The organism is Paenibacillus sonchi (assembly GCF_016772475.1).
Classification (GTDB): Bacteria; Bacillota; Bacilli; order Paenibacillales; family Paenibacillaceae; genus Paenibacillus_AQ; species Paenibacillus_AQ sonchi.
The window spans coordinates 633,396-864,081 of the sequence record NZ_CP068595.1 but is presented as its reverse complement, the minus strand read 5'-3'; the positions used below and the strand labels follow the sequence as shown (position 1 = coordinate 864,081).

Annotated in this window: 205 protein-coding genes, 20 pseudogenes and 3 riboswitches (2 of these 228 only partly in view); of the genes and pseudogenes, 158 read left to right on the top strand and 67 right to left on the bottom strand. The window is 52.6% G+C overall.

Annotated features, from left to right (window positions below):
• From JI735_RS03915 to JI735_RS03910, 3 genes are all read right to left on the bottom strand, one after another.
• On the bottom strand, window positions 1–1,530 hold the 5' portion of the coding sequence (locus JI735_RS03915; protein WP_233476233.1) for an AraC family transcriptional regulator. 381 nt of this gene lie to the left of the window's left edge; only the first 1,530 of its 1,911 coding nucleotides appear in the window; its start codon is at window positions 1,528–1,530; its stop codon lies beyond the left edge, outside the window.
• A 173-nt stretch (window positions 1,531–1,703) separates the two neighbouring features.
• Window positions 1,704–1,838 (bottom strand): hypothetical protein, encoded by a 135-nt coding sequence (locus JI735_RS35270; protein ID WP_233476447.1) that lies wholly within the window; start codon window positions 1,836–1,838, stop codon window positions 1,704–1,706.
• Window positions 1,839–1,867: 29 nt separating this feature from the next.
• A complete protein-coding gene (locus JI735_RS03910) occupies window positions 1,868–2,458 on the bottom strand; it encodes an AraC family transcriptional regulator (RefSeq protein WP_233476232.1) in 591 nt (196 codons plus the stop codon).
• A gap of 327 nt (window positions 2,459–2,785) precedes the next feature.
• Here JI735_RS03910 and JI735_RS03905 point away from each other — a divergent pair, with 327 nt between their 5' ends.
• From JI735_RS03905 to JI735_RS03865, 9 genes are all read left to right on the top strand, one after another.
• A complete protein-coding gene (locus tag JI735_RS03905; RefSeq protein ID WP_202677084.1) occupies window positions 2,786–3,922 on the top strand; it encodes a BMP family ABC transporter substrate-binding protein in 1,137 nt (378 codons plus the stop codon).
• Window positions 3,923–4,025: 103 nt separating this feature from the next.
• Window positions 4,026–5,588: an ABC transporter ATP-binding protein gene (locus JI735_RS03900; protein ID WP_202677083.1), complete on the top strand. Its 1,563-nt coding sequence runs from the start codon at window positions 4,026–4,028 to the stop codon at window positions 5,586–5,588.
• Window positions 5,581–6,627, top strand: a complete 1,047-nt coding sequence (locus JI735_RS03895; RefSeq protein WP_039835118.1) for an ABC transporter permease — start codon at window positions 5,581–5,583, stop codon at window positions 6,625–6,627. The genes JI735_RS03900 and JI735_RS03895 overlap by 8 nt, the downstream gene beginning before the upstream one ends.
• Window positions 6,624–7,562 (top strand): ABC transporter permease, encoded by a 939-nt coding sequence (locus JI735_RS03890; protein ID WP_039835119.1) that lies wholly within the window; start codon window positions 6,624–6,626, stop codon window positions 7,560–7,562. Before JI735_RS03895 ends, JI735_RS03890 begins: the two co-directional genes overlap by 4 nt.
• A gap of 34 nt (window positions 7,563–7,596) precedes the next feature.
• Window positions 7,597–8,553 carry a nucleoside hydrolase gene (locus JI735_RS03885; RefSeq protein ID WP_039835120.1) on the top strand — a complete coding sequence of 319 codons (957 nt, stop codon included), beginning with the start codon at window positions 7,597–7,599 and terminating at the stop codon, window positions 8,551–8,553.
• Between the two features lie 3 nt (window positions 8,554–8,556).
• On the top strand, window positions 8,557–9,969 hold the full coding sequence (locus tag JI735_RS03880; RefSeq protein WP_202677082.1) for an ADP-ribosylglycohydrolase family protein: 1,413 nt from the start codon (window positions 8,557–8,559) through the stop codon (window positions 9,967–9,969).
• 1,244 nt (window positions 9,970–11,213) lie between these two features.
• Window positions 11,214–11,975 (top strand): methionine ABC transporter ATP-binding protein, encoded by a 762-nt coding sequence (locus JI735_RS03875; RefSeq protein WP_083886631.1) that lies wholly within the window; start codon window positions 11,214–11,216, stop codon window positions 11,973–11,975.
• Complete coding sequence (locus tag JI735_RS03870) at window positions 11,968–12,630, top strand: methionine ABC transporter permease (protein ID WP_202677081.1); 663 nt, start codon at window positions 11,968–11,970, stop codon at window positions 12,628–12,630. Before JI735_RS03875 ends, JI735_RS03870 begins: the two co-directional genes overlap by 8 nt.
• Before the next feature lie 71 nt (window positions 12,631–12,701).
• Entirely contained in the window at window positions 12,702–13,547 is an 846-nt protein-coding gene (locus JI735_RS03865; protein WP_039835125.1) for a MetQ/NlpA family ABC transporter substrate-binding protein, read from the top strand.
• Between the two features lie 204 nt (window positions 13,548–13,751).
• On the opposite strand, the gene JI735_RS03860 is transcribed toward JI735_RS03865, so the two are convergent.
• From JI735_RS03860 to JI735_RS03825, 8 genes are all read right to left on the bottom strand, one after another.
• Window positions 13,752–15,617, bottom strand: a complete 1,866-nt coding sequence (locus tag JI735_RS03860) for a S8 family serine peptidase (RefSeq protein ID WP_051051735.1) — start codon at window positions 15,615–15,617, stop codon at window positions 13,752–13,754.
• A gap of 368 nt (window positions 15,618–15,985) precedes the next feature.
• The gene (locus tag JI735_RS03855; protein WP_039835126.1) at window positions 15,986–16,975 is read right to left on the bottom strand and encodes a metallophosphoesterase family protein; all 990 of its coding nucleotides are present in this window, start codon (window positions 16,973–16,975) and stop codon (window positions 15,986–15,988) included.
• A gap of 147 nt (window positions 16,976–17,122) precedes the next feature.
• Window positions 17,123–17,464 (bottom strand): DMT family transporter, encoded by a 342-nt coding sequence (locus JI735_RS03850; protein ID WP_020429559.1) that lies wholly within the window; start codon window positions 17,462–17,464, stop codon window positions 17,123–17,125.
• Window positions 17,461–18,141, bottom strand: coding sequence for an HAD family hydrolase (locus JI735_RS03845; protein WP_202677080.1), 681 nt, complete (start codon window positions 18,139–18,141; stop codon window positions 17,461–17,463). Before JI735_RS03845 ends, JI735_RS03850 begins: the two co-directional genes overlap by 4 nt.
• Complete coding sequence (locus JI735_RS03840) at window positions 18,129–18,386, bottom strand: HAD family hydrolase (RefSeq protein ID WP_202677078.1); 258 nt, start codon at window positions 18,384–18,386, stop codon at window positions 18,129–18,131. The genes JI735_RS03845 and JI735_RS03840 overlap by 13 nt, the downstream gene beginning before the upstream one ends.
• Before the next feature lie 46 nt (window positions 18,387–18,432).
• On the bottom strand, window positions 18,433–19,779 hold the full coding sequence (locus tag JI735_RS03835) for an ABC transporter substrate-binding protein (RefSeq protein WP_039835127.1): 1,347 nt from the start codon (window positions 19,777–19,779) through the stop codon (window positions 18,433–18,435).
• 34 nt (window positions 19,780–19,813) lie between these two features.
• Complete coding sequence (locus JI735_RS03830) at window positions 19,814–20,656, bottom strand: carbohydrate ABC transporter permease (RefSeq protein ID WP_039835128.1); 843 nt, start codon at window positions 20,654–20,656, stop codon at window positions 19,814–19,816.
• A 33-nt stretch (window positions 20,657–20,689) separates the two neighbouring features.
• The gene (locus JI735_RS03825; RefSeq protein WP_051051737.1) at window positions 20,690–21,571 is read right to left on the bottom strand and encodes a carbohydrate ABC transporter permease; all 882 of its coding nucleotides are present in this window, start codon (window positions 21,569–21,571) and stop codon (window positions 20,690–20,692) included.
• 220 nt (window positions 21,572–21,791) lie between these two features.
• On the opposite strand from JI735_RS03825, the gene JI735_RS03820 reads away from it, so the two are divergent.
• The 6 genes from JI735_RS03820 (at window position 21,792) to JI735_RS03805 (ending at window position 25,721) form a co-directional block, all read left to right on the top strand.
• Window positions 21,792–22,355, top strand: a complete 564-nt coding sequence (locus JI735_RS03820) for a GbsR/MarR family transcriptional regulator (protein WP_039835129.1) — start codon at window positions 21,792–21,794, stop codon at window positions 22,353–22,355.
• Window positions 22,356–23,173: 818 nt separating this feature from the next.
• On the top strand, window positions 23,174–23,299 hold the full coding sequence (locus JI735_RS36815; RefSeq protein WP_267919150.1) for a hypothetical protein: 126 nt from the start codon (window positions 23,174–23,176) through the stop codon (window positions 23,297–23,299).
• Window positions 23,300–23,605: 306 nt separating this feature from the next.
• Window positions 23,606–23,926, top strand: a complete 321-nt coding sequence (locus JI735_RS03815; protein WP_233476231.1) for an Lrp/AsnC family transcriptional regulator — start codon at window positions 23,606–23,608, stop codon at window positions 23,924–23,926.
• Window positions 23,917–24,057 (top strand): Lrp/AsnC ligand binding domain-containing protein, encoded by a 141-nt coding sequence (locus tag JI735_RS35265; RefSeq protein WP_233476230.1) that lies wholly within the window; start codon window positions 23,917–23,919, stop codon window positions 24,055–24,057. Before JI735_RS03815 ends, JI735_RS35265 begins: the two co-directional genes overlap by 10 nt.
• 54 nt (window positions 24,058–24,111) lie before the next feature.
• A complete protein-coding gene (locus JI735_RS03810; RefSeq protein ID WP_039835135.1) occupies window positions 24,112–25,059 on the top strand; it encodes an EamA family transporter in 948 nt (315 codons plus the stop codon).
• A 122-nt stretch (window positions 25,060–25,181) separates the two neighbouring features.
• Window positions 25,182–25,721, top strand: coding sequence for an NADPH-dependent FMN reductase (locus JI735_RS03805; protein WP_020430965.1), 540 nt, complete (start codon window positions 25,182–25,184; stop codon window positions 25,719–25,721).
• A gap of 106 nt (window positions 25,722–25,827) precedes the next feature.
• Here JI735_RS03805 and JI735_RS03800 read toward each other — a convergent pair whose 3' ends face one another.
• The 5 genes from JI735_RS03800 to JI735_RS03780 all read right to left on the bottom strand — a co-directional run bounded on the left by JI735_RS03800 (window position 25,828) and on the right by JI735_RS03780 (window position 33,204).
• Entirely contained in the window at window positions 25,828–28,023 is a 2,196-nt protein-coding gene (locus JI735_RS03800; protein ID WP_039835137.1) for an alpha-galactosidase, read from the bottom strand.
• 145 nt (window positions 28,024–28,168) lie between these two features.
• Complete coding sequence (locus JI735_RS03795; RefSeq protein ID WP_039835138.1) at window positions 28,169–30,697, bottom strand: FtsX-like permease family protein; 2,529 nt, start codon at window positions 30,695–30,697, stop codon at window positions 28,169–28,171.
• On the bottom strand, window positions 30,694–31,395 hold the full coding sequence (locus JI735_RS03790; protein ID WP_039835139.1) for an ABC transporter ATP-binding protein: 702 nt from the start codon (window positions 31,393–31,395) through the stop codon (window positions 30,694–30,696). Before JI735_RS03790 ends, JI735_RS03795 begins: the two co-directional genes overlap by 4 nt.
• 52 nt (window positions 31,396–31,447) lie before the next feature.
• Complete coding sequence (locus tag JI735_RS03785) at window positions 31,448–32,521, bottom strand: sensor histidine kinase (protein ID WP_202677076.1); 1,074 nt, start codon at window positions 32,519–32,521, stop codon at window positions 31,448–31,450.
• The gene (locus JI735_RS03780) at window positions 32,518–33,204 is read right to left on the bottom strand and encodes a response regulator transcription factor (protein WP_039835141.1); all 687 of its coding nucleotides are present in this window, start codon (window positions 33,202–33,204) and stop codon (window positions 32,518–32,520) included. Before JI735_RS03780 ends, JI735_RS03785 begins: the two co-directional genes overlap by 4 nt.
• A 298-nt stretch (window positions 33,205–33,502) precedes the next feature.
• On the opposite strand from JI735_RS03780, the gene JI735_RS03775 reads away from it, so the two are divergent.
• From JI735_RS03775 to JI735_RS03725, 11 genes and pseudogenes are all read left to right on the top strand, one after another.
• Complete coding sequence (locus JI735_RS03775; RefSeq protein WP_039835142.1) at window positions 33,503–33,805, top strand: A22B family peptidase; 303 nt, start codon at window positions 33,503–33,505, stop codon at window positions 33,803–33,805.
• Window positions 33,806–33,851: 46 nt separating this feature from the next.
• Complete coding sequence (locus JI735_RS03770) at window positions 33,852–34,529, top strand: PspA/IM30 family protein (RefSeq protein ID WP_039835143.1); 678 nt, start codon at window positions 33,852–33,854, stop codon at window positions 34,527–34,529.
• A 4-nt stretch (window positions 34,530–34,533) separates the two neighbouring features.
• Window positions 34,534–35,019, top strand: a complete 486-nt coding sequence (locus tag JI735_RS03765) for a PspC domain-containing protein (RefSeq protein ID WP_039835144.1) — start codon at window positions 34,534–34,536, stop codon at window positions 35,017–35,019.
• Window positions 35,020–35,022: 3 nt separating this feature from the next.
• Entirely contained in the window at window positions 35,023–35,727 is a 705-nt protein-coding gene (locus JI735_RS03760; RefSeq protein WP_020430982.1) for a PspA/IM30 family protein, read from the top strand.
• 426 nt (window positions 35,728–36,153) lie between these two features.
• Entirely contained in the window at window positions 36,154–36,801 is a 648-nt protein-coding gene (gene liaF / locus JI735_RS03755; RefSeq protein WP_039835145.1) for a cell wall-active antibiotics response protein LiaF, read from the top strand.
• Window positions 36,802–36,840: 39 nt separating this feature from the next.
• A pseudogene (locus JI735_RS03750) lies at window positions 36,841–37,874 on the top strand (sensor histidine kinase).
• A gap of 14 nt (window positions 37,875–37,888) precedes the next feature.
• A complete protein-coding gene (locus JI735_RS03745; protein ID WP_020430985.1) occupies window positions 37,889–38,545 on the top strand; it encodes a response regulator in 657 nt (218 codons plus the stop codon).
• 76 nt (window positions 38,546–38,621) lie between these two features.
• On the top strand, window positions 38,622–39,560 hold the full coding sequence (locus JI735_RS03740) for a YwmB family TATA-box binding protein (protein WP_039835148.1): 939 nt from the start codon (window positions 38,622–38,624) through the stop codon (window positions 39,558–39,560).
• Window positions 39,561–40,013: 453 nt separating this feature from the next.
• Window positions 40,014–41,563 (top strand): annotated as a pseudogene (gene zwf / locus JI735_RS03735) (glucose-6-phosphate dehydrogenase).
• Between the two features lie 469 nt (window positions 41,564–42,032).
• The gene (locus JI735_RS03730) at window positions 42,033–42,326 is read left to right on the top strand and encodes a DUF6809 family protein (protein WP_039835149.1); all 294 of its coding nucleotides are present in this window, start codon (window positions 42,033–42,035) and stop codon (window positions 42,324–42,326) included.
• Between the two features lie 440 nt (window positions 42,327–42,766).
• Complete coding sequence (locus JI735_RS03725) at window positions 42,767–44,353, top strand: peptide chain release factor 3 (RefSeq protein ID WP_039835157.1); 1,587 nt, start codon at window positions 42,767–42,769, stop codon at window positions 44,351–44,353.
• A 112-nt stretch (window positions 44,354–44,465) separates the two neighbouring features.
• On the opposite strand, the gene JI735_RS03720 is transcribed toward JI735_RS03725, so the two are convergent.
• The gene (locus JI735_RS03720) at window positions 44,466–44,702 is read right to left on the bottom strand and encodes a small acid-soluble spore protein SspI (protein ID WP_039835150.1); all 237 of its coding nucleotides are present in this window, start codon (window positions 44,700–44,702) and stop codon (window positions 44,466–44,468) included.
• 157 nt (window positions 44,703–44,859) lie between these two features.
• Between JI735_RS03720 and JI735_RS03715 the strand changes: the two genes are divergently transcribed.
• From JI735_RS03715 to JI735_RS03685, 7 genes and pseudogenes are all read left to right on the top strand, one after another.
• Window positions 44,860–45,549, top strand: a complete 690-nt coding sequence (locus tag JI735_RS03715) for a potassium channel family protein (protein WP_325175574.1) — start codon at window positions 44,860–44,862, stop codon at window positions 45,547–45,549.
• 29 nt (window positions 45,550–45,578) lie between these two features.
• Complete coding sequence (locus JI735_RS03710) at window positions 45,579–46,376, top strand: TrmH family RNA methyltransferase (protein ID WP_202677074.1); 798 nt, start codon at window positions 45,579–45,581, stop codon at window positions 46,374–46,376.
• Window positions 46,377–46,617: 241 nt separating this feature from the next.
• Window positions 46,618–47,223, top strand: a complete 606-nt coding sequence (locus JI735_RS03705; protein ID WP_039832915.1) for a DUF1349 domain-containing protein — start codon at window positions 46,618–46,620, stop codon at window positions 47,221–47,223.
• 31 nt (window positions 47,224–47,254) lie between these two features.
• Window positions 47,255–47,851, top strand: a complete 597-nt coding sequence (locus tag JI735_RS36810) for a sugar O-acetyltransferase (RefSeq protein ID WP_039832916.1) — start codon at window positions 47,255–47,257, stop codon at window positions 47,849–47,851.
• 439 nt (window positions 47,852–48,290) lie between these two features.
• Window positions 48,291–48,423, top strand: a riboswitch (cyclic di-AMP (ydaO/yuaA leader).
• A gap of 4 nt (window positions 48,424–48,427) precedes the next feature.
• Window positions 48,428–48,898: a C40 family peptidase gene (locus JI735_RS03695; protein WP_039790937.1), complete on the top strand. Its 471-nt coding sequence runs from the start codon at window positions 48,428–48,430 to the stop codon at window positions 48,896–48,898.
• A 221-nt stretch (window positions 48,899–49,119) separates the two neighbouring features.
• Window positions 49,120–50,157, top strand: coding sequence for an ABC transporter substrate-binding protein (locus tag JI735_RS03690; RefSeq protein WP_039832917.1), 1,038 nt, complete (start codon window positions 49,120–49,122; stop codon window positions 50,155–50,157).
• A gap of 8 nt (window positions 50,158–50,165) precedes the next feature.
• A pseudogene (locus tag JI735_RS03685) lies at window positions 50,166–52,222 on the top strand (iron ABC transporter permease).
• Between the two features lie 212 nt (window positions 52,223–52,434).
• Here the strand turns inward: JI735_RS03685 and JI735_RS03680 are convergent.
• From JI735_RS03680 to JI735_RS03670, 3 genes and pseudogenes are all read right to left on the bottom strand, one after another.
• Window positions 52,435–53,832 (bottom strand): sensor histidine kinase, encoded by a 1,398-nt coding sequence (locus JI735_RS03680; RefSeq protein ID WP_342364506.1) that lies wholly within the window; start codon window positions 53,830–53,832, stop codon window positions 52,435–52,437.
• Window positions 53,826–54,520: pseudogene (locus JI735_RS03675) on the bottom strand (response regulator transcription factor). The gene JI735_RS03680 and the pseudogene JI735_RS03675 overlap by 7 nt, the downstream one beginning before the upstream one ends.
• 15 nt (window positions 54,521–54,535) lie before the next feature.
• Window positions 54,536–56,005, bottom strand: coding sequence for a VCBS repeat-containing protein (locus JI735_RS03670; RefSeq protein ID WP_051051471.1), 1,470 nt, complete (start codon window positions 56,003–56,005; stop codon window positions 54,536–54,538).
• 211 nt (window positions 56,006–56,216) lie between these two features.
• On the opposite strand from JI735_RS03670, the gene JI735_RS03665 reads away from it, so the two are divergent.
• From JI735_RS03665 to JI735_RS35245, 10 genes and pseudogenes are all read left to right on the top strand, one after another.
• Entirely contained in the window at window positions 56,217–56,420 is a 204-nt protein-coding gene (locus tag JI735_RS03665; protein WP_020433394.1) for a sporulation protein Cse60, read from the top strand.
• A gap of 111 nt (window positions 56,421–56,531) precedes the next feature.
• The gene (locus tag JI735_RS03660) at window positions 56,532–56,729 is read left to right on the top strand and encodes a winged helix-turn-helix domain-containing protein (RefSeq protein ID WP_039832919.1); all 198 of its coding nucleotides are present in this window, start codon (window positions 56,532–56,534) and stop codon (window positions 56,727–56,729) included.
• A gap of 172 nt (window positions 56,730–56,901) precedes the next feature.
• A pseudogene (locus tag JI735_RS03655) lies at window positions 56,902–58,730 on the top strand (APC family permease).
• A gap of 173 nt (window positions 58,731–58,903) precedes the next feature.
• Window positions 58,904–59,624 (top strand): annotated as a pseudogene (locus JI735_RS03650) (AAA family ATPase).
• 12 nt (window positions 59,625–59,636) lie between these two features.
• Window positions 59,637–60,041, top strand: coding sequence for a hypothetical protein (locus JI735_RS03645; protein ID WP_039832925.1), 405 nt, complete (start codon window positions 59,637–59,639; stop codon window positions 60,039–60,041).
• A 150-nt stretch (window positions 60,042–60,191) separates the two neighbouring features.
• The gene (locus JI735_RS03640) at window positions 60,192–61,370 is read left to right on the top strand and encodes a TolB family protein (protein ID WP_233476229.1); all 1,179 of its coding nucleotides are present in this window, start codon (window positions 60,192–60,194) and stop codon (window positions 61,368–61,370) included.
• Window positions 61,367–61,564 carry a hypothetical protein gene (locus tag JI735_RS35250; protein WP_233476228.1) on the top strand — a complete coding sequence of 66 codons (198 nt, stop codon included), beginning with the start codon at window positions 61,367–61,369 and terminating at the stop codon, window positions 61,562–61,564. Before JI735_RS03640 ends, JI735_RS35250 begins: the two co-directional genes overlap by 4 nt.
• A 270-nt stretch (window positions 61,565–61,834) precedes the next feature.
• Window positions 61,835–62,899 (top strand): ArsR/SmtB family transcription factor, encoded by a 1,065-nt coding sequence (locus JI735_RS03635; protein WP_039832929.1) that lies wholly within the window; start codon window positions 61,835–61,837, stop codon window positions 62,897–62,899.
• A gap of 19 nt (window positions 62,900–62,918) precedes the next feature.
• Window positions 62,919–63,121: pseudogene (locus JI735_RS03630) on the top strand (ATP-binding cassette domain-containing protein); the annotation flags it as partial.
• Between the two features lie 185 nt (window positions 63,122–63,306).
• Window positions 63,307–63,486 carry a hypothetical protein gene (locus JI735_RS35245; protein WP_233476552.1) on the top strand — a complete coding sequence of 60 codons (180 nt, stop codon included), beginning with the start codon at window positions 63,307–63,309 and terminating at the stop codon, window positions 63,484–63,486.
• 54 nt (window positions 63,487–63,540) lie between these two features.
• On the opposite strand, the gene JI735_RS03620 is transcribed toward JI735_RS35245, so the two are convergent.
• The 3 genes and pseudogenes from JI735_RS03620 to JI735_RS03610 all read right to left on the bottom strand — a co-directional run bounded on the left by JI735_RS03620 (window position 63,541) and on the right by JI735_RS03610 (window position 67,232).
• Complete coding sequence (locus tag JI735_RS03620) at window positions 63,541–64,668, bottom strand: Ger(x)C family spore germination protein (protein WP_157771252.1); 1,128 nt, start codon at window positions 64,666–64,668, stop codon at window positions 63,541–63,543.
• Between the two features lie 8 nt (window positions 64,669–64,676).
• Window positions 64,677–65,771: a GerAB/ArcD/ProY family transporter gene (locus tag JI735_RS03615; RefSeq protein WP_051051473.1), complete on the bottom strand. Its 1,095-nt coding sequence runs from the start codon at window positions 65,769–65,771 to the stop codon at window positions 64,677–64,679.
• A 37-nt stretch (window positions 65,772–65,808) separates the two neighbouring features.
• A pseudogene (locus JI735_RS03610) lies at window positions 65,809–67,232 on the bottom strand (spore germination protein).
• Window positions 67,233–67,500: 268 nt separating this feature from the next.
• Between JI735_RS03610 and JI735_RS03605 the strand changes: the two are divergent.
• The gene (locus JI735_RS03605) at window positions 67,501–68,115 is read left to right on the top strand and encodes a hypothetical protein (RefSeq protein WP_039832933.1); all 615 of its coding nucleotides are present in this window, start codon (window positions 67,501–67,503) and stop codon (window positions 68,113–68,115) included.
• On the opposite strand, the gene JI735_RS03600 is transcribed toward JI735_RS03605, so the two are convergent.
• Entirely contained in the window at window positions 68,109–70,448 is a 2,340-nt protein-coding gene (locus JI735_RS03600; protein WP_039832934.1) for an AraC family transcriptional regulator, read from the bottom strand. The genes JI735_RS03605 and JI735_RS03600 overlap by 7 nt on opposite strands.
• A 183-nt stretch (window positions 70,449–70,631) precedes the next feature.
• On the opposite strand from JI735_RS03600, the gene JI735_RS03595 reads away from it, so the two are divergent.
• From JI735_RS03595 to JI735_RS03555, 9 genes are all read left to right on the top strand, one after another.
• Window positions 70,632–72,221, top strand: a complete 1,590-nt coding sequence (locus JI735_RS03595; protein ID WP_202677070.1) for an extracellular solute-binding protein — start codon at window positions 70,632–70,634, stop codon at window positions 72,219–72,221.
• A 369-nt stretch (window positions 72,222–72,590) separates the two neighbouring features.
• A complete protein-coding gene (locus tag JI735_RS03590; RefSeq protein ID WP_233476227.1) occupies window positions 72,591–73,523 on the top strand; it encodes a helix-turn-helix transcriptional regulator in 933 nt (310 codons plus the stop codon).
• Window positions 73,472–74,002: a hypothetical protein gene (locus JI735_RS03585; RefSeq protein WP_202677067.1), complete on the top strand. Its 531-nt coding sequence runs from the start codon at window positions 73,472–73,474 to the stop codon at window positions 74,000–74,002. Before JI735_RS03590 ends, JI735_RS03585 begins: the two co-directional genes overlap by 52 nt.
• Window positions 74,003–74,557: 555 nt before the next feature.
• Complete coding sequence (locus JI735_RS03580; RefSeq protein ID WP_039832936.1) at window positions 74,558–76,111, top strand: extracellular solute-binding protein; 1,554 nt, start codon at window positions 74,558–74,560, stop codon at window positions 76,109–76,111.
• 146 nt (window positions 76,112–76,257) lie between these two features.
• Window positions 76,258–77,226: an ABC transporter permease gene (locus JI735_RS03575; RefSeq protein WP_039832937.1), complete on the top strand. Its 969-nt coding sequence runs from the start codon at window positions 76,258–76,260 to the stop codon at window positions 77,224–77,226.
• 22 nt (window positions 77,227–77,248) lie between these two features.
• Window positions 77,249–78,124: a carbohydrate ABC transporter permease gene (locus JI735_RS03570; protein ID WP_020425769.1), complete on the top strand. Its 876-nt coding sequence runs from the start codon at window positions 77,249–77,251 to the stop codon at window positions 78,122–78,124.
• Window positions 78,125–78,212: 88 nt separating this feature from the next.
• Window positions 78,213–79,325, top strand: coding sequence for a glycoside hydrolase family 88/105 protein (locus JI735_RS03565; protein ID WP_083886366.1), 1,113 nt, complete (start codon window positions 78,213–78,215; stop codon window positions 79,323–79,325).
• A gap of 512 nt (window positions 79,326–79,837) precedes the next feature.
• Window positions 79,838–80,074, top strand: coding sequence for a hypothetical protein (locus tag JI735_RS03560; RefSeq protein ID WP_202677066.1), 237 nt, complete (start codon window positions 79,838–79,840; stop codon window positions 80,072–80,074).
• A gap of 320 nt (window positions 80,075–80,394) precedes the next feature.
• Window positions 80,395–81,405, top strand: coding sequence for a ketoacyl-ACP synthase III (locus tag JI735_RS03555; RefSeq protein ID WP_039832941.1), 1,011 nt, complete (start codon window positions 80,395–80,397; stop codon window positions 81,403–81,405).
• 558 nt (window positions 81,406–81,963) lie between these two features.
• Here the strand turns inward: JI735_RS03555 and JI735_RS03550 are convergent.
• Window positions 81,964–82,979: pseudogene (locus JI735_RS03550) on the bottom strand (LacI family DNA-binding transcriptional regulator).
• A gap of 237 nt (window positions 82,980–83,216) precedes the next feature.
• Here JI735_RS03550 and JI735_RS03545 point away from each other — a divergent pair.
• A complete protein-coding gene (locus JI735_RS03545; RefSeq protein ID WP_202677064.1) occupies window positions 83,217–85,949 on the top strand; it encodes an S-layer homology domain-containing protein in 2,733 nt (910 codons plus the stop codon).
• On the top strand, window positions 85,946–87,934 hold the full coding sequence (locus JI735_RS36800) for a carbohydrate binding domain-containing protein (RefSeq protein ID WP_202677063.1): 1,989 nt from the start codon (window positions 85,946–85,948) through the stop codon (window positions 87,932–87,934). Before JI735_RS03545 ends, JI735_RS36800 begins: the two co-directional genes overlap by 4 nt.
• A 151-nt stretch (window positions 87,935–88,085) precedes the next feature.
• Here JI735_RS36800 and JI735_RS03535 read toward each other — a convergent pair whose 3' ends face one another.
• The gene (locus JI735_RS03535; protein ID WP_039834310.1) at window positions 88,086–88,643 is read right to left on the bottom strand and encodes a GbsR/MarR family transcriptional regulator; all 558 of its coding nucleotides are present in this window, start codon (window positions 88,641–88,643) and stop codon (window positions 88,086–88,088) included.
• 258 nt (window positions 88,644–88,901) lie between these two features.
• On the opposite strand from JI735_RS03535, the pseudogene JI735_RS03530 reads away from it, so the two are divergent.
• The 9 genes and pseudogenes from JI735_RS03530 to JI735_RS03490 all read left to right on the top strand — a co-directional run bounded on the left by JI735_RS03530 (window position 88,902) and on the right by JI735_RS03490 (window position 97,817).
• Window positions 88,902–90,100, top strand: a pseudogene (locus JI735_RS03530) (quaternary amine ABC transporter ATP-binding protein).
• Entirely contained in the window at window positions 90,097–90,930 is an 834-nt protein-coding gene (locus tag JI735_RS03525; protein WP_039834308.1) for an ABC transporter permease, read from the top strand. Before JI735_RS03530 ends, JI735_RS03525 begins: the two are co-directional and overlap by 4 nt.
• Window positions 90,931–90,943: 13 nt before the next feature.
• A complete protein-coding gene (locus tag JI735_RS03520) occupies window positions 90,944–91,813 on the top strand; it encodes a glycine betaine ABC transporter substrate-binding protein (RefSeq protein ID WP_039834307.1) in 870 nt (289 codons plus the stop codon).
• 276 nt (window positions 91,814–92,089) lie between these two features.
• Complete coding sequence (locus JI735_RS03515; RefSeq protein ID WP_039834306.1) at window positions 92,090–92,701, top strand: TVP38/TMEM64 family protein; 612 nt, start codon at window positions 92,090–92,092, stop codon at window positions 92,699–92,701.
• A gap of 142 nt (window positions 92,702–92,843) precedes the next feature.
• Complete coding sequence (yunB, locus tag JI735_RS03510; RefSeq protein ID WP_083886545.1) at window positions 92,844–93,944, top strand: sporulation protein YunB; 1,101 nt, start codon at window positions 92,844–92,846, stop codon at window positions 93,942–93,944.
• 312 nt (window positions 93,945–94,256) lie between these two features.
• Window positions 94,257–94,544 (top strand): hypothetical protein, encoded by a 288-nt coding sequence (locus JI735_RS03505; protein WP_202677061.1) that lies wholly within the window; start codon window positions 94,257–94,259, stop codon window positions 94,542–94,544.
• The gene (locus JI735_RS03500) at window positions 94,541–95,752 is read left to right on the top strand and encodes a glycosyltransferase family protein (protein WP_202677060.1); all 1,212 of its coding nucleotides are present in this window, start codon (window positions 94,541–94,543) and stop codon (window positions 95,750–95,752) included. The genes JI735_RS03505 and JI735_RS03500 overlap by 4 nt, the downstream gene beginning before the upstream one ends.
• Entirely contained in the window at window positions 95,749–97,065 is a 1,317-nt protein-coding gene (locus JI735_RS03495) for a hypothetical protein (RefSeq protein ID WP_039834303.1), read from the top strand. The genes JI735_RS03500 and JI735_RS03495 overlap by 4 nt, the downstream gene beginning before the upstream one ends.
• On the top strand, window positions 97,062–97,817 hold the full coding sequence (locus JI735_RS03490) for a glycosyltransferase (protein ID WP_039834302.1): 756 nt from the start codon (window positions 97,062–97,064) through the stop codon (window positions 97,815–97,817). Before JI735_RS03495 ends, JI735_RS03490 begins: the two co-directional genes overlap by 4 nt.
• Before the next feature lie 437 nt (window positions 97,818–98,254).
• Here JI735_RS03490 and JI735_RS03485 read toward each other — a convergent pair whose 3' ends face one another.
• Both JI735_RS03485 and JI735_RS03480 read right to left on the bottom strand, forming a co-directional pair.
• Window positions 98,255–98,596, bottom strand: coding sequence for a hypothetical protein (locus JI735_RS03485; protein WP_202677059.1), 342 nt, complete (start codon window positions 98,594–98,596; stop codon window positions 98,255–98,257).
• 41 nt (window positions 98,597–98,637) lie between these two features.
• Window positions 98,638–99,033, bottom strand: a complete 396-nt coding sequence (locus JI735_RS03480) for a hypothetical protein (protein WP_202677058.1) — start codon at window positions 99,031–99,033, stop codon at window positions 98,638–98,640.
• Between the two features lie 376 nt (window positions 99,034–99,409).
• Here JI735_RS03480 and JI735_RS03475 point away from each other — a divergent pair, with 376 nt between their 5' ends.
• Both JI735_RS03475 and JI735_RS03470 read left to right on the top strand, forming a co-directional pair.
• The gene (locus JI735_RS03475; RefSeq protein ID WP_202677608.1) at window positions 99,410–99,736 is read left to right on the top strand and encodes an alpha/beta hydrolase; all 327 of its coding nucleotides are present in this window, start codon (window positions 99,410–99,412) and stop codon (window positions 99,734–99,736) included.
• On the top strand, window positions 99,733–100,089 hold the full coding sequence (locus JI735_RS03470; RefSeq protein ID WP_202677057.1) for an alpha/beta hydrolase: 357 nt from the start codon (window positions 99,733–99,735) through the stop codon (window positions 100,087–100,089). Before JI735_RS03475 ends, JI735_RS03470 begins: the two co-directional genes overlap by 4 nt.
• A gap of 141 nt (window positions 100,090–100,230) precedes the next feature.
• On the opposite strand, the gene JI735_RS03465 is transcribed toward JI735_RS03470, so the two are convergent.
• Entirely contained in the window at window positions 100,231–101,250 is a 1,020-nt protein-coding gene (locus JI735_RS03465; RefSeq protein WP_039834298.1) for a LacI family DNA-binding transcriptional regulator, read from the bottom strand.
• A gap of 96 nt (window positions 101,251–101,346) precedes the next feature.
• On the opposite strand from JI735_RS03465, the gene JI735_RS03460 reads away from it, so the two are divergent.
• The 7 genes from JI735_RS03460 (at window position 101,347) to JI735_RS03430 (ending at window position 107,232) form a co-directional block, all read left to right on the top strand.
• Complete coding sequence (locus tag JI735_RS03460) at window positions 101,347–102,630, top strand: glycoside hydrolase family 13 protein (protein WP_202677056.1); 1,284 nt, start codon at window positions 101,347–101,349, stop codon at window positions 102,628–102,630.
• A complete protein-coding gene (locus tag JI735_RS03455; RefSeq protein WP_202677051.1) occupies window positions 102,627–103,043 on the top strand; it encodes an alpha-glucosidase C-terminal domain-containing protein in 417 nt (138 codons plus the stop codon). Before JI735_RS03460 ends, JI735_RS03455 begins: the two co-directional genes overlap by 4 nt.
• A 141-nt stretch (window positions 103,044–103,184) precedes the next feature.
• Window positions 103,185–103,529 carry a TetR/AcrR family transcriptional regulator gene (locus tag JI735_RS03450; protein ID WP_202677049.1) on the top strand — a complete coding sequence of 115 codons (345 nt, stop codon included), beginning with the start codon at window positions 103,185–103,187 and terminating at the stop codon, window positions 103,527–103,529.
• Window positions 103,530–103,608: 79 nt separating this feature from the next.
• A complete protein-coding gene (locus JI735_RS03445) occupies window positions 103,609–103,845 on the top strand; it encodes a hypothetical protein (protein WP_202677048.1) in 237 nt (78 codons plus the stop codon).
• A gap of 392 nt (window positions 103,846–104,237) precedes the next feature.
• Window positions 104,238–104,942 carry an ABC transporter ATP-binding protein gene (locus JI735_RS03440; protein ID WP_039834292.1) on the top strand — a complete coding sequence of 235 codons (705 nt, stop codon included), beginning with the start codon at window positions 104,238–104,240 and terminating at the stop codon, window positions 104,940–104,942.
• A complete protein-coding gene (locus tag JI735_RS03435; RefSeq protein ID WP_202677047.1) occupies window positions 104,942–105,850 on the top strand; it encodes an ABC transporter permease in 909 nt (302 codons plus the stop codon). Before JI735_RS03440 ends, JI735_RS03435 begins: the two co-directional genes overlap by 1 nt.
• An 11-nt stretch (window positions 105,851–105,861) precedes the next feature.
• Complete coding sequence (locus JI735_RS03430; RefSeq protein ID WP_202677046.1) at window positions 105,862–107,232, top strand: ABC transporter permease; 1,371 nt, start codon at window positions 105,862–105,864, stop codon at window positions 107,230–107,232.
• Window positions 107,233–107,264: 32 nt separating this feature from the next.
• On the opposite strand, the pseudogene JI735_RS03425 reads toward JI735_RS03430, so the two are convergent.
• Window positions 107,265–108,331, bottom strand: a pseudogene (locus tag JI735_RS03425) (M23 family metallopeptidase).
• A 229-nt stretch (window positions 108,332–108,560) separates the two neighbouring features.
• On the opposite strand from JI735_RS03425, the gene lipA reads away from it, so the two are divergent.
• On the top strand, window positions 108,561–109,466 hold the full coding sequence (gene lipA, locus JI735_RS03420; RefSeq protein ID WP_039834287.1) for a lipoyl synthase: 906 nt from the start codon (window positions 108,561–108,563) through the stop codon (window positions 109,464–109,466).
• Between the two features lie 368 nt (window positions 109,467–109,834).
• A complete protein-coding gene (locus JI735_RS03415; protein WP_063822075.1) occupies window positions 109,835–110,431 on the top strand; it encodes a YutD family protein in 597 nt (198 codons plus the stop codon).
• Window positions 110,432–111,524: 1,093 nt separating this feature from the next.
• Here the strand turns inward: JI735_RS03415 and JI735_RS03410 are convergent.
• The 4 genes from JI735_RS03410 to ylbJ all read right to left on the bottom strand — a co-directional run bounded on the left by JI735_RS03410 (window position 111,525) and on the right by ylbJ (window position 116,558).
• Window positions 111,525–112,988 (bottom strand): S41 family peptidase, encoded by a 1,464-nt coding sequence (locus JI735_RS03410; RefSeq protein WP_051051654.1) that lies wholly within the window; start codon window positions 112,986–112,988, stop codon window positions 111,525–111,527.
• A 37-nt stretch (window positions 112,989–113,025) separates the two neighbouring features.
• On the bottom strand, window positions 113,026–114,204 hold the full coding sequence (locus JI735_RS03405; RefSeq protein ID WP_051051653.1) for a copper amine oxidase N-terminal domain-containing protein: 1,179 nt from the start codon (window positions 114,202–114,204) through the stop codon (window positions 113,026–113,028).
• A gap of 222 nt (window positions 114,205–114,426) precedes the next feature.
• Window positions 114,427–115,230, bottom strand: a complete 804-nt coding sequence (locus tag JI735_RS03400) for an NAD kinase (RefSeq protein WP_020430182.1) — start codon at window positions 115,228–115,230, stop codon at window positions 114,427–114,429.
• A gap of 86 nt (window positions 115,231–115,316) precedes the next feature.
• Window positions 115,317–116,558, bottom strand: coding sequence for a sporulation integral membrane protein YlbJ (ylbJ, locus tag JI735_RS03395; protein WP_039834286.1), 1,242 nt, complete (start codon window positions 116,556–116,558; stop codon window positions 115,317–115,319).
• A gap of 404 nt (window positions 116,559–116,962) precedes the next feature.
• Between ylbJ and JI735_RS03390 the strand changes: the two genes are divergently transcribed.
• Together JI735_RS03390 and JI735_RS03385 are read left to right on the top strand one after the other, a co-directional pair.
• Window positions 116,963–117,346, top strand: a complete 384-nt coding sequence (locus JI735_RS03390; RefSeq protein WP_039834285.1) for a globin domain-containing protein — start codon at window positions 116,963–116,965, stop codon at window positions 117,344–117,346.
• Window positions 117,347–117,376: 30 nt separating this feature from the next.
• Window positions 117,377–118,081: a DUF2225 domain-containing protein gene (locus JI735_RS03385; protein ID WP_233184628.1), complete on the top strand. Its 705-nt coding sequence runs from the start codon at window positions 117,377–117,379 to the stop codon at window positions 118,079–118,081.
• Between the two features lie 82 nt (window positions 118,082–118,163).
• On the opposite strand, the gene JI735_RS03380 is transcribed toward JI735_RS03385, so the two are convergent.
• Together JI735_RS03380 and JI735_RS03375 are read right to left on the bottom strand one after the other, a co-directional pair.
• Complete coding sequence (locus tag JI735_RS03380) at window positions 118,164–118,394, bottom strand: hypothetical protein (RefSeq protein ID WP_039834283.1); 231 nt, start codon at window positions 118,392–118,394, stop codon at window positions 118,164–118,166.
• Window positions 118,391–118,582 (bottom strand): YycC family protein, encoded by a 192-nt coding sequence (locus JI735_RS03375; protein ID WP_020430169.1) that lies wholly within the window; start codon window positions 118,580–118,582, stop codon window positions 118,391–118,393. Before JI735_RS03375 ends, JI735_RS03380 begins: the two co-directional genes overlap by 4 nt.
• A 100-nt stretch (window positions 118,583–118,682) precedes the next feature.
• Here JI735_RS03375 and JI735_RS03370 point away from each other — a divergent pair.
• Together JI735_RS03370 and JI735_RS03365 are read left to right on the top strand one after the other, a co-directional pair.
• A pseudogene (locus JI735_RS03370) lies at window positions 118,683–120,481 on the top strand (M3 family oligoendopeptidase).
• Between the two features lie 346 nt (window positions 120,482–120,827).
• Window positions 120,828–121,238, top strand: a complete 411-nt coding sequence (locus JI735_RS03365; RefSeq protein WP_020430167.1) for a hypothetical protein — start codon at window positions 120,828–120,830, stop codon at window positions 121,236–121,238.
• A gap of 120 nt (window positions 121,239–121,358) precedes the next feature.
• On the opposite strand, the gene JI735_RS03360 is transcribed toward JI735_RS03365, so the two are convergent.
• Window positions 121,359–121,595 (bottom strand): alpha/beta-type small acid-soluble spore protein, encoded by a 237-nt coding sequence (locus JI735_RS03360; RefSeq protein ID WP_020430166.1) that lies wholly within the window; start codon window positions 121,593–121,595, stop codon window positions 121,359–121,361.
• A 101-nt stretch (window positions 121,596–121,696) separates the two neighbouring features.
• Window positions 121,697–122,671 (bottom strand): aldose 1-epimerase, encoded by a 975-nt coding sequence (locus tag JI735_RS03355; protein ID WP_039834280.1) that lies wholly within the window; start codon window positions 122,669–122,671, stop codon window positions 121,697–121,699.
• Between the two features lie 435 nt (window positions 122,672–123,106).
• On the opposite strand from JI735_RS03355, the gene trpS reads away from it, so the two are divergent.
• A complete protein-coding gene (gene trpS, locus JI735_RS03350; protein ID WP_039834278.1) occupies window positions 123,107–124,096 on the top strand; it encodes a tryptophan--tRNA ligase in 990 nt (329 codons plus the stop codon).
• Here the strand turns inward: trpS and JI735_RS03345 are convergent.
• The gene (locus JI735_RS03345) at window positions 124,093–124,287 is read right to left on the bottom strand and encodes a DUF5325 family protein (RefSeq protein WP_020430161.1); all 195 of its coding nucleotides are present in this window, start codon (window positions 124,285–124,287) and stop codon (window positions 124,093–124,095) included. The two genes, trpS and JI735_RS03345, sit on opposite strands and share 4 nt — an antisense overlap.
• Window positions 124,288–124,556: 269 nt before the next feature.
• Window positions 124,557–125,561 carry a metal-dependent hydrolase gene (locus JI735_RS03340; RefSeq protein WP_039834277.1) on the bottom strand — a complete coding sequence of 335 codons (1,005 nt, stop codon included), beginning with the start codon at window positions 125,559–125,561 and terminating at the stop codon, window positions 124,557–124,559.
• Window positions 125,562–125,820: 259 nt separating this feature from the next.
• Here JI735_RS03340 and cyoE point away from each other — a divergent pair, with 259 nt between their 5' ends.
• Together cyoE and JI735_RS03330 are read left to right on the top strand one after the other, a co-directional pair.
• Entirely contained in the window at window positions 125,821–126,753 is a 933-nt protein-coding gene (cyoE, locus tag JI735_RS03335) for a heme o synthase (RefSeq protein ID WP_046505664.1), read from the top strand.
• Window positions 126,754–126,768: 15 nt separating this feature from the next.
• Window positions 126,769–127,389, top strand: a complete 621-nt coding sequence (locus tag JI735_RS03330; protein WP_039834274.1) for an SCO family protein — start codon at window positions 126,769–126,771, stop codon at window positions 127,387–127,389.
• Window positions 127,390–127,639: 250 nt separating this feature from the next.
• Here JI735_RS03330 and JI735_RS03325 read toward each other — a convergent pair whose 3' ends face one another.
• From JI735_RS03325 to JI735_RS37695, 5 genes and pseudogenes are all read right to left on the bottom strand, one after another.
• Entirely contained in the window at window positions 127,640–128,227 is a 588-nt protein-coding gene (locus JI735_RS03325) for a hypothetical protein (protein WP_233476226.1), read from the bottom strand.
• A gap of 121 nt (window positions 128,228–128,348) precedes the next feature.
• A complete protein-coding gene (locus JI735_RS03320; RefSeq protein ID WP_039833782.1) occupies window positions 128,349–128,705 on the bottom strand; it encodes a DNA primase in 357 nt (118 codons plus the stop codon).
• A gap of 187 nt (window positions 128,706–128,892) precedes the next feature.
• Window positions 128,893–128,967: pseudogene (locus JI735_RS35230) on the bottom strand (YjcZ family sporulation protein); the annotation flags it as partial.
• Between the two features lie 174 nt (window positions 128,968–129,141).
• Complete coding sequence (locus tag JI735_RS37700) at window positions 129,142–129,657, bottom strand: hypothetical protein (RefSeq protein WP_411830152.1); 516 nt, start codon at window positions 129,655–129,657, stop codon at window positions 129,142–129,144.
• Window positions 129,594–130,324: pseudogene (locus tag JI735_RS37695) on the bottom strand (MFS transporter). The gene JI735_RS37700 and the pseudogene JI735_RS37695 overlap by 64 nt, the downstream one beginning before the upstream one ends.
• A gap of 349 nt (window positions 130,325–130,673) precedes the next feature.
• Between JI735_RS37695 and JI735_RS03310 the strand changes: the two are divergent.
• The 17 genes from JI735_RS03310 (at window position 130,674) to JI735_RS03235 (ending at window position 148,416) form a co-directional block, all read left to right on the top strand.
• The gene (locus JI735_RS03310; protein ID WP_039833777.1) at window positions 130,674–131,111 is read left to right on the top strand and encodes a hypothetical protein; all 438 of its coding nucleotides are present in this window, start codon (window positions 130,674–130,676) and stop codon (window positions 131,109–131,111) included.
• A gap of 61 nt (window positions 131,112–131,172) precedes the next feature.
• Complete coding sequence (locus tag JI735_RS03305) at window positions 131,173–132,318, top strand: transglutaminase domain-containing protein (protein ID WP_039833776.1); 1,146 nt, start codon at window positions 131,173–131,175, stop codon at window positions 132,316–132,318.
• Between the two features lie 112 nt (window positions 132,319–132,430).
• Window positions 132,431–134,503: a peptidoglycan D,D-transpeptidase FtsI family protein gene (locus JI735_RS03300; RefSeq protein ID WP_039833775.1), complete on the top strand. Its 2,073-nt coding sequence runs from the start codon at window positions 132,431–132,433 to the stop codon at window positions 134,501–134,503.
• Between the two features lie 109 nt (window positions 134,504–134,612).
• Window positions 134,613–136,655, top strand: a complete 2,043-nt coding sequence (locus tag JI735_RS03295) for a peptidoglycan D,D-transpeptidase FtsI family protein (protein ID WP_325175573.1) — start codon at window positions 134,613–134,615, stop codon at window positions 136,653–136,655.
• A 90-nt stretch (window positions 136,656–136,745) separates the two neighbouring features.
• Window positions 136,746–137,534: a Cof-type HAD-IIB family hydrolase gene (locus JI735_RS03290; protein ID WP_039833774.1), complete on the top strand. Its 789-nt coding sequence runs from the start codon at window positions 136,746–136,748 to the stop codon at window positions 137,532–137,534.
• A 61-nt stretch (window positions 137,535–137,595) separates the two neighbouring features.
• A complete protein-coding gene (locus JI735_RS03285) occupies window positions 137,596–138,081 on the top strand; it encodes a DUF456 domain-containing protein (RefSeq protein WP_039833773.1) in 486 nt (161 codons plus the stop codon).
• A 26-nt stretch (window positions 138,082–138,107) separates the two neighbouring features.
• Window positions 138,108–139,736: a putative polysaccharide biosynthesis protein gene (locus tag JI735_RS03280; RefSeq protein WP_039833772.1), complete on the top strand. Its 1,629-nt coding sequence runs from the start codon at window positions 138,108–138,110 to the stop codon at window positions 139,734–139,736.
• 118 nt (window positions 139,737–139,854) lie between these two features.
• Window positions 139,855–140,199, top strand: coding sequence for a thioredoxin family protein (locus JI735_RS03275; protein ID WP_039833771.1), 345 nt, complete (start codon window positions 139,855–139,857; stop codon window positions 140,197–140,199).
• 120 nt (window positions 140,200–140,319) lie between these two features.
• A complete protein-coding gene (locus JI735_RS03270; RefSeq protein ID WP_085979249.1) occupies window positions 140,320–141,246 on the top strand; it encodes a COX15/CtaA family protein in 927 nt (308 codons plus the stop codon).
• Between the two features lie 53 nt (window positions 141,247–141,299).
• Complete coding sequence (locus tag JI735_RS03265; protein ID WP_202677044.1) at window positions 141,300–143,069, top strand: UbiD family decarboxylase; 1,770 nt, start codon at window positions 141,300–141,302, stop codon at window positions 143,067–143,069.
• 12 nt (window positions 143,070–143,081) lie between these two features.
• A complete protein-coding gene (locus JI735_RS03260) occupies window positions 143,082–143,828 on the top strand; it encodes a Cthe_2314 family HEPN domain-containing protein (RefSeq protein ID WP_039833766.1) in 747 nt (248 codons plus the stop codon).
• 89 nt (window positions 143,829–143,917) lie between these two features.
• Window positions 143,918–144,060, top strand: a riboswitch (SAM riboswitch).
• A 98-nt stretch (window positions 144,061–144,158) separates the two neighbouring features.
• Window positions 144,159–145,175 (top strand): methionine ABC transporter ATP-binding protein, encoded by a 1,017-nt coding sequence (locus JI735_RS03255; protein ID WP_039833765.1) that lies wholly within the window; start codon window positions 144,159–144,161, stop codon window positions 145,173–145,175.
• Entirely contained in the window at window positions 145,175–145,843 is a 669-nt protein-coding gene (locus tag JI735_RS03250; protein WP_039833764.1) for a methionine ABC transporter permease, read from the top strand. Before JI735_RS03255 ends, JI735_RS03250 begins: the two co-directional genes overlap by 1 nt.
• A 58-nt stretch (window positions 145,844–145,901) precedes the next feature.
• Window positions 145,902–146,780 carry a MetQ/NlpA family ABC transporter substrate-binding protein gene (locus JI735_RS03245; protein ID WP_039833763.1) on the top strand — a complete coding sequence of 293 codons (879 nt, stop codon included), beginning with the start codon at window positions 145,902–145,904 and terminating at the stop codon, window positions 146,778–146,780.
• Between the two features lie 220 nt (window positions 146,781–147,000).
• Window positions 147,001–147,444: a sigma-70 family RNA polymerase sigma factor gene (locus JI735_RS03240; RefSeq protein ID WP_267919140.1), complete on the top strand. Its 444-nt coding sequence runs from the start codon at window positions 147,001–147,003 to the stop codon at window positions 147,442–147,444.
• Window positions 147,348–147,581 carry an RNA polymerase sigma factor gene (locus JI735_RS36795; RefSeq protein WP_267919259.1) on the top strand — a complete coding sequence of 78 codons (234 nt, stop codon included), beginning with the start codon at window positions 147,348–147,350 and terminating at the stop codon, window positions 147,579–147,581. Before JI735_RS03240 ends, JI735_RS36795 begins: the two co-directional genes overlap by 97 nt.
• Window positions 147,574–148,416: a hypothetical protein gene (locus JI735_RS03235; protein WP_039833761.1), complete on the top strand. Its 843-nt coding sequence runs from the start codon at window positions 147,574–147,576 to the stop codon at window positions 148,414–148,416. The genes JI735_RS36795 and JI735_RS03235 overlap by 8 nt, the downstream gene beginning before the upstream one ends.
• A gap of 82 nt (window positions 148,417–148,498) precedes the next feature.
• Here JI735_RS03235 and JI735_RS03230 read toward each other — a convergent pair whose 3' ends face one another.
• Window positions 148,499–148,747: a NifU family protein gene (locus JI735_RS03230; RefSeq protein WP_020426351.1), complete on the bottom strand. Its 249-nt coding sequence runs from the start codon at window positions 148,745–148,747 to the stop codon at window positions 148,499–148,501.
• 82 nt (window positions 148,748–148,829) lie between these two features.
• Between JI735_RS03230 and JI735_RS03225 the strand changes: the two genes are divergently transcribed.
• On the top strand, window positions 148,830–149,084 hold the full coding sequence (locus JI735_RS03225) for a YuzB family protein (RefSeq protein ID WP_020426352.1): 255 nt from the start codon (window positions 148,830–148,832) through the stop codon (window positions 149,082–149,084).
• Between the two features lie 15 nt (window positions 149,085–149,099).
• On the opposite strand, the gene JI735_RS03220 is transcribed toward JI735_RS03225, so the two are convergent.
• Window positions 149,100–150,161, bottom strand: a complete 1,062-nt coding sequence (locus tag JI735_RS03220) for an NAD(P)/FAD-dependent oxidoreductase (RefSeq protein ID WP_039833760.1) — start codon at window positions 150,159–150,161, stop codon at window positions 149,100–149,102.
• A 70-nt stretch (window positions 150,162–150,231) separates the two neighbouring features.
• On the bottom strand, window positions 150,232–151,338 hold the full coding sequence (gene mqnE, locus JI735_RS03215; protein WP_020426354.1) for an aminofutalosine synthase MqnE: 1,107 nt from the start codon (window positions 151,336–151,338) through the stop codon (window positions 150,232–150,234).
• 337 nt (window positions 151,339–151,675) lie between these two features.
• Here mqnE and JI735_RS03210 point away from each other — a divergent pair, with 337 nt between their 5' ends.
• From JI735_RS03210 to JI735_RS03200, 3 genes are all read left to right on the top strand, one after another.
• Entirely contained in the window at window positions 151,676–152,035 is a 360-nt protein-coding gene (locus JI735_RS03210) for a HesB/IscA family protein (RefSeq protein ID WP_020426355.1), read from the top strand.
• Between the two features lie 611 nt (window positions 152,036–152,646).
• Window positions 152,647–153,375, top strand: a complete 729-nt coding sequence (locus JI735_RS03205; protein ID WP_039833759.1) for a class I SAM-dependent methyltransferase — start codon at window positions 152,647–152,649, stop codon at window positions 153,373–153,375.
• Between the two features lie 143 nt (window positions 153,376–153,518).
• Window positions 153,519–154,067 (top strand): GNAT family N-acetyltransferase, encoded by a 549-nt coding sequence (locus tag JI735_RS03200; protein ID WP_039833758.1) that lies wholly within the window; start codon window positions 153,519–153,521, stop codon window positions 154,065–154,067.
• A gap of 138 nt (window positions 154,068–154,205) precedes the next feature.
• Here JI735_RS03200 and JI735_RS03195 read toward each other — a convergent pair whose 3' ends face one another.
• On the bottom strand, window positions 154,206–154,415 hold the full coding sequence (locus JI735_RS03195; RefSeq protein WP_020426357.1) for a hypothetical protein: 210 nt from the start codon (window positions 154,413–154,415) through the stop codon (window positions 154,206–154,208).
• A 334-nt stretch (window positions 154,416–154,749) separates the two neighbouring features.
• On the opposite strand from JI735_RS03195, the pseudogene JI735_RS03190 reads away from it, so the two are divergent.
• Window positions 154,750–155,411 (top strand): annotated as a pseudogene (locus JI735_RS03190) (YheC/YheD family protein).
• Window positions 155,412–155,737: 326 nt separating this feature from the next.
• A complete protein-coding gene (gene sda / locus JI735_RS03185) occupies window positions 155,738–155,881 on the top strand; it encodes a sporulation histidine kinase inhibitor Sda (protein WP_042217282.1) in 144 nt (47 codons plus the stop codon).
• A gap of 136 nt (window positions 155,882–156,017) precedes the next feature.
• On the opposite strand, the pseudogene JI735_RS03180 reads toward sda, so the two are convergent.
• Window positions 156,018–156,991: pseudogene (locus tag JI735_RS03180) on the bottom strand (NAD(P)/FAD-dependent oxidoreductase).
• 323 nt (window positions 156,992–157,314) lie between these two features.
• On the opposite strand from JI735_RS03180, the gene JI735_RS03175 reads away from it, so the two are divergent.
• On the top strand, window positions 157,315–158,508 hold the full coding sequence (locus tag JI735_RS03175; RefSeq protein ID WP_020426360.1) for an NAD(P)/FAD-dependent oxidoreductase: 1,194 nt from the start codon (window positions 157,315–157,317) through the stop codon (window positions 158,506–158,508).
• A gap of 1 nt (window position 158,509) precedes the next feature.
• Window positions 158,510–158,791, top strand: a complete 282-nt coding sequence (locus JI735_RS03170) for a hypothetical protein (protein WP_039833754.1) — start codon at window positions 158,510–158,512, stop codon at window positions 158,789–158,791.
• A 186-nt stretch (window positions 158,792–158,977) separates the two neighbouring features.
• Here the strand turns inward: JI735_RS03170 and JI735_RS37690 are convergent, their stop codons facing one another.
• Together JI735_RS37690 and hemQ are read right to left on the bottom strand one after the other, a co-directional pair.
• On the bottom strand, window positions 158,978–159,052 hold the full coding sequence (locus tag JI735_RS37690) for a putative holin-like toxin (RefSeq protein ID WP_379146348.1): 75 nt from the start codon (window positions 159,050–159,052) through the stop codon (window positions 158,978–158,980).
• A gap of 198 nt (window positions 159,053–159,250) precedes the next feature.
• Window positions 159,251–160,009 carry a hydrogen peroxide-dependent heme synthase gene (gene hemQ / locus JI735_RS03165; protein ID WP_020430361.1) on the bottom strand — a complete coding sequence of 253 codons (759 nt, stop codon included), beginning with the start codon at window positions 160,007–160,009 and terminating at the stop codon, window positions 159,251–159,253.
• Between the two features lie 223 nt (window positions 160,010–160,232).
• Here hemQ and JI735_RS03160 point away from each other — a divergent pair, with 223 nt between their 5' ends.
• From JI735_RS03160 to dnaI, 3 genes are all read left to right on the top strand, one after another.
• Window positions 160,233–160,529: a YuiB family protein gene (locus JI735_RS03160; protein ID WP_020430362.1), complete on the top strand. Its 297-nt coding sequence runs from the start codon at window positions 160,233–160,235 to the stop codon at window positions 160,527–160,529.
• A gap of 242 nt (window positions 160,530–160,771) precedes the next feature.
• Window positions 160,772–162,316, top strand: a complete 1,545-nt coding sequence (locus JI735_RS03155) for a replication initiation and membrane attachment family protein (RefSeq protein ID WP_202677043.1) — start codon at window positions 160,772–160,774, stop codon at window positions 162,314–162,316.
• Between the two features lie 18 nt (window positions 162,317–162,334).
• On the top strand, window positions 162,335–163,291 hold the full coding sequence (dnaI, locus tag JI735_RS03150; RefSeq protein ID WP_020430368.1) for a primosomal protein DnaI: 957 nt from the start codon (window positions 162,335–162,337) through the stop codon (window positions 163,289–163,291).
• Window positions 163,292–163,380: 89 nt separating this feature from the next.
• On the opposite strand, the gene JI735_RS03145 is transcribed toward dnaI, so the two are convergent.
• Window positions 163,381–163,536, bottom strand: a complete 156-nt coding sequence (locus JI735_RS03145) for a hypothetical protein (protein ID WP_020430369.1) — start codon at window positions 163,534–163,536, stop codon at window positions 163,381–163,383.
• Between the two features lie 351 nt (window positions 163,537–163,887).
• Between JI735_RS03145 and trxA the strand changes: the two genes are divergently transcribed.
• Window positions 163,888–164,205 carry a thioredoxin gene (gene trxA / locus JI735_RS03140; protein ID WP_020430371.1) on the top strand — a complete coding sequence of 106 codons (318 nt, stop codon included), beginning with the start codon at window positions 163,888–163,890 and terminating at the stop codon, window positions 164,203–164,205.
• Window positions 164,206–164,414: 209 nt separating this feature from the next.
• Window positions 164,415–166,481 carry an excinuclease ABC subunit UvrC gene (uvrC, locus tag JI735_RS03135; protein WP_039833748.1) on the top strand — a complete coding sequence of 689 codons (2,067 nt, stop codon included), beginning with the start codon at window positions 164,415–164,417 and terminating at the stop codon, window positions 166,479–166,481.
• A gap of 392 nt (window positions 166,482–166,873) precedes the next feature.
• On the opposite strand, the gene JI735_RS03130 is transcribed toward uvrC, so the two are convergent.
• Window positions 166,874–168,568: a CPBP family intramembrane glutamic endopeptidase gene (locus JI735_RS03130; protein ID WP_039833747.1), complete on the bottom strand. Its 1,695-nt coding sequence runs from the start codon at window positions 168,566–168,568 to the stop codon at window positions 166,874–166,876.
• Window positions 168,569–168,882: 314 nt separating this feature from the next.
• Here JI735_RS03130 and JI735_RS03125 point away from each other — a divergent pair.
• From JI735_RS03125 to JI735_RS03115, 3 genes and pseudogenes are all read left to right on the top strand, one after another.
• A pseudogene (locus JI735_RS03125) lies at window positions 168,883–170,252 on the top strand (TrkH family potassium uptake protein).
• Window positions 170,253–170,267: 15 nt separating this feature from the next.
• A complete protein-coding gene (locus tag JI735_RS03120; protein ID WP_020430387.1) occupies window positions 170,268–170,936 on the top strand; it encodes a potassium channel family protein in 669 nt (222 codons plus the stop codon).
• A gap of 84 nt (window positions 170,937–171,020) precedes the next feature.
• Entirely contained in the window at window positions 171,021–171,254 is a 234-nt protein-coding gene (locus JI735_RS03115) for a hypothetical protein (protein ID WP_039833746.1), read from the top strand.
• Between the two features lie 90 nt (window positions 171,255–171,344).
• Here the strand turns inward: JI735_RS03115 and JI735_RS03110 are convergent, their stop codons facing one another.
• Entirely contained in the window at window positions 171,345–172,244 is a 900-nt protein-coding gene (locus JI735_RS03110) for a LysR family transcriptional regulator (protein WP_039833745.1), read from the bottom strand.
• A gap of 407 nt (window positions 172,245–172,651) precedes the next feature.
• On the opposite strand from JI735_RS03110, the gene JI735_RS03105 reads away from it, so the two are divergent.
• The 9 genes from JI735_RS03105 to JI735_RS03070 all read left to right on the top strand — a co-directional run bounded on the left by JI735_RS03105 (window position 172,652) and on the right by JI735_RS03070 (window position 180,632).
• Window positions 172,652–173,317 (top strand): succinate dehydrogenase cytochrome b558 subunit, encoded by a 666-nt coding sequence (locus JI735_RS03105; protein ID WP_039833744.1) that lies wholly within the window; start codon window positions 172,652–172,654, stop codon window positions 173,315–173,317.
• A gap of 87 nt (window positions 173,318–173,404) precedes the next feature.
• On the top strand, window positions 173,405–175,147 hold the full coding sequence (sdhA, locus tag JI735_RS03100) for a succinate dehydrogenase flavoprotein subunit (RefSeq protein WP_020430394.1): 1,743 nt from the start codon (window positions 173,405–173,407) through the stop codon (window positions 175,145–175,147).
• Between the two features lie 303 nt (window positions 175,148–175,450).
• Window positions 175,451–176,215, top strand: coding sequence for a succinate dehydrogenase iron-sulfur subunit (gene sdhB, locus JI735_RS03095; RefSeq protein WP_020430396.1), 765 nt, complete (start codon window positions 175,451–175,453; stop codon window positions 176,213–176,215).
• A 283-nt stretch (window positions 176,216–176,498) separates the two neighbouring features.
• A complete protein-coding gene (locus JI735_RS03090) occupies window positions 176,499–177,287 on the top strand; it encodes a DUF3891 family protein (RefSeq protein ID WP_051051585.1) in 789 nt (262 codons plus the stop codon).
• 37 nt (window positions 177,288–177,324) lie between these two features.
• Window positions 177,325–178,065, top strand: a complete 741-nt coding sequence (locus tag JI735_RS03085) for a potassium channel family protein (protein ID WP_051051584.1) — start codon at window positions 177,325–177,327, stop codon at window positions 178,063–178,065.
• 45 nt (window positions 178,066–178,110) lie between these two features.
• Window positions 178,111–178,428, top strand: a complete 318-nt coding sequence (locus tag JI735_RS35225; protein WP_233476225.1) for a hypothetical protein — start codon at window positions 178,111–178,113, stop codon at window positions 178,426–178,428.
• Window positions 178,392–179,045 carry a metallophosphoesterase gene (locus JI735_RS03080; RefSeq protein ID WP_233476224.1) on the top strand — a complete coding sequence of 218 codons (654 nt, stop codon included), beginning with the start codon at window positions 178,392–178,394 and terminating at the stop codon, window positions 179,043–179,045. The genes JI735_RS35225 and JI735_RS03080 overlap by 37 nt, the downstream gene beginning before the upstream one ends.
• A 70-nt stretch (window positions 179,046–179,115) precedes the next feature.
• A complete protein-coding gene (locus JI735_RS03075; protein ID WP_157771279.1) occupies window positions 179,116–179,658 on the top strand; it encodes a GNAT family N-acetyltransferase in 543 nt (180 codons plus the stop codon).
• A gap of 227 nt (window positions 179,659–179,885) precedes the next feature.
• Window positions 179,886–180,632 carry an NADPH-dependent oxidoreductase gene (locus tag JI735_RS03070; RefSeq protein ID WP_039833742.1) on the top strand — a complete coding sequence of 249 codons (747 nt, stop codon included), beginning with the start codon at window positions 179,886–179,888 and terminating at the stop codon, window positions 180,630–180,632.
• A gap of 103 nt (window positions 180,633–180,735) precedes the next feature.
• Here JI735_RS03070 and JI735_RS03065 read toward each other — a convergent pair whose 3' ends face one another.
• Window positions 180,736–181,548, bottom strand: a complete 813-nt coding sequence (locus tag JI735_RS03065; RefSeq protein ID WP_039833741.1) for a histidinol-phosphatase — start codon at window positions 181,546–181,548, stop codon at window positions 180,736–180,738.
• A gap of 19 nt (window positions 181,549–181,567) precedes the next feature.
• Window positions 181,568–182,469 (bottom strand): annotated as a pseudogene (locus JI735_RS03060) (LysR family transcriptional regulator).
• A gap of 493 nt (window positions 182,470–182,962) precedes the next feature.
• Here JI735_RS03060 and JI735_RS03055 point away from each other — a divergent pair.
• The 5 genes from JI735_RS03055 to JI735_RS03035 all read left to right on the top strand — a co-directional run bounded on the left by JI735_RS03055 (window position 182,963) and on the right by JI735_RS03035 (window position 187,781).
• Window positions 182,963–183,418 carry a chemotaxis protein CheX gene (locus JI735_RS03055; protein WP_039833740.1) on the top strand — a complete coding sequence of 152 codons (456 nt, stop codon included), beginning with the start codon at window positions 182,963–182,965 and terminating at the stop codon, window positions 183,416–183,418.
• Window positions 183,419–183,446: 28 nt separating this feature from the next.
• Window positions 183,447–184,223, top strand: coding sequence for an SDR family NAD(P)-dependent oxidoreductase (locus JI735_RS03050; RefSeq protein ID WP_039833739.1), 777 nt, complete (start codon window positions 183,447–183,449; stop codon window positions 184,221–184,223).
• Between the two features lie 129 nt (window positions 184,224–184,352).
• Window positions 184,353–185,819: a DEAD/DEAH box helicase gene (locus tag JI735_RS03045; protein ID WP_202677041.1), complete on the top strand. Its 1,467-nt coding sequence runs from the start codon at window positions 184,353–184,355 to the stop codon at window positions 185,817–185,819.
• Entirely contained in the window at window positions 185,816–186,562 is a 747-nt protein-coding gene (locus JI735_RS03040) for an ABC transporter ATP-binding protein (RefSeq protein ID WP_202677040.1), read from the top strand. Before JI735_RS03045 ends, JI735_RS03040 begins: the two co-directional genes overlap by 4 nt.
• A 1-nt stretch (window position 186,563) precedes the next feature.
• Window positions 186,564–187,781, top strand: coding sequence for an ABC transporter permease (locus JI735_RS03035; protein ID WP_202677039.1), 1,218 nt, complete (start codon window positions 186,564–186,566; stop codon window positions 187,779–187,781).
• Between the two features lie 186 nt (window positions 187,782–187,967).
• On the opposite strand, the gene JI735_RS35220 is transcribed toward JI735_RS03035, so the two are convergent.
• The 3 genes from JI735_RS35220 to JI735_RS03025 all read right to left on the bottom strand — a co-directional run bounded on the left by JI735_RS35220 (window position 187,968) and on the right by JI735_RS03025 (window position 190,641).
• Window positions 187,968–188,078 (bottom strand): hypothetical protein, encoded by a 111-nt coding sequence (locus tag JI735_RS35220; RefSeq protein ID WP_020429695.1) that lies wholly within the window; start codon window positions 188,076–188,078, stop codon window positions 187,968–187,970.
• A gap of 150 nt (window positions 188,079–188,228) precedes the next feature.
• On the bottom strand, window positions 188,229–189,530 hold the full coding sequence (locus tag JI735_RS03030) for an aminotransferase class I/II-fold pyridoxal phosphate-dependent enzyme (protein ID WP_039837432.1): 1,302 nt from the start codon (window positions 189,528–189,530) through the stop codon (window positions 188,229–188,231).
• Between the two features lie 487 nt (window positions 189,531–190,017).
• Window positions 190,018–190,641, bottom strand: coding sequence for a pyridoxamine 5'-phosphate oxidase family protein (locus JI735_RS03025; protein ID WP_039837428.1), 624 nt, complete (start codon window positions 190,639–190,641; stop codon window positions 190,018–190,020).
• A gap of 179 nt (window positions 190,642–190,820) precedes the next feature.
• On the opposite strand from JI735_RS03025, the gene JI735_RS37185 reads away from it, so the two are divergent.
• The 6 genes and pseudogenes from JI735_RS37185 (at window position 190,821) to gpmA (ending at window position 195,565) form a co-directional block, all read left to right on the top strand.
• Window positions 190,821–191,831, top strand: a complete 1,011-nt coding sequence (locus tag JI735_RS37185) for an aminotransferase class I/II-fold pyridoxal phosphate-dependent enzyme (RefSeq protein ID WP_325175572.1) — start codon at window positions 190,821–190,823, stop codon at window positions 191,829–191,831.
• 14 nt (window positions 191,832–191,845) lie between these two features.
• Window positions 191,846–192,568 (top strand): aminotransferase class I/II-fold pyridoxal phosphate-dependent enzyme, encoded by a 723-nt coding sequence (locus tag JI735_RS37180; RefSeq protein ID WP_202677035.1) that lies wholly within the window; start codon window positions 191,846–191,848, stop codon window positions 192,566–192,568.
• A 146-nt stretch (window positions 192,569–192,714) separates the two neighbouring features.
• Window positions 192,715–193,499, top strand: a pseudogene (locus JI735_RS03010) (helix-turn-helix domain-containing protein).
• A gap of 88 nt (window positions 193,500–193,587) precedes the next feature.
• The gene (locus tag JI735_RS36790; protein ID WP_267919125.1) at window positions 193,588–193,713 is read left to right on the top strand and encodes a hypothetical protein; all 126 of its coding nucleotides are present in this window, start codon (window positions 193,588–193,590) and stop codon (window positions 193,711–193,713) included.
• 450 nt (window positions 193,714–194,163) lie between these two features.
• Window positions 194,164–194,652 carry a DUF488 domain-containing protein gene (locus JI735_RS03005; protein ID WP_325175571.1) on the top strand — a complete coding sequence of 163 codons (489 nt, stop codon included), beginning with the start codon at window positions 194,164–194,166 and terminating at the stop codon, window positions 194,650–194,652.
• 163 nt (window positions 194,653–194,815) lie between these two features.
• Entirely contained in the window at window positions 194,816–195,565 is a 750-nt protein-coding gene (gpmA, locus tag JI735_RS03000) for a 2,3-diphosphoglycerate-dependent phosphoglycerate mutase (RefSeq protein ID WP_039837442.1), read from the top strand.
• A gap of 173 nt (window positions 195,566–195,738) precedes the next feature.
• Here the strand turns inward: gpmA and asd are convergent, their stop codons facing one another.
• The 3 genes from asd to JI735_RS35210 all read right to left on the bottom strand — a co-directional run bounded on the left by asd (window position 195,739) and on the right by JI735_RS35210 (window position 197,919).
• Entirely contained in the window at window positions 195,739–196,530 is a 792-nt protein-coding gene (gene asd / locus JI735_RS02995) for an archaetidylserine decarboxylase (protein ID WP_039837443.1), read from the bottom strand.
• 87 nt (window positions 196,531–196,617) lie between these two features.
• Window positions 196,618–197,712 carry a YheC/YheD family endospore coat-associated protein gene (locus JI735_RS02990; protein WP_039837444.1) on the bottom strand — a complete coding sequence of 365 codons (1,095 nt, stop codon included), beginning with the start codon at window positions 197,710–197,712 and terminating at the stop codon, window positions 196,618–196,620.
• 21 nt (window positions 197,713–197,733) lie between these two features.
• Window positions 197,734–197,919 carry a hypothetical protein gene (locus tag JI735_RS35210; protein ID WP_233476223.1) on the bottom strand — a complete coding sequence of 62 codons (186 nt, stop codon included), beginning with the start codon at window positions 197,917–197,919 and terminating at the stop codon, window positions 197,734–197,736.
• Window positions 197,920–197,962: 43 nt separating this feature from the next.
• On the opposite strand from JI735_RS35210, the gene JI735_RS02985 reads away from it, so the two are divergent.
• From JI735_RS02985 to JI735_RS02965, 5 genes are all read left to right on the top strand, one after another.
• Window positions 197,963–205,177 carry a WIAG-tail domain gene (locus JI735_RS02985; protein ID WP_202677034.1) on the top strand — a complete coding sequence of 2,405 codons (7,215 nt, stop codon included), beginning with the start codon at window positions 197,963–197,965 and terminating at the stop codon, window positions 205,175–205,177.
• 758 nt (window positions 205,178–205,935) lie between these two features.
• Entirely contained in the window at window positions 205,936–206,784 is an 849-nt protein-coding gene (locus tag JI735_RS02980) for a glycosyltransferase family 2 protein (protein WP_039835335.1), read from the top strand.
• Window positions 206,781–207,914, top strand: a complete 1,134-nt coding sequence (locus tag JI735_RS02975) for a glycosyltransferase family 2 protein (RefSeq protein ID WP_233476222.1) — start codon at window positions 206,781–206,783, stop codon at window positions 207,912–207,914. The genes JI735_RS02980 and JI735_RS02975 overlap by 4 nt, the downstream gene beginning before the upstream one ends.
• Window positions 207,911–208,648, top strand: a complete 738-nt coding sequence (locus JI735_RS02970) for a glycosyltransferase family 2 protein (RefSeq protein ID WP_039833529.1) — start codon at window positions 207,911–207,913, stop codon at window positions 208,646–208,648. Before JI735_RS02975 ends, JI735_RS02970 begins: the two co-directional genes overlap by 4 nt.
• A 47-nt stretch (window positions 208,649–208,695) precedes the next feature.
• Window positions 208,696–209,427 (top strand): sugar phosphate nucleotidyltransferase, encoded by a 732-nt coding sequence (locus JI735_RS02965; protein ID WP_039833528.1) that lies wholly within the window; start codon window positions 208,696–208,698, stop codon window positions 209,425–209,427.
• 505 nt (window positions 209,428–209,932) lie between these two features.
• Here JI735_RS02965 and JI735_RS02960 read toward each other — a convergent pair.
• Complete coding sequence (locus JI735_RS02960) at window positions 209,933–210,469, bottom strand: GNAT family N-acetyltransferase (RefSeq protein WP_051051493.1); 537 nt, start codon at window positions 210,467–210,469, stop codon at window positions 209,933–209,935.
• Window positions 210,470–210,805: 336 nt separating this feature from the next.
• Here JI735_RS02960 and JI735_RS02955 point away from each other — a divergent pair, with 336 nt between their 5' ends.
• From JI735_RS02955 to JI735_RS02940, 4 genes are read left to right on the top strand one after another with little or no spacing between them, the layout of a single operon-like run.
• The gene (locus JI735_RS02955; RefSeq protein WP_020426410.1) at window positions 210,806–211,099 is read left to right on the top strand and encodes a hypothetical protein; all 294 of its coding nucleotides are present in this window, start codon (window positions 210,806–210,808) and stop codon (window positions 211,097–211,099) included.
• Window positions 211,100–211,123: 24 nt separating this feature from the next.
• A complete protein-coding gene (locus JI735_RS02950; RefSeq protein ID WP_039832989.1) occupies window positions 211,124–211,471 on the top strand; it encodes an alpha-helical endospore appendage domain-containing protein in 348 nt (115 codons plus the stop codon).
• A complete protein-coding gene (locus tag JI735_RS02945) occupies window positions 211,468–211,779 on the top strand; it encodes a hypothetical protein (RefSeq protein WP_020426408.1) in 312 nt (103 codons plus the stop codon). Before JI735_RS02950 ends, JI735_RS02945 begins: the two co-directional genes overlap by 4 nt.
• Window positions 211,776–212,003: a hypothetical protein gene (locus tag JI735_RS02940; RefSeq protein ID WP_202677033.1), complete on the top strand. Its 228-nt coding sequence runs from the start codon at window positions 211,776–211,778 to the stop codon at window positions 212,001–212,003. The genes JI735_RS02945 and JI735_RS02940 overlap by 4 nt, the downstream gene beginning before the upstream one ends.
• A 1-nt stretch (window position 212,004) precedes the next feature.
• Here JI735_RS02940 and JI735_RS02935 read toward each other — a convergent pair whose 3' ends face one another.
• Window positions 212,005–212,265 carry a hypothetical protein gene (locus JI735_RS02935; RefSeq protein ID WP_202677032.1) on the bottom strand — a complete coding sequence of 87 codons (261 nt, stop codon included), beginning with the start codon at window positions 212,263–212,265 and terminating at the stop codon, window positions 212,005–212,007.
• A gap of 119 nt (window positions 212,266–212,384) precedes the next feature.
• Between JI735_RS02935 and JI735_RS02930 the strand changes: the two genes are divergently transcribed.
• From JI735_RS02930 to JI735_RS02900, 7 genes are all read left to right on the top strand, one after another.
• Complete coding sequence (locus JI735_RS02930) at window positions 212,385–212,840, top strand: GNAT family N-acetyltransferase (protein ID WP_233476221.1); 456 nt, start codon at window positions 212,385–212,387, stop codon at window positions 212,838–212,840.
• Window positions 212,841–213,119: 279 nt separating this feature from the next.
• Window positions 213,120–213,218: riboswitch (purine riboswitch) on the top strand.
• Between the two features lie 61 nt (window positions 213,219–213,279).
• The gene (locus JI735_RS02925) at window positions 213,280–214,617 is read left to right on the top strand and encodes a 5'-deoxyadenosine deaminase (RefSeq protein WP_039832992.1); all 1,338 of its coding nucleotides are present in this window, start codon (window positions 213,280–213,282) and stop codon (window positions 214,615–214,617) included.
• Between the two features lie 227 nt (window positions 214,618–214,844).
• The gene (locus JI735_RS02920; RefSeq protein ID WP_051051494.1) at window positions 214,845–215,438 is read left to right on the top strand and encodes an RNA polymerase sigma factor; all 594 of its coding nucleotides are present in this window, start codon (window positions 214,845–214,847) and stop codon (window positions 215,436–215,438) included.
• Window positions 215,435–216,607 (top strand): hypothetical protein, encoded by a 1,173-nt coding sequence (locus JI735_RS02915; RefSeq protein ID WP_039832993.1) that lies wholly within the window; start codon window positions 215,435–215,437, stop codon window positions 216,605–216,607. Before JI735_RS02920 ends, JI735_RS02915 begins: the two co-directional genes overlap by 4 nt.
• Before the next feature lie 157 nt (window positions 216,608–216,764).
• Window positions 216,765–218,663, top strand: a complete 1,899-nt coding sequence (locus JI735_RS02910; protein WP_039832994.1) for an LTA synthase family protein — start codon at window positions 216,765–216,767, stop codon at window positions 218,661–218,663.
• A 9-nt stretch (window positions 218,664–218,672) separates the two neighbouring features.
• Entirely contained in the window at window positions 218,673–220,118 is a 1,446-nt protein-coding gene (gene wsfD / locus JI735_RS02905) for a glycan biosynthesis hexose transferase WsfD (RefSeq protein ID WP_051051495.1), read from the top strand.
• Window positions 220,108–220,293, top strand: coding sequence for an aspartyl-phosphate phosphatase Spo0E family protein (locus JI735_RS02900; RefSeq protein ID WP_039832995.1), 186 nt, complete (start codon window positions 220,108–220,110; stop codon window positions 220,291–220,293). The genes wsfD and JI735_RS02900 overlap by 11 nt, the downstream gene beginning before the upstream one ends.
• Before the next feature lie 415 nt (window positions 220,294–220,708).
• Here the strand turns inward: JI735_RS02900 and JI735_RS02895 are convergent, their stop codons facing one another.
• A complete protein-coding gene (locus JI735_RS02895; RefSeq protein ID WP_039832996.1) occupies window positions 220,709–221,482 on the bottom strand; it encodes an AAA family ATPase in 774 nt (257 codons plus the stop codon).
• A gap of 203 nt (window positions 221,483–221,685) precedes the next feature.
• Between JI735_RS02895 and JI735_RS02890 the strand changes: the two are divergent.
• From JI735_RS02890 to JI735_RS02880, 3 genes and pseudogenes are all read left to right on the top strand, one after another.
• Window positions 221,686–222,784: pseudogene (locus tag JI735_RS02890) on the top strand (CgeB family protein).
• Window positions 222,785–222,816: 32 nt separating this feature from the next.
• Window positions 222,817–223,950, top strand: coding sequence for a CgeB family protein (locus tag JI735_RS02885; RefSeq protein WP_051051497.1), 1,134 nt, complete (start codon window positions 222,817–222,819; stop codon window positions 223,948–223,950).
• Between the two features lie 391 nt (window positions 223,951–224,341).
• Window positions 224,342–225,913: a glycosyltransferase family 4 protein gene (locus tag JI735_RS02880; protein ID WP_202677030.1), complete on the top strand. Its 1,572-nt coding sequence runs from the start codon at window positions 224,342–224,344 to the stop codon at window positions 225,911–225,913.
• 879 nt (window positions 225,914–226,792) lie between these two features.
• Here the strand turns inward: JI735_RS02880 and JI735_RS02875 are convergent.
• A complete protein-coding gene (locus JI735_RS02875) occupies window positions 226,793–227,056 on the bottom strand; it encodes a hypothetical protein (RefSeq protein WP_233476218.1) in 264 nt (87 codons plus the stop codon).
• Between the two features lie 187 nt (window positions 227,057–227,243).
• On the opposite strand from JI735_RS02875, the gene wecB reads away from it, so the two are divergent.
• The 4 genes in view from wecB to JI735_RS02855 are tightly spaced (each overlapping or abutting the next) and all read left to right on the top strand, a layout consistent with a single transcriptional unit that may run on beyond the window.
• On the top strand, window positions 227,244–228,338 hold the full coding sequence (wecB, locus tag JI735_RS02870) for a non-hydrolyzing UDP-N-acetylglucosamine 2-epimerase (RefSeq protein ID WP_039835333.1): 1,095 nt from the start codon (window positions 227,244–227,246) through the stop codon (window positions 228,336–228,338).
• Window positions 228,328–229,314 carry a polysaccharide biosynthesis protein gene (locus tag JI735_RS02865; RefSeq protein WP_039835332.1) on the top strand — a complete coding sequence of 329 codons (987 nt, stop codon included), beginning with the start codon at window positions 228,328–228,330 and terminating at the stop codon, window positions 229,312–229,314. The genes wecB and JI735_RS02865 overlap by 11 nt, the downstream gene beginning before the upstream one ends.
• Window positions 229,311–230,150, top strand: a complete 840-nt coding sequence (locus tag JI735_RS02860) for a dTDP-4-dehydrorhamnose reductase family protein (RefSeq protein WP_039835331.1) — start codon at window positions 229,311–229,313, stop codon at window positions 230,148–230,150. The genes JI735_RS02865 and JI735_RS02860 overlap by 4 nt, the downstream gene beginning before the upstream one ends.
• Window positions 230,147–230,686, top strand: partial view of an SDR family oxidoreductase gene (locus tag JI735_RS02855; protein ID WP_202677027.1) — the 5' portion only. It continues 462 nt past the right edge of the window; only the first 540 of its 1,002 coding nucleotides appear in the window; it begins with the start codon at window positions 230,147–230,149; its stop codon lies beyond the right edge, outside the window. The genes JI735_RS02860 and JI735_RS02855 overlap by 4 nt, the downstream gene beginning before the upstream one ends.

The window sequence follows — 230,686 nt, the reverse complement described above, 5'->3', positions numbered from 1 at the left end:
GCCGAAGAACAATCTGTGGTTCGATGCTTCTCTAACCTGCTTGTAGAGCTGATGCAGCTGCACGGGATTGTGGTCTATATGGCTGTAGGCAAGCGTCAGGCTGACCTTCAGATAATCGGAGCAGGCCTGCTGAATCTGGCGGAGCAGCGTCTCAATCAGTTCTGTGTCCGTGTATTCCTTGGGGTCCACAATATTCAGAAGAACCAGAATGCCGTCATCATTCATATCTACCGTCTCTACGCGGTAGGTCTGGCCGCAAATCTCTGAAGCGATGTTCATAATGGCGAACTTATAGGCAAGCAGATACGAGGAGCGGGACTCTCTGAACTCCTGGTAATTGTCAATCCGCAGCAGAATCAAACGGTAATCATCGTCGAAGGTAAAATGAATGCCGAGCTGCCGCAGCTTCTCGACCTGCTGGATGGATTGCAGCGGCTTGAGGCCGAGAATCAGATCGCGCAGCGTATTTTGCCGGATGGTGAACATGCTGTCGCGTTTTTCGCCTTCGAGAATATTCATCTCCCGGACAATCCGGTCAATCGGCAGATACACTCGGCGCGACATGAGCCAGGAAAAGGCAAGGCCTCCTACGAAAATCAGCGCAGCAATCAGCAGGGTGGCGTTGCGGATGCTGTTGGTCTGCTTGATAATGATGTCATACGGTGTGATGCGCACATACTGCCAGCTTAGATCATCCGGCGCCGTATAAGAGATCAGCGAGTTGACCCCGCCGAATTGGCCGATAAAATAACCGGCCTCCCGTCCCTGAATCCGCTGCTGGACCCAAGCTGCTTCCAGCGGAGACAAGCGGTGTGGTTCCAGACTGTCCACAGACAGCAGCTTGCCCTGATCCGCAAGAATAAAAGTGTCGCTCTTGGAGTCCACGGGACTGGTGATTTCTTTGTTAATCCAGGGAGCGGAAATGTTCACAATTACGGCTGAATTAATGGCCCTGTCCCAGCCAATCGCATCGTAGCACAGGAAGGTATAAGCCCGGACCTGACCGTTCTCCGCAGCACCATTGGAATACACACGCGGAATGGGCGTGAACGGCTTGTATTCCTGGTAGTGGTTCAGAATATCCAGGATATTTCTGTCCACCAGCTCCTGCTCGGTAAAGACGCCGTTCTGGCCGTGGGAGGAGGCGATGTACAGCCTGGCGCTTTTGGGATTGTAGACATAGATGGATTCAATATACGGCATGGAGCTGAGGTAATTCCCCAGTTCGGACATGGCAGCCGTGACATCATAGATATCCGGCTTGTCGTAGAACACAATTTTGGAAACGGTGCTGTTGCGGTAGATCTGGAATGAAAGCGATTGCGCCGCATCGGTCATGTTGACCACCTCTTTGCTCGTTTGCGTGAGATTGCCGAGGTCGGAGCGGAAAGCCTGCGTTTTTTCTACGCCAATATAATAGTTGTAATAGATGATGGTGGAGGCTAGGAAGGTTAAGGACACACATAACGTCATACTGACCAATATTCTGCTGTACAGCGCTCTTTTATTGCCGGCCTTGTTCAGTCTCATAAGCATCCCCCTAATTCTCTGTGTACGCGGATGTACGGTCACGGCTGTTCTCTATTGTTCATAGTACCAGTATAAGCTTCACACCGTGAACAGAACAGTGGAGCAACATGAGAAAAGTGCACAGGACGGTGTTCAGGGGAGTGAACAAATCCAACATTTATGCACAAAAGCTGCTATTTGACCTTGCTCCGGAGGCGGAAAGTGCGCGGGGAGAGGCCGATCTCTCTTTTGAACATATTGCAGAATTGGGCATCGTTCACGAACCCGGCAGCCGCAGATACCCCGGAGATATGCATTTGGGTATGCAGCAGCAGGGACTTGGCATAATCCAGGCGCTTCAGTAAAAGATAACGGTGGGGGAATGGCCAAATCTTTCCTTAAACAGATGCCGGAACCGGTCATAGCTGTAACCGGACATTTCAGCCAGCGATGTGATCGAAAGCTTGTGGCGGTAATGCTCGTTCATATAATTCAGTACATACTGCATTTGGTCTTCTGCCGGAGAATGAAAATCCGACGCGGCAAGCAGCCGCTGGAGATACACAGTGACTTCGCTCATCTGCAGATTCAGCAGCTCGGCGAACCCGTCGCGCTTGCGCTTGAACTCTTCGTTCATCCGCAGCAGTGTTTGCAGCACGGTATGTTCCTTATCGTCATCGTAGACACCGGACAGTGTATTGATAATCGGATTTCCGCAGTGGAAGCCAACGAAGAGAACCTCCGGGCTTGGCTGATGATTTTCGTCATGCTTGAAATTGGGCGGGATCAGGGCAAAGGTGAAGGGACGGAAATGAAAGCTGCGCGGTCCAATACTCGTAGTCCCATGACCGTGGATATAATAGACCAGCTCAAAACATTCATGCTGATGCGGCGGAATATAAGTATTCGCTTCATGCTCTGCATTTACAATATATAGGACCCGATCCATGATGAACCTCCGTTTATCGTCTTTTAGCCGAATCGTACAAAAAGTTGACCGAAAATATATAAATATTTATGTTTTCATTTGTTATGATCTTATCAATTAAACCGAAGATTCACAACTGGACTGGCCATCTTGTTCGGAATTTACCCGGTTTAAGGTGGGAATGTAACACGTAATGTTTGTTTTTCATAGTAATTTGCTAATTTTCAGAATTTCAACCGTCTTTCATGAATGCTGCTTCCTGCTGCCCGGTTAACAAAACGTGCAATTGGGACATTATGCTATTGGTTCAGCGTTAATCCAATACAAACAGGGGTGTGAACTTAGACAATGAAAAAGAATGTGCTCGCTTTATTGTTGCTGGCGGTAATGGTACTGGTTACGGCTTGCGGAAGCAATTCGTCCGGCAATAAAAATGCTGCCAATACGGGAACGAATGCGGAGGGCGGAGAAGCTGCCGCAGGGGACAAGCTGAAGGTTGTGCTGCTGATTCCGGGAACACTGGGGGATAAGTCGTTTTTTGATGCAGCCAACAGCGGCCTGCAGAAGGTGAAGGACGAGCTTGGCGCGGAGACGAAAGTCGTGGAAATGGGCGCGGACAAGACAAAATGGGAGCCGACTTTTAACGATATCGCTGCTGAAGATTGGGATGTTGTGATCTCCGGCGGATCGGAAATTACCGAAATGTTCAATGCGACAGCGGAAGCAAATCCGGACAAAAAATTCATCAACTACGACACCGACATCGAAGAAGCACCAGAGAATATGTACAACATGTCCTATTCGACTAATGAGGTTTCATTCCTGGCAGGAGCGGTAGCGGCGCTTGCTACACAATCCGATATGCCAAACGCCAACAAGGAGAACGTGATCGGATTCGTAGGCGGGATGGATATTCCCGGAATCAACGCCTTTCTCGTCGGCTACATTCAGGGAGCGCAGTATGTAGATCCCGATGTGAAGGTGGCCGTATCGTATGCGGGCGACTTTGTGAACCCGGCGAAGGGCAAGGAATTGTCGCTGATCCAGTATAACTCGGGCGTGGATGTGATTTTCAACGTCGCGGGCGGCACGGGGCTTGGCATTTTTGATGCAGCGAAGGAGAAGACCAAATACGCGATCGGCGTCGATTCCGACCAGGCGATGCTGCTCAAGGACACGGACAGCGAAAAAGCCAATCTGATTGTCACCTCCGCTATTAAAAAGATCGACATGGCCATTCTTGGCGCAGTGAAAAAACTGCAGGACGGCACGCTGGAGATGGGCAAACGCGATGTGCTGGGCTTTGTGGAAGATGGCGTAGGCATCGCTGAGAACGACATTTACAAGAATGTATTTCCGGCAGACCTGCAGGCCAAAGTGGAAGAAGTGAAGCAAAAGCTGATCAACAAGGAAATTACGGTCGACAACGCAATGGGCATGGAAACCTCTGAGGTTGAAGCCATCCGTAATGCCGTTAAACCTTAAGTCACACCGGTAAGCCGGCTCCCGCAGTTGGAATCTCTTCGTTACGAAGAGTTCCAGCTGCCTATTTTTGCAGATTACCCAAGTTGAAAGGCGTTGATGACCCATGGCAAATGCTCTGCTGGAAATGCGGGGAATCACCAAAGTGTATCCGAACGGCGTTGTTGCGAACAAGAACGTTGCATTTTCTTTGCGCGAAGGAGAAATCCATGCGATTGCAGGAGAGAACGGTGCGGGCAAATCCACTCTGATGAAGATTATGTTCGGGATGGAAGAGCCAAGTGACGGTGAGATCTACATCCGGGGAGACAAAGTAAGGCTCCAGTCCCCGCAGGATGCGATTGACCGCGGCATCGGCATGGTTCATCAGCATTTCATGCTGGTGCCTTCTTTTACCGTGGCGGAAAATATGGTGCTGGGCATGGAGCCGCGCAAAGGCGTAGGCTTCGATTATAGCGAAGCGGTGCGTCTGACGGAGGAGACGGCGCGCAAATACAACCTCGCGGTGAATCCCAAAGCGAAGGTGGAGGACCTGACCGTCGGCATGAAGCAGAAGGTGGAGATTCTGAAGGCGCTCGTGCGCGGCGCCCAAATCCTCATCCTCGACGAGCCGACGGCAGTGCTGACCCCGCAGGAAACGGAGGAGCTGTTCCATGAGCTGCAGCAGCTTAAGGGGCAGGGACATACGATCGTATTTATCTCGCACAAGCTGAAGGAAGTCAAAGCGATCTGCGACCGGATTACCATTATGCGCGGCGGCAGAAGCGAAGGCGTCTTTCAGACGAGCGAAGTAAGCGAGCAGGAAATCTCGCGGCTGATGGTCGGCCGGGATGTGGTGCTGAAATATGAGAAGGACAAGACCTCCCTCGGCCAGCCGGTGCTTGCGGTGGACCGGCTGGGCGTCACAGACAGCCAAGGAAAAGCGCTGTTGTCCGAGGTCAGCTTCTCGGTCCGCGAAGGACAGATTGTCGGCATCGCCGGTGTCGAGGGGAACGGGCAGACACAGCTGATCGAGGCGCTGACCGGCGGCCTGCGCGGCGTATCCTCCAGCGGATCAGTACGTGTACAAGGGACAGATATCCGTGATGCGGATATCCTGGACATCCGCGGCCTGGGGGTGTCTTATATTCCCGAGGACCGGATGCGCCAAGGCTCTGCTGGAGAGGCCAGCATTGCCGACAACCTGATTTCTACGCGGTATCGTTCGAAGGATATGAACAAGGGGCCATTTCTCAAGGGCTCCAAGATTGCCGCTCTGGCAGCTTCGCTGGTAGAGGAGTTCAAGGTGCGCTGCTCCGGCCCGCAGCAGCCGATCGGCATGCTGTCCGGGGGCAACATGCAAAAGGTGGTTGTCGCCAGGGAATGCTCCACGAATCCGCAGCTGCTCATTGCCGAGCAGCCGACCCGGGGTGTGGACATCGGGGCTGCGCAATTCATTCACCAGAAGCTGCTGGAGCTGCGCTCGGATCATTGCGCCATTGTGCTGGTATCGGCGGATTTGAATGAAATTCTGGAGCTCAGCGACAGCCTCCTTGTCATGTATGAGGGTCAGATTGTCGCCTATTTTGATAAACCTTCTGCGGTAAGCGAGGAGGAATTGGGACTGTATATGCTGGGAATCCACCGGCAGGATAAAGAGCAGACCGGGAGGGCCGTAAACCATGTTTAAAGTCAAATACTTCGAGGCCATCCGGACAGCGGCGGTTATTGTCATAGCGCTGATTATTGCCTTTCTGATCATCTCGCTTGTCAGCGACCAGCCGGTGAAGACCATCGGCATCTTCCTGCTGGAGCCGTTATCCACCAAGGGGCATATCGGCAACGTCATTGAGATGGCGATACCTCTGATGTTCACAGGGCTGGCCGTTTCATTACTGTTCCGGGCCAATATGTTCAACCTGGGGGCGGAAGGGATCTTTTATTTCTCCGGTGTCGTTGCTTCTGTACTGGCGATTCACCTCAGTCTGGGCGGCTGGCTGCATCCGCTGGTGGCGATTGCCGCAGGCTCCATCGTAGGGGCGCTGCTGTCAGCGGTCCCTGGTATTCTCAAGGCCAAGTGGAACGCCAATGAACTGGTAACTTCACTGATGTTCAATAATATTTTGTTTGGCGTGGGGCTGTACCTGCTGAACTATCACCTGCGGGATGCCAAAGCTTTTGCCAATGTTTCCTTTAAATTCGAGAAGACGGCGCAGTTGAGCAAAATTTTCCCGGGCACCCGGATTCATACCGGACTGATTATTGTACTGGTGCTGATTGTACTGGCCCATCTGTTTCTCTACCGGACCAAGTGGGGGTACGAGCTGCGGATGACAGGGGCCAACCGCGAATTCGCCCGCTATTCTGGAATGAAGACGGCCAAGGTCATTATCCTGGTCCACTTGATCGCCGGATTTATTGCCGGCATGGGCGGCTCGGTGGAAGTGCTCGGGATGTACAGCCGGTTCCAGTGGACCTCGCTGCCGGGATATGGCCTGGATGGTGCGCTGGTAGCGATGCTGGCCAAAAACAACCCGCTGTCCGTCATCGCCTCTGCGCTGTTTCTGGCCTATATCCGGATAGGCGCCGATCTGATGGCACGGCTGTCCGATGTGCCGTCCGAGATGATCTCCATTATTCAAGCCGTTATTATTCTGCTGATTTCCGCTGAGCAATTCCTCAAGTTCTGGAAGAACCGGATGCTGCTGAAGGAGGCCAAGGAAGCATGAACAGTCTGCTGAACGTCATTCTGACGACGGATTTTGCCTTTTCGGTGCTGCGGGTGACTACGCCGATTCTGTTCGCTGCGCTGGGTGCGCTGATCTCAAACCGCGCGGGCATCATCAACATCGGGATGGAAGGCATTATGCTCGTCTCCGCTTTGACCGGTGTCATTGTAAGTGCCTATACGCATAGCGCCTGGGTCGGACTGCTGGGAGCAGTATTATCAGGAACGCTTATTGCGGGGATATTGGCTTTTTTCACCTTGAAATTCAAAACCCATATTATTCTCGGCGGTGTGGCGATCAATATGTTCGCATCAGGCGGTACAGTATTCATTCTGTATCTGCTTAGCGGGGACAAGGGCTCTTCCACTTCCTTAGCGAGCAAGGTGCTGCCGAGTGTGGAGATTCCGCTGCTGAAGGATATTCCGGTGCTGGGCCCGATCCTCTCAGGCCATCATATTTTGACCTATCTCTCGATTCTCTCTGTGCTTGTGGTTTATTATCTGCTGAACCGCACGCCGCTTGGGCTGCGTATCCGCTCGGTAGGCGAAAATCCGCATGCGGCCCAGTCGGTCGGAGTCAGTGTGATCAAAATCCAGTATACCGCACTCCTGCTCAGCGGGTTCTTCGCCAGCTTGGGCGGAGCCTACATGTCGATGGGCTATCTGTCACTGTTCACCCGCGATATGGTGGCCGGACGGGGCTGGATTGCGATTGCCGCCGAATCGATGGGCCGGAGCACGACAGTGGGTACGGCGTTAACCTCACTTTTGTTCGGTGCCGCCGACGCGCTCGCCAATGCCCTTCAGGTATTGAAGATTCCGGCGGAGCTGATCGCTACGCTTCCCTATGTGGCGACCGTCATCGGCCTGATCATTTACGCCGTATCCGAAACACGGAAGAAGAACAAGAAGCTGAAGACTACTACTTCCAAATAATTTTTACAGATAAACTCACAAGGGAGCGATGACGATGCCAACACCTATCATTATTGACTGCGATCCGGGGCATGATGACGCGATTGCCATTCTGCTTGCGCTGGCTCATCCGGAGCAGCTGGAAATCCGGGGGATTACCACGGTTGGCGGCAACCAGATTCTTGATAAAATCACGGACAATGCGCTCAAAGTGCTCAGCTTTGTCAATGCCGACATCCCCGTAGCCAAAGGAGCGGCAGCACCTCTGCTCGGCAAGCTGGTAACCGGGGAACAGGCCCACGGCGAATCCGGCATGGACGGCCCTGCGCTTCCGGCCAGCAGGTTCAAGCCGGTGGAACAGGGCGCGGTAGAATTCATGCTGGAGATCATCCGGTCATCGGAAGAGAAAATTACACTGGTGCCGACGGCACCGCTTACGAATATTGCCCTTTTAATTACAGCTTATCCCGAAGTAAAGGAAAAGATCGAGAAGATTTCCCTGATGGGCGGCGGACTGGCTTACGGAAATGTGACTGCAACGGCAGAGTTCAATATTTATGTGGACCCCGAAGCGGCGCGAATTGTCTTCGAATCCGGGATTCCCATTGTAATGAGCGGACTGGATGTGACGGATAAAGCGGCCATTTTTGAAGAAGAGATTCTGGAGCTGAAATCGCGGGGACCTGTGTCCGTGATGGTAGGCGAGCTGCTTGATTTCTATTCGATTTATGGCAAAAAAATGGGCTATGTCGGCAGCGCACTGCATGATCCGTGTGCGGTGGCCTGGCTGCTGCGGCCGGAGCTGTTTGAATCGGAGCATCTGCACGTTACGGTGGAAACGGAAGGCCGGCTGACCAGAGGAATGACGGTGGCCGACCGGAGAAAAAAGCCGGACCGTGCCGCCAATACACAGGTGCTGCTGGGCGTGGACCGCGAAGCCTTCATGAAGCTGCTGTTCGATGCGCTGGACAGACTCGACCGGGAGCATGGGCTTGCGGCGGGAGAGAAATAGCGCATGGCGGGCTGGGAACAGCTTCAGGAGACGGTGCGGCTGGAGCTGCTGCAGCGTGAGGAGGAAGGCTGCCGGACCGGCAGCCTGGCAGAGAAGCTTGCCGCTGCTGGAAGCGAGGAAGGCAAGCTGATGGAGGTTTACCGGGAACTGATGTCACTTCCTGTGGCAGAAGACTTCCCGTATCAGGAGCCGTCGGAGCTCGCAGCGATCCGGCGTTTGCGTCCGGAAGGGCCGCGCAGGCTGGCGGTGGAGTGGACTCCTGAGCAGTGGAGGGACCGCTTCTACGGAGCCTGGCTGGGCAGAAGTGTCGGCTGTGCGCTGGGCAAGCCGCTGGAGTATTGGGATTATCTGTATGGCAAGGACGGGCGTCCGGGCTGGGAAAATATTGAGCTGTGGTTCCGCGGGGCGGATGCCTGGCCGATTAAGGGCTACACTCCGGAGCACTCGCGGGCGGAAGCCGAATATGGTCTGGGCTTAAGCGGCTGGTCGTTCACAAGCACCAGAGAGAAGATCAGATATATGGAGAGTGACGACGATATCCGCTACACGCTGCTTGGCCTGATGCTGCTGGAGCAGAAGGGGCTGGACTGGGATTCGTGGGATATCGGCAAGCTGTGGCACGGGCATCTGACCTATAGCCAGGTATGCACCGCAGAAACGCAGGCCTACATGAATTTTGCCCGGGAAACCTCCCATCTGCACGGCGAGAAGCCGGAAGATTGGCCGCTGCGGCAGGAGCGGGTGCGCATGCACCTCAATCCGTACCGGGAGTGGATCGGCGCAGCCATCCGCGCGGACGGGCTGGCCTACGGAGCTGCCGGCTACCCCGAGCTGGCCGCCGAGCTGGGCTGGCGGGATGCTTCCTTTTCCCATGTAAAGAACGGAATCTACGGCGAAATGTTCTATGCCGCGATGATCTCCGCCGCGTTCGCGGGGCTGGATAATGAGCGCATTGTGGAAATCGGACTGAGCGAGATTCCGCAGACAAGCAGGCTGGCCAGTGATGTGCTGAAGGGAATTGCAATCGCGCACAAAGCAGGCAGCGAACGGGAGCTTGTCAGCAGGCTGTGGGACCGGTTCAGCCACTATGATCCGGTGCATACCAATAACAATGCCGCCATTGTCGCCGCCTCACTGGTGTACGGAGGCGGTGATTTTGAGAAGGCAGTGGTGGCTTCGGTATATGCGGGAATGGATACGGACTGCAACGGTGCTACCGTTGGCTCCATCATGGGAGCGAAGCTGGGGGCTGCACAGCTGCCGGACAGCTGGACGGCACCGCTGAATGACACGCTGTATGCCGATCTGCCCGGATTTCATCCGATTGCAATATCAGAGGTTGCCGAGCGGAGCTATCAGGTGTTCCTGAAGATTCGCGCAGAGCTTGAGAACGGGAATCCGCATCAACGGAAATAGAAGCGGCTCATAAACAGCACGAAGCATCTTTAGTACAACAGGAAAGTCCGCAGCCTGATTCAGGGCTGCGGACTTTCCTGTCAGGACGTTAGGATACCGGCCGAAGGCTACTTTTGAACGGCCGGGCGGGCTGAAATCGGGGATTCAAAGAGTGCACCGCTGATCTGGGATCAGCGGTGTTTTGTGCATATTTAGGAAATTATAATTCCCCTTTTGTGGATAAGATGTGTATAAAGTTGGGGATAAGTAGACGTGAATTGAGCGGATTCACGTGGAGATCAGCCCGGTTCGCTCTCCTTTTTCCAACTGGCCTTTGCGAAGAAGCAGATAAGCAGTGCGTCCATGGCACAAGCGGCGGAATCTCCAGGTCAAGCGTCCATCTATATAAAGCGAACTTGAAAAACTAACAAAAGGGAAAAGGGTGGAGGGGAAGTTTGGAACTGGAGGAGCGGTAGCGTCCGCCTTTGTCTGCGGATTTCCACCGCGAACAGCGGGAATAATCAAGAAATCTGCAGACAACAGCGGCCGGAAGTCCAAACATTCACCGGAGTCCCGACAAAGTCCCTAATGTAAATATCTTAAGTTCACTCTATCTAGTTGGAAAAAGTGAACTTATTTCTCACTAAAATCAACAATTGTGAGAGTTAAGTGGAAAAAGGAAACTTAATTGGGCCATATTCCTTCGTCGGGAGCGAAATGAGCCGAATTAGTTAACCTTTTTCCACTTCACCTGCGGAGAATAGGGTGCCCCAGCAAATTAGTGACCTTTTTTCCACTTTGCCTGCGGAGAATAGGGCGTTCGAGCAAATTAGGAATTGCCGAAGGATTCATACAGGATTCTCCAGGCGACGCTGACTGAAATTCAAAACGGCTGCCTTATCAGTCAAGGACGGCGCAGCCTTTTCTGCTTGTGTGCTGCTGTAGTCCTGCTGTAGTTCTGTGAATTACTGTTTTGCTGGCGGGCTTTGAGTTCTTGGGAATCATTTTGCAGGATGGCTTAGGCAATGTATGCATTGGGACCGCTTTGTGAATCATTTTGGGAAAGAAGGCTGCTGCTCTTTTTCGGACAATGCTTCACAACCTTAATATATCATTTTCAGAAAAATGATGACACAGCGAAAAAAATACCTTATTATTTAAAGAGATTTTTGATAAAACAGATTTTAAATAATTATAATACACTTTGTTGCGAGTCTTAGTGCTGCAATCTGGAAAGTCCAGGCAGTCTGGAAGGGGGGCTTCATATTCTAGCACTGAGTGGGGTAAGCAAAAGCTTCGATCTGAAAGAAGGCCGGTATTGTGCTGTTGATAAGGTATCGCTGGAGGTTCGGGCCGGAGCTATTCACGGCATAATCGGGGCCAGCGGTGCCGGTAAATCCACCCTGCTGCGGCTGATCAATCTGCTGGAGCGTCCAGATGCAGGCACTGTGACGCTGGACGGCAGACTGCTGACGGAAATGCCGGAGAAGCTGCTGCGCAGGGAACGGCAGAAGATCGGCATGATCTTCCAGCAGTTCAATCTGGTGGGCAATGCCACCGTCAGCCGGAATGTGGCTATTCCGCTGGAGCTGGCCGGAGCGCCGCGCAGCGGACGGATGGAGCGGGTCCGGGAATGCCTGCACTTTGTCGGCCTGGAGAGCAAGGCAGACCAATATCCCGCCCAGCTCAGCGGAGGGCAGCGGCAACGGGTGGCGATCGCCCGGGCATTGGCGAACAGCCCGAAGCTGCTGCTGTGCGATGAACCAACCTCTGCGCTCGACCCTGGGACAACGGCCGATATCCTTGATGTGCTACAGCATATCAATGACATGCTGAGGGTAACTGTAGTCATCGTCACGCATGAGCTGGATGTTGTGCGGAAGATCTGTACCGACGTATCTGTCATGGAAGGCGGACGGATCGTCGATTCCTTTTCCCGCGGAGACGGCGGTTTTCTGGCACCGAAAGGCCATTCGGGGAGCTACCGTGAGCGGATTACGGGCAAAGCGGGGGAAGCGCATGTTTGAGAATCTGCTGAAATACCAGGATCAGATGTGGGAGTCCATCGGGGAAACTTTTGTCATGGTCGGCATTTCGGCAGGAGCGGCAGTGCTGCTCGGGCTTCCGCTGGGGACTGTTTTATACTTTTGCCGCAAGGGCCAGCTCTATGAGAACAAGACGCTGTCGCTTGTACTGAACACCATTGTCAACGTGGTCCGTTCTTTTCCGTTCCTGCTGCTGGTGGTTGCATTGATTCCCTTCACCCGCATCCTGGTGGGTACGGCCATCGGTACTATGGCGGCTGCCGTGCCGCTGTCCATTGTCGCTATCGCTTATTACTCGCGGCTGGTGGAGCAGTCTTTGCTGGAAGTGCCGAAGGGTACCATTGAAGCTGCACTGTCCATGGGAGCCTCGAAGGCCGGGCTGATCTTCAAGTTCCTGTATGTGGAGGCGCGTTCGGGCCTGGTGCTTGGCCTGACGGCTTCAACCATCAGCTTCATTTCCTTTTCAACCGTGATGGGCGTGGTCGGCGGGGGAGGAGTTGGCGATTTCGCCATCCGCTACGGGTATCAGCGTTTTGAGACCGAGGTGATGGTCTATGCGATTCTCGTAATGATTGTACTGGTGCAGATTATCCAGTTTGCGGGAAGCACCCTGGCAAGGCTGCTGGATAAACGCTGAGCGGCCGGGAGCCTTAGGCTTATTAACAACAGAACAACAACAATATATAAAAATGGGGGTTCACTGCACTAATGAAAAAAACGTTGAAATACACACTTATGCTGCTCGTATTGGTCATGATTGCCGCAGGCTGCGGAAACAACAAGAAAATTGAAAGCACACCTGAAGCCACTGCGCCGGCAGCAACTGCCACCGAACCAGTCAAAATTAAAGTGGCCTCGCTCATTCCGCCAATGACCGATATCCTTGATATCGTGAAGCCGCTGCTCAAGGAAGACGGCGTAGACATGGAAGTCGTCATTCTGTCTGACAATGTCCAGCCTAACGAGGCGCTGGCTAATAAGGAAGTGGACGCGAACTTTTTCCAGCACGTTCCCTACATGAAGCAGTTCAATGCCAGCAAGGGCTCCAAGCTGGTGGAGGTGCAGCCGGTATATGATGCGATCTACGGCGGTTATTCCAAACGGTATAAGTCAATTGCCGATCTGCCGGAGGGGGCAACCCTGGTCATGGCGAATGACCCCTCCAATACCGGACGCTCGCTGCAAATGTTCGCAAAGGCCGGACTGATCAAGCTGAAGGAAGGCGTGGGCATTCAGGCGACCCAGGCCGACATTACCGAGAACGCCAAAAAGTTCAAGTTCCAGGAAGTTGACCTGCTGATGCTGGCCCGCATGCTGGATGACGCCGACCTGGTGGCAATGACTCCGGCCTATGCCAGCCCGCTCGGACTGACACCGAAGAAGGACGCGCTGATCACCGAAGGAAGCGACTCCGAATTCACCATCACCCTGGTGGCCCGCGAGGACAACAAGGATTCCGACGCCATCCAAAAGCTGGCGAAGCGCATCAGCGGCCCGGAAGTAAAGAAGTTCCTTGAGGACAACTATGCGGACATTGCTTTGCCTGCGTTTTGAGGCAAAGTAGCCGCTGTAAGCTCTGCTGCGGGCTAATCCGGCCCGGGCCGGAAACAGCGGCAGAAATGCGTTGTTCTGGTCCAGTGATCTATTTACGGATGCTGGCATACAAAAAGCAGCCTTCTCTACTGCGGAGAGGGCTGCTTTTTGTTGTTCTATAAATTTACTGAAAGAAAGAGTATACTTTTTTAACGTTAATTAGAATCAAGGAGTAATGTTATTACCGGTGATTTCCAAGGTGTAGTCGGCACTATGATCTTTTCCGAATACTCCAAAATAATAAGTACCCTGCTTAGGTGTTTTAATATTGATATTTTCCTGAGGGAGTTCTGTATTCTCTCCGATGTAATAGGTAGCGGGCGCACCTTGGTATGGATCAGCTCCTGGTTCCCATATTGCTAAATCCAAATTTTCCTTATTTTCATTTATGATCAATAATGTAGCGTTAAGATCTGCACTCGTTGCATTCTGTTTTACCGCATATACATCAACATAATCTTTAGCCACATGTCCCCCGGGTACAGAAATCAAAGCGCGATGATTATCAAAATCACCTTGTTCTTGGGCGGCATTTTTAATGGACTCATAAGCAAATAATATACCATTGCCGTACAACTTGTCATACCCTTGAGTACCCATGTCAAATATAGAAAAACTAATAGAGCTTGATGTACCTCTTGAGTAAGCTGCATCATACATCAGCGCGTAGGTTCCAGCTACAAAAGGGGTGGCCATTGAAGTTCCGCTCATGGTGACGTATTCGTTTCTAGAGTTAGCTTTAGCCGCTCTAATGCTCTCACCTGGTGCAGAAATAAAAGGACCTGTACTGCCTGTACCTCTGGATGAAAAGACACTCAATCCCCAGCCTCCTTCATAGGGGTCCTTTATACTGGCTACGGATGTAGATGTATATTTGGCATAAGTGCTAAGTGTATCATAGTACTTGCCTAGAAATTCAGTACCATTATAGCCATGGCCTGAATTTCCAGCCGCAACGAATACAGGAACTCCAGCGTTCTCAATTTTTTTGATCCACGTAATTACATTAGATGCGTCTTCATATGAATTCAGAGTCCCTATACTAAAGTTAACAGCTTTAACATTGTATGAATGAAGATTGTTGTAGAGCCATTGCAGTCCTTCGATAATATCAGCGTTAGATCCGTGGCCGCTACTATCAAGAACCTTAACACCTACTAATGCAGCGCCTGGGGCCACGCCAGTCTGAACATTAGGATCACCTTCCCCTGTACCTGCCACAATACTTGCTACATGTGTACCATGCCCGTGATCATCATAAGGTTTGGTTTTGTCATTTACGGAGTCATACCATCCTATTACTTTACCCCCATCTAAATCAACATGATTAGCATCTATACCAGTATCAACAACAGCAATTACAACATCGCTTTTAGTGTAAGTGGTCTCCATGCCGTCTAAAGCTCCGGTCACTTTAAAATCACTGCGAGCTTTGGTAACTCCCGTCATCTCACTGGCTGCATTTAAAAAAGGAGTGATAGGCTGCTCTCCAGCGGTTTCTGCAATGTATGAGCCTTTTTCTTTTTTCGGTTGTATAATGGCAAACTTTAATTCCTTCATTTCTTTCAGAATATCCAGTTGTTCTTTAGTAACATCCATATGATATGTTCGGTTACTTACTTTTTTGAACTTTAATTCACTCTTAAATAGGACGCTGAGCTGATTTTCGAATTTTTTTTCGTTTAATTGAATTGTCGGCTGATTATCCTCTGCAACAACTTCAACAGGGATTGTCGATTTATTCTCATTCTCGGCTTTTGTGAATTCTTCATCAGAATTGAAAAATATTTTGTTGGTTCTTTCAACAACATCGTTAGGGTTCTCGTAGGGAAGCGTGTTTGATTTCTTCAACATAGGAACAGGTAATGATTGGATGTTACTTTGAATGTTCTGGGAGGTTTCTATTGTTTTTGTATTTATAAACGAAGGGTCAATCTTAAAAGGTTGGGAAGACTGCCCATAAGCCAGAGAAACATTAGATAACAGCATTGCAGATAGAAATACTCCTCCTGCTGTCCTTTTCATACTCATCGCTATTTCTCCTTTTTAAATGTGGAATTGTTAGAAAACCAGTATACAAGAAATATAGAATACTCAGTTCGGAACATCACCTCTTTTTTCCATTTATATAATAAATTATATTCTCTTGCCCCACTGGTTCAACCCTTTTTTCTGGAATAAAGTGTCTATTTGTTGAGTATTGTAATTTAAAAGAACAGCTAGATGGGAGATTTTATTCGGACAACCTATGGTGAGGATCAAGCTGATTGCAGGGAAGGTGCTGGCACGCAAACAGCCTTCTCCACTGCGGAGAGGGCTGTTTTTTGCTACAGCTGTATCGTCAATGTGACACCTGAAAAGTATATGTCTTGTTTGGCAAACATCCATCTGCCATGGCATTATCCGCGTACATTTACAGGCGTAACCACCTCATACTGCGCTGATTCAATCCAGCTCCCCGTAGTGAAATCCCGTCCCCGGACAAGCACCTTATCGCTGTAGACTTCCACGTAATACCCTTGGCTGCCGCTTTTGTGCTCATCCGCGTTAGTCCAAAGGTAAGCAACAGAAGCGGCATTGAACATAGTTGCCGTTTCGCCGTTGCCGGGGTACATCGTGTTGCTGACCTCAAGCTCCCAGTGGGTATGGCCGGTGAAGAGAAGAGTCTGCGGATACTTGGCCAGGATGGCCCGCAGTTCCTTATCCTGTGTCACCCCGTACCACTCCTGTGACTCGAGCGAACCTGCTACTGTATCCTTCAGCGGCTGGTGCAGGAACAAAAATATAGGCTGTGCTTGCGCTGCAGTGTCGCCAAATGCCTGAACGCTCACAGGCAGCCTTCCAGGTTCGTGCTCAACGACCGTTTGCCCGGCAAGCTCAAAAGGGTCTGTTAGCTGCCGGCCAAGCTCCCGGGTTTCCGCCGCCCGCTCCCCAAGCTTCCGGTCCAGCCATCGGAGCTGCTCTTCTGACAGATTGCAGAAGGTAGGCAATCCTTCCTCTGTTCCAAGGAAAATAAAATGATACCCGCCGATCCAGTGGTCATGATAGGGGCCGGTCATTCCCGTGCGGGAGGTGTACATCGCCAGGCGGGATTCCCAGTGGCCGAGACCCACGTCATGGTTCCCCAAGGTGTAACGGATCTCCGGGAGTGCTGCCTGATGCAGCTGCAGAATGCGGTGGACTTCCTCGTATTCTTCCGTAAAGCCATGATCCGTAATATCCCCAATATGCATAATCCCGCTGCTGCCCTGGGCATGGAGGGCCAGATCCTCCAGCGCCCGCCCGAAATTCAGATTATACTCATGCGATGGATCAGCGGTGACATGGGTATCCGTGATGATTTGGAAGGTGAGCAGCGGCTGTTGTCCGCCAGATTCGTTTGTACTCATTCTCGAAAGAGCCTCCTTGGATTGCATGATCAACTGAATAAAAGCAACTCTGTACATTTACAGCCCGTTTCGTCGTGGATAGTCCGGTTCAGGAATCAGATCGGTTTGCAGGTGCTGGCAGGAACATCGTTAATACTATTAACTCTGTTAATGTCCCTTGGCGCTAATGTTCAAACCCACAATTCCGGCCACAATCACAGTCACCCATAAGAGGGAGGACAGGGTCATCCGTTCGCCGAAATACAACGCCCCCACCAGAGAAATCAGGATGATTCCCGCGCCTGACCATACCGCATAAGCTACTCCGACCTTGATCGAGGTGAGCGCCACATTCAGCGAGGTGAAGCTGATCCCGTAGAACAGGAACATCAGCACGGAGGGCCAGAGCCGGGTGAAGCCATGGGATATTTTCATAGAGATGGTTCCGGACAGCTCGAACAGAATCGCCAGTACCAGAAAAACCCAGGCCCATGCCCCTTCGGCCCTCATCTTGCTTTCCTTTCGATACTTAGTTCTGCATAGGACTGCACAATAGAATCAGCATCAGGCAAAAGACAGCGCGCCGCCGCTGCGTCCACCGTGCTAGTAATCCCGGCGTACGCTGCTGTGTCCACCGCGCTGGTGATCCCGCCATACGCCGCTGCGTCCACCGCGCTAGTGATCCCGCCGTGCGCTGCTGCGTCCACCGCGCTGGTATTCCCCGCCACGGAGTCCGCCGCGCCGGCAATTCCAACGGCCACAGCCGCACCGGCGGCCTTGGCCATCCGCATGTCGCCGTTCGTATCGCCAATCACGGCGGCCTCGGCAGGAAGTACCCCCAGCCGTTCACAGGCCAGCAGCGCCATATCGGGGAATGGCTTTCCCCGTTCGACCTGATCCGTGCCAATCACGGCGGAGAAATACCCGCGGATGCCAAGCCAGCGGAGGTGGTTTTCCGCTGCGGCCGTTTCATCGGCGGTTACTACGGCGAGGGCTGCACCACAGGCTGCGCATTGGTCCAGGAAATGGAGCAGGCCGGGGAGGGGGAGCACCGGCCTGCTCCGCTCCAGCAGCGCATCCGCTTCCTGACGGCAGAGCGTCACCAGTTCCATGGACTCGGCCCAGGACAAGCCGAGCAGGTAGCCCTGCCAGGACAGGATGGCGTACAGATCGCTCATTGTGCCCATGGCCAAGGGACCATTGCGGTCATAGCCGGTAATTCTCCCCCGGCATCGTGGACAGTCCCCAGCAGGGCGGCCCGATGCTGAACCGGGAATTCAAGACCGCGCTTTGCCAGCTGCCGGGTGAACTGTTCCAGGAAACACTCGGCCCAGCTTCCCCAGAGGGAGATGAACTGGAGCAGCGTGCCGTCCTTGTCGAACAGGATTGCGGAAATGGAATGCTTCCCTTGCGGTGTGATGAGTTCAGGCATGCTGCCACCCCTTGAATTTAATCATTTTACGTCATTATATTCCTGCTTATTTCATCTTATCCAGTGCCGATTGGGCGGTTTGCTGTGCTTCCTTAAGCGCTTCTGCCGCCGGGGTATTCTCAATCTGCACCTTGTCGGCAGCGATTTTTAGCGCATCGCTGATTTTGCCCCCGGTAGGGTCCTGGAACGGGGCGGAGGCGTGGGATGCCTGCATCAATGGAACTTTGATCTGCGGATTGGTCTCGCTGAACGAGACGAATGCCGGATCTTTAAGGGCAGACTGGCGGACGGAAATGTATCCGGTGTTGATCGACCAGAAGGCGGTGTTCTCGGAATTCGTGAAGTAGGTCAGCCACTTCATAGCTGCCTGCTTCTCGGTATCTCCGGCCTTGGCCGGAATGCCGGCCATAAGCGCCTCTGCTACCGGTTTTCCTTCACCTACTCCTGCCCAGCCCGGCTGCTCCATGGCCGAGACGATACTGAAATCCAGATCGCCCTGGTCCCCGCTGGAGCCGGTGTAGCCTGCCGCCTGGCCCTTCATCACATCATCAATGGTTTTGTACCAATACTCCCAGCCTTGTCCGCCGGAGTGAATGCGCATGATCTTGTCCTCGTGAATCCATTTGCGGAACAGGTCCCAGGTCTCTACCCACTCAGGAGAGTCAATGGTTACTTTCGTTCCATCCTCGCTAAGAATACTGCCGCCCTTGCTCATCACAGCATCAATCATGTTGCCGGAGCCCCACATCGGCTCCCAGCCGAAGAAGGTTGTTTTGCCGCCGTCTTGAACAGTCATTTTCTTCGCGGCTGCGGCGAGGTCTTCCCAAGTCTTCAGCTGGCTGGCGTCAATCCCGCTTTTCTCAAAAGCATCCTTACGGTAATACATAACCTGTGTCGTTCCGTACATCGGAAGGAAATACTGCTTGCCGTCAACCTGGCCCTGCTTCAGGAAGGTCTGGACAAAATCCTCTTTATTAAAATCCGGCTGCTCTGCAATCAGCTCATCCATTGAAGCAAAATATCCCTTGCGCGCCCAGTCCATATTGGAGGAGAGTACGGCTGCAGGAACCTGTCCGGTAGCAATGGCCGCCTGAAGCTTCTGTTCTGTTTCGCTGTAATCCGCCTGCACAATACCTTTGACGATGACCTCCTGCTGCGAGGCATTGAATTTCTGAATGAGCGTTTCCATATTTTCGCCGAGCTTGCCGCCGAGTCCATACCAGAATTCAATCGTTACCGGTTTGCCTTGTGCCGGTGCGGCGTCCGCAGCGGGAGCTGCGGAGGCACCAACCCCTGCTGTATCATTGCCCGAAGCGGAATTTCCGCCACAAGCCGTGAGTACTGTGAGTCCGGCAATCATGGATACCAGTGACAACCTTTTTAATACGTTCATCATCATTCTCCTCTTTGTTCATTAATGTAAGATTTCAGCCTTTACTTGAACCTGCCGTCATATTGACACTTTGCATAATCGTTTTCTGCGCCAGCAGGAAGACAAGCAGCAGCGGGGCGATAGTGAAGGCGCTGGCGGCCATGATCAGCGGCCATTGTAATCCGTATGCACCCCCTTCCACGAAAAAGCTGCGCAGGCCGGCCGAGACTAACTGCAGGTCAGGGTTTTTGGTAATCAGCATCGGCCAGAAATAATTGTTGTACTGATCAATGAAGGTAATCAGCGCCAGCACGGCAAAGGAAGACCTCGTAACCGGCACCAGCACCGTCCACAGAATCCGCATATGCGAGGCGCCGTCCACTTCACCGGCCTCCACCAGCTCATGCGAGACCTGCAGGAACGCCTGACGGATCAAAAAGATCGCAAAGATGCTTACACAGTTAGAGAGAATCAGGCCGGCATAGGAATTCAGCAGATGCAGCTCAGACAGCACAAGATAGCCGGGCAGGTAAACTGCGGTAGCCGGGACCATATACCCAAACAGAATGACTCCGGCAAAAAGTCCCTTCAGGCGGAATTTCATATGTGTCAGCGCATAAGCCATCATGCCGGAGTTGATGATCTGCAGAATGACAATGGAAGCAGCGACGAATATGCTGTTCCCCATGTATCTAGCGAACGGAGCCTCATTCCAGGCAGCGGCAAAATTGCCCCAGAGCGGCACTTCAGGCCAGAGCGTAGGCGGGGAGCGCCAGATTTCATCATTGGTTTTCAGTGCGCTGGTGACCATCCAATAGAAGGGAAAAGCCATCAGCAGGGCAAGCGCGGCAAAAAACAGATGGCGGACCGGGCCGCCCAGCCGAGTGAGTATACGCAAGCGGTGAGACCTCCTTTTTGGAAAATGAAAAGATTATTGATAATGCGTGGTCCGCCTGCTGACGCCGAAGGAGAATACGGACAGCAGCATGCAGATGGTGACAAGAACGACAGCCACACTGGAAGCCTCTCCGATCTGAAAGGATTCGAAGGCGGACTGATAATACAGATACAGCAGTGTGCGGGTAGAGCCGGAGGGGCCGCCTTGGGTCAGCACATTGATCTGATCGTAGGCCTGAAGCGCCTGGATAAGCTGGACCACGAACAGAAACAGGGTGGTTGGCGAGATCAGCGGCAGGGTGATGCGGAAGAACTTCTGTCCAGCGCTTGCGCCATCGAGGTCCCCCGCTTCAAGCAGATCTGAAGGCACATTCCGCAGCGCCACCAGATAAAAGATCATCGCCCAGCCCACGGATTTCCAGATGGTCACCAGAAGGACTCCCACAAGCGCCCATTCGGGGTCCTGCAGCCAGCCGATTTTTTCGAGTCCGAGGACATCCAGCACTGTATTGGCAAGGCCGACCTCAGGTTCATAGATCCACGACCAGACAATGGATACTGCAACGGTTGGCGTAACCCATGGCGAGAACAGCAGCACCTGATAGAGTGCGGAGCCTTTCAGCTTGCGGTTCATCAGCAGGGCAAGCCCGAGGCCGAGCAGAATGATCGGCAGCACACTGCCTGCACAGAAGAGCACAGTTACTCTCAGCGCCTTGTAAAAGGCCGGATTGCTGAAGAGATCAGCATAATTTTGTAATCCGACAAAAGTTTTTTCCGGGCTCATAAAATCCCATTCCGTGAAGCTGAGATACAGCACATACAACAGCGGCGCCAGCCAGAACAGGACGAACGGTACCATCGCCGGCAGCGTGAACAGTATGGGCTTCAAGCCGCTAATAACCTTTGAGCGTGTCATTTTTGTTCCGATACCCCATTCCATCAGCTTTGTTTTGCGGTATAATGCAGAGGAAAGCTCTCTGTTCAAAAAAAATTGTACACTCATGGCGCGGCCTTATGGTCAAGCGGAGGTAAACATCATTCGGAAATTGTGTAAAATTTGCAGGAAAGCTGCAAAGAAGCTTCAGTATTGTGTAATGTAGAGGGAACGATTCTATAAAAGAGTGAAGGTGCAGCGAATGAAACAGGCCGCATTTGGCGGGGACAACCAGCATTTATCACCCAGGGAGCAGCTGCTGCGTCCCATGATTGATGCGATAGCACAGACGATGGATCTGTATGGCGCCAATTATTCCTTTGGACAGCTCTACGGGATCATGTTCTTTGAGGACAAGCCGATGACGCTGGAGGAAATGAAGCAGGTCATGAATATGAGCAAAAGCAATATGAGCTACGGTGTCCGCTCCCTGATCGCTTCCCGGATGGTGACCAGGCTGGACGAGAAACGTGAGCGGAAAGAGCTGTATATTGCGGAGACGGATTTTTTTCAGGCATTCAAAAACTTCTTCAGCCTGAAGCTCCAGCGGGAAATCGATGTCATGCAGGAAGCGATGAGTACGGTGATGCCTGAGCTTCAGGCGCTGACCCAGGCGGCAGACACTCCCGAAGAGGAGCGGCAGGCCTGCCTGCGGGATCTGGACAAGCTCCAGCATGCGGTAGAATATTATGCCTGGCTGCAGCGGTTTGTGTCGGGCCTGGAGGAAGGGGAGTTCTTCGGCAGGCTTCCCGGCAGGGAAGGCTGAGCAGCAACTATGCAGCAAGTGGGGGGCAATTGTGCTATATAAACCGGGCTTAGTGGGCATCCCGGCCTGCGGGGGTTGAACAACGGCAAAACTGCCGTTGTTCCGTACAAAGCGGCTACGCCACCCTTCATACGACAACGTAGCCGTTTTGTTTAGCGTTGCCTGAAGGACCCTCCGTGAACCCTGCGGCAATTCCAGGTGGAAAAAGGTTAACTAATTTGCTCGACGCTGCCCGCGCCCCGCAGAGTAAGTGGAAAAAAGTAAACTAATCCAGCCCTTTCCGCCCCTGACGGACGAATATGGCCTGATTAAGTTTCCTTTTTCCACTTAATTCCCGCGAATGTTGATATATTGGGGAAATAGGTTCCCTTTTTCCAACATACGCTACCTCATCTGCTTCTTCGCAAGCATTTTCTAAAAAGAACAAATCCACCTTAGCGGGTGAATAAGACTTGTAGCTAACTTAAGACACACCATGCTGTATAACGTACAAGATTCTCGCCCATTCGGCTTGCGTGAGGCACATAATGCTGTACAACGTACAAGATTCTCGCCCATTCGGCTTGCGTAAGGCACACAATGCTGTACAACGTACAAGATTTTCGCCCATTCGGCTTGCGGAAGACACATAATACTGTACAACGTACAAGATTCTCGCCCATTCGGCTTGCGTAAGGCATACAATGCTGTACACGTGCAATTTCTCACCCCTTCTATTACTTAAGGCACATAACGTTGAACAACGTGCAAAATTCTCACCGGTTCAGCGTGCTTATTCCATTCAAGGTTGACCACGCAGAGTTCGCCCAGGACTCGCAGTGAGCACTTCAACTGGTCCCTTCATGATTCATCCGCGAAATGATCCGGACATGAGAGCCGTTGATATTGGTGCGGATCAGGCGATTCCCCTCGATTTACAAGTTAACCAGACTACAATCCGTTAAAAGGTGCAAATGCTCACCGTTCCAGCGCTGATTAGGGATTTGAGCAAACTTGTACTTTCCAGATCTCTTCTCAAGCAGTTCCCTAAGCAGGAATCACTTGCTGCCGGCTGCAAGGAGGGGGATTTTTTTGCGCGTGACAACAGCCTTACGAATCGTCATTTTCTGGCCCTGTCATAGCTTTGTGGGTAACGATAACGAAAATAAATGTTTGCAGTTATAACGATCCGATTGATTATAGGTATTAACTAAAACGATTAGTCATAAATGATAGGGATTATGCTATAATTTTGCCCGGGAGGCGTTCCTATGGATGAACTGGATATCAAAATTCTGAAGCTGCTTGAAGAGAATGGAAGACTGTCCCACGAGGAGATTGGCAAGCTGCTGCATATCTCACGGCCCACGGTGCATCAACGGGTCAGCAAACTGGAGAAAAACGGTGTGATTAAAGGATACAGGGGCATTGTGGACTGGGGGAAGCTGGATCAGAAAATTAAGGTCATGATCTCCGTGAAGGTTGTCAGCCAAAGCTTCCGGGAAGCGGCAGATCAAATCATCGGCATTCAAATCCCTGGTGTAAACATTCTGGAATGCCAGCGGATGGCGGGGAGTGGTGCATGCTGCTGAAAGTGAGAGTGGCTTCACCGGAGCAGCTTACCCTTTTGCTGGACGAAATTCTCCGGATTCCCCACATCAAGGAAACCTCGACGACCTTTATTTTATCTACTATATATGAAGATGGAATGAAGGGAATATAGGAGGCCAAACAATTTATGCAGGTACATATTTATTTACGGAGAGGGTGGTAGTGCATGAAGCAGAAGGCCGGGGCGAATCCGGTGTACGTGATTGGCATAGCGCTGGTGTCTGTTTATTTATTTTGGGGAGGCACTTATGTCGGCATGAAGGTTGCGATTGAGACGATGCCGCCTTTTCTGATGGCCGGAATCCGTTTTTTTGTGGCTGGAGCTGTACTCTATGTCATTTCCAGATTAAGCGGGGCTAAGCGTCCGGCAGGACGCGAGTGGCGGTCTTCGGCCATCGTCGGCGCGCTGCTGCTGCTTGGCGGGAACGGACTGGTGGCCTGGTCGGAGCAAGGGGTCTCTTCATCGATTGCTTCCCTGATTGTCGCTGCCGTTCCCGTCTGGATGATGCTGTTCGGCTGGCTTAGCCGCAGCGGCAAACGTCCAACCACCGGCGTTATCGCCGGCATTGTGCTTGGACTGCTGGGCATTGCCGTTCTGGTCTTCCAGCCGGGACATCAAGACAATGGGACCGCTACAGACCTGACCGGCATTATTACTCTGCTGGCAGCTTCCCTCAGTTGGGCGGCAGGGTCCATGTACTCGCGCAGCGCCCGGATGCCGGATTCTCCACTGATGTCAACGGCTGCGCAAATGCTGACAGGTGGCGTGCTGCTGCTGATTTTCTCCTATTTTACCGGCGACTGGTCCAAGCTGGACATTCCGTCGATTTCCCTCCGTTCGTATACCGCTCTGGGTTATCTGATCGTCTTCGGCTCGATCATAGGCTATACCGCCTACATCTGGCTGCTCAAAAACGCCGATGCTGCCCTGGTTTCAACCTATGCGTTCGTGAATCCGGTAGTCGCCGTATTCTTCGGCTGGCTGCTCGCAGGCGAACGGCTCACTGTCAATACGTTGACCGCTGCCGTGATCATTATCGCTTCTGTGGTGCTGGTTACTGTTTTCCGCAGCCGGGCGGTACCGTCAGCAAAGATGATGGAACAGGGCAGGTGAACATGAAAAGCAAAAGCCCGCTGCGCAGCTCCCTGCCAAAGCAATAATCAGGATAAACTAATCCTTCGAAGTATATAATGGAAGTAAGATTGAGAATACATTATTTTTGAGGAGGATCAATCATGTCTGCATTGAATATTGGTATTATTCTGGGAAGCACACGCCAGGGCCGTTTAAGCCCGCAGGTGGGCGAATGGGTAAAAGGCATTGCCGACCAGCGCGGCGACGCCAATTATGAAATTGTGGATATTGCGGATTTCAAGCTTCCATTACTGGGCGAAGCGGATGCTTCGGAACAAGCCGGACGTTGGAATGACAAGCTGAATGCACTGGATGGCTTCGTTTTTATCGTAGCGGAGTACAATCACAGCATTACCGGCGCGCTGAAGAACGCTCTGGATTATGCCCGGGAAGCATGGAACAATAAAGCTGCAGGGATTGTAAGCTATGGCTCCGTCGGAGGCGCCCGCGCGGCTGAACATCTGCGCGGCATTCTGGGCGAGCTGTCTATCGCGGATGTCCGTATCCATCCGGCGTTATCCCTTTTCACTGACTTTGAGAACGGACAGACCTTTAAGCCGGCGGAGCTTCACCTTACGAACGTAAACGGCATGCTGGATCAGGTCGTTGCCTGGAGCGGTGCGCTGAAGACACTCCGCTGAGGAACCTGTGTGATATACCAAACATCCCTTACCTCCAGGCGGTCCTGGGGTGAGGGATGTTTGGCTTTTTATACGTATTTTCCGTCTACATAATCTGAACGTAAGCTTACTGTTTATCCACCGCCACAAAATGCAGCAGCTTGCTCTGGAAGTCACCGTGCAGCTCCGGCAGGAGCAGTCCGGCATACATCAGCCGGTCGCCGCCGTATACAGCGCCGGTTTCTTTGAGGACGTAGTCCTTCTCCGGGTCCAGCCCCTGAAGGCGGAGGCGCGGGCGGCTCATATTCGGTCCGGCCAGCACACGGAAGTAGCCGGCCAGTGCCTCGGAACGGTCCGCATCGACGAACATCCAGGCCGTTTCATTGCCTTCAAACGGCGAGAGCAGGCGGTACATATCGCCCTGCTGGACGAGGGAACGGATGTCCTTGTAGAAGGCTACCTGGGCAGCCGCTTCCGCCTGTTCCTCCGGTGTGAAGAGGGTCAGATCCAGCTCGTAGCCGAAGTTGCCGGACATGGCCACGTCGCCGCGCATGGAGAGCGAGGTGCTGCGGTGCACCTGGTGGTTCGGCACTGCCGAGATATGGGAGCCCATGCTGCTTGCCGGATAGACGATGCTGGTGCCGTACTGGATTTTGAGGCGTTCCACGGCATCGGTATCATCGCTGGTCCAGGTCTGCGGCATGTAATGAAGAATGCCGGGATCGAATCTGCCGCCGCCGCCGGAGCAGCTTTCGAACAGCACATGCGGGAATTTGGAGGTGATTTCCTCCATGACCCGGTACAGCCCCAGCATGTAGCGGTGGGCTGTTTCTCCCTGGCGTTCCGGCGGCAGGGCAGCAGAGCCGATCTCGGTCATATGCCGGTTCATATCCCATTTGACATAGGTGATCGGTGCCGATGCCAGTACGCTGCTAACGGAATCGATGATATAGTCGCATACCTCCGGGCGCGACAGATCCAGAATCAGCTGGTTGCGGGCCTGGCTGCGTCTGCGGTCCGGCACATGCAGGCACCAGTCGGGATGGGCGCGGTACAGCTCGCTGTCCGGCGACACCATCTCCGGTTCGAACCAGAGGCCGAACTGCATGCCGAGCCGTCTGACCCGTTCCACCAGATCAGGCAGGCCCTGCGGCAGCTTGCGGGTATCCACGAACCAGTCGCCCAGCGAAGTGGTGTCGTCATCGCGGCGGCCGAACCAGCCGTCGTCAAGCACGAACAGCTCGATGCCCAGCGCCTTGCCGGCACGGGCGATATCTTCGATTTTGTCGGCATCGAAGTTGAAGTAGGTAGCTTCCCAGTTGTTGATCAGCACCGGGCGGGGCTCGTCGCGGTATAGTCCTCTTGCCAGCCGGGTCCGGTACAGCCGGTGATAGATCCGGGACATGCCGCCGATGCCCTGGTCCGAATAGACCAGTACCGCTTCGGGGGTCTGGAAGCTCTCGCCGGGCGCAAGCAGCCAGCGGAAGCCGAACGGATTGATGCCCATCGTTACGCGTGTAGTTCCGTATTGGTCCACATCGGCGTTCGCACTGAAGCTGCCGCTGTAGACCAGGCTGAAGCCGTAAGCCTCTCCGCTGTCTTCCACGGTCTGCGGGGCCAGAAGGGCCAGGAACGGATTCTGCTGATGGCTGCTGGCCCCGCGCTTGCTGTCAATGCCCTGCCGTCCATTGTGCAGGGGAGCACGGACGAGATGGCGTTCGCGGGCCCAGGACCCGGACAACTGAATCAGCTCGTAGTTGGCATGCGGAAAGTCCAGGGCAACCGACAAGGCACGGTTCAGCTTCAGCGGACCGCTGCCCGTATTGGTCAGCCGTGCCGAGCGGATAACAGCATCGAAACCGCTCATTACGGTGTAGGACAGCTCAGCGCGCAGACCTGCTGTGGCATCTTCCAGCACCAGCTGCAGGGTTTCGGCCTCATCGCCGCTTTCGGCATATACGGCAGGGAGCCCTTCCAGTGCCGGTTTGCCCTTAAGAATGCTATGGGTTACATAAGTAAGTTCGGCTACGGATGTGCCATTCAGCAGCTCGGCCTCATAAGCAGGCTCCCGGAAGTCCCCTGAGCCATACCCCGGATATTCCTGGGGAAGTGTATCCAGGGAGAACGCAGGCTCCTTGGGGTCAACAGTACTGCTGAAGCCCATAGCCCCGGGACCGTACAGGTCGGATATGGCGGAGCCGCGGATTTTCCGGCCCCAGTGCAGATGCACGGGATAGGAGCCGCGGGCAAGGCCGAATACATAGCTTGTATTTGTCGTTTGCAGATGAAAAATCTGTTGCTCGGCATCATAAATAATGGACAAGGAAACAACCTCCTAGAATATGCAGTGAAAGCGTAAAATGGAGAGACAGCTTCATTATAAGTCCGTTTTGCGGCCAAGCGTATGGAGAAAAGCAGAGTCCATATGGACGAATGTCGTTAATTTTGCAAGATGAAGAAGCTAATGGCTATTCCGTTTGCCGCAATCTTTCTACAATTGTGTCCTTGCTCAGCATTCTGTAGGAGGATAAGGTGACTGTATACGCAATAGCAGCCAGGACCGGAACGGCCAGAATGAAAGGCAGCCAGCCCATATGGAAGACGGTAAAGGCCATGCTGTCCGCGATACTTTTGGAAATACTGTAAGTCAGAAATACGCCTAACGTGGAGGTGATGGACACTGTTAAAAGGACATTGAACAGCCCTTCATACACCAGAACTTTTTTCAGCTGCCGCTTGGTCATGCCGATGCTCTCCAGCAGTGCAAATTCATTCCTTCGGGCAATGACTCCGGTAATCACTGTATTGATATAATTAAGGACACCGATCAGCGCAATGACAAAGCTGAGGCCGTAGCCTACCGTCTGGAAAATGCGGATGAACCCGCCAAGCTCCTGCCTGTAATCTTCCCTGGATTTGAAGACGAGTTCGTCGCTTGAAGCCGCCAGGGATTTGGCGGTCTGCATAGCACTGTCCAGCTTAGCCGGATCGGCGTGAAGCGTGGCCGACAGAGCCATAGGCGGACCGCTTCCGGCAGGCAGCTCCCTTGTCAGTTCTAAGGAGGGCAAGAAGGCTTTGTAACCATAGGCCGAGTAGGATTGAGTAGTTGCAGCATATAGAGCATTATAATTTAAGACGGCCATGACCTCATAACTCTTTCCAAGACCCTTATACTCAATATGGTCACCCGGATGGTAATAAGATTGGTAATTATCCTCTGACAACTTGGTTTCAGTCACCAGCACATAATTTCCAGAGGCAAATTTCTGTGGATCGAAGCTGCCTTCAAGGACATCTTTCTGCACCAGGTCATACCAGCCGGCATCAATGCCGTACAGATCGAGCTGAATGGAGTTATTATTAAGAACCCATTTAAGAGCCGGTTCAAGTGGAGCAGTCTCAACCATTGGCTTCAGTGCTGCGCGTATCGTATCATCTATAGTGTAGTTTTCAAATTTAAAATAGACACTGTCCACCCTTTCGACTCCATCAATCTTGCCGAGCGCGTCTATGAAAGGCCCCGAAAGCTTATAGGGATCACCGGACTGCTCGCCTGCGGACAGCACGATCGCCTTATTGCGGATGACCATGTCTCCAGATAAAAACGTGCTCAGGTACTTATTGACATCCAGTGAAGAAATGACGGTAAAAATAATGCTGAACAAGATCATGCTTAAGGAGAGCGAGGTTAGCATAAGGAACAGCTTCTTTTTATTGCGGAAGAGGTTGGCGAATGCCATGCCGTACAGCTTTGCTCCGCGTTTCGAACGTTTATTTACCTTGTGCTTTGCGCTTACGCCTGCGAACCTCACGGCCTCCACAGGAGCAATCCGCGCGGCCATCCGGCCCGGCTTGCTTGCGGCGATCCAAACCGTCAGGTAGGCGAAAACGGCTCCCCCGATAAAGATCCACGGACTATTGGAATAGGAGGTTTCAACAGGCCCGTCTGAAAGGGAGCCCAGCAGTGGAGACAACAACCGGCCAATTCCGTAACCAAAACCGAGCCCGAAGGGGAGGCCGGCCAGATACAGCAGTTGAGACTGGATGGTGATGATTTTCTTGAGCTGTCTCGGCGTAGTTCCGATGGCTTTTAGCAAGCCGTAAAATTTGACATCCCGTACGACCGAGATATAAAAAATATTATAAATCAGCAAATACCCGCTCAGCATAATGATAAGGATGACAGTCAGATAAGGGACCATTTTGATGATATTGTCCGAGAGAGACGAAGTGGTATAGGCCCAGTTGATCCCGATCGGCACATCCAGACCGGTATCCGCGAGCACTTTGTCCAGTTTCTTTTCAATATCCACGGCATTGCTGAACATTACGCTCAGCTCTGTGGTGTTCACGTAGGAACCGCTGGCTTTGGACTTTACCGGATCAATAGAGGACAGGTTCTTTTGCACCCAAGCCTCAGAGACGAAGGCGAGTCCTGCAATCGACAAGTTTTTGTCCGCCTCATAATACCCCGACACAATTAAATCCTGCCGAACCACACGCTCCCCGATATCAATATCCAGAGTGGCCTTCTGGCCCAGCACATGCGGGATGCCGAGCTTATCCATCACCCAGGTGTTCAGCACAACCTCATTTTCTGCGGCAGGCAGCCCGCCTTCAATAAAGTTAACAAAACTGTGCCTGGCGTAAGATTCGTCGATCTGCTTAACTTCTACCTGATTGTCTTTGAACACCTCATTCCGCAAGTCGCCTGCATTCAGTGAAACGCCGTATTCCCGTATGGAGGAATGTTTCTTCAGCGTTTCCGCCTGTGCCGGGGTAAGATATTTGAAGCCTCCGTGAAAATCGGAGCCTACGGTTTTCATCTGGGTTAATTCCATCGATTTGTTAAGGCTTAGAACCATTGTGAAAATGGAAGTGATGAGCAGGGTCGTCAGGATGACAGCGCAGATTACAGCCACATTGCGCATCGGACTGGCCTTCAAGCTTTTCAGGGAGAGACGGGTCACAATCTTGCGGTTGTTTGTGCTGATCATAGCGGATTTGCTCCGCTGGAGGCAGTGCTGCCCGAAACAATGTGTCCGTCTTCAATACGAATAATGCGGTCGGCGGTCTGGGCGATAGACTCGTTGTGGGTGATCATAACGATGGTCTGATTGAATTTCTCACTCATCTGCTTCAGCAGAATCAGCACCTCCTGGCTGGTTTTGCTGTCGAGATTGCCTGTAGGCTCGTCCGCCAGAATAATAGAAGGTTTGGTAGCCAGGGCTCTGGCAATAGCCACGCGCTGCTGCTGGCCGCCGGAGAGATTGGAAGGCAGATTGTGGATCTTCTCCTGAAGGCCCAAGGCGCGGATCACCTCGTCCAGATACGCCTGATCGATTCTGCCGCCGTCGAGCTCTATGGGAAGCAATATGTTTTCGAGCACATTCAGGATCGGGACAAGATTATAGCTCTGAAAGATAAATCCGACCGACCGGCGTCTGAAAATCGTCAATTTCTCATCGCTCATCGCAAAAATATCGTTCCCGTCTACTATAACCTTGCCTGCCGTAGCCCGGTCCAGGCCGCCCAGCATATGCAGCAAGGTGCTTTTTCCGCTGCCGCTGGTGCCGACAATGGCCAGAAATTCCCCTTTCTCCACAGATAGCGAGACATCGTCCAGTGCTTTTACCGTCGTCTGCGGATCTTTTCCGTAGTATTTCTTCAGATGTTCGATTTTCAAAATAGGCATGGGTAGGTCATTCCTCCATCTCTTTGGTTGTTCCTTAAGATACCAGACCATTCTAACCGGGTTGTGTCTGAAATCTGTCGGTATTGACACATTTAGATTTGGGGAGAAAAATCGAGAGCTTCGTTCCTTTATCTACCTCGGATGCCGCCGTAATAAAACCTCCCTGGATGCTGATAATTTTCTGCGTTAAATAAAGCCCGATCCCGATGCCTTCGTAATCCCTGGCGCTACATCCCCGGTAAAACCGCTTGAAGATATGCCTAAGCTCCTCCTTCTGAATCCCTATTCCCGTATCGGAAACATCAATCCGTGTAAACATCTCATTGCTTTCGGCTGAAATCCTGATGGTGCCGCCTGCTTCTGTATACTTGACTGCATTCTCCAGCAGGTTGAACAGTGCTTCGCTTGTCCACTTATGATCGTGGCGGGCTTTCGTCAGCGGATCGCATTTAATCTGAATGCCGATTCCTTTGCTCTCTGCACGGGTGTAAATATGCGATACGGCCCGGGTAATTGTCTCAATTACGGGACTGGCAGTGCTTTGCAGCGTGATCATGCCCGCTTCCAGTCTCGACAGTTTGACCAGAGAGGTAATCAGCCATTCGAGCTTTTCCGATTGCGATTCTATCTCGTTCAGCAGAAGCCGGGTATTGCCGCTGAGTTCCGGCGTTTCGGCAAGCAATTGGCTGTACATCATGATACTGGAGAGAGGGGTTTTGGTCTGATGGGAGATATCGGAGATCAGCTCTTTGATGGTGTTCTTTTCGGTTTCCAGATTCTGCTCATTCGCTTTGTTGATCTCAATGTAGCGCCATAACTTATGCTCCAGGGAGGAGAGGCTGGTCTCGTCGAAATGGGTCATTTTCTCCCGCCCATGAATCGCCCGGTCCACCATTTCATCAACAGAATCCATGAAGCTTGTAATTTGCCGCCGCAGTGTCCAGTTCCTTACGCCTCCCAGGAGCAGCATGCAGGACACGAAGAGGACTGTCAGTTCCAAGAGTGCCGGGTGTTCCCCTTCCAGAAAGGAGACTGTACCGGCATAACCTGATACCAGGAGCAAAAAGATTACTGAAAAAACGAGGTTGTACCGTTTGAAGCTGCGGACATATTTACTGCTGGTCATAGATTTGGCCTCTCCGCCCACATATACCCCAGGCCATAGACTGTTTTTATGTATTTCGGAGCCGCAGGCTCATCCTCAATCTTGGTACGCAGACGTTTGACGGCAACTGTCAGGGCGTTCTCATCCACAAACTCCGCCTCCTGCATCCAGATCCTGTCGATTAATTGTTCTCTGGTTAAAATCGTACCGGGGTTCGCCACCAGAATTTTCAGCAGCTTCAGTTCGGTTTTGCTAAGGATGAGTTGTTCCGTATTTTTATAAAATTCCAGTTTTCCAAAATCAAAGCTTAAAGGACCGAGTGTTATTTTGTCCTCGCCGCGGGAGGCGGTTCGTTTGAGGACGGCCATAACCCTGGCCCGGAGGACCATCAGGCTGAAAGGTTTCGTAATGTAGTCATCGCCCCCAAGCTCAAACCCTGTAACGATATCCGGTTCCATATCATTCGCAGTCAAAAAGATAATCGGCACCTGGGAGGTTCTGCGGATCTTCTCGCAGTAGTCCAGTCCGCTTCCGTCGGGAAGATGGATATCCAGGATGATAAGATCAATCTTATTAGAAGAGAGGATTTGCTCCGCTGAGGTGATATCATAGGCTTGCTGTATAGCCAGATCATTCTGGGCAAGGGTCAGGGCGATGCCTTTATTGAGACTGCGGTCGTCCTCTACGATCAATAGCGTTTTCATAGGTTATGCTCCTTTGTTCAGCCGCATGTTGCTGGAGTCCGATTAAGGGGTGTTTAAAGATGAGGCCTCTTTACTTCCATAATTATGTACAACGGTGAAGTATTACGCAAACTGAAAGTTGACAGTGCGGAGAGTAATGTGAAACTCCTGCCTAACGTAAGCCCGGTAGCCTGCAGTCCCATAGCCTCCCCGACTAAGGTCCAGTACACAAAACCGTCCCCGGTCTGTTTTAGAAGTCTGCGGATTGCCCTAGAATAAGGCTATAAGGTTCAAGGTTAACGAAAGGCGGTGAGAAAAAATGCAAAGAAGACAAGGTAACGGACTTGCGATTGTTCTGATCGTGCTTGGAGCGATTATGCTGATGGGGATTGCCCTTCCGCTGATCCATGGAATGTTCAGAATTTTGTTCCCGGTATTGCTGGTTGTTCTCGGGTACTACGGAATTAAAAGCGGACGCAAGATTATCGGCTGGGTGGTAATGTTCATCGGTGTCATGTCCCTGATCGCCAAGCTTGCCTGGATCATCGGACCGCTGCTCGGTATCGCGCTGGTGGTTTGGGGCATCTCGGTGCTGAAGGGCAGAAGAAATGGAACATATTAAGCATCTGAAGATTACTTAATAAGAAGCAGGGAGGGAGCAGGAAATCATGAGTGTTTTTCGCCGCATGAGGGATATTACCGTAGCTAACTTGAATGAACGACTGGAACAAAGCCAGGACCCGGTGAAGCTGATCGATCAATTTCTACATTCAACCCGTGAGGAAATCACCGAAGCTGAGCGGTTGTACCAGCAATATGCAGCCCATACGAAGCAATTGCAGCAGCAGGTCAATCAGGCGACAGCCATGAAGAACAAACGTGAAGAGCAGGCACTGCTGGCGCTGAAGGCGGGCGAGGATCATCTGGCCAAGCTGGCGCTGCAGGAGAAGATCATTCACGAGGAAAAGCTGGAGCAGTACAGCGGACTGCTGGAGCAGAGCCAGCAATCACTTTTTGAGCTTGAGAGCCAACTCAACGAGCTGAAAATGGAGTATCAGACGGTCTACAGCAAACGCCAGTATTATGCAGCACGGATGGAGTCGCTGCGGCTGCAGCAGCGCATGAACCAAAGAGCCACAGCTTATGGCAATGGCAGTGATGTTCCCAAGATGTTCGGCCGGCTGGAAGACCGGATGAGCGATTGGGAGCTGGAGGCGAAGAGCCTGCGCGATTTGCGCCGCATGGGGCAGGAATACGCTATTCAGGCTGGAGAAACCGTGGCGACTGTACTCGAAAGAGAGATGGCCCGCCTGAAGGAGAAGCTGAACAACGATGGAAAGGAGTAGTTCTATGACCCGATTGTATCGTTCAACCCGAGACAAGGTGATGACAGGGCTGGCAGGTGGATTGTCCGAGACGCTCGGCATCGACTCCACGCTGTTCCGGATTCTGCTGCTGGTCAGCATTCCTTTTACCGGCGGAACCACCATTCTGGTGTACTTCATCGCAGCGTTTATTATTCCCAAGGAGCCGACCCAGTATAATCCTTTCGGACCTGGGCCCGGCGCACCGGGGGGCCCTTATGGCGGCCCATACGCAGGCAGACCTGAGCATGGACGCGGACCGCAAGGACCTTATGGTCCTCAAGGACAAGGCGGCTACGGCCCTTACGGCAGCCAGCCGGGCTACAACCCCGGTTATGACAAAGCGGGAGCTTATTCGGCACAAGACTCCGGTATTGATGCCATGATGAAGGACATTGAGAAGAAGGCATTGCAAAAAGAAGTAGAAGAACTCAAACAAAAACTTTCTAAATACGAGAAGGGAGAAGTGTAAATTATGGGAGTATTTCAACGGATTAAGGATATGACAAAGGCGTCGGTAAATGACTTGCTGGATAAGGTAGAGGACCCAATCGTAATGCTGAACCAATATCTGCGCGATATGGAGGCTGAAATTCACGAAGCTGAGGTAACCGTAGCGAAGCAGATGGCCAATGAGCGCCGCATGAAGCAGCGTGTTGAGGAAGCGGCAAAAGTATCCGGACAACGTGCCGCTCAAGCTGAACTGGCACTGAAGAATGGCCAGGAGGAAGTTACCCGCAAGCTGCTGGAAGAAAAAATCTACTTTGACCAGAAGCATGCCGAATACAGCGAGCTTCACGCTCAGGCAGAGGTTCAAGCTAAGGAACTGGTGCAGCAGCTTCATGATATGAAGGATGAATTCTACAAGCTGCGCAACAAACGCAACGAGCTGGTATCCCGTGCGCAAATGGCCAAGGCCAAAAAGCAAATGTCGCAAATCAGCAGTGTTCATGCCATCGAGAGCGGCAGCGCGTCCCTGGGATTCCACCGCATGGAAGAAAAAATCATGCAGCTTGAAGCAGAAGCAGATGTGCTGCGTGCACCTTACAGCCCTTCGGCAACAGCATACAGCAAACCGGTTGATGCCGAAAAGCAGCTGAAAGTGGAAGAACAGCTCGCCGCACTGAAGAGCAAGCTGAACACTACTCCATCTTCTCCTTCATTGGATAAAAAAGAGTAATAAAGCCTGTTCCTAAACAATAGGCAGATATGATATGCTGATCAAGGTAAAGCCATACGGTATGGATCTTCCATACCGGTATGGCTTTTATAGCGGGATGCGGGCAACGCTGCAGAACCTTATGAACCCTGCAATTCAATGTTAGGTTGAACCACAGATAGACCCCATCTAGCTTTAAGGCATCCTAACTAATTGTATTTTCTGCAGTTAAAAGGGTGGGGAACCCCGTGCTTTTAACGTTAGATGTATTTTGTGCAGTTAAAATTGGCTAAAGTCGCTTATTTACTGAATTGCAGTCTTTTTAAGTGTAGAGAGTACAATTAGCTTGGCTTTTGAGCAAATTTGGGACTTTTTAATGGTAGGAAATACAGTTATAACATGCTTACGAAGAGAGTTTTGCTCCGCAAAACATATAGGAGGTGCGAAATGGATAAACGGAACCGTATGATTGCCATTGGACTGATCGGCGTCGGCTGCTTAATGATATTTGGCAGATGGCTCGGATTTTTCTCCATTGTCGCGCTTCTGTTCCTGCTGCTCGGGATTTACCGGACAACGTCGGGCAAGGTCAAGCAGGGGTATAAGCTCCTGGGGGTTGGGGCCGTGCTGCTGATGCTGGATCATCTGCTGCTGGTGCTCGGAATTTGCCTGATCTCTCTGGGGATGTTTTTTGTGAAATCCAGACGGATGCAGCGCAGGGGCGGGTTTATGCAGAAGCAAAGCTTCTCGTCCAGATTTGACTGGGATCTGTCACCTTGGGTCATGCGCAGCCTGAGTGCCTGGCATGTGCTGGGGGAGGCAGATATTGATTTGTCGCTGGCAATGGCAGAGGACCGGGAGACGGTGATGCTGTTCCAGGGGATTTTTGGCGACACGGATATTCATCTGTCCGAGGATTACGGGGTGGAGATCGAGGCTTTCGTGCTGTTCGGCTCTATTGAGTTCGGCAGCCACCGCGATACGGGTATGCTGAACCGGTTGAACTGGAAGTCGGCTAACTACGACAGCTGTGAGCAGAAAGTGAAATTTAATATTTCTTATCTAATGGGTGACCTGGATGTGCGGGCAGACTAAGCGGCCCTGACACTTAACCAAGAAGGAGAGCTTCCCGGCATGGGCAAAAAAAGCAGCAATATGGTTACGCGCAGCATGGGTGAGGGGGCTCTGTTCTCTTTGGTCATGCTGCTCGTTATCCTGTACATTATGTATACATATGGATATTTGCAGCCGTTTGAGGATTGGAAAATCGGCGTAAGAACAGCGGTGACGCTAATTCTGCTGCCTGTGGTGTTCGGTATTGTTTTTGGCTTCTACCAGGGGTTTCGCACCAAACGGAAGCTGGAGCGGCTGCGGGCTACCCTGGTGGCCTGGGAAAAGGAAATCTGACTCCGGCTATGCCGGATCTTGGCAATGATGAGCTGGGCAGGCTCAGCGGGCAGCTCAGCCGGATCAGCGGCAAATGGGAGAACCAGGTGAACACGCTGCAGCGGCTCTCCACCAACAATGCCAAGCTGGCCGAGCAGGCCCGTGTATCCGCAATTATGGAAGAACGGCAGCGGTTGGCCCGGGAACTGCACGATGCCGTGTCCCAGCAGCTGTTCGCCATCTCCATGACAGCAACAGCGGTAGGACGGACCCTGGAAAAGGATTTTGACAAGGCACAGCGGCAAATTGCGCTGATTGAAGAGATGTCGGCCGTTGCCCAGTCCGAGATGCGCGCGCTGCTGCTGCACCTGCGTCCGGTCTATCTGGAGGGGAAAGGGCTGCGGGAGGGACTTCAGGAGCTGATCAAGGAGCTGGAGATCAAGATTCCGATCGACATCGTATTCGAAATGGACCCGGATGTGCAGCTGATGAAGGGTGTGGAGAATCACTTGTTCCGCATCGTGCAGGAAGCAATCTCCAACACACTCCGCCACGCCAAGGCGGAGAAGATGGAGATCCGGCTGCACCGCCGGGGCGATACCGTCCGGCTCACCCTGCGGGATGACGGGGTCGGCTTCGAGATGGATGAGAGCAAGCAGACATCCTACGGCCTGTCGAATATGCAGGAGCGGATTAACGAGACCGGGGGCTCGATCCAGTTCATTACCGCTCCGGGTAAAGGCATGCGGATCGAGATTACTGTACCATTAGTCAACGAATAGGAGGCAAGGGTGCCATGGAGATGGAGGAAGCAATTAAAGTACTGCTTGTAGACGATCACGAAATGGTCCGGATTGGTCTTGCCGCGGTGCTTGGCACCGAGGATGGAATAGAAGTGGTGGGCGAAGCCGGAAGCGGAGAAGAAGGCATCCGGCTTGCCCAGGAATACAACCCAGATGTGGTCCTGATGGATCTGGTGATGGATGGCATGGACGGGATTGAAACAACGAGGCAGCTTCTGAAGCTGTACCCGGACTGCAAAGTCATTGTGCTGACCAGCTATCTGGACGATGAGAAAATGTATCCGGTGATTGAGGCCGGCGCATTCAGCTATCTGCTGAAGACCTCGCGGGCCAGCGAAGTGGCGGATGCAATCCGTGCAGCCGCAAGAGGCCAGTCCGTGCTGGAGTCGCAGGTCGCCTCCAAAATGATGAACCGCTTCCGCTCCAATGCCAAGAGCAGTGAAGCGCCAGCCTACAAGGAGCTTACCGAACGCGAGATGGAAGTGCTCAAGCTGCTGGCTCAGGGCAGATCCAATCAGGATATTGCTGACCAGCTGATCATCGGCATTAAGACTGTGAAATTCCATGTGACGAATATTCTCGCCAAGCTGGGTGTGGAGGATCGCACCCAGGCGGCTATTTATGCCTATAAAAACGGACTTGCAGAATAGCTGCTAGGTATATAATCTTTCTTCCTGGTTATCCTGTTTAGTAGATTACTAGACCGGATAGAGAGGAAGATGGAAGATGGGGAACAGAGGAACAAGCAGAGGTGCAGGCAAAGGAGCAATCCTGCTGATAGGGCTCGGCATAGCGGCGGCGCTTATGGCCGGGTTCCGCAGCCCGGAGGGAGCCGGTTCCTCCGTACAACTGTCGTCTGCGGTTGAGGGACATACAGGCTCAGGTTCAGCCGTTCATCCGGTCTTTCTCCAGGCAGCTTCCTCCCACCTGGTTCAGGCACAAGTCCGCCCCTCTTCCGCCGCAGCCCACGAAGCTTCATCCCCGGCGGGGTCTGAGGATGAAGGCCTTGTTGGTTCCCTCTCAATGCTAACTGCACTTGGCCGTGCAGCCACTCTGCCGGATTCCCCGCTCCGGCTCGTATTGAAGTGGCAAGGTGAAACCAGCGGTGCATCCGGTGCATCCGCTGGAGCTGCGGCAGAGCGCCTTGCCGGAAAGCTCGGGCTTGGGCCGGTCCGCACGTCAGACGAAGACGGGCATATGACCTCCCGCGCAGCTGCAGCTCTCGCCGGGGCGAAGGTCTCGCTGTTCTGGAGCGAGCTGGGAGGCGGACGCAGCTATGTGATCGTAACCTTCGAGACGGCAGATCTGCGGCAGACGCCGGAGCTTCCGGCCGCTGCGGCGTCTGCCGGGCAGAAGCTGCTGCAAGCCGGAATTGCAGCGGAGTGGAACGCCTCGCTGCAGGGTGCCGCGAAGGAGCAGGGCGGCGCGGGGGATGCACTATTTTCCATAGAGCAATCGCTCCAGGAGCAGCTCCCCGGTATGAACCCGGAAGAAAGCTACGAAGATAACACTACATACAGCCGCTCCTACAGTGTGCCAGGGCTTGAACGCACAGTCCGCAGCGGCAGCCATGCCCTTGCTCTCCAGCTTGCGGTTCATACGAACGGGAACAATAATGCCAACCGGGTAACGATAGGGTTGCCTTTGATCACTATTGAATATTGAGCATGTATATACAAGCGGATGGGTTCTTGCAGAAGGTATGCCAGATTTAATTTTCAGATAAGCCGTTGCGCGGATTTAATCTCTGTGGACGGTTTTTTGTTGTGCTTGCAATGTGAATGGATGAAAGTTAGGCGTACCGTGATGTGATATTAGAGGTTAGGGCGGGCATCCCGGTCAAAAACTCTACACGCAGGCACCGCGTTGCGGAGCCTCTGGCATGAGGTTATAATATGTGTGTGAATGGCAGGCTTCATAGTCCTATAAGCGGGAGTGCATAACCAGATAAGAAAGAGTAATGGAAATTTGCGAAATCCCGAGAAAAACTGTCAGGAATGTGATAGCATCCTATCCACGGATATGATAAAATGACATCACGCCGTCGTACGTTTTTTATGAACTGTTTGGCGTTGAGAATGATTGTCAACTATATTACATACAGAGAGATGAGGAGCCATGGCTGAAAATCAAACCCTTGATGCACTGCATACACCCGGTGCTGTATTCTTTATCTTTGGGGCCACCGGAGATCTAGCCCGCCGCAAGCTTTTCCCGGCGATTTACAGTTTGTACCGTGAAGGCAAACTGACCCATGATTTCGCGGTCATTGGCGTGGCTCGGCGTCCCCGTACCCAAGAAGAATTCCGTGAAGATGTGAAGGAGTCGATTCAGGAATTCTGCCGCTACCAAGCGGGGATGCATCCGAATGGAATGAGTTCGTACAGCATTTTGAATACAAGTCTCTGGACATCAACAATATTGAAGGCTTCCGTGAGCTGAACGCGCAGACTGAAGCACTGGAAGAGAAGTTCCGGATTCCGGGGAACCGGATGTTCTATCTCGCCCTCGCTCCCGAGCTGTTCGGCAGTGTCTCGTTCAACCTCAAGGCTGGCGGCATGCTGCAGACCCGGGGCTGGAACCGTCTTGTCATCGAGAAGCCGTTCGGCTACAATCTGGAATCTGCTGAACAGCTGAATGAGCAGATCCGCCAGGTGTTCAAGGAAGAGGAAATTTACCGGATTGACCATTACCTGGGCAAGGAAATGGTGCAGAACATTGAAGTCATCCGGTTTGCCAATGCTTTCTTCGAACCGCTCTGGAACAACAAGCATATTGCCAACATCCAGATTACCCTCGGTGAAACCGTTGGTGTGGAAGAACGCGGCGGATATTATGACCATGCCGGTGCGTTGCGCGATATGGGCCAGAACCATATGCTGCAGCTGCTGACGATGATCGCGATGGAACCGCCAAGCCGTCTTTTGGCTGAAGATATCCGTGATGAGAAGGTTAAAGTGCTTCGTTCACTGCGGCCTTACGCTTCCTCCGGGGAAGTCCATGAGAATGTGGTGCGCGGACAATATACGCAAGGCCTCTACAAAGGCAAAACCCTCCCGGCTTACCGCCAGGAAGACAAGGTTGATCCGGAGTCGAATACGGAGACCTATTTTGCGGCCCGTGTATTTGTGGACAACTTCCGCTGGGCGGGTGTACCGTTCTACATCCGCACCGGTAAACGCCTGCCTGTGAAGACAACAGAAGTGGTAGTGGAGTTCAAGGGTATGCCGACCAACGTCTATTTGGGCCAAAAGCATAAGCTCGAACCAAACCTCCTCGTCATTCGCGTGAATCCGATGGAAGGCATATACGTGAAGATCAACGCCAAGAAGCCGGGCTCGGAGTCGGAAATCCAGCCGCTCGCCATGGACTTCTGCCAGAGCTGCATGGTAGGCATCAACTCACCGGAAGCCTACGAGCGCCTGCTGCATGATGCGGCACGCGGCGATTCGACCTACTTCACCCGTTGGGATGAAGTGTCGTCGGCCTGGTCTTTTGTGGACCGTATTGCTCAGGCTTGGAGGGAAGGCACCGGCGACCTGGCCTCCTATCCGGCTGGTTCCTGGGGACCGGTTGAAGCCGACCAGCTGCTGGCCCGTGAAGGCTTCCACTGGTGGCCGGTCAACGGACAGGATGAGGACAATGTGGTGTGGCAGGCTAACAGCTAGTTCATTCTGTAAATGATATATGGTGTGAAGGGAATCCCCCTGCAGAGGCTGCAGGGGGATTTTTAAGCGGATAATGATCAACTAAATTGACTTTTCGGAGTGCAAAATATAATGTTGAATTTGCGGAGTGCAAAAAGTGAGGTGATCAAGCTGAGTCCACGAACCGGACGGCCAAAAGCAGACAACCCTAAGAATTTTAGTATTAAAGTGCGCTTTGACGAAGAGATGAACGTAGCCTTAAGCGCATATTGTGCCAAGCATAATCTCTCTCGAACTGAAGCGATAAGACAGGGAGTGAAGTTGCTTTTGTCCAAAGAAAAATAAAAAGAAGCGGCGCATCCCCGCAAAAGAACGACGCCACTTCCCCCACGCAATCACACCTGAAAGGCAGACTGCATAAATATCCTAACATGTGCCGGTACTTCTTTCAAGGAGTTGCGATTCCATATGAAAAGGATGAACAAGCTAAATGAAGTCGATTCTAGAAGAACTTTACTACGGAAATATCTCTCCAGATGAAACGGTTATCTCCACAGATCCGGAGTACCGCCTATTAAATCGAAAAATAACCGAAGCAGTCGAGAAGTGGAAAACGAAACTTACGGAGCAGGATTTTGAAGAGTTGGAAGATTTGCTTTATCTATGTGCTCAATCGGATTCCCTGCAAACTAGAGCAGCATTTCAACACGGATTCAAGCTTGGTTCAGCAATTCTGATTGAAGTTATGACTGGAAAAGAGGAGCTTGTCCGCCATAAAAGCTAAAATATTTATTATTATATAAGCTGAACAAAAGGACTACAAAAAGGCAGACGTGGTGGCGGGGAAGTTTGAACTGTAGGAGCAAATACGTCCGCCTTTGTCTGCGGATTTTCACTGGGAGCAGCGGTATAAATCAAGAAATCTGTAGGCACAGTGATCCGAAATCAAACCATCCACTGGAGTTACAGCTCCAGCCAAATCTATTCACTCTTATACAACCCAAGATAATTTACCTTCCCCCGCTTAGATGTAGATAATCTCCACCTGATTTTGTTATACTGAGAAGGATGCTTTCAACAGAAGCGGAGATGTAACTGTAAGTGTACTGTAGGCAATGGAAAATTCACCGATGAAGGGATTTGTACAAATGAGCAGAGCACCGATTTGATGGGTAACCGGCAATGGAAGAGAAGCAGGAATTTATATATGAAGGGATATGTGCAATGAACAAGGCACTGGATCAGAAGCTGCAACAGGAAGTGGACAAACGCAGAACGTTTGCGATCATTTCCCACCCGGATGCGGGGAAAACAACATTGACGGAGAAGCTGCTGCTGTTCGGCGGCGCGATCCGCTTGGCAGGGTCGGTTAAGGCCCGCAAAGCGAGCAAGCATGCGACAAGTGACTGGATGGAAATTGAGAAGCAGCGCGGAATCTCGGTAACGTCCTCCGTGATGCAATTTGACTACATGGATCACCGGGTGAATATTCTGGATACTCCGGGTCACCAGGATTTCAGTGAGGACACCTACCGTACCTTAACGGCTGCGGACAGTGCGGTCATGCTGATCGACGTCGCAAAGGGTGTGGAAGCCCAGACCATCAAGCTGTTCCAGGTCTGCGCGAAGCGGGGCATTCCGATCTTTACCTTCATCAACAAGCTGGACCGCGAAGGCCAAAGTCCGTTCGAGCTGATGGAAGAGCTGGAGAATGTGCTGGGCATCCGGTCCGTACCGATGAACTGGCCGATCGGGGGCGGACGCGAGCTGTGTGGCGTATATGACCGGATGAAAAATCAGGTAGAGCTGTTCCAAGGCGACGACCACTCTGTAATTAAGGTTCAAAAGGTAGAAAGCTATAATGACCCGATCATCCGCGAGATGGCCGGAGAATACCTGCATGACCAGCTGTGCCAGGATCTGGAGCTGCTTGACGTGGCAGGAGATGCTTTTGACTATGACAAAGTGCTGCGCGGTGAGCTGACACCGGTGTTCTTCGGCAGTGCGATTAATAATTTTGGCGTGCAGACCTTCCTGGACAATTTCCTGGAGCTGGCACCGAAGCCGGAGCCGCGCCGCAGCAACGCTGGTGACGTTGAACCGACGAACGAGAAATTTACCGGCTATGTGTTCAAAATCCAAGCGAATATGAACCCGGCCCACCGCGACCGGATCGCCTTCCTGCGGATTGTGTCGGGGAAGTTCGAGCGCGGGATGAGTGTCAAGCATGTGCGTGCGGGCAAGGATATTAAGCTGTCCCAGCCGCAGCAGTTCCTGGCCCAGGACCGGGATATTGTTGAGGAGGCTTTTCCGGGGGATATTATCGGGCTGTTCGATCCCGGTATTTTCCGCATTGGGGATACGCTGAGCCAGGCCGGGGATATTGAGTTCGACGAGCTGCCGACGTTCTCGCCGGAGATTTTTTCCAAAGTCAGCATCAAAAACGCGCTGAAATCAAAGCAGTTCCAGAAGGGGATCGACCAGCTAACCGAGGAGGGCATGATTCAGGTGTTCCGCACGGTCAACTTCGACGATATCCTGCTGGGCGTAGTCGGACAGCTGCAGTTCGAGGTCTTCGAATACCGCATGAAGGGCGAGTATGGCGTGGATGTGCAGCTCCAGCGGATGAGCTACCAGTTCGCACGCTGGATTGTGGATGAGAACAAGCCGGACCCGAGCAAGTTCCGCATCAACTCCACACTCGTTACGGACAAGAAAGGCAACTATGTGGTGCTCTTCGAGAACGAATACGCGATGCGTACCGCGATGGAGAAGAACCCGACCGCGAAGTTCCTGGAAACTGCTCCTTAAGTGAACGGATGTTCCGCTGCGAATAACGAATAAGCTTTTGCAAAAAAACCTCCGCCCTACGGTGCCGCACCGTAGATAGCGGAGGTTTTCTAGCTCCATGCGTCCCGCTTCCTTAGGAGGTAATGGACCCTGGGGTGATTTTTTCTAAATGCCTATGCAGCATCGAGACCAGCGCATCCTGCTTGGCGTGATCCAGATCCTTCCACATCATTTCGAATACAGCACCAAGTCCAGGGAGCGCCGCTTCCGGCCCGTCCACCGAGCCTTCAATCATCTCCCGCAGTTCGGCTTCGGATTGTCCGTGCACCTTATGGATAATCGCCTGGCGCAAATCAATGGTAACCGGCATGAGTAATACCTCCTTCACTATAGTGGTTATTCATCCGGAGAGGCTGCTGGCCGCTCAGATTAAATTCTAAAGATCAGCTTCTATTGCCTCGTTATAATGTGCCCTGAAAGTGCAGGGGAAATTCAAGTTTGGGTGGGCTTATGCTATACTGTGTGAGATGCAAATTGCTACGGGAGGTACAGATATGGCTGCAAAAAAACAATACGCCGTTATCGGAATGGGGCGTTTCGGCTCAAGTGTCGCCAAGGCACTCAGCGGTATGGGGTTCGATGTGCTGGCGATCGATGCTGACGAGCAGCGCACGCAGGAAATCTCGGGCATTGTAACCCATGCCGTATCCGCAGACTCCACCGATGAAGAGGCGCTGCGCGCACTGGGTATCCGCAACTTTGATGTGGTTGTGGTGGCGATTGGGGAAGATATTCAAGCCAGCATTCTAACGACACTGATTCTGAAGGACCTGGGCGTACCGGCGATTCTGGTCAAGGCCAAAAGCGAGCTGCACGGCAAGGTGCTCAGCAAAATTGGCGCAGACAAAGTGATCTATCCTGAACGGGATATGGGCATGCGGGTGGCGCATCATCTGGCTTCGCCCAATATTCTTGATTATATCGAGCTGTCGCCGGATTACAGCATTCTGGATATGAAGGTCTCCGGAACGATGCTGGGCAAAAATCTGCAGGAGCTGAATATCCGTGCCAAATATGGCTGCAATGTCATGGCGATCCGCCGGGGCGAGGAAATGAATATCTCTCCAAGAGCCGAGGACCGGCTGGCCGAAGGGGATGTACTGGTTATCGTTGGCCGGAAGGACAATTTGACCAAGCTGGAAATGGCGTATCAATAGGCAGGGCAGGAACAGAAAGGTAGGACTTTATGGAAATTAGGTCACCCCAAAATACACGGGTAAAAGAATGGGCCGGACTGCAGGAGAAAAAGCACCGCGACAAAGCAGGCAAGTATATCATCGAAGGGATCCACCTTGTGCAGGAGGCTTTGCTGGCCGAAGCCGATGTGGAATGCCTGGCCTATGATCTGGATAAAGGCATGCCTGCGGAGCTGAAGCCGCTGCTTCAGTCCGTGCAGGGCATGGAGGTGATCGGCGTTTCGGCGGCGGTCATTGCCAAATGCAGCAGCACGGGTACGCCGCAGCCGGTATTTGCCATTGTGCGCAAGGGGCAGCAGGGACTGGAAACTATCCTCGTAAAGCGGGATAGCTGGGTTATGGTGCTGGACGGGGTCCAGGACCCCGGCAACGTGGGGACGATCATCCGCAGCGCGGATGCCGCAGGCGCAGACGGCGTAATCCTCGGCAAAGGCTGCGCCGATCTGTACAACCCCAAGACCCTCCGTTCCACGATGGGCTCTATGTTCCATCTCCCGGTAGTTGAGGGGGAACTAAGCGACATTCTGCCGCAGGCCCGGGAACGCGGTGCCCTTGTGGTTAGCACTTCGCTGACGGGGGTGGAATCCTGCTACACCCATGATTTTCACGGCAGCCAGTGGCTGCTGATCGGCAGTGAAGGCCAGGGCATCTCTCCGCAGGCGGCGGCCCTCGTCGACAAGAGCATTATCATCCCGATGGCCGGCCGGGCCGAATCGCTCAACGCCGCTATGGCGGCTACCATCCTGCTGTTTGAGGGGATGCGGCAGCGGGGCATTCAGCGGAAATGAACCCATTTTGTGAGTTGTAACTCATCTTGTCACCGTTTGGAACATAGTTTTAGCACAACATAGTCAGTCCTGATGATCAAGAACCCCTTGATGTATCAGGGCTTTTTTAAAATTAACGCCTTGAAAAACACCAGTATGAGAATATTCTGCAATAATTTGATAACTTTTTACCTTCACTAAATGATCTTTGATGATATCATCATAGTGTGTACATATTTAGGAAAAACAGGAGGGAAATCCAATGGGCCAGACCGATTTTGAAAACTTTAATTGGCTTAATCCAAGCAGCATCCGGTTTGAGAATGAAGCAATGATATTGTATGCGCCTGAGCATAGCGATTTTTTCTGCAACAATGGAGCTGTATCAGAAGAAGGGGCCACCCCGAGCACTCTCGCAAACGCTCCGTTTTTTTTCACGGAGGTTTCTGGTGATTTTGTTATGCGCGTAAAGGTACAGCATGATTTTAAAGATATTTATGATTCTGCTTCAGTCATGGTAATGAAAGACATCAATGTTTGGGCAAAACTGTGTTTCGAACTTACCGATTTCAATACCCATGCCATTGTGAGCGTAGTAACAAATTCATTATCAGACGATGCGAATGGAAATAATATCGACAGTAATTCCGTTTGGCTTCAGATTACACGGGTAGGCCAGTCCTTTGCTTTTCATTATTCATTAACAGGTACTCAGTTTTATATGGCAAGATTCTTTAATTTACCTGTCGAAGAGGCCGTTAAGGTAGGGTTTCTCCCGCAAGCTCCGACTGGAAAAGGTGGCGATAGAATCTACTCTAATTTTTCACTGGAGAATAAAACCGTAAAGAACATAAGAGATGGTGAATAAGTTTGCTAATTTATTTTGATCAGGAGGCCATATGAATATTTCAGAAATCAAACAAATGATAAATTCCGGGAAAATGTATGATGATGTCGGAAAAGATATTTCTGCACTTCGAACACAGGCAATATCTACTTGCAGGAAGTACAATTACAAAGTAAATACAAATGATGAATACGATATGTCCATTCTAAAAGGCTTGTTTGCAGAAGTCGGGGAAAATGTATATATTGAATCCGATTTCCGGTGTGAGTTCGGTTTTAATATTTCGATTGGGAATGAGGTATATATTAACCATGACATGATCATTCTTGATTGCAACGAAGTGAAAATTGGCAACAATGTGTTCATAGGTCCTAGAGCGGGACTATATGCAGCAAATCATGCGGAAGATCCTTTTGAAAGAGCGGATAAAGGGGTCTATTCTGCCCCCATAATCTTACAGGACAATGTATGGCTTGGCGGTGATGTTAAGATTACACAAGGCGTGACCATTGGCGAGAATAGTATTATTGGAGCAGGGAGTGTAGTTACAAAAGACATTCCGCCAAATACTATTGCTGCAGGAGTTCCTTGCAAAGTTATTAGACCTATCAAATATTCTGACAATCCCTGGAGAAGACCAAGCGAATAAGTCTAACATCTCACTAGGAAAATAAAGTTGAAATTGTGCCATGCCGGTGATTTTAACGTGTCCTCTTCAAAAATGAAGCACCGCAATCCGGGCTAACGGGTTGCGGTGCTTCGTTTCGTTCGGCCTTTTTCCACCATCCGGACCGGCCAGGCAAGAGCGGGGCGAGTCGCTGGAGCGGATATTGCGGCTTGGCGGCAAGGAAGCGGAGAGTAACATTTATGTAACCTTTATACTATTAATATAATATAGACTTACAGAGGGAGAGATAAAATTAGTATAAATCATGTTCATTTAACGGGTTACTTGCTCCCTGTTGGCGGAGGTTATACTATAAACTGGGTATATTTTTGTATTATTTTACAATGAAAACGATAAAACAGGAAATAGGATTGACAGAGTGATACTAGATAAAATACTATAGAAATAGTTACAAAAAATTAATGAATTGTTGCCGAATTTCATTTTGAAAACGGGGGAACCACTTTTGGGTGAATTATTCTTGAAAGCAAAGGAATATAGGGAACCTTTAACCGAACCCTCAGCTAACTCCGTAGGCATTGAAGGGAGCAAAGGGTTCTGAAAAAGTTCATTATGTCGTTGATAGGGTCTGCGCTATTATTCACAGCTATTCCAGCGAATACATACGCAAGTGAAATCAGTCTTGAGAATGAAGTGAATGGGGTATTGGGAACTCCTTATGTATGGGGAGGAACGACGGCAGCCGGTTTTGATTGTTCAGGCTTCATTTTATATATTATGGAGAAGTTCAATGCAGGTGATCTGCCGCGTACAACAGGATCTCAAGCCAAGGCTGGCACTGAGGTGTCCAAGGATGACTTGCGGCTGGGGGATTTGGTCTTTTTTAATACTTTCGGTAACGGGGTTTCCCATGCAGGCATTTATATCGGGGATGGCCAGTTTGCACATTCCTCAAGCAGCAAAGGCGTAAGAATAAGCAAGCTCTCGGATTCCTATTACCGTGACCGTTATGTTACAGCCCGCCGTGTAGTAAGCGATACCAGCTATCGTCAGATGGCCGGTGAATAAAGTCCTCTGGGACAGAAAACTTTAAACAGTGTCTATTATTATTGCCCCGCCTTGTATTCAGAAGATTGAATATAAGGCGGGGCTATTTAATTTTAATTTTAACTTTGACTTTCAGCGGAATCCCATATAATATAACTAATGAATGATAATCATTATCACTGAAATGATAACGATTATCACGATACGTAATTAAATGTTATACATATAGGGGGATATCCGGAGTGAACAAAAGGTTATTGAGCTTAATGATGCTTATTATCGTCGTATTGGTTGCAGCAGGCTGTGGATCTAACAACGCAAATCATTCAGCAGCGGACGGAGGCGCAACTAACAATGCAGCCGCTCCAAATGCAGCCGCTACGAACGAGGGCAGTGCAACCGCAGCTGGCCCTATTGTATTAAAAGACGCTAAAGGCGAGGTAAAGCTGGACAAGCCCGCGAAAAAGGTCGTAGTTCTGGAGTGGACTTTTACAGAAGATGTTATTGCGCTTGGTGTGCAGCCGGTAGGTAATGCAGACAACGAAAACTATAAGCTGTATGTAACGTCTGAAGCACCACTTGATGCAGGCGTGACGGATGTGGGAACCCGCTCCGAGCCGAATCTGGAGACGATAGCTTCCTTGAAGCCGGATCTGATTATTGCCAACACTGACAACCATGAAGCGATTTATGATCAATTGAAGGCGATTGCGCCAACACTGATTTTGGGCCTGTATCCGCCTGAGGGGCAAGGCGACCAGTATGCGGAGATGGAAAATATCTTCAAAACCATTGCTGCTGCTGTCGGCAAAACAGCTGAGGGGGACAAGGTTCTTGCTGATCTGGATGCACATTATGCGGATGCGAAGACGAAGCTGGCTGCAGCAGGCAAGGAAGGCCTGAATTATGTGCTGACACAGGCATACAGCTATCAGAATGCAGCGACCATGCGTCTTTTTACGGATAACTCGCTGGCCGTACAAACGCTGGACCGGATTGGCCTGAAGAACGACTGGAAGCCGGAGAAATTCGAGATGTACGGATTCACCACCTCCACCGTTGAAGCCTTGCCTGCAGTTAAGGACACGAATCTGCTCTATATCGTCCAAAAGGATGATGATATTTTCTCAAATGAACTGAAGGACAATTCCGTCTGGAATGGCCTTACTTTTGTAAAAGAAAAACGTACCTTCGGATTGGCCAGCACAACGTGGGTATTTGGCGGTCCGGTTTCCTCCAAAGTCCTCGTTGATGAAGTTGTAAATACCTTAACGAAATGAGCACCTATATGAACATCAACACGGGCAAAGAAACCTCACCCGGGATGACCTGGCGGCTGATAGGAATATTTGGGGGCGGCCTGGCCGCCCTTTTCGTTGTATCCCTGCTAAGCCTCTGCTTCGGGGAGGCCAACATTCCGGCTGCTGCGGTATGGAACGGACTATTACACCGTCAGGATGTGATGGAGCATAATCTGCTCTGGGATATCCGGATGCCGCGGACAGTGATTGGCATTTTGGCCGGAGCTGCACTTGCTGCGGCCGGCGCTGTATTGCAGACGATAACGAAAAACCCGCTCGCTTCCTCAGATACACTGGGGATCAATGCCGGAGCTTACTTTATGGTTGTTCTGGGGATGGTCGCTTTTCCGGCTATGCAGCAGCAGTATCCTTTGCTGCTGGCAGCTGCCGGGGGATTGCTGGCGGCACTAGCCGCCTATGTCCTGGGCGGAGGACGGAAGGCTACGCCTGTCCGCCTGGCTTTATCCGGCATGATCGTATCGATGGTGCTTGGAGCGTTCACTTCGGCCCTGCATATTTTTTTCCAGACTGAAACACAAAATCTGTTTTTGTGGGGTTCAGGCTCTTTGATTCAACTGGACTGGAGCGGTGTTCAATACGCCTGGCCTTTTGTTGTTGTCCTGCTGGGAATTTCTCTGCTCGGAGGCAGGCAGTTTGATGCACTGGAGCTGGATGAGTCCACCGCCCGCTCTCTTGGACAGCGTGTAGGCTTAACCCGGGCGGTGGGCCTCGGCATATCGGTGCTAATGGCTGCGATTGTGGTCAGTGTGGTTGGCCCCATTGGCTTCGTAGGTCTGGTGGCCCCCATCTGGTCCGGCTTAGCGGGATCCGCAAGCATCGTCTGCTCCTTCCCGCGAGTGCGCTGTGGGGAGCATTGCTTATCACTGCAGCAGATACACTTGCCCGTATGGTGCGGAGCAATCTGGGGGAAATGCCTGTCGGGGCAGTGATGGCGATTATTGGAGCGCCTTGGCTGATCTGGCTTGTGCTCACCAGGATGAAGAATATATCCGGTTCAGGTGGAGGGCAGTCCTCGATGAATATAGGGGGGGCTGCACTGCGTATGCGTTTTGCTCCGACAGCGATATTCATGACTGTTCTCCTGATTGGGGTCATTCTTGTGAGCATGTCGCTTGGGGGAACAAGAATCCCGGTATCCGATCTGTTGGAGAGTCTGGTCGGCAGGGGAGATCAAGCGTATTCGGTTCTGCTGAATTTACGGCTTCCGCGCACGCTTGTGGCCGCTTGCGGCGGTATTGCGCTGGCCGTCAGCGGTGTGTTGATTCAAAGCGCCGTGCGAAATCCGCTCGCGGATGCCTCTATTATCGGCGTGACCTCAGGTGCCGGGTTTGGAGCGCTGACCCTGCTGGTCGTGTGGCCGGGATTGCCGGTGTTTGCCCTTCCGGCTGCCGCCATCGCGGGTGGAGTTGTCGCGGCGGCCTTTGTATTTACGCTGGCCTGGCGCAGGGCTTTGAATCCGTCTGTACTGATCCTGCTTGGAATCGCAGTTTCAGCAATCGGCTCGGCAGGCATCCAGGCCATGATCGTCAAAGCCAGTCTTTGGAGCAGCACGGCATTTATTTGGCTGACAGGTTCAACGTATGGGCGGAGCTGGGAGCAATTTTACAGCCTGTTTGCATTTTTGCTGTTGCTTCTCCCTGTGTCGTACTATTTGGGCAGAAGATTTGATTTGCTGGCGTTTGGCGACGAAAGCTCAACAGGTTTTGGCCTGCCGGTCCGCGGAACGAGGTTATGGGCGATGATTATCGGTGTTTTGCTTGCGGCCGGAGCTGTTGCAAGTGTCGGGACGATTGGTTTTCTCGGGCTCATGGCACCGCATGCGGTGCGGATGATGATCGGGCACCACACAAGACGCTCCATTATCTTGTCGGGACTGCTTGGCGGCTTGCTGCTTGTTATTGCCGACACGGTCGGAAGAACGGTCATAGCGCCGACAGAAATTCCGTCAGGCCTGATCATTATGCTGCTGGGCGCGCCCTATTTCCTGTTTCTGATGTACCGCGCGCTTGTGCGCGGGGCGTAAATGCAAGGGGTTTGAATTTAATTCAGGCGCTATCCTTAAGTCTAGTTAGGAAGACTTTGGGGTAGCGCCTTTTTTGTGGATAAGATGTGTATAAAAATGGGGATAAGTCGTTGACCTTGAAATCCGTAGTCTTCATGTGGGATTATCATAGTGGATTTTTTGTATAGTTCTGACCGTTCGAGAGCGAAAAGAGCTGCCCGCACACCGGATATCTACTGCATCCGGTAACGCGGCAGCTCTACAATGACTGAAGTGCCTTTGGTGAATTCGCTCTCGATCCGCAGTCTCCCGCCATGCATCTCGATAATTTCTTTGCAGATGGCAAGGCCAAGGCCGCTGCCGGATTGGCGGGACTTGCCTTTGAAAAATTTGGTGCCCAGCTTCTCCAGATCGCTTTCTTCAATGCCTTCACCGTTATCCGCAACGGTAATGCTTATTTGGGTATCGCCTGGCACTGCCGAGAGCCTGATCTCCCCCTGGGCCGGGGTGAACTTGAAGGCATTGTCCAGCAGATTGACAAAAACCTGCTTCAAGCGGTTGAAATCCCCGTCTACAGGCAGCGGCTCATCCGGGATATCGGCATACAGGCGGATCTGCTTGGTGGACCCCCGGTATCTGAACTGCAGCAGCAAATCTTCAAGCAGTCCCCGCAGATCATAAGGTTCCAGCTCAAGCGTCAGCTCACCGGCCTGGAATTTGGAGAAATCCAGCAGGTCCTCCACTAGTCCAATCAGGCGGTCCGTTTCGCCTGTCATGACCTCAAGCCCCATCAATGTCTCTTCTGTATCCGACAAATCACCCACAAGCAGCGTTTCGCCCCAGCCTTTGATGGAGGTCAGCGGAGTGCGCAGCTCATGCGTGACAGAGGAGATGAAGTCGTATTTGATTTTTTCACTTTTGACCATTTCCTCTGCCATGTAATTGAGCGTGACGGCCAGAGTGCCGACTTCATCGTCGTGCCGCTTCTTTGCCCTGACGGCAAAATTCCCGGTAGCCATTTCTTTGGCGACACCGGTAAGCTGCTGGATCGGCTCTACAATCCGTTTGGCGATAATAACACTCAGCAGGAACCCGAAGGCAATGACCAGCAGTCCCACCCAGGCGGCGTTAATGAGGATTTTTACAATCACGCTGTATAAAGGTTCGGCCGAGACCGAATAGCGCAGTACGCCAATACTTGTCCCGGATTCTTTTAAGGCAATGGATACAGCCAGAATCCGTTCCTCTTTACCGGGTGTAAGGCTCTGGTAAGTCCCTTTGCCGCTGGCCAGAGCCGCTTTGACATCGGGAGTATCAATCCGCTCGGAGCTTGCGAAGCCGAAGGAGTTGATAATTACTTTTCCCTCCGGACTCAGCACTTCCACCTTGCTGCTCTCGTCAGGGGAGAGGTTCTCCAGTATATATCTGGCCCGTTCATTGATGGAGTAGCCCTCCAGATATTTATTAAAAAAGGTAGCAGAGGTCGTGGCCCGCGATGTCAGTGTCTCCATGGCGCTGCCCAGATAGTAGTAATGGACAGCTGCAATAAACACCCCCTCCAGCAGCAGGACAATCAGGAGCAGAACAAGGGTAATATAGACAATGAGCCGGGCTCTGATTCCCTTCAGCACGAGTGCACCCTCCATAAATAGCCGAATCCCCACACCGTTTCGAGGTATTGGGGTCCGGAAGATTCCTGTCCGATTTTTTGCCGGATCCGGCTGACATTGACGTCTACAATCTTAAGCTCACCCATAAAATACTGACCCCAGACGGAGGTCAGTATGTCATCACGGCTAACCGCTTTGCCAGGCTGCTCCATGAGCAGCTTCACAATAGAGTACTCCGTGGGGGTGAGGGGGACATCGATGGTGTTCTTCAGTAATTTGCGTTCATCCAGCAGGAGCGTGAACGGGGCCAACCGGATGCTGTTCTGCGGCGGGGAGCCTCCTCCGGGTACATCCGGCGGTACAGTGCTCTAACCCTCGCTGTGAGTTCCACCGGACTGAACGGCTTCACGACGTAGTCATCTGCTCCGGCTTCCAGTCCCATGACTTTGTCGACCTCCTGACTTTTGGCAGTCAGCATGATGATGCCAAGCCGGGGGTACTGTCTGCGCAGTTCACCGCACACCTGGAAGCCGCTGATCCCGGGAAGCATCAGGTCTATAATTGCAATATCGAAATCCCTGTCCTTTCCGGCAATAGCCAGGGCGCTTTCTCCGGTGGCGGCTTCGACAACGTCAAAGCCTGCACGCTTCAGATTTATGGACAGCAGATCGCGTATGGGCTTTTCATCTTCCAGTATCAGCACCTTCATGATTCCAACTCCTTGTTATGGCCGGGGCTTCTGTGGTGTGCCGGCCAGCTGCCGGACTTCCTCCAGTGTCAGCTTCAGCTGCTCATACTCCTGGACTGCGGGTCCCGTGAGCTTGCTGCCGGCATTTGCGGAGGGCAGCACCGCAACGAGCACCGTCGGCGCCGTTTCATCACTTGTATTCTGTAATTCGTAGAGCAGCTTGTAGGAAGCCTTGGCGGCAATCAGCTGCGCCTCAGCCGCCTGCCAATCCTTCTTCGTCAGCAGGCGCAGTTCCAGCAGCTGGGCCTTTTCACCAGAATTTGCATCCTTGTAGCTGAAGCTTATATGCTCCCATGGAGCAGGGGATTCTCCCGTAATATCCAATAGGTATTTGCCGGTCCAGGACGCCGGGATATGGAAATTGAACCCCCACCGGTCGAACTGCTCCTGCACCAGCTTCAGTCCTGTCTGTCCGTCCCATTGATAATATTTAGTGATAAAAGGGGTAGCCAGCGGAGAGAAGCTCTCTGAACCGGCAGGAGGAACAAGAAAGCCGATCTCAATGATCCCATCTCCGTTCACGTCCTCGCTGTACAGCGGATAGTCCTTAATGGCCAAGCTGTGTTCGCCCAGCGGGCCGTCCGGTTCAGAAGCCAGGGGCTTCAGCACAAGATTCTTGCTGTCTGCCAGCGCCGGATGCTGATAATCGTCTGATGCAAGTATATCAGTAAAAGAACCATTAGCCCAAGTCAGCAGTGAGGTATAGGAGGAATGAGCGCCAATGGCTGCGTCGATAATCAATGCGCTTTTTGCCGGGGCCACCTTGGCATACATCGCTTGCATAACCATGCCGCTAATGTTCTGGTCGGATAAGCTCTGCTGCTTGCCGCCTTGAAGCCTCAGCAACTGGAGGTGGGATTGAGGAAGGTTATCCCCGTCGACTGTTGAATGGATCAAGGCGAGGTCTGTTTTTCCTTCGTTCGTCATATCCCCGACCGCCAGATAATCATAAGGCTGCTTCAGAATCTCCGATAATTGGCCGCCGCTGAGGCTGTATACTGACAGCTCCCTGCCCAGGCCTTCACCGCCGCTGAATCCCAGCAGCACATCCGCTGCTCCATCCCCGGTGACATCAGCATACTTTACGTAGTCCAGCTCACTGCCGACTCCAGTAATGTTGATCAGCTTTTTCCATTCGCCGCCGGTTTTGGACAGTACAAGCGCGTTAATTTCATAGCCGGTTTTGTCTGTTTTGTAGAAGGCCAGAATTTCCTCCTGCCCATCCTTATCGAGATCCTGCAATTGGATGGCGCTGCTGGACTCCGATTGTACAGGCACCGTCAGGTGGGCGCCCGCAGGCAGATAAGGCTGAACAATGCTTGTTATCGTTCCATCCGCGCTTCCCTGAGACGGGGCCTTAAGCAAATCGCTGGGGGTTTTCATCGTACTGCAGCCTGCCACGAGTACAGTTAATCCAAGAAGAGCGCTTAGCGCTGATTTATTCATAAAGTGTAATCTCCTTTATTAGGTCTGTGGCTAGTATATCCCAGGTCCGTCTGCAAAGTAGTATCAAAACAGTAAAGGATTCACGGCCAATCCCACAAAATAGAATTTGATGTCATATGAAGGATTGTGTTCCTTATAATGAAAAAATAATAAAGTAAAAGGAGGAAAATAATTCCTGACGTCGAATTTTGATATTCAGGAGGTGATTGAAATGGCATATTATGCGGTTGAAACATTTGAAGCTCACGACATCACGGAGCTTAGTGATATGATAGATGAATTCATATCGGCAATGAAACAAGGGCAGCTTATAGATATCAAATATCAGGCTGTTCCTACCACTGTATCAACAAACTCAGTACACAAAGCCCCCTCGGATACCAAGTACACGGCAATGGTTATCTTTACAAAATAAGAGGTATCCTGTGGGCAAGCCGCCAGAGTTATGAGTAATAACCGAGGCGGCTTTTTCTAATTTCACGTACTGCTTAAAGAGAGCATGAAGCTGTAATATAAAGATCAGACCATGGAATTAAGCAAAAATGAGTTCCGGCTGATACATATCTTTATGCAAAACGCCGGGGAGATTCTGTCCCGCGAAGAATTGCTGGAAGCGTTATGGGATGATCAGATCTTTGTCGATGATAACACGCTTACCGTAAACATCACACGTGTTAAAAAGAAACTAACCCTGAACGGGCTTCATAACGCGATATTTCGCTGAGTTAGGCAAACAAGGAATTTTAAATGGTTAGGCGTCCTAAACGCCGTTTTTTGGAGGAATATGAACAGAAACGAAGATCAGCCGTAATTGCCTGGGAAGTGTATAATAAGGAACTGAGATTATTATTTAATTCGAAGGGTAATATAACTTTAAAAAGTGACGGGTGAGGCTGATGATGTCTTCGGTAAAAAGATTTTTAATTGGGCGGCCGCTGAAATCAGATCAGCTTGGCGACCAGAAACTGAACAAAACCAAGGCACTGGCAATTCTTTCTTCAGATGCTTTATCCTCGGTTGCTTATGGTCCTGAGCAAATCCTGCTGGTGCTGGTTACTCTCAGCGCTGCGGCGTTCTGGTATTCCATTCCCATTGCTGCCGGGGTACTGGTTCTGCTGCTGGCCTTGATTTTATCCTACCGGCAAATTATATTTGCCTATCCCCACGGCGGCGGAGCATATGTGGTATCGAAAGAAAACCTTGGGAAATACCCGGGACTTGTGGCTGGCGGCTCACTGCTGGTGGACTATATATTAACGGTAGCCGTTAGTGTCTCGGCCGGGACGGACGCGATTACATCGGCCTTTCCCAGCCTGCATCCGTATAATGTGCTTATTGCCATTTTCTTCGTTCTGATTATTACAACCCTGAACCTGCGCGGGGTAACGGAATCGGCGTCATTCCTCGCTTATCCGGTCTATTTGTTTGTACTCGCTTTATTTGTCCTGATTGGTCTGGGTGTGTTCCGGATTCTTAGCGGCAGCGTTCCCGCCGATTTGCATACGCCGATCGGCACGCCGGTCGCGGGCATAAGCCTGTTCCTGCTGCTGAGGGCATTTTCCTCGGGCAGCTCGGCGCTGACAGGGGTGGAGGCTATATCCAATGCGATTCCCAACTTCAAGGCACCTGCGCCCAATAATGCGGCCAAAACCCTGGCGGCTATGGGTACACTGCTGGCCGTATTATTCACCGGCATTGTATTTATGGCGTATTACTATGGGGTTACTCCCCGGGAAGATGCCACTGTGGTTTCCATTATTGCCGAGCAGGTGTTTGGCCGGAATTTCATGTACTACTTTGTACAGGGAACGACTGCGCTGATTCTGGTCCTGGCGGCCAATACCGGCTATTCCGCATTTCCGCTGCTGGCGGTGAATCTGGCTAAGGATAAGTTCATTCCGCGCATGTTCACGGTCCGGGGGACAGGCTGGGCTATTCCAATGGGATTCTTATCTTGGGGCTGCTGTCGATCCTCCTGATCATTGCTTTTGAAGGCCGGACGGAGCACCTGATTCCGCTGTATGCGGTCGGCGTATTCATTCCGTTCACCCTGTCCCAGAGCGGGATGATGATCAAATGGATCAGACAGAAGCCTCAGGGCTGGGTCACCAAGTTCATTATCAACACCGCGGGCGCGCTGATCAGCTTCATTGTTACAATCATGTTCTTCTTGACCAAATTTCCGCAGGTGTGGCCGGTACTGGTCTTTTTACCGCTCATTATCCTGTTGTTCTACCGGATTCACAAGCATTATGAGGCTGTAGCGGACCAGCTGCGCATCTCCACCTGTGAGGAGCCGCCGCTGGCGATTGAGGGGAATATCATCATTCTGCCGGTTGCAGGGATTACCCATGTGGTGGAAAATTCACTCCGTTATGCCAAATCGCTCGGCGCCGAGCAGATTATTGCCGTGCATGTCCCGTTCGAGCGGGAGGATGATGCGATATTTGAAGAAAAGTGGAAAAACTTTCACCCTGAAGTCCGGCTGGTGACGCTGTATTCGCCTTACCGCAGCATCATTCAACCGCTGACCAAGTTCATCGATACCGTCCAGCGCAAGGCGGGTGAATCCAATTACCAGGTAACGGTGGTCGTGCCGCAGTTCATTCCGAAGAAGGGCTGGCACAATATTCTGCATAACCAATCCAGTCTGCTGCTCCGCGCACATCTGCTGTACCGGCGGAATGTGATTATTACTACGGTGCCTTATCACCTGAAGAAATAGCTTTTTCCGCATAACTGTGAAAAGAGGGTATCCTACAGCCGTGAATGAAACGGCCGCCGGGACGCTCTCTTTTTATCCGAATTTCAGGATCTGTCCGGAGTACATCTAAAATTGATAAGGCGGGGCGAACTCGGTATGATATAGGAGATGTTTGATTGAAGGGAGTGGAACACATGATCTCCGATCTGTATGTAAGACAAGCAAGAATCAATCAAAGCAGTATCCCGGAACCCCGCCGTTACCCGTTCAGCCTCCCCGTTATCCGCAATATTCATCAGATTGATTTCGAGGGCAAGGTTACTTTTTTCGTGGGGGAAAACGGAACCGGCAAGTCCACCTTACTGGAGGCGATTGCCGCAAATTTCGGCTTCAATCCGGAAGGCGGTTCGAGAAACTTCAACTTTTCTACACAGGCGTCCCACTCGGAACTCTATGAATATATGACGTTGGTTAAGGGAGCAAGGCGTCCGAAGGACGGATTTTTCCTGAGAGCGGAAAGCTTCTATAATGTAGCAACCGAAGTGGATCAGCTGGCTGCAGCCCAGAGCTATGGGGGAAATCGCTGCATGCGCAGTCTCACGGCGAGAGCTTTATGTCGCTGCTGCTGCACCGCTTTTGGGGAAACGGGCTGTATATTCTGGATGAACCCGAGGCGGCCTTGTCCCCCTCCAGGCAGTTTGCCCTGATTGCAAGAATGGATCAGCTGGTCAAACAAAATTCCCAGTTCATTATCGCCACTCATTCACCGATTCTGCTTGCCTATCCGGGAGCCGGCATTTATGTGCTGGGGAAGAGGGCTTGACCAAAACACCTTATGAATCTACCGAGCATTATTTGCTGACGAAAGCTTTTTTGAACAATCCGCAGGGAATGCTGAGAGAACTAATGGATTAGGTGGTTGTGAGAATGAATAAACGAACCGCGATTCTGCTGGCCGCCGCCTGTACGGTGCTGATCGGTGTTTGGGCGAGCTGGCCTGTGCTAAAGACACTGCCGGACCTGTTCAATGTTATGCGCAGCTTCACAGTAACGGTACATAATCAGTCCGACTATGATATTGTTTCGGTAGAAACAGGGATTCGAAGCGGGGACACCAGGGATACGTTCACCCAAGGGATCCCAAGCGGGAAAACTGTTAAAATCACCCCTGATTTGAGCTTTGTTGGCGAAGGGGCCATCTATCTGAAATATACCGACTCGCGGAAGGAGACGAAGGAAGTTATTGTCTGCGGGTATACCGAGTCGGTATCCGGGAGCTCGGAATTGACGATTCGCAATGACGATACTGCGCTGAAGCAAGATTGCTTTTAACGCAAAATATGCCGGTGGTCTAGCCGTCAGACGGGGCACATCTTCAGGAAGCCTCTATTGTACATGAACATTTGGATCATGGAAGTCCGGGACTGTCGCCTAACCGCCCTCCGCTGAATACATCTGATATATAAGATGATTCAGGAGAGGATGTTGGCCGTGCAAGCTGTTCCTTATGATCACAATCGAGGGGGGATTGCCTACACTTCGGACCGCGGCGGAGCGTTCGATATTTGGCTGTACCGGCCGCAGGACGGTCTTAATTTTCAACTTACAAAGGGGCTTGGTGCGGAATTTTCCATTCCCTATTGGTCGCCGGACAGCAGGAGAATCGCCTTCATCGGCATTGGCAATGTGGTCTATGTGCTGGATACTGCCACACTCGCCGTGGCCAGGATCGACCAAATCGAACCTTACACGCTGCTGGACTGGTCCCCGGACAGCCGGTCTCTCGTGTATGTCAACAACGGGCAAATCGTCGTCTATGATACGTCCTCACATCGCAGCTATACCATCCCGGAGCCGGGAGCCAGCGATGTCCAGTGGTTCCCTTCGGGCAAGGAACTTCTGTTCACGGCTCCGGATTCCACCGGTCTCACTCAGCTCTTCCGCATCCGGGCCGATGGCACAGACCGGAGGCAAATCACGCACAATACGGATGGACCGCTCCATGACGTGCGGATCTCCCCGGACGGAACGTTTGCGCTGTATACGTCCCCCGGCGCAAGCATCTCCATCATTTCGACGGTGGATTTGGCCACCGGCACCATCTATACGCTGGAAGGCGGACCGCTCGCCAAAAACTATTTTCCGGCATGGTCCCCTGACTCCCGGAGCATCGCCTACAGCGCAACTGCCTATAAGGAGCCGGATTATTATTCTCTCATCCAAACCGACAGCCGTACCGGCCGGAATCCAAGGACGTTGGCGGTCTCCGGCTGTTTCGCCACTCCTGTCAGCTGGTCGCCGGACGGTGACCAAATCGCGTATTTATCGGGATGCGCAGGTGCAGAAAGCGCAAGCCAGCTCTGGATTGCCGATATCAGGAAGCCGGTTCCGGTGAACGTCCTCAGCGGCGGCCGGATTACCGCCCTGCAATGGTCACCTCGCGTCAGAAGGATTCCGGAGAACATCTACACAAGCTTCGTGTACCGGGTATCCTTTCCGTATCCTGCAAACTGGCGCAGGGTCAGTGAAGAACGGTACGAAGGGGCCGGCGGTTTTTTTCAGGTATCCGCGATTTCAGCGGGCGACCGGATTGCCGGTGTATGCAGCTCCGAAGCTTTTCATCCATTGATGCCTTATGGCTCTTCTCCCGGATTGTCATGATGACGATACAAAATCGGGAGGCGTGCTTCATTTTTCCGTCGGCCGACCAGCCAGCGGAGATGAATAAGCAGGCTGCCCTTATCGTGAGATACCCCCGCCCTGTCCGAATTGGGGAAACGTTCTACAATTATTTTATCCTGTGGGCCGACGTCAACCACATCCGTCAAATGGGCGGGCGGCTGTCGTTCATTTAGCTAAAAGAGTGATTAGGCAAGTTGTTTAAATGAATATTATTTAAAAATGGCGACCGGATTGGGCGCCATTTTTATTTAGTTTAATGATAAGCGTGAAACCTTACACACCTTTTAAGAACTTACTTTTTTTATATAAATTTAGGAACATTGACATGGAAGAATTAGCTTGTTATGATTTGTTTAATAAATACTTAACGAAAATCAATATTAGTTAAATTAATACTTAAAATCGAGGAGGAAAGAATTATTAACCCAGATGAAATTGTGAAGATGATGAAGTTTGACTACTGCGAGCCGCTGGAATTCATTGCCGCACTGACGATGGCCGCCAAGATTGAGTCCATGAACGAGCTTGCGCAGGAGCTGAAGTTTACACCAGACCCCCCATTCACGGAGATGCTGGAAGACGTCATAAGCCGAATATCCCGGCATGTCAAAGAGGAACTGGCCCGTTTTTTTGGAAAGACCCTGACGTACGACCGGCTGGATGCCGTTCTTTCCCAGGTGTTTTACGATGATGATAAAGTGAAGACCGTAGAGGCCTGGATGGAATGCTATAACAAGCGTCAACCCGGGGAACTGGCGGCGATGCTGGTTGAGGCTGTGTATGCAAGCTCCGGACCGGATTGGCGAGGCGGCTTTTCTTTTGAGGAGGTCCGTCAGGATTCCGCTCTTCTGCATCGGCTGGTTGCCGCTGTTCCGCTGCCGGATGGAGAACTTCACGCTGAACTTATGGACTGTGCAAAGTTTCCCGGAGAGTTCAAGCGGAGAACGCAGATTTTACTCGATTCTTTTTTCTGTCACGGCTTTCTTGTCCTAAGGGAACGGTTAAGGGAGCTTGGGGAGGAAGGCGCGGCTCGTTATGACGTTTATTTTCACGAACAGCCGGAGAAGGCTTTTGGAGAGATTGCTAATTCCGGTAAAGAGTTAATCGTAAAGAATACCCGGGTTCACGTCAGCTATATCTCACAGGTCCGCGTGGATTTCCGGCATTTTGAGGGCGTGTCCCGGCTGGATTGGATGATTCTCGGATACCGGAATGATGCTTTGGCCAGTCAGCGTGAAGAGAAGGAAGCGATTGAACAGTTCCTGAAGGTAATCTCCGACAAACGGAGGCTGGAAATTATCGGGCTGCTGAAAAAGAGCAATCGGTATGCAGGCGAGTTGGCGCAGCTATTAATGCTGACACCGGCAGCGATCAACTATCATACGAACCTGCTGATTGACCTGAATTTAATCCGAATCACCCGAATGGACAGCCGGATCTACTATGTGCTCGACACTGAGCGGCTGGCTGCGTTGATGGATCAGACCAAAAGCTTGCTTTTGCGATAGTTGAAGGAGATGGGGGGAAATGGATAGCTGGATCTACGAGGTGGAGTGCGTCAATATGGTCTACAAGAAGGGCAAAATCAAAGCCAACGAAGATATTTCTTTTCTCATTCAAAGGGGAGAAATCCTGGGGTGCTGGGACCAAACGGAGCGGGCAAATCGACATTGATCAAACAATTGGTGGGGCACCTGAAGCCGACCGAAGGGCATGTATTATATAACGGGCTTGAACCCGATCGGGCTGCAGCCGCTGAGAAAGAGGGGCCGATGGGAACGCTGGTGGACGGAAATCTCTATTTTGTTCCGGATTCAGTTCGCGATTGTCAGGGACAGCTGGGCATGGGTCATTCTGATGGCGACGCTGTATCCGCTTACGACCCTGCTTTTCATGCGGTTTTATACAGCTTCCTGTGCTGCTGCAATGGATATCTTATGTGCTGCCGACAACCTACGCTGCGGATGCTATGCGTTCCATTCTGACGGTCGGCTGGTCTAAAGGGGTTATGCTGGATTGTACCGTCATGCTGGTCTTCAGCATGATTTCACTGATTGTCGTGAACAGGCTGGTCAGTTGGCGGGTTAACAAATAAGGAAATCAAATAAATAAAGGGTTCTACATATGCATGACTAATAGGTGGAACCCTCTACTCAATAATGCCGGTATCTATAATTTTTACATCCACTTTAGGATGGAAATGTACTTTACGATAATCTTTAGACCAATTTTTGTCCTTCCAGACATTGTGATGGTAAGCAATCAGCTTTCTCCCAACACCAAAGATATCACAGTTAGCCTTTTGGACCTCTTCCACAACCCACTCAGCTTCTTTTGTGAGAATTTCCGAAAGTGCTTGATTTACTTTTTGAAAATCTTTTTCTTTTAGCGAAAGTTCTCCGGGAAACTCTTCTACGATGGCTTGTAGTTTTAACTCCAAATGGACTTCAATACTTTTGTCGGCAGAAACCGATACCTTGAATTTCCGTTTCACTTTTTTTAAACCTACATTAATAGTGATGTACTCCTGTCTATTATCCGGATAGCCCAGATCAATTTTCTTTGTGAATCTCGCATTTTTTCCTTTTTGCCCCTTTAGTAGGACCAGTAATGTTGACTGATCTGGGTTCAGCATCCCACAATAATACTGATCATTAAAAAGGGCCAATCCTCTTGTGATAATCTCGTCGGCTTCTACAGCTATATAGGGAAGAGCAAAGTCCTGCCCAGGGTCCTTCAGGTACCGGAATACGGTATCTAACGTTTCTTTTGGAAATACACTCATATCCTCAAGACTTTCAATCTTTTGTGTGATGAACTCGCCAACCTTTAACTCCCCGACCGTTTTTTGTTCAAGCATGTCGGAGGCCTTTCCTTCCGCAATAATGACCCTAACGTTGGATGTCGGGTTGCTTGGATCCCTGAAGTTCACATCTAAATTAGAGTAAAGGCCTTGCTCTGCCGCTGACTTTCCGATTAACTGAAAACCATTTTTAAGAAATCTTATGTTTCCCCTCACTCGATTACGCATCTGATTGCTGGCACTGCGCAGGTTAAGTCCATAACTCGTATGAATTTCGCTCGTAGTCCCTTTTTGCTCAATTTCCGGCGGAATGATTAATTCCACAGTTTCTTGTATCCTTCCATCATTGGCTATATCAAGTGCCACACCGTAGGCCAGATGCAAGTCCTTCAAGTATTCCCGGTCCCAGCACCCGGTGAGACTGAGGGAGGAAAAAATAATCAGCACCGAGAGTGCAATCGTTCCTAACTTCATGCGGCATCTCATGCAAGGCCACTTCCTTTTCTTTTGATAAATCGGGAAATGATTAACATTACCAATGGGAGCCCGCCAATAAAGAGATAGGCAGCATATGTAGAGGCTGTATCCAGTAGATGAATGCCGACAGAAGTTACTGGCGCAAGCGCGATCATGAATGTAATGATATTCACAAATGGAGTGAAATTCCGATGGCTTTTTCGTCTGAAAAAAGCACTGAGCCCAATGGAAGCCGCGTAGCAATAACTTACAATAGAACATACGAGGGTTATGGCCCAAATCGGCAAAAACAGGATATCTGCACGGTCTACAATGAAAAAGCTTAGAGATTTCATTAAGTAAATAACCGGTTCGGGTATCATTTTGATTTGCTCGGAATTAAAGAACATCAGACAGGTAGAGACCACAAAGAAATAGAACAGGGTCACGAACAAGTTGGCGAGGCTGACCGTTACTAATTTTTGTTTATCTGTACCTTCAGATAGCGGGTAGATGATCAGCATTAATTCGAAACCATACATAGATATGGTTGTGTCCTTTGCTCCCTTTACGATATTCCAGACCCCCTTTTCCAATAGGGGTAACATATTTTCAAAGTGGGCTTGAGTTAATCCATAGCAGATAAATAAAAATAAGGGAATAAAAAGCAAGGAAGCCAGCGTGTAAAATGTCGCTAATATTGTAAGTTTTTCTCTTGCGAGGTAGAGAGTCATGATAGAAAAAAGAGCCAGTACAGCCCATCTTGGCGTAGTTTGCAGCATCCACCTCTGAAGCACCTCTACGGCACTAAGCATAATATTGGAGCCAAGCAGAATAAAGTAACCGATGTACACAATAATTAACAGACTGCCAATAATCGGGCCTGCGAGTTTTATGCAAATATTGAATAGGTTAAGCCCGGGGAAATTCTTCAGCAGGAGCCACAGAAGAAGGATGGCAAGTTGGGTAATAGCCCCTGCAACTAAAACAGAAAGTCCCCCTCCACCTTTGGCAGTTTCGTTAAGCTTGGAAGGAAGAGACAAAATACCAACACCGATTTGGGCTTGAATTATAAAAAGGAAAAGTTGTCCCTTCGTAATCATTTTTTCCTTTTGAGCCACTGTATCAACTCCTGTAAAGTATAGTATTGGTTAATGTTCATTTATCCGTTTTTGGTCTGCTTGTACTCTTTCGGATAGACCAAATTGGAAAGCGTACGAAGGTATCTTTCAAGCCTTGCAATTTTAACGGACTTAATGGTCTAAAGTAGGGTTGTCCAAAGGATTCTAGCTTGCACAAATGTATGAAAATGAGTGTTAACCCAAAGGATATCCCGATATAGCCGAATAATGAGGCAGCAATCATCAGGGGAAACCGCAAAAACCGGATCGCTGAGCTCATTTCGTTGGAAGGGATCAGAAAGGATGAAATAGCAGTCAATGCTACAACAATGATCATGGTATAAGAAACCAATCCTGCCAAAACAATTGCATCCCCGATGACTAGCCCCCCAACAATCCCAATAGTTTGACCTACACGGCTGGGCAGACGAAGTCCTGCTTCCCGCAGCAGCTCGAAAATAAGTTCCAGCAGCATCGCTTCAATCAGCGGAGGAAAAGGGACCCGGGTCAATGAACCTTGAATCGTAAAGAACAATTGCAAGGGAAGGACATTGGAGTGGAAAGAAACGGTCGCAATATAGAGCGCCGGTAACTGAAATGCTGTTACAAAGCCGATCAGACGGATAAAACGGACAAAAGAAGTGATAAACCATCGATTGTTATAGTCGTCCGGTGTCTGATAAAAGCTGAAGAAGCTCGCCGGCACAATCAGAGCTGTGGGGTCCCCATCCAGCAGTATGGCGACATATCCGTCCAGCAGATAGGTTGAGGTATGGTCCGGACGCTCCGTATTGATTAGTTGTGGAAATATGGAGAATGGATTATCCTCCGTTAATTCCTGAATAAAACCAGAGGAGAGTACCCAATCAAGGGAAATCTTCTGTATTCTTGTTTCTACAATATTCACCAGTTCAGGGCTGGCGGTATTCTCCATATATACTAAGCTAACCTGTTTGGGGACAGTTTTTCCAAGTGTAAAGTAGCGGACCTTAAGGTTTGGGGATGCTATTTGTTTCCGGATCAGGTATAAGTTCACCTTCATCTGTTCAATAAAACCGTTATGAGGTCCCCGGATTACCCCTTCATTCTCAGGTTCGCTAATGCTTCGTTCGTACTTGGCAGGAGTGAGAAGGACATAGAATCCAGACATTCCCTCTGAAAAATAAAGACAGCTGCCTTGAAGAAGTGCCTGAATGCCTTGGTTTAGTTCGGTTTCCATACTGAAACTAAGGGTTGTGAAAAGCTCAGTAAGGTCTTTGTCCTGATTACGGCTAAAAGGAACAATCACGTTTCGTTCAATCAATTCTGTGTCAGTGATGGACTCCAGATAAAAAAGCATACCTTTCCTTCCCTGGAAGGAAAGGGTCCTTTTTTGAGGTCACTTGTATGAAACATTGCCGCTTCAATGTAATCGGAATTTTGATCTACAGAAGTGAATGAGGTCTGCGTTTGGTTAGTCATGATAAGGCGCTCGACTTTCGATTAGTTTTGCTGTTAATGTTCCCAGATAATATGCAGAATATTCCTGACGGCACTAAGCCTCAAGTATTGAAGGGGAATTTACATCTTAGTCTGAATGAGATAACGTAAATACATATAAAAAGCGAGGTGTACAATGGGGAAATTAGCTGATCATCCTTTGAGTTTTACAAAGCAGTGTTTTATATATTTTCTTGTTTGTTTGGTTGTCCTACAATCTCAACGTGCCAATGGAGCAGCATATGTCACGGTGAAGAAGGACGGAGGCATAGATATCGCCTTCAGTCTCCAGCTGAATTCGCGCGTGGAATCGCTGGTTGGCGGCAAAATAGAGGAGCTGCTCACCAGCAGGCTGCAGGCCGCCGGAATTGAACTGCACAAAACGAAAAACGGTAAATCAACGGAGTACCAATTCCTTAAGTCCTATGACTCCATACAGGATATGCAGAATGCAGCAAGCCTGGAGCTCGCCGACACTGAAGTCACGACAGAAGACAAGTGGCTGTATACCCGGTATGACGCAGTGGTTCAGCCCAAGCTGAATGCCTATTCGGAAGAGATTATAGACGGTCTTGGAACGCTGAGTGTACCGAAGTCGCTGGTCCGGATGCTGATGCAGAATCTGGCGCTGGATTTCAAATTAACGCTGCCCTATGATCTATACGGACCTAACAATGCTGCTGAACAGGACGGGAATACGCTGACCTGGCATATTACGATGGCTGATTCCGAACCGCTGCGCCTTGTTGTGTATGTACCGGATATCCGGAATATTGCCATTGCCGGCGGCACTGTTATTCTGCTCTTGGCCCTTGCGGTCACTCTGTTCATTAGAAAAAGAAAATCGCGCACCCGCCATCAATAATCATCCGGCACGGCCCGCTGCCTTGTGCCTGCATTTTCGCGGTACTGGCCGGGGGTCATCCCTTCCTGCTTGCGGAACGAGCGGATGAAATTCTGCGAATTGTTGTAACGGAGACGGGCGGCGATATCCTTGATCGGCATGTCCGTTTCCTTCAGCCATTTCTTGGCCATTTTGAACCGGTACATCGCGAGATATTCGCTGAAGTAATATTGGGTCTCCTTGCGGAACACGCTGCTGATATAGTTGGCATTATAGTGCAGCCGCGAGGCGCACTCCTCCAGCGTCAGGTCTTTGTCGTAATCATGCTGAACGATATCGATCAGCTTTTCCGAGATATTGTGGTACTGGGCATTCTGCCTGCTGCCAAAAATGCGGATCATCGGCTGGATGACCACTGTCCAGAACCAGTCCTCTATCTCGGCCACGATATGGATATCCGTCAGCTCCTCAAATAAAGAGCCGTTCCCCGGATGGATCTGGTTCAGGCTGATCCCCGATTCCTGCATCATAATCAGGAGATTGTTCAGCAGGCGGGTCAGCGGAATCTGATATTCCTGCGGCGACAGCCCCGGCGCAAAAATGCAGCTGAACACCTTATGCAGCACCTCTTTTGCCTTCCCGGCATCCGCCAGCTTAATGGCATCCATCAGATCATTTTCTTTATGTGCAGGATAGCTCAGATTGAGATAATGGTTCCCGGAGTTGATGTTTTCGTATTGGATGATAATGCCTTTGCCCAGCGTTATCCGGTGTTTCAGGGCTTCGAGGCCTTCCCTGTAGGCAATTGACATTTTATCGAAGGCATGGAAAGGCAGGCTCAGCCCGATGCTGGCTTCTAGCTTCAGGTAGCTGTTGATAGTCTGCTGCAGCGATTCGGTGACCGAATAGAGCATTTTGTGAAAAGACTCCGCATGGCCGTCGGCGCTTCCAATCAGCGTAACGACAGCATGGTCCATGATGACCGGTGTCAGCCGGCTGCTGGAAGGAACCAGCTCTTCTATCATATTATGCACGGCGAACAGCAGCAGGCTGAGGTCTTTTTTCAGGTAGCTGTTCTCCTCGGAGAAGTCGAGGCTGATTGTAATAACGGCCATGGTCTGCCATTCTTCGAGCTGGGTGTGATAGCCGAATTGTTCCAGCTCTTCAAGCAGCTCGCGTTTTTTGATATTGCCCTGGAAGGCTTTGATCAGGCCGAAGGTCCGCACCTGCTGGAGATGCTGGGCCACCTCCTTTTCCAGCCGGGATTTGGACTGGAACAGATGATGCACCTGCTCGCCGATGACCTGAAACTCGTTGGTATGCTTTTTGCGGATATCCGGCCTGCGCTGGCCAATCTGATTGAGCAGCCGTTCAATGGGCGTGTACATTTTCCGGGAGCCAAGCCAGGCCAGCAGTACCGACAGCAGCAGCATCAGGGTGCTTACATAGAGAGTATAGGTCCCGATTTTGTCAGACTCCTTGGTCAGGCTCGCAATCGAGGTCACTGAGAGATAGATCCAGCCGCTCTGCTGGGAACGCATATAGGTGATGGAATAATCCTTGTTGTCCATCACGGTCTTGAATTGCCCCGATGGGGTGGCGGCGGCAGTAAGCTGCGCGAACTCCGTGAACCCGCTGGCGGCAACAGGCTGGCCGATCAGGGTGCGGTCCGGGTGCAGCAAAATCCGGCCGGAGCTGTTCAGGACGATAATGCTGTCCAGCGGCTGCACATCGGAATTGATGAAATCCTGCAGACTGCAGGCGGGAATGTTGGCCATCGCCAGCCCGTATTTCTGCAGCTTGGTGGTCGGCAGCTTCTTAATGAGGCTGATGCTGTATGCACACCCCGTAACATTAATGCTCTCCTCGCTGTAGAACAGGGAAGAGGGGTTCAGCACCCATGAGCTTTCGTCAGGCAGATTAATCAGGTTCGTCAGCTGCTCGTAATTCTTATATTCATTCAGGCGGTAGAGACCGGAATTTTTGATCATCCAGTTCTGCCGCTGGTTCAGCAGGATCACATCCTCCAGCTTCGTATCAAAAGACTGCATATTGCGGATTTCCGTACGGATGTCATTATATAAAATGAAATCGGTTACATTCAGCGGATTGTTCAGTGCTTTTTTGAGTACGGAGGAGTTCACGACCTGGTTCAAGGTTTGATTGACAGTAGCCAGCTTATGCTCTACATTTGATGTGATTTGTAAAATAAGCTCCATTTTGCTACGGTTAACATTTTTTTGAATTTCGCTGGAGGATGTGAAATAAGAGAACGAACCGATGAACAGCACAGGCAATGTGCTGAGGACAAAGGCGAACATCGTTAATTTGCTCAGGAAGCTTAAATGTTTCAATAGATTCAGCACCTTTACATTAGGTAGAAGCAATCGCCTGTCTTAAGTGTATGCATCACGATGGATAATAACAATAATCATCTGGTGCCGCAATAATCATTTTCTCTAGTTATCACTATGAATTGCAATTTGTACATCTATTAGGAGCAAAATGTATAATTTATAGGCCAGGGGGATACATGGATGTTCAGACAAGGATGGGGCCGCAGGGCTGCCCGGTATAATGGTGTGCTTGTTCTGTTTGCAGTTATTATGTTAAGCGCTTGCAGTAGTGAGGATGCTGGACACAGCAGCCCCGCTGGAGAGGTTCCGTCGATATCCATACTGGCGCCGCTGCATTTTCCGCAGACCCCTGCCAGGGATATTGTCACGGAGATTGACAAGCTGACCGGTGTCCGGCTGGAGATCACCTGGGTTCCCGAAGGGGTCTACACCGACAAAATGAACACGGCCATGGCAACCGGTTCCCTGGGCAAGGTCACTTTTGTTAAGGTCACGGATTATAATCTGGTCAAGAACGCGATCCGCTCGGGTGCTTTTTGGGAGATTGGTCCCTATCTTAAGGATTTTCCGAATCTGAAGCAGCTGGACCCTGCGATTCTGGACCAGACTGCCGTGGACGGGAAGTTCTATGGCCTGTACACCGAGCGGCCCTCCTCCAGACAAGGAATTATCATCCGCAAGGATTGGCTGGACCGTCTCCATTTGAACAAACCGAAGACGCTGGAGGAGCTGTATCACGTTTTACGGCAGTTCACCTACAATGATCCGGACGGCAACGGCAAAGCCGATACACTAGGACTTGTTGACCGCAATGATCTCGTCTATGGGGTGTTTAAGACACTCAGCTCCTACTTCGGCACGCCGAATAACTGGAAGCGGGTGAAGGGACAATTCATTCCTGAATTTGAGACGCCTGAATATATGGATACGATGAACTTTATGAAGCGGTTATATCATGAAAAGATCATCAACCAGGATTTCGCCTTGACCAGCAAGGAAGTGCAGCGGGATAAGTTCATCCGGGGCAGCGCCGGGGTGTTCATAGGCAGCATGACCGATGTGCAGCGGCTCTCCATTGAGGCCCAGGCGATCAATCCCGCAGCCGAGCTGACCTTGATTAACCGGATCAAAGGGCCGGAGGGCTATAAGGTGTGGTCCATACCCAACTATAACGGGTTGTACCTCTTCTCCAAAAAAGCGATCGCCACGGAAGCGGAGCTGAAGCAGGTACTGGGGTTTTTTGACCGGACGATGGATAAGGATGTCGCCAACCTGATGAAATACGGGTTCGAAGGACGGCACTATAAGCTGGAGGACGGCAAAGTCATTCTTCCCGAGGAAACCTCGCAGCTGCGTGTGAATGAGGTAAGTCCGCTCTACTCCCTGATGATCGCTGATATCGGCAACCGGAACATTATGGAGATCGCGCAAAAGGAGCAGCTAACCGCCCTCGCCGACCAGCTCAGCGAAGACAACGAGCAGTTTCTGGTCGATGACCCGACCATCAGCCTCAGCTCGCCCACTTTTGACGAGAAAAACACCGAGCTGTCCACCATCATCGTCGATGCGACCTACAATTATATCCTGGGCAATATCACAGCCGAAGGCTTCCGCCAAGAGGTGAAGAAGTGGAGAGGCAGCGGCGGCAATCTGATTATTCAGGAGTATGGGGAGGCGGTGCGGGGGAGGGGAGGGAATAGGGTGACGTTTTTAAGAGTAGGAGGAAGAAGTTCTGCTTTACAGGTGATTTTGAAAAACCAAATTTGCTGAATGAAGGAGTGGAGATCATGATTCGTTAAAAGCTATTGTAGTAATCCAGAGGAGAAGACGCCGTAATCCAAATTGGGTTGCTGGTGAAAGTTCCATTACAACTGAAACGATTAAATCTGACTACAAACAACTTGATGCTTTTTTGGAAGCAGCAAGTACGAACGAAAAAGTTGAAGCTCCCGTTAAGACAATTCATTCCTAGACGGATTTCCCCTAACCCCACCGTATATTCATGCGGTGGGGTTTTTGCTGCCTTTCTCCCTGTATTCGCTCTTGCCGACCAGCTCTGCGAAGACAACGAGTAATTTCTGGTCGATGACCCGATTGTCAGCCTCAGCTCAAATATAAAAAAGTGTTCATATTTATGACTTGAATGCGCTATTGACCACTGTTATATTTTATTTAGTGATAAAAGTAAAATTATTCAAATTAATGGTTTTAAGTGTGAAAGGAGGATTTGATTTGAAATCTGCACCAGCGATATTGGCAGAGCTCGAAAATTATTTGAAGCGAGAAGCCATTACGAAAACACAATTTGCAGAACGTTCAGGCATTCATTCAGGTACGCTCAGCAATATGATTCGTGGACGCCGTCCCATCGCGATACAGCAGCTGGACCGGATTACCCAAGCGATGGGGCAGGACGAGGGATTTTTTTATAACTTATACATAGACAATTACATCATCGATAGTTCCCGGGACTGGCGTAGGATTGGAGCATTGCTGCAACGTTGTGCGGACTTAAATAAGCTGGATTGTATTCAGCGAATTGTTCAACATGTAATGGACAATCTGATGTATTCACCCATGCTTTTTGACACGGCCGAGGCATTATTTGCAAAAGACCGCTTGGCCGCAGCAGCTCTATTATACGAATATGTGGCGGAGAGTGAGCGGTCGCAGCATTCGGAACGTTTGGCGCTTTGCCACTACCGTTTGTTTACTATAGCTCTAGGTGACAACCAGGATGACAATCTTAGGGCCGCTGATCGGTTCGAGCCCTTTGTAGAGCGTCTGGATGAAGTAGACCAATTGGATGCACTGAAAGAATTGGCGAATACCTATCGTTCTTTACAGCGCTGGGACAAGGTCGATGAACTGGCAGGGAAAATGGGCCATAAAGCCCGAATTCAATATGAGCTGCAGCAAGCGCCTCACCGAAAGTCCGAAGAATCGCATAAAGCTCCCGGCAGGCCTCTGTTTTTTATATCGCCTACAGCGACTTATTGCGTGGGAATGTGTGTGATGAGTTGGGGGATTATGAGCAGGCCTTTATTCATATCTATCGTTATGCCGATTTAAGTTGGGTAAAAGAACAGGGAGAAGAAGTGGAGTATTGGAAAAATCTTTTCATCGAGTGGTCAGAGGCGAATATTTGCCTAACGAAGCTATGGAGCGGGGATGGCACCGTTATCGAGCGTTATAGAACCTACATAGAGAACCACAAAGAAGAGCAAGTTACAGGGCTATTAAATATGATGAAGGCTGCCAATAAATACAATTTTAATGTGGATGAAACGTTGAAGTATTTCGAGCATGAAATAGAAGAAAGTGTACATGAACTGGCAGAGGGAAGATATAACAGAAAATTGGCAATGGATCGGCAGGCTAATTTAATGTTTGAACTAGCCCAATATTTACTAATTAGACAGGATTATGACAACGGGCTCAGGTATCTGAAGAAAGCTGTGAAAGATTACAAGCAAATTAATCATGAAAAATATAAGATGTTGGCAGTAGCAGCCAATATCCTTCAGCATATTAAAAGCACAGACAACTAATTGTCTGTACACATGCACTGACGATACATACGGACAGGAGAAGCGTTATTTGCTCCGAAAAGCTAATCTTTGAAGCCAAACGGACTGAGAAGCCGTTAATAGCTCCTTTGACCGTCATTTTGAGTTAAAAAGAATGAAATAAGGGCATCTGAGTCCGGATGGACGGAAAAAGTGCCTTTTTGGCAAAATAGCGCCTCCTGTGTCCGTATAGCCTTACGGGCTTGCTGCACAATTTGTTTTGCACGACTTGCTGCACGACTTGCAATCTTCAACGTTCAATCGTCCTTCAGTTCAGATCGGCTAGGCATAAGCTTGTTCCTAACCCCACCGCACATTCATGCGGTGGGGTTTTTCTGCTCTCCCTCCCTGCATGGAACTGAACTACACCCACCTCCCAGACGATTTTCTGTTCCAATGCCCCGTTATCACGATAATCATTTTCCCAGAACGCCCGCAGCAAGGCCTTTTGTGAGTAAATGATTGTATTCGTAACCCCCGGGACGCTGTAATGTGGGGCTTGTAACCAATTACAAGTTAAACGGAGGTCAAATTGGCATGAACAAAAAATCCTTCACCCTGCTCCTGTCCGCGCTGCTCACATTCAGCATGTTGACGGCGTGTTCAGGCAACAACAACAAGAATAATGAAGCTGCCCCAGGCAATGCGGGAACCGGCGGCGGAACGGACGCCGCAACAGCGGCACCGGAGCCGGAAAAACCGACAGAGATCAAGATTATGCTGCCGCTGAATACGACAGAGACTCCACCGGATACGATCAAAACCGAAGTGGAGAAGCTGACCAACACGAAGCTGACCTATCAGTTTTACCCGGCAGATACGTATGAAGAGAAGCTGAACTCCTCGTTCGCCACCGGCTCCCTGCCGCAGGTCACTTACCTGAAAAATCAGACGACTTTTATTCAAATGAAGGAATCGATGAAGGACGGGCAGTTCTGGGAGATCGGGCCGCTGTTAAGCGAATTCCCCAATCTCAATAAGCTGAAGCCGGAAATCCTGAATAATACCAAGGTAGACGGCAAGCTGTATACCTTGTACATTGGACGGCCGCTGGCGCGCCAGGGCATCATTTACCGCAAGGACTGGGCCGACAAGCTGGGGCTGAAGCCGCCTGCAAATGTGGATGAGCTGTTCGCTATGGCCAAAGCGTTCACGGAGCAGGACCCGGACGGCAACGGCAAAAAAGACACCACAGGTATTGTAGACCGCAACGAGCTGGTGTACGGCGCATTCAAAACCGTATCCTCCTGGTTCGGCACTCCGAACAGCTGGGGAGAGAAGGATGGCCAATTAGCACCTGAATTTGAATTCCCGCAATACTACGATACTATGGATTTCTTCAAAAAAGCCCGCGATGCCGGTTACATGAACCAGGACTTCGCAGCTACCAGTAAAACGGATGCCGTTAACATGTTCGTGAGCGGCAAGGCCGGAATGTACATTGGCGGCTCTATGCAGGATATCGATACCCTCAACAAGGATCTGGTCAAAAACTACCCGGATGCCGTGCTCGATACGCACAGTATGGTTGCCGGTCCGGACGGCAAATTTGCGCAATGGATGATTCCGGGCTACAACAATGTGGTGCTGTTCCCGAAATCTGCGGTTAAGGACGAAGCTGAGCTGAAGAACATCCTTGCATTTTTTGACAAAATGATGACTCCGGAGGTGGCTAATCTGATGTACTGGGGGATCGAAGGCACCCACTATACGGTGGTAGACGGCAAAGCCAAACCTGCGGATGACAAAGAGCTGATCGAACGCGAAGTCAAAGGCTTCAAGGACAGCGTGATCGGTGAAGCGGAGACCAATGGCATGTACCAAAGCCTGAACGTGCTGCCGGGCAGAATCCATGCGGAGGAATTGCTGCTGGAGAATGTCAAGGTGGGTGTAGCTGATCCCACGGCTGCGCTGGATTCGGCCACCTATACTTCCAAAGGCGTAGAGCTGCAGCAGATCATTTCGGATGCCACCTATAAATATATCTACGGGCAAATTGACAAGGCCGGATTCGAAAAAGAAGTCCAGGCCTGGAAGGAGCGCGGCGGCCAGAAAATTATTGAAGAATACAATGCCGTGTACAAGAAATAGGCAGCACCCTTGTGAGTGACTGATGCCATTGAAGCTGAAAAGGCTGCTAACAACGGATATAAAGCGGCCTTTTCAGATTATTTCAAACTACCTATTGGGGGCGCCGGCAGTCAGGTAGCCATTAAGAAGCAGAAAGGAAGAGTATTATGCAGGAAGTCTCCGCTCAGCCTGGTGTGGTTCCCGAGCTGAAGCCCAAGAGCTACAAGAGCAGCAGCGAGCTTAAGAAACGTCTGTGGAGAAACAAATTGCTCTACGTCATGCTGCTGCCGGGTGTGCTGTATTTTGTAATTTTCAAATATTTGCCTATGTATGGATTGATTATTTCGTTTCAGGATTACAAGCCTTACCAGGGGATAACAGGAAGTGAATGGGTGGGGATCGAGCATTTCCAGCGGCTGTTCACAGAGCCGGATTTCCTGAATATTTTGGGGAACACCTTGATTTTGTTCGGCATGAACATTTTATTTTATTTTCCGATTCCGATTATTCTGGCTTTGATGCTGAATGAGCTGAGAGGCACCTTTTTCAAAAGAACCTTTCAGACGCTTATCTATCTGCCCCATTTCATGTCCTGGGTGATCGTCGTTTCCATTTCTTTTGTGATGACGACGATGGACGGCGGGATTATCAACGAGCTGCTGTCCTATTTCGGGTTCGAAAAGATTAATTTTCTGCTGAGTCCCGGCTGGTTCAGGCCGATGTACATTATTCAGATCATATGGCGCGAAGCGGGCTGGGGAACCATTATCTATCTGGCTTCAATTGCGGCCATTGACCCCGGACTCTATGAAGCTGCACGCATGGACGGTGCCGGACGGCTGAGACAAATCTGGCATATTACTCTTCCGGCGATCCGCGGCGTCATTGTTACCCTGCTTATTCTGAAAATTGGTTCCGTGCTCGATCTTGGATTTGAACATGTGTATCTGCTGCTTAACTCCATGAATCGAGAGGTCGCGGAAATTATTGATACGTATGTATACACGGCAGGGCTTAGACAAGGACATTTCAGCTACAGTACAGCTATTGGATTCTTCAAGTCAATCATTGGGCTCATTATGGTCATGTCGGTTAACAAATTGTCCAAGAAAATGGGCGAAGAAGGCGTTTATTGAGAACCAGCGGGAGGAATTTGAAATGGTAGAAGATCGCACGATCGGCGGCAGACTTTTTGCTGCTGTAAACTTTACCCTGCTTGCCATCATTACACTCATTACCGTGCTGCCGTTTATTCATGTGGTAGCCGGCTCATTCACGACCAGCGCGGAGCTTGCGGCCAACAAATTTGTGCTGTTCCCAAAGGTGTGGAGCTTTGAGGCCTACACCTTTATTTTCTCGACCAATACGATCATCAAATCCATGGGTGTCTCTATTGGAGTGACGCTCGTCGGCACGCTGTTCAGTATGTTAATTACTGCCCTGATGGCTTATGGCCTTTCCAGAAGGGATCTGGACGGCCGCAACGTGTTTAATTTTCTCGTAGTATTCACCATGCTGTTCCATGGCGGGATGATTCCCACTTTCCTGGTGGTGAAGGAGCTGGGCCTGATCGACTCGTATGCAGCTCTCATTCTGCCGTCGGCCATCAGCGCGTTCAACATGATTATCCTGAAGAACTTTTTTCAGAATATCCCTGAAGGACTCGAAGAATCGGCCAAAATCGACGGCTGCAACGACTTCGGCATTCTGTTCCGGATTGTGCTGCCTCTCTCTTTGCCGGCGATTGCGACCATTTCCCTGTTCTATGCGGTGACTTACTGGAACACTTACATGAGTGCGATTCTGTATCTGGATGACAGTGCGAAGTGGCCGATTCAAGTTCTGCTGAGACAAATTGTCGTGCTCGCGAGCGGCATGGATTACAGCGCCTCACTGGACGCGACCAATCCGCCGCCGGATCAGACGATCAAGATGGCCGTTATCGTGGTAGCGACGCTGCCGATTCTGATGATCTATCCGTTCCTGCAGAAGCATTTTGCCAAGGGGGCCATGCTGGGATCGATGAAGGGCTAAGAGTGAGTGGGAGAATAAAAAAGCAGAAGTGCTGAGGGAAGGTTTGGAACTGCTGGAAAGTTACTTATATAGTAGGAGGGGTATGGAGATGATAGGCAGTCTGCCGGCTACACCCATAGAATGGGCGAAACAGGCCTGTGATTCTTTAATGGATACTTACACAGCGGGAGAGCTGCCTCCAGCCCACCGCTGGCATTATCATCAGGGTGTGTTTTTGAGCGGTATGGAAATATTATGGGAAGCCGTCCGGGAGGAACGTTATATCGAATATATTCAGCAGTATGTCGATGATCTGGTGGATGAGAACGGGAACCTGTATTTTGCCCGTGATGAGCTGGATGCGGTTCAAGCCGGACTGCTGCTGTTCAACCTGCATAAACGGACCGGCAAGCAGAAATACCGGATTGCTGCCGACAAGCTGCGTAATCTGCTGCTGACGCTGAACCGGACCTCGGAAGGCGGATACTGGCACAAGGATAAATACCCGAACCAAATGTGGCTGGATGGGCTCTATATGGCCGGGGTATTCTCCTTGAAATATGCCAATGCCTACGGTGAAACCACCCTGCGTGAAACGGTGCTGCATCAGGAGCGGCTGATGCGGAGGCATATGAAGGATGAGGCTACCGGTCTCCTGTACCATGCCTGGGATGAGAGCAAGCGGATGCCCTGGGCCAATCCCCGGACCGGCTGCTCGCCGGAGTTCTGGAGCCGGTCGCTGGGCTGGTACGGGCTGGCCGTCTCGCAGTTTCTCGACTTGCTCCCGGCCGGGGACCCGGGCAGGGCAGAGCTTGCCGCCGAGCTGAGCGGCTTCGTTGAAGCGCTGATCCGGTATCAGGACAGGGAGAGCGGGCTGTGGTACCAGGTGGCCGACAAAGGCGACCATCCGGATAACTGGCTGGAGACTTCAGGCTCCTGCCTGTTCGTCTATACGATTGCCAAGGCTGTGAAGCATGGCATCGCCCCACCGGGAGCACTGGCTGCCGCCCGCAAGGGATATAATGGCTTGATCCGGGTGCTGCAGCAGGATGAACAGGGCAGGCTGATTCTGCCTGACATCTGCATCGGGACCTCGGCGGGCGACTATGAGAACTACGTCACCCGACCGAAGGTCAGCAACGACCTGCACGGCGTTGGCGCATTAGTCATGGCCTGCGTGGAGATGCAGTCTTTGTATGACGAGGCAGAGGCTGCGGGTTGAGGAATGTGCGGCAGGCGTTACGGGCTGAGTGGAGTAAGACTGGGTAATCGGTTCGCTGGCCGCAGCCGTTAGCGAACCGGCTAGGGCGGAACAACGGCAGAGGTGGCGTTGTTGTAGCGTCCTCGGAGGGAGAGGGGGAGGACAACGGCAGAAGTGGCGTTGTGGGAGCGCCCTCGGGGGAGAGGGGCAGGACAACGGCAGAAGTGGCGTTGTGGGAGTCCCCCAGGTAGCGTCAAGAAGTTAGTGTAAGAAGCGGACGTATCTTGTCGGGGCTTTGTTGAAGGTTAAGTGGAAAAAGGTACCTTAATTTGCTTGAACACCATGCGCTCGATAGACTAAGTGGAAAAAGTATCACTAATTTAGCCTGTTTCGCTCATAATGGGTTAATATTTCCTGATTAAATTCCCTTTTTCCATTTAAATCCTATAATTGGTGATTTGGTGGAGGGATAAGTTCCCTTTTTCCACTTGTTCACCTGCCACCGGAGGGACAAGGGGAGAACAACGGCAGAAATGCCGTTGTTGGAGCGTCACCGGCGGGAAGTGGGTGAAACAACGGCAGAAATGCCGTTGTTGGAGCGTCACCGGCGGGAAGTGGGCGGAACAGCGGCAGAAATGCCGTTGTTGGAGCGTCACCGGCGGGAAGTGGGCGGAACAGCGGCAGAAATGCCGTTGTTGGAGCGTCACCAGCGGGAAGTGGGCGGAACAGCGGCAGAAATGCCGTTGTTGGAGCGTCACCGGCGGGAATGAACCGTGGCCTTTTTGGGCCATGGTTCTTTTTATAATAAATGTTGCACGATATCCTTTATCCTTCTGTTTCTCGCAGAAACGATACCGTCCCTTAAAAGGACGGCGAAGCCGTTTCTGCTTGTGAGATAAAGTTTGCAGCCAGCGGAATGCATGAGGCTTATCCCCGCTTATCCTGCTTAAGTTCAAAGGGAAAAGGTAATACATATAAAGGGGTGCTCTGGCCGCGCTTGTTCTGGAGAATTTTTTTGCAATATCGAGTGCTAGAAGTTATAATTAGTACCAAGTACTAATATCAGATACTAAATTATGGGGTGATACTCTTGAAAGGTGCTAAAATTACCGCAATCGGAGCTTATGTACCGGCCCGGAGACTTACGAACAGCGATCTGGAGCAGATGGTGGATACCAATGATGAATGGATTGTCCAGCGGACCGGAATCCGTGAACGCCGGATCAGCCGCGAGGATGAATATACCAGTGATTTGTGTGCAGCCGCTGTACTGGATCTGATGAAGCGTTATGGCAAAAGCATGCACGATGTCGATATGATTCTCGTCGCCACCAGCACACCGGACTTCCCATTTCCTTCAGTTGCATCCGTTCTGCAGAACCGTCTCGGGATTCCCGCTACTGCCGGAGCCATAGACATGAGTGCTGCCTGCGCCGGGTTTGTCTATGCGCTGCATACGGCACATGCCTATGTCGCTTCTGGTCTGCACCGCAAGGTACTGGTGCTTGGCGCGGATGCCTTGTCCAAAATTACGGATTATACCGACCGGAGCACCTGCATTCTGTTTGGCGACGGGGCGGGGGCAGTGCTGGTGGAGAGTGATGAACAACTGGACGGCTTTGCCGGATTTCATCTGGGCAGCGACGGCAGCGGGGCGCATCATGTATACCGCACAGGCCTGTCGCACAGTGTGAATGAGGTTGAGCTATCAGATACGGGCAAGCTGGTGCAAAATGGCCGCGAAGTGTTCCGTTGGGCGGTGCGGACTGTACCGCAGGGTGTGCAGCAGGTGCTGAACAACGCCGGAATCGGCTTGGACCAGGTGGACTGGTTCATTCCCCACAGCGCCAATCTGCGGATGATTGAGCCGATTTGTGAACGGCTGGATTATCCTTTTGAGCAGGCCTTATATAGCCTTGAGTATTTCGGCAACACCTCTGCCGCAAGTATTCCGCTGGCTCTGGACTTAGGTGTACGCGAAGGCAAAGTTGTGAACGGCCAGCAGATTCTGCTCTATGGCTTCGGTGCCGGGCTGACGCATGCCGGTCAGCTGGTGAAGCTGGAGCTGGCTCCCGAGGTCTCGCCGCCTACTCCGCTATAACCGAAAAATGACGCCCAAAACCAGAAAAACCGCGCCTTGAACCCTTCCATCAAATAGGCGATTATATTATCGAAAGTATTTCGATTAGTATTAGCTGTTAGTGAAAGTAAAGTTTCGTTGGAGAGGGGGATGCTTCATAAAGGTGAATTGGAGTAAATGCAGGTAAGTAAAATATTCCTTGAAATAACTATCCGGGCGCCTTCCCCTGGTGTGATTGCACTTTGTACAATAAAAATTGCCCAAAATGGGGGAGGATTCGCTTCAACTGCACTTTGTACAGTTGAAAATCTAGAATTCCTCCTTTTTTGGGCAATAGGCACTTTCTAATTGCACAAAGTGCAGCAGAATCGAAATTTGGCTGATTTTGGCCCGTTTCTGTTGTACAAAGTGCAATTGGCCGGCTGCGTCTGGAGTTGCTGCTATGAAACGCATGATGAAGGTGCTTCCGTTGTAGCCGGTATCCTAGCTGCTGCGGCTGTAACGCCCGTCAGGACTTCCGGTTGCTGGGGCGGCCGGATTGAATCTGACAATTGAATTTTACCTTAAGCCGCCCCCAGGTTAGCCAGTCAACTTGCTCCCGCAGGATTCGCGGACGATCAGTGCCGGTTCGACGACAAAAGAGCCGCCGTCCGATTGGTTATTAATGAGGTCGTAAAGCATATGTGCCGCGAGGACGCCGAGGCGCTCTTTGTTCTGGCGGATTGTGGTCAGTGTGGGGCTGGTGTATTTGCAGGCTTCGATGTCATCGCAGCCTATGATGGCAACATCCTCCGGGATGCGCAGGCCCTGCTCCTTCAAGGCGCGGATTGCGCCGAGGGCAAGCAGGTCTGAGGCGGCGAAGATCGCTTGCGGCATACTGCCGCTCTCCAGCAACCGGCGCATAGCCGTATAGCCACTGGATTCGAAGAAATCATCCCCATGTACGAACCAGTTACGGTTCAGCGTCAGTCCAAAGCTTTCAACTGCCTTGACGAACCCGGCCTCCCGCTGATTGGAAATGTCCGAGTCGGCTGTGCTGCCGATAAAACCAAGCTCTCTGTGGCCCAGCAGATAGAAATGCTCCACCACCTTGGAGGCGATCTGAACATTGTCCGACATCACATATCCGGATTTTTTGCCCCGCAGCTCCAGGTCTACGCCGATGCAGGGAATGCTGCTCATATCGAGGTCGCGGATCGCCGGCTCCATTTTTTGCCCGGAGATGATGACACAACCGTCGACATTAAAATGCAGACAACGGGAGTAATAATCCCCGCTGCTGATGAATTTCTCGTTGGAAAAGAAGATCAGATCGTAGCCCAGCACACCCATCTGCTTCTTGAAGGCATTCAGCACCTCAACAAAAAAAGGGTGCGTAAACTCTACATTCAGCTCGCCGGCAAAAATCACCCCGATCAGGCTGGACTTTTTGGTGGCCAGTGTCTTGGCGGAGTTGGAGGGGAATATCCGGTCTGTTCGATAATTTCCATGACCCGTTTTTTGGTTTTTTCGGAAACATCGCTGTAATTGTTTATGATTTTCGAAACTGTGGAGACGGAGACTCCCGCCATTTCTGCGATTTTTTTGATATTCAGTTGCATGGAAATCCACCCTCCGCTATTCAGTGCACTTAGTCCAAAAAGACGGCCACACCGCGCTTATTCATGAATTTAAGTCTATTCAACTTGCCGGAGCAAGTCAAACGGTTTTGCAGGATAGCTGCGGTAATCAGAGGGTGTGGAGATGGACTAAGGTATGTTGGCGTAAATAAAATCGAAACCGCTTTCGTTTTATCTGGAAAGAACCATAGATTTCGAGGAGGAATGAACAGAATGAAAAAAAAGGCATCCGCTCTGCTTACTGTCTTGGCTCTGCTCTCAGGATTGCTGTCCCCGCTGGGCGGCGGGCATATTGCCGGGGCTGCTTCGGGCCAGTCTGTCAAGGCTGCGGATTCAGCTGTCCAGACAGGCAGTGTAACGGCAGCAGAGGGCAAGTCTTCCGGTTACAATGGGTTGAAAGCGTTTACGGATGTTCCGGCGGATAGTTGGGCAGCCCGGGCTGTGCAGCGCTGGATTGAAAATGGAATTGTCGCAGGCTATGGAGACGGCACATTCCGGCCGGATGCTCCGGTGTCGAAGGCGGAGTTTGCCGTAATTATGAACCGTATTTTTAATTATAGCGCGAAATCGGCTACCCTCCCTGACGATGTGCCTGCGGCCGCATGGTTCAGCAGTGAGATTGCCAAAGGCATCGCCGCAGGTTACTTGATCGCAGGCAAAGACGGCCGCCTTGAAGCGTCTGCTCCGTTGACGCGTGCGGAGGCGGCTGTGGCTTTGCAGAAGATTTTTCGGCTGGACACCGGGGGGCAAGCGGCTTACAGCGATCTGGCCGGGACAGATAATGAGGTTAGGGATGCAGCGGCAGCGCTTTCGGGTGCGGGGTATGTAAAAGGCTATCCTGACGGCTCATTCAAGCCGCAAGGACGGATTACCCGCGCAGAGCTCGCCCAAACGCTAGACCGGATGGTGCCGGGTCTGGTGCGCTCTGAAGGGGAGGTCACCCTTGGTAAGGTACAAGGAAACGTGGTGCTGAACCATGCCGGTATCACACTAAAGGATACTGTAGTTGAGGGCAATCTGTATCTCTCGGAGGGGATTGGAGAGGGTAAAATAATACTTGAAGGAATAAAAGTTAAGGGTACGACGTTCATTCTCGGCGGCGGAGAGCAAGGCGTGGGCCTCCAGAACAGTGTGATTGGCAAAGTCCAGGCGGGCAAGCCGGATGGAGATATCCGTATGTATGCCAGCGGGACAACCTCGGTGGGAACGGTGCTGCTGAATTCCGGTGCCACCCTGGAAGAGACCGGGTTGACCGGTACGGGCTTCACAGATGTGGAAATCTCAGCCGCAGTAAAAGCAGCAGTGCTAAAAGGAAGCCTCACCGCTGTCTCCACAGCTTCATCCGCCACAGGCAGCGTTAAGCTGACGCTCTCCGGCAAGGTCGGCAAGCTTACCCTGGGCAGTCCTGGCCAGGTTGTGCTTGCAGATCATGCGCAGGTCGCGGAGCTGCTGCTTACCGCGGCTGCCAAGGGCACGGCCCTTCAGGGCAGCGGCAGCTTCGGCGCCGTCGTGAACAACGCCGAAGGCGTCACCGTCAGCGGCGTTCCGCTGAAGCCGGGCAGCAGCGGGCCGGTGGCCGTACCGCCCGCCGCCACCCAGGCGCCGGCCGGCGGCTCCGGCACGTCCCCGACGGCCACGCCGACCGCCACGGCCACGCCAACCGCCACGGCCACGCCAACAGCTACGGCAACGCCAACGGCCACGGCCACGCCGACCGCCACGGCGACGCCAACAGCCACAGCGACACCAACGCCTCCGGCTGATCCCTGGACGCTGGTGTGGAGCGATGAGTTCAATGACGGCACCATTGACCCGGCGAAGTGGACGTATGACCTGGGGGATGGCACGGCCGTCGGGAATCCGGGCTGGGGCAACAATGAGCTGGAATGGTACACGAATGAGGAGAAGAATGTGAAGGAAGCGGACGGGAAGCTGATCATTACCGCCCGCAAAGAGGCGCAGGGCGGCAAGGAATACACCTCCTCGCGGATCAAAACCAAGGATTTGTTCAGCAAAAAGTACGGTAAATTCGAAATCCGGGCCAAAGCGCCTGTTGGCAAAGGCTATTGGCCGGCCATCTGGATGCTGCCTGAGGATTATGTCTACGGTTCTTGGGCGGCCTCCGGGGAGATTGACATTATGGAAGGCTGGGGCAGCCGTCCGGGTACTGTCGCGGGTACACTCCATTACGGTTCCCAGTGGCCGGATAATGTGTATTCCGGCAAGGAATATGTGCTGCCGGGCAACTCCACCATTGAACAGTTCCACACCTATTCCCTGGAGTGGGAGCCTGGAGAAATCCGCTGGTATGTTGACGGTGTACTGTATTCAACTAAAAATGACTGGTACAGCCGGAGCAATGGACAGCCGGCGAATAACGCTTATCCCGCACCATTCAACCAGGAGTTCCATCTGCTGATGAATCTGGCAGTCGGCGGTAATTTTGACGGCAATCCGACGGCGGAGACTGTGTTCCCGCAATCGATGGAAATTGATTACGTCAGAGTCTATGAGCTGACAGGGCGGCCTTACCGCCAGCCGGTACCGGTAACACTTACGAAGGAGCCTTACCTTGAAGGCTCACTGCCGCCGCTTGCGGACGGCAACCTGATCCACAACAACGGGTTCACCGAGCAGAAGGAAGGCGATGCCGGAATGGGCATCCCGAATACTGCACATTGGGTGCTGTATAAGGAAGCGGGTGCAGATGCGGCGGTATCACTGGAGCCGATTGGCGGGCAGAATTTCCTCAAGGTGAATATCAGCAGCCCTGGGGGAATTCGTACTCCATTCAGCCGCAGGCCATCGTATCTCTGGCGAAGGGGAGGTTCTACAAGCTCAGCTTCGATGCAAAGACAGACATCTCGCGGAATATCAGCGTCCGGCTCACGGGCGGAGAATCCCGCGGGTATCAGGCCTATTCCCCTTCGCTCAAGGCGGATTTGACCTCATCTCTGAAGCATTACGAAACGATGTTCCAGATGAAGGAGAACTCGGACATTGCAGCCCGGGTAGAGTTCAACCTTGGCACGAATGCTTCGCCGGTGTGGCTCGGCAATGCACGGCTCGAAGAGATCGACAGCATTCCGTTTGACCACGACAGCGCCAAAACGCCGCTCGGCAGCGGCAACCATCTCTATAACGGCACCTTTGATCTTGGTGAACCGGACCGGTTCAGCTACTGGCATGCCGAAGCCGCCGGAGGTGCAGAGGTCAGCCCAAGCGTTAGCGATACAGGCCGGTTAAATCTGCAGATCAGCGGGACTGGCGGCGATGGCGCGGATGTCCGTCTGCTGCAGAATGGAATATTCCTGGTTCAGGGCCAGGATTACAAGCTTGCCTTTGACATTGAGGTCCCTTCTCCGCGCACGGCGGTAATCGAGCTGCAAGGGAGGGACGGCACCGTCTACGCTTCAGAAACGGTCCTGCTGAAGGCAGGAGCCCAGAAGGCGGAGGCGGTATTCCCCGATCTGGCCGGAGCAACTGACACGCTGGGCCGGTTTGTGCTCCATCTCGGCAATGCAGCGGGTATTGTCCAGTTGGATAACTTCCTGCTGCTGCGCACCAGCTTCTACTATGATCCTTCGCTGGTCTATTATCCGCTGGTGAACGGGGATTTCAGCTTTGGCTTCAATAGCTGGGAGCGGCTGCTGACAGAGCAGGGCGGCGCGGCCACCGCTGCGGTTACAGAGGGAGCAGCCGCCTTCAACATTGCCAATACCGGCAACCAGCCCTATTCGGTAATGCTGTTCCAGAATGGGCTGAAGGTTGCCGGCGGCACCGACTATGTTATCGAATTCGACGCGAGTTCAAGTGTTGCCCGCAGAATCAGCGTCAATGTGGAGAATGCTTCGTATCAGCCTTCTTTTACACAGATCATTAAGATCACACCGGAAACCAACCATTACAGATTCGAATTCCGGCAAGGTGTGAATGATACTCTGGCGCTGAAGTTCCTGCTGGGCAAGGTCGACGGTGTGAGCATTCCGCAGGCGCATGAGCTGGTGATCGACAATGTGAGGTTTGAGATCAAGAATGCCCCGGCCAAACCGCAGGAGCTGCTCAGCGACAGTACGAACAACCGGGTATCGCAGCCGGTAGAACTGACGTTCAACGAGAATGCAGCATGGCGCAGCAGCATCACAGCCGTGAAGGTCAACGGCACAGCACTTGCCGAAGGGCAATATACCGTCCAAGCAGGCAAAATTACGATAGAACCAGCCGCTTTCCCTGCTGAAGGCAGTTACATGATCACTGTGGAAGCTGAAGGATATGTCAGCGCCACGGTAACGCAAACCATTCTGGCCAATGACAACAATCTGGTCGTCAACGGTTCGTTCGTTAACGGTACAACGGGCTGGTCCACCTGGTCCGGGGAAGGCGGCGTGTCATCTTTTAACGTGAATGAGGGTGTGGCGGAGATTAGAATTGACGTTGCCGGTACGGCGGCCTGGCACACGCAGTTTTACCAGGAGGGCATCCCGCTGGAGGCTGGAAAGACGTATGAGCTGAGCTTCAAAGCCAAATCGACCGTTCCAAGGCAGATTATCGTGGAGTACAGCGGCACCTCGGCCGCAGCGGCGCAGGCGAAGTTCGAGGTTACCGCGACCTGGGCAACCTACAGTGCCCGGTTTACCGTAGATAACAGTAACCCGCTGAAGCTGAACTATCTGATCGGTGCGGCAATGGGAGAAGACAAGACGGCGAATGGAATCCCGCATACACTCTCTTTTGACGACATTAGGGTGACAGAGGTGGAAGGCGGGGGCGGCACGCCAGTGGAACCGGCCAGCGGCAAGCTGGATAATGGAACCTTCGAACCGGCAAAGGGCTTAACAGGCTGGACGCAATATTTTGACGGGACCGGTTCAGCCGCCGCGAAGGATGGAGAACTGGCCGTGGCACTGACAGGTACGGGAACGGCCAACTAAGGCAGGCAATCATATTTACATTGATAACGTGAGTCTGACTGAAGCTCTGTGAGAGCGCAGCACTCCATAACAAGAAACAGCCGAAGTCCTTGGTTAAGGATCTCGGCTGTTTCTTTTTTGCGGCAATAGGAAAACCCGGGTGCAGTAAGCTCTAGGATTCTTTAGGAATCAGTTCGAAGATTTTGCCGGTTTCCAGTGCTTCAATCAGCTTCAGGAGCCAGCGGTAATATTTAATCGCTTCCTCAATTTTGACTTCATCAGTATTGAGCAGCTGTTCCACTTCCGGTTCATCCGCATAGTCGCTTTTCATTTGTCTGATTTCGTTCAGTGATTTGCTCAGCGCCGACATATTTCCTTCAACGGCTTTTCTCCATTTAATAGAGAAGTAATCACTGAAGTTCTGATGCCAATCGGGAACTACCTCGAACAAATCCTTCCGGGTGCCTTTTCCCCATACCTTGTCAATCATCTTCAGATCCAGCAGGGTGCGCACCCCTGTACTCATGGAAGTCTTGCTCATTCCCATAGTCCGGCTAAGCTCGTCCAGCGTTACAGGACCCTGATTGAAGTACATATAACCGTATAAATGCCCAATGGACAGTGTTATTCCGTACAAATCCATATTTTTGCCGATGGAATCGATGACGCGCTCCCGGGCTTTGCTGATTCTCTCTACTTGTTCGGGCGCAAGCCCTACTAAATCATTCATAAAGGTCCCTCCTGAGGTGTAGGCTAATGACTGCAAACCTCTATTGTGTATTGTAATCAAATCCCTGTGTATAAGTAAAGAATTCATCTGGAACGGGATTTGCCGTTAAACGGAGTATTCTTTACATAAAGTACGTAAAGTTAAAACTGTACACTAATTTTTAAGCGTATATGAACTTTGCGTCGCATTTCACATGTCCGTTACACTAGTTTGAGTGAAGCAAGACGAAAATTTGCTATACGGAAGAAGGAGGTCACCATGACAATTATTGAGGTGAAGCAGCTTACCAAGGTATTTGGTCATGATGCGGTACGGGCTCTTCCATTACTTGCGCAAGGATGGTCTAAAGAGAAAATTGCCCGGGAAGCCAAGCTGACGGTTGGAGTCAACAGGGCGGACTTCCGCATCGAAGAAGGAGAAATCTTTGTCATTATGGGGTTGTCGGGAAGCGGCAAGTCCACTCTGGTCCGGTTATTGAACCGTTTGATAGAGCCTACGGGGGGACAGGTGCTTTTTAGAGACAAGGATGTCGTCAAAATGAATCCTGAACAGCTCCGGCAGTTCCGCCGCAAAAATATCGGAATGGTATTCCAGAAGTTTGCGCTGTTCCCGCACCGCACGGTGCTGGCCAATGCCGAATATGGCCTTGAAGTGCAGGGGGTGGAGAAAAAGAAAGAACCCGGCTTGCCATGCAGGCTTTGGAGCTCGTAGGCCTTAAAGGCTGGGAGCATCACCATCCCGATCAGCTCAGCGGTGGGATGCAGCAGCGGGTGGGCCTGGCCCGCGGACTTGCCAATGATCCGGATATTCTGCTGATGGATGAGGCTTTCAGTGCGCTGGACCCGCTGATCCGCAAGGACATGCAGCAGGAGCTGCTGGAACTGCAGTCCAAAATGAAGAAGACGATTGTATTCATCACACATGATCTGGATGAGGCCCTGCGCATTGGCGACCGGATCGCTTTGATGAAGGATGGCGTGATTGTGCAGATCGGTACGCCGGAAGAGATTCTGATCCAGCCTGCCAACAAATATGTGGAGCGTTTTGTCGAGGATGTCGATCTGTCCAAGGTGCTGACCGCAGCACATGTGATGCGCCAGCCGGAAATGATCCGGCCGGAGCGCGGACCGCGCGTTGCGCTGCAATTGATGCGGGACAGCGGCGTCTCCAGTCTGTATGTGGCCGATAAAGAAATGAAGCTGCAGGGAGTGGTTACGGCAGAGGATGCGGCGCAGGCGCTTAAGGAGAATCGGCCGATTCTTGAGGTCATGCGCAGAGAGATTCCCCGTGTATCTCCGGATACGCTGCTGAATGATCTGTTTGAACTCATGTCCGAGACGCATCTGCCTGTTGCAGTTGTGGATGAAGCGGACAAACTGAAGGGCATTGTTATCAAAGGGGCCGTTCTGTCTGCCCTGGCGGGCAATGCGGTTCCGGAAGGGGAGGGAATGCGATGAATATTCCTAAGCTGCCGCTTGGCAAGGCTGTCGAATGGCTGGAGAATTGGTTAACCACCTACCTGGGGCCGTTCTTCGACTTCATTCATGCGGTTATCGGCGGAATGGTGAACGGTATCGAAACGGCGCTCACTATTCTTCCAGCCCTTGTGCTGATTCTGATTATAACCGCTTTGGCCTATTGGATCGGCAAGTGGCGCATGGCGCTCTTCGCGCTCGCCGGGCTGCTGCTGATTGACAATCTGGGTCTATGGGGGCCATCGATGCAGTCACTGGCGCTTGTATTGACGGCCTCGGTGCTGGCAGTGCTGATTGGCGTTCCGCTTGGGGTGCTCTGCGCGCAGAGCAACGGGGTCCAGAATACAGTGACACCGGTTCTGGACTTTATGCAGACCATGCCCGCATTTGTCTATCTTCTGCCAGCAGTGTCTTTCTTTTCACTCGGGGTCGTTCCGGGTGTCATTGCTTCCATTATTTTTGCTATTCCGCCTACCATCCGCCTGACCAATCTGGGTATCCGCCAGGTATCCCCGGAGCTGGTGGAAGCGGCTGATGCATTCGGTTCCACTTCGGGCCAGAAGCTGTTCAAGCTGCAGCTGCCGATTGCCCTGCCGACGATCATGGCCGGCATTAACCAGACGATTATGCTTTCACTGTCCATGGTCGTCATCTCATCGATGATCGGGGCTCAGGGCGTTGGCGCCTATGTATACCGGGCAGTGTCGCAAGCCAAGACCGGCGCGGGCTTTGAAGCGGGGATCGCAATCGTCATTATCGCGATACTGCTTGACCGCCTGACTCAGAAACTGGTGAAACCAAAAAAAGGATAGGAGTGTTATTGATATGAAGAAAAAAACCTGGGGAATGCTAATGCTGATTTTGCTCGTAGCGGTAGCCGCCGGATGTTCATCCAGTCCGTCCAAGGCTAAAACGGTGAAGCTGGCCTATGTGGCCTGGGATTCGGAAATTGCCAGCACTAATGTGGTCAAAGAGGTGCTTGAATCGAAGCTCGGTGCTTCTGTAGAAATGCTGCAGGTGGATGCCGGTCCGATGTGGGCCGGGATTGCTGACGGCAGTGCCGATGGCATGGTAGCCGCGTGGCTGCCGAGCACACATGCTTCTTACCTGGAGAAGTACGGACAGGATATGGAGGACCTGGGGGCTAATCTTGAAGGGACCAAGACCGGGCTTGCCGTTCCTGCCTATATGGATATCAAATCGATTGAGGATCTGAAGAATGCCGGTGTGGCAAAGTCCCTGAACAACCAAATTATCGGAATAGAGCCGGGCGCCGGCATCATGACTGCCAGCCAAAAGGCAATCGATGCCTATGGACTAAGCGATTACACCCTGCTGGAGAGCTCTTCGGCGGCGATGGCACAGGAGCTGCAAAAGGCTTATACGGACAATAAGCCGATTGTCGTTACCGGGTGGACACCGCACTGGATGTTTGCCAATATGGATCTGAAGTATCTGGATGATCCGAAAGGCGTCTATGGCGGGGCCGAGCAGATCCACACCATGGTACGCAAAGGCCTGAAGGAGGATATGCCGGATGTCTACCGTTTCCTGGATCAATTCCAGTGGACGCCGGAGGATATGGCGCAGGTAATGGTCGAAATCCAAGGCGGCAAATCTCCTGAAGATGCAGCGAAAGCCTGGGTTTCGGAGCATGAGGATCAAGTGAATACCTGGATCGCCGGAATCGAATAAAATCATTCTGCGTGAGCTGCAGAGTTTTGCAGCAGCTGAAAATGTGTGCTATGATGAGGGAACATAAGGCTACAATTCTGTAACCTGTACGCCGGTTATCATGTTCCTTACATTACACATCTTATAAGCAGATCCTATTCTATAAACACCCCGTGAGGGGTGTTTTTCTTGGAAATATAAGCATTCATATATTTTTCCGCCGTGGCTGTTCCTTCTTATACACAAGGTTGTATAGGCATTGACGGTGCTTTTCGGAAGATGAAAGGAGGTTGCTCCATGACAGAGACCATCAATGCCTGGATCGATTGGCTGCTGCAGTCACTTGGACTCAGCGGCCCGTACATTCTGCTGGTCACCGTCCCGCTTACGGTGCTGCAGAGCCTGTTCGGATTTTTCCCTTTGGCGGTATTAATTGTTCTGCACGTATCTGTATTTAATGTAATCGGAGGGATGCTTGTCAGCTGGCTGGCCTGTAATATTGGGGCGATGCTCACCTATTTTCTGTTCCGCCGTTTTCTTTTTGACTGGTTCGACCGGAAATGGCGCTCCAAGCTGAAGCGCTATGACAAATGGCAGCGTTATCTTGACCGCTACGGCGTCTGGACACTGGTGCTGCTGCGTACGGTCCCGATCATGCCCAGCAATGTCATCAATTTCATGTCGGCGGTTTCGCCGATGAAGGTCCCGGCATTTATTTGGGGGACGGTTCTTGGCAATCTTTCATACATCTGGCTGTTCGGAACGCTCGGCTCGACGCTCATTGTCTCCAGAGAGGAATGGAACGGCTTCCTTCTCTGGTACGGAGTGTTTGTTGTGATTCTTATCGGGATCTTCATCCGCCGCCACTGGGGACATCTTCAGGAGGATAAGCGCAGCCGGATGGAATAGCGGAGATTGTGTGGTTATCTAAAAAAGAACGCTGATGCTGCAGCCTGGCCCCACTTTTTGGGGTTATTTTGTGCGTGTCCTGAATAGCCTATAGTAACCGGAGGCGGCTAGACCTCCGGGAAGGTCGGGAGGGACAGAGGGCATGGGCAGAATCAAAAAATGGGGGAGCCGGAGCGCAAAGGTCCCCAATCTGGGACGGCTGAGGCTGCCCAGGCTAGGTTGGGTTGGCATTCCGAAAGCAGCGGGACGCAGCCCGGTGTTCAAGGCCAAGCCTTCCAGAGCGGGCAGCCGCTTGTCCGGTCAGGGCATACGGTATGGAAAGCCGAAGGGCAGGGGATTTTTGCGCCTGCGGGGCGGTGGTGAAGGGAAGAAGACTGAGGCCGGTTCTTCAGTACGGAGCCAGAAGCCGCGCAGACGGGGCAGGTTCTGGCTCATTCTCAGCCTGGTACTCATTCTGGCGGTACTGCAGAGCCTGCGTTATGTGGAGAAACATTTGAAGCCGCCCATTCTTCATTTGGCACAAATCCGTGTCAAGCAGATTGCTACTGAATCGATCAACAAGGCGATCACCACCCAGGTGGCCGATACAGGGAACGCTGAAGCGCTGATTGATTGGAAAACGGACAAAGAAGGCAAAGTATCGGGCTTCATGCTCAATTATAAGGAGCATATGCGCATTACGTCACAGGCGGCAGAGGTCATCCAGTCCACACTGCAAGAGCTGCATAATCAGACGGAGCGAATTCCGCTTGGTCAAGCGCTGGGAAGTTCGCTGATTGCTTCCTTTGGCCCCGATGTGCCGATTAAGATTGAACCACAGGGTGCGGTCAAGGTAGAGCTGAATACCCGCCAGAAGGATGCCGGAATTAATATGATTCTGGTCGAGGTATACATTCATATTGTGACCGAGGTTGCTGTCATTATTCCGTTCGATATGGAGCCGCAGGTAGTGGATACCGAAATTCCCGTTTCCTATCTGATGGTGGTCGGTGATGTTCCTATGTACTACTATGATAACCAGGGCCAGCCTGTTGGAGACAACGGAAGCAGCGCGCCGGGAATTGCCATTCCGGCACCTGCCGTAGACGGGAATAAGGCAGCGACACCGGTGCCAGACAGCAGCAACCCGGAAACCGGCAATTCCCCGGGAGAGGCTACCCAATCTCCGGATTCAGGTGCAGCGGATACGGGCCATACGGAGGAGGAAACCGGCAGCGGCTCCGGGGAAGCGGGCAGCGAGTGAACGCTTACACAAGTTCGTTCCGCTTATTGGATATGAACAGCGAGCGCTGCAGCAGCCTATCCGGAGCGATCACCACATCCTGAAGATTTCCTCTTGATCCCCGGCTTACGATTTCCTGTTCATTTTTCGGAATATACTCGACGCCTACGGATAGGCAGAGACTTTTTTTGAATAATATCTATGTAATTCCATTTCAGGGGAGTTTGGATGATGGAAAAGGAAAGTTAATATCTCACAGGGCAGGGATACCTGCAGTAAACCGCTCATACACTTTAGGTAGCATTATTTTTACCTAATGGAGAGTGAGCCCTAATGTCAGATTCTAATCATTCTGTCAGGAACGAGCGTCTGGCAGGCAGATACAGCTACCTGGAGCGGGAAGGGTTGCTTCCGCTGCCGGTGCAGGATGGCATAACCGTGGTGGTGGAGCTGCGTTATGCCGCGTGGGCCGGGGAATGTCTGAACCTTTTGCAGCAGCACTCCGGTGCTTCGATTTCATTGATTGGTGTTGCCATGGACACGGATTTTCCGCTAAAGCCGTTGGCGGAAGCTTTTCCGGGGCGGTCTTTATTCCCTATGAACCCGGAAAATATGGGGTGAACGAGGCTTTGGCTTATGCCGGGACCTCTTTTGTCGCGCTGCTTGAGGACCGTGTGATGGTGAGTCCCGGCTGGGTTGGCAATCTGCTGTGGCCGTTTATTGATGATCCTTCCGTCCAGGTGGCTGCACCCCGCTCTTCAACTGAGCCGGGTGAGGCCAGAGAGCGGCTGCATTTCGGCACTGAACAGGAATTGTCTGCTTATGTCACCCATTCGCTGGAACGGCGGCAGGGTGAATGGCATGAGGCCCCCGTGCTGTGCGGCTCCTGTCTGGTCTTTACCCGGGAGCTGCTGCAGCGTATCGGCGGGTTCGATTCCACGCTTGTCAAGCGGCAGCTGATGGTGGCCGACTGGTGCCTGCGGGCCCGTCAGCGGGGGGGCCGTCTGGTGCTGAGCGACTCTCTGTACGTTCACTCCCTGCAGCCGCTTCTTGAATCTCGTGCAAAAGCTGAACATGAAGACATGCAGGATGGAGTTCAAGCGTACCTGGCCAAATGGGGCCTGGACCACTGTGATGTGAACGTGGAGGAAGGGATTCTTCCGGTCCCTCCGGATGTTTCAGCTCTGCCGCCGAGGCCAGGGATAATGCTGGAAAAATCGACAGCAGCACCGGTTCCGCTCGTCACGGCTGTTGTCTATTCTGAAAGGCCTCTTATGCTTACATCCGAAGAATTCTGTGAATCCCAGAAGAGGCTGCAAGGGCAGCAGAGCTACGGCAATATCCGCTGGGTATGGATTAGGGACAGCCGCAGAGATGCCCTCCCCGAATTTCCGGTACGGGAGCAGGATGCGGTCATTGCGGTTCAAGGCGAGGGCTCCTGGCTGCATGCACTGGAGAATGCCGCTGCCTTATATGACAGCGAGATCATAGTATATCTCTCTGCTTCTGCAGATTACGACAGTCATTATGTGAAGCGGATTGCCGAGGCTGTCCTGCATGGTTCAGCCGACCTCGTGGTCAGCCGGGCGGATTCCGTAATAGAGGAGCCTGCATCCGTTCAGGGGCTGCCTCCCCTGATTCCGGTGAAGCTGCCTTTGGAGCGCATTGCCCACAGGAGCGGAATCGTTCCCGGCCGCATCACCAGACAGAAGGTATCCGGTCACGGTCTTCAACTGGAGCCGCAGCCTTCCCTGGCGATTGGATATATAGGCGGTCCGCCTGAAGCGAACATCCTCACCCGGCGTTCCGGCGGGGAGGTCCGCTTATGAATTACTTGATTCTCAGCCATGTCCCCTGGGAGGATTATCCCTATAAAAGACTGCTGGATCTTCTGCCGGAACGGGCAGAGGTCTGTTTTGCCGGCGCAATGGCTTCCGATCAGCAGGCTGACAGCGGGATCCGCCCGGTGTCCCTGGCGGAATTGAAAACTCTGGATGGCAAGGGGTATACCATACTTGTCTCTTCGCCCTATTGGCTGCAGGATGTGCTGGCTCTGAAGCCGGGCTATACAGTAGCGCTGCTGGAGCCGTGTCCCGAAGGCGAGGATAACTCGCTGTGGAATAAGTACAGCGCCCTGCTCGCCGCCAGGGCAGACCTGGTGGGTACGGTTTCGGAACGGTTATATCTGGAGCAGAATCTGTACAGACCGAAGGTGGTTTATCTCGGCGGGGATCATCCGTTGTCCTGCGGTCTGATGCGGCGGGGGGACCAGCTGTTTTTTCTGACTGACTATGAAGCCATCTGGATTCAGGCGCTTACGGAATTGTGGCAGCCCGCTTCCCCCGGGGCAGGGGGATGGCTGTTCATACAGCACCGCCTAAGAGCGGATTTCTACGTGTCCATGTGCGGGAAGATGCCTGTCCAGCCGACGGTGCATTATCTGGCTGCCACGTATTTGTATTTGCTGGGAGATGAAGCCGCCGGGCGTTATCTGGCAAGATCTTTTGAACTCATGCTGCTCCATGATTATACCGATTGCCTGCACTCCCATTACCGTTTTTTTTCGGCGATTGAAGCCAAGAAGGGCAATCTGGAGCTTGCCGTCGCCCAGTATGAGATCACAGCGTTTACCGAGGATGAGAGAAAGACAGCCGTACAGATGCGGCAATGGCTGGACAACGGGCAATCTGAACTGCTTGAGGCGGAAATTTACCGTGTGAATGAAGACATCGCTGAGGCTGTCCGGATTCTGGAGAACTTGTCCTGTCCCGAAGCGCAGCCGCTGCTGCTGCAGAATTACATCACCTCCTTTCAGTGGGACAAAGCGCTGCAGCTCCAGCGTGAATCCGGGCTAAGCAGCAGCGAGGCGGGAAATATTCCGCTGCCGGACGGTGCAGTGCTGCCAATCAGCGCGACGCACCCCGCAAGTGCGGTGCTGCTGGCCGGTACGGAAATTCCCGTATACGGCGGCATTCAGCTCCCGGTCATTGAAGGGACGCTGCATCTGCTGCATGGCAGAAGACATGCGGCGATCCGCAGCTTCCTGCGGGTGGCAGGAGCCGGCGGCGAAGCCCGCACATTATTCGCAGAGATGGCTGACCTGGAGGAAGCGGTAGGCCGGTTAAAGGGGGAGGACCGATGATCAACAAGGGGAGACCGCTGCGCAAAACCTCCGGGAACCGCCTGACCGCCATGATGCAGGTACGCAATGAAAGCGGACGCTATTTGGAACAGGTGCTGGAGGAACTGAGCGGTTTTGTGGACGATATTGTCATCGTGGATGACGCCAGCACAGATGGCACGGTACGTCTGTGTGAATCTTTTGCCAAAGTGACAAAGCTGGTGACGCTGGAAGGGTCACGGTTCAACCGGGAGTGGGAGCTCCGGCGGACCTTGTGGGAACTGGCGGTGTCGACGGACCCGGACTGGCTGCTGTCCGTGGACGCCGACGAATTCTATGAAGAAGAGGCCAAGCGGGAAATGCGCCGCCTAATAGATCAGGATGTGTACGACTGGGTGGCCTTCCGGCTGTATGACTTCTGGGGCGGCACCACGCATTACCGGGAAGACGAACACTGGAACATTCATACCAAGCACACCCGGACGCTGGTCCGTTATCTGCCGCAGTTTTATTATTTTACACCTCAAATGGATCATCATGTTCCCCGTCTGCCGCTGTCCTACGCGGTCCTGCCGGGGTTCCTGACCGAGCTGCGCGTGAAGCACTACGGCTGGGCGCTGCCGCCCGAAGCCCTCCGTGAGAAATATGACCGCTACATGAAGCTGGACCCCGAGGGAAAATGGGGCAGCCTGGAACAGTACGCCTCCATTTTGGATGAGAATCCCCGTCTAGTGGAGTGGCAGGAACGGCGGGGACTTGGCAGCCCGGAATAGCGATTGGATACTGGCAGTAGCTTGAATAGAGTAGCTTGAAATTCGGCTGCATTTTGTACAACAGAATTGTCAAAATTGAGGGGGATTAACCCAGTTCATTGTACTTTGTGCAGTAGAATTTAGCAGAAACCCTTTAAATCACCGAATTAGCCGATTTCTATTGCATGAAGTGCAATTGAATCCTTTACAGAGTTGATTCACTAACATTCTATTGTACATTCTGCAATCTGAGGATGTCTGCACTGGGAATCGATTATACTCCTCGGGCTATTTTCGCATTTCCTGCCCTTTTTGCACACTAGCGCTTCTCACACTTTACGCACTTTATGGACTATACGCATTCTCATTCGCTCATTCACTCACATCTCGCATTTTACAAGCCGTCACGAAGCGCTGTTCTTACAAGCAGCAGCCAAGGAATCCTTCCCTGTAGCCCGTTATCCGGAAAAGCCTCTGCCGCCGGCTGCGGCTGCGTTACCCGATTGGCGCAGCGCGTTTTCGGCTGCCGGATCAAGCTGCGGCACCCTTCCGCAGGAAGCAGCTATGGCGCATAGAGCAGCCATTCGGCCGGGCTGCCAGCTGCACCGCCGGACTGCTGCGCATGGCTGCTGTATTTTCAGCAGATGGTAAGGCTCCAGCAATTGTCCTTCTTCCAGCAGCAGAGCCGCGCAGCTCTCCAGCAGATCTGTGAAATCAGGGAATAAGCGGAGCCCTTCCTTATATACAGCCTTGGCTTCTTCTGCGCGTCCGCTGGATTGCAGGGCATAGGCCGTCTTCAAATAGATATCGGCAAAATAACCGGGGTCCGCAGGGGCAGACTTCAGGAGCGGCAGCAGAACATCAGCAGCAGTTCCATACTCTCCCAGCTGGTAATATTCGGTTCCCAGCGCATACTGCAGGGGAGGCTCGCCGGATCATGCCGCAGCGCTTCATGGATCAATTTCAGATTGCGGGCAGTTTTGTCTTTGCGCCTCAGCTCATCCTCCAGGTAGCCGTAATGCTGGACAGGCAGCGCTGCATACGCGATTTTTCCGTCGGCCAGGGCCCAGATGCTGCTTGCGGCTTCCTCATGAATCGTTCCCCGGAACTTAATGCGTTCATCGTTACGGAACAGCCTGCAGACGTTGTCCGTCACGTATTCTCCATTGGCAGCTTCCCCTACATAGTGGATAAAAGGCAGGAAGTAGCCGTGCACATGCTCTGCGCCGAGCAGCACGTTCAGAGCGTCGGCCGGCCATCCGAGATCAGTGTCCGCAGATTATCGGGGTTTGCCTGAAACGAACTGAAGTTTGGCAAAAGGATTCATCCTCTCTTACTAGAATAGGAAGAACAACCTGCTCATAGTAAAAATCCCAAACCGTCGTCTGGGTTTTCAAAAAAGCGGGCTGCGATCAGACAATAGCCTGTACAGATGAACAAAAACCATTCGAATGTTGTGATATTACTATACGGAAAAGTTTCGAGAATGACTGGGCAGGCAAACTCAATTACCGGCAGAATTGACCGTTGAGGTCTATTTTTCTTAAAATGGGATAAATAAGGGCATGCTACATAATAACTTCAGGCTCAATCATTCCCAGTGAAAAGAGGACATATATGGAAAGCTGTCTGTTCATCCATGGCTTTACAGGGGTGAGTACGAAATCTCGCCGCTGGCGCAATTTCTGGAGCAGCATGATTACCATGCCAGAACGTTTACACTCAAGGGGCATGGGGGCAGCCGAAATGATCTGCTGCAATCTGACAGGCATGATTGGCGGCAAAGCGCTGAAGATCAGCTGCAGGATCTGCTCCTCGGCAGTGAGGGCGTGCATCTGATCGGTTTTTCGACCGGGGCACTGATCGCTTCCTATTTGTCGGTACAATATCAAGACCGCATCAAGTCGCTTACCCTGCTGTCCACCCCGTCTTTCCTTTGAATCTGCTGGAGATTGCAAGAACCCTGGGCAGCCCGGTTATGGTTAGAAACTACCTTAGCAAATTCGGGACGACTCCGGCGAAGGCTACCAAGGAATTTTTGCGTCTGGTGCGGGAGAGCTTCAACATTTATCCGCAGATTAAGATCCCGACTCTGATTGTTCAGGGCCGGAGAGATCATCTCGTGAGAGCCAAAAGTGCGGCTTATCTGCAGCGCACGATCCCCTCAGGAAGCAAGCGGGTATTAATGGTGGAGCGAAGCGGACATATGCTGTGCCACGGTGAACACAGCGGGCAGATGATGAATGAAGTGCTGCAGTTTATGCGGACCTCCGGCCGTGCCGGACTGAATTGAATTGCGCCGGAAGTGCCTGAACCTGGCAAACCCTCCTTCACAACAAGCGTGGAGGAGGGTTTTTGGCGTGCCATATTCCGTTGACATCCCTTAGTCGGTATGATAGTTTCTATTTAGGGAAACCGGTTTCCCTATCATTGTTTATGTTCTTGAATGTCTACAGGAGGATTCCCGCGGAAGGAGTTCCGGCGCCAGCAGCAGCTTCTGCAGAGCTTCGTTTTTGCCGCCGATCCGTTCCATTAAGAGCTTCCCGGCAGATACGCCCAGATGGAAGGTATCCAGATTAAGCGAGGTTAGCGGTGGTGAGGTATAGCGGGACAAGGGATAATCATCAAAGGTTGCAATCCCAAGCTGTGTTGGAACCTCCACCCCAAGCTCTCTGGCAGCCAGCAGCACTCCGTAGGCTGCAAAATTGCTCATACAGATTACCGAGTCCGGCGGTGTCTCGCTTAACAGCAGTTGCTTCGCCGCTTGATAGCCAAACGCCTCTTCTGCTTCGCCATTAATAATCCATTCCTTGCGGAGCGGCTTGCCAGCCTGCCCAAGGACCTGCCGGCAGCCTTCCAGCCGCCGGATGAAGAGCGGGTCTCCCGCGTATCCGCCAATAAAAGCCACCGCAGAATAGCCCTCCTCCAGCAGATGCCTGGTGAGCATTCTGCCGCCGGCTTCGTTGTCGAAGTCGACCCAGCATCCGGATGCTGCAACTTCTCCCAGCGAGACATAAGGAAACTCAAGATGGTTAAGCCGGGTGCACAGCTCCTCTGTCAGGACCGAGGTGTTGGCGATAAGGCCATCCACCTTTTTACTCCTTACGAGTCTATGCAGGAAATGGCCATCAGGATGATTGTGCTCGACATTTGCGATGGTCAGCTCATATTTCAGGGAGCCGATCACACTCTCAATTCCGCCGATGATGTTGTAGAAGAACTGGTTCAGGAATTCGCTGGACTTGGACATATCGATTAACAGTCCGATATTGCTGCTGCTCTGCCGGGCCAAGCCTGTGGCGATGCTGCTGGGTGTGTAATTCATCTGTTTCATAATTTCTCTGACCTTTTGTTTGGTTTCCTGCGAAATTTTTGGTGAATCATTCAGCACCTTAGATACAGTGGATTTGGCTACCCCCGCCGCAATGGCGATATCCGTAATCGTTACCTTCATAAGTTTTCCCTCACGGTCCTGACGGTTTTTTTTGAATGATTAATATTCATTAATCAAGATATAATCCCATCATACAATAAAAGGAGCTTGTATAATATGATTCGCTGGTTTCTGTACCATACTGCTGAAGATCCCTTTGCCTTTCCGGTTGGTTCCGGCTTATTGAAGCTGCGCCTCTTTGTGCAGAATGGCCAGCAGCTGTCCTGCACTGTGATTCACTCCGACCGCTATGACTCGCCGGGGAACGAAATCCCGCTTCCGATGGAGCGGATCGGCTCTGCCGGAGCTTATGAAATCCACGAGGCTGTTCTACAGTCGGCAACCGGCAAATGCAGATATTTATTCCACGTCGAGAACCCTGCCGGTGATTATGTATGGTACGGGGAGAGAGGTCTTTCCGAGAACAGGGAGCACGCAGGCTCTTTTCAATATGCTTACATGCACCGGCCGGAGGCTGTTAAGCTGCCTTCCTGGAGTTCTGATGCGGTTGTCTATCAGATTTTTCCCAGCAGCTATAACGGAGGGACCCTGAAAGGAATAACAGAAAAAATCCCTTATCTGCACCAGTTGGGTATTACGGCCCTGTATATGACGCCGATTTTTGAATCCACTACCGAGCATAAATATAATACCTCGGATTATTACAAGGTTGATCCTGCATTCGGCAGCACGGAGGATTTGAAGGCATTGGTGGATGAAGCCCACCGCCACGGGATCAGAGTTCTGCTGGATGCTGTATTCAACCATTCCGGCGATACTTTTTTTGCCTTCAAGGATGTGCTTGAGCACGGAGAGAATTCCCGGTACAAAGACTGGTTTGTGATTCATTCCTTTCCGGTGGTGCAGACGCCTTCCCCGAACTATGAGACCTTCGCCAAAGCGGTGTCGATTATGCCCAAGCTGAATATGGACAACCCCGACGTTGCTGATTATATGATGGAGGTCTCCAAGCACTGGGTGCGGGAGGCGGGGATCGACGGCTGGCGTCTGGATGTAGCCAATGAGGTATCCCCAAGGTTCTGGACGCGGTTCCGCCGGGAGCTGAAGGCGGAGTTTCCCGAACTGCTGCTGATCGGTGAGATCATGCATGATTCCGGGCCTTGGCTGAGGGGCGACCAGTTCGACGGGGGCATGAATTATGTGCTGCGCGACGCAGTACTGGAGTTCTTTGCCGAGCAATATGCAGGGCCGGTGCGCTTTATGGAACAGGTGTTGCATCAGGAGGCATTATGTAATGATCAGGCGAATTCCGCCATGTTCCAGCTGCTTGGCAGCCATGACACGCTGCGTTTTCTGACGGCCTGCAAGCAGGGGGGCGGGGCTGGGAACATGAGAACACAGCTGTACAGCGGATGCGGCTGGCAGTCTTTTTCCAAATGACCTATATCGGGATGCCGATGATTTATTACGGAGATGAAGTAGGCATGGAGGGAGCGACGGACCCGCACTGCAGACTGCCGATGGTGTGGAAGGAGCAGGAGCAAAATACGGCGCTTCATGCCTGGTATACCCAGCTGATTTCACTCCGGAAACAGTATGAAGTGCTGCGGAAAGGCGCTTTCCGTCCCTGGTGCACGGATGAAGCCCGCAATGTTCTCGGCTATATCCGGTGCAGCGGCCAGGATCAGATGGGGCTGTTGATCAATAATTCCCCTAACCGCTACCAGCTGGAGCTTAGCCGTTTCCGTTCTGACGACAACGTTCTGACTGATCTGCTGACCGGAGCAACCTTCCCCGGCACCGGACGTTTTCTGGTGGAGATTGAACCCTTTGGCTGCCTGATGCTCTACTAGGATGCGCTGCGGAAACTCCTTGCCTATAAATCTGGGCTTATAATATGATGTTGGGGAACATTGTATATTAACAACAGAGATGCAGCTCCATATATCAAGATGACTACTCTGTCATTTTCTGTATGGAAGGAAGGAGTACGTATGCCCAAAGTTCCGGAAGGATATGGGGAGAAAATGCGCGGTCTCATATTGGATGCGGCTTTGGAGATCTGCCGGACCAAGCCGGTATATGAAGTGACCATGCGGGATATCATCCGCCAGACCCGGCTCAGCGTAGGTACGGTTTATCGTTATTTTGAGGATATTGATGATATTTTCATAGGTTTGACTAACCGCAATCAAGATGAATATCAATTATGGGCTCATTGTGAGCCTTTATTTGCGGATGACCATAGCGTGCAGCAGGTTATTCTGGGGATATTCCATTACCTGGGGAATACTTGGCGGAGTCGATTCCGGCAGAAGGCAAGTTTGCATTCGAAATGAACATCAAATTTCTTGCGGACCCTGAATTATATGAGAAAAAAAGAACGGAATTACGGAAGTAGCAGATTTCGAGAAATTGATGCACCATACCATGAGGTATCTTGCCGGCAAGGTGGAGGCTGGCTTGCTGAAGCCTGTAATGCCGCTGGAGCATATTTTTGCATTTGCGGTGACCTCCCTGGATGGAATGGTAAGGGATTTGACTTTGGCACGGTGTTATTCACTGCCGGGCGATGACGCGGGCGTTACGCTGGATGAGCTGTCATTAACCGGCGCTTTGGCGAGAAGCCTGCTTTATTTACTGGGGGAGGCATAGCCCATATCCAGGACGGCGGCTCTGCCGCTTTTGATAAAATATAAGCCGTTTCTACTTGCGATGCGCAGAATGGACCAGCATTTTCCGGAAATGCTGTCCAGCCTGCGCTTATTTGAATTGTCCATAAACAGGCCGTACACATCATGCCTGCACGGGTTGTAAATCAGGTCCGCGGGGACCTGGTTTTTAGCATACGTGAGGCATTTTTGCTTGGAACGGACCCGATCCGGTGCCGCAGGGAGTGCGTGCTTTTTAGCTTGACAAAAGGGGAGCAGCTTCATATATTTAAAAGTGACTACCCCGTCATTTTTAAAATTATGGAGGGAAAAGGCCGTGGAAACGGGAAGATACGTGGGGTGGATATTGGATTCAGGGGATAGGAGAGCTTGAATATGGAACCATTTATCAAAATTGAAAAGGTGACACGGCAGTATGAAACGGGAGAAATGACTGTGACAGCCGTGGATGAGATGGATTTTACAATTAATAAAGGAGAATTTGTGGTCATACTCGGCCCTTCCGGCTCGGGCAAAAGCACGCTGCTGAACCTGTTGGGCGGCATGGATCAGGCCACCTCGGGCAATATCATTGTTGATGGGGCAAATATTGCCGGATTCTCCATGGACCAGCTATGCAATTACCGCCGCAACGAAATCGGCTTTGTATTTCAGTTCTACAACCTGATTCCCAATCTGACTGCAAAAGAGAACGTCGAGGTTATGCGGAAAATCTGCAGAAACGTGCTGGACAGCACCTCCGTCCTCAATTCTGTAGGCCTTGGCGGGCGGCTTCATCACTTTCCGGCTGAACTGTCCGGCGGTGAACAGCAGCGGGTGTCCATTGCCAGAGCCATCTGTAAGAATCCCAAGCTGCTCCTTTGCGATGAACCTACCGGAGCACTTGACAGTGTCACTGGCGCACTAATCATGGCTACTCTATGGGAGATGTGCAGAAAGAACGGACAGACGGTGATTATCGTAACCCACAACGCAGCCATTGCCGAGACAGCGGATAAAGTTATCCGGCTGAAGGACGGTAAAGTTCTGGAGGTCCAAATTCATAAAGAACCGCTTCCTATGAGCGAGGTGTCCTGGTGATGATTTTACCTCAAAAAATGTTCCGGGATATCTGGCACGCCAAGGCTCAATTCCTGACAATCATCATTATTGTCGCTTGCGGGATCTTTACATTTGTGGGGGCCATTACGGTGGGCGGGCGGCTGGAAAAAAGTGTTTCCCGTTTCTATGATGCCACAAGGATCAATGATATTTGGATCAATGTGCAAAATGCCTCGGATACAGATCTGGATGCCATTAAACAGCTTCCCGGCGTGGAGGAAGTACAGGGCAGAGCTGTGCTGAAGATGTTTTCCGGCAACCGTAGTGTTGATGTATTTGTTCTTAACGGAAATAAGCTATCCCGGCCTTATCGGGTTCAAGGGCAGCCTTATCAAGCCGGCGGGGAAGGCATCTGGCTGGACCGGGAATTTGCGGCAGCCAACGCCCTTAAGGTGGGGGATACACTGGACCTAAGCTTAGCAAGCGGCCGCAGCGGCAGAGTTGTTATCCAAGGCCTGGTCCTGAGTCCGGAAAAGCTGATCGATACCTCTTCCGAAACGCTGTCAACAAGACATGATCTTTACGGTTACGGTTACATGGATAAGCAGGCTGCAAGTGAATCCTTCCGTGTCTCCGGCATGAATCAGATTATGCTGAAAATAAAGCAGGGTGCAGACGGGCAGGCATTGATCCGTCAGGCTGAGAACCTGCTGGGCGGCAAGTATCTCGACAGTATGACCCACGAGGAGCATCCGAGCACAGCCGGAGCAGCCAACCAGATCGCCCAGTTCAAAACAGTCGGCTATGTGACGCCCGTTTTGTTTTTTTCGCTTGCTGTGCTTGTGATGGTCAGCACGATGAGCAGGCTGATCGCTAATCAGAGGACACAGATCGGCACCATGATGTCTCTGGGCTTCTCCCCCGGCAGATCCGCAGGCATTATATAACTTATGGGCTGGTGCTCGGAATTGCAGGCGGCATAATCGGGCTGGTGTCCGGATACTATGGAATTCCAAAGATTTTTATGGGGACTTTAACGAGGGCCTTTATTCTGCCGGAATGGACAACGGCGTTTCCGGTGGAAGCGGTGCTGTCTGTTGCAGCTGTCTGTGGATGCTGCGTTCTAGCCGTGCTGTTGGCCAGCGGGAACAAGCTTAAGCAATGGCCTGCCGCAGTTCTGCGCGGGAGTGTACCGCCAAGCCCCGGGCATTCGAGGGCCGGCAACCGGCTTAACCTGCGTTTACCTTCGTCCTTTGACAATGTATGGATGCTGCGGAATCTGAAAGCTCATAAAATGCGGGCGCTTATGGGCGTCATCGGGGCGTTTGGCTGCACATTTCTGATTCTGTTCGGCTTTGCCAATATCGATTCGAGCGGCGAGGCGATTGAAGCAGAGTTTGGCCGGCAGAATCTTTTTGCGTTAAAAGCAGATATCAATGCCACAAGCATATCCTTATTGCCGGACCCGTCCGCTAGTGAAACACCCGTGCAATATATACAGGAAGCGGGGATTCAGGTCAAATCGGAGCAGGGTGAGCGAAATCTGCTGCTTACGGTGCTGGATAACGGGGAATACATAAATCTGGATGTGAACAGCAGCAAGCCTGTAACTGTCCCTCAGGAGGGGATTGTTGTATCGGACAATACAGCGGACGTGTTGGGCGTGCAGAAGGGGGAGCGGATCAAAGTAAGGTTTGCAGGCGGTGCTTGGAGGGATTTCAGGATCGCGGATACGATTCAGGCCCCCGCTGCCAATAAAGTCTACTTATCCAGAAGGGCTTGGGAAAAATCCGGGGAAGCATTTGTTGTGACTTCTCTGCTGCTTGGCGGGCAGGCAAACCTGGAAAGAGTGAAAGAGGCCTACCCTGTCACTCAAATCGTAGCGAAAAAGGAGATCAGGGAGGCAAATGCACAGTTGAACGAAGGCGTTTTTGCCTCAGCTGCGGGATTAACCATTGCCGCCATATTCCTGGGGGTTGCTGTAATTTACAGTCTGGGCCTGATCAGCCTTACAGAAAGATCGAGGGAATTTGCCACATTAAAAGTCCTGGGCTTCCGGCAGCAAGAAATCCGGCGGCTGCTGGTGCGGGAGAACCTCCTGTTAACGCTGGCTGGAATAGCCTTGGCTGTTCCCGCTGCGTGGGAAGCTATTCAGGCCTTGGCAAAATGGAATGCCGATGAAACCATTATGTTGTTTCCCAAGATCAGGCTGCTAAGCTATTTTTCCGCGATTTGCCTTACGCTCCTGTCCTCCTATGCGGTGAATCGGTTAATGAGCAGGAAGATATCCCACATTGATATGGTCACTTCTTTAAAGGCGGTGGATTAGGTTTTTCTGATCAAGGGCGGCATTCCAGAAACTTATTTGTGTTTTTTCAAGGCTCTGTATTCCTGGGTTTCCCACTGCTTAAGCAATGGATAGGGATCAAAGGCCCATTCGGTAATCCCGCGGTCGCGGTAGATGCCATAATGCAGGTGAGGCGGGAATTTGCCTTGAGTACCAGGCTTGCCGTAGCCGGAGCTGCCGACCCAGCCGATCGTCTGGCCTGGAGCCACGATATCACCCCGGGAAAGGGATTTTTCAAATCCGGCCAGGTGGGCGTAATAATGGTAGCGGTTTTCGATGTCGCGGATCCCGATCCGCCAGCCGCCATAGCGGTTCCAGCCCTTGGTTTCCACAATGCCGAAGCAGGTGCTGCGCACAGTCATGCCGTAAGGTGTGAACAGGTCCGTCCCTTCATGGATACGTGCCCCGCCCCAGCTTCTGCCTGTCCCCCAGGTGCTGCGGTAGGAATAATTTTTCCCGACCGGCAGCGGAAAAGCACTGCCCGATAGATCAAGGCGTCCGAAATGCTCATACAGCTTGGCAAACTGCTCTATCCGCTGCGTGGCCCGGCCGTTATGGTAATATTCCCATACCCCAATATTGAAATCGCTGGAGGAGTCGCCGTATTTCATCAGATGCCTTGCCATACTGTAGAGCACATCGGCATCATTCTCAGGATCGGCCAAGCCGTCGCCGGACCCGTCATTTCCGAATCCTCCAAAAAAACGGATCGATTCCGGCGACTGGTCCTCCTGATTCGGGTTCAGCGGCCCGCTCCACACCGGTGGGGAAAGCTGATTCCGGTAAGGCGGGGTTGGGCTTGCTCCGCAGTCCCGCTTTTCTTTTTGGCAATCGTCCGCTCATACTGGTCGATAGCGGCGAAGCGGAACCAGGCAATGCCGGTAGCCGCGCTCATTTGATCATAAAGCTGCTTACGGCTGGCGGAGAGATTCTCCTTGCCGGGTGCAGCTTCACTGCTGACTGCGTGCTTATTGCCTGCGGCGGCTGCTGCCACAGCGTCGCTGTCGCCCCAGAGCATCGCAGCGGCCGACAGGCAGAGCACTGTTTTACGTATTGCAGCAATTCTGAATAGAGCCAGCATGTTAACAACCTCCTTGGTCCGGGTGCTGATTTTAAAGATGATGAAGTTCTGTATCGAAGAGCATCCCGGCGGGTGCTTTTCTTTTAGATTGAAACAAATAGCCTTTTTTTATCCGTTCTTGCCCAAACGTTCACAAAAACAGGCAAATGGCTCTTGCACATGCTATAATATGAGGCAGTAAACTTTTAAGCATGCAACTACTATTCAGGCGAAAGCGGGGTTCTCCACTTTGACTAATAATCGAACAGCCAAACAGCCCAAGCCAGACTGGATCAAAATCAAATTAACGACTGGCGATAATTATCAGGAAATTAAAGGCATGATGCGATCCAAAACCCTGCATACCGTATGTGAGGAAGCGCGCTGCCCGAATATCTATGAATGCTGGGCCAACCGTACGGCTACTTTTATGATTCTGGGTGACATTTGCACCCGGGCCTGCCGGTTCTGTGCCGTGAACACCGGCCTGCCGACCGAGCTTGATCTTCAGGAGCCGGAGCGTGTGGCCGAGGCTGCCGAAAATATGAAGCTGAAGCATTGTGTCGTAACCAGTGTGGCCCGTGATGATCTGAAGGATGGCGGCGCAAGGATTTTTGCCGAGACCGTGGCTGCAATTCGTAAGCGGCTTCCGCTGTGCAGCGTAGAGGTGCTGATTCCGGACTTCCTTGGCGAACGGGACAGTCTGGAAATTGTAATGAACAGCAAACCGGATATCCTGAACCATAACATTGAGACGGTAGAGCGGATGTCCGACCGCGTGCGGGCCCGGGCCAAATACCGCCGTTCCTTGGAGCTGCTGGGCCGGGCGAAGGAGATCAAGCCGGACATTCCAACCAAATCCAGTATTATGCTTGGCGTAGGTGAGGAATGGGATGAGATTCTGCAGGCGATGGATGACTTGCGTGCCGTGGATTGTGATATATTGACATTAGGCCAGTACCTGCAGCCGTCTCCCAAGCATTTGAACGTTGAGAAATTCTATACTCCTGAAGAATTCGCCCTGCTCAAGGAGGAGGGACTGAAGCGGGGATTCAGCCATGTGGAGTCCGGCCCTCTGGTGCGCAGCTCCTATCATGCGCATGAACAGGTGAAGTCGGCTGCGGCTGCCCGCGAAGAGCGTACGGTTTCTTTGTAAGCTGCAATTGTTCTTTGTAAGCCACAAACTTGAGTTGAAAATTTGTCCCGTGACGAAGTCACAGTAGGTTTTAGTCTTAAGGTTTTAGTCTTTAAGGTTTAGTCTTTAAGGTTTAGTCTTGGGGGTTGGAGCGCGAGCAATCAACCCGCTCTTCGACGTTTGCTACCACCTCCCGCGTTGAGGGAGTCATGGAGAGGGATTTTGGAATTGGAGGAGCGTCAGCGTCCGCCTTTGTCTGCAGATTTCAACCGCTTATAGCGGTTAATCAGAGAAATCTGCAGACAACAGCGGCCGGAAATCCAAAAACCCGCGGAATGACGGGTTATCAACGCCCCCTCTCATTTTATTGAAAGGCAGGCGACAAACGCTTGATCGTTATAGGTGGAAAGGGCTATGAGCTCGTATTGGATCACAAGGACGGCTGGAACCCGGAGGCGTTTCGCGGAAGATACAGTGAAGTGCTGGACCGGTACGATTACATTATCGGTGACTGGGGTTACAGCCAATTGCGCTTGAAAGGCTTTTACCGGGATAATCACCCGAAGGTGAACCGGGACACGGCAATTTCAGGCATGGTGGATTACATTAATGAATACTGTAATTTTGGCTGTGCTTATTTTGTGCTCCACAAGTTGAAGGAAACGCCCAAAGAAGGCAGCTTCAGGGATATTCTGACCAAGGAAGCACCGGAGCCCGGCACAGACGATGAAATGGAGCAGGCCTCCGCAGAAACTGTGGTAACAGCGAAGGTGCAGCGGGACCCTTCTTCCAGGCCCTCGAATTCAAATCCGGCAGCCCGTGACAAAAATACGGGAGGCCCGGCCAAAGAGAACGGGGCAAAGGACAGACCCGCCCGTGAGCATCAAAGCCGGAATCACCGGAATAAAGAGAACCAGGGCAGAAGAAACAACAAGGATTCCCAAGGCAGACCATCGCAAAACCCGCCGCAGAATCCTTCGAATTAACGGCTATAAGAAGCCCGGCAATCTAAAAAAAGGTGTCTCGGCAGCCAGTTTTGCACTGGCTGTGGGGCACCTTTTTGATTATTTGGGGAATTATGCAAATCCAAAACATGCGGATCTCCTGGAAGCCTCAGATGATATATGCGGGGCAGGAGGATTGGATTCCATCCACGGACTGAAGCGGACAGAGAAGCCCTTATTATGCGAAAAAGCCTGCTTTTCTGGCGGGTACGGACACAGGAGCCGTTATATCGTACGTTTGAGCCTAGAATAAGGGGAGAGAGGAACAATAGCGGAATCTGTAGTCCGTTTGTCCTTCGGAATGGATGAATCCTCCTAAATAAGGGATTTCCAGTCCGCATAAGCCGCGGATCGAGCGTGAAGGGAGCTCGTCATGTCCGCAGAGGGACCTATGCAAAATCGCAAGTTCAGTAATGTACGTGCTAAGCAGATATATATGGGTAGTAACGAGAATTGAGCATGTTGTACAACAATGTGAACACTAAGCAAGCCAAAGGGCGCTAATCTTTCTTATTGTGCAACAATCCTGGCCTCCAGCATGCCCCATTGATATTGGAACGGTGGGGAAACCCTGCAGGCGTAAGCTCCGAGTTGCTTATTTGATAGCCTTTTACCAACTAGCGCTTGCGAAGACACAGGTGAGCAATGCTAAGTGGAAAAAGGGAACTTATTTTTCCTAAAAATCAACAATTGAGTGAATTAAGTGGAAAAAAGGAACTTAACTGGGTCATATTACTTCGTCAGGAGCGAAATGAGCTGAATTAGTTAACCTTTTTCCACTTAGAATCCTCGAAGGATGGATAAAGGGTTCTCCAGGCATAGCTAAACTAACAATCTATTCTGTCAAGGATGGCGTAGCCGTTTTGTTCTTATATGTATACGTAATGAAACAACGGCAAAAGTGCCGCTGTTTAGCGTCGGCAGGGCAGTTTGCCTGGAAACAACGGCAGAAATGCCGCTGTTTAGCGCCCGCTGGGCAGTTTGCCCGGAAACAACGGCAAAAGTGCCGTTGTTTCCGGGCGCTCGCTAAAACGGCTGCGTCATCCGAGGAAGGCGCAGCCGTTTTAGCGCTCTATTACTTTACGCTTAACTTCAATAGATTCTGCGCTGTGTTGTAGCTCCATACCAGGGATGGGAACTTTTGCTGAAAAGCTTTCACATCAATGAAAGTTTCATTGTTCTGTGACAGTGCCTCTTTGGAGGCCAGGGCAAATCCGGATACCTTGCCGGTGCCGTTTGTAACAAGCACTTTTTTGTTCTTGGCATCCCAGGAGACTTCGCTCTCCAACAGGGCAGCCAGCACGCGCGAGGAAGCGTAGATCGTATTTCCTTGTTTGATCAGTCCGACATTACCGGCAAAAGGACTGCCGTTCACATCAAGAATATGGTTGTCGCCCGAAGCTGTAATCCTGTTCATTCCGGCAATTTGCAGGGCGGTGATCAATTGTGCCGTTTTGCCTTGGACTTCAATGTCAGGGGTCAACCCGATATGATTGAAGTCTTCTTTGCTTGGCGTCAAATATTTCTGTGTCGTCAGTTTTAGTTCTGCCCCGTCCGATACCGGAATCAGACTCTGAATCCGAGCCTTGCCGAAGGAACGTGTGCCCACTACCGTTGCCAGCTTGTTGTCATGAAGAGCACCGGTAAGCGCCTCGGAAGCACTGGCAGTGTACTCATTGGTCAGCACTACAACCGGCACTCCAATTTTACTGCCATCGGTGATGGTTACCGGGGTTAAGGCGCCGCTCTGGTCGGAGGTGTACATCATGATGCCCTTGTCCATAAATTGGGAAGCGATGTTATAGGCGGAATCCATGTAGCCGCCCGTATTGTCCCGCAGATCGAGCACCAGGGATTTCATGCCGCCGGCACGCATTTTGTCTAGTGCGGTTGTGAATTCCTCATCCGCATTCTGCGTGAAGCCGCCAATGGAGATATAAGCAATGTTCTGCCCGAGCATTTTGCTGGTCACTGAGGTGGATGCCATCTCGCTGCGCTTGACGCTGAAAGTTTTCAACACCCCTTTTCGGCTGACGAGCAGGGAAACCTTGGTGCCCGCTGTACCGCTCAGCTCATCGCCTTTGGTGTCTTGGATTTTTACACCGTTAATTTTGAGAATGATATCGCCGCGCTTAAGGCCGGCTTGTTCTGCCGGAGAACCGGCTACAACTTCTTCAATATACAGTTCTTTGGCGGTGTAGACCATTCGGATGCCGATGCCGACATATTCGAGATCGACCGCATGGCTGAATGCAGCAGCCTCATCCTTGTCGAAGTACTGGCTGTAGGGATCGTTGAGGGTGTTCACCATGCCGTCAATCGCTCCGCGGATCAGTGTATCCTGATCGATTCCCTCCACATTATATTGCTCGAGATATTGCATGATTTCGTTAATCCGGTCCGTGGAGGCAGCCGCTTGTGCCTGGTCTGTGCCTGGTACCGCCTGAGAACTGTCCGCCGCCAGAGCAGCGGGAGCCAGAATAAGCGATACAGCCAGATAGCCGCTGAGGGCCGCAGTGATTACCTTGCTTGATTTCATGATTGCATACACCCTTTTTTATATGATTTATTAGGAATTACTTTTGATCAGAATAGGAAACCAAATAAGAATCATCGATGGTCCATTGACCGCTGCTGGATTTGGAGAAAATAAAAATAGAAGATTGCGTATAGTTCTCACCGGAATCGGCATCCTTTACAGCAGCCTCCACATATATGGCAGCTTCATCCGGAGTATAATAGAAGATATTGGAGCTATTCAGCGTTTCGGTAAGATTATAGGCCTCAAAATACTCGGCAATGGCATCTTTCATGGAAGCTTCATATTCTTCCCCGTAGTAGGTCAGCTGCGCAAGGGTGCCGTCCACATTTTTGGCGTTGCGGGCTGTGTAATACTTGCTGAGGCTGTCTTTAATAGCGGAAGCATCGATTTGTGGAAGCACGGCAGCCGTTTTTCCCTGTTCGGGTGTAAGCAAAACAGAGCTGTCCTGCAGCTCGGAGCTTTCGATTTTCCATACTCCATTCTTGCGGACAAGGGTGTGCAGGTACTCATAACGCTCATCAGGCAGGTAATCTCCTCCCTTGCGCACAGATTTCTCCACGGTATGCACAACGGCTTCGTTGCCCTGAATGCTCAGAATATCAAGGCTTTCGATGGTGGTGACCATATCATATCTCTTGAAGTATTCCTTCAAATTGTCAACTGAATCGGCCGGGACCGAATTGAAGACGACCAGTGAATAGTAGCCTGCTGCATTCTCGGCATTGAAATATTTATTGGATAAATGCATAAGGTCTGTAATTTGCTGCTCACTGTTATCGGAGGCTTCGGGGGTGTTGATTTTTACGCTTCTGCTGGCCGCATCCCAGACAGCGGTGCCTCCGGTAGCCTCGGCTACGAAACGCAAGGGTATGTATGTAGTACCGCTGATGGAACTCGGAGCGGTGGCCAGCTTCTTGACCAGATTGTTAACTGTTGCCCGGCTGCTGCCGATTTTTAGGCTGATTGTAAGGCTGGCGCTTGTTCCGGTGACGGTCCCTGTCTTGGCATCCCAGAGTACGTTCAAGCCCAATTTTTCGAAGATGACACGAAAGGGAACAAGAACTGTGTTGTTCTTCAGATACGGAGAACCGGCGGTGAAAGCAACGTTGCTTCCATTAATATAGACTTTGATCGGTTTGTCTGCGGCAAAAGCGGGAACGGCCAGCATTAAAGCCAGCAGGCTTATGCCCATGAGCGACAATAATTTCTTCAACAATGGTTCTCTCCTTTAAATAACAGCACTTTGTAAAATAGGTTCATTATACCATCGAAATTTTCTTGCTGTCTATCCATTCATGTAAGCTTGCGCAGATAAAATGAAAATGTCTGAAAACGCATGATAAAGCCGGAGATGGTTCCGCATCCCCGGCTTTATTCCTGCGGCTGGGCGGTTCTCTTAGAGCCGCCTGCCTTATATGATTGTAGATGGAACCTGTTAGATCAGGAAAGCTTCACGGACCCTGTTCCAGAAGGGGAACGGGCGGTATCTGGCAAAGCTGATTTTTTTGTCGGATACCTGGCAGCGCACAGAGATCAGATCGTCAACGGGTATATTATTATGGTCTATCGTCAGCAGCAGGCGCTGGTCCTTGCGCGAAAATATATCGCAATGATGGTGCTTGGGCAGCAGCAGCGGCGACCCCATCGTGCGGAAAACACGGTTGTTAATGGAAGCAATTTCGGCAATCTGCAGGGCTTCAATGGTGGGATGCACCATGGCTCCGCCAAGGCTTTTGTTGTAGGCGGTGCTGCCTGACGGTGTGGACACGCACAGGCCGTCGCCGCGGAACATCTCGAAGGTCACATCATTGATGTCCACCTGAATCACCACTGTTCCGTCCACACCCTTGAGCGTGAACTCATTCAAGGCAATATGAGAGCTGGAGCCGGATTTCTTGTGGATTTCCAATTCGAGCAGCGGATATTTGACGATACGCGGCTTATGCGGCTCGGCGCTGCCGGTTCCACACATGTAATCAGCCAGGGCAGGCAGCTCGTCTGCCTTCCAGTCCGCATAGAATCCCAGATGTCCGGTATGGACACCCACAAAAGCCAGATTGGGGATCTGGTCGATAAACGTGTGAAAAGCGTGCAGCATGGTGCCGTCTCCGCCAATCGAGATGACGATTTCCGGAGATTTGGCATCCAGCTCCAGATTCCGCTCCGCTGCCAGCTTGTGAAATTGCTCCGCAAGTTTGATGGACAGTTCGTCACCGCGGTCCAGAACATAATATCTCAAGATGTATAGGCTCCTTTGTATGTTTCAGTCATACACCGATCATAATCAATCTGGACCAGGAACACAATATTTGAAGCGGTAAAAAGTCACTGCCGCCCTCCTGGACGCCCGATGCGCTGAAGCAGCATCACCAGCAGCGAGAGCAGCAGAGCTATGCCGAGCAGCAGGCCAAGCCAGCTTAGACTGGCGGCAAACCCGGACAGTGGAGCGGCGGTAAAGCCGGCAGCGGCGGTAGCCGGGCTGTAGTCCAGCCCTGACCCGGAGTGTGCTAAGGGCTTCCACAGCAGCAGCACAAGTCCTGCAGACAGGAAGGCATGGATCAGCCTGGCAGCCAAAAAGGGCAGATAGCGGAGTCCTGTTCCGTTCAGAATACTGGCAACCTGTGCGTGTACAGATAAACCGCCCCAGGAGAGAACCCAGGCCGCTGCGGCTGCTTTGAACTCCAGGGGCAGCGAAGCGGCAGCGGCACCGGCTGAGCGGGTACCCAGCGTTACCTCAAAAAGTCCGCTGACGAGCGCGGTGGACAGCTCTGCAGGGAACCCTGCCAGCGAGAGCAGCCCTCCTGTAAAGCTGAAGAGTGCGGACATAATTCCGGCCCGGTCCATCAGCTCCATCAGCACATTGAAGAACACGACGAGGCCGCCCACAACAATAATGAGCTGCAGCGAAGACTGGACTGCTCCCTTCAGGAGCTCGCCTACACTTCGTCCGTCCCGCTCCCTGACTTCCGCCATGGAACTCAGGGCCAAGCGGAGCCTGCCGGCGCGTTCAGGCTGGAGAGCTTTATGCGGGGGTCCGGAAGGCGAACTCTTTTGTCTGCCATGAAACGACATCAGCAGTCCTACAATGAGCCCTCCACCGTAATGGGCGAGCGCAAGAATCAGCCCCAGAGAAGCATCATGAAAAAAACCTACGGAAACCGCACCAAGCAGGAAGATCGGATCAGACGATGTGGTGAAGGCTACGAGACGTTCGCCTTCTACGCGGTTCAGCAGCCCCTGTTCCCGCAGCTTTGCGGTTAATCTGGCGCCGACGGGGTATCCTGATACATAACCCATAGCCGCCACAAAACCTCCACTGCCGGGAATGTTGAACAGCGGACGCATCAGCGGATCGAGCAGGGCGCCGAACAGATGGACTACCCCGAAGCCCAGCATCATCTCCGAAATCACAAAAAAGGGAAACAGTGAAGGGAACAGCACGTCCCACCAGACGGATAACCCTCGGAGGGCTGCATCCAGAGAACTAGCCGGGTTCATTATCATCAGCAGCATACATCCGGCAAGGAGGACACCCAGCAGCGGACTGTAATTTTTTTTCAGAATCATGGTCAACGCCTCCCGGTATATGGATAGATGTATGCAAAAACAGGGACAAACAGCACAAAAAAAACAGGAAAGCGGTTACATTTAACTGTGCTTTTTGACTGAAATTATGGTATTATAAAATTAATTAATGCACACCTAATAAGGGATGGAGTGATGGTGATGAGTGTAGTTGCCGGAGTTCTGGTTTGTGCTTTTGTCTATGTGATCCGGGTCTCCCTCGTCCCGCCTGGTGATGAGGAATTTCGGACCTATTAAATACTCAAGGCGCTGAACACTGGTTTAGCGTCTTTTTTCTGCACATATCCGTTACAATAGGGTGCCTGAAGCAGGATAACCGTGAAGCTTATATTTTGGTATAATAAAAAAGACGTTACATTAATACGGAGGAAAGCTGGTAATCACCGATGAATCCAAACGACAGCATTTACGACAATCTGGGAGGCGCGGAAGGGGTTCACCGGCTGGTTGAGTCCTTTTACGCCAAGGTGCAGCTTCATCCGCGGCTCGGCCCCCTGTTTCCAGCAGATATTACTCCTGTAATGGAGAAACAGTATCAATTCCTGAGTCAGTTTTTTGGCGGACCGGCGCTCTACTCAGAGCTGCATGGACATCCGATGATGAGAGCAAGACATATGCATATCCCTATTACACCGGAACGTGCGGAGGAATGGCTGGAGTGCATGAATGAGGCGCTGGAGGAAACGGGTGTGGAGGAGCCGCTGCGTGCATTTGTGTTAAGCCGTCTTGCGGGCCCTGCGCACCATTTTGTCAACATGCCCCAGGAGTAACGCGTAGTTGATCGTGAAAGGATGAGGGCATTGCCAGAATTAATACCGCTGTACACTATTAAGGTAATCTGCTGTAATTGTGAACATGAATTTACAACCTCAAGAGTCCGTCCCAGCCTCAAAAAGGCTGTCCGGCGCGATGCGGACTTCTGCTCCTACTACAAGAACGAGAATCCCGATTATTACGTCGTGCGCGTCTGCCCGAGCTGCGGCTTCGCCTCCACCGAGAATTCTGCGGACAAGCTGGCGGACTGGCAGCGCAAATCATTCCGCGAGCAAGTGGGAAGCCGCTGGGTTCCCCGGGATTTCGGAGATAAGCGCAGCTGGGAGATTGCACTTGAGACCTACAAGCTGGCGCTGCTCTGTGCCCAGAGCATCAAAGACAAGGACCGGATTATCGCGAGTCTTCTGCATCATATTGCCTGGATGTACCGGTATCAAGGGGATATCGAGCAGGAGCAGCGTTTCCTGCGCTATTCACTCGACATGTACATCAAGGTCTTCGAAAACGACGGCATTGGCGGAAACGATGCCCGTCTAATGTATCTGATTGGCGAGCTGAACCGCCGGATCGGTGAATTTTCCAACGCAGTGAAGTGGTTTTCGCGCCTGATCAATGATCAGAAGATCATGGATGCCGCAATGATCCGGGCAGCCCGGGAGCAGTGGGCGCTTTTAAGGGAACAGATGAACGGAGGCGAGCCGGAGGAAGACGGGCTGCCTTCCGGTACATAGGGAAAACACACCAGGATCTTTGTCCTGGTGTGCTTATCAGACATGCGTAAACGGAACATAATGCAGTGCCTGTGCCGCAATATCAGCGGACAGCCCGGTCAAACAGCAGGTAGTCTGCATCCGTGTCGATAACGGTCAGACTCGTTTTGCAGCAGGGGAAGACCAGCAGCTTTTTTTTACCTTCGCGGACGGTCTGCAGCTCTTTCGGTTTCATGGGCAGAATAACATTCTCCTTGTCGCAGAACGGACAATACTGCACATAGAGGTCTTCCAATAAAATGTCATAAGGCCAGGTGTGGCTGAATGGAATCATTGCTCGCCCTTCTCGGGCGCCTCAGCCGCTGAGCTGCTATCGGTGGTGTCTTGACTCTGTTTCTTGGATAATTCCGCAATCTTTTGCAGCAGGATATGTTGAGGCATATGCATTAAGTGTTCCAGCGGAACGCCGAGTTGTTTGGCTAGGGTAACCGCCGTCTCCGGCGAGATTTGCAGTGGCTTCATGTGATGACCTCCTTGTAAATGTGCAGCTTTTGTAATTCACTTTACCATGGCCGCAGGCCAAACACAAAAACCAAATGTAACAAAGGAAAGGTGAGATACAATGAAACAGCCTTTATCATTGACCTGGGATCTGGATTCTATATTTCCGGGAGGCTCAGCCTCGGCGGAATTCGAGCATTTTTTGAAGCAGCTGGAAACGGACATTGGGGTATTGGATCAGCAGGTTGCGGCTGCTGCATCACCGGCAAATATCGAGTCCACCAGGCAACTGGATGATGTGATAGCGCTGCTGCAGAGCTGTTCCGGGCGGCTGGTGCAGGCATCCGAGTTCGCCGGATGTCTGGGTGCCCAGAACCAGCAGGACAAGGGGGCGGTACGGTTATCCTCCAAGGTTGCAGGCCTGCGGGCAGATTTCGAGGGAGTCAGCTCGAAGTTCGATGATGTACTGCGCCAAACCTCTGATGAGGTATGGCAGGTGTGGATGGCCCGTCCAGAGATTGCCCCCTGAAGTTCGTGCTTATCGAGAGCCGCGATCTAGCCCAAGAAAAAATGAGTCCTGAGCTGGAGGCATTTGCGCTTACGCTGGCCGTTGACGGCTATCATGGCTGGAGCGAGCATTACGAAACGATTGTCGGGTCCATACAGATCCCTTATGAGGATGAAGAGGGGACCAGGCTGCTGTCTGCCGGGCAAGCCTTCAACAAGCTCGACGACCCCGATCCCAAGGTCCGGGAGGCGATGTTCCGCAAATGGGAAGAAGCCTGGGGCGGCGCTGCGGACTATTGTGCGGATACCCTCAATCATCTGGCCGGGTTCCGTCTGAATCTGTACAAAGGCCGCGGCTGGGAGGATGTGCTGAAGGAGCCGCTGGCCATTAACCGCATGTCGCATCAATCGCTGGATACGATGTGGGATGTCATCACCAAAGCCAAGCCGGGGCTGGTCTCCTACTTGAGCCGCAAAGCCAAGCTGCTCGGGCTGGAATCGCTGTCCTGGGTGGATGTGGAAGCTCCGGTAGGCGAGTCCTCCGGCAAAATCCCCTATGATCAGGCAGCAAAAGACATTGTGGCACAATTCCGCAATTTCAGTCCTAAGCTGGCGGATTTTGCTGAACATGCTTTCGACAGCAATTGGATCGAAGTCGAAGACCGTCCAGGCAAACGCCCCGGCGGATTTTGCGTATCCTTTCCGGAGAGCAAGGAATCACGCATTTTTATGACTTACAGCGGGACCCCGTCCAATGTGTCGACGCTGGCACATGAGCTTGGACATGCTTATCATTCCTATCTGCTGGAGGATCTCCCGGTATTCAATCAAAACTATGCTATGAATGTCGCGGAGACCGCTTCAACCTTCGCAGAGGTCATTGTGGCCGATGCCCAGGTGAAGGCTGCTGCAAGCAGCGGGGAGAAAATTGCCCTGCTCGAAGCAAAAATCCAGAACAGTGTAGCCTTCTTCATGAATATCCACGCCCGCTTTTTGTTCGAAACCCGTTTTTATGAGAAACGGAAGCAGGGGCTTGTAAATGCCGAAGAATTGTCGGCACTGATGGTTGAAGCGCAGAAGGAAGCCTTCTGCGGGATTCTTTCCGAATACCATCCGCATTTCTGGGCGTCCAAGCTGCATTTTTATATTACGGATGTCCCATTCTATAACTTCCCGTATACCGTTGGTTACATGTTCAGTACAGGACTGTACAAGATCGCGCTTCAGGAAGGGACTTCCTTTGCCGATAAGTATGACAGCCTGCTGCGTGACACGGGCATCATGACGCTGGAAGACCTGGTGCAGAAACACCTTGGTGTTGATCTGACTCAGCCGGATTTCTGGCAGGGCGCAGCGGATTTGATCATTGCCGATATCAACGAATTTATGAAATTGACGGAGCCTTCGGCTTGAAAAGTTTGTCAGAACGAAGACAGTTGCTGTTTTTTCAGGCAACGGTGAAGGCTTGAAAACCTTGTATTAACGCGCAAGGCCCCTGTAAAGGGGCCTTTTTTTATGCTGGAATGCTGTCGAATTAAGACGATTGGTAGAAGGTTATATACAATAAAATAACGAAAATCACGCACATATAGGGATAAACACCCATTTATGTTGAATAATGTTGATGGCTTGTACTTAGTGGCCTATAATGAGCCTAAAGCCTTATATAAAGGCTGCTAAGAAGCAGATTTTGTAGGAAAATGAAACAAGGAGTTTTGACTCACTTACACCTATTTTCAAAACTTTTAGGAGGATACACATGTTAAGAACGGAACAACTTTCACTGGCAAGACAGATTGACCTGGTATTTAAGGAACTGCAGGAGGAACTGTCAGGGCTGTCTTCCGGCACAGTCTTTGTACAAATCAGAAATAACGTCATAGGCAAGTTCGGAATACGCCATAATCCCCTGGCCGGCCGCAGCGGAACGTTCGCTGCAGAGCAGGAAGGGCTGAATACCGTACAGCAATCTTCTTTCCGGCTTATGGCTCTGGAGAGTCTGAAATACAAGCGGCGCTGGACGCACGGCGAAATCAGCTATGAATTTGCCGTCCGCCAGGGAATGGTAGTGGTGGATGCCACACTGGAATCCAATTACAATATGGCTAATCTGATGATCCGCTATCCACGCAATGTCCAATCCGACAAGCCCGATCAGTTTTACGGTTGAGTTATACATACAGATGTGCATAAGCAAAAGCCCTCCTGCACTTCGGCGAGAAGCGCGGGAGGGCTGTTAAACAGGTCCGCATCAGGCATTCAGCCTGGCGGGATACTTATGATAAGGCTGTTACTGCGAACGACCAGACAGTTGCTGCTCTGCCAGTTGCACCAGACGTTTGGTGATGTATCCTCCCAAAGAACCGGTTTCGCGGGAAGTGTAGTTCCCATAATAACCGTCAGCTGGGATTGTTACTCCAAGCTCCTGTGCTGCTTCATATTTCAACTGCTGCAGCGCTGCAGTTGCTTGTGGAACGACCAGGTTATTGGAACGGCTACCGCGACCTTGTTGACCTGCTTGACCCATGTTTGTTCACCTCCTTCGCCCGTTGTGAAGATAGTATGGGCGCTGGGAGAGAAATTCATGCACAGGTTCAGAAGATTTTAAGGGTGGTAATTATATGAAATTTATAGTTCGGGACTGACTACCTCTAGATTGCTTGAGACCGCAAGAGTCTGTTGGGGCTCCAAGGTAATGATGCCTGTAAAAGCAGCATCTTTGCCGAGGTTGGGCCCGTCAGGAAGCCACGTATAGGGCTCTATGCACAGATATTGGTCTGCCGTTCCATTGGTGTATACCACCCAGTGGCGGAAGTATTCCTGGTCGGCCGAATAGCGCAGGACGTAGCCGTCATCCCTTGTCAGCACTGCCTCAGCGGGCTGCTGATCTCCTATGCGCAGCACAGTGTCCAGATTGATTCCCCGAAGTCCTAAGCCCTGGTTCAGGGCTTCCAGCTCACCGAGAGGCAGGAGATTGCCGCTTGTCAGCAGTTCATCGTTCAATTCATAGACATTTTCGGCTGGAAGCTGAAGCTTCCAGCGCCCGGGCTCGCCATCAATCATAAACCAGGTATGATAGCCGATTCCAAAAGGGACACAGGCTGTTCCCTGATGGGTAATTTTTAGGGTTTGCCTGAAACGGTTATCCTGCAGCCGGAACGTCATCTCGAGCTTCAGAGGAACGGGGAACTGCTCCATCCAGCGGGGATCATCTTCGGTATTGAATTCAGTAGTCACCGCGCAGCCTTCCTCGTCTTCTTCAATATCACTGACGCACCAGGCTTGTGTCCGGTGCAGGCCGTGAATGTGGTGGCCTCCCGCTGTATTCTGCTCGAACTGATAGGCCTTGCCTTCGAACTGGAATTGCCCCTGGCGGATGCGTCCGGGCGGAATCAGGAGCGGCATGCCGAAATGATAAGGCTTCTGAAGGTAATAGGAGAGGTCGCTCTCTTCCGGCTTGCGAAGAATTTCACGGTTTTGCTTACGGTCCCACAATGAAATAACGTTGTTACCCAGTCGCGGCAAAAGCGTGACTTCCAGCTCACGGCTATGCAAAATATAAGTATCATAACCGCCCCACTGCCCTTTGGTCACCTGTTTCATGAGAAGTATGCTCCTTTGATTAGCTGTAATCGGATAGACACGGATACCCTTATCATACCAGATTTATGTACTTGTGGTTAGTCATTTGACAACTTCTCCGGTTCGCACTATGATGAATGCATTCATGAAAATGACAATGCGATGACAGGGACAAGTAGGCGGGAGAAGCACCTTCAGAAAGCCGGTGGTTGATGCGAACCGGTGGTTCACTCCAGGCTGAATGGACCCATGAGCGCCGTGCTCGAACAAGCTCCAGGCTTAAGTAGACCGGCCGGCTCTTCCCCGTTAACGGAAGTCAAGGCTGTTGCGGCAGACCTCTGGGAAGAGGCTGCGCACGGCGAATAAGGGTGGCACCACGGTCTCACGTCCCTTGCGGATGTGGGGCTTTTTTGCGTGCTGCGGTTCAAGTGAAAACATAAACCGGAGGGAAATATTATGGCTAAAAAAGTGTTGTCCGGCATCCAGCCGAGCGGTTCACTGACCCTGGGGAACTACATCGGTGCGATCAAAAATTTCGTCAAACTGCAGGAGGAGCATGAATGCTACTTTATGGTCGTCGATCTGCATGCCATCACCGTCTCACAGGACCCTGCCGCCCTGCGTGAGAATTCAGAATCTGTGGCGGCGCTGTATCTTGCGGCCGGAATCGATCCCAAAATCTCCAATGTCTACATGCAGTCGCACGTACAGCAGCATGCGGAACTGGGCTGGATTATGACCACCCTCACAGCGATGGGGGAGCTGGAACGGATGACCCAGTTCAAGGATAAATCTTCAGGCAAAGATTCCGTAGGTGCAGGTTTGTTCGTGTATCCTTCGCTGATGGCTGCCGATATACTGGTCTACAATGCCGATCTGGTGCCGGTGGGGGAAGACCAGAAGCAGCATCTGGAGCTGACGCGTGATTTGGCAGGACGCTTCAACCACCGTTTTGGTGATTTCTTCACGGTTCCGGAGCCTTACATTCCTGAAGTCGGTGCACGGATTATGTCCCTGGATGACGGTACGAAGAAGATGAGCAAAAGCAACCCGAATCCGGGCAGCTATATCGCCCTGCTGGACCCGCCTGATGTGATCCGCAAAAAAATAAGCCGCGCCACAACCGATTCAGGCCGTGAGGTTATCTTTGATCCGGCGAATAAGCCTGAGATCAGCAACCTGATGAGTATCTATGCTGAATGCTCCGGAATGACCCTGCAGCAGATTGCCGACCGGTATGAGGGTCAAATGTACGGCGGCTTCAAAAAGGATCTGGGCGAGGTTCTGGTGGCTGCGCTTGAGCCTCTCCAGCAGAAATACCGGGAGATCCGCAGCTCCGGCGCCCTGAGCGATATTCTCGCTGAAGGAGCAGAACGCGCCCGCGGAGTCGCCGCCCGGACGCTCGCCGGTGTCAAAGAGAAGATGGGATTCCTGCCGCTGCGCTAGGAAGACTGGTGCGTCTTGGCCTCCGCCTTGCGTCTCAGTCTGGCTTTGAGGATGAAGCCCCAGCCAATATTCAAAATGCACAAGACTCCCAGCAGCAGCGCCAGCCAAATATTAGTACTGATGGAAATAGAGGCTGCAGTCAGGAGGAGAATGGAAGAAACTGCGAACCAGAGGGATAAGCCTTTACCCATAAACGTCAGCCTTCTTTCCTTTGTTTATTTGATGAACTAAAAGATTTTCAATTTTCCCGCTGCGTATTTTCTGCACAGCGGGATTTTATATTTATATGTTCCACGACACAAATCATCCTTATGTTTCTGCTTGTGTTGAAGTGAAAACGCTTTATGGTGATTGTGCCCTATGCGTTGGCAGGCGTCAAGGGATGAGTTTTCATAATTGTGAAGGTTTCCGGTTCAAACAGCAAAAGCGTCCGCCGAAACGGACGCCTCGCCTGCAAAACCTAAAGCTTCATGGAACCCGGATCGATGGCGAACCGTTCATCCAGCTTCTCGCTGCTTAGCCAGCCCACATAGGTGTTAAGTGGATGATATTGGCTGTCCATAACCAGTACTGCAACAAACGGGAATTGCTTGCGGTGTAAATAACGGACATCCCCCCAGCGTACAATATAACCGGAGGGAAGTTCCTCGACCTCAGCTACCGCGTAGGAGGTAAAGTACAGAAAGGCTTTAATATCGGGATGGCTTTTGGAATGTTCAACGGCGGGGTGAGTGGAGCATACCGCATGCTTGAACCATTCAAGCCGTCCGCTGTTCAGCAGGCCGATAATATAGCTGCCGTCGGGCTTGGCTTTGACCACATTCCAGCGTGTAGGTGATATGGTCGGAATTACAAAATAGCGTTCACCGGGGCTATGATGGATATCCTTGGTCTTGAGTTTCCTTGTCAGCCGGGCGTGCACCAGTGTCCGCCAAATATAATAAAGCGCGATGCAGGCATACAGGGTAATGAATAACGGAGCCGGCGGAACGAACCCGCTGATCCAGAGAATGATGGCCGCTACATGGCTGCCAAATATAAACGGATCAAAGATGTGGATAATGTTCCAGGCGATCCATTTCTCCGTAAACGGACGCGCGGCCTGCGTTCCATAAGTATTGAACAGATCGGTGAATACATGAACAGCCACGCCGATGAAGCTCCACAGGGCGATATGGCTCAAATCATGTAGCTCTGTGAACCCGAAGAGCGGTCCAATAACCAAAGTGATCAAGGCAGGCCACAGCAGTAAAAACGGCAGTGAATGTGTGATTCCCCGATGGTTGCGGATATACAGCGCGTTGTCCTTCAAACGCAGTGCGGTATCGGCATCGGGTGCTTGAGAGGCCAGTACGGTGGCGACCATGACAGCCCCGGCCAAAGTCGGCTGGGAGGCAACGACGGGATCGACGAAGGACAGTCCAGCGAGTCCCAGGCCCATAACGAAATGTGTAGCGGTATCCATTTGGTCAGATCTCCTTTGTACGGAAGTTCTCTATTAATAACTACCCAATTTGACGTCCAGTTATTTAGGGGGGATAAAATAAATATTGTCACGCAATTGTCAAATTGATGAACATATTGGCCGATGATTGTCAAACTCTTTTCGGGTTTGATATGATAAAGTTAACAGCAGAGTGAATAATATTCTCAACTGAGAACGTTAATTCCGATTTTATGCTCCGGCGGAACGTAGAAGTCCTTTAGAAGGAGGAACACTAATCGTGGACAATCAATTGAGGTATCAAGCTTCTTCGGATTCCGCAGCTTTGTCTGCCAAATCACCCAAAGAAGGTGCCGGCTGGCGCGATTTTATTACGGTGACTAAGCCCGGTATTATCCGTTCGAATCTGATCGCAGCTTTTGCGGGATACTGGGTGGCTTCAGGCTGGGATGTGCAGTATGGGCGGTTGATCCTAACCCTGCTCGGAACGATGCTGGTCATGGCTTCTGCCTGTGTGTTCAATAACTATTTCGACCGTGATCTGGATATGAAAATGGAAAGAACACGCGAACGCGGTCTGCCAACGGGTAGACTGAAGCCGCAAACGGTGCTGATCTACGCCATAGGCCTTGGCATAGCCGGTCTTGCCGTGCTGTTTGCATTTTGCGGCGTGCTTGCCGGAATCTTCGGCATCGTCGGCATGTTTGTATATGTAGTAGTGTACACCCTTTGGCTCAAAAGAACATCTACGTGGAGCACATCGGTAGGGGCCATCTCGGGCGCGATGCCTCCGGTTATCGGTTATGTGGCTGTTACCGGGGCAGTTGACCTGGGGGCCTGGCTGCTGTTCGCGATGTTGTTCCTGTGGCAGCCGCCGCATTTCTGGGCGCTCGGCATCCGCCGCAAGGAAGAGTACCGCGCAGCGGGTTTTCCGCTGCTGCCGGTAGTCAAGGGCACGCGGCGCACGAAGTTTCAAATGATTCCTTATGTAGCGCTGCTGCTGCCCATTCCGGTATTGATGTATGTTTATGATTACGCAGGCATCTTTTACCTGGTTATTTCTGCGGGATTGTCGCTTGCCTGGCTGTACCTGACTTTAAAGGGATTTAGAGCGAAGGATGACGATGCTTGGGCGAAACAGAATTTCTTTTTCTCCATTAATTACCTGACAGTCAGTCTGATTGTGCTTGTACTGAATACGATTCACGGTTAAGGGGGAGAGTGTCCTGTGCAGACCTTGAAGCGCTACAAATGGACGTGGCTGATGCTGCTGGTCGCCTTGGGTTTGGCGGCGTATCTGGCAGTTGGTTATTGGAACAAAGGAAATGACAAACTGCCTGTAATCGGAGAGGTGCAGGACTTCACGCTTGAAAACGTGGATGGCAAGCCAATCACGCTGGCGGATACGGAAGGGAAGCCCAGACTCGTCTATTTCTTCTTCACGGAATGCCCGGATGTCTGCCCCATCACTACCTTTATGCTGTCGCAGACACAGGATCTGCTGAAAAAAGACGGCAGCTTCGGCAAGGATGTGGAATTCGTCTCCATTTCTTTTGACCCCTTGAATGATACGCGTGAAGCGATTAAGGCGTTTGCGGACCGCTTTCATGCGGACTACAGCGGCTGGTACTTTCTGCGGGGGGATCAGGAGCAGGTCCGTACGCTGGCGGCTGACTCCTTCAAGGTCTTGATTTACGGGGACAACAAGGATAACTTTGCCCATGCCAACCTAATCGGTCTGGTGGACCGGAACAATCGGCTGCGGGGATTGTATGATGCCGGAGATACGGAGAACGTGACCCCGGAATTTTTGGCCGGTGCGCTGAAGAAATTAGCCCGCGAATCATAATATGTAAGAAAATAGCGCCTTGTTCGAATTCTTGCATGTGATGCAAGATACGGATTAGGCGTTTTTTGTTGGAAACGGAGATTTCCTATTGTGCGGGAAGCTCCGGTAAGGTGAAGTGGAATTAGTATACTTAAATGAAACAAAAAAGCCTCCTGAAGAGGGAATAGTGGGAAAAAGTACACTTAATATGAACAAATTCACGGGTAAGCGTGCGAATAGGGCAGATTAGTTGTCCTTTTTCCACTTAACGTTAGCGGGGAGGCGGGATGGAGGGAATTAAGTTTACTTTTTCCACTTGGATTAGTTGCTGGCCCAGCCGGGTGAAACGTGGGAAGGAATGTTTCACTTGGCTTGGCGGCTTGACCGGGAACAACGGTAGAAATGCCGTTGTTGAAGCGTCGAAGGCCGGCTTGCCCGGGAACAACGGCAGAAATGCCGTTGTTGAAGCGTCGAAGGCCGGCTTGCCCGGGAACAACGGCAGAAATGCCGTTGTTGAAGCGTCGAAGGCCGGCTTGCCCGGGAACAACGGTAGAAATGCCGTTGTTGAAGCGTCGAAGGCCGGCTTGCCCGGGAACAACGGCAGAAATGCCGTTGTTGAAGCGTCGAAGGCCGGCTTGCCCGGGAACAACGGCAGAAATGCCGTTGTTGAAGCGTCGAAGGCCGGCTTGCCCGGGAACAACGGCAGAAATGCCGTTGTTGAAGCGTCGAAGGCCGGCTTGCCCGGGAACAACGGCAGAAATGCCGTTGTTGAAGCGTCGAAGGCCGGCTTGCCCGGGAACAACGGCAGAAATGCCGTTGTTGAAGCGTCGAAGGCCGGCTTGCCCGGGAACAACGGCAAAAATGCCGTTGTTGAAGCGGCGGCCCGCCTTCGGCGGAATCAGAGGTACTTTTACCTCTCATTTGGCCCGGCGGCTTGCTGCTTTGTTCTACTGATGTGTGTTGGAACGTCAGAATGAATGCTACGACTCCAAGTAAGGTAAAGGCTCAGGATAAATGATGAACTCCTCCAGCCCGGCTTTCTCCAGTTGGGTGATGCTGTATTCATCCGGGGTGCCCTCCACTCCGGCATAGCCTTTCCGGGTATAAATATGAATGGCATCCGGAAAAGCATCGCGCAGAATGCCGCGGATTTTTTTGCCCGAGCTGTCATTGTCCATGTAGAGGTAGACTTCCCCATCTCCTATTTTGCGCCGCAGTGTCTCCAGCTTGAGCGTATTCAGCGTGCCGAACGTACATTGGATGTCGACCTCTGGAGCAAGGATTCTCCGTAATCTGCTGCGGTCGTTTTTGCCTTCGACAATGATGGTTATGGACATTTTCTGTCAACCTCCCCCGGTGTAATGTGTCTATGTCGATATTTTACCTAAGAGTCGTCATATTTAACAGCGAAAAGGCACACCGGATTTTCATTCCCCGGGAAATGTCGTAAAAAGAAACAATCACCCGGCTTGCTGAACCGGGTGATTGTCGGGGAGTTGTCAATTCGGCAAATGCGGACAAAACCTAGAATATTCCCGCACTGAGGATGATAACCAGCAGAATGAAGAGCACCAGAATTGTACCTGTTGAAGTCCAGAATACGGGAGCAACAGAAGCGGGGTTCGGGCCCGGACCGCAATATTCGCCCATCGAGAATTCACCACGCTTTCGGCTGAGGGGTGATTACAGTGTATATTATGTTTGTTGGATTAAATAGTTTGTATGCCTGCCTATTCCCATCTTTCACAGCTGCCAGTGAACGGGTGTTGGTCTTCAGGCCGCCGGGCTGTTCCATTCCGGGTGGTAAGCGGGCTTGCCCGAGCCTCTGGGCGGGAGCAGCAGAATGGCGGTCATGAGCAGCACAAACGCGATGAAATACGGAGAGACGAATTCCCGCAGCTGCCCTGCAGCTACCGGACCGGCAAAGGCGCCCAGAGACATGGCAATCGATTGCAGCGAGAAAGTGCGTCCCATGCGACCAGGGCCTCCAAGACTGATGAAGAGAGAAGCCATTGCCGGAAACAGCACCCCCTTGGCAGCACCAAGCAGGAAGAGAACCACTCCGGCAGGAATATGGCGGAAGGCGGCCAGGGTGAAAAAGCAAAGTGCCATGGCGAGGAGCGCCGCAGCGATTCTTATTCCCGGAGCAAACCCGTTCAGAAAAAGGAGGCTGAGTGTCACCAGCGCCCCCAAGCTAAGCAGTGACAGCAGGATGCCGGTTGAGATCATTCCTTCGCTGCCCTGTGACAGAGGCAGCTCAAAGAACAGCACGCCTTGGGAGCAGGACACGAAGAAGGGCAGAAGGTAATAGCGGCGGGAGACCCGGGGTTCTCACGGTCCGCAGCTTGTGCGGGCGAGTGCAGCGGCAGCGCCGGCTTGGCAGCAGACATGCTCTGCACCTGCTTCGGCACGCTGAATAATGCCATCACACCTGTGAAGATCAGCAGCCAGCCAAGTGTGGTGAACGTGCCGGAGTAGCCGGCTTTCGCCACAATAAAGGCGCCGGCCGCCGGAGAGACGACAGAGGCCAGCGTATGGACGATCCCATGGCCGGACATATATTTGCCCTGGGTCGCCGGATCGGAGGAGAGCGAGGCCAGCAATGCCATGCAGGCGGGGAGAGAAAGGCCAGCGCAAATCCGCTGGCTGCGCGCAGCAGCAGCAAATGCCAGGGAAGCTGTGCGTGAGCCTGCATCAGCAGAATGGCTCCGGCCGCCGTGAGTGCGAAGACAATATAGCGGCGGCTGCCATTGCGGTCGACCAGCACACCGGCCAGCAGATTTCCGGGAAGATGCGTCAGCGAGTACATGCCCATCATCCACCCGATGAAGGCCGGCCCCGCCCCCAGAGAGATCGCAAAAGGCGTCAGGATGGGGTACTGGGCATGCAGGTCGAAAAAGGCCAGAAAGAGAAACAGGTACAGCCACAGCGCGGTTTTCAAGGAAAGCACCTCCATAGGGGGCCCGTCTTTTGCACCGGTAAGGCGCACAGGCACTTTTTTCACAGGAAAAGCAATTAAAGGTTCATGCCATAAATAATCCTTCGGACTTCGCTGAACCGGGTGCTGTTTCTGTAAAATGACGGCTAACCCGGTTCTTTTAAATCTGTTGCTCCCGATAATGACCTACTTGTACTTTACGTGGGGTCAGGCAGGCTTATACCATTTTATTGGGGGCCTTTGCCGGAGGCCACTCAGGCCATGAATTATAAAGGTTATTCATGTATAATAATTATTAATTATGAAATGTCCCGGGGGCATGCGCCCTGGAGTGACGAAATTTGGCGATAGGGGTGTTGTGAAATTGATGGATCCGGCAGTGTGGTCACAATTTATTAGAGAGAATTGGCTGGTTATCGTTATTGCGCTTGTCCTGCTGTTTGCGGTAATTAACCTGGTTAAAACGGTGCTGAAATGGGCGATTGTAATTGTTATTGTTGTGGGCTTGTTCATCTACAGCGGGGTTACGCTTGATCAAATTGGCAACGCTGTGAATAAGGTGGCGGATGGAACGGTAAGTACGCTGAAGAAAGAAGCGCAGGAAGTCATGCTAAAAGAAGCGCAGGAAGCTACATATACCTCCGGGGGCGACGGCTCCTTTACGATTACAACACCTAATCTTGAGGTGAAGGGTGCGGCTGGAGAGGACAAGGTTGAAGTGACTTTCCGCGGGGTGAGCCTCGGGAAATGGAGCATTACGGACACCACCAAAACGTTCATAGACGAAGCCCGGAAGAATCAGTAGATTCAGGTACGGATATTTGCAGCCCATTTGAATCTGGATACTAAGGAAAGGAGGGACAAACATGCTTAACGGATGGATAGACAGCCTTAGTAATGCCAATATGATCTCCATCCTGCTGGTGGTGGTTGTCCTTTTCTCGCTGCTCCAGGGCTGGAGCAGAGGCTTCACAAGGGCGGCAGGGGGATTATTCGGGATGCTCGGGAACGGGGTGCTTACCATTCTGGCGCTCGCCATGGCCATTCCGGCGGCGATGTATCTGTCACCGGCCGCAGCAGCCTGGGCTGCAGGAATTGCACTGCCGGACACAACGCTCAGCGGCTGGCAGCAATTATATTACACTGCCGTCTCGGTTTTAGCGGGATCGCCTTTTGTGCGTTTTCTGCTGCTTCTATTGATCTCTTACAGCCTGATCCGGCTTCTGCTCGGGCTGTTGTTCATGCTCCTGCCGTTCCGGCTGCCCCGCTTTCGGGCCAGGGCAGCGGACCGGAAGCTTACGCCAACCAGCCGTCTCAGCGGTGCGCTGATCGGCGGAGTGATTGGGCTTGTGCGCGGGCTTATCCTGGTGCTTGCCCTGTACATTGGCGTCGGTCTGAATCCGGACAGCGGCTTCAGCCGGTATGTGGAGTCCTCCCCGATTTACAGCCAGAGCGCGGCTGCGGTGTTCGAGCCGCTTGCCGGTGAAGATGTGCGCAGCAAGCTGCCGGTGCTGACCCAAGCGGTGGCCGATGAGATGAACGATATTTTGCGGCGGAAATATGAAGTGATTGATCATGAAATTTCGCCCGATATTGTGGGAGCCGCAGCCGATATCGCCGGACAAGCCAAGGGGGAAGGGGACAAAGCCAGACGGCTGTACGACTGGATAGGCTCACGGATTGCCTATGATTACGGCAAAGCAGAGAACTATGAGCAGAACCGGATCTGGCATGAGCAGACGCCCCAGGATACCTTCGATACCCGGCTTGGCGTATGTATAGATTATGCCCGCCTCTATGCCGTGATGGCCCGTTCGCAGGGACTTCAGGTGCGCGTAGTCACGGGCCAGGGGTACGATGGTCAAGGCGGGCATGGCCCTCATGCCTGGAATGAGGTGTACCTGCCGGACAGGCAGGCCTGGATACCGCTGGATTCGACATGGGCCAGCAGCGGGGACTGGTTCGACAGCAAGGATTTTGAGAAAACCCACATTAAAGAAGATGTGCTCTGAGAAGGAAGCGTCAGCCTTGGGATATATGGTACAATAACAAGGCATACCAAGCAGCCTTGAAGAATACGTTCCGACCAGGCAATATTTGCTTTAGCTAAGGAGAGAATCCGCCGTGAAATGGTTTGGTTTCCCGGGCAGAAGCCCGGATTCAAGTCATGGCCGAAGCACATCCAGTCTGCGCATCAATTTGTTTTTCTTCGGCACGTTTTTTATTTTTTGTGTAATTATTGTCCGTCTTGCGTCACTGCAGTTCGTCGAGGCTGAGGCTTTAACAGAAATTGAAGAGAATCAGGAGACCAAAACTGTCCCGCTCTCCGCGATCCGGGGGATAATTCATGCTGCCGGCGGGGAGAACATCGCGTATAACACTTCTGTCCAATCCCTGTACATCACGTTAACTAAGGACTATACCGAGACCTATAGGAATAAGGCAACCAATGAATATGAATTTACCGACAAGGCCAAAGCGAACACCGCTTCCCTGGCAGCAAGACTGGAGTCTGTCTTCAATCAATATGGCGATCCGTCCGGCAAAAAGCTGACAGGAGAAGAAATTACAACACTGCTTGATCTCAATTTCAAAAAAACGCTTGGCTACTATCCGCGCAAAATCAAGACAGGACTTACGCCCAAGGAAGTGGCTCATTTTCTGGAGCATAAGGAACAGTATCCCGGTCTTTCGATTGTGGAGGAGGCTGCACGCCATTATGACAAGGACACAGTGGCTGTGCAGACGGTGGGTTATATCAGACCTTTTAAATCCTTAGACAGTTTGGACCTTTACAAAAATATCCGCAGTGCAATGAAGAAAAATAATGCCGATCCCGGCTTAGTGTATAAAGAGGAAGAATTTGCAGGTGCGTATGGCCTCGAACAGCAATACCAGCGGGAGCTGCGCGGGAAAAACGGCTACCAGACCATTTCCGTAAATCCGCAGAATATGGCCGAAGAAATTATTGAATCAGTACCTCCGGTCAAGGGGAACGACATCTGGATGACGATCAACAAGAACGTACAGATGAAGACCGAGCAGGCGATTATGGATCAGATCCGCTGGCTGCACACCCATCCGGTGCTGGGGAAACTTCATCCCGATGCCCTGACCGGCTACGCTGTTGCCATGGAAGTGGACACTGGAAACGTGGTGGCCATGGCCAGTATGCCTGATTATGACACGAGTGTCTGGACAACAGATAAAGTTGAGCCTGAGGTGTATGAAAAAATTGCGAACAATTATTTGAACGGAACGATCAGAGATACTACCTCCGGGATTTCAGGGAATGGCCTGAAGTCAGTGATCTATTTGGGGTCCACGGTCAAACCGTTAAGTGTATTGATTGGATTAAATGAAGGTTTGTTCTCTACCGGCGATACTTATAACGATGTAGGGATCGCTTATTTCGGCAAAGACGACAATGCTTCTGTAAAAAATTCCTCAGGCCATGTGCTGGGACCGCTGGATCCGGCTAAAGCGATTCAGGAATCATCCAACGCGTTTATGGTCGATATGGTCGGGGATCCCCTGTACAAGAAATATAAGAGCAAGGCACCGGAGGTGTGGGATCAATATTTGAAGGCTTTTGGGCTCGGCGTATCCACACAAAGCGGCCTGCCTAATGAAAGTGCCGGACTGGGTGATTATATGGATACCAAGGCGGCCGGCAGCACCCAGGCAGCCATGGTCTACGCTTCCTTCGGCCAGAAAGGCAAATATACAGCGCTGCAGCTGGCACAGTACACAGCAACTCTCGCCAATGAGGGAGAGCGGATCAAGCCGCAGCTGGTCAGCAGAATTACCGATGCGGAAGGCAAGACCGTCAAAGAGTTTCACCGTGAGGTGCTAAGCACAATTTCGTTCGATCCCTCCTACTGGAAGGAGATCAAAAAAGGGATGAATACTGACGTCAAGGCATTTGACGGATTTCCTTATGATTTTGCCCGCAAGACCGGCACTTCCGAAATGGATGCATACGGAGTGACGCGTGACAACGGTGTGTTTATCGCTTTCGCGCCCCGTGAGCATCCCAAGCTGGCTGTAGCTGTAGTGATTCCGGAGGGCGGTTTTGGATCGAATAGTGCTGCTCCGGTAGCCCGCAAAATATTTGACGCTTATGACTGGGAATACGGACTGAATGGAGTCCCCCGAAAGAACGTATCCCCTGCCACGGAGTCAACATTGGAATAAAAGGTTTATTTTAAGATGTAGAGGAGTGAAAAACTGTGAGTGTTTTCCGTAAGCAGGCCTCTCCCCGGACGGGAAGGACAGCAAGAGCTCGCTTGGCCTGCGCCTCAACGTGTTTTTCTTCAGCACGTTTGTCATTTTCTGCGTTATCATTATCCGTCTTGCCGTTGTTCAGTTTGTGGAAGGACCCAATTTAAAAGAGGTTGAGACCAGCCGTGATACCAAAAATGTGCCGCTTGCAGCCATACGGGGATCGATCCGCGCCGCCGGAGGCGAGGAAATTGCGTATTCCAGCCCTGTGCAATCCCTGTATATCACGCTTACCAAAGAATATATAGCCAAGTCTACAGATAAGAAAACAGGTGAAACTTCATTTACTCCGGAGGCCCGGGCAAATGTCTACGCGCTGGCTAACAATCTGGTTGAGAATTTCAATAAGTATGGCGATCCGAATGGCGAAAAGCTGACGGTTAACGATGTAATTAACTCCCTGGACCTCAAGTTCAAGAAATATTCCGGCTTTATGGCCCGGCGGATCAAAGCTGGCCTTACCCCCAAAGAAGTGGCCTATTTCATGGAGCATAAAGAGGAATACCCGGGCCTTGAAGTCGTCGAGGAGAGTAACCGCCATTATAATAAGGATACGGTCGCGGTGCAGACTGTAGGTTACATCAAGCCTTTCAAGTCCGCAGGCAGTCTGGATATTTACAAAAACATTCAAAATGCAATGAAAAAGATCGACAATGATCCTGGATTGACTTACAAGGATGATGAGTTTGTCGGCTTCGACGGTCTGGAGCTGCAGTATCAGCGGGAACTCCGCGGCAAAAACGGCTATCAGGTGATCTCCGTCAATCCGCAGAATATGGCCGAAAACATCGAGAATATGGTCCCTCCTGTAAAGGGAAATGACGTCTGGATGACCATTAATAAAAACATCCAGCTTAAGACAGAGCAGGCTATTACAGAGCAGATTAGCTGGCTGCATTCACATTCCGTGCAGGGGAAAACACATCCTGATGCCGTAACAGGCTACGCTGTAGCGATGGAAGTTGACACCGGGAATGTCGTCGCTATGGCCAGTATGCCTGACTATGATACAAATGTCTGGACGAAAGGCTCGCTGCCTACCGATGTCTGGAACAGCATTATGAATAACTATCAGAACGGGACCATTAATCCGATATCCTCCGGGGTGTCGGGCCATGGGCTTCAATCTGTGCTGCTGCTGGGTTCGACCATCAAACCCTTGAGTGTGCTTATCGGACTGAACGAAGGCTTTTTCTCCACCTCTACTACCTATCAGGATAAGGGGATTGCCTATTTCGGGAAAAATGATAAATCCTCGGTCCGCAATGCCTCCGGGCACGTGTACGGTTCCATGGACCCCTCCAGGGCGATTGAGAAATCATCCAACGTCTTCATGGTGGATATGGTCGGCAAGAAGCTGTACGAGAAATATGGAAACAAAGGTATTGGGGTCTGGGATAAATATATGAAGGAATTCGGACTCGGCGTTTCGACGCAAAGCGGACTTCCCAGAGAGTTTTTAGGACAAATCAACTATACGAATACAAAAGCAGCGGGGAGTGCCCAGGCGGCGCTGGTCTATGCATCCTTCGGGCAGCAGGGAAGCTACACTACGCTGCAGCTTGCGCAGTATGCTTCTACTCTTGCCAATGAAGGTGTACGGATCAAACCGCAGCTGGTCAGCAAAATCACGGACCCGGACGGTAAGGTGGTTAAGACCTTTGGACGTGAGGTTATTGATGAAGTCACGACCTTTGACAAGTCCTTCTGGAGAGAAATCAAAAAGGGCATGAGCAGTGATGTAACTGCATTTTCTGACTTTCCGTATGATTTCGCCCGCAAAACAGGGACATCACAGCAATCAGCCAAAGGCGACCTGCGCGATAACGGGGTCTTCATTGCTTTTGCCCCGCGTGAGAATCCGAAGCTGGCTGTAGCCGTGGTTATCCCTGAAGGGGGATTCGGCTCCAACAGTGCGGCGCCGGTGGCCCGCAAGATTTTTGACGCTTACGATTGGGAGTATGGTCTGGATGGCGTGCCTAAGAAAAGCTTGAAGACAGAAGGTGCCAAAGACGGCGCTGACGCAGGGAAAGATTCCGAAAATACAGCCACAACAAACAACTGATATAATAGTCGGGAAGACGGAAAAGTAGGCAACACAAATACACTGCTGCTCTTGCGTAGAGAGCGCCAACAAGAAATGGAGGGGTGGCAAATGATTGCCAAATACCGCCTGCTAGCATTGGACATGGATGGAACCCTGCTGAATGATGAACAACAGATTACCCCCAAAACGGTGGAATGGATTAAAAAAGCGATGGATGCGGGCGTTCATGTCTGCCTGTCCACCGGACGCACCTCCCGCGGTGCAATGCCTTATGCTGAGCAACTGGGACTTGAAACTCCGATGATTATGGTCAACGGCAGTGAGGTGTGGCGTACGCCGAGTGAGCTGTACCGCCGCTCCCTGATGGATGTGACGCTGGTTAAGACCATGCATGAAATGGCCGAAGAATACGGGACTTGGTTCTGGGCGTGTTCAGTAGACGAGGTTTACAACCGCGACAATTGGGATGGGGATATCGAAGGCCGGGAGTGGCTTAAGTTCGGGTATTCCACAGAGGACGATGACATCCGCCATAAGCTGCTGATGCGGCTTCAAGATCTGGGCGGACTCGAAATTACGAATTCTTCACCAACCAATCTGGAGATTAATCCGCTGGGCATCAACAAGGCTTCAGGTATCCGGGAGGTCTGCAGGCTCCTGGGCTTAGAGATGTCCCAGGTTGTCGCTGTAGGGGACAGTCTGAATGATCTGGCTGCGATCCAGCAGTCCGGCTTCGGTGTCGCCATGGGCAACGCCCAGGAGGTTGTGAAGCAGGAAGCGGACGCCGTCGTCGCCACGAACAATGACGACGGCATAGCAGAAGTAATCCAAAAGTATATTTTGGCCGAAGCTGAAATCGAAGTAGAAGCCCAGGCCGGAAGATCATCCGGAAAATAACAGATTTTTGCGAAGTGAATTGCAGCAGCTTATGCTATCAAAACTTTGGGAGTTGAAGGAATTGGCGATTCTGGGGTGGGTTCTGATTATTGCTTTGTTCGCCGTGGGGCTTGCCGGAGCAGTGTATCCCATACTGCCGGGCGCACTGGCGATTTATCTGGCCTTTTTCGTATACGGCTGGTTCTTTTCCTTTGATCCGTTTGGTGCGGGATTCTGGATCACTCAGACGCTGATCGTGGTTGTGCTGTTTGTGGCGGATTATGTGGTCGGGGCCTGGGGCGTCAAGAAGTTCGGCGGCTCCCGCGCTTCGGTGATCGGCAGCACGATTGGCCTGATTCTGGGCCCGTTCCTTATCCCGGCGTTTGGCCTGCTGATCGGCCCTTTTGTCGGCGCATTTGCCGGTGAGCTGATCGCCGGCTCCAAGCCCGGCAAAGCCTTGAAGGTGAGCTTTGGCTCACTGCTTGGCTTATTCAGCAGCACGGTCGTCAAAATCGTGCTGCAAATTGCCATGGTCGTCCTCTTCTTTATCTGGATTGGCCGGTATTAATTTAACAGCGAAGAAGGCGAAACAGTTTGTCCACCAAGAAAGAGTCTTTTGTCAAAGGCACGCTTATCCTGGCCGCGGCGGCGCTCGTGGCCCGCGTGCTTGGTCTTGCCCAGCGGGTGCCGCTGGAGCATTTATTCAATGATATCGGCAATGCATCATTTACGCAGGCCAACAACGTGTATTTGATGCTGCTGCCGCTGGCTACAGCAGGTATTCCGAGTACGCTCAGCAAGATGGTGTCTGAGCGTTATGCCCTGAACCGGCCGCATGAGGCGCAGCAGGTATACCGCGCGGCGCTTATTTTTGCTGCGGTGGTTGGTGTGCTGATGAGTACAATCCTGTACATAGCGGCTCCCTACTATGCAGAGTATAGCAAGGTGCCTGAGAGCACGCTGGCGATCCGGGCGATTGCCCCGGCGCTGCTGCTCTTTCCGATGATCGCGATGATGCGCGGTTATTTCCAGGGACGCAACAATATGATGGCTGGCGGCATCTCACAGATCATTGAGCAGATTGCCCGGGTATCCACGGCGATCCTGCTTGCCTTTATTCTGCTGCGCCAGGGCTACAGCAATACCTGGATGGCTGCCGGCGCCTCCTTCGGCAGCGTGCTTGGCAGCATCGGGGCTTTTGGCGTGATGCTGTATTATGCGGTGAAGCTCCGCCGCAGCGAGGAGCAGAAAGCCCTGTACGATTCCAGTCAAACCCGGATTCCGCTGCTGAAAATCTATAAGGATATCTTTAAGCTGTCCATACCGATTGTACTCTCTTCCGTTACGGTTCCGGTCGTGAACTTCATTGATACCTCATTCATTGTTCCGCTGCTCAGCGGGCAGATCGGGCGGGAAGCCGCTACTCAGGCCCTGGGGATCTTCGGCAGCCGGGCGCAGAGTGTAGCCGGAATTCCGCCGGTGCTGTCCATCGCACTCAGCACCTCGCTGATTCCGGTCATTTCCGCCGCTTATGCAAGACGCGAAGAGGCGCACCTGAAGCGGCAGATCACGCTGGCGCTGCGGATTTCGATTTTGACGGGGACGCCTATTGTCCTTTCGCTCGTTGTAGCGGCGTATTCCGTGAACGGCCTGCTGTTCAGCAGCCTGGACGGCAGCGGCATTGTAGCCATGCTGACCCTCGGGACGATTTTCCAGATTACGATGATGACGACCAACTCCATTCTGCTTGGGATGGGAAAGGCGCGGATTTCCATGTACTATGTGCTGGCGGGTCTGCTGGTCAAATTCGGGTCCAACTTCCTGCTCAGCCGCTTGTTCGGTATTTACGGCATTATTGCTGCCACGGCGCTGTGCTTCATTGTGATTACCCTGCTTAACCTGAGAATGCTCAAGACTATCGTTCCTTTCGAGATCCTAGGCAAACGCTGGGGCGGCTTCGCTGTTGCCGTATTGGCCGCCGGAGGGATTGGCTACGGACTGAACGAGGCGGGACAGCTGCTTACCCATATGATGCCTGCGCGCCTGGCCTTCCTGATCACTTGCCTCGTTGTAGGGGCGGCGGTGGTTATCGTCTACCTTGTGCTGCTCATTGTTCTGGGGGTGCTGAGCCGTCAGGAAATCGCCGGTTATCCACGGCCGCTGCAGAAGCTGCTGGGTCCGCTCATGAAGCTGCAGCCTGAACGTGTTCGTTCTGAGCAATAAATCTGTGATCATTGTCTTATTCTGTCTTTTTTATTTGACTTATTCCTGACAATTTGATTCACTTAAAGAAAAACCAACAAAACAGCTTACTCTTAATTCAGAAGGGACTGTTCAATTTATGGATAAAATTACTTCGCCTGCGGAATTTCAGGTGGCGATTCAATCGCCCCGTCTGACCGTGGCCGTGTTCAAAGCCGACTGGTGCTCCGACTGCAAGTTCATTGATCCGTTCATGCCTGATGTGGAGCAGAAATATAATGAACGCCTCACACTGGTTGAAGTGGATGTTGACGCTGTAGGCGATGTCAGCCAGGAACAGAATATTCTCGGCATTCCCAGCTTTGTTGCGTATAGCGATGGCCGCGAGCTCGTAAGGTTCGTGAACAAGCTGCGCAAATCCCGTGAGGAGATCGAGGGATTTCTGGACAGAGCGCTCGAAGTTTATCTGACCATACACAAGTAATCACATTGCACCGCTTTGCCCTACCCGAGCAGAAGCGGTGTTTTTCTAAACCGGGCGCTGCAAAGGCTTTCAACCAAGCACTATTTCCCATTCATTCCTATAAAATTGCGGGTGATCTCATTGACGATGAATCAATTGAAATGGCTCAGCTACATCACTTGTCTAATTATGTTTATGGCTCTGCTCGGCGGAGCCGTGGTCACCAAAACAGGTTCCGGGCTGGAGTGCGGCAATGAATGGCCGCTGTGTCACGGAAAGCTTGTTCCTGCCTATACGATAGGCTCCCTCATTGAGTACACCCATCGTCTGTTTAGCGGTCTTGCCGGTCTGCTGTCCCTTGCTTCAATGTTTGCCTTTTGGCGTTATGCCCGTGAGCGGAGAGATCTGCAGGTGTTCGCCCTGCTGACGCTTTTATTTGTGGTAGTACAGGGAGGGATGGGGGCACTTGCGGTGATCCGGCCACAGTCGGCTGCGGTGATGGCGCTGCATATGGGCTTTTCGCTGATCGCTTTCGCCAGTTCGCTGATGCTTGCCCTGGGGACGAAACGCAGACATGCATGGGGGGATGATCCTCCTGTGGCGGGCCGGCGGGTCAGCAGGGGCTTCCGCAACTTAACGTGGGCGGCTGCGTTATATTCTTATATAGTGGTTTATATTGGGGCGTATGTCAGCCATACAGACTCCCAGGGAGGCTGCTCCGGGTGGCCGCTCTGTAACGGGGAGTGGTTCCCTGAGCTGTCAGGCGGAGTAACCATTGTTTTTACGCACAGGGTTGCGGCGGCGCTGCTGTTTCTCCTGGTTGCGTGCCTTGGACATCTGGCCTTCTGGAAACATAAAGCGCAGCCTGAGCTGAGAGCCCTTGGCATTGCAGCAGTTGTGCTGTGTCTGCTTCAAGTACTCAGCGGTGCGGCTGTTGTTCATACCCTATATAACGAAAGGCTGTACATATTTGCCGCACTGGCGCATATTCTCCTGATCGCCGGGCTTTTCGGTGTTCTGTGTTATATGAGTGTGCGCGTATGGCAGCTGGAAAGAGCGAATAAATAGTCTGCGCTCATCAAACTTTTGTGGGATAGTGCCCTGTTTGAGGAGGAACGAGATTGGGATATGGTAATTTGCGTCAATGGATTGAACAGCTCCGCAAGGATAAGGATCTTGCCGTAATTGATGCTCCGGTGGACCCTTATTTGGAGCTTGCGGAGATTCATCGGCGTGTGGTACGGGAGGAGGGGCCGGCTCTGCTCTTCACAAATGTAAAAGACACGCCGTTTCCGGTAGCGACGAATCTGTTCGGAACGGTGCGCCGGGCCAACCAGGCCTTCGGGACCCGCCCCGAGCAGCTGGTGAAGACCCTCATGGGCGCCATGGAAACAGTGCTGCCGCCAACAGCATCCGGGCTCTGGAAGGAGAAACGGCTGCTGCTGGACCTGCTTAAGGTCGGGACCCGGAATGTGCCGCAGGGAGAAGCGCCTGTGCTTGGGGTCTGCCGCAGCACCGAGCCGCTGAAGGAACTGCCGCGCATCACCGGCTGGCAGGAGGAAGGGGGACCTTCTCTGACCTTGCCGCTGGTCTATACCGAGAGCATCACTCATCCGCAGAACCATAATCTTGGAATATACCGTGTTCAGATATATGATGACAGCAAAGCGGGGGTCTATTGGCAGAAGCATAAGGGAGGCGGCTTTCATCACCGGGAGGCGGAGCAGCTCGGCGAGCCGCTGCCCGTGTCCGTTTTTCTCGGCGGGCCTCCGGCACTGATAGCCGCTGCAGCAGCTCCTGTGCAGGAACGTCTGCCGGAGCTGCTGCTGGCATCGCTTGTGCTGGGCGGCAAGCTGCAGATGGTCAAGGACCCGATGGGCGGGCACCGGATTCCCGCTGAAGCGGAATTTGCCATCCGGGGACTGATTGCCCCCCATGAGCGGCGGATGGAAGGACCGTTCGGGGATCACTATGGATTTTATTCCACACCCCGCCATTTCCCTGTGATGCATGTGCAGCGTATCTGGCACCGCAAGGATGCTATCTACCCGGCAACGATCATCGGCAAGCCGCGCCAGGAGGATTATTATCTCAGGGAATACATACAGCGGCTGCTGGCCCCCGTATACCCGCTTTTGATGCCTTCCGTCAAAGCGTTGTGGGAATACGCCGAATGCGGCCCTCACTCACTGGTGTCTGCCGTAGTAAGGGAGAGTTATCCCAGAGAAGCGGTGGTGTCAGCCTACCGCATCCTGGGGGAAGGCCAGCTGTCACTGACCAAATTTCTGCTGCTGACCAATGAACCCGTGGAGCTGGCAGAGTTCCCTAAGCTGCTGGAAAGTGTGCTGGAGCGCTTCAATCCCGCCTCGGATTTCCTGGTGTACGGAAATGCCGCCCCGGACGAGCAGGACCATTCGCCCAATGCGATGAACCATGGCAGCAAGGCCATCATGCTGGGCGTGGGAAATCCGGTGCGTGAGCTGCCTTCTGCTTACACGGAAGGTCTTCTCCCGGGTATTAATGAGGCAATTCCTTACTGCCGGGGATGTTTGGCTGTTTCCGGTGCATCCTATGAAGAAGATCCTGAGCTTCCTTCCCGGCTAATCGCAGCTCTGCGTGCACAGGAAACAGCCTGGCCGCTGGTGTTTGTAGTGGATAATGCCCCGGATACGGTGCGCACGCAAACTTCATTCCTGTGGACGGTGTTCACGAGGTTCGATCCGGCCAGTGATATCTACGCCGAATACGAGATCAAAAGCCATCATATCGGCTATAAGCTGCCCCTTGTGATCGATGCCCGGATGAAGCGGGATTACCCCGAGGAACTGGTTCCGCGCGAGGATATTGTCCAGCGGGTCGACCGCAACTGGAACAGCTATTTCCCACACTGAGGAGGATGCAGGATGCTGCGGATATTACTCGGAGAACCGCCCCGCGAGAACAGTGGTGTGCTGGCTGAAGCCATGGACAATATGGCGAAGGCGGCATCCATGCTGCGCAGGGAGATGAACACCCATGAAGACCCGGATCATGAATCCCGCAAGCTGGAAATCTGGACGCGCGGGCTGATCTCTTCCTTGGACGAGCTGGAGCAAAGCTGGTTCGCGGCTGCTTTTTTCCGCAAATCCGTTGTAGCGGGTTATATGGATGATATGTCTCCTAAGGAGCAGGGGGAATATGCGCGTTATGTTTATTTTTATAAAAATGGCTTCATCCGTGTATTCTCACTGCTGGACAAGCTGGGTACGGTTCTTAACAGTCTGTATGACCTGAATACCAGCAAAGTCAAAGTCCATTTCTCCTATTTCACTGTACTGCGCCAGTTTCAGCTGCATGAGAAGCATACAGCCCTCGCCGGGGAACTGGAGACGATCAAAAACGCCTACCGTGAACCGCTCGAAAATCTGCGCAAACGCCGCAATGCCGAGATTCATTACATGAACGCCGAAATGCAGGATGATCTGTGGCAGCGGCATCAGGGTCTCCATGACAAAATTCATCTGGAGGATCTGGACAGTCATCTGGAGGATCTGAAGCAGAGCCTGGAAATGGTCTGCAAATCCTTGGCAGCTTCCTTCAGGTACAGCAATGAGCAGTGGCACAAGGGCAAAATCGCGGCAAACCTTAAGAGAGCCCATCATTCTCAGTAAAAAGTTCCCTTTGACAAAAAACCTGAAAATTACTATACTTGAGCTTGCATTAGCATCTTACATGCTTCGGCAGCTAACTTCATAATCAACTCTTATCGAGAGCGGCGGAGGGATAGGCCCGATGAAGCCCGGCAACCGATTTGTATGGAATGCGTCACATGGTATTCTGTACAAATGTCATGGTGCTAATTCCTACAATGCCGTGCAGGTTACGGTCGTTGGCAGATGAGAAGGCAGGGTTAATACAATCACGGGGCCTCTTGCGATCTGCAATCGATCGTAGGAGGTTTTTTAGTTTTTATAAGGGTTACTTGGGGGAGGATTACTAGTTTGATAGAGCTGAAAGGTTTGACCAAGGTATATGGAAAAGGCAGCAAAGCTGCAATGGCGCTTTCGGGTCTTAACCTGTCGATTAAAAAGGGTGAGATTTTTGGGGTGATCGGCCACTCCGGCGCCGGCAAAAGCACACTGATCCGCTGCATCAATCTGCTGGAACGCCCTACGGAAGGCGAAGTTTGGGTGGATGGAGTGGAATTAACCTCACTGAGCCAGGGACAGCTGCAGGAACAGCGGCGCAAGATCGGCATGATCTTTCAGCATTTTAATCTGCTGTCTTCTGCGACGGTATACGACAACATTGCTTTTCCGCTCCGCCTGGCTGGTACGCCGAAGGCGCAGATTGAACGCAAGGTGCTGGAACTGCTCGCGCTTGTAGGACTGGAAGAGCACAGCCGCAAATATCCGGCGCAGCTCTCCGGCGGTCAAAAGCAGCGTGTCGGTGTAGCGCGGGCGCTGGCCAGCGACCCCGATGTGCTGCTCTGCGATGAAGCCACCTCGGCGCTGGACCCGCAGACAACCGACTCCATTCTCCGGCTGCTGCTGGACATTAACCGGAAGTTTCATCTGACCATTGTGCTCATTACCCACGAAATGCATGTGATTCAGAGCATTTGCGACCGGGTAGCGGTGATCCATGGCGGGGGAATTGTGGAGCAGGGGGAAGTGGCAGATGTATTCCTGAAGCCCCAACATGAAGTGACGAAGGATTTCATCCGCAGTGAGAACCAGCATGAAGGGCCGCTCCGTGTTGCACTGGAGGCAGTGCATGATAAGTACAGCAAATCCGTCAAAATCACTTTTCTTGGACAAAAGACATATGAATCTACCCTATCCCATGTGGTTCGTGGAACAGGTGTAGACTTTGCCATCCTCCAGGGGACGATTTCAACGATCAAAGAAGTGCCTTACGGCCAATTGCTTGTTCGCTTTGAAGGAAGCGCGCAAGCCGTCGAGGCGACCCTTGCCGAACTGGCGGCACAAGGTCTTGATGTGGAGGTGTTTGCCTGATGGGCGGCTTGAACTTTAACGAGATTAACTGGGAAGAAATGCTCGATGCGGGTATAGCTACCCTCCGAATGTTGGCTTATTCCGGAATTTTCACAATTATTCTTGGTTTACCACTCGGAATTGTGTTATATTTATGGGGCAGATCAAATCACGTCTTAATCAGGTCGATTTACTCGGTATTATCATTTGTTGTAAATATTCTGCGGTCTGTGCCTTTTATCATCCTGATGGTCGCCTTGATTCCTCTAAGCAAGTCCATTATGGGGACTTCAATTGGCGTATTGGGGACGATTCCGGCGCTGGTGATCGGCGCGGCTCCGTTTTTTGCCAGACTGGTGGAGACGGCACTGCGCGAGGTTGACCGGGGTGTGATCGAAGCGGCGCAGGGAATGGGAGCCTCCACAGGCCAAATCGTTTGGCGTGTGCTTCTGCCCGAGGCCCGTCCGGGCCTGCTGGCCGGAGTGACGATTACGATTGTTACCTTGGTCTCTTACACAGCGATGTCTGGAATGATCGGCGGCGGGGGCCTGGGGGACCTGGCTATCCGTTACGGCTATTACCGTTACGAGAAGGAAGTTATGATTACCTCCGTGGCACTGATGGTTATTCTGGTGCAGCTGCTGCAAATGGCCGGCGACCGGCTGGTACAACATTTTACCCGGAAATAAGGCAGTTTCCTATAGAGCCTTATTCATACAAAAATAATGAGATGGAGGGGATTTACAAATGAAAAAAGTATTGCTCACATTCTTCAGTTTGACCTTGGTATTGGTGCTGGCAGCTTGCGGCAACAACAATAAAACTAATAATGCTGCAAATTCTGCGGCTACGAACGCTCCGGCTGCGGATGCTTCCGCAGAACCCGCAACTGAACCTGCTGCAGAACCGGTAACCCTGGTGGTTGGCGCATCGCCAAAACCGCATGCAGAAATTCTGAAGGCCATTGCTCCGCTTCTGGAGAAACAGGGCATCAAGCTGGAAATCAAGGAATTTACCGACTACATTCTGCCGAATACGCAGCTGGCCGAGAATGAACTGGATGCGAACTTCTTCCAGCACAAGCCTTATCTGGATGATCAGAATAAGCAAAACGGCACGGACCTCGTATCCGTAACAGCGGTTCACGTAGAACCTTTCGGTGCTTACTCCAAAAAAATTAAATCGATCGGCGAGCTGGCTGACGGTGCAAAAGTAGCGATTCCGAACGATGCCACCAACGGCGGCCGCGCGCTGATCCTCCTGGCCAAAAATGGCCTGATTAAGCTGAAGGACGATACGAATATTACCTCAACTACAGCCGATATCACGGAGAATCCGAAGAATCTCAAAATTGTAGAGCTTGAAGCCGCTATGCTGCCCCGCCAGCTGGATGAAGTAGATCTTGCTCTGATCAACACCAACTATGCCCTGGAAGCGAAGCTGGTTCCAACCAAGGACGCTCTGTTCATCGAAGGAACCGATTCTCCTTACGCCAATCTGCTGGTAGCGCGTCCTGACAACAAGGACTCCGATGCCATTCAGAAGCTGGCTGCAGCTCTGACTTCCCCGGAAGCCAAAGCCTTTATTGAAAAAGAATACCAAGGCTCGATCATTCCGGCATTCTAATTTAATTTCTTGAGCTGAACATCGATAAATTAAAGACCAGAGGTATCCGATAGCCATGAAGGCTGCGGAGCACTTCTGGTCTTTTTGCAGATTCAGATTTATGTTGTTAATGCATTGGGCGCTTCTGCGTATTAACTTAGGTAAGATTGGTAACAAACAAATTGCGCAATTTGTTGAACATCTGCTGCTTATGAAGCCGAACAGGAGAGGAGGGAGAGAGTTGGAAATTGCAAGCGTGAAGACTGGAACATATCGTGAGACAACTGCCAGTGCCCGGGAGGAAGCTTTGTCCACAGAGGCGTTCACCCGGCTCTATAATTTGTACCAGAAACGCGTTTACAAATATATCTGCTACCGGATCAACAATCATTTTGCCGCGGAAGATATCTGCAGCCAGGTATTCGAAACCGTCATTTCCAAATATGAAACCTTCTCAGCGGAAAAATCAGGGTTTGAGGTATGGCTGTTTGCGATTGTAAGAAATGCGGTGACGGATTATTTCCGCAGGCAAAAGAAAGGCAGCCACTTCTCGCTGGACACACTGCTGGATTTCGTACTCCCCAAGCCATCCCCGAGGAACTGGTCATCCGGGATGACAATCACCGGGAATTATTCAAGGCCCTGGCGAAGCTGCGCGACAAGGAACGCAATATCATCGCGATGAAGTACGGCGCGGGACTGAAGAATACAGAAATAGCGGCTCTGCTGGGCGTAAGTGAATCCAATATTGGCGTTGTAGTGTACAGAAGCTTGAAAAAACTGCATAAAGCCTTGGAGGCAGGAGGGTTCAAATATGAGTAAAACACAGGACGCGGAACATTTAAGGAAGCTTAGCGAGCTGCTTGAGCATATGGATTTGGACAATTCCGCCTCGAGGGAAAAAATTCATCACCGCTTAATCCACAAAATGGAGACAGGGTCAATTGCAGCCCAGAACCTAAAAAAGGATGGGGTATTTATGAAAAAGAGCAAATGGAGAACGGGTATAGTCGTTGCATGTTCTGTGGTCACCCTGGGAGGCGCATTCTCGGCTACTTCCTACGCCCAGGAAATGTTCAAATCCATTGTAGCGCAATTCCAGGTGGGCAATATGAAAATCACACAATATGATGAGGAAGTTCCGGCTTCCCCGGCAGACAGCACAACCTCCGAAACTGCTGGTAATGAATCCGGTGTGATTGAATTGCCGACACCTCCTGACCTGACCGTGCAGGAAGCCCGTGCAGTGCTGGACATTAACTTTCCGGCGCCAGCCAGCCTTCTGGATTATAAGTTCGTGAGTTGCACTATTCAAGGAGACAGCATGATTGGAGTCAATTACGCAAAAGGTGAAGAGACGGTCAATTTCCTGATTTCAAAAGGTGGCGATAACGGAATCAGCACCGCCGGTGCGGTCACAACCGAAATTATTAACGGTACCAAAGTATACCATGCGAATGGGATAGTAATCTGGGAGCAGAAGGGGTTTACAGTTGAATTGTACTCCCAAAAGGACTTCGACTCTGCTGTGCTCGGTACCATCATTGACAGCTTTACCGTCGGTCCCCCTCTCAAGCAAGAAGAGATCGATAAAGCGAAGAAAAAAGTGGAGAGCTCGGACACAAGCAGCGTGGCTGCTCCCGCACCGGCACACTAGGTTGATCCCGAATGCGAAATCCACTATAATAAAAAAAATCCCGGCCTTCTTCATCCGAGGCCGGGATTGTTATACAACGGGATTAGAATACTTGAATAACTTCTTCTACGCCTTCTACTTCTTCAAGGAGGGCGCGTTCGATCCCGGCTTTGAGCGTGATCGTGGAGCTTGGGCAGCTGCCGCAGGCACCCATAAGCTTCAGCTTAACAATGCCGTCTTCTACATCGATCAGTTCGACGTCGCCGCCATCGCGCTGCAGGAACGGACGAAGTTTATCGAGCACTTCCAGTACTTCATCATACATGGTGGTGCTTTGCAGATTCTCACTCATTTCTCAATCACTCCTTTCGTATGCTTATTATAGTACAAAAAGTTAAAAAATAAAATGGTTCACACAGAATAAGGAGAACATCATGAGACCACTTATTGAATTTTGTGCCAGCAATATCGGACACGGCACAGAACCGCTCAAGCGCAAGCTGGAACTCAATCCCGAATACGATGTCATTGAGTATGGCTGTCTGAACAATTGCGGACAATGCTATCTGCAGCCGTTCGCCATGCTTGACGGTGAGATCATTGAAGCGGAAACACCGGAAGAGCTTGAAGCGGCCATAGAGGCTGCAATAAAAGAACAAGAAGCCTGGGACAATCTTGAGATCGATTAGTCCCAGGCTCATATTTTAGCCAAAATGCCGTTTGGACATCCAGAGCACACCGCTTTTCAGCAAACGGGGAACCCGCCCCATGACAGAGCGGCGGCCCATCAAGCCAAAACCGGCATTTTTGCCCAAAGAGCCAAGGGTGCCCTTCAGCTTGATCTTGTGCAGCTTCGGCGTTTCATCGCGCCATAGGGCCTGCATGATCTGCGCCACCTGTTCACCCTGCGCTCCGGCCGCCTGCGCGCTTGGCGCGAAGGGAAGGCTGGCACAGTCGCCGATCACATAGACCTCCGGATAATCCGCCACATTGTAATAAGGCTCTACAATAATTCGTCCGCCCCGGTCTTTCGGCAGCTCAAGCTGCTGCACGACCTCCACCGGCTGGATGCCGGCGGTCCATACGGTCACATCACCGGGAATAGCCTGGGTGCCATTGAAGATGGCATCCTTTTCGACATGGGATACGGAGATATGACCCAATGTCTCCACATGGTGCTCACTGAACCACTCCTCCACATACTGCGACAGCTTTGCCGGAAAAGAGGACAGTACACGTTCACCACGATCCAGAATAGAGATGTTTAGATCGGGCCGGCTTTCCCGCAGCTCTGCAGCAATCTCCACTCCGCTAAGTCCTCCGCCTACAATATTGACAGTTCCGTAAGGCCTCACATCATTCAGGCGCCGGTAAGTCTCGCGTGTACTGGAGAAGCTCTGAATGCTGCAGGTATGCTCTTCTGCACCTGGAATATTATGATAATTATCCGTACAGCCGAGAGCAATGGCCAATATGTCGTAAGACATGGGCTCTCCCGTCTTCAAAAAGATCATCCGGCTCTCCAGATCTATGGAGCCTACCTCGCCGTAACGTACAGTAAGACGCGGGTGCACCGGGAACTGGATGCGCAAATGATAATCGGTGACGGTGCCCGCAGCCAGTGCGTAGTATTCTGTCTTGATTCCCTGGTAAGGCATCCGGTCAACTAAAACAATTTCCACATCGCGGGGCAGATGGTTGTCGAGTAATTCTTGAATGAGGGCAAGGCCGCCGTAGCCGCCGCCCAAGACGAGTAATGTTCTCATGACATCGTCCTTTCGAATAGGGCTCAGTTATGGTCATTGCAGCAGCTGCCGGATGAACTCCGGCTTGCAGTTATTCGTATACCTTAATTTCGTTATAGAACGTGTCCCGCTCTACCGGAATCTTTCCGGCACCTTTTACCAGCCAGATCAGCTCTTCACGGGTCAGCCCCTCTGGAGTCAAGGCTCCGGCCGCATGGCTGATGCGTTCCTTCAGAATCGTACCGTGCACATCCGAGGCGCCGAAGCTGAGTGCGACTTGGGTAAGCTGTGGCCCGATATTAATGAAGTAGGCCTTAATATGGTCGAAATTATCCAGCATTAAACGGCTGATCGCAATCGTTTTGAGATCCTCATAAGCCGAGTTGCGGCGCATAATGCCGGCATTCTTGTTCTTGGGCTGCATAGACAATGGGATGAACACCATGAAACCGTTCGTTTCATCCTGCAGGTCGCGGATCTGCAGCATATGGCGCACGCGGTCCTCATGCGATTCAATCGAGCCGTACAGCATCGTGGTATGAGTCTTCATCCCGAGCTGGTGTGCGGTCCGGTGGACCTCCAGATATTCCTCTACATTGGCTTTGTTGACACGCATTTTTTTCCGGTATTGGTCGGACAGAATTTCTGCACCGCCGCCAGTAAGAGACTGAAGTCCGGCAGCACGCAGCTCCTCAAGCACCTCGCGGATGCTCAGTCCGCTGATCCGTGTGAAGAAATCAATCTCTGCCGCTGTGTACGCCTTCAAAGTCACCTGAGGGAACGCTTCGTTCAAGGCTTTGAGCGAATCAACATAATATTGAAAGGGCACCTTATCATTATGGCCGCCGACAATATGGAACTCGCGCACTCCGGGATGGATATGCTGTTCGACATATTGCACCATTTCCTGACCGGAAAGGGTATAGGCGCCTTCTTCACCGTCATCTTTGCGGAAATTGCAGAATGCGCAGTGTGCTTCGCAGACATTGGTGAAATATAGGCTCATATTTTCGATAAAATATACCTTGTTGCCGTTCTTCCGCTGATTCACCTCATTCGCCAACTGGCCGATGGTTAGCAAATCGTTGCTTCCATATAAATAAACGCCATCTTCCAAATTTAATCTTTCTCCGCCGCGAACCTTGTCGATAATGTTCGCCATTCTGGCATCGGTCTGGGGTGTTATAAGAGTAGACATATAATTTCCTCCTGAAGGTTTTGGCGAAGCAAGCGCATCGCAGAATCATTCCCGAAACAAACTTAGGGAGTGGCCGTCCATTACAAAAAGCTGCGATGTCAGCTGACTGCGTGACAATTTTCCGAATTTTCGCATATCGCTTTACCTATTATAAACCTCTCACCAGGGGGTAGCAACCGCTGAGAGAAGATGGATTCGCATGTGTAACTGCGCCGCGCAGGTGCAGTTTGGACTTGAGGGCAGGGGGATAGTGGAGTATACTTATTTTTATATAGACAGTTACTTTTGGCCGGGCAGGCTGTAGAATACAGAATAATTTTTCAGGAGGTTAGAGACTATGATTACAATCAGTGAAGCAGCAGCAGGACAACTCAAGACCATGCTGGCTGAACAGGAAATCCCGAATATGTTCCTTCGTCTTGGTGTAACTGAAGGCGGCTGCAGCGGCTTCTCCTACGCTATGGGCTTCGACGACAACGAAACTGACCAGGACGTCTATATGGATGTGCAGGGCATGAAGGTTGTCGTTAGCAAAGATGATATCCGTTACCTGAACGGCCTCGAGATCGACTTCGAGGAATCCGGCATGACCGGCGGGTTCACCATCAACAATCCGAACGCCACCGCTACCTGCGGCTGCGGCTCAAGCTTCCGTACGAAGGACGATGCCGGCAAGCCTGCGGCTGAGCCTTGCTAAACCCCGGCTGAATGTATCTGCTGCTGCTCTAGGCTGTAGCCGATGATTGATACACGCGGATATAAGCGAAGGATTCGTGGCTCAGCGTTGCGGATTGAGGGATTGAGGCAAAACATTCGGGTGTAGCGGAATTACTCGGATGGTGGCGCTGAAACTGAAGTAAGCTATAGAGTTAAGTGGAATTTCTCCCACTAATCCGAGACTTTTGACTGCTGTGCCCTCATTAGGTGGAATAAGTACAACTAAAATGGCCCATTTAGGCGGTATCAGCTAAGTTCCTCCGAAATAAGTGGAGAAAATCCCACTAAATGCTACTGAGCTAACAGAATGCTATAATTTAGTGGAGAAATTCCACTTAAGGTTAGAGTACCTGAGTGCCATTACTTTTCTAATTCATATAACCGGCTGCTGTACCGAAGTCTTCAGGTGAATGTGCCTGGAGGCTTTTTTGTACGTTGGGGCAAGCTAAACTCCGTTTCCAGTTTTTAGTTGGACTAGTATAATGAAAGAGTAATAATCAAAAGAACAACCAGTCTCCCTTGATAAAAATTAAACAGCGAATATTTCAAAAAAATGCTGTCTGCGCGATTGCAAAATATCTATTTTAGGAGATGCCCAAAATGCCGGAAACCATTAAAAGCATGGAGAATTTGCTCAGCATGCTGGATTCGCTGATGAGGGAGCCCGCCCCGTTTTGGAATAAATTCTATTGTAACCGAACGAAGGGAGTTCCCTTTTTTGCAGATAAGCCGGATGAGAATTTAGTCTCTTTTGTAGAAGCAGGAGTATTACAGGGAGGGCGAATGCTGGAGCTGGGCTGCGGTCCGGGAAGGAATGCGATTTATGCGGCGCTTCATGGCTTTGATGTGGATGCGGTAGATCTTTCAGAAGAAGCTATTACTTGGGCCAAAGAGCGGGCGGTTGAAAAGAATGCCACAGTGAACTTTACGCTCGGATCAGTTTTTGATCTGTCCCCCCAGTCCGAATATGATCTGGTCTATGATGCAGGCTGCCTGCACCACCTGTGGCCCCATCGGCGCATCGGATATATTGAGATGATCCATCATGCGCTGAAGGATGGAGGGTATTTTGGATTAACTTGTTTTGCTCCCGGGTTTACGGAAATGGGGGGAGCCATGGAAATAAGCGACTGGGATGTCTACCGGGATCGAAGCATGCATGGCGGACAAGCGTACAGCAAGGAGAAATTAAACGAAATCTTAGGCGGGTATTTTGAGGTGGTGGAGATTCGTATGATGAAGGAATGCACGGATAATGATCCTGTGTTCGGTGTTCCGTTTCTATGGACAAGCTTATGGAGAAAACACTCGAAGGGATAGTTGCATATGCCAGAATATTCCTTGGTCGTTCAGAACGGAACCTCTTTGGATGACTATTCCAAGAGTCTATTAAAATATGAATGTAACTATCTAAAAGTTTAAATATCCAATAAGTTGAAATCTAACTGAAGGAAGGGAACCTCGTGACTCTATTGGAAACAGAACGGCTAATCATTCGAGAGTTTACTTATGAAGATATGGAAGCTGTGCATGCATATGCTTCTGACCCTCTGGTGGCCAAGTATATGATCTGGGGACCGAACTCCAAAGAGGAAACAAGAAGTTATATCGGTCTGACCTTGGAATGGCAGAGCCAGATTCCGCGGAAGGATTTCGAGTTTGCCGTAGTTCTGAAAGAGACGGGTCAACTGATCGGCGGCTGCGGCATTCACATCAGTGAACCGGGGCAAGGGGAAATCGGCTATTGCTTCAATCCGCTGTTTTGGAGACAGGGATATACCTCCGAGGCTGCGGCTTCATTACTTGACTTCGGATTTCAGGAGTTGAATCTGCACCGGATCTACGCGACCTGCCGTCCGGAGAACGTGGGTTCAGCCAAGGTCATGCACAAGCTCGGCATGGTCTATGAAGGGCATTTGCGGGAGCATATGTGGCATAAGGGGAGGTGGCATGATTCATACCAGTATTCGGTTTTAAAGCCGGAATATGAGCTGCAGAGAGGGGGACGGTAATGATTATAGAGATAAGGCAATATCAGCAAATCAAGCTGTCCATCTGCACAAGCCATCGCATCTTTTTTTCATAGAGTATAATAAAAACCCTGTACAGAAAACTCTGTGACAGGGCGTTGCAAAGAACGAAACTTTTAATTAAGCAGGAATAATAAACTTGAAATTAATCATAAATACGACCAGTGCGGCGGCGCCCAGAGAAAAGGCGATGCAGCCCGTGCCGAGGACCCGGCGCCGGTCTTTGATGAATTTGAAGCCTAATGCGCAGACAAGAACCGTGATTCCTGCCAGAACGACGGTCATTCCAACCATTGCCACCCAGTACAGCACTTCAAAAAGCTCTGCCATGAAGAGTCCTCCCTCCAGGTCATAATACAATGAATTTTAAGGATTTTCCAGCAAAAAGTGGCTGAGGGGCAACGCCGCATGACCAGAGAATCCGACAGACTCTGCGAGCGGTTCCCCTACCGGCGGTTGCTGTCGATTGCCGTAGAAGAGGCTTGTCAGAATTTGCAGCAGCCCCGCTGCTCTCCCATATAGGATAGATAGGACATAAGCGCTGGCGGCTATATGCCCTTTTTTGCTGTGCGCACCTGCTCATACGGACAATCATACAGGAGGGCGCGGCCTTTTCTGAGTAAAGTATAGGGTAGGCTGGGAATGTGAAAGGAGAGGTTGAACAATGGCGGGAAGACAACTGGCCAGCAAGTGGCTGAAAACCGAGGCGCTGCTCAGCGATCCGCGGGTTGCCGGTTACATTCCGAGAACGATGGAATATAGCGCTGCTGGGTTGTTAGGGATGCTGGGGAAATACGGAACGGTTGTAATCAAACCTGTTGTTGGCGGTGGCGGTTTTGGGGTGATCAAAGTGTTCCGGAACAGCCGGGGATACGGCTTCACACATATGCACAGCACAAGAATGTACCGGGATTTCTCCTCCATGAAGCGTGCACTCGACTTATTTAAGGCCAAACGGAAATATCTGATGCAGCAGGGCATCTCGCTGGCCCGGATTGGCGGACGCCCTATCGATTACCGGGTCAAGGTGGCGAAGAACGGAGCACACTGGGAATTTCGTTCTATGGTCGGAAGAGTGGCGCGTCCGGGACTGTTCGTGACGAATCTCTGCAAGGGCGGAACGATGCTAAGCTGCCGTGAGGGACTGAGGATATCATTGCCGCGGGTCAGGACCTCTGCCAAAAAAGCGGAGATGCGGAGCCTGACCCTGATCTGCATAGAGGTGCTGGAACGGCATTTTCCGGGCATTGGTGTGCTTGGCTTTGATTATGCTGTGGACGGCCGGGGAAGATCTGGATTTTGGAGGTCAATACCCGCCCGAAGTGATTAAAAAATTTTTAAGAATTGACGATAAATATAATAATGAGATAGAATTGCGTTTAGTTGTGTAAGCCTTGAGGTAATATATGATAAAAAATTCCACGGAATTATGAACAATGTAAAAATATTTCAGGCAAAATACCGGCGGATTCATCCTGTGTATAACTGTTATCCCCATAGTCCACTGTGCGGCGAATGACTTCTTGGCCTTTACTAACATATTATGCACAGGATCTCCACAGTTGCTTGTGGATAGTGGGAACGCTTGTTCGAAAAATAATAGTTTGCTATGATAGATTCAGATTCAAATAAAGGAAAGGTAGGTGAACGTTATGGTTGAATTGTCGGATGAGATGCTCTTGGACTCTTACCATAGAGCAATAGAACTGCAATTAGAGCATGATTTCATCGCTCTGCTGCTCGCTGAAATTCGCAAACGGAACTTACACTCTCCAGTTCATGCGGTTCTGCACTAGAAGCCCGGAGCATACCTTTGCAGCAGATCAATCATTCAACCGCAAGCGGCACAAATAGGGTATCTTTTCAAGTTGAAGTGCAATCAACCTGAAAGGATACCCTTTTATTTGTAGAATAACAGAGGTGAACGTTCGGCTACAGCTTGAGATTGCTGCTGTGTCCGGGAGACAGCTTGGCTTCGGGATCAATATAGACCTTGGCGTTGTTCACTGCGGTAGGCGCTTCTCCGAATCCAACAGCGATCAGCTTCAGCTTACCCGGATACGTGGTAATATCACCAGCGGCGAAGATCCCCGGAATGCTGGTCTCCATTCGGGAGTCTACCACAATCGAGTTGCTCTCAATATCGATGCCCCATTCGGCAATCGGCCCCAGCGAGGACACGAAGCCAAAGTTAACGATAACACTGTCCACTTCCAGCTCCTGTGTTTCTTTGGTTTTGATGTGGGACAAGGTAACCCTGGTAATGAATTCTTCGCCGTGAAGCCCGGTAATCTCCGAAGGCGTAATGACATTGACCTTGGATGCCATCAGGTTCTCCACACTGTGCTCATGGGCGCGGAACTTATCCCTGCGGTGAATCAGGGTAACCTGCTCAGCAATGGGTTCAAGCATCAGTGCCCAATCCACAGCAGAGTCGCCGCCGCCGCTGATCAGCACCTTTTTGCCCTTGAACGCATTAAGATCGCTGACAAAATAATGCAGGTTGGCTTTTTCGAAACGCGCCGCTTCGGGAAGCTCCAGCCGGCGGGGTTCAAAAGCGCCTACGCCTGCAGTAATGATCACGGTTTTGCTGTGATATTCCGCTTTATCGGTAGTAATGACGAAATGGCGTTCGTCCTGTTTTTTAAGCGAAACAACCTTCTCCTCCAGCCGGATATCGGACTGAAACAGCTCCATTTGGCGGGAAAGGTTATCTACCAGCTCCTGACCGGTGACTTTTGGAAACCCGGCCACGTCGTAAATATATTTTTCTGGATAAAGAGCAGCAAGCTGCCCCCGAGTTGGGGCATACTTTCAATAAGGGTTACCGATGCCTGGCGCATTCCGCCGTAAAAAGCGGCAAACATCCCGGCCGGACCGCCTCCTATGATCAGCAGATCGCTCATAGGAACGGATTGCTCTATTGTCACGTAATATTACACCTCCGAGTTGATAGTTTCAAATTGCCATATTGGCTTATCTAACATTATAAACATTGTGGAGCCGACCTGCAAAGGCTTGATTTCCGCAGAAAATTGTGACATTTTGTTGTATGATTATATTTGATTAAAACGATACTAAGGTTTACAATGGATATGGCTATTTTGGAAATCCTTTAAGTTTTATTGGAAATTCTTCTGAATTTAAGTGTATAAATTCACAAAAGAAACCGAATTTTTTTACAAAAAATAACACATAGACAGATTCACCTGTTGGAAGGAGCCGGAACATGAGCAGTATTCCTAAAATCGTCATCCTAGGCGCGGGATATGGAGGTATTTTGACCGCGCAGCGGCTGCAGAAAGCTTTGAACTACAATGAAGCTGATGTGACACTGGTTAACCGCCATGAGTATCACTATTTCACAACCCATCTGCATATGCCTGCTGCAGGTACAGACAGCATCGAGCATACCCGCGTATCTATTTCAAAATTAATTGATGAATTCAAAATTGATCTCGTAAAATCTTCCGTACAGGAAATCCGCACCCAGCAAAAAAAGGTAATTCTGGAAGATGGCACGCTGTCCTATGACTATCTTGTAATCGCTCTGGGAGGGGAACCCGAAACCTTCGGGATACCTGGACTGGACAAGTACGCACTGACGATCCGCAGCATTAATTCCGTGCGGCTGATCCGTGAGCATATTGAGTATCAATTCGCCAAATACAAGAATGAAAATAATGCACAGGAACATATTAATTTTGTTGTCGGCGGCGCAGGCTTCAGCGGCATTGAATTTGTGGCGGAGCTGGCAGACCGTATTCCGGCGCTGTGCAAGGAATTCGATGTGGATCCAAGCATGGTCAATATCTACAACGTGGAGGCTGCTCCGACGGCACTGCCGGGCTTCGCCCCTGAATTGGTAGAGCATGCCATGACTGTGCTGACGAAGAAGGGCGTGACCTTCAAGATCGGTGTAGCGATCAAGGAATGCCTGCCGGGCGGAGTTATCCTTGCGACGGGTGAAGAGATCAAGGCTTCAACCATCGTCTGGACCGGCGGTATCCGCGGCAACCGTCTGATTGAAGCCGCGGGTTTTGAAGCTATGCGCGGTCGGGTGAAGGTAGATGAATATCTGCGTGCACCGGGACATGAGAATATCTTTATTATCGGCGACGGCTCCCTGATGATTAATCCGGAAGGACGCCCGTATCCCCCGACGGCACAAATTGCCATGCAGCAGGGGGAATGCTGCGCCCATAATCTGGTGGCCGCAATCCGCAGCCAGCAGCCGAAGAAATTTGCCTTCAGCAACAAAGGCACTGTAGCTTCCCTGGGCAAAGGCCAAGGCATCGCTGTAGTGGGCGACAAGAAATATAAGGGCTGGACCGCGGCGCAGCTGAAGAAGGTTGTGGACATGCGTTATCTGTTCATCATCGGCGGCATTCCGCTGGTACTGAAGAAAGGAAGATTCCTCTAGGATGCGCCACTGCAGCGTACAAGTTCGCGGACTGCTGACGCGTGAGGAGCTGGACCGGTATAACGGGCTGATTGAGGCCGGGACTTATCTGGAGGATCAGAGCCGTTACGATCTCGCCTATAATATCCAGAAGGAGATTGACATTCTCATTCTGCCGGCAATTGAACGCCTGAAGGACAAGAGCCGGGCCCGCGACCGGGCGACGGCGGAATACCTGGAGGGCTTGCGTGAAGAGGGCGATGCCGGTGAAGAGGATGACGGCAAGAATCTGTCAGATGAGTAATTTGGAGTGGGATATATTTATTTATTAAATCCACTTGTGGTATAGTAAAGGTAGATAAGACGTACAATGCAAAGAGAGCCGTGCTACCAACACGACTCCCTGTTTGCAATAGCCGCTTTTAAGGGCGGTAGGCCTGGGCAAACAGGACACGACAAATAGACCGCATTCCTTTGCGAGGGGGGCGGTCTATTTGCGTTTATTGGACAGCAGCGCTACGATAAGCGAACCAAAGGTAAGCATAATCATCATTGCTTCAAACACTGTCACAAGGCATCCCTCCCTTCTTCGAGAGGTAGCCGACCGACCCTTTGAGCCTATTCTATTACTCAATCAGTATAGCATAAATGGCTGAAAGGGTAGGGGAACATTATAATAATTTATTTATACAGAAACTCAAACAAAGGGAAGGCCCCTCAGACAGGGAGCCTTCCCTTTATGACTTATCGGTATTTTGCGCTGCTACAGCTTCAGCAGTTCTTCAAAGGTGTCCGGTGTCAGCAGATTCCCGACATAGAACGGGCCAAATTCGCCGTAGCGGGCACTGACTTCGTCAAAGCGCATCTCATAGACCAGCTTCTTGAATTGGAGCGCATCATCGGCAAAGAGGGTGACGCCCCACTCCCAGTCATCGAAGCCGACAGAGCCGGTGATGATCTGCTTCACTTTGCCGGCATATCCGCGTCCGATTAACCCGTGCGAATACATCAGCTCGCGGCGCTTCTCCATATCGAGCATATACCAGTTGTCCGCAAGCTCGCGTTTTTTGTTCATCGGATAGAAGCAAATATGCTTCGTTTGCGGGAGAACAGGCTTTAAGCGGGCGGCTACGTGGGGGTTCTGCATCGGATCACTGCCGTCTCCGGCGCTTCCGCCTGCCGCATAGTTGCTGAGTTCAACGATGCTGACATAGGAATAAGACTTGGTGGTATACTGGGCAAAAGCGATTTTGTTAAAGGCGGTTTCAAGCTGGTTCAGCGCTTCCAGGCTTTCCCGCAGAAACATCATCACGAAATCAGCCTTCTGGCCGACAATGGAGTACACTGCAGTGCTTCCTTCCTTGGCTTCCTCCACCGGGCCCCATTCCTGCATGAAGGCATGCAGTTCTTCCAGGGCGACAGCGCGTTCTTCATCATCGGCGGCCGTCCAGGCTGTCCAGTTCAGAGAACGGAAGTCGTGCAGGGCATACCAGCCCTCCAGTGTCAACGCGGCTTCGTTCATGTATTCTCACTCCTTAGCATATGGATATATGTACAATCCGTTTGATCTATTTGCATTGTATCGCATGCAGGCAGGCAAGAGCAAACGCGCACCCCTGCTCTTATGGGGCGGATACCCGGAATCTCCGATAATGTTCATTGCTTCGCTACATTTTTTCTAGTAAACTTACTATTAATTAAGGTTTGCTGTGCGGTTCTTTATAGAGAGAGGGGATGGCAGTACGATGGGGTTTATTCCTGTGTTTGTTCTGGCCGTGTTGTTCTTTGTCATGATGTTTGGCATTGGCTTTATCCTTAACATGTTAATGAAGACCACCTGGTTCCCTGCCTATCTGTTCGTTATTGTGATTCTGCCTGTGGTCGTCTATTCGATCTGGGACCGTAGCGCCATGAGCCTGTGGGAGCATCTGTCGACCTTCCATCTCGTGGATTATCTCACCGGGGTTGCCGGTCTCGCCGGAGCGGTGCTCAGCGGCTGGACGATCCAGAAGCTGCGGCTCGGCGGCTACAAAATGTTCTAATAAAGAGCTTCGCGTGCATACGAACGGCTGCTGTCCTTATCCAAGGCTGGCGAGGCCGTTTTTTCTTGGAATCGAAGAGGATTTTCGGATTTTCCGCTAACGCCAGCAAGGGGGAACAAGCTGTCGATATCAAGGGGATATACGCTGAATTTGGACTTTTTTTTACATTTCCGGGCCGGGGTTTTGTGATAGAATAGAAATCTAAATGGATTCGTGTAGAAAAAGAGGGAGGTAATCCGCAGATGCGTATGAGTAACCTGCATCATTTCACCGAACATCATCGGTACTGCGTTTCCCGCGAATTCGGTCTAAGCAGTGTAGATGCACGTATGCTGGGCTCGGTCTATCAGCCGATGGTGGGCGCTTTTGCCATCAGCCTGTACCGGCTGCTGTTCGAGCATATTCCGGCTGAAGCAATCGGCTATTCTCCGGTGGAGCAGCAGCGTCGTCTGTTCATGACGCTGGGTGTGGAGCCGAATGAGAAAGGCCGCAAATATATAGTGGATCAGGCTTCCCGGCTGGAGGCGGTGGGGCTGCTGCAGACCTGCCGGATTTTTGTAGCGGAAACCGATGATTATATGTACGAATACGAACTGCTGCCGCCGCTGTCGCCGGCTGATTTTTTTGCAACCCAGCATTTGACGCTGCTGCTTCGTGACAAGATCGGCAAATTTGCCGTACTGTCGCTGCGTGAGCAGTTCTGGAACCGGGAACCGGAGGAATGGGGCCGCAGGTCGATCGGCAAAGAGAATATTTCCCTGCCCTTTTATGATATTTTTCAACTCAATACCCATGTGATTGACTATGAGCTGGAGCAGGCTCTGGCTGAGGTGGCGACAGTCAAGCAACCCGGCATGCGGGAAACCGGGGAACCGGCGATCGGTTACAGTGATATTATCCTGCGCTTTCCGCGTGAATCCGCCAACCGTGTCCATGTCGAGAAGCTGCGCTTTGACCATGCCCAGATGGGGATGATCAATTATGTAGCCCACAAATATGAGCTTAGCCCGCAGGATATGTCCCGCCTGCTGGATGAGGACGGGGTGTTCACACCGGAAGGTGAAGTGATTCTGGACGCGCTGCAGTACAAAGCAAGCCAGCATTTCCGGCAGGATATGAAACGCCAGGAGAAGCGGGAGATTGCGGCGGCAAAAGTGGTAGCCCTGCGCTCTGCTGCCTCCGTGGAAGGCGATGATTCCACACCGCCGATGGAGCAGCCGGTCGAAATGGAATATTATGTGGAAGTGCCGCCGCAATTTTTGTCCAAATGCGACATTCACCAATATAATATGATGCTGCGCAATGAGCCTTATACACGGCTGCTGCAGACCTTTTTTCCGGGGGCCGTGCCTACGCAGCTGATGGATACATTTGAGAAGATTGATCTCAATTATAAGCTGAGCGGCGAAGTGATTAATGTACTCATTCATTATCTGATGACCATGGTAGCTTCCGCAGGCGATCAGCGGATGAACCGCAACTTCGTGGAGGCGATTGCCTCGAACATGCTGGTGAAGCAGGTGAACACGTACGAGAAGGCTGTGCGTTATATCCGGGACCAGACCAAGGTCAAAGGCAAAGGTGCGGCAGCAGGGGCATCTGGCTCAGCCGGGACGCGCCAGCGCAGCTACAGCAAAACCGGCGGCCGTTCCGGCAAAGCGGAGATCCCGATTGTCCTGGATGACGGCAGCGCCGGAACCGTGTCGGAGGAAGAGTTCGCGGCGATGATGAAGAAGGCCGCTGAAATCAAGGCCAGTAAGAAAAAAGGCGTATCCAAGACGCCGTAATGAAAGCGAGGTGCGGCTATGGAGTCTATGGGCGAAGTGCTGCGTTCGATGAATAATTCCGCGCTCCGCCAGCGCTCCCGCGATCTTGAGCAGAACCTGCTGAACCATCCTCTGGTGAAGCAGCTTCAGGCCGAGCATCCCGAGCTGGACGAATCGCGGCTGCGGCTTCACTTGAGCCGCCTGTATCAATATGTGGAAGAAAGCCGCCACTGTGCGAATTGTCCGGGCCTGGAGAAGTGCCCGAACGACTTCCAGGGCCACTACAGCAAGCTTACCGTAGAGACTGTAGGCGGTATGGCAGATCTGTACGAGCGGAAGACGGCCTGCAATCTTAAGATTGCCCAGGATAATCAGGACAGCATCCGCAAGCGCATCCGCAGCTTTTATGTGGATGAGCGTGTGCTGAATGGCGGCTATGATGAAATTGACATTATGGGTAAGGACCCCCGCCGGGTCTCAGCCGTGAATCGTATATTTGATTATATTGCAGGGGCGAAGGAGAACGGGCTGACCTCGCGGGGGATATACCTGCAGGGCTCTTTTGGGACAGGCAAAACCTTTTTGATGTGCTATATGCTGCATGAACTGGCGATTGCCGGGTACAGCGGCGTCATCGTCTACATGCCTGATTTCATCGAGGAATTGAAGCTGATCATGATGGATAATCAGAAGCTGAAAGAAATGGTCGACACGATGAAGAACTGTGATCTGCTGATCTTTGACGATATCGGGGCGGAGAACCTGAATCCATGGGCCCGCGACCATGTGCTGGGGGCGATTCTGAACCACCGGATGAACCGCAAGCCGACCTTTTACACTTCGAATTATCCTTTGGACGGTCTGGAGAAGCATCTGAGCATTACGAGCAAGGACGGCGAGGAGATCTACAAAGGCCAACGGCTGATGGACCGGATTGCTCCGTTTGTGGATGTCATTCCGCTTTATGGCGAGAACCAGCGGGGAACGGTAAGATAATAGTGCTAAAGCAGCAAAATCCGGCTTCTTCCTTAAACGGAAGGGCCGGATTTTGCTGTTGCCCAGCTGAAAAGCATGTGGGTGAAGAGTTACTCGGATAAAAACTTGATAATCACCATGCCGAAGAAAACGACGGTCATAAAGCCCGTCATGCCGAAGAAGCCGGCGAGCAAATCGCCAAGGTCATTGCGCGGCTCCTCGTTGACATGCTCCCGCGGGTCGCGTGTGTGCGCGTTGACATCCATCTTTTTTCCTCCTTGCAGTTGCATGACTGCAATTAGTGGGTTACAGTTAGACGTGTGAGAGAAGTCATTGACAATTAATGCGTTTTCCTCAAGTATACGAACTCCCTGCGGCCTTGTAAAGAAGAGACTGCGTGGGAAGTATTTGATTTTGTGCAATTTAATTTCATAAAACATTATACAAAATCATTGTTAATATGTTATACTGTGGATGTGTCGGTAAATGGTAATCTGGTTATCATATTACATGAAACATTTTATCCCGTTATAATTTCGGAGTGAATTCGCCACACTAGGCTTATGGGTTATAGAAGCGGATGGAAGCTTCGTACAACTTAAAGGAGGAACTATATCATGGCTATCGTGAACGTGTCTGACCAATCCTTTGTGGGTGAAGTTGAAGGTCAAGGTACTGTTGTTGTAGATTTCTGGGCACCTTGGTGCGGCCCTTGCAAAATGCTTGCCCCAATTCTGGAGGAACTGTCCACCGAACTGGGAGACGATGTGAAAATTGCCAAGCTGAACGTTGATGAAAATCCGGAAACAGCTTCCCGTTTTGGAGTTATGAGTATTCCTACCCTGATCTTCTTCAAAGACGGCCAGCCTGTGGACAAAGTTGTTGGACTCAACTCCAAGGATTCCCTTAAGAATATTGTTGCAAAACATCAGTAAAATGATGCTGTAGTATCCGGGGCATATGCCCTGCCGACAAAGCGCCTTCGGTTTATCCGAAGGCGCTTTGTGTGTCAGGCGGAAGCTGGTGGTCCTAATGAACGTTTTTAGCCGGCAGTACTCTATTTTATATGCTATGGGGTTGAACCCATGGCTTCTTATATTTAAAATTAAGTTATCACGGTGTTGTTACAGGTGGGGGAGAACGCATGGATTATATGGAGAATATCCGCAACAAACTGGCATTGCTGCCCGACCTGCCCGGGTGCTATCTGATGAAAAATGAAGAGGGCACTATTATTTATGTGGGCAAGGCCAAGGTGCTGAAGAACCGGGTCCGCTCTTATTTTACGGGCAGCCATAACGGTAAGACCCAGAGGCTCGTCGCCAATATTACCGACTTTGAATATATCGTCACGTCCAGCAATATGGAGGCGCTCATTCTGGAGTGCAACCTGATTAAAAAGCATATGCCGCGTTATAATGTGCTTTTGAAGGATGACAAGACGTTTCCGTATTTGAAAATTACGAATGAAGCTCATCCGCGCCTGGAGGTTACGCGCCGGGTGATTAAGGATAAAGCGAAGTATTTCGGTCCATATCCAAACGCTTATGCGGCGCATCAGACCAAGAAGCTGCTCGACCGGATGTATCCGCTGCGCAAGTGCGGCGTGATGCCGAAGGAAGTCTGCCTGTATTATCATATGGGCCAGTGTCTGGCGCCCTGCGAGAAGGAAGTGCCCAAGTCCGCTTATGAGGAGATTACGCAGAGCATTGCCGGTTTTCTCGGAGGCGGCCATGAGGCAGTCAAGAAGGATCTGCAGCAAAAGATGCAGGAGGCCGCAGAGGAGCTGTATTTCGAGCGGGCCAAGGAGCTGCGCGACCAGATCATCCACATCGATGCCCTGATGGAGAAGCAGAAAATTAACACGGCTGATACCAAAGACCGCGATGTATTCGGCTATGCCGTGGACAAGGGCTGGATGTGTGTGCAGATTCTGTACATGCGGCAGGGGAAAATGATCCAGCGGCACTCCTCCGTGTTCCCTTTCTACGGGGAGGCGTACAGCGATTTCATCTCTTATGTGGCGCAGTACTACAGCGAGAACCCTGCCCTGCCGCAAGAAATCCTGCTGCCGGATACATTGCTTGAAGGCGCAGATAAATCAGGCAAACCGCAGCTGGCTGTCAGCGGTGAGACTGAGGCGGCCGGCGCAGAAGCGGCGCTGGAGGCTGAGGTGGTGCTGGCTGCTGAAGATACAGGTGAGGCTGCGGGAAGCGCGGCAGACAGCGGGATGACAGAAGCGGCTACTGCCGTGCGGACAGAGTCGGATGAAGCGGCACTGGAGGCTGCAGCGCAAGCGGATGCGGGTGAAGCTGCTGCGGCTGAGGCGGCCGCTGAAGGCACCGTGGACGCAGCCGGCGGCGCGGCGGCTCTGCAGGAGTGGCTGGGCGTCAAGGTGCTGGTACCGCAGCGCGGGCTGAAGAAGCAGATGGTCGGGATGGCCTGCCAGAACGGCCGGGTGGCGCTGGACGAGAAGTTCCGCCTGATCGAGCGGGACGAGGAGCGCACCTCCGGCGCAGCGATCAGCCTGGGCCAGAGCCTGGGCCTGGAATCGCTTAGCCGGATTGAAGCATTTGACAACTCGAATATCCAGGGAACCAATCCGGTATCCGCGATGGTTGTGTTCATTGACGGCAAACCTGCACGCAAGGAATACCGCAAATACAAGGTCCGCTCGGTACAGGGACCGGATGACTACGAAACCATGCGCGAGGTGATCCGCCGCCGCTATGAGCGCGTGCTGAAGGAGAACCTGCCGCAGCCGGATCTGATTGTGGTCGATGGAGGGAAAGGGCAAATTTCTTCCGCCATTGACATTCTGCAGAATGAACTGGGGCTGTACATCCCGGTCTGCGGCCTGGTGAAGGACGACAAGCACAGAACGGCGCAGCTGCTGGTTGGTGATTCCGCCGAGCCGGTGCAGCTTGCCCGGGACAGCCAGGAGTTTTATCTGCTGCAGCGCATTCAGGATGAAGTTCACCGGTTTGCGATTACATTCCACCGCGAGCAGCGCGGCAAATCGATGGTAACCTCGAAGCTCGACTCCATTCCGGGCATCGGCGACAAGCGCCGGAAGCTGCTGCTGAAGCATTTTGGCTCGCTCAAAAAAATCAAGGAGGCCAGCATCGAGGACTTCCGTCCGCTGTCGATCGGCGACAAGCTGGCTGCGCAGATTCTGGATGCCCTGAAGGATGAAGGGCCGTCATTATAAAGTATTATAGTTTTATACAAGAAGAGACTGGCCTGAGGGCCGGTCTCTTCTTGTGTATCGTTCCATTTAGCCTCCCTGAAAAAAGGGGGATCCCTAATGGACCCAGATGCCGTTATCTGCTTGAAATCGGTCTTTGCCGGGCGCTTATGGACCCAGATGACCCTATTTCATGCAAATCCACCTTTATGCTCCGGGAAATGCCAGCTTAGCGTCTCCTCAGTCCGTTAGCATGAATAAAAAAACCGGATTGTTGAAATAACGGCGCTGGAGTCCGTAATATCTGCAAGACTCATCATGCGTAGGAGAACTATTAGAACATGCAAGGCACTACACGCGTAAACGGCTGAGCCGCCCATGGAAAGGCGCTCAGCCGTTTTGCGGCCGGTCTTCAGTTAGGCGATGGGGCTGACAGGCTCTGCCGGCTCCATCTTGCGCGGGGGATTGAACCGGTACACGATATAGCCCACGATAAACGGCAGGACGATGGTGACGATACCCGCACCTACATTCACGGATTCCTTCATGAAGATCAGTGTGGCGCCCATCAGGATGCTGTCAAACACCACGTGGCTGAACATGGCGGCGATAAAGCCGTAGCGCAGGAAGATATAGCTGAACAGCAAGCCGATCACCGTCAGCTCAATCGGACGCGAGCTGATGGGATAGATCGGGTACAGCGTATGTCCAAACGCCCAGATTAGCGTGGTGATGAGCGAAGCCAGGAAGGTGCTGCGGACGATCTTCTTGACCATCCGGATGCCGAACAGGCGGTATACGGCTTCCTCGGACAACCCGGCAAGCCAGGCGACGATGGGCAGCAGCCAGGCATATCTCATATTGTACGGTGACTGGCTGGCATCCGTGGTGGACCAGTTATGCAGGGTGTATGACAGAATAATGAACATAAGCGTCTGTACGCCGAGCAGAATAAAGGCCCAGACATACCCGGCGCGCATGCTGTCCAGCACATAACGCCCGTAACCCGGCTCCTTGGCGCGCGGCCAGGGGTTCAATCCCTCTTCCTTGCGCCACAGGCCGTTGCCGCCAACAAGGGAGAAGTAGAGCATCAGCGACATCAGCAGACTGTAAAAAATATAGAATATGAGCATGACGAGACTTGTGATGCGGCTCTCCAGGCTGTCCCCGCTGGCTTCCGGCAGCATGTTGTAGGTACTGACCATCATAATTACAAAATGGGCGGAGCTGAGGAAAATTCCCCGCTTGAATGAGGTATGCCCTCTGCGCAGAATGCTGTAGATCAGGGCCAGAATGCCCAGCGCCAGCGTAGGCACGCCGTAGCCGACCCCGGTCAGCCACCTGGCGAGGGCGGTCTGATCCTCAACATAACTGGTATGCCAGGCAGGGGCGGTGAAGCCTGCCCGGAAATACGCGACCTGTTCCTGCTGGAATTTGAATTTGTACTGCAGCTGCGACTCTCCAATCTTGACAGAGCTGTCTGTATAGACCAGCCCGTCAGGATCTGTACCCGGCTGGATCTGCAGCTTGGCGGGATTCACTTCCCATAATTGAAGCCACGGGCGGGCAAGCTCCTTTTTCTGTTCAAGCGAAAGCTCCGGTTCACTGGCCGTGCTTACAGTACCGGGCAGGGCGGAGTTGCTGTGATTCCCTGTTTCAGCGCTGGAGCTTGTGCCTTCCCCGCGGCTGAATCCCACAACCTTTCCGGTGTACATATTAAGATCAACCGATAGAATCGGGTTCACTTCACCGGAAGCGTAGAGTACGGCATGAAAGACATCGAACGGATAACGCTGATCCAGCTTCGCTTTGGAATATTGATCCAGAAGCTTCTCCCGGGACATATAGCCGTAGAAGGAAGAATCGGTCCTGTAGCTTACAGCCCATTCCTCCCCTGTGGAATCCGGATGGCCAAGCTGCTGGGCTGCGAATGCGGCGGCTTGCTCACGGGCCTCATTTTTGCTGATAGGTGTGGTGTCAGAATCACCCGAGTCCCCTAGGAGCTGGGGAGCGATCTGGAACATAATGAACACAATAAGACCGATGATACCCGCAAGAATGAGCCTGGTCGAAAGGGGCCGCTGCTGTAGGGGCTGGCCGACGGAATTCATGTAACGCCTCCTTGTTATGTAATATGCCTGTTCTTTCCATTATAATATTAGCGGCAGGCCGGTTACAAAAAAATGCCGTATTATCCTTTTACGTGGAAATGGCCGGGCTTATGCTTATTTTGTCCTTCCGGCTTCATTTTTTTGTACCAGGAGGGGCTGGGAATATTTTGGCCTGCAAGAATACAGCATACCGCAAAAGGCTGACCAGTTAAAGTTCAATCCCATAACGGAAATGAGCTGTAATAAAATGAACCTTTGTGAAGTTAGGGAATAACGTTTATAATTTGTATGTTTCTTACGCAACCAGCGAGAGGATGAGAAGGTTGGCTTCACCGTTACCCAAGATTAACAATTTTAGATTTTTGAAGCTGTCCCCGCCGCAGATTCTGGTGCTGGGCTTTGCAGCCGTTATTCTGATCGGGACCCTGCTTCTGATGCTTCCCGTGTCGAGCGCGTCGGGAGAATCACTCAACTTTATCGATGCGCTGTTTACTGCAACTTCTGCAACTTGCGTTACCGGGCTGGTGGTGGTGGATACAGGGACGTATTTTACCGTGTTCGGACAAATTGTGATTATGGTGCTTATTCAAGTCGGCGGCCTGGGTTTTATGACGATGGCCACCCTGTTTGCGCTTGTACTGAAACGCAGGATCTCCCTGCGTGACCGGCTGATTCTCCAGGAAGCCATGAATCAGAGCTCAATGGAAGGCATTGTGCGGCTGATCCGCAAGGTGCTGATTTATTCACTTGTCATTGAAGCCGGGGCGGCCGTTATACTTTCGATGCGCTGGGCATTTGATATGCCGTTTGGGCGTGCGGTCTATTTTGGTATTTTTCATGCAGTGTCGATGTTCAACAATGCCGGGTTCGATATCTTCGGGGACTATCGCAGCCTGACTGGATATGTCAGCGACCCTATTGTGAACATTGTGGTCATGTTTCTGATTGTTTCGGGGGGCATTGGCTTTATCGTTATGTCGGATCTCGTAGACTATCGCCGCCGTACCCGCAGATTGTCACTGCACAGCAAGGTGGTTCTGTCCATGACAGCGGCGCTGATTGTGATCGGAACGGTTGTTATCTTTGTTTTTGAATTCACCAACACCCGCACGCTGGGTCCGTTGAACTTCGGCGGCAAAATCTGGGCCGCGTTCTTTCAGTCCGTTACTCCGCGTACAGCCGGGGCGAATACAGTGGATATTGCCGGACTCCGCCAGGCCTCGCAATTTTTTATAGTGATTCTGATGTTCATCGGCGCTTCGCCCGGCTCAACTGGCGGCGGTATCAAGACTACCACCTTCACCCTGATGATCGGTGCGGTTATCTCGATGCTCCGCGGACGCGAGGATATCGTCTTGTTCCGTTACCGTCTTGCACAGGAACGTGTATTCAAGGCTTTGACAGTTACCCTGCTGGCACTGCTGCTGATTGTGACCGTGTCCATGGTGCTGTCCACCACGGAGGATCGGGCCTTTCTGATGATTCTGTTCGAGACGACCTCGGCTTTTGCTACGGTGGGCCTCAGTATGGGACTTACGCCGGAGCTGAGCCAGGCCGGCAAAATCCTGATCTGCCTGACTATGTTCGCCGGACGGCTTGGGCTGCTCACCCTGGCGTATGCAATTGGTCCAAAAAGGGTAAGCAATTATATAAATATCCGGAAGGCAAAATGATAATTGGATAAGGGGTTATTGATATTATGAAAGCACAGCAGTTTGTCATCATCGGACTCGGCCGCTTTGGCTCAAGTCTTGCCCTGGAGCTGATGGCCATGGGCTATGAAGTGCTTGGCATTGACCATGTTGAGGAACGGGTGGAGGAAATGAGCGGACAGCTGACGCATACGGTCATGGCGGATGCCACGGATGAGGGAATCATGCGCTCCCTGGGTGTGCGCAATTTTGATTGCGGCATAGTTGCAATCGGAGACAACATGGAACGCAGCATCCTGGCGGCGATTCTTTTAAAAGAGCTGGGTGTGAAGCAGGTGGTGGCCAAAGCGATTTCGATCCTTCACGGCCGGGCGCTTTCCAAGCTGGGTGTGGACCGTGTGATTTTTCCTGAACGGGATATGGGGGTCCGTGTGGCTCATCAGCTGACCACGCCGAACCTGCTGGATTATATCGAGCTTTCCAAAGATTACAAGGTGGTCGAGCTGACCGTGCCTGCCTGTATGGACGGCAAAAGCCTCTCTGAGCTCAACACACGGGCCAAATATGGCTGCAGCATCATTGCCCTGAACCGCGAAGACGGCGTAATTGTTGCCCCCACTGCACATGACCATGTGCATCAGGGTGATATTATGGTGGTCATCGGTTCCAATGAGAGCATTGTGGAGTTCGAGGACGAAGCGGTGAATGTGGAGTAGCGGAGAGAATCTGTCCCGATTTATCATATGATAAGAAGAGTGTCACACAAATCGGCAGGTTTTAGGCTGAAGGAGCTGTTCTGAATGATTAGACATATATTTCCATGTGTTTTGCTCCTCTTGATGATTACGATGATAACGGGCTGTACTTCAGATTCAGTTGACACACCGCTCTATGAGGGGCAGCCCTTGGAGATTGGGATCATAGGGGATGCTCCTGCTATCCGTGAGCGGAATATCAGCTTTACAGACATTTCCGCCAATATCAAAGATGCCTATTCGCGGATATTCGCCACTATTGCCTCGCTCTCACAATAATAAAGGCCCGGATGTGCATCCGGGCCTTTTATTATCCAGGACGTCGATGGCTCAACGCCCCATTCTGTTCCTGACTTTCCCCTGTGCGGGCTAATCCCGTCCCGGCAGGAACACTTGCTCAGTGACCTGCACCAGGCAGCGTGCGGCTGTACTCAGGCCGCCGCTGCTTGGGTAGATCAGGCAGGTTGTCCGCTGGGTCTGCTCCAGCTCCTTGATATGCAGCGAGACCAGGCCGCCCCCATTCAGCAGCTCCGGGCGGAGGTAAGACTTCGGCAGCAGCGCCGCAGCCTTGATCGTCGGCAGCAGCCGGACGATGGCCTCGAAGGAGTCGATCTCCATCCGCACGTCGGGATCGACTCCACTGCGCTGGAACAGCTCGTCGGTCATGCGGCGGTACCAGGTACCCTTGGAAAAGAGGATCATCGGCAGCCGGGAGAGGTCGCTCATCGTCAGCTTCGCAGACAGGGTCAGCGGGTGGTGCTCGGAAACCACCAGCCGCAGCTGATCCTCGAACAGCGGGATGCAGCGCAGACCCGGCTCCTGGGTGGCCGATGCGATGATCCCGAGATCGGCCCTGCCCTCGCTGACCGAGGAGACGATCTCATGCGTCTTGCCGGTAATCAGCTTCAGCTCGGCCGCCGGGTATTTCTCCATATAGGCATTCACAAGCGGCGGCAGTGTGGTCTGGAGCGTGGTAAGGCTGGCGCCGAGCGTTACCAGTTGGGGTTCCCCTTCTTTGAACTTCGACAACGCTTCCAGAAACTTAGAGCGCTGCTGCCGCTGCTCCAGTGCATAGGTATAAGTAAGTCGGCCCACCTCCGTCAGCTCCAGCCGTTTGCCGAAGCGGTTGAACAGCGCAACGCCGAGCCGCTCCTCCAGCTTGGAGATCTTGCGGGAGAGGGCAGGCTGGGACAAATTGAGCTGGCGCGATGCCCGGTTCAGGCTGGAATGCTCCACGACAGCAGCAAAAATATCCAAATCATCAAACATAAGCCATCCTCCTTGAAGTGATACCATATTCGATAAAGTGATAAATAGCATAGCCGTTATAAGGGGATAGCCTTTCCCAGCAAGGAGAAATAGAGCTTTTACTCCTATTTTCGCCTGCTAAATGAGAATTATTATCACATTAAAAATATTCTTATGCGTTTATTGTATAACGTTTAATAATTAGATTGCAATTCCCTTATAAGTGAAAAAGGAGTAACATGAAAAGTGACACAAGATATTCACATATTGTGAATGTTGCAGCAAAGTCCGGGAAAATAATGAATTACGGTGAAAATAGACATTTTGCGGGCTTCCCTAAGCCCCTTACCCCCTGTTTCAACTGTACTCCCGGCAGTGTATGCTCATTAATGAAAACGCTGTTTTATATCGGAAAGGGGACACTTTGCATGAGAGGATTTTATTCCAGAAAGATTCATTCCTTGCTTGGCGTGATCCCGCTCGGGTTCTTTTTCCTGGAGCACATGCTGACGAATTTCTCGGCAGTAGAGGGAGGCGCTTCCGGTTTTACGGACAGTGTGCTGTGGCTGAACAGCCTGCCGCTCGTCTTCTTCCTGGAATTGTTCGGCATATGGCTTCCGCTGCTCTATCACGGAGTCTACGGGCTGTACATCGCCTATCAGTCCAAACCAAACCTGAACCGCTTCAACCTTGAACGGAACTGGCGGTATACGCTTCAGCGGATCAGCGGAGTGATCACCTTCATCTTCATCGTCTGGCATTTGTACGATACCCGTGTTCAGGTGGCGCTCGGCAATGTGGAGCACGAAGAACTCGGCGGCGTTATGCATAACATTGTAACCCAGCCGCTGCTGCTGACCGTGTATATCATTGGGGTCCTGGCCGCCTGCTTCCACTTTGCAAACGGTCTCTGGTCGTTCCTGATCAGCTGGGGAATTACGGTGGGGCCCCGTTCCCAAAGAGTATCCTCCGTCATCTGTCTGGGCCTGTTCGTAATTGTAAGCTTCATGTTTCTGTTCTCGCTGGTTACTTTCCGTGACAATGAATTCCAGGCTACGGCTTCGGCTGTACAGTCGCTTCGCAGTCTGATTTAAGATTAGAAAGCGCGTCCAACTTCGGACGACGTTATGATGCAATATACAAGCAGCAGTTTCTGCAAAACAATTTAGGAGGGAACAATCATGGCATCAGCCGATATCATTATCGTGGGCGGGGGGCTGGCCGGCCTGATGGCTACCATCAAGGCGGCAGAATCCGGCGCGCATGTGCATCTATTCTCCCTTGTTCCTGTCAAAAGATCGCATTCGGTCTGCGCGCAAGGCGGCATCAACGGAGCGGTGAACACCAAGGGCGAGGGAGACTCGCCCTGGGAGCATTTCGACGATACTGTGTACGGCGGCGATTTCCTTGCCAACCAGCCTCCGGTGAAGGCGATGTGCGAGGCCGCACCGGGTATCATCCATCTGATGGACCGGATGGGCGTCATGTTCAACCGCACGCCGGAGGGGCTGCTTGACTTCCGCCGGTTCGGCGGCACGAAGCGCCACCGGACAGCTTTTGCGGGTGCAACGACCGGCCAGCAGCTGCTGTATGCGCTGGATGAGCAGGTACGCCGCTGGGAAGCCGAAGGCATGGTCACCAAAAGCGAGAACTGGGAATTCCTCTCGGTGATCCTGGACGATGAGCGTGTATGCCGCGGCATCAGTGCCCAGAATCTCAAGACGATGGAGATTCAGACGTTCCCGGCGGATGCGGTGATTCTGGCGAGCGGCGGTCCCGGCATTATTTTTGGCAAAACAACGAACTCGGTCATCAACACCGGAACCGCTGCCAGCGCTGTATATCAGCAGGGGGTATATTACGCCAACGGCGAATTCATTCAGATCCACCCCACAGCCATTCCCGGCGATGACAAGCTGCGGCTGATGTCGGAATCGGCGCGCGGTGAAGGCGGACGCATCTGGACCTACAAGGACGGCAAGCCGTGGTACTTCCTGGAGGAGAAATATCCTTCTTACGGGAATCTGGTGCCGCGCGATATTGCCACCCGGGAGATTTTTAATGTATGTGTAGACCAGGGGCTGGGCATTAACGGCGAGAACATGGTGTACCTGGACCTCTCCCACAAGGACCCGAAAGAGCTGGACGTCAAGCTTGGCGGCATTATCGAAATCTATGAGAAATTCATGGGCGATGATCCCCGCAAAATTCCGATGAAAATCTTCCCGGCTGTGCATTACTCCATGGGCGGCATGTGGGTCGACTACAACCAAATGACCAATATTCCCGGGCTGTTCGCGGCAGGGGAATGCGAATACCAATATCACGGCGCAAACCGGCTGGGCGCGAACTCGCTTGTATCGGCGATCTACGGCGGCATGGTCTCAGGGCCGAAGGCTGTTGAATATATTAAAGGGCTGAAGAAATCGGTACAGGACATTTCCTCTACCGTCTTTGACAGCTTCCATAAGACACAAACCGATAAATATGAATCTTTGCTGGCGATGTCAGGCACAGAGAATGCCTATGTCATCCATAAAGAGCTGGGCGAATGGATGACCGCCAACATGACGGTGGTGCGCGAGAATACTAAGCTTACTGCCACCATCGGCAAAATCAAAGAGCTGAAGGAGCGCTACCGCCGGATCAACATGAACGATACGTCGCGCTGGAACAACCAGGGTGTGGCCTTCACCCGCCAGCTGTGGAACATGCTGGAGTTGTCCGAGGCCATGACCCTGGGAGCGCTGCTGCGCAACGAGAGCCGCGGCGCGCACTACAAGCCGGAATTCCCCGCCCGCAATGACGAGGAGTTCCTGAAGACCACCAAGGCCGCATGGACGGCGGACGGCCCGCAAATCTCTTACGAAGAAGTGGATGTATCGCTGATTCCTCCACGGGTGCGGGATTACTCGAAGGATTGATCGTTGAACGGTGAGGCAGCGTTCGATAAGCATAACTATAGGTGAACATCGATCAGTAAGCGGGAGGCCAATGTTAATTGTATTTCATGCAATTAAACGGACTTCCAAGCGCTCTTAAAGAGAGTTAGCTGTATTTTGTACAATTATTTTTGGAGAATTGTTCGTTTAGGGAGTGTTTCCCGAAATGTAACTGCATAAATTGCAACTATATGTTGAAATGAGCAAAAATCAGCTGTTTTAGCTGTACAAAGTACAATTAAATGTTCGGTCAGTGTACCATAAAACTTTTAGGAGGTAACAGATATGGCGGAAACTGCTGCAGCTCCCAAAAACGTAAAATTTGTGATTACCCGCCAGGACGAACCGGACACGGCCCCTTATACGGAAGAGTTCGAGCTTGCATACCGTCCGGGGATGAACGTGATCAGCGCTTTGATGGAGATTCAGCGCAACCCGGTTAATGCCAAGGGTGACAGTACGGTTCCGGTCTGCTGGGAATCCAACTGTCTGGAGGAAGTGTGCGGGGCCTGCTCAATGGTCATCAACGGCAAGCCTCGCCAGGCCTGCGCCGCCCTGATCGATAATCTGGAGCAGCCGGTGCGCATCGAGCCGATGAGAACCTTCCCGGTGGTGCGTGATCTGGTGATTGACCGCAGCCGGATGTTTGGCGCCCTCAAACGGGTCAAGGCGTGGATTCCGATCGACGGCACCTACGACCTCGGTCCTGGTCCGCGCATGGCGGAGAAGAAGCGTCAATGGGCGTATGAGCTGTCCAAGTGCATGACCTGCGGCGTCTGCCTGGAAGCCTGCCCTAACGTCAATGAAAAAACTAATTTCATCGGCCCGGCGGCCATTTCACAGGTCCGTCTGTTCAACGCCCATCCTACAGGCGAGATGAATGCCGATGAGCGCCTGGATGCGCTGATGGAAGACGGGGGCATTGACGGGTGCGGCAACTCGCAGAACTGTGTGCGCGCCTGCCCGAAAGGCATTCCGCTCACCACGTCCATTGCCGAAATCAACAAACAGACCACCAAGCATATGTTCAAGCGCTGGCTGGGTGTGTAGCAATATCCATAAAAAGAAAGCCCTGCCGGCAGCGGCAGGGCTTTTGTGTCTGTCTGGGGCAGGGTGGTTTCCCTCTACTTCCCTGTACGCAGACTGTTTCTTTCCAACGGAAAAACGGGTACATTTTAAAACAGTCCATTCAGGTTAAACGGTCCATTCAGGAGGGAATAGCTTTACATACAATGAGGGCAAGACGTCAAGATTCCAACAAATATGGGTGCATATGTTATAATCTTCATAGCCGATGCATATCCAGGCTGTGGATATACCAGGGGGAATAATTGTGATTTGTCGTGAACAGGACGGATATTTGATAATGATGAGGCAGCATGAGCACGGGCTATTGGCGGGTAAATTTGCCGAATGGTTCAAGGAGCAGCATGTTCCGGCAGAAGGGCGCCGGGAGGAGGTGCTGCGGGCGGTCAGTCATCATGACCGGGGCTGGATCGATCTCGATGAGACTCCGTTCTGGAATGACGCTGAAGGGGCGCCGTACACTTTTATAGACTTTCCGCTTGTGCCGAAGCTGACCTTCTACAGACGCGGACTGGATGAGATTGAGGCGGACACGCCGTATGGCGCACTGCTGTGCAGTTCGCATTATGAGCGGCTGATTGAGATATCCGGCGAGGATTGTCCGGAGCTAACCGCCTACCTGAAGCATGAGGAGGACCGCCGGGCCCGTATCCACCGTCATCTGGAGAACAGCAAACCGCTCGCAGAGGGCGAATTGTATTATGATGCGAGATTGCTGCAGTTCTGCGACGATCTCTCGCTGTACCTGGGCTTAAGTGAGCCGGGAAGCCCCAAGTCGGAAGAGCATCCCTGGTTCCGTGACGGTTTCTCGGGAAGTGAGGATTTCAGCTTCACCTCCGGCCGTCAGATTATGGCGGAATGGCAGGATGAGTCCACGCTGCTGCTTGATCCTTTTCCATTCACCGGGAACGTCGAGGTGACCTTCAAGCTGCGCCGGGTTCCCAGGAAAGATGCAGAGAGCAAAGGCATCGCCCGCGCCTACAGCAGCACGCCGGAAGAAGAATGCCGCATTACTGTAGCGGGCCGGTCCGAATAGACTGTATTTAGGAACCGGGGAACAGGAGAGTATGCCCATGACATGGTGGATGTGGACCCTCAATATAGCTGTAATTGTGCTGCTCTCGTTGTGGCTGTACCGGATGAAGCTGAGCTGGATGGGAAAAGGAGTGCTCCTCGCCCCCATTCTGATCTATGCCCTGATCTCGGTTGAAGATCTGCTGAACTGGATTGATCTCGGTGCTATCCTGCCGGGAGACAGGGGGCTGCGCGGACTCATTCTTATTTTTGCCCTGGCTTCGATGCTGTTCTACGTACTGTTTATCTTTCATGAAATCAAGGAATCGAACAGCAAAGAAGTCAGGCTGCAGCAGACGCTGGTGCGTATCAGTATTGCGGCATTCTCCTGCATTATTTTTTTCACCGTCGTATATACATCGATATATAAGCTGTTTGGACAGTCCTCTTTTGATGGAAAAGGGCTCGGCGAAGATCTGCTCAGCCAGCTGATAACCTTCCTCTATTTCAGTGTAGCCACCTTTACAACGGTAGGGTACGGGGATGTAGCCCCGGTGGACAACACCTCGCGTCTTGTGGTTATTATGCAGATCAGCTTCAGCTTCATTACCGTCGCCTATGCACTTTCTATGCTGGGTTTGTTCCGTAAGATTCTGGGACCGGGCTCAGAAGAGGAGGTTGAAGCCGAGATTGATGTTAATATCGAAACAGAGGTTGATGAGAAGATAGAGGAAGCGAAGGACGAGGTGCAGTCAGAAGAGTGTGAGGAACGCTCCGATTCATCCGAGCCATCCGGTTAGCCTTCATTCCCCCATAACAATCCTGCAAGAAAGGAGAACCTCCCTATGAATAAAAAATCGTCCGGGGCTTCTCCCGATCTCCCGGCAGCTGCCGCAGAAGGCAGCTACCGGTACAGCACCCCGCCTCCGCAGACCGGAAGCGGCCGCAAAATCACCCGCCGCCAGTTCCTGACCCGGGGGCGGCTGCATTATTCGGCGCAGGGCTGCTTACCAGCGGCTACGCCTGGCAGGGAGAGCCGAACTGGCTGGACATCACCCGGCTGGAGCTTTCCTTCAAGGAGCTACCATCCGCCTTTGCAGGCACCCGGCTGGTACACTTCAGCGATGTGCATCTGGGCTTCAACAAGGATGTCCATGATTTGAAGCGGCTGGCCGGGCATATCAAGGAGGCACAGCCGGACATCATCTGCTTCACCGGAGATATAGTGGACAGCTATGCCGAAGATCTGACAGAATCCGTACCGGTTCTGGCCGGGCTGAGCGCACCGCTCGGCAAATATGCGATCCTCGGCAACCATGATTACAAGAATACGGAGCTGCTCACCCGTCTGCTGAATGAAGCCGGATTTCGCGTGCTGCGGAACCAGTCTTATCTGGTGAAGCAGGGAGGGGCTTCCATCGCAGTAACGGGACTCGACGACATGCTGCACGGCAAGCCTGACCCCCAGGCGGCGCTGAAGGATGTTCCTGAGGGCGTGTTCACGCTGCTGATGATGCATGAGCCGGATTATGCCGATACGGTAGAAGCGTATCCCTTCCATCTGCAGCTGTCCGGTCACAGTCATGGCGGGCAGATCCGCCTGCCCTTTGTGGGCGCGGCATACACTCCATATGGATCGAATAAATACATAAGCGGGTTGTATTATACGGACAAAAAGAGGATGCCGGTGTATGTCAACAGGGGGTTCGGCGAAACCTATATGCCACTCCGGTTTATGTGCAGGCCTGAACTGACCATTTTTACCCTGCGCCGGGCATAAGAACGATGCCCCCGTTATGGCTGGCAGCCGGGGAGATTCCAATATATCTGCCAAAGAGAAGGAGAAGCGTATGAGCACTTACGATACGGCATTATCCATGGCACGGCAAGGCCAAAAAGTTGAACTCAGAACGATGCCGGCCACCGAGTCCGGGGTGCTCAAGACGCTGCTCGCCCATCCGCTGGTGCAGCCGCATATTCTGCTCCGTCAGGGTGCAAGCTCCCCGCATGCTTATCTGGATAAGCTGGCAGCCCGGATGCTTCATGCTGCCGATCCCTGCGCACTTCATGCCGGAATTTATGCGCTGGAACAGCAGGAGCTGATCGGAACAGTCTCCCTGCAGAACTGGAACCGCTATGAGAACAAGGCTGTGCTGGGGTATCTGCTGAATCCGCTATGGTGGGGGCGGGGACTGGCAACGGAGGCTGTCGGGCTGCTGCTGGATTACAGCTTTCAGGAGCTGGGGCTTCTCAGGGCTGAGGGACGCTGCCGCGGTGACAATCTCAGGTCTGAGCGCGTCATGATCAAAAACGGGCTCACCCTGGAGCGGGTCCTCCCCATGCCGGGCAGCCCGTCCGATGTAATGAAAGTATTCACATTGTTACACAATTGAAATAATGCCGTTATGAAACTCTAACAGTGTCCGGTTAAACTAAGTACATGACCCCCTTTTAAAAATATAACTGCTGTTGGGACCCGATGCTTCGGGTCCATTTTTTTTGCAGATCGCTCATTGCCCCTGGCCATGCTTATAATGCTGTCTTGCCGGGACTGGCGGCTCCGCAGGCAGTAGGATATGATAGTTGTATTACAAGACAGCGGTCAGGAGGTTATTATTCTTTGAACGAAGTGATCCGTACATTATTGAACCACCGCTCCTTCCGGCGATACCGCCAGGAACCCGTGGAGCCGGAGATGCTGAAGACTATTATTAAAGCGGCCCAGGCAGCCCCGTCCTGGGTGAATGGACAGCAGGTTTCGGTCATCGCTGTACGCAGCGAGGAACGCCGGCAGCGGCTTTCGGTGTTGAGCGGAAACCAGAAGCATGTGGCGGAAGCGCCGGTATTTCTGGTATTCTGCATGGATTTTTACCGGGCCAAGGTAGCGGGTGAACTGGAGGGGCAGCCTTTTGAGGCCGCCAAGGATGTCGATGCGCTGCTCGTCGGCGCTACAGATGTGGGGATTGCCTTATCCAATGCCATTGCGGCAGCGGAGTCGCTGGGGCTGGGCATCATCCCGATTGGCGGAGTGCGCCGCCACACGGCGGAGGTCATCGAGCTTCTGCAGCTGCCGGAGTATGTATTCCCGGTTGTGGGACTATGCGTCGGATACCCTGCTGAAGAATTGCCGAAGAAGCCAAGACTCCCCCTTGAGGCTGTGCTGCATGAGGAACAGTACAATCCGGAGGTGAAGAGCCTGATTGAGGCTTACAATCTGGCGCACCGGGCTTCTCTGAAGGAGCAGGGGCTGACGGAGCGGGACTGGAGCAGCACAATCGCCCATTTTTATACACTCAATCCGCAGTATGGAGACGCTCAGCATACGCTGAAGCGGCAGGGCTTTACCTGCGATAATCTGAAGAATTGAACCAAAATGCACCCCAGCGAATCATGGTGACGGAACCAAACGTCCGTAACCGTGAAGGCTGGGGTGCCTTTTTCTACTTGCGATTATAGGTCGCCTACTTGATTTATTGAATCGGCACGGAGATTTGCTCAGTCTGCTTGAAGTAGACCCAGCGGGTAAATCCGATCTCCTTCAGGCGTGCCGCTACAGCCTCCCGCTGGTCAGCGACCCGGGAAGGGAGATGGGCATCGGAGCCGAAGGTGACCTCTACACCATAATGCAGCGCCCGCTCCAGGATGTCATCCGAAGGATACCAGCCTCCGCAGAGCTTGGTGCCTCCGGAGGTGTTGATTTCGATCGCAATGCCGCATTCTCCAATAACGCGCAGACACTCGTCGATTTCGGCTGTGGCCGGGATATCCGCGAACTGCGGATAATTGCCCTTCATGGCATCAATGTGGCCGAGAATCTGGAACATGCCGCTGCGGGCGGAAGCGGTAATCAGCCGGTAATACTCAGCTTTGCTGGCGATCTTCCCTTGGAGATCAAGGTTTTTCCAGCGGCTTTTATTGAAGATGCTCACACCGCCCACATTATGCACCGAGCCGATGATGTAATCAAACGGATAGGCCGATAATGTCCGGCGGTACAGCTCTGCATATTCGGGGAAGTAGTCTGATTCGATCCCCAGCAGCACATCGATGGTGCCTGCGTATTCTTTTTGCAGGGCCAGTACTTCCTCCACATAGCGGGCGAGCTCCGATTTGGCCATGGCAATACGGGGAAAAGCCTGCTCGGACTCACTTCCGAAGTATGGCGTATGATCGGAAATACCGATGACTGTCAGACCGGCGGCAATGCCGGCTTCAATATAGTCCCTGATCGTTCCGTCAGCATGGCCGCAGCGGAAATGATGGGTATGCAGGTCGAATTTCATGGGTTGATCATCTCCTTGTTTATTCTGAGCCGATGAAGTGGGTTTCCGGCATGCCCTTGAGGTCGCTTAGAAACTGCCGCATGGCAGAGTTGACATATTTGCCTGATTTCGTAATGACGCCTACAGGATGGGTGACCTCAAGCTCGATAATCGGGACGATCTTAAGGGTGCCGCTGCGCACCTCGGCGGTCACCGACTGCTTGGAAATCACCGCCGCACCGAGATCCAGCTCCACCATCCGCTTGACTTCCTCGCTGCTGGTCAGCTCCATGATTACCTGCGGCTGGATGCCGTGCTTGGCGAACACCTCATCAGCGAATCTCCGGCCGACGGTGTCCGGCGAGAGCAGGATCAGCGGGGTATTGCGCAGCGCTTCAATTCCGGCCGATTTGACCTGTGCAAGGGGATGACGGGGGAAACCACTAATTCGAAGGTGTCGTAATAGAGCACTGAGGTAGTCATTCCCGGACTGCGTCCGATTAAGTAGCCGATGCCGACATCGACCAGGCCGTTCTCCACATGCTGATAAATCTGGGACGAAGACATGGAAGAAATCGAAGTTTTGATATGCGGGAACTGGTCCTGAAAATAAGAAAGGATCCGCGGCAGAATCTGAATGGCGATTGAGGTGGTCGTCCCGAGAATAATATGCCCCTGCGGGTTTTCATCCAGATCCGCAAGGCGCTGCTTAAGCTCTTCGACAAGACCTACAATCTGTTCAGCGTGCGTGAGGAATACCTGTCCCCTGTCCGTCAGTGTCACCGGCTGGTTGCGGTCAACAAGCTGTGTTTTGAACTCCTCCTCAAGGCTTTTGATCTGGGCCGAAACCGCCGGCTGGGTCAGGTTGAGCAGTTCGCCCGCTTTGCGGAAGCTCATGGTTTTGGAGATGGTAATCAGCGTTTCAAGCTGACTGATATTCATGGACTTACCCCCTTTTGGCCTGCTGATGGATGCCGCCGATTTGTGTGTAGGATTATTTAATAAAAACATGCTTGTCACAGGACTCAGGAGTCCGCCTCCGACCAGGGAATTACATTGTGCCCTCGGTGACTGCCGAGTGTTCGGGATAAGCCGTGAAGTAACGCTCCACGATGTGGGGCCAGAAAACTAATCAGGATATTCGGGTGGTTCGGGGTTCCTGCAAAGTCAGTGAAACACCCGCGCCAAGGCCGTTTTTTGCCAGGGATGACGCAACAGTGTCTACATCTATCTTACGCCGGATGTTGGCATTTGATTAAATTATAGGAGATAACCTCCGGCAGGGCAATGTTACCCCTGCAACTATCTTCAGAATTCCTTCGGAAAGACCATTAATTTTTGGTGAATAATACCGATATATGAAGTATAATAAATCATTATTGACTGGGACTTTTGATACAAGACTAAAGCCTGGTAGAGGGGGGACAGCACTTTCATGAAAGCAGAAGTAATTAATCCGTTTTTAGAATCTGCAAGAATTGTAATTGAACAGGTGATACAGGTCTCGCCATCCACCGGTAATTTGGGGATTAAGGATATCGAACTGATTGATAGTCATATATGGATACAGGTGGGGATGACTGGTCAACTGAGCGGGGATATTATCTTCGGGATTGGTGAACAGGTAGCGCTTAAGATCGTATCGGCCATGATGGGCGGCTATGTGATTACGGAGATGGACGAGATGGGCCAGAGCGCAATTTCGGAGCTGGGCAACATGATCAGCGGCAACGCCAGCACCATTTTGTCCAATCAGGGGGTATCGGTGGATATTACTCCGCCCAAGCTGGTGAAGACAGAGGGCATGGCGGTGCTGCCGCGTAAAGCGCTGAGCATTCCGCTTTTAATGGAAGGTATCGGAGAGCTCGATATTCAGGTAATGATCTCTTAGGCGGACATCGGGAGCTGAGAATGAATTCATGGCACTACAAGACAAAGTCGTTGTAATTACTGGAGCCTCAAGCGGGATTGGAGCGCTGACAGCACAGATGCTCGGCAAGCGTGGGGCTATCCCTATCCTGCTGGCCCGTTCAGAGGATAAGCTGAAAGACACCGCGGCTGGTATTCTGGGCGTTTTTGGACTGTATGCCTGCGATGTTACCGATGAAGAGCAGGTACAGAACACCTTTGCGGACATTCTCAGTGTATACGGCAGAATCGATGTTCTTCTGAATAACGCCGGATATGGCAAGTTTGCCGCTTTTACCGACATGGAGTCCCGGGAGTTCGATGACATGATGGACGTGAACTACATGGGCATAGTCCGGTGTACAAAAGCTGTAGTCCCGCATATGCTGGAACGGGGAAGCGGGCAGATTGTTAATATGGCATCTATGGCCGGCAAAATCGGCACGGCCCGGTCCGTTGCTTACACCGCAACCAAACATGCCGTGCTGGGCTTCACGAATGCGCTGCGCCAGGAGCTGCGCAAGCAGGGGATCATTGTCTCGGCAGTCAATCCCGGACCGATTGCGACGGAATTTTTCCGTACGGCCGACCCCTCCGGCAGCTATGAAAAGAGTGTAGCCCGGATGATGATGACGCCTGAGCATGTATCCAAGAAAATTGTCAGGCTGATCGATAAAGGCAAAGAGGAGATCGATCTTCCGGGCTTCGCGGCGGTTGGCATCCGCCTGTATGGCCTGTTCCCCCGGCTCGCGGATAAGCTCACCTATAACATGATGAACCGGAAATAGCCGGCAGATCAAGGACAAAGTGTCTTTCTATCACGGCTTAACACGATCAAGCGGCCTTCCATTTGGTGGAGAGGCCTTTTTGGCATATAATAAACATATTATCTTAAGGGAAAAGGATGAACTACAATTATGAATAAAGCTTCTTTTGCGGCCATCGGCATCCAGGAAGACTTCGTTGCCCGATTGTCGGAATTCGGCATTCAAGATCCATCCCCTGTTCAGAAGGAGACGATTCCGCTGCTGCTGGAGGGAAGAGACGTGCTTGCCGCATCCCAGACAGGAACCGGCAAGACGCTGGCATACCTGCTGCCGCTGCTCCAGGGGATTCATCCGGAGCAGAAAGTGGTGCAGAAGCTGGTGCTGGCCCCTACGCAGGAGCTGGCGATGCAGATTCTCCGCGAGGCGGAGCGTTATGGCGCCCATCGCGGCATCAAGGTGTTAGGCCTGATCGGCGGCGCGGCGATCAAACGGCAGATCGATAAGCTGCGCGAGCATCCGCAGCTTGTAGTGGGCACTCCCGGCCGCATCCGGGAGCTGATCGGGCTGCGCAAGCTGAAGATGCATGAGGTGACCACGATTGTCATCGATGAAGCGGACCAGATGTTCCAGCTCAGCGGTGCGGGCGAGGTGGCGAAGATCGTCAGCAGCGCTCTTCGCACCCGGCAACTGGTCATGCTGTCGGCGACCATCGGGCCGGAGACGAAGGCGCTTGCAGCACGCGAGATGAAGAATCCGGCAGAGGTCGGCATTGATCCGGGGATCATGACTGCCCAGAGTCTTGAGCATCACTACGTGGTGACCGAGGAACGGAACAAGATAGATATGCTGCGCCGGGTGATCCGTCATTACAATCCGGAGCGGGCGATTGTGTTCGTCAATGCCACCGACGACATCGCTGAGGTGACCGCCAAGCTGAACTATCTGGGGCTTACGGCAGCAGCACTCTACGGAGATGCCGATAAGGTGACGCGCAGCAATGTGCTGGCCCGCTTCCGCGACGGGCGCTTCCGCGTGCTGGTGGCCAGTGATGTGGCGGCCCGGGGCCTCGATATCGATAATCTGACCCTGGTCGTCAGCTTCGATCCGGCTTTCGACTCGGAGCATTATGTGCACCGGGCCGGGCGAACAGGACGCATGGGACGGCGCGGGCTGTCCGTGACGATTGTCACGGAGCAGCAGACGTTCATTATGCGCAAGTTCGCTAAGGAGCTGGACATCCGGCTGGAGGAGAGGGAAATGGTCGGCGGCAAGGCGCTGACCGCCGAGGAGGCCCGCAGCGGGACAGGTTCTAGCCGCCGCGATGGCAGCGGCGGGAGTGGAGCTGCGACGCGCAGCGGCAAGCCGCAGGTGCGGACTGCGGCAGCGGGAGGCCCAGCCTCCCCGGCCGGGGCTTCTGCAGCGCAGCCGGGAGCGGCAGCGGGCTTTGATGCGCGGCGCGGCCAGCAGCGCCACAGCGCGGGTCCCGCCGCAGGAGCACGCGGCGGTGCTCCCGCAGGCAAAGCGCGCACCAGCAATGCGGAGCGCGAGAAGAACCGCAAGAACAAAGGAGCGCCAAAGTGGTTGAAAGACAAAACCCCGAGAGGTGAAGGTCAATGAGTACTGCCCCCGTATTGGAAATTACGGGCTTAAGCGGAGGCTACAGCCTGAACAAGCCGGTGCTTCACGATATCGGCCTTGAGGTACAGCCTGGAGAAATGGTCGGGCTGATCGGATTGAACGGAGCAGGCAAAAGCACGACCATGAAGCATATTCTGGGCCTGATGTCGCCGCATAAAGGCGAGATCACGGTCCAGGGGAAGACCCGGAGCAGCGACCCGGAAGCCTATCACGGCGCACTGTCCTTTGTGCCGGAGTCCCCGCTGCTGTATGAGGAAATGACAGTACGCGAGCATGTGGAATTTACCGCCAGGGCTTACGGCGTGGAGCAGAGCGATTATGAATCCCGCAGCAGCCGGCTGGCCGCACTTTTTAATATGGATGATAAGATGGATACACTGTCCTCGCATTTGTCCAAAGGGATGAAGCAGAAGGTCATGATTATGTGCGCCTTTGTGGCGCGTCCGGCGCTGTATGTGATCGACGAGCCATTTTTGGGGCTGGACCCTTTGGGCATCCGCTCCCTGCTTGATTTCATGCTGGAGCTGAAGAATACCGGAGCTTCGATTCTGTTAAGCTCCCATATTCTCTCTACCATTGAGAATTACTGTGACAGGTTCATTGTCCTGCACCGCGGCAAGGTGATCGCGCAGGGTACGCTGGCCGAGATGAGCGCGGCTGCCGGACTGCAGGGACTGAATCTGGAGCAGCTGTTCTACGAACTGGTGCAGGGAGGGAAATGATATGGATTTGAAGGAGCTGCGCCGGCAGCGGCGCAGCCGGTTCATGGGAGGCCTCACTCCTTATGTAGGTTATATCATTCAGAGCGGTATCGCGATGGTTTTCCTGCTGGTGCTGATTATCTTCTCGGCCTGGTATACCTCGCTGCTCCGCGATGTCCCTGAAGGCATTCCCATCCGCTGGATCATGCTGGTGCTGCTGCTGCCTGCAGCGGCGCATAGCAGCTTCCGGACCTATCTGCAAAGCCCGGATACGATTTTTCTGCTTCCGCAGGGCCACCGGATGAAGGAATATTTCGCTCCTGCCTGGACCGCCGGAAATGTGTGGAAAATTCTGCGTCTGGCCTTCGTGCTGATTACACTCTGGCCGCTGTACATACGGACGGATGATTCTCATCAAATGCTGTTTGCCACATTGGCTGTGCTGATTCTGGTGAAAATATTGGCAAGCTTTGGCCTGTGGCGGGAGCTTGCCATGCTGTCCCGTCCGGCTTCCATGGGCTACAGCCTGCTCCGCTGGGCAGTCTCCGGCCTGATGATTGCCGCCTGGCTCTGGCAGCCTGCGCTCCGGGCACTGATCTTTATTGTTATTCTGGCAGCAGCCTATGTGGCGGCGCTAGCCGTTCCGGCACGGCTCTCCGTTCCCTGGGAACGGCTGATCGCCACCGAGCGCAATCAAGGGGCAAGAGCGCTGATGATCCTCGGATGGTTCGTGGATGTGCCCGGACGGGAGCAGCGGGTCTATCCCCGCCGCTACTTGTCCAAGTGGGGCGCGGGGATCGCCTGGCGGCGCAGCACCGCTTACCGCTTCCTGCTGACCAAAAGCTTCGCCAGGGGCGACATCTTCGGTATCGTGATCCGGATCTTCCTCCTGGCGCTGCTGCTGGTCTGGTGGAACCGGGAGAGCTACATCGGTTCCGGCATCTATTTGTTCTTCGTGCTGGTCATGGGCGTACAGCTATCGGCGCTGCGCAAGCTGCATAGCGAATCGTTCTGGCTGACTGTCTATCCGCTGCCGGAGGGCAGCAAGGCAAGCAGTACGATTCAGTTCATCTTCCGCGCACATTTGCTGCTGGCTATGCTGACCGCTGTACCTTTTCTGACTGGGATCGCCGGGCGGCCGCTGCCGGTCATCGGGACCTTTCTGGCCGGCGCGCTGCTGGCCTATCTCTTCAAAAGCAGGGCCTCCCGCAAATCGGCGCAGGACGACGACGATATCTGAAAAAAGACGCCTTGAGCGGAGCATAGCTCCGTCAGGGCGTCTTTTTCTGATAGTTGAAGCTTATCTAAACCTATTTCTGGAATTGAAGAAATTCCTGTTTGGAACGGAGGCAAGAAACAGGGAATGCTGTAAAACGCGGGCAAGTGGGAGAGAGCCGGAGCTCCCTCCCGGGATGTTCATTCCCGGTTAGACAAAGAGTGAACGGCTGATGATAACCAGCAGGATAAAGAGAACCAGAATTGCACCAGTGCTTGTAAACCCAGGGTATCCGTATCCGCCTCTAACTTCTTCGCTCATGTTCATTCCCCTTTCGCGTGTGAGTTATTGTACTTGAGTACACCGTATTGTATGTGCGGAGGGAACAACGTGTATAGGCCAATGCCATAACGGCCCGCAAAAAAGCAGCCCCGGCACGGCCGGGGCTGACATCTATTTTACAGCTTGTGATTAGGCTTTTTCCAGATCGCGGATTCCTGCATAGACCATATCGAACAGATCCTCTAGCTGATCTTCTTCAATACAGGAGAAGGCCACGCGCAGATCGGTCTCACCCAGGGCAATGGTCCCCAGACCGTAGTTATGGATCAGGTGCAGACGCAGGGCGTCAGCCGGAACGGTGTGCAGCTTCAGGCACATAAAGTACCCGGAGTTGAACGGATAATAGGTCCATACCTCATCGCCGTATTTGCCGCTGTCCAGCAGTGCCTTCACTTTGTTGGCACGGCCCTTCATAATCTGGAACTTCTCTTCCTTCTGTTCGGCAAATTCCGGCGATTTGAGCGCATCGAGCACGAAAGTCTGTGAGGGATGCGGTCCGCTGGAGATGGTGGCGCGGATAATCCCCATTGTCTTCTGCTCCAGGGCAGCGAGCACTTCCTTGCTGTCTGAAGCATAGGTGATGAAGCCGACGCGGAAGCCCCAGACGAACTCTTCTTTGGTCGCTCCGTCAATCTTCACGGCAAGCACGCGCGGATGCAGGTTAGCCAGACGGCCAAACAGGGATTCCTTCAGTGAATCCTCGAAAAAGAGTCCGAAATAAGCATCATCGCTGACCACCACAACATTGATGCCTTCTTCCGCTGCGCGCAGAATAGCGGCAACAATCGCTTCGCCTTCCTTGATGCCGGGAGTATAGCCCGTAGGGTTATTCGGGAAGTTAAGCAGCACAATGGCTTTGCCGCGGTCCTTCTGGGCCAGCAGGGCATCCAGCAGCCCTTCGCTGTTGAAGCTCATATCTTCCGTGAAGAGCGGATAGTTCACGGTGTCGCTGAGACGGCGGACGCCGAAGGTCAGCTCGTAGTTCTCCCAGTTTTTGTCCGGATAGATGACGGCATCCCCCTGATCGGCGAACAGGTCGGCAACGATGCTGAGCCCATGGGTCAGGGCATTGGTAGCGATAGGGTTGCCGAAGGACTTGCCTTCAAGCGACGGCGTCTCGCGAAGCATTTTTTCCCGCCACAGGGTGCGCAGCTCCGGCTTGCCTGCCGGCGGAGCGTAGCCGTACAAATCCTTGGGGCTGTAAGCGGAGAGCTTTTCCTGAATAACGCCGAGGTGCATAGGTACACCATGTTCGGTGGCAATACCGATGGTTGCGTTGTATTTCTTGGCATGAGCAGCCGCTTCGGCGGATTGGCTCAGAATGCCCTCCTTGGGATAATACAGCGCTTTGCCCAGATTGGAGAGCATATCGTACACATGTTCATTGCCTGCCTTGATGCTGTCATTCAATTGTTCAGCCAATGGATTCATCAGTTTCATCCTTCCGGTATTCTTCTGGGATATACGTTAACATTGCCTAACATTATATCACCGTGATACTCCGCCGTCACTGATGAAAGACGTTTTTTGCTGAACCTTTTAGAAAATTTGCCGCGGATTCTCCCGCACCTTATCTCATCGTAGGAAACCAATCGCCATACGTGAAGCTAAGGCATTCGGGGAAAAGAGTTGAATTGGAGAACGTGAGGGCTTGGGAAAACCATGAAGCATGTCAGGAACTAAAGCTAATGAGTGGTTAAAAAGTAAAACTAATGAGCTGAATTCCTGGTTTCAGGAGGTCTTAGTTGGAATTTGTACACCTAATTCGTGGATATTTCCTTCATATGGCCATTTTCAGCGAAAATAGTGGTACTTTTTCCAACATAGGCTGCTTCATAAGCGGAATGAGCTTGATTAGTGATACTTTTTCCACTATATAAACTGAACGTAAGAGTTATCGGGTTTGGGCGGTTCAAGTTCAATCTATATTGGAATGGAAGGGGCAGTATTTTTCCATCATGGCAATGGTTTCGGCGTCACGTGCCCCGTTTCTGTCCTTCAGTCCCTGTGTAACGGCGGTCCGCTCCTCTTCCTTCAGATTCTGGCCGAATTTGAACTTGGCCGCGATCTCTTCGGGAACGATTCGCACTACTGCGACACCCTTCAGCCGTGAACGGTATCTGGGATCTTCGGCATCAATTGGGGCAAAACCGCCTTCCGGCTGGAGTTTTTGCATAAAATGAGTAAGTACGGCTGCTTTTTCGGCAGCATCCTCTACAAGCTCAGCCTGTCCATAAGCGGTTACGCTTTTGAAATAGGCGGTGGCGGGGCAGGCCAGCTCGGGATCGCTGAAATAGGAGGGAATGAGCGCATATTCGTCGGCAACAGTGAAGCATACCTGCTGATTGTGGCGGATGCTCTTCATTTTGCCTCCGGCATGGCTGCCGTGGAAATAGAAGTTTCCCTCCATATATACAAAATTCAGCGGCGTCACACGCGGCTGCCCCTGCTCATCGCTGGTACCGAGAAAACCAAAGCTCATTCCGCCCAGAAACTCGATCAGCTCCTCTTCCTGCTCTACCTGAAATTCTTTTCTGCGCATAACGGCACTTCCTTTTCTCATGGGTTGCGGAGTCCTATGCTCCGGATCAAACGGTTTCCTTAGAATAGAGGAAGAATTGACAATAAAAAAGGACCGGTTTACATTAATTTTATTAGTCCACTTTGATGTGAAGAGGTAGGGACATGAATTTTACGTTGCCATATGACCAGTACCTGGCGGTGCACCGCTACAAATATCTGGCTCTGTACCATGCGCTGCGCGCAGCGATCCTTGGCGGGACTCTGCCGGGCGGGACAAGACTGCCGTCGACACGGAAGCTGGCGGAGCTGTACGCAATGTCACGGGGTTCGGCATCCCAGGTTTACGATATGCTGCTGGCTGACGGCTACATCCGGACAGAGACCGGCCGGGGCACCTTTGTCGCGGATGACAGTTTTTATCCGGCAGAAGGGGAGCGGAAGGGGGCAGCCCAAGAGGCCGAAGGTGAGGGTGCAGCGGATATGTTAAAAGAGCCTGCTCCTGCGGGGAAACCTGCTGAGGCAGCCTTTGATGAAGCGGGGATGATGGAGCCGGCGGATAGTGCCCACTGTGCAGAAGCGGGAATGGCCGGGGCGGCGGATAGCGGTGGTGATCCGCAGGCTGAGGGAACCATGCCAGTCCAAGAATCCGCCGATCCTGGGGAAACCGGTTATTATGCGGTACAAACTGGAATCATAGGTAATGTACACGTACCTGTTGCTTCTAATGCTCCTAATGCTTCTGATGCGGCCCCCACTGCTTCTTTACCGGGAGAGCCTTACTCCGGGAAACCGCTCTCCAGCTGGGGAAACCGGCTGATGCACCAACATGTCTCCATATATGAACCGGCGGATGGGGCATTCGTCAGCTTTCGGAGCCGGGGAATGCTGATGGAGCATTTTCCTTACGCCGAATGGCGGAGTGCGCTGAAATACGCCGGAGGCAAAAGCGGCGGGCTGCTGGAGGGTTATTGCCCGCCTCAAGGGGAAGAAGGCCTGCGGCGGGCCATTGCCGCCCATCTCCGCGTGACCCGGGGCATCCGGGCAGAAGCGGAACACATCGTGCTGTTCAGCGGCTCGATGCAGGGTATTGTTCTTCTGGCACAGCTGCTGCTGGAGCCAGGAAGCCCTGCTGTTGTCGAAGATCCCGGATTTCACGGCATCCGCAGAGCGGTGGAGATTTCCGGGGAGAGCTGCTGCTTGGCCGGGTAGACGAAAGCGGGCTGGTGCCGCAGGATTGGGCGGCCCGGCTGCTGTTCGTTACGCCAAGCCGCCAGTTCCCCACTGGCGCGGTGCTGCCGCTGGACCGGCGGCGCCGTCTGCTGGAGTGGGCGCGCCGGCAGGAAGCGCTGATCGTTGAGGACGATTATGACAGCGAGTTCCGCTGGGGCGGGCGGCCCATAGAACCGCTGAAGGCGCTTGACCGCGAGGAGCGGGTCGTCTACATCGGCTCGTTCTCGAACAGCATGTTCTCCGGCTTAAGGCTGGGCTATGCGGTCCTGCCGCCCTGGCTGATCAAGCCGGTAACCGCCGCCAAAGCGCTGTATGAGCCGCTGCCGGGAGCCCAATTGGAGCAGCGCGCACTGGCGCGCTTCATGCATACCGGCGGCTACGGCCGTCACCTGCGGCGGATGACGCGCATTTATGGCGAGCGTGCCCGCATCTTCCGCTCCCTGCTGTCGGAGCGGCTCGGTCTGCTGTTTGAGCCGCTGCCCGGCGATGCGGGTCTGCATATCTACGCGCACTGGCGGCGCAGCAGGGAGGAATTCGCCGCCTTCCGGGCGGCGGCGCTTAAGCGCGGCACGGATTTCCGGGACGCCGCGCTGTACCGGGTCGTGCCGGGTGCGCCGGCCGCCTGCTTTTCTTTTGCCCATTTGGACAGCGGGCAGCTGGAAATCGGGGTCAATCGTCTCCTGCTGGCCTGGAAGGATGTGCAAAATAGGACATGACAAGGTATTATGAGAAGTATGGAAATGCCGCGAACAGGCGGCCTGTTGTATTTTGTACCGAATATTGGGGACGCTTCCGAAGCGAGTTTTGCTGCAAAGTAATCTCGAAGAAGCGGAATCCCGCAAAACTTTTAGGGGGGAACATTATGCTGCATGCATCGCCGTCCTCTTTTGTGATCCTGCCGGCTCTGGCGAAGATTGTCTGCGAACCGGGCTGGAAATGGCAAAAAGAGAGAAGCCGCTGCAAAATTATGATTTGTTCTATGTCTGGAGCGGGGAAGGCACGGTTGTGCGCAGAGGGGTGCCTTATCAGGTGGGCCAGGGGAGCTGCTTCCTGTTCCGTCCCGGAGATCATACGAGTGCGACCCATAATCCGCAAAAGCCGCTTGTGCTTACATATATTCACTTTGATGTTGCTGAGGATGTGACAGACATTCCCGAGCCTTACCGCGTGCTGTCGGAAACGGTGGAGTTCGAGCATCTGCTGGCCCGGTATGTCCGCCTGTTCCTGGTGAAGACCTTCGCGGCACAGGAGGAAGGCCAGCTCATTCTGAAGCAGCTGATGATTCATCTGCTGCGTGAGGATCAGGTGATGCCGGTGGAACGCCATGTAAGCAACCAGCTCGCAGAGGTCATCCATGAGGTGGCCAACTATGTCAGCCAGCATCCCGGAGCGATGCATCGGGTGGAGGATCTGGCGGCGCGCGCAGGGCTGTCGCCGCGTTATTTTTCAATCAAATTCAAGGAGATTACCGGATCTTCCGTTCAGTCTTATGTGATCCGCACCCGGATTGAGCGGGCACAGCATCTGCTGCTGTACGCCGGAATGAACGTGACCGAGGTGGCGGATGCGCTGGGCTACCGCGATATTTTCTTTTTCAGCCGCCAATTTAAGCAGCACACCGGGAAAAGTCCGTCCGAAATCCGCTGATTTCCCGGTTGTTTCAGTTTTTTCCAGCCGGGGTAAATACGTTGCAGCCTGTTTACATACGATGTGAACTGCTGCCTGGAAGGGGAGAATGAACAAAATGATAAGACGACGGATCTGCAATACCGACTGCAAAGGCGGAGGGAGCGGGATTTTCCGCAACCGCTGGAGACGCTTGAAGCACAGCAGCGTGATGACTCCCGATCATTGGTTCTGAGTGAATTAGGAATGCTAGGCCATGGGACATAGACTGGTCCAATGGATATAAGAAGAGACCGGGGCCGGAGGGCTTCCGGTTTTTTGATATAACGGCGGCGTTTTATGCATGTTGCTTATTGGTAATATAGCTGCCAAGGCGTAAACCGGGCGCGGTTAATGGATAGCGGCTTATTTATAATAAAAGCAGGCGTACTCTTATTCACAAGGAAGATTATCCGGTGAAATATAGACGATCGGGGGAAAGTGGATGGAAGGTCAACGAACTCAGTTTGGGCCGCTGTCTTCCTTCCCGAAGTTATGCTGAACCCGAACACGCGGAGCAATCGTTCCAAACAGCATACGGTCCCGGCCATCCATCCTGTGAGGTGACCGGTGCCAGGGGCTTATTCGGCTCCAATATACGGCTGCGCGGCATATATGCTTAAGAAACGGGAGAGGAGCAAGTTATGTGTCAAGTAACGGATCAGATGCGGTAAAGGCGGGTCTAGGGGCATCGAAGACAGATGCAGGCTCGGTCGAAGTGACAAGTACAGGCTCAGGGGATATGCGTGCAGATGCAGGTACGGATACGCTCCGAATCAAACGTATCTACGCCCCGCCGGAGGCGGCGGACGGCAGAAGGGTGCTGGTTGACCGCCTGTGGCCGCGCGGGGTGTCCAAGGAATCGGCACAGCTCGACGACTGGATGCGGGAGGCCGCGCCGTCACCCGAATTGCGGAAGTGGTTCGCTCATAAACCCGACAAATTTGCGGAGTTTGCGGTGCTGTATGAGGAGGAACTACAATCGGAGCCGGCGGCGGGCGAAATGGAGCGGCTGTGCGCCTGGGCCAGGGAAAGCCCGGTGACGCTGCTGTATGCAGCGAAGGATGAGCAGCACAATCATGCGCGGGTGCTGCGGGACGCGGTGCTGCGGCGGCTGTCAGCGCACGGATCGTAGCGGGAGCGGCAACAGGCGGCAAAAGCGGTGGCTGGAGGACGATTTTTGGACCGGTAAAGAAACCGGAGAGCCGCCGAAGCAAGGCCTTGAAGAACCCGGTCAGCAGGCCTATGATGGGAGTAGGATTATATAGATTATGAAACTACGGGCAGGAGGAGAGAGTATGTACGAAATCGTATTGATACGCCATGGAGAGAGCGAGTACAACCGCCAAAATCTGTTCACAGGCTGGAGCGACCCCGATCTGACGGAGAAGGGGGTAGAGGAAGCTAAAGCGGCGGGCAAGCTGCTGAGGGAGGCCGGCTATACTTTCGATTTGGCCTTTGCTTCTGTGCTGAAGCGTTCAATCAAGACATTGAATTATGTGCTGGATGAAATGGACCTGCTGTGGATTCCGGTACAGAAATCCTGGAAGCTGAACGAGCGTCATTACGGAGCGCTGCAGGGTCTGAGCAAGAGCGAGACTGCGGTAAAATACGGCGAAGAGCAGCTGCACATCTGGCGGCGCAGCCTGTCCGTCCGGCCTCCGATGCTGGAGCCGGATGATCCGCGTTATGCCAGGAACGACATCCGCTACAAGGAGGTCCGGCCCGGCGATATTCCGCGCGGCGAAAGCCTGGAAGATACCGTACACCGTGTCGGTGATTTCTGGAGCAACCGCATCGTGCCGCTGATCCGCAAGAAGGAACGGGTGCTGATCTCGGCGCATGGCAACACGCTGCGGGCGCTGATCAAATTCATGGAAGACATTGACGAGAAGGCGCTGCTGGACCTGAATGTGCCGACCGGAGTCCCTCTGGTCTACAAGCTGGATGATGATGTGAAGCCGATCAGCCGCTTCTATCTCGGGGAACCGGCAGAGGTGCAGGAGAAAGCCCGCGAGGTGGCGAATCAGAGCAAGGTGACGGAATAATTCTGTTGGATATAGGTGTCAACAAGTAGAAACGGCTTAGCCGTCCTTGAAAAGACGGTACCGTTTCAGCGAGAAATATAAGGATAATTTTTTGCGTGAAGCATCTAAATGCTTATATTTTTAAAAAGGCGGCAGATCTCCAGGCCATGGGAGACTTGCCGCCTTTGATTATTCTACACCGGCCGCTGCAGCGTGCCCAGCAGCTCGCCCATCTTCACCTTGGTTCCGCTGGTCAGCCCTGGACGCACGGTGAAGCTGCCGTTCTCCAGGAGCAGTACTACGGTGGAGCCGAATTCGAAATAAGCGAGATCGTCGCCGATCTGCCAGGCATCAGCCGCTTCATCCGCGTAATGGATGCTGCTGACATTCATCGCGCCGACTTTTACCACGGCGGCTTCACCGTTGGCTCCGGCGATATAAGTAATCAGCCGTTCATTGCGGCTCAGCACACCTTTCATGTGTCTCATGCCAAACTCATTGACCGGATAGGCCCGTCCGCGGATATGCTCACTTTCGACCTTGCGCCCGGTAAGCGGGGAGTGAATCCGGTGATAATCCGTTGGACTTAAGTAGAGCACGAAGAAAAAGCCTTTTTTGTACAGCTCCAGGTGCGGGGAATGGTTCAAAAGATCTTCCAGTTCATAGTCCTGTCCTTTTACATTCATTATCGTTCCGGAATGAATCTCGCCCATGGCGGTAATCAGCGCATCCACCGGGCTGGCTACCGCATTCTCGTGGCCGGCGATAGGACGCATGCCGGGTTTCAGGCGGCGGCTGAAAAATTCATTGAGTGTAAGGTATTCCCCGGAATGCTTCTCTGCCTCAGAAGCGGGAATATGATAAATCCGAATAAATGCCGGGATTAAAAAACGGCTGAGTCTGCTATGGGAAAAAGCCCCCATCAACCGGGAAAGCCATCTGTGCGAGGACAACTCGGTCATCAGCCGCAGCAATTGTTTTACCATGATTATCTCCCTTCCATCATGCAGCAGCACGGTCCCGTGTCCGGGACCGCCCGCTCTGCATTATATTGACATAGAATAGGAGACAAATCAATAACTGTTATGCCGTGCAGGACGGTCAAGCAGGTATCTTGCATATGCCATAGGCTTCCGGTAGCTTTCCTTCCAGGTGCCGGTCAGTCCGGCTTTGCGGAAGCCGTAGCGCTGATCCCGTCCGTTGCACTCGATGAAATAGATGCGGCCTTTTCCGGTGATGCCCATGTCCAGTCCGATGTCCGCCAGGCCGGGGAGACTTTTCTCCAGTTCACGTGCAACACTGAGGCTGTGCGCCAGAACGGACATGCGGATACCTGCCGCTGCGGCACCGGAGAATGCCTGCTCCAGTGCAAAGGTGGGGTCAAGCGCCTCCCCGCCGCGGGCAATGTTGGAGACGAAGCCGCCGGGTGCTGCCCGTTTGGCGAACAGTCCGGTGACCTGCCACTCTCCGCCCCAGCCCCGCTGAACGGTGACGCGGAGATCAAACGGCCGGCCCCCAAGCTCGGCCAGCGGGATACGTTCCTGGACCAGGTAAGGAGCAGATGCCAGGCGCGCCCGCAGGGCTCTGGGCAGGGCATCCTGGTAGACGGCTGTACTGGCCCAGCTGTTGGAGCCGCCGGGCAGATAGCTCCAGGTCCAGTGCCCGGGACTGTTCTGCGAGAGGCGCATTACGCCCTGCCCGATACTCCCCCGGCAAGGCTTCAGGATAAGATCGGAATAGCTGTCCATCATTTCCTTCAGTCCGGAGAGCCCGGCTGAGGTGACCGGCAGAAGGCCGCGCAGCCCTTCATTCTGCTCAAGCAACCCATGGATCTGGTCTTTTCCATAGCGGTTGCATGTATTATATACCTGAACGCCGCTGCGAAGGAGTCTTTCAACTCCACGGCTCCCCGGGTCGTAGATGGCCCGGTTGTGAATGACGTCCGGTGTCGGAATTACGGCACTCCTGTAGCCATTAGGCCCATTTACGTAGGCAATGCTGTAGCCGGATTTCGTATCGATATCGGACAGCTTCAGGAAGCAGGGGGTTAATCCGTATGCGGCGGCGGCTTCCTCATAGCTCTCCAGTGATTCCTGTCCCGTTTTTAGCCGGGGAACGCCCCGGTGCATAGCGGCATTTAACAGTATTCCCACGAGCTTTTGCCCCATGTTTGTTCCTCCTGTTATCTTCTATTGTTCCGGCTGCTCCTCTTCCTGTGTCATTGTATGTGTGTACTTGCCTTTTAGGGTTGGACGGATGCGCTGTGGCAGAAGCCCTTTTTTGAAAGAAACTGCGTATTCCGTTTCCTCCGGCAGCAGAAGCAGAATTGTCAGGCTTGGCGCGCAAAAGGGTGTCATCCGCCCAGTGCGCTGCATATGATGCCTAGGAGAAACAATAGATGGAAGGAGGAGACTGCTTGTGAAGGGCTCCAGAAGAAATCAGCACCGCAGTTCCAAAAAACCGCTCTATATTGTGGATAATCCGAATATGAAGGAACTCAGTTTGCTGGGAAGCAGTCCCAAGGTACAGGAGGTGGCAGACACCTCCGGCAGCGAAACGCCGGATGCCGGGAGTTCAACTCTGAAGGTGAGCGGGGTGGATACGCTTGAGGCGGCGGAATTCGTACAATCTCCCGTACTTGATCAGCAAGAGCCTCAGGAACAGGTGGCGGAAATTGACGTTGAGGATGATGAACCTTTGCTGCCAATCCCTGAGATTGTGCTGCCAGTGGTGGAAAAGGAACGCCTCCAGCCTGTATATACGGACGATTTGTCCGATGCTGCCGTTACCGGAAGAAAAATTGCGCCCCGGACCATTGACGGGTCCAAGCTGAAATTCGGCATCATCGGCACGCCCTGGCTGCAGGACTATGCTGTGCAGAGCATTAATATCGCGGACAAGGCAATAACATCCTCCAAACTGGCCCCTGAATCCGTAACGGGCGAACATTTGGCGGAAGGAAGCATCAGCGGCGGCAAGCTGCTGGACCATTCCATTAGCGGTGAGAAGCTGAAAAATGGCAGCATCGGTCCGGAGAAGCTGGCTGACCGGATCATCGGCGGCGGCCAAATTGCCGACCAGGCCATTACCAGCCGCCACCTCAGCGACTGCATCATCACAGCGGAGCTGCTGGAGGATGGGGCGGTGACAGGCGAGAAAATCCTGAGCAGCAGCATCGTCAGCCGGCATTTGGCGAATGGAAGCATTGACCGTTCCAAGCTGGCTGACGAAGCGGTATCGGGCGATAAAATTGCCGACGGTGAAATCAGCGGTGCCAAGCTGGGGGAGGCCGTAATTGAGAGCCGCCATATCAGCAGCAGCGCAATTACAGCGGCGCATCTGGCTCCGGGTGCGATTGGACCGGAACAGCTGGCCGGCCGGCTGATCGGCAAAGAGCAGCTTCAACTTGGTGTTATCGAAAGCGGGCATCTTGCCGACGGTGCGGTAGGTTCACGCCAGATTGGCAAAGAGGTGATACGCGGGCAGCACTTAAGCCCGGAAAGTGTGAATGGGAGCCATATTGCTGACGGTGAAATTGCCAGCCGTCATTTGGCGGACCGCAGCATTTCTTTTGTAAAGCTTGCAGAAGGTGCGGTAGGGACAGCCCAGCTTGTGGAGCAGGCGGTCACCTCCTCCAAAATCGCCGATCAAAGCATTCTCTCGCATAAGCTGGCTGATGAAGCCGTCACGACACGGCATATCGCCAAATCTGCTGTACGTGGGCCTCAGATTGCCATGCAGGCTGTTACTTCCGTCCACCTGCAGCGCGAGTCTATTGAAAATTCCCATTTGGCAGCGAAATCAGTCGGTTCAATCCAATTGCAGGAAGAGGCAGTGCTTACAGCCCATCTGGCCAGCGGAGCTGTTACGGGTGAACAGCTGGCAGGTGCCTCAGTGGCAGGAGAGCATCTTCGTCCGCAAAGTATTACCCCGGATAAATTGGCGGATGGCAGTATTACTGCCGCCAAGCTGGCTCACGGTGCGGTTAGTCCCAATGCTATTGCGCGGGAAGCTGTTAGTGGAGAGCATATTGCTTTTTGTACGGTTGAGGAAAAAAATCTGGCCGATGCCAGCGTCAGCGGGCGTGTATTGCAGCGCGCAGTGGTGGATGCCGAGCATTTGGCACCGGGTGCTGTGGAACGCAGGCATCTTGGAGATAACAGTGTCACCTCTTCTGCACTGCAGCCGGGTTCGGTGGTGGGTGAAAAGCTGGGTACAGGTGCTGTGAAGGAAATTCATCTTTCCGCCGCTATTGTTCAGCCGCATCACCTGTCTGATTATGCAGTAACTTCATTGAAGCTGTCGCCGGAAAGTGTGTCCACCGATAAGCTGGGAGACCTGTCGGTTACGACGGCAAAGCTGGCGGATGGAAGCGTAGAATCCGCCAAACTGGGAGCATCGTCCGTTCAAGCCGAGCACTTGGCAGCGGGGGCGGTCGGATCTGGTTCGATCATCGACGCTGCAGTGCAGGGCAGACATCTTGCCCCGGGAAGTGTGGGCGGTGCACATATTCGGCCGATGTCCATCGGCAATGGACATATTAACCCAAGTTCGGTCTCTTCCATTCAGATTCAGGATGGCAGCATCTCCGGAGCCAAGCTGATCGAAGGAGCTGTTTCCTCCCGCCACCTTGCGCAGAAAAGTGTAGAAAACGGCCACTTGGCTGAAGCTTCGGTGGAAGGACGGCATATCGGGCAAGGCAGCATTACCTTGGCCCATCTGGCCGAGGAAGTCCGCAGCAGCCAAATTCTGCCGGACGCCAGTATTGGCGGAGAGAAGCTGGTACCGGGTGCTGTAGAGGCCACGCATTTGGCTCCCGGCAGTGTGGGAGCCGGGCATCTGCAGCCGGAGGCGGTGGAAGGACAGCATATTCGGGCCGGAGAGATCACTCTGGCGCATCTGGCGGAAGAAACACGCAGTGCAGACATCCTGCCGGATGGAAGCATCAGCAGTATGAAGCTGGCCGAGGGCTCCGTCGGACCGTTCCATTTAGCCCCCGGCACCGTGTATGCAGATCATTTGACCACAGATGCGGTAGACAGCCGCCATATCCGCTCCGGCAGCATCCAGTTTGAGCATTTGGCCAAAGACACGCTGACCCCGGAACTGCTGCCGGATGGCAGTATCGACGGCGTGAAGCTGGCGGCAGGCGCGGTGAGCTCGCTCCATCTGCAGCAAGAAAGCGTTTATGGTGAACATCTTGTAGACGGAATCCTGCAGGAACGGCATTTGCGTCCCGGTCTGATCAAGCTTGAGCATCTGGGGGATGAAGCCCGCAGTGCAGCGCTGCTGCCGGATGGCAGTATTGGAGGAAGTAAGCTGGCGGCTGGTGCGGTAGGTTCTTTTCAGCTGGCTTCCGGCAGCGTCTATGGAGGACATTTGGCAGCGGATGCGGTAGACAGCCGCCATATCCGTCCCGGCAGCATCCAGTTGAGCCATCTGGCTGCCGGGACGAAAAGCGCGGAGCTGCTGCCGGACGGCAGCATCGAAGGAAGCAAGCTGGCAGAAGGGGCAGTGGGTTCACAGCATCTGCAAGCGGAGAGCATTAAGGGCGGACATCTTGCGGATGGAACGCTGGAGGAGCGTCATTTGAGCTCCGGTATCATCAAGCTTGCGCATTTGGCGGAGGAAGTCCACAGCGCAGACCTGCTGCCGGACGGCAGTATCGACGGCAGCAAGCTGGCAGAGGGGGCAGTGGGTCCGCAGCATCTGCAAGCGCAAAGTATCCAGGGCGGACATCTTGCGGATGGAACGCTGGAGGAGCGTCATTTGAGCTCCGGTATCATCAAGCTTGCGCATTTGGCGGAGGAAGTCCACAGCGCAGACCTGCTGCCGGACGGCAGTATCGACGGCAGCAAGCTGGCAGAGGGGGCAGTGGGTCCGCAGCATCTGCAAGCGCAAAGTATCCAGGGCGGACATCTTGCGGATGGAACGCTGGAGGAGCGTCATTTGAGCTCCGGTATCATCAGGCTTGCGCATCTGGCGGAGGAAGTCCACAGCGCAGACCTGCTGCCGGACGGCAGCATTGGAGCAAGCAAGCTGGCGGCTGGTGTGGTGGGTACGCATCACCTGCAGCCGCAGAGCATCTACGGCAGTCATCTCGCAGATAAAACGCTGGAAGATCGCCATTTGGGCCCCGGCATCATCAAGCTTGTGCATCTGGCGGAAGAAACCCGCAGCGCGGAGCTGCTGCCGGACGGCAGCATTGACAGCAGCAAGCTGGCAGCCGGGGCGGTAGGCCCGCAGCATCTGGCCACCGAAAGCGTATATGGCGGCCACCTGGCCCCTGAAGCAGTGAACAGCCGCCATATCTGCCCCGGCAGTATTCATCTGGAGCATCTGGCAGAGGGTACGCTGACTCCGGAGCTGCTGCCGGATGGCAGCATTGACGGCAGCAAGCTGGCGGATGGAGCGGTGGGTCCGGAGCATCTGCAGCCGCAGAGCATCGAGGGCGGTCACCTGGCAGATGGAGCGCTGGAAGATCGCCATTTGAGCCCCGGCATCATCAAGCTTGAGCATCTGGCGGAGGAAGTCCGCAGCGCGGAGCTGCTGCCGGATAGCAGTATTGACGGCAGCAAGCTGGCGGACGGAGCGGTGGGTCCGGAGCATCTGCAGCCGCAGAGCATCGAGGGTGGTCACCTGGCAGATGGAATGCTGGAAGATCGCCATTTGAGCCCCGGCATCATCAAGCTTGAGCATCTGGCGGAGGAAGTCCGCAGCGCGGAGCTGCTGCCGGACGGCAGCATTGACGGCAGCAAGCTGGCGGATGGAGCGGTGGGTCCGGAGCATCTGCAGCCGCAGAGCATCGAGGGCGGCCACCTGGCAGATGGAGCGCTGGAAGATCGCCATTCGAGCCCCGGCATCATCAAGCTTGAGCATTTGGCGGAAGAAGTCCGCAACGCGGATCTGCTGCCGGATGGCAGTATCGACGGCAGCAAGCTGGCGGACGGAGCGGTGGGTCCGGAGCATCTGCAGCCGCAGAGCATCGAGGGCGGTCACCTGGTAGATGGAGCGCTGGAAGATCGCCATTTGAGCCCCGGCATCATCAAGCTTGAGCATTTGGCGGAGGAAGTCCGCAGCGCGGAGCTGCTGCCGGACGGCAGCATTGATGGCAGCAAGCTGGCGGACGGAGCGGTGGGTCCGGAGCATCTGCAGCCGCAGAGCATCGAGGGCGGTCACCTGGTAGATGGAGCGCTGGAAGATCGCCATTTGAGCCCCGGCATCATCAAGCTTGAGCATTTGGCGGAGGAAGTCCGCAGCGCGGAGCTGCTGCCGGACGGCAGCATTGATGGCAGCAAGCTGGCGGACGGAGCGGTGGGTCCGGAGCATCTGCAGCCGCAGAGCATCGAGGGCGGTCACCTGGTAGATGGAGCGCTGGAAGATCGCCATTTGAGCCCCGGCATCATCAAGCTTGAGCATCTGGCGGAAGAAGTCCGCAGCGCGGAGCTGCTGCCGGACGGCAGTATCGACGGCAGCAAGCTGGCGGCCGGCGCGGTGGGTTCGGAGCATCTGGCTCCCGGCAGTATATATGGAGGCCATCTGGCTCCTGAAGCGGTGGACGGCCGCCATATCCGCCCCGGCAGCATCCATCTAGAGCATCTGGCTGAGAACACACTGACTCCAGAACTGCTGTCGGATGGCAGCATTGGCGGCAGCAAGCTGGCGGCAGGTGCGGTGGGTCCGCAGCATCTGGCTCCCGGCAGTATATATGGAGGCCATCTGGTCCCAGAAGCAGTGGACGGCCGCCATATCCGCTCAGGCAGTATCCGGCTGTCACATCTGGCTGAGAACACACTGACTCCAGAGCTGCTGCCGGATGGCAGTATCGGCGGCAGCAAGCTGGCGGCAGGGTCAGTAGGTCCGGAGCATCTGAAGCCGCAGAGCATCGAGGGCGGGCATTTGGCAGATGGAACGCTGGAAGATCGCCATTTGGGCCCCGGCATCATCAAGCTTGAGCATCTGGCGGAAGAAGTCCGCAGCGCGGAGCTGCTGCCGGACGGCAGTATCGACGGCAGCAAGCTGACGGCAGGCGCGGTGGGTTCACAGCATCTGGCTCCCGGCAGTATATATGGAGGCCATCTGGCTCCTGAAGCAGTGGACGGCCGCCATATCCGCCCCGGCAGCATTCATCTAGAGCATCTGTCCGAGAACACACTGACTCCAGAGCTGCTGCCGGACGGCAGCATCGATGGCAGCAAGCTGGCAGCAGGGACGGTGGGTCCGGAGCATCTGGCTCCCGGCAGTATAAATGGAGGCCATCTGGCTCCTGAAGCAGTGGACGGCCGCCATATCCGCCCCGGCAGCATTCATCTAGAGCATCTGTCCGAGAACACACTGACTCCAGAGCTGCTGCCGGACGGCAGCATCGACGGCAGCAAGCTGGCGGTAGGCGCGGTGGGTCCGCAGCATCTGGTTCCCGGCAGTATAAATGGAGGCCATCTGGTTCCAGAAGCGGTGGACGGCCGCCATATCCGCTCTGGCAGTATCCGGCTGGCACATCTGGCAAAGGATACACTGACTCCAGAGCTGCTGCCGGACGGCAGTATCGACGGCAGCAAGCTGGCGGCAGAGGCAGTAGGGTCCTATCAACTGGCCCCGGGCAGTGTATACGGAGGTCATTTGGCTCCGGGGGCGGTGGATGGCCGCCATATCCGCTCTGGCAGCATTCAGTTTGCTCATCTGTCCGAGAGTGTGCTGACCTCCGAGCTGCTGCCGGACGGCAGCATCAGCGATGCCAAGCTGGCGTTAGACGCGGTAGGCCCGCAGCACCTCCAGCTGAAGAGCGTCCACGGCGGGCATCTTGCGGATGAAGCGCTGGAAGAACGTCATTTGAGCCCCGGCATCATCAAGCTTGAGCATCTGGCGGAGGAAATCCACAGTGCAGACCTGCTGCCGGATGGCAGCATCAGCGATGCCAAGCTGGCGGATGACGCGGTAGGCCCGCAGCACCTTCAGCTGCAGAGCGTTCACGGCGGACATATTGCGGATGAAGCGCTGGAGGAACGTCATTTGAGCCCCGGTATCATCAAGCTTGAGCATCTGGCGGAGGAAATCCACAGTGCAGACCTGCTGCCGGATGGCAGCATTACCGGGGAGAAGCTTGCGTTCGGCAGTGTAGGAACCAGGCAGCTGGCTGAAAGCGCAGTTGGAAACATAGAGCTTCAGGATGAAGCGGTGGACGCCTCCAAAATCACTTCATTCGCCATTCAATCCCGTCATCTGGAAGAAGACAGCGTACAGAGCTATCATATTGCTCCTGGTGCAATAATCGGTGATCATCTGACGCCCGGATCGGTAAATGCGGAGCACCTGTCGTTCAGTCCGGTACAGAGTTCAGGCAACCGGCAGGTTCTGCAGCAGTTCGGCATGACAGCGTTCATGTTCAACGGGGACGCGGAGAGTGCAGAGGTTACAGTGACTTTTGATGAAAGCTTTGGCCATACCGGCTATGTGCTTGTTGCCATGACCAATCAGCCGTTCTTCCATGCCTCGCTGAAAAGCAGGGGCGGTGGAGAAGCAGTCATTGAGGTGGTGAGGCTGCGCGAGACCTCGCATTTCTATGGAGTGTTATCATGGATTGCCCTCGGCTCCCCATTGTTGAAGCCGGCCAAGGATCATCGGGCGTTTGATTAAGAGCGGGGCCGGGAAGAGAATAGTGTAAAATTTTTAACAGGGCGCAGCCAACGGCTGCGTCCTTGTTTTTTGTGCAGGAAATTATACAATGCCCAAAAATGCGGATATCTTGGGAGCTTGAGCTTCAGATGATACTGGAGGTGCAAGAGGATTGGAATCCGTCAGTAGAGTGAAGCGGACAGAGAAGACCTAATTTTGCGAAAAAGCCTGTCTTTCTGGTTGTTTCGGACTCAGGAGCCGTTATATCGATCTTATGAGCCTAGAATGAGGGGAGAAAGGGCAAATAGCGGAATCATTCCGCATAACCTCCTGAACCGTCTGATTCGGCACAATAAAGGATTTCCTGTTCGCATCAGCTGCGGATAGAGCGTGAAGGGTGCTTATTGAGTCCGCAGAGGAACCCGCGCAAAACCGCACGGTCAAAGATACCTGTCCTAACCCTAGCTTATGGGCCAAAGTTGTACACGTTGCACAACAAAGTAGGCTTTAAGCAAGCCAAAAGACGCTAATCTTGCCTATTGAACAACAATCCGGGCCTCCAGCGTGCCCCGTTGATATTGGGACGGTGGGGAATCCCTGCAATCGTAAGCTGTGAGTTAGTATTCACCCGTTAGGGAGATTTTGTATTACGGAGGCGGCGTCGGGCTTTTGTCCAAATTTCTGCGTGCAGGGAGACATTTGCCGTTACCCGGGACAGCGGATTACATAGACTGTGATGTAACCCTCAGCCCGGAGACCATGCCCTGCAAGGAAGGTGGATGAGCTTGAAGCATAGACGTACATCTGCCCGCCGCACGGGGCGGCGGGCTTTGCAACCAACGCGGAGAATCTCCCGGCCGGTGCGCCCTGCCGCGCCGCGCCCTGCGGCCAATCACCCTGAGCCTTACGTGTCGGTAATCATTCCGGCTATGAATGAAGCGGGAACGATTGCCAAAGTGATTGCCGGAGCAAGGGGAGTTCATCCCCGCTGTGAGGTTATTGTTGTGGTTAACGGCTCTCTCGATAATACAGCAGACATTGCGTTGTCACAGGGGGCGCGTGTCATCCTCTTCGAGCAGCCGCTCGGACATGATGTGGGCCGCAGTATTGGAGCAGAAGCGGCTAAAGGAGAGGTTTTGCTCTTCACCGACGGGGATCTTGTCATCCCCGCTTCACAGCTGCGTCCCTTTGTGGCCGCAGTCAGCCATGGTACAGATGTGGCTCTAAATGATTATTCCGGTCCGGTCCGGAGTAAGTTCCCGCATCCGGTAGTGCTCTCCAAGCATGCACTCAACATTATGCTTGGCCGCTCTGATCTAAAAGGCTGCTCGCTGACGGCAGTCCCCCATGCGCTCAGCCGTAAAGCGCTTGCCGCGCTAGGAAGCGGCCTGCTGTCCAGGCCTCCGCTCGCACATGCGCAGGCTGTGCTTGAAGGTCTGCTTGTGAAGGCGGTGCACAAGGTGCCTGTAGGCAGGCTGAATGCCGTCCGCCCCAAGCAGGCGGGCGCAGATCCCTTGCGTGAGGTGATCCTCACGGATCATCTGGACGCGGCAGGCATGGTGCTTCAGCGAAGAGGCGAAAGAGCGGGCTTCAATGATGGCAACCGGCGAAGGGAGATGGTGAGATGACAGCAGCTAAGCTCGATCCTGGGGCCAGCTCCCGGCCTAAGGCTAATACATCTTCCATCCGCCGCTCTGAAGCCAAAGCGCGGCGGGCTTCACTTGCCTCCCGCGGGGGAGCGCCCACGCCAGGCCAAGGCAGATCTGCCGCCGCCATGGTCAAGACGGCGGGAGCTGCGCCTGCCCGCCGGACGGGGACGGGCGGCACCGCCGGCAAGCGCAGGGTTGCCCAAGCTGGTGCCGCCGCCCGAACCGTGGTCCGGCGGAGCGCTGCCGCCGGCAGCCCTGCCGCCAGGCAAGCGGCAGGCAAGGACGCGCGCCCGGAGGAGAGGGCTTCTGCTTCCGCCTCCCGCGAAGCAGAGCTTTTGCTGCCGAAACTTCGCGGCTCGTTGTCGGTAATTATCTCGGCGCGCAATGAGGAGCGCACGCTGCCGGGGCTGCTGAAGCAGGTGCAGCGCCTGAATCCGGCGGAGATCATCGTTGTGCTGAACGGGTGCACCGATAACAGCTACGGCCTTGCCCGGATGTTCAAGCAGGCCACAGTGGTGCATTGTCCGGAATCTGCGGGGCATGATGTAGGGCGGGCGCTTGGGGCCAAGCTCAGCCGGGGCGACATCCTGCTGTTCCTGGATGGGGACATGGTCATTCCGGCTTCACAGCTGGCTGTTTTTGCTTCGGCTGTGGACGGTGGTGTGGATGTCGCACTGAATGACCTGGATGCGCTGCTGCCTCCGTTCGCCTTAAGCGATGATGTCACACGCTGCAAACTATATCTGAACAGTGTTCTCGGCAGAAACGACCTGGGGGTCAGCTCGATGACTGCTGTCCCCCATGCCCTGTCGCGGCGGGCTCTGGAGCGGATCGGCTACCGTGAGCTGACGGTTCCGCCCAAAGCGCAGGCTCTCTCGATCATAGAGCAGCTGAGAGTGGAGAAAGCAGGGAGGGTGGACGTCATCAAGCATAACCGACTACGCCAGGGAAACACAGGAGCCGGCAATGCTATGGAGCAACTGATCGCCGGAGATCATGCGGAAGCGCTGCTCAGGGTGCTCATGCACCGTAACGCCGGAGGGATGATCTCCGCTGAAATCCTGCAGGAGCAGCGGCGGCAATTGGCAGCTTGGAGGAACGGAATATGACAATGACCAGTATTATTATTCCAACCTATAACAGGCTTAGCTTGCTCAGCTCCTGTGTGGAAGCGGTCAGAGAATACACTGAATTACCCTATGAAATAATTGTGATCGACAATGCTTCAACCGATGGAACAGACGCTTATTGCCGCGAGAACAAGCTGACCTTTATTTCTCTTCCCCAGAACCGGGGATTCCCTGCGGCTTGCAATCTGGGCATGCAACTGGCCTCGGGCGATGAACTGCTGCTGCTGAACAATGATGTTATAGTATCGCAAGGCTGGCTTACCCATTTGAAAAACGCCTTGTACAGTGCGCCGGACGTCGGCATCGTAGGACCTGTAACGAACTATGCCAGCGGGCGCCAGCAGATTAGTGTGCCGTATACAGATATTTCCGGATTTCACGCCGAGGCGGAGAGGCTGGGTCTTCGGGGACCGTCTGAATGGATCGGAACCCAGCGTCTGGTCGGCTTGTGCTTTTTATTTAAAAGAGAGCTGTTGGACACCATCGGCTTACTGGATGAGCGGTATTCGCCGGGACACTATGAAGACGATGATTACTGCTACCGCGCCCGGCTGCGGGGCTACCGTCTGCTTATTGCCGGGAATTGCCTGGTGCATCATGAAGGAAGTGCCAGCTTTAAGGAGGTTTACTCCTCACGGCTGCAGGAGCTGGTGGAACGCAATCGCAGGATTTTTATGGATAAATGGCACGCAGATCCGGCAGAGTTCATCTGAAACGTTGACCCAAAGGCTTAAGACACAGATAAAAAGGAGGAAAGTAAGTGAAAGGAGTCATACTGGCGGGCGGAACAGGATCAAGACTATATCCGCTGACCCGGCTTATGAACAAACATTTGCTTCCGGTCGGCAAATATCCTATGGTGTGTTACGGTATAGACCGGTTGCGCCGGGGGGGTATAACCGATATTCTCCTGGTCATCAGCAAGCAGTCCGCGGGGCAGTATACGGATTTTTTAGGCAGCGGGGCAGAGTTTGGCGTTTCTCTGACTTACAAAATCCAGGAGGCCGCCGGAGGCATTGCGGAAGCGCTGGAGCTGGCGAAAGGATTCATTCTCCCGGGTGAGCGGTTTGTCGTACTGCTTGGTGACAATCTTTTTATGGATGATCTGGCGCCTTATGTGAAAAAGTATCTGCAGCAGCCTCCGGGGACAGCCAAAGTCTTGCTGAAACCGGTGGACGATGCGCGGAGATATGGTGTTCCCGTGTTCGACAGTCAGGATACCGGCTTGATTGCCTATATCGAGGAGAAGCCTGAGCATCCGAAGACAAAATATTGCGTAACCGGCATTTATATGTATGATGAGGCTGTATTCGATATTATCCGGCGCGTATCTCCTTCCCAAAGAGGCGAGCTTGAGATCACCGACGTGAACAACATCTACGCCTCCAACCGCAGGCTTAGCTATGATGTGCTCAAGGAATGGTGGAGCGACGCCGGAACATTCCAATCCCTGTACGAAGCCGGAGAAAAGCTGAAAAACACGCTGCCGTGAGGCGCGTGTTTTTTGGTCTGCTGCGTGAGCGCCATCAGCGGCCCCTCAACAACGGCAAAAGTGCCGTTGTTTCGCCCGTCCCGCGCCCGCGCCCCTCAACAACGGCAAAACTGCCGTTGTTTCACCCGTCCCGCGCCCGCGGCCCCTCAACAACGGCAAAAGTGCCGTTGTTTCGCCCGTCCCGCGCCCGCGGCCCCTCAACAACGGCAAAACTGCCGTTGTTTCGCCCGTCCCGCGCCCGCGGCCCCTCAACAACGGCACTTTTGCCGTTGTTTCGCTCGTCCCGTGCTCGCGGCCCCTAAAACAACGGCAAAACTGCCGTTGTTTCGCCCGTCCCGCGCCCGCGGCCCCTCAACAACGGCAAAAGTGCCGTTGTTTCGCTCGTCCCGTGCTCGCGGCCCCTAAAACAACGGCAAAACTGCCGTTGTTTCGCCCGTCCCACGCCAGCGCGCCCCTCAACAACTGCGGCTCACGCGGATCACCATTGCATCTGGGGATGCGCGTATCAGACCACGGTTCCTGCCGGAGCCTGGGTGTCCGGCCGGGCAATCCGCCACCAGATCAGCTCTTTGGTCTCCCGGTGCTTTTGTGCGCCGAGATGCTTAAGGACTTTGTGCGAGGCGGCATTGTCTTTTTCGGTATCGGCGATGACCCAGAGCGCCCGCGGATCGCTGAAAATCCAGCCGCAGATGCATTGCAATGCCTCTGTAGCATATCCTTGTCGGCGGTGGCCTTCGTTAATTGTGTAACCTACGATAACTTCGCCCTGATCATTCGGGCAGCCCTTGAGGATGATGAAGCCGATCAGCCGCTGTTCTTCCCGCTGGATGACCGCCCAGTTGGTCAGCCATGGGTAGTTGAGCGGGTCCTGAAGCACCTTGGAGTGTCTGACCTGCATGGCATACAGCATTTCATCATCCAGTACAGTTCCGCTGACGTTCAAGCCAAAATCCCGCTCCAGTCCGGCATAATTCAATCCCGCCAAGGATAGCTGGGCCAGTGTTAAAGGCCGCAGATCCAGGCGGGTGCTCTTGAGTTTCAATCGAGTGCCCCCAATCCGGCAGTGCCGGCTTTAAGTATTAATATGGAAAAAAGTACAAATCCATTCCCAGCATAATCTCGGCATCTCCACCTTGTCAATCCTTCATAGCCTCCCTCTCCCGTTGCATTACATAAGGTTTAATTGCTGCTCTGCGCATCCCTGATACAAGTCTATTCTAATATGTTACATCCTGTATCGAGGTTTGGCCGGGGGGCTACGCTATTTGTTCTGGAATCTGCAATTTAACCCGGTGCCACTCCGCAACTTCCTGTAAAGCCCAGCACCGCTAGGGCTTCTGCCGCATATGCTGTAGCAGGGCGTTTGAGCAAAGGAGACATGAAGGTGCAGAATAAAATAACGAAGGTCCTGCAGCACATGGCCCATACGCACGAACAGATGGCACGGATTCTCGACGCCGAACGCCACGTAGCCGTCCGTATGTCGCAAATTGTCCATGATCTGCCGGATGTAGAGCCTGATTTTGGCGGATTCAGCGGGCTGGTGGAAAGCACGGGTCAGGTCAACAAAAATATTATTGCCTACCTTAACGCGATTGCTGATCTGGAAGAGGCGATGGCTGAAGGGGTGGGCAGGGTTATCAAGGAACTGAACGGCCAGGAAGAAGAGTAGCGCTTACAGAGCAGGAGGTGGAAGATGAGCAGAGAAAAGGCTTATCTGCAAATGCTGGAGTCGTCCGCTACTATCCAGTGGAACATCGCAATGATTCTTGAGGCCAAGGCGGTGGAAGCGGAAAAAGTGAAGCAGTGGACACAGCATCATATCCACGCTAAAGCGTTCGACTCCCATGAAGAGCAGCTTAAGGAATCCATCTCCATTCACGAAGTGATCGTGGAAATGGTTGAAGGGCTGACCAAGCTGGAAAATGGGTTGTACAGCAATTTAAAAGCGGTGCTGGGCAGCGGTGAAGAAGGCGGAGAAGGCGGGGAAGGCTTTGGCGGCTTGTCCGGCGAGGGCTTCGACTTCGGGGAAGACAGCAAATGAGCGGCGGGCTGCTCTCTGAACACGCCGTCAAGCTGGAGATGATCCGCTCCATTGCCCGCAGCCAGGCTGCGCTTGCGGCCATCTTGGAGAGTATCGCCGAGGTTACGGGGCAATCGGAGCTGACAGCCCGCAAGCTGAGCGACAATATCCGGATTCTAAGCCAATATCAGAGCTCGATGTGCCGGATGATGTCCGGTATTTCGCTGCATCAGCCGAAACGGGGAAATCCTGCTGCGCCATGGCTGAGTCCGGCTTGCGCAGGCGGTACCGCAAGAAGTACATGGAGTTCAGGAGGAGGAGAAGGATGAAGAAAAAGAAGCTGGGAAAGGTACGCTTGGGCAGCAGAACCCGCAGACGCACACTGCTGCTGTCGCGCAAAGCCAGAATCCGCAAAGGACCTTCACGCAAAGCGGGCAGAGGATTGGCGCTCCGTACCGGCAAGACCAAGAGAGGCCTCCTGCCGCGGAGAAAAGAAGACTTCGCCGCCGGCTTGTCCGCAGAGTGCAGGTCATCCAACCGCCGGTGCAGGTAGTTCAACCGCCGATAGAAGTAGTCGCGGCGGTTGAGGTTCCGCCCGTGGCGCAGGTGGTGCAGCTCCCCCGGATCTGGGCGTCCCTCCGGAAACGCCGCCGGGAGACGCCTTTCAGCAGGGCTACACCGAAGCATACAACGTGGGTTTCGACGCGGGTTTCGCCAAGGGCTTCGAGGACGGGCATAAGCTGGAGCTGGGCTGAGATGCCCGGAGCCATAGGATAAGGAGGCTCTATAGAGGCGGCATGCGGTATACCGCACACCGCCCTCTATAGAGCTTTGGCGCGGATGCATCCACACTATCGATACCGCTCCCGGATATGGTAGACTTCTTAACAGAATCTCTACCAGGTTCAAATGTCGATAGGAAGCAGGGATGTCCATGAGTGGAGATAAGATACGTAATGCACGTAAAGATGAGATTGGAGCGATCATGGAGCTGATTGCCAATTGTGTACAGGTCATGCAGGCCGGCGGAAGCGATCAGTGGAATGAGAGCTACCCGAACCGGGAGGTCATCTCGGAGGATGTGGATAAAGGCACGCTGTATGCCTATGAAGAGCAGGGAGCCATCGCTGGTATTATTGTGCTGGATGAGGAACAGGCGGAGCAGTACGATGCCATTGACTGGGCAGAGGGGCCGGGGCCGCATCTTATTATGCACCGGCTGGCCGTTCATCCTGAAGTGCAGGGCAAAGGAATTGCGCGCAAGCTGATTGCTTTTGCCGAAGAACATGCCCGGAGCCGCGGCTATACCAGTATCCGGCTGGATACCTACGCCAAGAATGCCAGAGCGCTGCACTGTATCCCTCGCTGGGATATGAATACAGAGGTATAGTGGATTTTCCCGGGCGCACGGCGAACTTTACGGTTTTCGAGAAAGTGCTCACAGCCGGCGGAAATAATGGACAAGCCAGTTAACCGTTAACGGGGGTCCCTGATGAGATAAGCAGAGGATGCTTGCTAAATGGCTTTTTTGTAACTAAACATGACATGTAATCGGTGTAGATCATTATTTTTTTTATCGAAACATATCTAAAAATATAATTATGTAATTTTATATAACGCGTATTGACACTAAACTTGTCATTCATTTATGATAGGGTTATTCAGCAAGCAATTGAATAATCCTTCTTTTCGTATATCCTTAATAATTGGTTTAAGGGTCTCTACCGGGAACCGTAAATTTCCGGCTACGAAAATATGCCCAGGCATATTTTTGTGGCCTTTTTGTGTTAAGGCGGTTATGGATGCACAAGACAAGGGGGACGATGAAGATGGCAAATATCCTGATCCGGAATGCAGAGATTATCACAATGAACAAGCAGGAGGAAATCATCTATGGAGATATCCGCATCAGGGACAATCTGATTGCCGAGATCGGCAGCGGCCTCGTTGCGCAGGGAGATGAGCGGGTGATCGACGCCAGGAACCGTACTGTCATTCCCGGTTTTGTGCAGACTCATATTCATCTCTGCCAGACGCTGTTCCGGGGCAAGGGGGATGACCTGGAGCTGATGGACTGGCTGCGCAAGCGGATTTGGCCGCTTGAAGCGGCGCATGACGAGGAGTCGCTGTATTATTCCGCTATGCTGGGTATCGGTGAGCTCATTTCCAGCGGTACCACGACAATTGTGGATATGGAGACAGTGCATCATACGGATTTTGCGTTTCAGGCACTCGCCAAGAGCGGTATCCGCGCCTTGTCCGGCAAGGTGATGATGGACCAGAAGAATGCGGATGCGCCTGTGGCCCTGCAGGAGGAGACAGCAGCTTCGCTCCAGGAGAGCGTGGATTTGCTGGAAAAATGGAACGGGTATGGAAACGGCCGGATTCAATATGCGTTTTCGCCGCGTTTTGTAATCTCCTGCACTGAGCCGCTGCTGCGGGAGGTGCGTGACCTGTCGGAGCGCTACGGAGTCAAGGTGCATACCCATGCTTCCGAGAACCTGGGGGAAATTGAGATCGTTCAGGCTATGACCGGGATGCGGAACATTGTCTATCTGGATCATCTGGGGCTGGCGAACGAACGCCTGATTCTGGCGCATTGCGTCTGGCTGGATGAGGAGGAACGGCGCATCCTGCGTGACCGCGGGGTTCATGTCAGCCATTGCCCGGGCTCTAATCTGAAGCTGGCTTCCGGTATCGCGGATACACCGGGCATGCTCCATGACCACATTCATCTCAGCCTGGGCGCAGACGGGGCGCCGTGCAACAACAACCTGGATATGTTCAATGAAATGCGGCTGGCCGCCATGATTCAGAAGCCGCAGCACGGGCCGACCACGATGGATGCGAAAAGTGTCTTCCGGATGGCGACCATCGGCGGAGCCAAGGCTGTGGGTATGGAGGAACAAATCGGCAGCATAGAGGTTGGCAAAAAAGCAGACCTGGCTATCCTGAATCTCTACAACTTCCATACCTTCCCTTCCTTCGATGTAGATCCGATCTCCCGCATTGTCTATTCGGCAACCCGGGCCGATGTGGAAACAACGATTGCTGACGGTGAAATCCTCATGGATAAAGGGCTGCTGAAGACGGTAGACAAGGTGACAGTGCTGCATGAAGCCAACCGCTCCATTAAAAGGCTGCTGGCGCAGACTCCGCTTGCCTGATCATTGATTGCATGAAAAGCTGCGGATGCCCTCTGCTTACTCATGGCATTGACCGCCTGCAAGGCTGCCGGTATAATTTGCAGATGGAAATTTCCAGATCACGGGAATGCAGCACAGGATATCAACTAACGATTGTAACCAGCGGAGGGAACGGGCCCTCTGCTTTTTTTTGCGGTTCCGGGAACCGCCTGGACAGATTTGGGGTCATATAAAGTGAGGTGAAGACGTTGGAACTGGGATGGGAAATCGAACTGCAGGACCTGGCGCATGCTGCGGCCATGAGCGAAGAACAGCTTAGGCAGATCATGGGCTTTTACGGAAATGATGTATGGCATTATATCTACTATCTCACCAAAAGCGCCGATATCGCGGATGACCTGGCACAAGAGGTATTTATTAAATGCTTTTACCGGATCGGAACCTACCGGGGCCCCTCTTCCTTTAAGGCATGGCTGTTCACCATTGCCAGGAATACCGTATTCTCTTACCGCAAGTCGCGGTTCTTCCGGTCGGGATTCTGGGGTGGTGTACAGGCCATCCGTAATAATGAGCCTGCCAGGAACAGCTGGCCTGATGAACTTCCGGGTACGGCCCGCTCTGCGGAGATGGAATATCTCGGCAACCGCCGGACAGACGAGATTTGGAGCATCATCATGCAGCTTCCTGACAAGTTCCGCGAGGTGCTGGTGTTGGATTTGAAGGCAGAGCTGTCCGTTCAGGAAATCGCGGGACTGACCGGGCTCTCTCCGGGAACCGTCAAATCCAGGCTGCACCGCGCGAGGCATAAAGTCCAGGAGAAATTAAGGGGGATGGAGTCATGAAGGAGCGGGGGCCGAAGTGGTATGAAGAAGCGCGGAACGGTCCATTCCGGGAATCAAGGTTCACGGAAGCGGCTGCGGATAAAGTTATTATGCAGGTGCGGACCGGCGCACCGGGACCGGAACGGGCAGGCCGCAAGCTGCGGTTAAGCTGCATAGCAGCTGCAATTATTCTGCTGCTGGCCGGAGCGGGAGCACTCCTGCAGCAGAAAGGGCTTCTGGGAGAAGGCAGACAGGCGGGCGTGTTCTACCAGGAGGTGAAGACTCCCGACCTCACCGATGCTGGGCTCCGCAAGACAGCCGAGCGCATCATGCGGGAGCAGCTTGGAAAGAAGCTTCCTTTTGTGAGTTTGGAGCGGATGGAGAGAATAAATGAGGCCGTTGTCCGTTTCGGGGAAGGAGAATTCAGCGGCACGATCAGAATAGATACTGAGAGCGGCGAGGTTACAGAGTGGAATATGAGCGCTCTCTACAGCCTCAAAGAAATCGATTCCAGGCTTATGAGTGAAGCGGCTGTGAAGCTTCGGGATAATGGGTATGCAGAGGGATTTACGGTTACCGGGCTTAAACATTTTACTTCTTATTATCGGGATGCTGACCAAGCCTTCCAGACCCATGACATTCTCCTCGGGAAGGAAGGACGGATAGACTATGCAAACGGCATCTATGCCGGGGCGACGATCAACCTGGACAAGGATGAGTTAAGCGGAGAAGTGATACAGAAAGCGGATAAGGCGCTTAAGCTTCTTAGAGGTGAGGGTGAAGATCACTTGTATCAGATTACCCGGGGCTTGGCTGCGAAGTGGGATGTCATCACTTTAATATATGGAGAGGATGAAAATGGGCCTTCCACAGTGATAATGGATTATGCCACACATGAAATCCTGCATGTAGAGGATAACTCCCTATATATTGAAGGGTCATATGATTCTAAAATTCATGGAGAACAGGACACGAAGATGCTCGCTATGGATAATGCCAAGCTGCAGAGCTCGGCTGCCGTTATTGCTGATGAGTTATTCGGCATCCGGCTGGAGGATTACACTGTTGTCAATAAAACAATAGGGAATATTTCGTTTGAGAGCCCGTCAGGAGACTTTCGTATCAACGCCGCGTTCAATTATGAAGGGGTGTTTTACAGCATGGGACGTCAGATAACTACCCCTGAATGATGAGATTTTATATATACCTTTTAAGGGACGTTGCCTATACAGGGCGGCGTCCTTTTTTGATAAGCCTCAGAACTATTGTTATACTAAAGAAATCTGAGATTTTACAGAAAAAGAGAATTGGGTTAACAAATCAATTACAAGTTACAGAGGAGAAGTTATGAACGAGAACAAACCTGTGCGGGTAGGGGGACCATTCTATATTGTGGCCGGGCTGGTCTGGCTGAAGCTGCTGCTGCTGCGGGGGCTGTTTTTTGACCGGATTGCCTGGGAATGGATTGCCGCGGATTTGGCGCCCGTGCTGCTGCTGATGGGAATCCTGACACTGGTCATTCCGGCGCGGATCAGGACAGGGGTGTATTGGACTTTTAACGGTCTGCTATCGCTGCTGCTGTTTGCGGCGAGTGTCTATTTCAACCATTTCGGCTCCGTTCCAACCTACCTGGCCTTTTATGAGCTGAATCAGGTGTTTCAGGTGAAAGAGAGTGTAGAATCTACAATCCAGAGCATTGATTATCTGTTTTTTGCAGATCTGGTGATTGCAGGCGTCTACAGGCTGTTCCGCAGATGGAAAAGAGGGGCATCCCATCCGCTGCGCCGCTATGTCTCACCTGGAGCACGGAGAGTACAGTGGATCGTCATCCTTGTGTCCATTATCGGCGGCGGCGCATTATCGGCTTACTCTGTTCATGCGGCACGCGGGGTTACCAATGAGCTGGTGCAGGCGGAGAGCGCCGGGTTTCTGAACTATGAGGTGTTCGCAGCGATGAAATCACAGGAGGACAACGGCCTCATCGGCACCGGGGACATCCGGGAGACGATTGCCAAGGTTGACGCGCTGGAGGCCACTTATCCTTACAGCAGCAAGCCTGCGGGGACGATGCCGGATTATTTCGGTTCGCAGCAGGGGAAAAATGTAATCGTGATTCAGATGGAGGCTTTTCAGAACTTTCCGCTTCATCAGTCGCTGGACGGACAGGAGCTGACACCCGTGCTGAACAGCCTGGCCGGCGAGGGTTTTTATTTCCCGCATGTCTATCAGCAGATCGGAGCAGGCAACACCTCGGATGCGGAGTTTATGAGCAATACCTCCATTTATCCGATTGCAACGCTGGCGATGTCTACAGGCTTCGGAGACCGGGTGCTGCCAAGTCTGCCGCGTCTTTTGCGGGATAAAGGCTATGAGGCGTACACTTTTCATGTGAACAAGGTGGGCTTCTGGAACCGCAATGAGCTGTATCCGGCGCTGGGTTTCAATGGCTATTATGAAAAAGGCGATTTCAAAAATGACCATTTCAATGCCTTCGGCGCTTCCGACGAGCAGCTGTATATTACGGCTGTGGAGAAACTGGCAGCACTGCAGTCCAAGGGGACGCCATTTTATGCCCAGCTGGTGACGGCTTCCAGCCATCATCCCTTCAAAATCCCCGATGCCTTCATAAGAATCACCCTGCCGGACTCTTTGCAGAATACGATGCTTGGTGACTATCTGACCGCTATCAACTATACAGACTATGCTATCGGCACCCTGATTGACGGACTGAAGCAGAACGGACTCTGGGATAATACGGTCCTGGTGCTGTACGGCGATCATTTCGGGCTGCAGCCCAAGGATGTTCCCCCGGAGCAGGTGGAGGAAGCGCTCGGAATCCCTTACGATTCGCGGATCAGCCGCTTCAATATACCGCTGATTATGCATGTGCCTGGCATGGCCCAGGGCAAGGTTGTCAAGCAGACCGGGGGGCAGTTGGATATTTTGCCGACCCTTGCCAATCTGCTGGGGGTATCGCTGAAACAGGAAGGGTTCACGGCCTTTGGGCATGATCTGCTTAATATTGACCGCAACGTGGTGGGCATGCGCTATTATTCACCAACAGGCTCTTTTTTCAACAATGAGATTATGTTCGTGCCGGGCAAGGGCTTCGCAGATGGCGAGGCGGTGTCGCTGGATACGCTTCAGCCGGTAGCGGATATCCATAAATATCAGAGCGACTATGAATATATTCTGAAGCTGATGGGCTTATCGGATGAATACGTGAAGCTGCTTCCGCAGCGGTAGGGGGAAGATATGAAACGTTGGTACAAAGCAGAAAATCTGATTGCCCTTGCAGGCTGCGGCCTAATCATCTATTTGCTGTTTGTGCAGCCGTTCGTCGGCGTGGCCGATAATGGCGACTTCAAGCGGATGATGAATACAGTGGGGCTGGATTACTATAATGCCGCGGAAAGCTATGCCGACCGCTTTTTCAGCTTCAGCCATTCGAGATTTGCCTATGGGGATTTGTTCCTGGGCTTCTATCCGTCCTCGCAAATTCTGCTGGTGCTGGTGCCGAGACTGCTGGCCGGGCTGGTGCACGGCAGTTATTTTGATATCCGCCTGCTGGCGGCAGTGTATGCGCTATTGCTGCTGGCGGCGACCTGGATGATCGTCAAGCTGGGCGGCAGCCGCTCCTATATTACGGGACTGCTGCTCGGTGCAGGAATGCTTATCGTATTTTACGATATCGGGTATCTGGCCTACTTCAATTCCCTGTTTGGCGAGCCGGTATCGATGGTGTCCATGCTGCTTACTTTTGCACTGGGACTCAGGCTGGCAGGACAGGAGCGGCCGACAACCAAAGGGCTGACGCTGTTTTTTATCGCTGTATTATTTCTTGTCTGCTCCAAAATCCAGAATGCCCCGGTGGGCATAGCCTTTTCCCTGATCTTCCTGCGGCTGATGACACTAAACGGAACGGGAAACTGGCGCAAGCTGGCCATGAGGTTCGCGGTAGCGGTATGTCTTGTCTCGGTGATTATGTATGTGGCGGCGCCCAAAGAGCTGAAGCATATCAACTTGTATCAGACGGTGTTTTTCGGGATTTTGAACGAATCGCCGGATGTGCGGGGAGACTTGCGCGAGCTGGGTTTGCCGGAGAAGCTGGAAGTGCTTGCGGGCACGAACTATTTCCAGTCCGGTACGGCGATCAAGCAGGATGATCCGTCGCTTCAGGCGGATTTCTATGACCGGGTGTCCCATAAGGATGTGCTCTTCTACTATATTAAACATCCCTCGCGGCTGATAGACGGCATGAAATTTGCTGCCCGGAACAGCATGGACCTGCGTCCGTATTACCTTGGAAACTATGAGAAGTCCGAAGGCAAGCCCGAAAAAGCATTATCCTATGCGTACAGCACCTGGAGCCAGTTCAAAAGAGAAGTGCTGCCGCATTCGCTGGGCTTTCTGGCTATATTCTATCTGCTCTATTATGCCGGCGTCCTGTTCGAATATTTCCGCAGCCGGGATCTGCGCGGGCGGATTGCCGGGGAACTGCTGATGCTGCTGGGTCTGATTGGGCTATTTTCTTTCCTGGTACCGATTATGGGGGATGGCAGGGCCGATATCGGGAAGCACTTGTTTCTGTTCAACGTCAGCTTCGATATGATGGCTGTGGTGATGTTCGGCTGGGCAGTCCACAAGCTTGTGCGGCTGGTACAATCCGTTGCCGGGAAAAGCGGCCATTATGGGAGATAAACAACATCAGGCACGTATTGAACAAGCCCGGAAAGAGCTGCACTCCCTGGCCTTGGAGCTGGGGATCAGCCACCCTAAAGTGCTCAGCCAATCGGTGAAGCTGGATATGCTGATCAACGAGTATATTGAATGTCAGACTGACGAGACCGGGGAAATTACCAGGAGAGATCACTAGAATATTATGCAGAATGTCAAAAGACACTTGTACAGGCGAGGGATTAACCTGTGCAGGTGTCTTTTTGTGTACTGAGTGAGAGGGGGTGAAATGCTGTACGTTTTACAACAATCTGACTTCTGAAAAACGAAAGCAAGAGAAATGCTGCACGTAATACAACAAACTAGCGTCTGAAGTGGCAGTAGCACGAGAAATGCTGCATTCCGTGCAACAATCCCCCGCCTGTAGTGGCCGTAGCACGAGAAATACTGCATTCCGTGCAGCACTCCGCCGCCTGAAGTGGCAGTAGCGGGAAAAATACTGCATTCTGTGCAGCAATCTGCCGACTGGGCCGCAGCGCGGAAAATGCTAAATTTCAGACAACTTTCCGCCAGTTGGCAGCCCATTGTCCCACCTTCACTCCCCGTTATCCTTTTCAGCCGTCTCCCAGCAGCTCGCGCAGCATTCCCGCACGGTCGTTCATAAATGCTTTGGTTACGGTGTAGTGCTCCGTTTCTTCCAGAGGGACAGGCCGGATGCCCTCGTCCTCCAGCAGGTATATATCCGCCCCGGGATAGGACATCAGAATCGGTGAGTGGGTGGCGATGATAAATTGCGAGTGCTGCCCCGCCAGCTCGTGCATGCGCACCAGCAGCGACATCTGCCGCAGCGGGGAGAGGGCGGCTTCCGGCTCGTCGAGTATATAGAGGCCTTGCCCGCCAAAGCGGTGGACAAAGGCGGCAAAAAACGATTCCCCGTGCGACTGCTCATGCAGTGACTTGCCCCCGTAGGAATCTTTGATCATAGGAATCTTAAACTGTTCTTCCGGTTCCTCATCCAGCTGGTCAATATAAGAAGCCACATTATAGTAGCTCTCCGCACGCAGAAAGAAGCCGTCCCTTGGGCGTCTCACCCCTTTGACAAGCCGCAGGTACTCATGCAGGCTGGAATGCGAGGAGCGGGTATTAAATGAGAAATTCAGCGTTCCGCCTTCCGGATTGAAGCCCCAGGCTGCAGCAATGCCTTCCAGCAGCGTGGATTTCCCCGTCCCGTTCTCCTTCACAAGGAATGTAACCCGGTTCTGAAAAGCCAGCCGGTTAAAGCTGCGGATCACCGGAAGATCAAACGGATAGGCCTGAAAAGAAGGGACCCGTTCACGCAGCAGCTCCGCATGGCGGATGTAGAGCATGGCGTTATCCATTGCATACATTATCCCACTCTCCCAAACTTCTTAATAGACTCACACTTGCTTCCATAATTGTAGCCCGAGTGGAACCCGTCTGCAAAGGTTCGGGCAGCTTGGGCAATAGACAGGGGGCATATGCCAATTTCGGCGGAATACAGACAGATGTCCATGAGGCGGATGCTGACTCCGCATATAGTTATACTGTCTTGAGAATATAACGGGGCAGGGTGAAAGCTGTGAAATCAAAAAAGAGAAAAGTGCATCCACCGGATTACCGCGACGGTTATCAGGAAGGCTACCGCCTCGGCCTGTGTGAAGCCGTGAGACGCCTGAATTCCCCGGAGGTGGGGGCATGCCGGCCGCTCAAGCTGATGTATGTGCCGCAGGGATTTCAAAGCGATTGATGCGGGAGTAACGGAAGCGCTGGGGCAGCTTGTCAGCGAACTGGTCATCAGCTCTCCGGAGACCATGCTGGAGACAGCTGCCCGCGAGTCGCCGGGAGCTGTGCTGGTCATGAACGGACTGCATGTGTTCCCCGACAATCATCTGGAACAGATCACGGAAATACGGAAACTGGGTATTCCTACAGCAATCTGGTTTGTGGATGATCCTTATTTTACTGAGGATACATCAGTAATTTGCAAGCATTATGACCATGTCTTTACACATGAACTGGGATGTGTGGAGTTCTATCACGACCTGGGAGTGAACTCTGTACATTACCTTCCGCTCTGTGTGAATCCGCAGATGTTCTACCCGCGCCGCACCGGTCCGCAGTATCAATTCGATGTTGTTTTTATCGGCAATGCCTTCCGCAACCGGACAGAGCTGTTTGACGGGCTGGCTCCGTTTCTTCAAGGCAAGAAGGTGCTGATCGCCGGAGGGTTCTGGGAACGGCTGTCCACCTATGAGGAGCTGTCACCTTTTATCAAAGACGGCTTTATTCCTCCGGAGGAGACCGCAAATTATTACAGCGGTGCGAAGCTGGTCATTAATATTCACCGTCCGTGGGAGGGCGGGCAGGACAACCGGAACTCTTTTCAGCTTCCCTCCCGCTCTATTAATCCGCGAACCTATGAAATTAGTGCCTGCGGGACCATGCAGCTGACGGATGTCCGCGAGGATCTGGGCAATTATTACCGCCCGGGCAAGGATTTGGATACTTTTGAAAATCCCGACGAGCTGAAGTTCAAAATCGACTACTATCTGAATCATGAGAAGGACCGCCGGCAGATCGCACTTCAGGGGCTGCGGACGACCCTCCGCCATCATACCTTTACTTCCCGGCTGCCTCACTTGCTGAATGTTCTAACAGCACAAGGATGATATTCAATACGGATTAAAGGAGCGAGTAACCTATGAATAATAATTTTATAATTCCTGCACCGCCGCTGCCACGGACACCGGCGGAAGAAGAGAAGCTCCGGGGCCGCCTGTCCGGCTTCAAGGTAGGGTACGATGAAGGCTACCTGCGGGGAAGACTCGCCATTCTGGATGGCCGGCCGGAGGAGCCGCTTCCGGTTCGCAATATCCATGTGATGTATGTGGCATCGGGTAAAGGCTATCCGTACTCTCCGCTCGATGATGCAGTCCTCTATGCGCTGCAAAAATTGACCACTCAGGTCACGATTACCGATGTGCGGCAGAATCTGGTGGAGCTTGTGGGTGCGCAGCGCCCTGATCTGGTGCTGGTCTTGGATGGAATGGATCTGCCGCTTGACCAAGTGGCCGTCCTGCGCAGTATGGGCATCAAGACAGCCATTTGGCTTACGGACGATCCCTACTATACGGATTTCACGGTAAAAATCGTAGCCCATTACGATTATGTGTTCACGCTGGAACAGAATTGTGTGGAATTCTACCGTGGCTTGGGATGCCCGGAGGTGCATTATCTGCCCTTTGCTGCCCACAGGGAGCATTACCGCCCGACAACCGGACGTTCGCCGGTCAGCCGGGATATCAGCTTTATTGGTTCGGCCTATTGGAACAGAGTTCACTTCTTCCGTGAGATTATGCCGGAGCTGATGAGCTATAACACAATCATCAACGGTATCTGGTGGGATCGGCTGCCGGAGGCGCCGCTCTATGGGGAACGTATTGAAATCGGCAAATGGATGACGCCGCAGGAGACAGCAGTTACCTACAGCGGCTCCAAAATCGTCATTAATCTCCATCGATCCCACATCGACGAAGCAGCGAATAACAACACTTTATTAATTCCTGCGGTTTCGCCGAACCCGCGCACCTTTGAAATTGCGGCCAGCGGAACCCTGCAGCTGTGTGATGCAAGAGATGATATGGGTACTTTTTATACCGTAGGTGAAGAGATCGATACGTTCACCAGCCCGCGCGAAATGATGGATAAAATCCGCTATTACCTCACTCATGAAGAGGAACGCCGTGCGATGGCTTTGCGCGCTTTTGAACGGACGCTTAAGGATCACACGTACACCAGACGCCTGCATAAGCTGTTGACCATAATTTATGGCTAAGCAGTACGAAGCGCATGGGAAATGTGCGTATATCCGGGGGACAGGTGTCGTGCCGGCATCTGTTCCCTCTCAATATACTACTGGAGTACCGGGCATTGGCGTTTGCCAGCAGAATCCCTCGCTTTAACCGCCGTGGTGCCCAAAATTTCAGCTCAAGCAATGCGGGTTTACAGCAGGACATGATCGGTAAAATTTGCTCCGTAAAACTAAGCAGTTGCTTCCGAAGCAAGTTTTACTGCGAAGTTATTTCAAGCAGCAATGCTCCGTAAAACTAAGCAGATGCTTCCGAAGCAAGTTTTACTGCGAAGTTATTTCAAGCAGCAATGCTCCGTAAAACTTTTAGGGAGGTGAATGGCTGCTCCACAGCCCCGCCAAGGAGCGCCGACACACCATGGCCGACAAAGCGACAATCGTGCTCTTTTCCCATGTATCCAATACACGCAGCATTACAGGGGCGGAGAAGCTGCTGCTGTTCTTCAGCCGGGAGCTGTCACCCTACTTCAACTGCGTTCTCGTGGCACCCCAGGAAGGCAAGCTGACCCGGCAGGCGCGAAATAATGGACTGAATGTACAGCTGCTGACCATTCCTCTGGTCTACGGGATGTACACACCCTATGCCGGGCTTGAGCCGGATATCCGCAAATTTCAGGAGAAACTTGAGTATGGCGAGCTGGTAGAGTGGCTTGCTGCCCTGCGCCCGGCGTTTATTATCTCCAGCACCTGTGTTCATGCTTTGCCGGCGATGGCGGCGAAATCACTGGGCATCCCCGTGGTGTGGAAGATCTCGGAGACCATCACGGACAACGATTTCACTTCAATCAGTACAGAGCTGATCCACAAGAACAGCGATGAGATTCTGGCCATCTCCCATACGGCGGCGTCTTGCTTTCCCGAGGATATCCGCGCGGAGAAGGTAACCCAGCTTCCCCCGTCGTGGAATGATTCGGAGATGATGTTCGAAGCCTGGAGCAAGCTGCGGAGCGAACGCCGCCGTGATTTGCGGGTTGCCCCCAAAGAGCCGCTTATCGGTTATATTTCTTCATTTATTAATAAAGAAAAGGGACTGGAGCATTTCGTAAAAATGGCTGTGCTTGTATCAAAGGAGCATCCCGAAGCAAAATTCATGGTCGTCGGGACACCCGGAGATAAAAGCTACTATGAGCGCTGCGTCCGCAAGGTGAAGCTGGAAGGCCTGACCTCATATTTCAAATTTGTAGGCTATGAAGAAAGTCTTCCGGAGGTCTATTGCGCCATGGATATGCTGGTGGTTCCCAGCCTGATCCGCGAGGGCTTCGGTATGACTGCGCTGGAAGGCCTGGCCTTTGGTAAGCCGGTAGTGGCTTATGCATCCGGCGGCTTGTACGAAATTCTCCATGCCGCCGGCTGCGGCGAACTGCTTGCTCCGGTGGGAGACATCGACCAGCTGGCACAGCGGGTGAACAGCCTGCTGAAGGAGCCGGGGCTGGCAGCTGTCGTCGGCAGCCAGGCGCGGGAGCGCGTCGAAGCCGTCTATGGGCCGGCGGCCTACCGCGCGCGCCTGCTCGGCCTAGCGGAGAAGTGGCATCTCCGCTACTGCCCCGCGCTGCCGGAACCTGTCAGCGAACCGGAGCCCCCCGCTGCTGCCGAAGCTTCGGACAGCAGCGGGCCCGCCCCGCCGCCGCAGCCCGCCCCGCCGCAGCCCGCCCCGCCGCAGCCCGCCCCGCCGCAGCCCGCCCCGCCGCAGCCCGCCCCGCCGCAGCCGGAGCCGCAGCGGCGAACTCCCGCAAGCCGCGCAGCACGGCTGCGGCGCGGCAAGCTTCGGCGCGGCAAGCTCCGCCGCGCCGCATCCCGGGCGCGCAGCCGTCCGCGCCCCGGCCGCAAGCGGCGCGCCGCAGGCAGCGCGCGCCGGAGGAGCAGCGGCGGCAAGCCGCGCCGCGCGGGTCATGCCCGCCGCAAAGCGAAGCGGCGGGGCAAAGCGGCCTAGGCACGCCGCCGGGGGAGGCGTGCCCTTCAAGCAGCTGCGCGGTGCAAGTGCGCAGCCGCTTGAAGCCGCGCCGTGCCGCTCAATAACGGCCAGAATGCCGTTATTTCCGCCACCGGCGCGCCAGGCGGAACCAACACCGGCCAATGTGGCGATAATTCCGCCACCGGCGCGCAAGATGCACGCAACACCGTCTGAAGTATAGTTAATTCCGCCACCAGCGCGCCAGCATGCAGGCAACACCGGCCGAAGTGGCGATATTTCCGCCACCGGCGCCCAGATGCACGCAATACCGTCTGGAGTACAATTAATTCCGCCATCAACGCGCCAAATGACCAACACCACAAAGTAATGTAAATTCCGCCACCGGCGCGCCAGCATGCAGGCAACATAGGCCGAAGTTTCATTAACTCCGCCACCGGCGCGCTAGGTTCAGGTTGTTAAGAAGTTTGTATAAGGAACGTACGTATCCTTTCGATGCGCCATGGTTGGGTGAAGTGGAAAAAGTATCACTAATCCGGCCGAAGTTTCATTAACTCCGCCACCGGCTCGCCAGGCTCAGGCTGTTAAGAAGTTTGTATAAGGAACGACGTATCCTCACGATGCGCCATGGTTGGGTGAAGTGGAAAAAGTATCACTAATCCGGCCGAAGTTTCATTAACTCCGCCACCGGCGCGCTAGGTTCAGGTTGTTAAGAAGTTTGTATAAGGAACGACGTATCCTCACGATGCGCCTTGGTTGGGTGAAGTGGAAAAAGTATCACTAATTTGCTCGATAGCCCTGCGTTACACAAACTAAGTGGAAAAAGTACCACTATTTCGGCTCATTTTGCTACTAACGGACAAATATTGCCGAATTAAGTTTACTTTTTCCACCTAAATCTTATGATTGTTTAGTTTCGGGAGAAATAACTATACTTTTTCCCACTTGTATCCGAAGCAACGGCAAAAATGCCGTTAAATCCGCCACTCCCGCACCAATCGCACCCAATAACAGCAAAAATGCCGTTATATCCGCCGCTCCCGCACCAGTCGCACCCAATAACAGCAAAACTGCCGTTAAATCCGCCACGTCCGCACCAATCGCACCCAATAACAGCAAAACTGCCGTTAAATCCGCCGCTCCCGCACCAGTCGCACCCAACACCGGCAGAACTGCCGTTAAATCTGCCGCTCACGTGAAAGTAACCTCTAACAACGGCAGAAATGCCGTTTTATCGGGTCACCCGCACGCCAGACGCACCCGGCAACCGGCCAACTCTGGCGTGCTGTGGCTTAACACCACCCCGCCGCACAATCCTGCGGCAGGCCAACACCCAAAGGGGAGTGAACCCATGAAGATCATGACGATTTTAGGCACACGGCCCGAGATCATCCGCCTAAGTGTCATTATTCCGCTGCTCGATGAGCATGCGGAGCAGCATGTGCTGGTGCATACGGGACAGAACTTCACCGCCAGCCTCAGCGGGATTTTCTTCACTGAGCTGGGGCTGAGGGCACCGGATTATGTGCTTCAGGATAAGCAGGCCGGGCTTGGCGGGCAGCTTGCTGCCATGTTCGGGAGCCTGGAGAGTATTCTGCTCCGGGAGCAGCCCGACCGGATTCTGCTCCTGGGGGATACGAACAGTGCGCTGTGCGCCATCCTCGCTGAGCGGATGGGCATTCCTGTGGTGCATATGGAAGCGGGAAACCGCTGCTACGATTTGAAAGTGCCGGAGGAGAAAAACCGCCGTGTCATAGACGCTGTCTCCACCATAAATATGCCCTATACCCAGCAGAGCAAGCGGCATCTGCTCAGCGAAGGATTTCCTAGCCAGCGCATTGTTTTAACCGGAAATCCGATTCATGAAGTGATTAAGCATTATAACCGGCAGATCGGAGCCAGCGATATTCTGGGCCGGCTGAACCTTATGGCAGGACAGTACTTTCTGGTTACTGCCCACCGGGCCGAAAATGTGGATGATCCCGAATCGCTCCGGCAGATTATGTCGGGATTGAACCTGGTGGCAGAGCATTTTGGCCTACGCCTGATCTGCAGCATCCATCCCCGTACGCGTTCCAAGCTGGCGGAGCAATTCAAGCTGGAGATGAACCCGCTGGTGGAATTTCATGAGCCTTTTGGATTTTTTGATTTTGTCCATTTAGAGCAGTATGCCCTGTGCGCAATCACCGACAGCGGAACCGTTCAGGAGGAATGCTGCCTGATGGGAGTGCCGACAGTAACCATCCGCCGGACCACAGAACGTCCGGAAACGGTGGACTGCGGAAGCAATGTAGTTTCAGGAGTGGAGCAGGAGAGCATATTGCGCTGTACCCGGCTGATGACGTCACTGAGTCCCGAATGGGAGGCGCCGGAAGGCTATTTGACCCCGGATGTCTCTGTTAAGGTAGTCAAATTTTTGCTTGGAGGGAACCTGCATGTTCAATAATAAAAGGATTTTGGTTACAGGCGGAACCGGTTCCTGGGGGCATGAACTCATCCGGCAGCTTTTGCCGCAGAACCCGAAAGAGATTGTCATATTCTCCCGCAGCGAGTCTGCTCAAGTGGCCATGAGCCGCGAATATGAGGATTCCCGCCTGAGCTTCATCATTGGCGATATCCGTGACAAGGACGCTTTGGTGGCGGCGTGCCGGGGCATCGATTATGTCTTTCATCTGGCGGCCCTCAAGCATGTTCCGGTCTGCGAGGACCAGCCGTATGAAGCGCTCAAGACCAACGTGGTCGGCACCCAGAATGTCATTGAAGCGGCCATTGCCAGCAATGTGGAAAAAGCGATTTACATCTCCACCGACAAAGCGGCCAATCCCTCTAATTTCTACGGGATGACCAAAGCCATCGGGGAAAAGCTGTTCGTCTACGCCAACCTGCTGGGCTCCAAAACCCGGTTCGTGACGGTGCGCGGCGGGAATGTGCTGGGAACGAACGGCAGTGTGGTTCATCTGTTCATGAAGCAGATCAAGGACAAGGGACAGGTGCGGATTACAGATATGAAAATGACCCGCTTCTTCTTCACTCTGCGCGATGCCATCACCCTGCTGTTCAAGGCCTCTGAGGTCAGCCTCGGTGGTGAAATCTTTGTAATGACCATGCCAACCTGCCGGATCGTGGATCTCGCCGAAGTGCTGATTGAGGCTTCAGGCAGACGGGATGTGAGCATTATTGAAGCAGGTATCCGCCCTGGCGAAAAAATCCATGAGATTCTGATGAGTGATTTCGAAAGCCAGACGACGGTTGTCTACGATGAGCAGTATCTGGTCATCCTGCCTACACTGGATATGCCTGAATTAAAAATCCATTACAGCAGGTATCCCCATGTTTCCTTCAACAGCTTCAGCTCCGAGAACAACCTGATGGACCAGAGGGAGATCAAGGAGATCCTGATCCGGGGAGGGTTCCTGCAATGAAGCTGCTTATCCTCGGCGGAAACGGTATGGCGGGTCATATGCTGGCGGATTATTTCCGCCGTCAAGGCAAGCATCACGTCTTCCATACAACCCGGGATAAGAGTGATCTTGGCGGGCTGTATGTAGATGCCGACGATATTGCCGGAGTTGAAAAGCTGGTCGAAATCGTCTCTCCCCATTGCATCATCAATGCGCTGGGCGTGCTGAATCAATTTGCCGAACGTGACCGGATCGGCGCCTACCATGTGAACGGGTTCCTGCCCCACCGGCTCCGCCGCGCGGCGGACGGTGTGCGTGCCCGGCTCATCCATATCAGTACCGACTGCGTGTTCGAAGGAACACGCGGCGGTTATACAGAAGACGATACGCCTGACGGCACATCTGTGTATGCGATCACCAAAAGTCTTGGAGAAGTGCGGGAGCCCGGGCACCTGACGATCCGAACCTCTATCATTGGCCCGGAAATCCGCCCTTCGGGCATCGGGCTGATGGAATGGTTCCTGGCCCAGCGGGGGCCGGTATCCGGATACCGGCGGGTGATGTGGAACGGGGTAACTACACTGGAGCTGGCCAAAGCTATAGACGCTCTGCTGGAACCGGAGATCTCCGGGCTGATCCATCTGGCCCATCCGCAGCCGGTCAGCAAATATGAGCTGCTACGGCACATGCAGGCAGCCTTCAACAAAGAGGATGTGGAAATTATCCCCGAGTCTGCGCATGTTCAGGACCGCACATTGGTCAGCACGAGAGCGGATGTTCAGGTGCAGCTGCCTCCGTACCCCGTGATGCTGGCAGAACTGGCGGCCTGGATGAAGCAGCCGGCGATGTCGATATGAAGGCGCGGAGAATTCTGATTACCGGAGCTTCCGGATTTACCGGAAGGCATGCCGTGGCTTACTTTCATGCAGCAGGAGCGGAAGTGACTGCCGTGGTGCGGAGTGCAGCAGCAGCTTCCGGCATTTTTCCCGCAGGTGTGAAGCAGCAGGTCTGTGATTTGAGCGACCGTAAGGCAGTGAACACAATGATTGAAGAGGTTCAGCCGGATGAAGTGCTGCACCTCGCCGGCAAAAACTCAGTCCCGGAATCCTGGCAGGACCCGCTGCTCTACATGGAAACGAACGTCATGTCTACGCTCTACTTGCTGGAGGGATTGCGTACCCGGCCGGCCCGCCGTATTCTGGTGGCCGGCTCCCGGCTTAAGTTCAAGCCGGGCCTAGCGGGAGGACCGCCTCATCCGTACAGTCTGAGCAAAACCCTGGAGGAACTGGTATCTCTGGCCTGGTGCACATTATTCAAGCAGCCGGTGCTGCTTGCGGAACCCTGCAATCTGATCGGGCCCGGGCCGTCTACAGGCTTCTGTTCCCTGCTGGCA

What these genes read in the sequence shown, in the direction of transcription:
- JI735_RS03910 (WP_233476232.1), bottom strand. Translation starts at nt 2,458, where the DNA reads ATGGATCGGGTCCTATATATTGTAAATGCAGAGCATGAAGCGAATACT.
- JI735_RS03905 (WP_202677084.1), top strand. Translation starts at nt 2,786, where the DNA reads ATGAAAAAGAATGTGCTCGCTTTATTGTTGCTGGCGGTAATGGTACTG.
- JI735_RS03900 (WP_202677083.1), top strand. Translation starts at nt 4,026, where the DNA reads ATGGCAAATGCTCTGCTGGAAATGCGGGGAATCACCAAAGTGTATCCG.
- JI735_RS03895 (WP_039835118.1), top strand. Translation starts at nt 5,581, where the DNA reads ATGTTTAAAGTCAAATACTTCGAGGCCATCCGGACAGCGGCGGTTATT.
- JI735_RS03890 (WP_039835119.1), top strand. Translation starts at nt 6,624, where the DNA reads ATGAACAGTCTGCTGAACGTCATTCTGACGACGGATTTTGCCTTTTCG.
- JI735_RS03885 (WP_039835120.1), top strand. Translation starts at nt 7,597, where the DNA reads ATGCCAACACCTATCATTATTGACTGCGATCCGGGGCATGATGACGCG.
- JI735_RS03880 (WP_202677082.1), top strand. Translation starts at nt 8,557, where the DNA reads ATGGCGGGCTGGGAACAGCTTCAGGAGACGGTGCGGCTGGAGCTGCTG.
- JI735_RS03870 (WP_202677081.1), top strand. Translation starts at nt 11,968, where the DNA reads ATGTTTGAGAATCTGCTGAAATACCAGGATCAGATGTGGGAGTCCATC.
- JI735_RS03865 (WP_039835125.1), top strand. Translation starts at nt 12,702, where the DNA reads ATGAAAAAAACGTTGAAATACACACTTATGCTGCTCGTATTGGTCATG.
- JI735_RS03860 (WP_051051735.1), bottom strand. Translation starts at nt 15,617, where the DNA reads ATGAGTATGAAAAGGACAGCAGGAGGAGTATTTCTATCTGCAATGCTG.
- JI735_RS03855 (WP_039835126.1), bottom strand. Translation starts at nt 16,975, where the DNA reads ATGAGTACAAACGAATCTGGCGGACAACAGCCGCTGCTCACCTTCCAA.
- JI735_RS03850 (WP_020429559.1), bottom strand. Translation starts at nt 17,464, where the DNA reads ATGAGGGCCGAAGGGGCATGGGCCTGGGTTTTTCTGGTACTGGCGATT.
- JI735_RS03845 (WP_202677080.1), bottom strand. Translation starts at nt 18,141, where the DNA reads ATGGGCACAATGAGCGATCTGTACGCCATCCTGTCCTGGCAGGGCTAC.
- JI735_RS03840 (WP_202677078.1), bottom strand. Translation starts at nt 18,386, where the DNA reads ATGCCTGAACTCATCACACCGCAAGGGAAGCATTCCATTTCCGCAATC.
- JI735_RS03835 (WP_039835127.1), bottom strand. Translation starts at nt 19,779, where the DNA reads ATGAACGTATTAAAAAGGTTGTCACTGGTATCCATGATTGCCGGACTC.
- JI735_RS03825 (WP_051051737.1), bottom strand. Translation starts at nt 21,571, where the DNA reads ATGACACGCTCAAAGGTTATTAGCGGCTTGAAGCCCATACTGTTCACG.
- JI735_RS03820 (WP_039835129.1), top strand. Translation starts at nt 21,792, where the DNA reads ATGAAACAGGCCGCATTTGGCGGGGACAACCAGCATTTATCACCCAGG.
- JI735_RS03815 (WP_233476231.1), top strand. Translation starts at nt 23,606, where the DNA reads ATGGATGAACTGGATATCAAAATTCTGAAGCTGCTTGAAGAGAATGGA.
- JI735_RS35265 (WP_233476230.1), top strand. Translation starts at nt 23,917, where the DNA reads ATGCTGCTGAAAGTGAGAGTGGCTTCACCGGAGCAGCTTACCCTTTTG.
- JI735_RS03810 (WP_039835135.1), top strand. Translation starts at nt 24,112, where the DNA reads ATGAAGCAGAAGGCCGGGGCGAATCCGGTGTACGTGATTGGCATAGCG.
- JI735_RS03805 (WP_020430965.1), top strand. Translation starts at nt 25,182, where the DNA reads ATGTCTGCATTGAATATTGGTATTATTCTGGGAAGCACACGCCAGGGC.
- JI735_RS03795 (WP_039835138.1), bottom strand. Translation starts at nt 30,697, where the DNA reads ATGATCAGCACAAACAACCGCAAGATTGTGACCCGTCTCTCCCTGAAA.
- JI735_RS03790 (WP_039835139.1), bottom strand. Translation starts at nt 31,395, where the DNA reads ATGCCTATTTTGAAAATCGAACATCTGAAGAAATACTACGGAAAAGAT.
- JI735_RS03785 (WP_202677076.1), bottom strand. Translation starts at nt 32,521, where the DNA reads ATGACCAGCAGTAAATATGTCCGCAGCTTCAAACGGTACAACCTCGTT.
- JI735_RS03780 (WP_039835141.1), bottom strand. Translation starts at nt 33,204, where the DNA reads ATGAAAACGCTATTGATCGTAGAGGACGACCGCAGTCTCAATAAAGGC.
- JI735_RS03775 (WP_039835142.1), top strand. Translation starts at nt 33,503, where the DNA reads ATGCAAAGAAGACAAGGTAACGGACTTGCGATTGTTCTGATCGTGCTT.
- JI735_RS03770 (WP_039835143.1), top strand. Translation starts at nt 33,852, where the DNA reads ATGAGTGTTTTTCGCCGCATGAGGGATATTACCGTAGCTAACTTGAAT.
- JI735_RS03765 (WP_039835144.1), top strand. Translation starts at nt 34,534, where the DNA reads ATGACCCGATTGTATCGTTCAACCCGAGACAAGGTGATGACAGGGCTG.
- JI735_RS03760 (WP_020430982.1), top strand. Translation starts at nt 35,023, where the DNA reads ATGGGAGTATTTCAACGGATTAAGGATATGACAAAGGCGTCGGTAAAT.
- liaF (WP_039835145.1), top strand. Translation starts at nt 36,154, where the DNA reads ATGGATAAACGGAACCGTATGATTGCCATTGGACTGATCGGCGTCGGC.
- JI735_RS03745 (WP_020430985.1), top strand. Translation starts at nt 37,889, where the DNA reads ATGGAGATGGAGGAAGCAATTAAAGTACTGCTTGTAGACGATCACGAA.
- JI735_RS03740 (WP_039835148.1), top strand. Translation starts at nt 38,622, where the DNA reads ATGGGGAACAGAGGAACAAGCAGAGGTGCAGGCAAAGGAGCAATCCTG.
- JI735_RS03730 (WP_039835149.1), top strand. Translation starts at nt 42,033, where the DNA reads ATGAAGTCGATTCTAGAAGAACTTTACTACGGAAATATCTCTCCAGAT.
- JI735_RS03725 (WP_039835157.1), top strand. Translation starts at nt 42,767, where the DNA reads ATGAACAAGGCACTGGATCAGAAGCTGCAACAGGAAGTGGACAAACGC.
- JI735_RS03720 (WP_039835150.1), bottom strand. Translation starts at nt 44,702, where the DNA reads ATGCCGGTTACCATTGATTTGCGCCAGGCGATTATCCATAAGGTGCAC.
- JI735_RS03715 (WP_325175574.1), top strand. Translation starts at nt 44,860, where the DNA reads ATGCAAATTGCTACGGGAGGTACAGATATGGCTGCAAAAAAACAATAC.
- JI735_RS03710 (WP_202677074.1), top strand. Translation starts at nt 45,579, where the DNA reads ATGGAAATTAGGTCACCCCAAAATACACGGGTAAAAGAATGGGCCGGA.
- JI735_RS03705 (WP_039832915.1), top strand. Translation starts at nt 46,618, where the DNA reads ATGGGCCAGACCGATTTTGAAAACTTTAATTGGCTTAATCCAAGCAGC.
- JI735_RS36810 (WP_039832916.1), top strand. Translation starts at nt 47,255, where the DNA reads ATGAATATTTCAGAAATCAAACAAATGATAAATTCCGGGAAAATGTAT.
- JI735_RS03670 (WP_051051471.1), bottom strand. Translation starts at nt 56,005, where the DNA reads ATGAATAAATCAGCGCTAAGCGCTCTTCTTGGATTAACTGTACTCGTG.
- JI735_RS03665 (WP_020433394.1), top strand. Translation starts at nt 56,217, where the DNA reads ATGGCATATTATGCGGTTGAAACATTTGAAGCTCACGACATCACGGAG.
- JI735_RS03660 (WP_039832919.1), top strand. Translation starts at nt 56,532, where the DNA reads ATGGAATTAAGCAAAAATGAGTTCCGGCTGATACATATCTTTATGCAA.
- JI735_RS03645 (WP_039832925.1), top strand. Translation starts at nt 59,637, where the DNA reads ATGAATAAACGAACCGCGATTCTGCTGGCCGCCGCCTGTACGGTGCTG.
- JI735_RS03640 (WP_233476229.1), top strand. Translation starts at nt 60,192, where the DNA reads ATGTTGGCCGTGCAAGCTGTTCCTTATGATCACAATCGAGGGGGGATT.
- JI735_RS35250 (WP_233476228.1), top strand. Translation starts at nt 61,367, where the DNA reads ATGATGACGATACAAAATCGGGAGGCGTGCTTCATTTTTCCGTCGGCC.
- JI735_RS03635 (WP_039832929.1), top strand. Translation starts at nt 61,835, where the DNA reads ATGATGAAGTTTGACTACTGCGAGCCGCTGGAATTCATTGCCGCACTG.
- JI735_RS03620 (WP_157771252.1), bottom strand. Translation starts at nt 64,668, where the DNA reads ATGAAGTTAGGAACGATTGCACTCTCGGTGCTGATTATTTTTTCCTCC.
- JI735_RS03595 (WP_202677070.1), top strand. Translation starts at nt 70,632, where the DNA reads ATGTTCAGACAAGGATGGGGCCGCAGGGCTGCCCGGTATAATGGTGTG.
- JI735_RS03580 (WP_039832936.1), top strand. Translation starts at nt 74,558, where the DNA reads ATGAACAAAAAATCCTTCACCCTGCTCCTGTCCGCGCTGCTCACATTC.
- JI735_RS03575 (WP_039832937.1), top strand. Translation starts at nt 76,258, where the DNA reads ATGCAGGAAGTCTCCGCTCAGCCTGGTGTGGTTCCCGAGCTGAAGCCC.
- JI735_RS03570 (WP_020425769.1), top strand. Translation starts at nt 77,249, where the DNA reads ATGGTAGAAGATCGCACGATCGGCGGCAGACTTTTTGCTGCTGTAAAC.
- JI735_RS03565 (WP_083886366.1), top strand. Translation starts at nt 78,213, where the DNA reads ATGATAGGCAGTCTGCCGGCTACACCCATAGAATGGGCGAAACAGGCC.
- JI735_RS03560 (WP_202677066.1), top strand. Translation starts at nt 79,838, where the DNA reads ATGCCGTTGTTGGAGCGTCACCGGCGGGAAGTGGGTGAAACAACGGCA.
- JI735_RS03545 (WP_202677064.1), top strand. Translation starts at nt 83,217, where the DNA reads ATGAAAAAAAAGGCATCCGCTCTGCTTACTGTCTTGGCTCTGCTCTCA.
- JI735_RS03535 (WP_039834310.1), bottom strand. Translation starts at nt 88,643, where the DNA reads ATGAATGATTTAGTAGGGCTTGCGCCCGAACAAGTAGAGAGAATCAGC.
- JI735_RS03525 (WP_039834308.1), top strand. Translation starts at nt 90,097, where the DNA reads ATGAATATTCCTAAGCTGCCGCTTGGCAAGGCTGTCGAATGGCTGGAG.
- JI735_RS03520 (WP_039834307.1), top strand. Translation starts at nt 90,944, where the DNA reads ATGAAGAAAAAAACCTGGGGAATGCTAATGCTGATTTTGCTCGTAGCG.
- JI735_RS03515 (WP_039834306.1), top strand. Translation starts at nt 92,090, where the DNA reads ATGACAGAGACCATCAATGCCTGGATCGATTGGCTGCTGCAGTCACTT.
- yunB (WP_083886545.1), top strand. Translation starts at nt 92,844, where the DNA reads ATGGGCAGAATCAAAAAATGGGGGAGCCGGAGCGCAAAGGTCCCCAAT.
- JI735_RS03505 (WP_202677061.1), top strand. Translation starts at nt 94,257, where the DNA reads ATGTCAGATTCTAATCATTCTGTCAGGAACGAGCGTCTGGCAGGCAGA.
- JI735_RS03495 (WP_039834303.1), top strand. Translation starts at nt 95,749, where the DNA reads ATGAATTACTTGATTCTCAGCCATGTCCCCTGGGAGGATTATCCCTAT.
- JI735_RS03490 (WP_039834302.1), top strand. Translation starts at nt 97,062, where the DNA reads ATGATCAACAAGGGGAGACCGCTGCGCAAAACCTCCGGGAACCGCCTG.
- JI735_RS03465 (WP_039834298.1), bottom strand. Translation starts at nt 101,250, where the DNA reads ATGAAGGTAACGATTACGGATATCGCCATTGCGGCGGGGGTAGCCAAA.
- JI735_RS03460 (WP_202677056.1), top strand. Translation starts at nt 101,347, where the DNA reads ATGATTCGCTGGTTTCTGTACCATACTGCTGAAGATCCCTTTGCCTTT.
- JI735_RS03455 (WP_202677051.1), top strand. Translation starts at nt 102,627, where the DNA reads ATGACCTATATCGGGATGCCGATGATTTATTACGGAGATGAAGTAGGC.
- JI735_RS03450 (WP_202677049.1), top strand. Translation starts at nt 103,185, where the DNA reads ATGCCCAAAGTTCCGGAAGGATATGGGGAGAAAATGCGCGGTCTCATA.
- JI735_RS03445 (WP_202677048.1), top strand. Translation starts at nt 103,609, where the DNA reads ATGCACCATACCATGAGGTATCTTGCCGGCAAGGTGGAGGCTGGCTTG.
- JI735_RS03440 (WP_039834292.1), top strand. Translation starts at nt 104,238, where the DNA reads ATGGAACCATTTATCAAAATTGAAAAGGTGACACGGCAGTATGAAACG.
- JI735_RS03435 (WP_202677047.1), top strand. Translation starts at nt 104,942, where the DNA reads ATGATTTTACCTCAAAAAATGTTCCGGGATATCTGGCACGCCAAGGCT.
- JI735_RS03410 (WP_051051654.1), bottom strand. Translation starts at nt 112,988, where the DNA reads ATGAAATCAAGCAAGGTAATCACTGCGGCCCTCAGCGGCTATCTGGCT.
- ylbJ (WP_039834286.1), bottom strand. Translation starts at nt 116,558, where the DNA reads ATGATTCTGAAAAAAAATTACAGTCCGCTGCTGGGTGTCCTCCTTGCC.
- JI735_RS03390 (WP_039834285.1), top strand. Translation starts at nt 116,963, where the DNA reads ATGAATCCAAACGACAGCATTTACGACAATCTGGGAGGCGCGGAAGGG.
- JI735_RS03380 (WP_039834283.1), bottom strand. Translation starts at nt 118,394, where the DNA reads ATGATTCCATTCAGCCACACCTGGCCTTATGACATTTTATTGGAAGAC.
- JI735_RS03375 (WP_020430169.1), bottom strand. Translation starts at nt 118,582, where the DNA reads ATGAAGCCACTGCAAATCTCGCCGGAGACGGCGGTTACCCTAGCCAAA.
- JI735_RS03365 (WP_020430167.1), top strand. Translation starts at nt 120,828, where the DNA reads ATGTTAAGAACGGAACAACTTTCACTGGCAAGACAGATTGACCTGGTA.
- JI735_RS03360 (WP_020430166.1), bottom strand. Translation starts at nt 121,595, where the DNA reads ATGGGTCAAGCAGGTCAACAAGGTCGCGGTAGCCGTTCCAATAACCTG.
- JI735_RS03355 (WP_039834280.1), bottom strand. Translation starts at nt 122,671, where the DNA reads ATGAAACAGGTGACCAAAGGGCAGTGGGGCGGTTATGATACTTATATT.
- trpS (WP_039834278.1), top strand. Translation starts at nt 123,107, where the DNA reads ATGGCTAAAAAAGTGTTGTCCGGCATCCAGCCGAGCGGTTCACTGACC.
- JI735_RS03345 (WP_020430161.1), bottom strand. Translation starts at nt 124,287, where the DNA reads ATGGGTAAAGGCTTATCCCTCTGGTTCGCAGTTTCTTCCATTCTCCTC.
- JI735_RS03340 (WP_039834277.1), bottom strand. Translation starts at nt 125,561, where the DNA reads ATGGATACCGCTACACATTTCGTTATGGGCCTGGGACTCGCTGGACTG.
- JI735_RS03320 (WP_039833782.1), bottom strand. Translation starts at nt 128,705, where the DNA reads ATGTCCATAACCATCATTGTCGAAGGCAAAAACGACCGCAGCAGATTA.
- JI735_RS03310 (WP_039833777.1), top strand. Translation starts at nt 130,674, where the DNA reads ATGGATCCGGCAGTGTGGTCACAATTTATTAGAGAGAATTGGCTGGTT.
- JI735_RS03305 (WP_039833776.1), top strand. Translation starts at nt 131,173, where the DNA reads ATGCTTAACGGATGGATAGACAGCCTTAGTAATGCCAATATGATCTCC.
- JI735_RS03290 (WP_039833774.1), top strand. Translation starts at nt 136,746, where the DNA reads ATGATTGCCAAATACCGCCTGCTAGCATTGGACATGGATGGAACCCTG.
- JI735_RS03275 (WP_039833771.1), top strand. Translation starts at nt 139,855, where the DNA reads ATGGATAAAATTACTTCGCCTGCGGAATTTCAGGTGGCGATTCAATCG.
- JI735_RS03260 (WP_039833766.1), top strand. Translation starts at nt 143,082, where the DNA reads ATGCTGCGGATATTACTCGGAGAACCGCCCCGCGAGAACAGTGGTGTG.
- JI735_RS03250 (WP_039833764.1), top strand. Translation starts at nt 145,175, where the DNA reads ATGGGCGGCTTGAACTTTAACGAGATTAACTGGGAAGAAATGCTCGAT.
- JI735_RS03245 (WP_039833763.1), top strand. Translation starts at nt 145,902, where the DNA reads ATGAAAAAAGTATTGCTCACATTCTTCAGTTTGACCTTGGTATTGGTG.
- JI735_RS03235 (WP_039833761.1), top strand. Translation starts at nt 147,574, where the DNA reads ATGAGTAAAACACAGGACGCGGAACATTTAAGGAAGCTTAGCGAGCTG.
- JI735_RS03230 (WP_020426351.1), bottom strand. Translation starts at nt 148,747, where the DNA reads ATGAGTGAGAATCTGCAAAGCACCACCATGTATGATGAAGTACTGGAA.
- JI735_RS03225 (WP_020426352.1), top strand. Translation starts at nt 148,830, where the DNA reads ATGAGACCACTTATTGAATTTTGTGCCAGCAATATCGGACACGGCACA.
- JI735_RS03220 (WP_039833760.1), bottom strand. Translation starts at nt 150,161, where the DNA reads ATGAGAACATTACTCGTCTTGGGCGGCGGCTACGGCGGCCTTGCCCTC.
- mqnE (WP_020426354.1), bottom strand. Translation starts at nt 151,338, where the DNA reads ATGTCTACTCTTATAACACCCCAGACCGATGCCAGAATGGCGAACATT.
- JI735_RS03210 (WP_020426355.1), top strand. Translation starts at nt 151,676, where the DNA reads ATGATTACAATCAGTGAAGCAGCAGCAGGACAACTCAAGACCATGCTG.
- JI735_RS03205 (WP_039833759.1), top strand. Translation starts at nt 152,647, where the DNA reads ATGCCCAAAATGCCGGAAACCATTAAAAGCATGGAGAATTTGCTCAGC.
- JI735_RS03195 (WP_020426357.1), bottom strand. Translation starts at nt 154,415, where the DNA reads ATGGCAGAGCTTTTTGAAGTGCTGTACTGGGTGGCAATGGTTGGAATG.
- sda (WP_042217282.1), top strand. Translation starts at nt 155,738, where the DNA reads ATGGTTGAATTGTCGGATGAGATGCTCTTGGACTCTTACCATAGAGCA.
- JI735_RS03175 (WP_020426360.1), top strand. Translation starts at nt 157,315, where the DNA reads ATGAGCAGTATTCCTAAAATCGTCATCCTAGGCGCGGGATATGGAGGT.
- JI735_RS03170 (WP_039833754.1), top strand. Translation starts at nt 158,510, where the DNA reads ATGCGCCACTGCAGCGTACAAGTTCGCGGACTGCTGACGCGTGAGGAG.
- hemQ (WP_020430361.1), bottom strand. Translation starts at nt 160,009, where the DNA reads ATGAACGAAGCCGCGTTGACACTGGAGGGCTGGTATGCCCTGCACGAC.
- JI735_RS03160 (WP_020430362.1), top strand. Translation starts at nt 160,233, where the DNA reads ATGGGGTTTATTCCTGTGTTTGTTCTGGCCGTGTTGTTCTTTGTCATG.
- JI735_RS03155 (WP_202677043.1), top strand. Translation starts at nt 160,772, where the DNA reads ATGCGTATGAGTAACCTGCATCATTTCACCGAACATCATCGGTACTGC.
- dnaI (WP_020430368.1), top strand. Translation starts at nt 162,335, where the DNA reads ATGGAGTCTATGGGCGAAGTGCTGCGTTCGATGAATAATTCCGCGCTC.
- JI735_RS03145 (WP_020430369.1), bottom strand. Translation starts at nt 163,536, where the DNA reads ATGGATGTCAACGCGCACACACGCGACCCGCGGGAGCATGTCAACGAG.
- trxA (WP_020430371.1), top strand. Translation starts at nt 163,888, where the DNA reads ATGGCTATCGTGAACGTGTCTGACCAATCCTTTGTGGGTGAAGTTGAA.
- uvrC (WP_039833748.1), top strand. Translation starts at nt 164,415, where the DNA reads ATGGATTATATGGAGAATATCCGCAACAAACTGGCATTGCTGCCCGAC.
- JI735_RS03130 (WP_039833747.1), bottom strand. Translation starts at nt 168,568, where the DNA reads ATGAATTCCGTCGGCCAGCCCCTACAGCAGCGGCCCCTTTCGACCAGG.
- JI735_RS03120 (WP_020430387.1), top strand. Translation starts at nt 170,268, where the DNA reads ATGAAAGCACAGCAGTTTGTCATCATCGGACTCGGCCGCTTTGGCTCA.
- JI735_RS03115 (WP_039833746.1), top strand. Translation starts at nt 171,021, where the DNA reads ATGATTAGACATATATTTCCATGTGTTTTGCTCCTCTTGATGATTACG.
- JI735_RS03110 (WP_039833745.1), bottom strand. Translation starts at nt 172,244, where the DNA reads ATGTTTGATGATTTGGATATTTTTGCTGCTGTCGTGGAGCATTCCAGC.
- JI735_RS03105 (WP_039833744.1), top strand. Translation starts at nt 172,652, where the DNA reads ATGAGAGGATTTTATTCCAGAAAGATTCATTCCTTGCTTGGCGTGATC.
- sdhA (WP_020430394.1), top strand. Translation starts at nt 173,405, where the DNA reads ATGGCATCAGCCGATATCATTATCGTGGGCGGGGGGCTGGCCGGCCTG.
- sdhB (WP_020430396.1), top strand. Translation starts at nt 175,451, where the DNA reads ATGGCGGAAACTGCTGCAGCTCCCAAAAACGTAAAATTTGTGATTACC.
- JI735_RS03085 (WP_051051584.1), top strand. Translation starts at nt 177,325, where the DNA reads ATGACATGGTGGATGTGGACCCTCAATATAGCTGTAATTGTGCTGCTC.
- JI735_RS35225 (WP_233476225.1), top strand. Translation starts at nt 178,111, where the DNA reads ATGAATAAAAAATCGTCCGGGGCTTCTCCCGATCTCCCGGCAGCTGCC.
- JI735_RS03075 (WP_157771279.1), top strand. Translation starts at nt 179,116, where the DNA reads ATGAGCACTTACGATACGGCATTATCCATGGCACGGCAAGGCCAAAAA.
- JI735_RS03065 (WP_039833741.1), bottom strand. Translation starts at nt 181,548, where the DNA reads ATGAAATTCGACCTGCATACCCATCATTTCCGCTGCGGCCATGCTGAC.
- JI735_RS03055 (WP_039833740.1), top strand. Translation starts at nt 182,963, where the DNA reads ATGAAAGCAGAAGTAATTAATCCGTTTTTAGAATCTGCAAGAATTGTA.
- JI735_RS03050 (WP_039833739.1), top strand. Translation starts at nt 183,447, where the DNA reads ATGGCACTACAAGACAAAGTCGTTGTAATTACTGGAGCCTCAAGCGGG.
- JI735_RS03045 (WP_202677041.1), top strand. Translation starts at nt 184,353, where the DNA reads ATGAATAAAGCTTCTTTTGCGGCCATCGGCATCCAGGAAGACTTCGTT.
- JI735_RS03040 (WP_202677040.1), top strand. Translation starts at nt 185,816, where the DNA reads ATGAGTACTGCCCCCGTATTGGAAATTACGGGCTTAAGCGGAGGCTAC.
- JI735_RS03035 (WP_202677039.1), top strand. Translation starts at nt 186,564, where the DNA reads ATGGATTTGAAGGAGCTGCGCCGGCAGCGGCGCAGCCGGTTCATGGGA.
- JI735_RS35220 (WP_020429695.1), bottom strand. Translation starts at nt 188,078, where the DNA reads ATGAGCGAAGAAGTTAGAGGCGGATACGGATACCCTGGGTTTACAAGC.
- JI735_RS03030 (WP_039837432.1), bottom strand. Translation starts at nt 189,530, where the DNA reads ATGAATCCATTGGCTGAACAATTGAATGACAGCATCAAGGCAGGCAAT.
- JI735_RS03025 (WP_039837428.1), bottom strand. Translation starts at nt 190,641, where the DNA reads ATGCGCAGAAAAGAATTTCAGGTAGAGCAGGAAGAGGAGCTGATCGAG.
- JI735_RS36790 (WP_267919125.1), top strand. Translation starts at nt 193,588, where the DNA reads ATGAACAAAATGATAAGACGACGGATCTGCAATACCGACTGCAAAGGC.
- gpmA (WP_039837442.1), top strand. Translation starts at nt 194,816, where the DNA reads ATGTACGAAATCGTATTGATACGCCATGGAGAGAGCGAGTACAACCGC.
- asd (WP_039837443.1), bottom strand. Translation starts at nt 196,530, where the DNA reads ATGGTAAAACAATTGCTGCGGCTGATGACCGAGTTGTCCTCGCACAGA.
- JI735_RS02990 (WP_039837444.1), bottom strand. Translation starts at nt 197,712, where the DNA reads ATGGGGCAAAAGCTCGTGGGAATACTGTTAAATGCCGCTATGCACCGG.
- JI735_RS35210 (WP_233476223.1), bottom strand. Translation starts at nt 197,919, where the DNA reads ATGCAGCGCACTGGGCGGATGACACCCTTTTGCGCGCCAAGCCTGACA.
- JI735_RS02980 (WP_039835335.1), top strand. Translation starts at nt 205,936, where the DNA reads ATGAGCTTGAAGCATAGACGTACATCTGCCCGCCGCACGGGGCGGCGG.
- JI735_RS02975 (WP_233476222.1), top strand. Translation starts at nt 206,781, where the DNA reads ATGACAGCAGCTAAGCTCGATCCTGGGGCCAGCTCCCGGCCTAAGGCT.
- JI735_RS02970 (WP_039833529.1), top strand. Translation starts at nt 207,911, where the DNA reads ATGACAATGACCAGTATTATTATTCCAACCTATAACAGGCTTAGCTTG.
- JI735_RS02955 (WP_020426410.1), top strand. Translation starts at nt 210,806, where the DNA reads ATGAAGGTGCAGAATAAAATAACGAAGGTCCTGCAGCACATGGCCCAT.
- JI735_RS02950 (WP_039832989.1), top strand. Translation starts at nt 211,124, where the DNA reads ATGAGCAGAGAAAAGGCTTATCTGCAAATGCTGGAGTCGTCCGCTACT.
- JI735_RS02945 (WP_020426408.1), top strand. Translation starts at nt 211,468, where the DNA reads ATGAGCGGCGGGCTGCTCTCTGAACACGCCGTCAAGCTGGAGATGATC.
- JI735_RS02940 (WP_202677033.1), top strand. Translation starts at nt 211,776, where the DNA reads ATGAAGAAAAAGAAGCTGGGAAAGGTACGCTTGGGCAGCAGAACCCGC.
- JI735_RS02930 (WP_233476221.1), top strand. Translation starts at nt 212,385, where the DNA reads ATGAGTGGAGATAAGATACGTAATGCACGTAAAGATGAGATTGGAGCG.
- JI735_RS02925 (WP_039832992.1), top strand. Translation starts at nt 213,280, where the DNA reads ATGGCAAATATCCTGATCCGGAATGCAGAGATTATCACAATGAACAAG.
- JI735_RS02915 (WP_039832993.1), top strand. Translation starts at nt 215,435, where the DNA reads ATGAAGGAGCGGGGGCCGAAGTGGTATGAAGAAGCGCGGAACGGTCCA.
- JI735_RS02910 (WP_039832994.1), top strand. Translation starts at nt 216,765, where the DNA reads ATGAACGAGAACAAACCTGTGCGGGTAGGGGGACCATTCTATATTGTG.
- wsfD (WP_051051495.1), top strand. Translation starts at nt 218,673, where the DNA reads ATGAAACGTTGGTACAAAGCAGAAAATCTGATTGCCCTTGCAGGCTGC.
- JI735_RS02900 (WP_039832995.1), top strand. Translation starts at nt 220,108, where the DNA reads ATGGGAGATAAACAACATCAGGCACGTATTGAACAAGCCCGGAAAGAG.
- JI735_RS02895 (WP_039832996.1), bottom strand. Translation starts at nt 221,482, where the DNA reads ATGTATGCAATGGATAACGCCATGCTCTACATCCGCCATGCGGAGCTG.
- JI735_RS02885 (WP_051051497.1), top strand. Translation starts at nt 222,817, where the DNA reads ATGAATAATAATTTTATAATTCCTGCACCGCCGCTGCCACGGACACCG.
- JI735_RS02880 (WP_202677030.1), top strand. Translation starts at nt 224,342, where the DNA reads ATGGCCGACAAAGCGACAATCGTGCTCTTTTCCCATGTATCCAATACA.
- wecB (WP_039835333.1), top strand. Translation starts at nt 227,244, where the DNA reads ATGAAGATCATGACGATTTTAGGCACACGGCCCGAGATCATCCGCCTA.
- JI735_RS02865 (WP_039835332.1), top strand. Translation starts at nt 228,328, where the DNA reads ATGTTCAATAATAAAAGGATTTTGGTTACAGGCGGAACCGGTTCCTGG.
- JI735_RS02860 (WP_039835331.1), top strand. Translation starts at nt 229,311, where the DNA reads ATGAAGCTGCTTATCCTCGGCGGAAACGGTATGGCGGGTCATATGCTG.